Source organism: Pengzhenrongella phosphoraccumulans, assembly GCF_045689905.1.
GTDB classification, from domain to species: domain Bacteria; phylum Actinomycetota; class Actinomycetes; order Actinomycetales; family Cellulomonadaceae; genus Pengzhenrongella; species Pengzhenrongella phosphoraccumulans.
In genome coordinates this window covers 3,941,688-4,172,373 of record NZ_CP144210.1, presented here as the reverse complement: position 1 = coordinate 4,172,373, position 230,686 = coordinate 3,941,688, and the positions used below count along the sequence as shown (strand labels likewise).

The 230,686-nt window shown below is 72.1% G+C and carries 199 protein-coding genes, 1 tRNA gene, 8 pseudogenes and 1 riboswitch (2 of these 209 only partly in view); of the genes and pseudogenes, 91 read left to right on the top strand and 117 right to left on the bottom strand.

All coding sequences use genetic code 11. From position 1 onward, the window contains the following. The 3 genes in view from VTA80_RS19255 to VTA80_RS19245 are tightly spaced (at most 57 nt apart) and all read left to right on the top strand, a layout consistent with a single transcriptional unit that may run on beyond the window. Nucleotides 1-491 carry the end of a SulP family inorganic anion transporter gene (locus tag VTA80_RS19255; RefSeq protein WP_407342684.1) on the top strand. Its footprint begins 1,216 nt before the window's first position, so only the last 491 of its 1,707 coding nucleotides appear in the window; its start codon lies beyond the left edge, outside the window; its stop codon occupies nt 489-491. A gap of 39 nt (nt 492-530) precedes the next feature. Further along, entirely contained in the window at nt 531-1,850 is a 1,320-nt protein-coding gene (locus tag VTA80_RS19250; RefSeq protein ID WP_407342683.1) for a diacylglycerol/lipid kinase family protein, read from the top strand. Nucleotides 1,851-1,907: 57 nt separating this feature from the next. Continuing rightward, nucleotides 1,908-3,533, top strand: a complete 1,626-nt coding sequence (locus VTA80_RS19245) for an MFS transporter (RefSeq protein WP_407342682.1) — start codon at nt 1,908-1,910, stop codon at nt 3,531-3,533. Here the strand turns inward: VTA80_RS19245 and glgX are convergent. From glgX to VTA80_RS19225, 4 genes are all read right to left on the bottom strand, one after another. Continuing rightward, complete coding sequence (gene glgX, locus VTA80_RS19240) at nt 3,504-5,684, bottom strand: glycogen debranching protein GlgX (RefSeq protein ID WP_407342681.1); 2,181 nt, start codon at nt 5,682-5,684, stop codon at nt 3,504-3,506. The genes VTA80_RS19245 and glgX overlap by 30 nt on opposite strands. Continuing rightward, a complete protein-coding gene (locus VTA80_RS19235; RefSeq protein WP_407342680.1) occupies nt 5,681-8,452 on the bottom strand; it encodes an MGH1-like glycoside hydrolase domain-containing protein in 2,772 nt (923 codons plus the stop codon). Before VTA80_RS19235 ends, glgX begins: the two co-directional genes overlap by 4 nt. 163 nt (nt 8,453-8,615) lie before the next feature. Continuing rightward, nucleotides 8,616-9,677: a GTP 3',8-cyclase MoaA gene (gene moaA / locus VTA80_RS19230; protein ID WP_407342679.1), complete on the bottom strand. Its 1,062-nt coding sequence runs from the start codon at nt 9,675-9,677 to the stop codon at nt 8,616-8,618. Next, nucleotides 9,674-10,432, bottom strand: a complete 759-nt coding sequence (locus tag VTA80_RS19225) for a helix-turn-helix transcriptional regulator (RefSeq protein WP_407342678.1) — start codon at nt 10,430-10,432, stop codon at nt 9,674-9,676. Before VTA80_RS19225 ends, moaA (VTA80_RS19230) begins: the two co-directional genes overlap by 4 nt. Before the next feature lie 328 nt (nt 10,433-10,760). Between VTA80_RS19225 and VTA80_RS19220 the strand changes: the two genes are divergently transcribed. Then, on the top strand, nt 10,761-11,114 hold the full coding sequence (locus tag VTA80_RS19220; protein WP_407345818.1) for an AMP-binding enzyme: 354 nt from the start codon (nt 10,761-10,763) through the stop codon (nt 11,112-11,114). Between the two features lie 18 nt (nt 11,115-11,132). Here VTA80_RS19220 and VTA80_RS19215 read toward each other — a convergent pair whose 3' ends face one another. Both VTA80_RS19215 and VTA80_RS19210 read right to left on the bottom strand, forming a co-directional pair. Beyond that, a complete protein-coding gene (locus VTA80_RS19215) occupies nt 11,133-12,854 on the bottom strand; it encodes a DUF5671 domain-containing protein (protein ID WP_407342677.1) in 1,722 nt (573 codons plus the stop codon). Nucleotides 12,855-12,856: 2 nt separating this feature from the next. Then, on the bottom strand, nt 12,857-13,306 hold the full coding sequence (locus tag VTA80_RS19210; RefSeq protein WP_407342676.1) for a hypothetical protein: 450 nt from the start codon (nt 13,304-13,306) through the stop codon (nt 12,857-12,859). A gap of 419 nt (nt 13,307-13,725) precedes the next feature. On the opposite strand from VTA80_RS19210, the gene VTA80_RS19205 reads away from it, so the two are divergent. The 4 genes and pseudogenes from VTA80_RS19205 (at nt 13,726) to VTA80_RS19190 (ending at nt 16,549) form a co-directional block, all read left to right on the top strand. Beyond that, nucleotides 13,726-14,547, top strand: coding sequence for an amino acid ABC transporter substrate-binding protein (locus VTA80_RS19205; RefSeq protein WP_407342675.1), 822 nt, complete (start codon nt 13,726-13,728; stop codon nt 14,545-14,547). Nucleotides 14,548-14,566: 19 nt separating this feature from the next. Continuing rightward, a pseudogene (locus VTA80_RS19200) lies at nt 14,567-15,234 on the top strand (amino acid ABC transporter permease). Then, nucleotides 15,221-16,000, top strand: coding sequence for an amino acid ABC transporter ATP-binding protein (locus tag VTA80_RS19195; protein WP_407342674.1), 780 nt, complete (start codon nt 15,221-15,223; stop codon nt 15,998-16,000). The pseudogene VTA80_RS19200 and the gene VTA80_RS19195 overlap by 14 nt, the downstream one beginning before the upstream one ends. A 39-nt stretch (nt 16,001-16,039) precedes the next feature. Continuing rightward, nucleotides 16,040-16,549, top strand: coding sequence for a DUF2127 domain-containing protein (locus VTA80_RS19190; RefSeq protein WP_407342673.1), 510 nt, complete (start codon nt 16,040-16,042; stop codon nt 16,547-16,549). On the opposite strand, the gene VTA80_RS19185 is transcribed toward VTA80_RS19190, so the two are convergent. Further along, complete coding sequence (locus tag VTA80_RS19185) at nt 16,546-16,779, bottom strand: hypothetical protein (RefSeq protein ID WP_407342672.1); 234 nt, start codon at nt 16,777-16,779, stop codon at nt 16,546-16,548. The genes VTA80_RS19190 and VTA80_RS19185 overlap by 4 nt on opposite strands. Nucleotides 16,780-16,916: 137 nt before the next feature. On the opposite strand from VTA80_RS19185, the gene VTA80_RS19180 reads away from it, so the two are divergent. Continuing rightward, the gene (locus tag VTA80_RS19180) at nt 16,917-18,278 is read left to right on the top strand and encodes a sensor histidine kinase (protein ID WP_407342671.1); all 1,362 of its coding nucleotides are present in this window, start codon (nt 16,917-16,919) and stop codon (nt 18,276-18,278) included. 73 nt (nt 18,279-18,351) lie between these two features. Here VTA80_RS19180 and VTA80_RS19175 read toward each other — a convergent pair whose 3' ends face one another. Next, complete coding sequence (locus VTA80_RS19175; RefSeq protein ID WP_407342670.1) at nt 18,352-18,477, bottom strand: hypothetical protein; 126 nt, start codon at nt 18,475-18,477, stop codon at nt 18,352-18,354. Between VTA80_RS19175 and VTA80_RS19170 the strand changes: the two genes are divergently transcribed. From VTA80_RS19170 to VTA80_RS19160, 3 genes are all read left to right on the top strand, one after another. After that, nucleotides 18,476-19,195, top strand: coding sequence for a response regulator transcription factor (locus tag VTA80_RS19170; RefSeq protein ID WP_407342669.1), 720 nt, complete (start codon nt 18,476-18,478; stop codon nt 19,193-19,195). The genes VTA80_RS19175 and VTA80_RS19170 overlap by 2 nt on opposite strands. 26 nt (nt 19,196-19,221) lie before the next feature. Beyond that, nucleotides 19,222-20,229: an alkaline phosphatase family protein gene (locus tag VTA80_RS19165; RefSeq protein WP_407342668.1), complete on the top strand. Its 1,008-nt coding sequence runs from the start codon at nt 19,222-19,224 to the stop codon at nt 20,227-20,229. A 106-nt stretch (nt 20,230-20,335) separates the two neighbouring features. Then, complete coding sequence (locus VTA80_RS19160) at nt 20,336-20,806, top strand: FMN-binding protein (protein WP_407342667.1); 471 nt, start codon at nt 20,336-20,338, stop codon at nt 20,804-20,806. A gap of 16 nt (nt 20,807-20,822) precedes the next feature. Here VTA80_RS19160 and VTA80_RS19155 read toward each other — a convergent pair whose 3' ends face one another. Both VTA80_RS19155 and VTA80_RS19150 read right to left on the bottom strand, forming a co-directional pair. After that, nucleotides 20,823-21,686 (bottom strand): trypsin-like serine peptidase, encoded by an 864-nt coding sequence (locus VTA80_RS19155; protein ID WP_407342666.1) that lies wholly within the window; start codon nt 21,684-21,686, stop codon nt 20,823-20,825. Between the two features lie 26 nt (nt 21,687-21,712). Next, on the bottom strand, nt 21,713-22,855 hold the full coding sequence (locus VTA80_RS19150; RefSeq protein ID WP_407342665.1) for an alpha/beta hydrolase: 1,143 nt from the start codon (nt 22,853-22,855) through the stop codon (nt 21,713-21,715). Nucleotides 22,856-23,091: 236 nt separating this feature from the next. Between VTA80_RS19150 and VTA80_RS19145 the strand changes: the two genes are divergently transcribed. From VTA80_RS19145 to VTA80_RS19115, 7 genes are all read left to right on the top strand, one after another. Beyond that, complete coding sequence (locus VTA80_RS19145) at nt 23,092-25,638, top strand: alpha/beta fold hydrolase (protein WP_407342664.1); 2,547 nt, start codon at nt 23,092-23,094, stop codon at nt 25,636-25,638. Beyond that, on the top strand, nt 25,635-26,591 hold the full coding sequence (locus VTA80_RS19140) for an ABC transporter permease subunit (RefSeq protein WP_407342663.1): 957 nt from the start codon (nt 25,635-25,637) through the stop codon (nt 26,589-26,591). The genes VTA80_RS19145 and VTA80_RS19140 overlap by 4 nt, the downstream gene beginning before the upstream one ends. A gap of 162 nt (nt 26,592-26,753) precedes the next feature. Next, nucleotides 26,754-30,500: a helix-turn-helix domain-containing protein gene (locus VTA80_RS19135; protein ID WP_407342662.1), complete on the top strand. Its 3,747-nt coding sequence runs from the start codon at nt 26,754-26,756 to the stop codon at nt 30,498-30,500. Nucleotides 30,501-30,586: 86 nt separating this feature from the next. Next, complete coding sequence (locus VTA80_RS19130; protein ID WP_407342661.1) at nt 30,587-30,850, top strand: hypothetical protein; 264 nt, start codon at nt 30,587-30,589, stop codon at nt 30,848-30,850. Nucleotides 30,851-30,916: 66 nt separating this feature from the next. Beyond that, nucleotides 30,917-32,605, top strand: coding sequence for a long-chain-fatty-acid--CoA ligase (locus tag VTA80_RS19125; protein ID WP_407342660.1), 1,689 nt, complete (start codon nt 30,917-30,919; stop codon nt 32,603-32,605). Between the two features lie 75 nt (nt 32,606-32,680). After that, on the top strand, nt 32,681-33,865 hold the full coding sequence (gene moeB, locus VTA80_RS19120) for a molybdopterin-synthase adenylyltransferase MoeB (RefSeq protein WP_407342659.1): 1,185 nt from the start codon (nt 32,681-32,683) through the stop codon (nt 33,863-33,865). A gap of 56 nt (nt 33,866-33,921) precedes the next feature. Continuing rightward, nucleotides 33,922-34,581 carry a hypothetical protein gene (locus VTA80_RS19115; RefSeq protein WP_407342658.1) on the top strand — a complete coding sequence of 220 codons (660 nt, stop codon included), beginning with the start codon at nt 33,922-33,924 and terminating at the stop codon, nt 34,579-34,581. Nucleotides 34,582-34,605: 24 nt separating this feature from the next. Here VTA80_RS19115 and VTA80_RS19110 read toward each other — a convergent pair whose 3' ends face one another. Both VTA80_RS19110 and VTA80_RS19105 read right to left on the bottom strand, forming a co-directional pair. Further along, entirely contained in the window at nt 34,606-35,559 is a 954-nt protein-coding gene (locus VTA80_RS19110) for an NADH-quinone oxidoreductase subunit I (RefSeq protein WP_407342657.1), read from the bottom strand. A gap of 19 nt (nt 35,560-35,578) precedes the next feature. Then, nucleotides 35,579-36,298 carry a molecular chaperone gene (locus VTA80_RS19105; protein WP_407342656.1) on the bottom strand — a complete coding sequence of 240 codons (720 nt, stop codon included), beginning with the start codon at nt 36,296-36,298 and terminating at the stop codon, nt 35,579-35,581. A gap of 153 nt (nt 36,299-36,451) precedes the next feature. Between VTA80_RS19105 and VTA80_RS19100 the strand changes: the two genes are divergently transcribed. After that, nucleotides 36,452-36,772, top strand: a complete 321-nt coding sequence (locus VTA80_RS19100; protein WP_407342655.1) for a carboxymuconolactone decarboxylase family protein — start codon at nt 36,452-36,454, stop codon at nt 36,770-36,772. After that, nucleotides 36,769-37,071: a DUF6457 domain-containing protein gene (locus tag VTA80_RS19095; RefSeq protein ID WP_407342654.1), complete on the top strand. Its 303-nt coding sequence runs from the start codon at nt 36,769-36,771 to the stop codon at nt 37,069-37,071. Before VTA80_RS19100 ends, VTA80_RS19095 begins: the two co-directional genes overlap by 4 nt. 104 nt (nt 37,072-37,175) lie before the next feature. On the opposite strand, the gene VTA80_RS19090 is transcribed toward VTA80_RS19095, so the two are convergent. The 6 genes from VTA80_RS19090 to VTA80_RS19065 form a co-directional block, all read right to left on the bottom strand. Beyond that, nucleotides 37,176-38,132: a dimethyl sulfoxide reductase anchor subunit family protein gene (locus tag VTA80_RS19090; protein ID WP_407342652.1), complete on the bottom strand. Its 957-nt coding sequence runs from the start codon at nt 38,130-38,132 to the stop codon at nt 37,176-37,178. A gap of 3 nt (nt 38,133-38,135) precedes the next feature. Further along, nucleotides 38,136-38,753: a DMSO/selenate family reductase complex B subunit gene (locus tag VTA80_RS19085; protein WP_407342651.1), complete on the bottom strand. Its 618-nt coding sequence runs from the start codon at nt 38,751-38,753 to the stop codon at nt 38,136-38,138. A 5-nt stretch (nt 38,754-38,758) separates the two neighbouring features. Further along, nucleotides 38,759-41,218 carry a DMSO/selenate family reductase complex A subunit gene (locus VTA80_RS19080; RefSeq protein WP_407342653.1) on the bottom strand — a complete coding sequence of 820 codons (2,460 nt, stop codon included), beginning with the start codon at nt 41,216-41,218 and terminating at the stop codon, nt 38,759-38,761. A 124-nt stretch (nt 41,219-41,342) separates the two neighbouring features. Further along, nucleotides 41,343-42,299 carry a dimethyl sulfoxide reductase anchor subunit family protein gene (locus VTA80_RS19075; protein WP_407342652.1) on the bottom strand — a complete coding sequence of 319 codons (957 nt, stop codon included), beginning with the start codon at nt 42,297-42,299 and terminating at the stop codon, nt 41,343-41,345. A 3-nt stretch (nt 42,300-42,302) separates the two neighbouring features. Beyond that, nucleotides 42,303-42,920 (bottom strand): DMSO/selenate family reductase complex B subunit, encoded by a 618-nt coding sequence (locus tag VTA80_RS19070; RefSeq protein WP_407342651.1) that lies wholly within the window; start codon nt 42,918-42,920, stop codon nt 42,303-42,305. A gap of 5 nt (nt 42,921-42,925) precedes the next feature. Further along, nucleotides 42,926-45,385: a DMSO/selenate family reductase complex A subunit gene (locus tag VTA80_RS19065; RefSeq protein WP_407342650.1), complete on the bottom strand. Its 2,460-nt coding sequence runs from the start codon at nt 45,383-45,385 to the stop codon at nt 42,926-42,928. 162 nt (nt 45,386-45,547) lie between these two features. On the opposite strand from VTA80_RS19065, the gene moaA (VTA80_RS19060) reads away from it, so the two are divergent. The 5 genes from moaA (VTA80_RS19060) to VTA80_RS19040 all read left to right on the top strand — a co-directional run bounded on the left by moaA (VTA80_RS19060) (nt 45,548) and on the right by VTA80_RS19040 (nt 49,429). Continuing rightward, nucleotides 45,548-46,675 carry a GTP 3',8-cyclase MoaA gene (gene moaA, locus VTA80_RS19060; RefSeq protein WP_407342649.1) on the top strand — a complete coding sequence of 376 codons (1,128 nt, stop codon included), beginning with the start codon at nt 45,548-45,550 and terminating at the stop codon, nt 46,673-46,675. Further along, the gene (locus VTA80_RS19055) at nt 46,672-46,941 is read left to right on the top strand and encodes a MoaD/ThiS family protein (RefSeq protein WP_407342648.1); all 270 of its coding nucleotides are present in this window, start codon (nt 46,672-46,674) and stop codon (nt 46,939-46,941) included. The genes moaA (VTA80_RS19060) and VTA80_RS19055 overlap by 4 nt, the downstream gene beginning before the upstream one ends. Before the next feature lie 7 nt (nt 46,942-46,948). Then, nucleotides 46,949-47,569 (top strand): molybdenum cofactor guanylyltransferase, encoded by a 621-nt coding sequence (locus VTA80_RS19050; protein ID WP_407342647.1) that lies wholly within the window; start codon nt 46,949-46,951, stop codon nt 47,567-47,569. Between the two features lie 51 nt (nt 47,570-47,620). Next, the gene (locus VTA80_RS19045) at nt 47,621-48,058 is read left to right on the top strand and encodes an ACT domain-containing protein (protein WP_407342646.1); all 438 of its coding nucleotides are present in this window, start codon (nt 47,621-47,623) and stop codon (nt 48,056-48,058) included. Between the two features lie 267 nt (nt 48,059-48,325). Beyond that, nucleotides 48,326-49,429: a VIT1/CCC1 transporter family protein gene (locus VTA80_RS19040; protein ID WP_407342645.1), complete on the top strand. Its 1,104-nt coding sequence runs from the start codon at nt 48,326-48,328 to the stop codon at nt 49,427-49,429. A gap of 6 nt (nt 49,430-49,435) precedes the next feature. Here VTA80_RS19040 and VTA80_RS19035 read toward each other — a convergent pair whose 3' ends face one another. Then, nucleotides 49,436-50,179: a hypothetical protein gene (locus VTA80_RS19035; RefSeq protein WP_407342644.1), complete on the bottom strand. Its 744-nt coding sequence runs from the start codon at nt 50,177-50,179 to the stop codon at nt 49,436-49,438. Nucleotides 50,180-50,297: 118 nt separating this feature from the next. Between VTA80_RS19035 and VTA80_RS19030 the strand changes: the two genes are divergently transcribed. Together VTA80_RS19030 and VTA80_RS19025 are read left to right on the top strand one after the other, a co-directional pair. Beyond that, on the top strand, nt 50,298-50,975 hold the full coding sequence (locus tag VTA80_RS19030) for a TIGR00266 family protein (protein WP_407342643.1): 678 nt from the start codon (nt 50,298-50,300) through the stop codon (nt 50,973-50,975). 16 nt (nt 50,976-50,991) lie between these two features. Continuing rightward, nucleotides 50,992-53,136 carry a bifunctional lysylphosphatidylglycerol flippase/synthetase MprF gene (locus VTA80_RS19025; protein ID WP_407342642.1) on the top strand — a complete coding sequence of 715 codons (2,145 nt, stop codon included), beginning with the start codon at nt 50,992-50,994 and terminating at the stop codon, nt 53,134-53,136. On the opposite strand, the gene VTA80_RS19020 is transcribed toward VTA80_RS19025, so the two are convergent. Genes VTA80_RS19020 through VTA80_RS19005 form a run of 4 tightly spaced genes read right to left on the bottom strand, consistent with a single transcriptional unit; the run spans nt 53,133 to nt 57,461 of the window. Then, the gene (locus VTA80_RS19020; RefSeq protein WP_407342641.1) at nt 53,133-54,284 is read right to left on the bottom strand and encodes a TIGR00341 family protein; all 1,152 of its coding nucleotides are present in this window, start codon (nt 54,282-54,284) and stop codon (nt 53,133-53,135) included. The genes VTA80_RS19025 and VTA80_RS19020 overlap by 4 nt on opposite strands. A gap of 44 nt (nt 54,285-54,328) precedes the next feature. After that, nucleotides 54,329-54,703, bottom strand: a complete 375-nt coding sequence (locus tag VTA80_RS19015; protein WP_407345817.1) for a YchJ family protein — start codon at nt 54,701-54,703, stop codon at nt 54,329-54,331. Between the two features lie 37 nt (nt 54,704-54,740). Continuing rightward, on the bottom strand, nt 54,741-55,385 hold the full coding sequence (locus tag VTA80_RS19010; RefSeq protein ID WP_407342640.1) for a GAP family protein: 645 nt from the start codon (nt 55,383-55,385) through the stop codon (nt 54,741-54,743). Nucleotides 55,386-55,412: 27 nt separating this feature from the next. Next, on the bottom strand, nt 55,413-57,461 hold the full coding sequence (locus tag VTA80_RS19005; protein ID WP_407342639.1) for an alpha/beta-hydrolase family protein: 2,049 nt from the start codon (nt 57,459-57,461) through the stop codon (nt 55,413-55,415). Between the two features lie 212 nt (nt 57,462-57,673). Here VTA80_RS19005 and VTA80_RS19000 point away from each other — a divergent pair, with 212 nt between their 5' ends. Further along, on the top strand, nt 57,674-57,856 hold the full coding sequence (locus VTA80_RS19000) for a hypothetical protein (RefSeq protein WP_407342638.1): 183 nt from the start codon (nt 57,674-57,676) through the stop codon (nt 57,854-57,856). Between the two features lie 72 nt (nt 57,857-57,928). Here VTA80_RS19000 and VTA80_RS18995 read toward each other — a convergent pair whose 3' ends face one another. The 7 genes from VTA80_RS18995 to VTA80_RS18965 form a co-directional block, all read right to left on the bottom strand. Then, the gene (locus VTA80_RS18995; protein ID WP_407342637.1) at nt 57,929-59,335 is read right to left on the bottom strand and encodes a hypothetical protein; all 1,407 of its coding nucleotides are present in this window, start codon (nt 59,333-59,335) and stop codon (nt 57,929-57,931) included. Nucleotides 59,336-59,382: 47 nt separating this feature from the next. Continuing rightward, the gene (locus VTA80_RS18990; RefSeq protein ID WP_407342636.1) at nt 59,383-60,771 is read right to left on the bottom strand and encodes a DUF2252 domain-containing protein; all 1,389 of its coding nucleotides are present in this window, start codon (nt 60,769-60,771) and stop codon (nt 59,383-59,385) included. 82 nt (nt 60,772-60,853) lie between these two features. Further along, nucleotides 60,854-61,345 (bottom strand): DUF1269 domain-containing protein, encoded by a 492-nt coding sequence (locus tag VTA80_RS18985; RefSeq protein ID WP_407342635.1) that lies wholly within the window; start codon nt 61,343-61,345, stop codon nt 60,854-60,856. 268 nt (nt 61,346-61,613) lie between these two features. Continuing rightward, a complete protein-coding gene (locus VTA80_RS18980; protein WP_407342634.1) occupies nt 61,614-62,156 on the bottom strand; it encodes a hypothetical protein in 543 nt (180 codons plus the stop codon). Between the two features lie 44 nt (nt 62,157-62,200). Next, a complete protein-coding gene (locus tag VTA80_RS18975; protein WP_407342633.1) occupies nt 62,201-62,656 on the bottom strand; it encodes a hypothetical protein in 456 nt (151 codons plus the stop codon). Nucleotides 62,657-62,718: 62 nt separating this feature from the next. After that, nucleotides 62,719-63,387 (bottom strand): hypothetical protein, encoded by a 669-nt coding sequence (locus VTA80_RS18970; protein WP_407342632.1) that lies wholly within the window; start codon nt 63,385-63,387, stop codon nt 62,719-62,721. Beyond that, nucleotides 63,384-64,652 (bottom strand): anaerobic sulfatase maturase, encoded by a 1,269-nt coding sequence (locus VTA80_RS18965; protein WP_407342631.1) that lies wholly within the window; start codon nt 64,650-64,652, stop codon nt 63,384-63,386. Before VTA80_RS18965 ends, VTA80_RS18970 begins: the two co-directional genes overlap by 4 nt. 158 nt (nt 64,653-64,810) lie before the next feature. Between VTA80_RS18965 and VTA80_RS18960 the strand changes: the two genes are divergently transcribed. Next, nucleotides 64,811-66,508 carry a SulP family inorganic anion transporter gene (locus VTA80_RS18960; protein ID WP_407342630.1) on the top strand — a complete coding sequence of 566 codons (1,698 nt, stop codon included), beginning with the start codon at nt 64,811-64,813 and terminating at the stop codon, nt 66,506-66,508. Nucleotides 66,509-66,562: 54 nt separating this feature from the next. Here the strand turns inward: VTA80_RS18960 and VTA80_RS18955 are convergent, their stop codons facing one another. After that, the gene (locus VTA80_RS18955; protein ID WP_407342629.1) at nt 66,563-67,078 is read right to left on the bottom strand and encodes a hypothetical protein; all 516 of its coding nucleotides are present in this window, start codon (nt 67,076-67,078) and stop codon (nt 66,563-66,565) included. Between the two features lie 176 nt (nt 67,079-67,254). Here VTA80_RS18955 and VTA80_RS18950 point away from each other — a divergent pair, with 176 nt between their 5' ends. From VTA80_RS18950 to VTA80_RS18940, 3 genes are all read left to right on the top strand, one after another. Further along, on the top strand, nt 67,255-68,004 hold the full coding sequence (locus VTA80_RS18950; RefSeq protein ID WP_407342628.1) for an ABC transporter permease: 750 nt from the start codon (nt 67,255-67,257) through the stop codon (nt 68,002-68,004). Between the two features lie 225 nt (nt 68,005-68,229). Next, complete coding sequence (locus tag VTA80_RS18945; protein ID WP_407342627.1) at nt 68,230-69,702, top strand: glutamate synthase subunit beta; 1,473 nt, start codon at nt 68,230-68,232, stop codon at nt 69,700-69,702. Between the two features lie 39 nt (nt 69,703-69,741). Then, nucleotides 69,742-70,587: a methyltransferase domain-containing protein gene (locus VTA80_RS18940; RefSeq protein ID WP_407342626.1), complete on the top strand. Its 846-nt coding sequence runs from the start codon at nt 69,742-69,744 to the stop codon at nt 70,585-70,587. Here the strand turns inward: VTA80_RS18940 and nhaA (VTA80_RS18935) are convergent. Genes nhaA (VTA80_RS18935) through VTA80_RS18920 form a run of 4 tightly spaced genes read right to left on the bottom strand, consistent with a single transcriptional unit; the run spans nt 70,568 to nt 75,749 of the window. Beyond that, nucleotides 70,568-72,493, bottom strand: coding sequence for a Na+/H+ antiporter NhaA (gene nhaA, locus VTA80_RS18935; protein ID WP_407342625.1), 1,926 nt, complete (start codon nt 72,491-72,493; stop codon nt 70,568-70,570). The two genes, VTA80_RS18940 and nhaA (VTA80_RS18935), sit on opposite strands and share 20 nt — an antisense overlap. 40 nt (nt 72,494-72,533) lie before the next feature. Continuing rightward, nucleotides 72,534-73,337 carry an energy-coupling factor transporter transmembrane component T family protein gene (locus VTA80_RS18930; protein ID WP_407342624.1) on the bottom strand — a complete coding sequence of 268 codons (804 nt, stop codon included), beginning with the start codon at nt 73,335-73,337 and terminating at the stop codon, nt 72,534-72,536. Next, nucleotides 73,334-75,028, bottom strand: coding sequence for an ATP-binding cassette domain-containing protein (locus tag VTA80_RS18925; protein WP_407342623.1), 1,695 nt, complete (start codon nt 75,026-75,028; stop codon nt 73,334-73,336). The genes VTA80_RS18930 and VTA80_RS18925 overlap by 4 nt, the downstream gene beginning before the upstream one ends. Next, on the bottom strand, nt 75,012-75,749 hold the full coding sequence (locus VTA80_RS18920; RefSeq protein WP_407342622.1) for an ECF transporter S component: 738 nt from the start codon (nt 75,747-75,749) through the stop codon (nt 75,012-75,014). Before VTA80_RS18920 ends, VTA80_RS18925 begins: the two co-directional genes overlap by 17 nt. Nucleotides 75,750-75,945: 196 nt before the next feature. Further along, a riboswitch (TPP riboswitch) is annotated at nt 75,946-76,050 on the bottom strand. A gap of 271 nt (nt 76,051-76,321) precedes the next feature. Here VTA80_RS18920 and VTA80_RS18915 point away from each other — a divergent pair. Beyond that, the gene (locus VTA80_RS18915) at nt 76,322-78,919 is read left to right on the top strand and encodes a cation-translocating P-type ATPase (protein WP_407342621.1); all 2,598 of its coding nucleotides are present in this window, start codon (nt 76,322-76,324) and stop codon (nt 78,917-78,919) included. Between the two features lie 33 nt (nt 78,920-78,952). On the opposite strand, the gene malQ is transcribed toward VTA80_RS18915, so the two are convergent. Beyond that, the gene (malQ, locus tag VTA80_RS18910) at nt 78,953-80,470 is read right to left on the bottom strand and encodes a 4-alpha-glucanotransferase (RefSeq protein WP_407342620.1); all 1,518 of its coding nucleotides are present in this window, start codon (nt 80,468-80,470) and stop codon (nt 78,953-78,955) included. A 304-nt stretch (nt 80,471-80,774) separates the two neighbouring features. On the opposite strand from malQ, the gene VTA80_RS18905 reads away from it, so the two are divergent. Both VTA80_RS18905 and VTA80_RS18900 read left to right on the top strand, forming a co-directional pair. Continuing rightward, nucleotides 80,775-82,529, top strand: a complete 1,755-nt coding sequence (locus VTA80_RS18905; protein ID WP_407342619.1) for an L-lactate permease — start codon at nt 80,775-80,777, stop codon at nt 82,527-82,529. Next, nucleotides 82,529-85,360 (top strand): FAD-binding and (Fe-S)-binding domain-containing protein, encoded by a 2,832-nt coding sequence (locus VTA80_RS18900; protein WP_407342618.1) that lies wholly within the window; start codon nt 82,529-82,531, stop codon nt 85,358-85,360. The genes VTA80_RS18905 and VTA80_RS18900 overlap by 1 nt, the downstream gene beginning before the upstream one ends. A 10-nt stretch (nt 85,361-85,370) precedes the next feature. Here VTA80_RS18900 and VTA80_RS18895 read toward each other — a convergent pair whose 3' ends face one another. Then, a complete protein-coding gene (locus VTA80_RS18895) occupies nt 85,371-86,615 on the bottom strand; it encodes an Nramp family divalent metal transporter (protein WP_407342617.1) in 1,245 nt (414 codons plus the stop codon). Nucleotides 86,616-86,829: 214 nt separating this feature from the next. On the opposite strand from VTA80_RS18895, the gene VTA80_RS18890 reads away from it, so the two are divergent. From VTA80_RS18890 to VTA80_RS18880, 3 genes are all read left to right on the top strand, one after another. Beyond that, nucleotides 86,830-87,081 carry a hypothetical protein gene (locus tag VTA80_RS18890; protein WP_407342616.1) on the top strand — a complete coding sequence of 84 codons (252 nt, stop codon included), beginning with the start codon at nt 86,830-86,832 and terminating at the stop codon, nt 87,079-87,081. Further along, nucleotides 87,081-87,344 carry a hypothetical protein gene (locus VTA80_RS18885; RefSeq protein ID WP_407342615.1) on the top strand — a complete coding sequence of 88 codons (264 nt, stop codon included), beginning with the start codon at nt 87,081-87,083 and terminating at the stop codon, nt 87,342-87,344. The genes VTA80_RS18890 and VTA80_RS18885 overlap by 1 nt, the downstream gene beginning before the upstream one ends. 177 nt (nt 87,345-87,521) lie before the next feature. Then, nucleotides 87,522-87,866: a potassium channel family protein gene (locus tag VTA80_RS18880; protein WP_407342614.1), complete on the top strand. Its 345-nt coding sequence runs from the start codon at nt 87,522-87,524 to the stop codon at nt 87,864-87,866. Nucleotides 87,867-87,888: 22 nt separating this feature from the next. Here the strand turns inward: VTA80_RS18880 and VTA80_RS18875 are convergent, their stop codons facing one another. The 4 genes from VTA80_RS18875 to VTA80_RS18860 form a co-directional block, all read right to left on the bottom strand. Next, complete coding sequence (locus VTA80_RS18875; protein WP_407342613.1) at nt 87,889-90,669, bottom strand: LuxR C-terminal-related transcriptional regulator; 2,781 nt, start codon at nt 90,667-90,669, stop codon at nt 87,889-87,891. Nucleotides 90,670-90,842: 173 nt separating this feature from the next. After that, nucleotides 90,843-91,676, bottom strand: coding sequence for a hypothetical protein (locus VTA80_RS18870; protein WP_407342612.1), 834 nt, complete (start codon nt 91,674-91,676; stop codon nt 90,843-90,845). Then, complete coding sequence (locus tag VTA80_RS18865; protein WP_407342611.1) at nt 91,673-93,367, bottom strand: bifunctional lysylphosphatidylglycerol flippase/synthetase MprF; 1,695 nt, start codon at nt 93,365-93,367, stop codon at nt 91,673-91,675. Before VTA80_RS18865 ends, VTA80_RS18870 begins: the two co-directional genes overlap by 4 nt. Nucleotides 93,368-93,414: 47 nt before the next feature. After that, nucleotides 93,415-94,083, bottom strand: coding sequence for a hypothetical protein (locus tag VTA80_RS18860; RefSeq protein ID WP_407342610.1), 669 nt, complete (start codon nt 94,081-94,083; stop codon nt 93,415-93,417). A gap of 69 nt (nt 94,084-94,152) precedes the next feature. Between VTA80_RS18860 and VTA80_RS18855 the strand changes: the two genes are divergently transcribed. The 3 genes from VTA80_RS18855 to recQ all read left to right on the top strand — a co-directional run bounded on the left by VTA80_RS18855 (nt 94,153) and on the right by recQ (nt 97,984). Then, nucleotides 94,153-95,016: a Cof-type HAD-IIB family hydrolase gene (locus VTA80_RS18855; protein ID WP_407342609.1), complete on the top strand. Its 864-nt coding sequence runs from the start codon at nt 94,153-94,155 to the stop codon at nt 95,014-95,016. 51 nt (nt 95,017-95,067) lie between these two features. After that, entirely contained in the window at nt 95,068-95,928 is an 861-nt protein-coding gene (locus VTA80_RS18850; protein ID WP_407342608.1) for an aldo/keto reductase, read from the top strand. A 64-nt stretch (nt 95,929-95,992) separates the two neighbouring features. Next, on the top strand, nt 95,993-97,984 hold the full coding sequence (recQ, locus tag VTA80_RS18845; protein WP_407342607.1) for a DNA helicase RecQ: 1,992 nt from the start codon (nt 95,993-95,995) through the stop codon (nt 97,982-97,984). A gap of 40 nt (nt 97,985-98,024) precedes the next feature. On the opposite strand, the gene VTA80_RS18840 is transcribed toward recQ, so the two are convergent. The 3 genes from VTA80_RS18840 to VTA80_RS18830 all read right to left on the bottom strand — a co-directional run bounded on the left by VTA80_RS18840 (nt 98,025) and on the right by VTA80_RS18830 (nt 101,511). Further along, on the bottom strand, nt 98,025-98,273 hold the full coding sequence (locus tag VTA80_RS18840; protein ID WP_407342606.1) for a WhiB family transcriptional regulator: 249 nt from the start codon (nt 98,271-98,273) through the stop codon (nt 98,025-98,027). A 176-nt stretch (nt 98,274-98,449) separates the two neighbouring features. After that, on the bottom strand, nt 98,450-99,796 hold the full coding sequence (gene nhaA, locus VTA80_RS18835) for a Na+/H+ antiporter NhaA (RefSeq protein WP_407342605.1): 1,347 nt from the start codon (nt 99,794-99,796) through the stop codon (nt 98,450-98,452). Nucleotides 99,797-99,906: 110 nt separating this feature from the next. Next, nucleotides 99,907-101,511: a peptide chain release factor 3 gene (locus VTA80_RS18830; RefSeq protein WP_407342604.1), complete on the bottom strand. Its 1,605-nt coding sequence runs from the start codon at nt 101,509-101,511 to the stop codon at nt 99,907-99,909. A gap of 212 nt (nt 101,512-101,723) precedes the next feature. Here VTA80_RS18830 and VTA80_RS18825 point away from each other — a divergent pair, with 212 nt between their 5' ends. The 5 genes from VTA80_RS18825 (at nt 101,724) to VTA80_RS18805 (ending at nt 106,609) form a co-directional block, all read left to right on the top strand. Then, nucleotides 101,724-102,638, top strand: coding sequence for a MurR/RpiR family transcriptional regulator (locus tag VTA80_RS18825; protein WP_407342603.1), 915 nt, complete (start codon nt 101,724-101,726; stop codon nt 102,636-102,638). Further along, nucleotides 102,638-103,564, top strand: coding sequence for an N-acetylmuramic acid 6-phosphate etherase (murQ, locus tag VTA80_RS18820; RefSeq protein ID WP_407342602.1), 927 nt, complete (start codon nt 102,638-102,640; stop codon nt 103,562-103,564). The genes VTA80_RS18825 and murQ overlap by 1 nt, the downstream gene beginning before the upstream one ends. Before the next feature lie 57 nt (nt 103,565-103,621). Beyond that, nucleotides 103,622-105,133: a PTS transporter subunit EIIC gene (locus VTA80_RS18815; protein WP_407342601.1), complete on the top strand. Its 1,512-nt coding sequence runs from the start codon at nt 103,622-103,624 to the stop codon at nt 105,131-105,133. Between the two features lie 98 nt (nt 105,134-105,231). Next, the gene (locus VTA80_RS18810; protein ID WP_407342600.1) at nt 105,232-105,978 is read left to right on the top strand and encodes a VIT family protein; all 747 of its coding nucleotides are present in this window, start codon (nt 105,232-105,234) and stop codon (nt 105,976-105,978) included. 130 nt (nt 105,979-106,108) lie between these two features. Then, entirely contained in the window at nt 106,109-106,609 is a 501-nt protein-coding gene (locus VTA80_RS18805; RefSeq protein ID WP_407342599.1) for a DUF2231 domain-containing protein, read from the top strand. Nucleotides 106,610-106,729: 120 nt separating this feature from the next. On the opposite strand, the gene VTA80_RS18800 is transcribed toward VTA80_RS18805, so the two are convergent. Next, nucleotides 106,730-107,353, bottom strand: a complete 624-nt coding sequence (locus VTA80_RS18800) for a hypothetical protein (protein WP_407342598.1) — start codon at nt 107,351-107,353, stop codon at nt 106,730-106,732. 171 nt (nt 107,354-107,524) lie between these two features. Here VTA80_RS18800 and VTA80_RS18795 point away from each other — a divergent pair, with 171 nt between their 5' ends. The 14 genes and pseudogenes from VTA80_RS18795 (at nt 107,525) to cydC (ending at nt 121,187) form a co-directional block, all read left to right on the top strand. Next, nucleotides 107,525-108,205, top strand: coding sequence for a response regulator transcription factor (locus VTA80_RS18795; RefSeq protein ID WP_407342597.1), 681 nt, complete (start codon nt 107,525-107,527; stop codon nt 108,203-108,205). Beyond that, a pseudogene (locus VTA80_RS18790) lies at nt 108,202-108,930 on the top strand (HAMP domain-containing protein); the annotation flags it as partial. The gene VTA80_RS18795 and the pseudogene VTA80_RS18790, both read left to right, overlap by 4 nt. 137 nt (nt 108,931-109,067) lie before the next feature. Further along, complete coding sequence (locus VTA80_RS18785; RefSeq protein ID WP_407342596.1) at nt 109,068-109,493, top strand: sensor histidine kinase; 426 nt, start codon at nt 109,068-109,070, stop codon at nt 109,491-109,493. A gap of 179 nt (nt 109,494-109,672) precedes the next feature. After that, a complete protein-coding gene (locus tag VTA80_RS18780) occupies nt 109,673-110,122 on the top strand; it encodes a hypothetical protein (RefSeq protein ID WP_407342595.1) in 450 nt (149 codons plus the stop codon). Next, the gene (locus tag VTA80_RS18775) at nt 110,115-110,639 is read left to right on the top strand and encodes a hypothetical protein (protein WP_407342594.1); all 525 of its coding nucleotides are present in this window, start codon (nt 110,115-110,117) and stop codon (nt 110,637-110,639) included. The genes VTA80_RS18780 and VTA80_RS18775 overlap by 8 nt, the downstream gene beginning before the upstream one ends. A gap of 14 nt (nt 110,640-110,653) precedes the next feature. Beyond that, nucleotides 110,654-111,678: pseudogene (locus VTA80_RS18770) on the top strand (FAD:protein FMN transferase). Beyond that, nucleotides 111,671-112,426 (top strand): hypothetical protein, encoded by a 756-nt coding sequence (locus VTA80_RS18765; protein WP_407342593.1) that lies wholly within the window; start codon nt 111,671-111,673, stop codon nt 112,424-112,426. The pseudogene VTA80_RS18770 and the gene VTA80_RS18765 overlap by 8 nt, the downstream one beginning before the upstream one ends. Then, the gene (locus VTA80_RS18760; protein WP_407342592.1) at nt 112,423-113,724 is read left to right on the top strand and encodes an NADH-ubiquinone oxidoreductase-F iron-sulfur binding region domain-containing protein; all 1,302 of its coding nucleotides are present in this window, start codon (nt 112,423-112,425) and stop codon (nt 113,722-113,724) included. Before VTA80_RS18765 ends, VTA80_RS18760 begins: the two co-directional genes overlap by 4 nt. Then, nucleotides 113,721-113,999: a ferredoxin gene (locus VTA80_RS18755; protein ID WP_407342591.1), complete on the top strand. Its 279-nt coding sequence runs from the start codon at nt 113,721-113,723 to the stop codon at nt 113,997-113,999. The genes VTA80_RS18760 and VTA80_RS18755 overlap by 4 nt, the downstream gene beginning before the upstream one ends. A gap of 98 nt (nt 114,000-114,097) precedes the next feature. Then, nucleotides 114,098-114,610: a methyltransferase family protein gene (locus tag VTA80_RS18750; RefSeq protein ID WP_407342590.1), complete on the top strand. Its 513-nt coding sequence runs from the start codon at nt 114,098-114,100 to the stop codon at nt 114,608-114,610. A gap of 252 nt (nt 114,611-114,862) precedes the next feature. After that, entirely contained in the window at nt 114,863-116,350 is a 1,488-nt protein-coding gene (locus tag VTA80_RS18745) for a cytochrome ubiquinol oxidase subunit I (protein WP_407342589.1), read from the top strand. Nucleotides 116,351-116,382: 32 nt separating this feature from the next. After that, entirely contained in the window at nt 116,383-117,441 is a 1,059-nt protein-coding gene (gene cydB, locus VTA80_RS18740; protein ID WP_407342588.1) for a cytochrome d ubiquinol oxidase subunit II, read from the top strand. A gap of 12 nt (nt 117,442-117,453) precedes the next feature. Next, nucleotides 117,454-119,238: a thiol reductant ABC exporter subunit CydD gene (cydD, locus tag VTA80_RS18735; protein ID WP_407342587.1), complete on the top strand. Its 1,785-nt coding sequence runs from the start codon at nt 117,454-117,456 to the stop codon at nt 119,236-119,238. Next, nucleotides 119,235-121,187 carry a thiol reductant ABC exporter subunit CydC gene (gene cydC / locus VTA80_RS18730; RefSeq protein WP_407342586.1) on the top strand — a complete coding sequence of 651 codons (1,953 nt, stop codon included), beginning with the start codon at nt 119,235-119,237 and terminating at the stop codon, nt 121,185-121,187. The genes cydD and cydC overlap by 4 nt, the downstream gene beginning before the upstream one ends. Nucleotides 121,188-121,202: 15 nt before the next feature. Here cydC and VTA80_RS18725 read toward each other — a convergent pair whose 3' ends face one another. Beyond that, the gene (locus VTA80_RS18725) at nt 121,203-121,859 is read right to left on the bottom strand and encodes a response regulator (protein WP_407342585.1); all 657 of its coding nucleotides are present in this window, start codon (nt 121,857-121,859) and stop codon (nt 121,203-121,205) included. A gap of 172 nt (nt 121,860-122,031) precedes the next feature. On the opposite strand from VTA80_RS18725, the gene VTA80_RS18720 reads away from it, so the two are divergent. Next, entirely contained in the window at nt 122,032-122,940 is a 909-nt protein-coding gene (locus VTA80_RS18720; RefSeq protein ID WP_407342584.1) for a universal stress protein, read from the top strand. A gap of 114 nt (nt 122,941-123,054) precedes the next feature. On the opposite strand, the gene VTA80_RS18715 is transcribed toward VTA80_RS18720, so the two are convergent. From VTA80_RS18715 to VTA80_RS18640, 16 genes and pseudogenes are all read right to left on the bottom strand, one after another. Next, nucleotides 123,055-123,837, bottom strand: a complete 783-nt coding sequence (locus VTA80_RS18715; RefSeq protein ID WP_407342583.1) for a VIT family protein — start codon at nt 123,835-123,837, stop codon at nt 123,055-123,057. 156 nt (nt 123,838-123,993) lie between these two features. Then, nucleotides 123,994-125,424, bottom strand: coding sequence for a pyruvate kinase (gene pyk / locus VTA80_RS18710; RefSeq protein WP_407342582.1), 1,431 nt, complete (start codon nt 125,422-125,424; stop codon nt 123,994-123,996). 86 nt (nt 125,425-125,510) lie between these two features. Then, nucleotides 125,511-126,995 carry a glutamate synthase subunit beta gene (locus VTA80_RS18705; RefSeq protein ID WP_407342581.1) on the bottom strand — a complete coding sequence of 495 codons (1,485 nt, stop codon included), beginning with the start codon at nt 126,993-126,995 and terminating at the stop codon, nt 125,511-125,513. Continuing rightward, on the bottom strand, nt 126,988-131,556 hold the full coding sequence (gene gltB / locus VTA80_RS18700; protein WP_407342580.1) for a glutamate synthase large subunit: 4,569 nt from the start codon (nt 131,554-131,556) through the stop codon (nt 126,988-126,990). The genes VTA80_RS18705 and gltB overlap by 8 nt, the downstream gene beginning before the upstream one ends. 160 nt (nt 131,557-131,716) lie before the next feature. After that, nucleotides 131,717-132,628: a prolipoprotein diacylglyceryl transferase gene (gene lgt, locus VTA80_RS18695; protein WP_407342579.1), complete on the bottom strand. Its 912-nt coding sequence runs from the start codon at nt 132,626-132,628 to the stop codon at nt 131,717-131,719. Beyond that, on the bottom strand, nt 132,625-133,458 hold the full coding sequence (gene trpA / locus VTA80_RS18690) for a tryptophan synthase subunit alpha (RefSeq protein ID WP_407342578.1): 834 nt from the start codon (nt 133,456-133,458) through the stop codon (nt 132,625-132,627). Before trpA ends, lgt begins: the two co-directional genes overlap by 4 nt. Further along, on the bottom strand, nt 133,455-134,720 hold the full coding sequence (gene trpB / locus VTA80_RS18685) for a tryptophan synthase subunit beta (RefSeq protein WP_407342577.1): 1,266 nt from the start codon (nt 134,718-134,720) through the stop codon (nt 133,455-133,457). Before trpB ends, trpA begins: the two co-directional genes overlap by 4 nt. Nucleotides 134,721-134,767: 47 nt before the next feature. Beyond that, nucleotides 134,768-135,583 (bottom strand): indole-3-glycerol phosphate synthase TrpC, encoded by an 816-nt coding sequence (gene trpC / locus VTA80_RS18680; RefSeq protein WP_407342576.1) that lies wholly within the window; start codon nt 135,581-135,583, stop codon nt 134,768-134,770. A 127-nt stretch (nt 135,584-135,710) separates the two neighbouring features. Then, nucleotides 135,711-136,178: a DUF2752 domain-containing protein gene (locus tag VTA80_RS18675; protein WP_407342575.1), complete on the bottom strand. Its 468-nt coding sequence runs from the start codon at nt 136,176-136,178 to the stop codon at nt 135,711-135,713. A 22-nt stretch (nt 136,179-136,200) separates the two neighbouring features. After that, nucleotides 136,201-136,455 (bottom strand): annotated as a pseudogene (locus tag VTA80_RS18670) (DUF4190 domain-containing protein); the annotation flags it as partial. Between the two features lie 479 nt (nt 136,456-136,934). Next, on the bottom strand, nt 136,935-137,243 hold the full coding sequence (locus VTA80_RS18665) for an HGxxPAAW family protein (RefSeq protein ID WP_407342574.1): 309 nt from the start codon (nt 137,241-137,243) through the stop codon (nt 136,935-136,937). Nucleotides 137,244-137,293: 50 nt separating this feature from the next. After that, nucleotides 137,294-137,872, bottom strand: coding sequence for a Trp biosynthesis-associated membrane protein (locus VTA80_RS18660; RefSeq protein WP_407342573.1), 579 nt, complete (start codon nt 137,870-137,872; stop codon nt 137,294-137,296). Continuing rightward, nucleotides 137,869-139,440, bottom strand: a complete 1,572-nt coding sequence (locus tag VTA80_RS18655; RefSeq protein ID WP_407342572.1) for an anthranilate synthase component I — start codon at nt 139,438-139,440, stop codon at nt 137,869-137,871. Before VTA80_RS18655 ends, VTA80_RS18660 begins: the two co-directional genes overlap by 4 nt. Then, entirely contained in the window at nt 139,437-139,883 is a 447-nt protein-coding gene (gene hisI / locus VTA80_RS18650; protein WP_407342571.1) for a phosphoribosyl-AMP cyclohydrolase, read from the bottom strand. The genes VTA80_RS18655 and hisI overlap by 4 nt, the downstream gene beginning before the upstream one ends. Before the next feature lie 40 nt (nt 139,884-139,923). Beyond that, nucleotides 139,924-141,753, bottom strand: coding sequence for an ABC transporter ATP-binding protein (locus VTA80_RS18645; RefSeq protein WP_407342570.1), 1,830 nt, complete (start codon nt 141,751-141,753; stop codon nt 139,924-139,926). After that, a pseudogene (locus tag VTA80_RS18640) lies at nt 141,750-143,659 on the bottom strand (ABC transporter ATP-binding protein). The gene VTA80_RS18645 and the pseudogene VTA80_RS18640 overlap by 4 nt, the downstream one beginning before the upstream one ends. A gap of 83 nt (nt 143,660-143,742) precedes the next feature. Between VTA80_RS18640 and VTA80_RS18635 the strand changes: the two are divergent. After that, nucleotides 143,743-144,387 (top strand): TIGR03085 family metal-binding protein, encoded by a 645-nt coding sequence (locus VTA80_RS18635; protein WP_407342569.1) that lies wholly within the window; start codon nt 143,743-143,745, stop codon nt 144,385-144,387. Here VTA80_RS18635 and hisF read toward each other — a convergent pair. The 10 genes from hisF to VTA80_RS18585 form a co-directional block, all read right to left on the bottom strand. After that, the gene (hisF, locus tag VTA80_RS18630; protein ID WP_407342568.1) at nt 144,384-145,154 is read right to left on the bottom strand and encodes an imidazole glycerol phosphate synthase subunit HisF; all 771 of its coding nucleotides are present in this window, start codon (nt 145,152-145,154) and stop codon (nt 144,384-144,386) included. The two genes, VTA80_RS18635 and hisF, sit on opposite strands and share 4 nt — an antisense overlap. A 7-nt stretch (nt 145,155-145,161) precedes the next feature. Continuing rightward, a complete protein-coding gene (locus VTA80_RS18625; RefSeq protein ID WP_407342567.1) occupies nt 145,162-146,022 on the bottom strand; it encodes an FKBP-type peptidyl-prolyl cis-trans isomerase in 861 nt (286 codons plus the stop codon). An 89-nt stretch (nt 146,023-146,111) separates the two neighbouring features. Beyond that, nucleotides 146,112-147,473 carry a Pup--protein ligase gene (pafA, locus tag VTA80_RS18620; RefSeq protein WP_407342566.1) on the bottom strand — a complete coding sequence of 454 codons (1,362 nt, stop codon included), beginning with the start codon at nt 147,471-147,473 and terminating at the stop codon, nt 146,112-146,114. 17 nt (nt 147,474-147,490) lie between these two features. Further along, nucleotides 147,491-148,192, bottom strand: coding sequence for a proteasome subunit alpha (prcA, locus tag VTA80_RS18615; protein WP_407342565.1), 702 nt, complete (start codon nt 148,190-148,192; stop codon nt 147,491-147,493). Beyond that, on the bottom strand, nt 148,189-149,037 hold the full coding sequence (prcB, locus tag VTA80_RS18610; protein ID WP_407342564.1) for a proteasome subunit beta: 849 nt from the start codon (nt 149,035-149,037) through the stop codon (nt 148,189-148,191). The genes prcA and prcB overlap by 4 nt, the downstream gene beginning before the upstream one ends. A 7-nt stretch (nt 149,038-149,044) precedes the next feature. Then, nucleotides 149,045-149,236 carry a ubiquitin-like protein Pup gene (locus tag VTA80_RS18605; RefSeq protein WP_407342563.1) on the bottom strand — a complete coding sequence of 64 codons (192 nt, stop codon included), beginning with the start codon at nt 149,234-149,236 and terminating at the stop codon, nt 149,045-149,047. Nucleotides 149,237-149,394: 158 nt separating this feature from the next. After that, nucleotides 149,395-151,107, bottom strand: a complete 1,713-nt coding sequence (dop, locus tag VTA80_RS18600) for a depupylase/deamidase Dop (protein WP_407342562.1) — start codon at nt 151,105-151,107, stop codon at nt 149,395-149,397. 23 nt (nt 151,108-151,130) lie between these two features. Beyond that, on the bottom strand, nt 151,131-152,771 hold the full coding sequence (arc, locus tag VTA80_RS18595) for a proteasome ATPase (RefSeq protein WP_407342561.1): 1,641 nt from the start codon (nt 152,769-152,771) through the stop codon (nt 151,131-151,133). Nucleotides 152,772-152,830: 59 nt separating this feature from the next. Beyond that, nucleotides 152,831-153,913, bottom strand: a complete 1,083-nt coding sequence (locus VTA80_RS18590; protein ID WP_407342560.1) for a tRNA (adenine-N1)-methyltransferase — start codon at nt 153,911-153,913, stop codon at nt 152,831-152,833. Between the two features lie 43 nt (nt 153,914-153,956). Further along, a complete protein-coding gene (locus VTA80_RS18585) occupies nt 153,957-155,108 on the bottom strand; it encodes a site-2 protease family protein (protein WP_407342559.1) in 1,152 nt (383 codons plus the stop codon). A gap of 184 nt (nt 155,109-155,292) precedes the next feature. Here VTA80_RS18585 and VTA80_RS18580 point away from each other — a divergent pair, with 184 nt between their 5' ends. Then, nucleotides 155,293-156,111, top strand: a complete 819-nt coding sequence (locus VTA80_RS18580) for a RecB family exonuclease (protein ID WP_407345816.1) — start codon at nt 155,293-155,295, stop codon at nt 156,109-156,111. 12 nt (nt 156,112-156,123) lie between these two features. Here the strand turns inward: VTA80_RS18580 and VTA80_RS18575 are convergent, their stop codons facing one another. After that, the gene (locus tag VTA80_RS18575; protein ID WP_407342558.1) at nt 156,124-156,843 is read right to left on the bottom strand and encodes an HAD family hydrolase; all 720 of its coding nucleotides are present in this window, start codon (nt 156,841-156,843) and stop codon (nt 156,124-156,126) included. A gap of 69 nt (nt 156,844-156,912) precedes the next feature. Between VTA80_RS18575 and VTA80_RS18570 the strand changes: the two genes are divergently transcribed. Next, nucleotides 156,913-157,773: a PAC2 family protein gene (locus VTA80_RS18570; protein ID WP_407342557.1), complete on the top strand. Its 861-nt coding sequence runs from the start codon at nt 156,913-156,915 to the stop codon at nt 157,771-157,773. A gap of 7 nt (nt 157,774-157,780) precedes the next feature. Here the strand turns inward: VTA80_RS18570 and mshC are convergent, their stop codons facing one another. Next, complete coding sequence (gene mshC / locus VTA80_RS18565; RefSeq protein WP_407342556.1) at nt 157,781-159,067, bottom strand: cysteine--1-D-myo-inosityl 2-amino-2-deoxy-alpha-D-glucopyranoside ligase; 1,287 nt, start codon at nt 159,065-159,067, stop codon at nt 157,781-157,783. Nucleotides 159,068-159,119: 52 nt separating this feature from the next. Between mshC and VTA80_RS18560 the strand changes: the two genes are divergently transcribed. Further along, nucleotides 159,120-160,148 (top strand): magnesium and cobalt transport protein CorA, encoded by a 1,029-nt coding sequence (locus VTA80_RS18560; protein ID WP_407342555.1) that lies wholly within the window; start codon nt 159,120-159,122, stop codon nt 160,146-160,148. 11 nt (nt 160,149-160,159) lie between these two features. Here VTA80_RS18560 and VTA80_RS18555 read toward each other — a convergent pair whose 3' ends face one another. Continuing rightward, nucleotides 160,160-161,026, bottom strand: a complete 867-nt coding sequence (locus VTA80_RS18555; RefSeq protein WP_407342554.1) for an undecaprenyl-diphosphate phosphatase — start codon at nt 161,024-161,026, stop codon at nt 160,160-160,162. A gap of 88 nt (nt 161,027-161,114) precedes the next feature. Here VTA80_RS18555 and VTA80_RS18550 point away from each other — a divergent pair, with 88 nt between their 5' ends. After that, on the top strand, nt 161,115-162,077 hold the full coding sequence (locus tag VTA80_RS18550; RefSeq protein WP_407342553.1) for an aldo/keto reductase: 963 nt from the start codon (nt 161,115-161,117) through the stop codon (nt 162,075-162,077). Nucleotides 162,078-162,116: 39 nt separating this feature from the next. On the opposite strand, the gene VTA80_RS18545 is transcribed toward VTA80_RS18550, so the two are convergent. Continuing rightward, nucleotides 162,117-162,482, bottom strand: a complete 366-nt coding sequence (locus VTA80_RS18545; protein WP_407342552.1) for a primosomal protein — start codon at nt 162,480-162,482, stop codon at nt 162,117-162,119. A gap of 100 nt (nt 162,483-162,582) precedes the next feature. Between VTA80_RS18545 and VTA80_RS18540 the strand changes: the two genes are divergently transcribed. Further along, complete coding sequence (locus VTA80_RS18540; protein WP_407342551.1) at nt 162,583-162,846, top strand: DUF5703 family protein; 264 nt, start codon at nt 162,583-162,585, stop codon at nt 162,844-162,846. Nucleotides 162,847-162,860: 14 nt separating this feature from the next. Here VTA80_RS18540 and VTA80_RS18535 read toward each other — a convergent pair whose 3' ends face one another. Together VTA80_RS18535 and ald are read right to left on the bottom strand one after the other, a co-directional pair. Further along, on the bottom strand, nt 162,861-164,195 hold the full coding sequence (locus tag VTA80_RS18535; RefSeq protein ID WP_407342550.1) for a M20/M25/M40 family metallo-hydrolase: 1,335 nt from the start codon (nt 164,193-164,195) through the stop codon (nt 162,861-162,863). A 50-nt stretch (nt 164,196-164,245) separates the two neighbouring features. Continuing rightward, complete coding sequence (gene ald / locus VTA80_RS18530; RefSeq protein WP_407342549.1) at nt 164,246-165,361, bottom strand: alanine dehydrogenase; 1,116 nt, start codon at nt 165,359-165,361, stop codon at nt 164,246-164,248. Between the two features lie 141 nt (nt 165,362-165,502). Here ald and VTA80_RS18525 point away from each other — a divergent pair, with 141 nt between their 5' ends. Further along, the gene (locus VTA80_RS18525; RefSeq protein WP_407342548.1) at nt 165,503-166,024 is read left to right on the top strand and encodes an Lrp/AsnC family transcriptional regulator; all 522 of its coding nucleotides are present in this window, start codon (nt 165,503-165,505) and stop codon (nt 166,022-166,024) included. A 20-nt stretch (nt 166,025-166,044) separates the two neighbouring features. Here VTA80_RS18525 and VTA80_RS18520 read toward each other — a convergent pair whose 3' ends face one another. Further along, nucleotides 166,045-167,814 (bottom strand): GAF domain-containing SpoIIE family protein phosphatase, encoded by a 1,770-nt coding sequence (locus VTA80_RS18520; RefSeq protein ID WP_407342547.1) that lies wholly within the window; start codon nt 167,812-167,814, stop codon nt 166,045-166,047. A 541-nt stretch (nt 167,815-168,355) separates the two neighbouring features. Here VTA80_RS18520 and VTA80_RS18515 point away from each other — a divergent pair. Next, nucleotides 168,356-168,922 (top strand): hypothetical protein, encoded by a 567-nt coding sequence (locus tag VTA80_RS18515; protein WP_407342546.1) that lies wholly within the window; start codon nt 168,356-168,358, stop codon nt 168,920-168,922. An 18-nt stretch (nt 168,923-168,940) separates the two neighbouring features. On the opposite strand, the gene VTA80_RS18510 is transcribed toward VTA80_RS18515, so the two are convergent. From VTA80_RS18510 to VTA80_RS18500, 3 genes are all read right to left on the bottom strand, one after another. After that, a complete protein-coding gene (locus tag VTA80_RS18510; protein ID WP_407342545.1) occupies nt 168,941-169,768 on the bottom strand; it encodes a GNAT family N-acetyltransferase in 828 nt (275 codons plus the stop codon). Between the two features lie 141 nt (nt 169,769-169,909). Further along, on the bottom strand, nt 169,910-171,070 hold the full coding sequence (locus tag VTA80_RS18505) for a MalY/PatB family protein (RefSeq protein ID WP_407342544.1): 1,161 nt from the start codon (nt 171,068-171,070) through the stop codon (nt 169,910-169,912). A 104-nt stretch (nt 171,071-171,174) separates the two neighbouring features. Further along, nucleotides 171,175-171,257, bottom strand: a tRNA-Leu gene (locus VTA80_RS18500). Nucleotides 171,258-171,392: 135 nt separating this feature from the next. Between VTA80_RS18500 and VTA80_RS18495 the strand changes: the two genes are divergently transcribed. After that, a complete protein-coding gene (locus VTA80_RS18495) occupies nt 171,393-172,622 on the top strand; it encodes an AI-2E family transporter (protein ID WP_407342543.1) in 1,230 nt (409 codons plus the stop codon). Nucleotides 172,623-172,649: 27 nt separating this feature from the next. On the opposite strand, the gene dnaE is transcribed toward VTA80_RS18495, so the two are convergent. The 4 genes and pseudogenes from dnaE to VTA80_RS18475 form a co-directional block, all read right to left on the bottom strand. Continuing rightward, nucleotides 172,650-175,481 carry a DNA polymerase III subunit alpha gene (gene dnaE, locus VTA80_RS18490; RefSeq protein WP_407342542.1) on the bottom strand — a complete coding sequence of 944 codons (2,832 nt, stop codon included), beginning with the start codon at nt 175,479-175,481 and terminating at the stop codon, nt 172,650-172,652. A gap of 71 nt (nt 175,482-175,552) precedes the next feature. Then, nucleotides 175,553-176,131 (bottom strand): annotated as a pseudogene (locus VTA80_RS18485) (PHP domain-containing protein); the annotation flags it as partial. Then, nucleotides 176,124-177,878 (bottom strand): DNA polymerase Y family protein, encoded by a 1,755-nt coding sequence (locus VTA80_RS18480; RefSeq protein ID WP_407342541.1) that lies wholly within the window; start codon nt 177,876-177,878, stop codon nt 176,124-176,126. The gene VTA80_RS18480 and the pseudogene VTA80_RS18485, both read right to left, overlap by 8 nt. Before the next feature lie 13 nt (nt 177,879-177,891). After that, nucleotides 177,892-178,806 carry a hypothetical protein gene (locus tag VTA80_RS18475; RefSeq protein ID WP_407342540.1) on the bottom strand — a complete coding sequence of 305 codons (915 nt, stop codon included), beginning with the start codon at nt 178,804-178,806 and terminating at the stop codon, nt 177,892-177,894. Nucleotides 178,807-179,001: 195 nt separating this feature from the next. Here VTA80_RS18475 and VTA80_RS18470 point away from each other — a divergent pair, with 195 nt between their 5' ends. The 4 genes from VTA80_RS18470 to VTA80_RS18455 all read left to right on the top strand — a co-directional run bounded on the left by VTA80_RS18470 (nt 179,002) and on the right by VTA80_RS18455 (nt 183,493). Further along, the gene (locus VTA80_RS18470; RefSeq protein WP_407342539.1) at nt 179,002-179,529 is read left to right on the top strand and encodes a YbhB/YbcL family Raf kinase inhibitor-like protein; all 528 of its coding nucleotides are present in this window, start codon (nt 179,002-179,004) and stop codon (nt 179,527-179,529) included. A 299-nt stretch (nt 179,530-179,828) separates the two neighbouring features. After that, nucleotides 179,829-180,596, top strand: coding sequence for an AAA family ATPase (locus tag VTA80_RS18465; RefSeq protein WP_407342538.1), 768 nt, complete (start codon nt 179,829-179,831; stop codon nt 180,594-180,596). A 61-nt stretch (nt 180,597-180,657) separates the two neighbouring features. Beyond that, entirely contained in the window at nt 180,658-182,793 is a 2,136-nt protein-coding gene (locus VTA80_RS18460) for a YhgE/Pip family protein (RefSeq protein ID WP_407342537.1), read from the top strand. 13 nt (nt 182,794-182,806) lie between these two features. Beyond that, complete coding sequence (locus VTA80_RS18455) at nt 182,807-183,493, top strand: TetR/AcrR family transcriptional regulator (protein WP_407342536.1); 687 nt, start codon at nt 182,807-182,809, stop codon at nt 183,491-183,493. Between the two features lie 33 nt (nt 183,494-183,526). On the opposite strand, the gene VTA80_RS18450 is transcribed toward VTA80_RS18455, so the two are convergent. The 7 genes and pseudogenes from VTA80_RS18450 to VTA80_RS18420 all read right to left on the bottom strand — a co-directional run bounded on the left by VTA80_RS18450 (nt 183,527) and on the right by VTA80_RS18420 (nt 192,419). Next, nucleotides 183,527-184,921: a nitronate monooxygenase gene (locus VTA80_RS18450; RefSeq protein WP_407342535.1), complete on the bottom strand. Its 1,395-nt coding sequence runs from the start codon at nt 184,919-184,921 to the stop codon at nt 183,527-183,529. Between the two features lie 290 nt (nt 184,922-185,211). Beyond that, the gene (locus VTA80_RS18445) at nt 185,212-186,033 is read right to left on the bottom strand and encodes a TrmH family RNA methyltransferase (RefSeq protein ID WP_407342534.1); all 822 of its coding nucleotides are present in this window, start codon (nt 186,031-186,033) and stop codon (nt 185,212-185,214) included. 76 nt (nt 186,034-186,109) lie between these two features. Then, nucleotides 186,110-188,032 carry an ABC transporter ATP-binding protein gene (locus VTA80_RS18440; protein ID WP_407345815.1) on the bottom strand — a complete coding sequence of 641 codons (1,923 nt, stop codon included), beginning with the start codon at nt 188,030-188,032 and terminating at the stop codon, nt 186,110-186,112. Between the two features lie 95 nt (nt 188,033-188,127). Beyond that, complete coding sequence (locus tag VTA80_RS18435; protein WP_407342533.1) at nt 188,128-189,876, bottom strand: ABC transporter ATP-binding protein; 1,749 nt, start codon at nt 189,874-189,876, stop codon at nt 188,128-188,130. A gap of 59 nt (nt 189,877-189,935) precedes the next feature. Next, complete coding sequence (locus VTA80_RS18430; RefSeq protein ID WP_407342532.1) at nt 189,936-191,057, bottom strand: SPFH domain-containing protein; 1,122 nt, start codon at nt 191,055-191,057, stop codon at nt 189,936-189,938. Beyond that, nucleotides 191,054-191,536, bottom strand: a complete 483-nt coding sequence (locus VTA80_RS18425; RefSeq protein WP_407342531.1) for an NfeD family protein — start codon at nt 191,534-191,536, stop codon at nt 191,054-191,056. The genes VTA80_RS18430 and VTA80_RS18425 overlap by 4 nt, the downstream gene beginning before the upstream one ends. A 98-nt stretch (nt 191,537-191,634) precedes the next feature. Further along, nucleotides 191,635-192,419 (bottom strand): annotated as a pseudogene (locus VTA80_RS18420) (ABC transporter ATP-binding protein). 41 nt (nt 192,420-192,460) lie between these two features. Between VTA80_RS18420 and VTA80_RS18415 the strand changes: the two are divergent. Beyond that, on the top strand, nt 192,461-193,255 hold the full coding sequence (locus VTA80_RS18415) for a hypothetical protein (RefSeq protein WP_407342530.1): 795 nt from the start codon (nt 192,461-192,463) through the stop codon (nt 193,253-193,255). A 56-nt stretch (nt 193,256-193,311) separates the two neighbouring features. On the opposite strand, the gene glgA is transcribed toward VTA80_RS18415, so the two are convergent. Then, nucleotides 193,312-194,529 carry a glycogen synthase gene (glgA, locus tag VTA80_RS18410; protein ID WP_407342529.1) on the bottom strand — a complete coding sequence of 406 codons (1,218 nt, stop codon included), beginning with the start codon at nt 194,527-194,529 and terminating at the stop codon, nt 193,312-193,314. 82 nt (nt 194,530-194,611) lie between these two features. Here glgA and VTA80_RS18405 point away from each other — a divergent pair, with 82 nt between their 5' ends. Together VTA80_RS18405 and serB are read left to right on the top strand one after the other, a co-directional pair. Further along, nucleotides 194,612-195,853, top strand: coding sequence for a glucose-1-phosphate adenylyltransferase (locus VTA80_RS18405; protein WP_407342528.1), 1,242 nt, complete (start codon nt 194,612-194,614; stop codon nt 195,851-195,853). Nucleotides 195,854-195,956: 103 nt separating this feature from the next. After that, nucleotides 195,957-196,628, top strand: coding sequence for a phosphoserine phosphatase SerB (gene serB, locus VTA80_RS18400; RefSeq protein WP_407345814.1), 672 nt, complete (start codon nt 195,957-195,959; stop codon nt 196,626-196,628). A 62-nt stretch (nt 196,629-196,690) separates the two neighbouring features. On the opposite strand, the gene VTA80_RS18395 is transcribed toward serB, so the two are convergent. The 3 genes from VTA80_RS18395 to fabG all read right to left on the bottom strand — a co-directional run bounded on the left by VTA80_RS18395 (nt 196,691) and on the right by fabG (nt 198,761). Then, nucleotides 196,691-197,221: a SixA phosphatase family protein gene (locus tag VTA80_RS18395; protein WP_407342527.1), complete on the bottom strand. Its 531-nt coding sequence runs from the start codon at nt 197,219-197,221 to the stop codon at nt 196,691-196,693. Between the two features lie 6 nt (nt 197,222-197,227). After that, a complete protein-coding gene (fabI, locus tag VTA80_RS18390; RefSeq protein WP_407342526.1) occupies nt 197,228-197,995 on the bottom strand; it encodes an enoyl-ACP reductase FabI in 768 nt (255 codons plus the stop codon). Nucleotides 197,996-198,068: 73 nt separating this feature from the next. After that, nucleotides 198,069-198,761, bottom strand: a complete 693-nt coding sequence (fabG, locus tag VTA80_RS18385) for a 3-oxoacyl-ACP reductase FabG (protein ID WP_407342525.1) — start codon at nt 198,759-198,761, stop codon at nt 198,069-198,071. 253 nt (nt 198,762-199,014) lie between these two features. Here fabG and VTA80_RS18380 point away from each other — a divergent pair, with 253 nt between their 5' ends. From VTA80_RS18380 to VTA80_RS18370, 3 genes are read left to right on the top strand one after another with little or no spacing between them, the layout of a single operon-like run. Continuing rightward, on the top strand, nt 199,015-199,329 hold the full coding sequence (locus VTA80_RS18380; RefSeq protein ID WP_407342524.1) for a DUF3099 domain-containing protein: 315 nt from the start codon (nt 199,015-199,017) through the stop codon (nt 199,327-199,329). Further along, the gene (locus VTA80_RS18375) at nt 199,322-199,594 is read left to right on the top strand and encodes a hypothetical protein (RefSeq protein WP_407342523.1); all 273 of its coding nucleotides are present in this window, start codon (nt 199,322-199,324) and stop codon (nt 199,592-199,594) included. The genes VTA80_RS18380 and VTA80_RS18375 overlap by 8 nt, the downstream gene beginning before the upstream one ends. Next, nucleotides 199,591-200,478, top strand: a complete 888-nt coding sequence (locus VTA80_RS18370) for an SURF1 family protein (RefSeq protein ID WP_407342522.1) — start codon at nt 199,591-199,593, stop codon at nt 200,476-200,478. Before VTA80_RS18375 ends, VTA80_RS18370 begins: the two co-directional genes overlap by 4 nt. 31 nt (nt 200,479-200,509) lie before the next feature. Here the strand turns inward: VTA80_RS18370 and VTA80_RS18365 are convergent, their stop codons facing one another. Next, nucleotides 200,510-202,108 (bottom strand): ABC-F family ATP-binding cassette domain-containing protein, encoded by a 1,599-nt coding sequence (locus VTA80_RS18365; RefSeq protein ID WP_407342521.1) that lies wholly within the window; start codon nt 202,106-202,108, stop codon nt 200,510-200,512. A gap of 107 nt (nt 202,109-202,215) precedes the next feature. Here VTA80_RS18365 and VTA80_RS18360 point away from each other — a divergent pair, with 107 nt between their 5' ends. The 4 genes from VTA80_RS18360 to VTA80_RS18345 all read left to right on the top strand — a co-directional run bounded on the left by VTA80_RS18360 (nt 202,216) and on the right by VTA80_RS18345 (nt 205,243). After that, nucleotides 202,216-202,884 carry a biotin transporter BioY gene (locus VTA80_RS18360; protein WP_407342520.1) on the top strand — a complete coding sequence of 223 codons (669 nt, stop codon included), beginning with the start codon at nt 202,216-202,218 and terminating at the stop codon, nt 202,882-202,884. A gap of 11 nt (nt 202,885-202,895) precedes the next feature. Beyond that, entirely contained in the window at nt 202,896-203,594 is a 699-nt protein-coding gene (locus VTA80_RS18355; protein ID WP_407342519.1) for an energy-coupling factor ABC transporter ATP-binding protein, read from the top strand. Then, nucleotides 203,591-204,199 carry an energy-coupling factor transporter transmembrane component T family protein gene (locus VTA80_RS18350; protein WP_407342518.1) on the top strand — a complete coding sequence of 203 codons (609 nt, stop codon included), beginning with the start codon at nt 203,591-203,593 and terminating at the stop codon, nt 204,197-204,199. Before VTA80_RS18355 ends, VTA80_RS18350 begins: the two co-directional genes overlap by 4 nt. Before the next feature lie 78 nt (nt 204,200-204,277). Continuing rightward, complete coding sequence (locus VTA80_RS18345; RefSeq protein ID WP_407342517.1) at nt 204,278-205,243, top strand: ornithine cyclodeaminase family protein; 966 nt, start codon at nt 204,278-204,280, stop codon at nt 205,241-205,243. A 40-nt stretch (nt 205,244-205,283) separates the two neighbouring features. Here VTA80_RS18345 and VTA80_RS18340 read toward each other — a convergent pair whose 3' ends face one another. The 8 genes from VTA80_RS18340 to VTA80_RS18305 form a co-directional block, all read right to left on the bottom strand. Continuing rightward, nucleotides 205,284-205,631: a metal-sulfur cluster assembly factor gene (locus tag VTA80_RS18340; protein WP_407342516.1), complete on the bottom strand. Its 348-nt coding sequence runs from the start codon at nt 205,629-205,631 to the stop codon at nt 205,284-205,286. Further along, the gene (sufU, locus tag VTA80_RS18335) at nt 205,628-206,146 is read right to left on the bottom strand and encodes a Fe-S cluster assembly sulfur transfer protein SufU (RefSeq protein ID WP_407342515.1); all 519 of its coding nucleotides are present in this window, start codon (nt 206,144-206,146) and stop codon (nt 205,628-205,630) included. The genes VTA80_RS18340 and sufU overlap by 4 nt, the downstream gene beginning before the upstream one ends. Further along, entirely contained in the window at nt 206,143-207,477 is a 1,335-nt protein-coding gene (locus tag VTA80_RS18330; RefSeq protein WP_407342514.1) for a SufS family cysteine desulfurase, read from the bottom strand. Before VTA80_RS18330 ends, sufU begins: the two co-directional genes overlap by 4 nt. Nucleotides 207,478-207,515: 38 nt before the next feature. Then, entirely contained in the window at nt 207,516-208,286 is a 771-nt protein-coding gene (gene sufC, locus VTA80_RS18325) for a Fe-S cluster assembly ATPase SufC (RefSeq protein ID WP_407342513.1), read from the bottom strand. Then, entirely contained in the window at nt 208,287-208,637 is a 351-nt protein-coding gene (locus VTA80_RS18320) for a non-heme iron oxygenase ferredoxin subunit (RefSeq protein WP_407342512.1), read from the bottom strand. Beyond that, on the bottom strand, nt 208,634-209,872 hold the full coding sequence (sufD, locus tag VTA80_RS18315) for a Fe-S cluster assembly protein SufD (protein ID WP_407342511.1): 1,239 nt from the start codon (nt 209,870-209,872) through the stop codon (nt 208,634-208,636). The genes VTA80_RS18320 and sufD overlap by 4 nt, the downstream gene beginning before the upstream one ends. Before the next feature lie 110 nt (nt 209,873-209,982). Then, a complete protein-coding gene (gene sufB, locus VTA80_RS18310) occupies nt 209,983-211,428 on the bottom strand; it encodes a Fe-S cluster assembly protein SufB (RefSeq protein WP_407342510.1) in 1,446 nt (481 codons plus the stop codon). Further along, nucleotides 211,425-212,180, bottom strand: a complete 756-nt coding sequence (locus tag VTA80_RS18305) for a helix-turn-helix transcriptional regulator (protein WP_407342509.1) — start codon at nt 212,178-212,180, stop codon at nt 211,425-211,427. Before VTA80_RS18305 ends, sufB begins: the two co-directional genes overlap by 4 nt. Nucleotides 212,181-212,367: 187 nt before the next feature. On the opposite strand from VTA80_RS18305, the gene VTA80_RS18300 reads away from it, so the two are divergent. The 3 genes from VTA80_RS18300 (at nt 212,368) to VTA80_RS18290 (ending at nt 215,105) form a co-directional block, all read left to right on the top strand. Then, complete coding sequence (locus tag VTA80_RS18300) at nt 212,368-213,312, top strand: ABC transporter ATP-binding protein (RefSeq protein WP_407342508.1); 945 nt, start codon at nt 212,368-212,370, stop codon at nt 213,310-213,312. Further along, a complete protein-coding gene (locus tag VTA80_RS18295; RefSeq protein ID WP_407342507.1) occupies nt 213,309-214,067 on the top strand; it encodes an ABC transporter permease in 759 nt (252 codons plus the stop codon). Before VTA80_RS18300 ends, VTA80_RS18295 begins: the two co-directional genes overlap by 4 nt. Before the next feature lie 63 nt (nt 214,068-214,130). Next, entirely contained in the window at nt 214,131-215,105 is a 975-nt protein-coding gene (locus tag VTA80_RS18290) for a COX15/CtaA family protein (protein ID WP_407342506.1), read from the top strand. Between the two features lie 71 nt (nt 215,106-215,176). Here the strand turns inward: VTA80_RS18290 and VTA80_RS18285 are convergent, their stop codons facing one another. Then, nucleotides 215,177-216,121, bottom strand: coding sequence for a GGDEF domain-containing protein (locus VTA80_RS18285; RefSeq protein ID WP_407342505.1), 945 nt, complete (start codon nt 216,119-216,121; stop codon nt 215,177-215,179). Nucleotides 216,122-216,210: 89 nt separating this feature from the next. On the opposite strand from VTA80_RS18285, the gene VTA80_RS18280 reads away from it, so the two are divergent. From VTA80_RS18280 to VTA80_RS18270, 3 genes are read left to right on the top strand one after another with little or no spacing between them, the layout of a single operon-like run. Then, nucleotides 216,211-216,834, top strand: coding sequence for a GNAT family N-acetyltransferase (locus VTA80_RS18280; protein WP_407342504.1), 624 nt, complete (start codon nt 216,211-216,213; stop codon nt 216,832-216,834). Nucleotides 216,835-216,874: 40 nt separating this feature from the next. Continuing rightward, entirely contained in the window at nt 216,875-217,876 is a 1,002-nt protein-coding gene (locus VTA80_RS18275) for an ATP-binding cassette domain-containing protein (protein WP_407342503.1), read from the top strand. Further along, a complete protein-coding gene (locus VTA80_RS18270; protein WP_407342502.1) occupies nt 217,873-218,691 on the top strand; it encodes an ABC transporter permease in 819 nt (272 codons plus the stop codon). Before VTA80_RS18275 ends, VTA80_RS18270 begins: the two co-directional genes overlap by 4 nt. A 30-nt stretch (nt 218,692-218,721) precedes the next feature. Here the strand turns inward: VTA80_RS18270 and VTA80_RS18265 are convergent, their stop codons facing one another. The 10 genes and pseudogenes from VTA80_RS18265 to VTA80_RS18220 all read right to left on the bottom strand — a co-directional run. Then, nucleotides 218,722-219,387, bottom strand: a complete 666-nt coding sequence (locus tag VTA80_RS18265; protein ID WP_407342501.1) for an NUDIX domain-containing protein — start codon at nt 219,385-219,387, stop codon at nt 218,722-218,724. 1 nt (nt 219,388) lies between these two features. After that, on the bottom strand, nt 219,389-221,092 hold the full coding sequence (locus tag VTA80_RS18260) for a CTP synthase (protein WP_407342500.1): 1,704 nt from the start codon (nt 221,090-221,092) through the stop codon (nt 219,389-219,391). 96 nt (nt 221,093-221,188) lie between these two features. After that, the gene (locus VTA80_RS18255) at nt 221,189-222,346 is read right to left on the bottom strand and encodes a glycosyltransferase family 4 protein (protein ID WP_407342499.1); all 1,158 of its coding nucleotides are present in this window, start codon (nt 222,344-222,346) and stop codon (nt 221,189-221,191) included. After that, complete coding sequence (murJ, locus tag VTA80_RS18250; RefSeq protein WP_407342498.1) at nt 222,339-224,039, bottom strand: murein biosynthesis integral membrane protein MurJ; 1,701 nt, start codon at nt 224,037-224,039, stop codon at nt 222,339-222,341. Before murJ ends, VTA80_RS18255 begins: the two co-directional genes overlap by 8 nt. Then, entirely contained in the window at nt 224,036-224,986 is a 951-nt protein-coding gene (locus VTA80_RS18245) for a hypothetical protein (protein ID WP_407342497.1), read from the bottom strand. The genes murJ and VTA80_RS18245 overlap by 4 nt, the downstream gene beginning before the upstream one ends. A gap of 2 nt (nt 224,987-224,988) precedes the next feature. Further along, nucleotides 224,989-226,005, bottom strand: a complete 1,017-nt coding sequence (locus VTA80_RS18240; RefSeq protein ID WP_407342496.1) for a copper transporter — start codon at nt 226,003-226,005, stop codon at nt 224,989-224,991. 52 nt (nt 226,006-226,057) lie between these two features. After that, nucleotides 226,058-227,241 (bottom strand): annotated as a pseudogene (gene steA / locus VTA80_RS18235) (putative cytokinetic ring protein SteA). Between the two features lie 6 nt (nt 227,242-227,247). After that, nucleotides 227,248-228,963, bottom strand: a complete 1,716-nt coding sequence (gene recN, locus VTA80_RS18230; protein ID WP_407342495.1) for a DNA repair protein RecN — start codon at nt 228,961-228,963, stop codon at nt 227,248-227,250. Between the two features lie 3 nt (nt 228,964-228,966). Beyond that, entirely contained in the window at nt 228,967-229,848 is an 882-nt protein-coding gene (locus VTA80_RS18225) for an NAD kinase (protein WP_407342494.1), read from the bottom strand. After that, nucleotides 229,845-230,686: the 3' portion of a TlyA family RNA methyltransferase gene (locus VTA80_RS18220; protein ID WP_407342493.1), read on the bottom strand. It continues 40 nt past the right edge of the window; 842 of the gene's 882 nt are visible here — the last part of the coding sequence; the start codon falls outside the window, past its right edge; its stop codon occupies nt 229,845-229,847. The genes VTA80_RS18225 and VTA80_RS18220 overlap by 4 nt, the downstream gene beginning before the upstream one ends.

Sequence of the window (230,686 nt, the reverse complement as noted above, 5' to 3'; positions counted from 1 at the left end):
CCGTCGCGCTGTCGATCCTCAACGTGTTCCGCCGGGCCTGGTGGCCGTACCAGACCCGGCTCGGTCGGGTCGACGGGGTACCCGGGTACCACGATGTGACGAACTACCCCCAGGCCCGCCAGCTCGACGGGCTCGTGCTGTACCGGTTCGACGCGCCGCTCTTCTTCGCCAACGCACGGAGCTTCCGCGAGGAGATCCGCTCGCTCGCCCACGACGATCCCCGCCCGCGGTGGATCGTCGTGGCGGCCGAGCCGATCACCGATGTCGACACCACGGCCGCCGACGTGCTCGAGGAGCTCGACGAGGACCTGTCGGCCCGCGGCGTGCTGCTGGTCTTCGCCGAGATGAAGGACCCCGTCCGGTCCAAGCTCGAGCGCTACCGGCTGACCCGACCCCTCGCGCCGGACCGCTTCTACCCCACCCTCGACGTCGCCGTCGAGGCGTTCCGCGCCCAGACCGAAGGAGACTGGAATGCTCCCGAGAACACCTGACCTCGCACCCACCCCAGGGCCCGCGCATCGGGGCCCGTCGTGACGCGGCGGCGTTGGCAGGCCGCCGCAGCCCTGCTGCTCGTCGCGGCCGCGGCGGCGCTCACCCTCGTCACCGCATGGCGAGACTTCCCGCGCGGGCTCGTCGTCGTCGCCCTGCTGGTCCTCGCGGTCCTGGTGGCCTGGATGGCGATCCGCCGTCGTGGCACCGGCCGGACGGTCGCGCTGGTCGCCGCCGCGGGGTTGATCGTCGCCGCCGTCGTCGTGCTCGTCGCCGGTGGCGTGATCCTCGAGGGGCTGATCGCCGTCGGCCTGCTCGTGGCGGGGCTCGCCGCCGCGAAGGCAGCCCTCACCGTCCACGCCACCCTTCCTCCCGCGCCGCGGCCGAGCCACCCGATCATGGTGTGGAACCCCCGGTCGGGCGGGGGCAAGGCGGTCACGCATCACCTCGCCGACCAGGCCCGCGCGCGCGGGATCGAACCCATCGAGCTCACGCCGGGCGACGACCTTGTCACGCTGGTCCGGGACGCCGTCGCCGCCGGGGCCGACGGGCTCGCCGCGGCCGGCGGCGACGGCACGCAGGCGCTCGTCGCCAGCATCGCCGCCGAGCACGACCTCCCGTTCGCGTGCATCCCCGCGGGCACCCGCAACCACTTCGCGCTCGACCTCGGCGTCGACCGCGACGACGTCGTCGGTGCCCTCGACGCGTTCGTCGACGGCGGCGAACGCCGGATCGACCTGGCCGAGGTCAACGGCCGGGTCTTCGTCAACAACGTCTCCCTGGGCCTGTACGCCGAGGCCGTGCAGCGCCAGGGCTACCGCGACGCGAAGCTGCGCACGATCCTGGACACAGCACCCGACGTCCTCGGCAGCGACTCGACGCAAGCCAGCGAGCTGCAGTGGTCCGATCCCGAGGGCGCACGCCACAGCGCGGCGGCCGTGATCCTCGTCTCGAACAACCCCTACCGGCTCGGCCACGCGATCGGCTCGGGCACCCGCCCGCGGCTGGACGCCGGGGAGCTGGGGATCGCGGTTCTGGGCGGCACGAACGGCCAGAGCGCACCGGGCCGGAGCGACGGCAACGGCGGGGTGCTGTCGGCTCTCGAGCACCAGTGGTCGGCGACCCAGTTCGAGGTCGACGCTCCCGCCCCCGTCCCGGTGGGCGTGGACGGGGAGGCGCTCCTGCTCGACCCGCCGCTGCGGTTCACGTCGCGCCCAGCCGTGCTGCGCGTGCGCATCGCCCCGCAGCACCCGGGTGCATCGCCGTCGGCGGCGCAGCCCGAAACCATGGGCGCGACGATCGCCCTGCTCGCGCGCATCGCACTGCGGGGCGACACCCCCGGGACCATCCGCGCCGGGTGAGTCGCACTGCCGCCGTCCTACCCACGATGTGTTCGCCGTCCCGAGGAAGAGGTCGCGATGAAGCGCTGGTGGCCGCTGGTGGCGTTGGCCACCGCACAGTTCGTCATGGTGCTCGACCAGTCCGTCATGAACGTCTCGATCAGCACGCTCGTCAAGGACTTCGACACGACCGTGACGACGATCCAGGCCGTCATCACCCTGTACTGCCTCGTGATGGCGATGTTCATGCTCACAGGCGCCAAGATCGGCGACATCATCGGCCGCCGCCGGGCCTTCATGGTGGGCCTGGCGATCTATGGCGTCGGGTCGGCCCTGACCGCTGCGGCACCGACCGTTCTCGTCCTCGCGCTCGGCTGGTCGGTCCTCGAGGGGCTCGGCGCCGCGCTCGTGCTGCCCGCGCTGGCCGCCCTGATCAGCGGCAACTTCGCGGGGCGGGAACGCAAGATCGCCTACGCGGTGATCGGCGGCGTCGCGGGCGCCGGGATCGCCGTCGGCCCGATCCTGGGCGGCTGGGCGACGACCGAGCTGAGCTGGCGAGTGGTGTTCGTCGGCGAGGTCGTGCTCGTGCTGTTCATCCTCGTGATGTCCCGGCTGATCTCCGACATTCCTCGGGATCTTCCGGTTCCGCACCTCGATCTGGTCGGGACCGCGCTGTCGGCCACCGCACTCGGTGCGATCGTCCTCGGCACGCTGCAGTCGAGCACCTGGGGCTGGGTCCGCCCGAAGAACTCCCCGATCGAGCCGTTCGGGTTCGCCCTGACGCTCTTCGTCATCGCCCTCGGAGGTGCCCTGGCATGGGGCTTCGTGACGTGGCAGCGCCACCGGGAGGAGACCGGGGCGGACCCGCTGGTGCACCTCGACCTGCTCCAGGTCCCGCCCCTGCGTTCGGGGCTCGCCTGCCTGTTCAGCCAGAACCTGATCCTCATGGGTGTCTTCTTCGTCATCCCGCTGTACCTGCAGCTCGTTCTCGGCCTCGACGCGCTCCAGACGGGCATCAAGATGCTCCCGGTCTCGATCACGATGTTCATCGCGTCCGCACTCGGTTCGCGGCTCTCGTCGCGGTACCCGGTGCGCTCGATCGTGCGGTCCGGCCTGTCCGTCACCGTCGTGGCGGTCATCGCCCTGCTGGCCACCGTCCAGCCCGACCTGGCCGACGGCGCCTTTGCCGCATCGATGGCGGTGCTCGGCGTCGGCATGGGCCTGATCGCCTCGCAGCTGGGCAACGTGGTGCAGTCCTCGGTCGACGCGTCCGGCCGGGGCGAGGCGGGCGGACTGCAGTACACCGGGCAGCAACTCGGCTCGTCGCTCGGGATCGCCCTGATCGGCGCCATCGTGCTGGTGGGCCTGTCGGGTGCGTTCGTCACGAAGATCACCGATGACGAACGCATCAGCGCGGAGGTCTCCCAGCAGGTGAGCATCGCCGTGGAGTCCGGGATCGACTTCGTCTCGACGGACGCGATCCGCACGGCCGCGCAGGAGGCCGGTCTCGACGCGGCCACGACCGACGCGCTCGTCGAGGACTACCAGCAGGCCCAGCTGGGTTCGCTCAAGGCCGGTCTCCTGGCTGCGGCCTTCCTCGCGCTGGCGTCCCTCGCGTTCACCCGGGACCTGCCCCATGAGCGGCCGGCCGGGCGGACCACCGACGGCGCACGGTCAGGAGATGTCGCTTCCGGGAAGCGGTGACCTCAGGATCACGACCGACTCCGGTCCGACGGTGAGGACGTCGCCGACCAGCCCCTGGTTGGGCTCGACCCCCGTGGGGAGGGTCTCGAGCTCGACCGACCACTGCTGGTGGGTCCGCTCCGGAGGGATCGTGAAGTCGACCGGTTCCCGCCAGCCGTTGACCAGGACGAGGAAGTCGTCGTCGACCAGGCGCGAGCCGTCGCTCGCCTGATCGGGCGCGTCGTCGCCGTCCAGAGCCACGGTGACCGTGCGGGCCTGGGCGTTGTTCCAGTCCGCGGTCGCCATCGCGTCCCCGGCGGGCGTGAACCAGGCCAGATCCGCGAGATCGACGCCCGAGAGGTAACGCCGGCGGCGGAACACCGGATGCGCTTGTCGCAGGGCCACGAGCTTGCGAGTGAACGCCAGCAGCCCATGGTCGACCGTGGACCAGTCGAACCACGTGAGCTCGTTGTCCTGGCAGTAGGCGTTGTTGTTCCCCTGCTGGGAGCGGCCGAGCTCGTCGCCACCCAGGAGCATCGGCACCCCGAAGGACAGCAGGAGCGTCGTGAGCAGGGCCCGCTGTCGGCGCTGCCGGCCACGCAGCACCTCGGGGTCGTCCGTCGGCCCCTCGACCCCGCCGTTCCAGGACCGGTTGTCGTCCGTGCCGTCCCGGTTGTTCTCGCCGTTGGACTCGTTGTGCTTGCGGTCGTAGGAGACCAGGTCGAGCAACGTGAAGCCGTCGTGCACCGTGATGAGGTTGATCGACGCGGTCGGGCGGCGGTCGGAGGTGTGGAACAGGTCCGACGAGCCGGCAAACCTCGTGGCAAAGTCCCCTAGTTCGTGGTCCTGGAGTCGCCAGAAGTCCCGCATCGTGTCGCGGTAGCGGCCGTTCCACTCGCTCCACAGCGGGGGGAACCGGCCCAGGTCGTAGCTGTCGGGCTGACCCACGTCCCAGGGCTCGGCGATCAGCTTGACCTGGGAGATCACCGGGTCCTGGTGCACGATGTCAAAGAATGACGCCAGCTTGTCGAACTCGCCCTCCTCCCGCGCCAGGGTCGGGGCGAGATCGAACCGGAACCCGTCCACGTGCATCTCGGTGACCCAGTACCGCAGCGAGTCCATGATCAAGCGAAGGGTGCCCTGGTCGTGGACGTTGAGGGAGTTGCCGCACCCGGTCGTGTCGACGTACTTGCGCGGATCGGCCGGGTCGAGCCGGTAGTAGGCAGGGTTGTCCAGACCGCGGAAGCACAGCGTCGGACCACCGGGACCTCCCTCGGCGGTGTGGTTGAACACGACGTCGAGCACGACCTCGAGGTGAGCCGCGTGCAACGCGCGGACCATCTCCTTGAACTCGACCACCTGGCCACCCGGCCGGTGCGCGCGCGCGGCGGCCGAGTAGCCGGCCTGCGGCGCGAAGTACCCGATCGTGTTGTAGCCCCAGTAGTTGGTCAGCCCGCGGGACCGCAACGACTCCTCGGGCACACTCTGGTGCACGGGCAGCAGCTCGACGGTGGTGATGCCGAGATCGACGAGATGACTCAGGGCGGCCGGGTGCGCGAGACCGGCGTAGGTCCCCCTCAGCTCGGGCGGGACCCCCGGGTGCGTCATCGTGAAGCCCTTGACGTGCACCTCGTAGATGATCGAGTCGGCCAACGCGTGCTCCGGGCGCCGGTCGCCGCGCCAGTCGAAGTCCGGGTCGACCACGAGCGAGAACGGCACGTGGTTCGCGGAGTCCAGCGTGCTGGGGCGGTCAGGGTCCCCGGGATCATGGTCGAGGAGCTCCGGGCCGAAGACCACGTCACCTTCGGTGGCGCGGGCGTAGGGGTCGAGCAACAGCTTCGCGGGGTTCGTGCGGACCCCCCCGGCAGGGGCGAACGCTCCGTCGGCCCGGAAGCCGTACCGCTGGCCTGCGCCGACACCGTCGATGAAGCCGTGCCAGACCCCGGCGTCGACATCGACCAGCGGGATCTGGGTCTCGGCCCCGTCCTTGTCGAACAGGCAGAGCACCATCGCGTCGGCGACCCCGGAGCTCACCGCGAAGTTGGTGCCCGGGGTCCCGTCCGGCGCCTCGCCGACCGTGGCTCCGAGCGGGTAGGCGCGGCCGGGCCGACGGCGGCGCCTCGGGTCCTCATCGACGGACGGGCGCCCGGACGATCTGGTCGTGGTGGTCATGATGATCTCCGTTCGTCGAGCACACGCGGCAGGTCGGCGGTGGCGTAGATACCGGATCCGGGTCGCCCCCGGATCAGGTCGGCGACGAGTCCCGTCCAACCGGTCTGGTGCGTCGCGCCCAGCCCGGCGCCGTTGTCGCCGTTGAAGTACTCGTTGAAGGTGAGGTTGTCTCGCCAGGCCGGGTCGGTCTGGAAGACCTCGACCCCTCCGTAGCTGGCCCGGCGCCCGTCGGCACCGACCGTGAACAGCGAGATCAGGCGGCGGCGCAGGTCGGCGGCGATGACGTCCAGCGTGCGGAGGGTGCCCGACCCGGTCGGGTACTCGACGGTCAGGCCGTCACCGAAGAAGTGGTGGTACCGCTCGAGCGCGCTGATGACGAGGTAGTTCAGCGGGAACCACACCGGGCCGCGCCAGTTCGAGTTCCCCCCGAACATCGCGGTGGTCGACTCCGCCGGCTCGTAGTCGATGGTCGCCCGAACCCCGTCGAGGTCGATCTCGAACGGGTCGCCCCGGTATCTGGCGGACAGTGCCCGAAGCCCGTACGGGGAGAGGAACTCGGCCTCGTCGAACAGCAGGCGGAGCACCGACCGCAGTCGATCCGGGTCGATGACCGTGAGCAGCAGCCGACGCTCACCGCTCGCGCCGGCGAGGAGGCCCTCCGCCGTGAGCCGCTCGGGACCACCCAGCTCCGCCGCCCACCGGGCGAACCGCTTGCCCAGGAGCTGGGAGCGATCGACATGCTCCTCATCGACCACCGCGCCCGCGAGCAGCGGGATGATCCCCACCATGGACCGCACGTTCATCGGGATCCGGATGCCGCTCGGGGTGATCAGCGTGTCCTCGAACAGGCCGTCGTCGAGATCGCTCGGCAGGTCGTCCATCGCCTGCCTGATCGCGGAGAAGTGCTCGAGGAACTTCAGCACCAGGTCGGAGGTCGGCCGGTATCCGGACTTGCTCAGGATGCGCGCGATGCTCGCCATCGAGAGCGCGTAGAAGGCCATCCACCCGGTCGCGTCCGACTGCTCGAGGCGGGCGCCCGGAGGAAGGTGCGACCGGTCGAGCGGCCCCAGGTTGTCCAGGCCGAGGAATCCGGCCTCGAACAGGTTCGACCCGTCGGCGTCCTCGCGGTTGACCCACCAGGTGAAGTTGATCAGGAGCTTGTCGAAGATCCGGCTCAAGAAGTCGAGGTCGTCGCCGCCGTCGATCGCGAACACCTCCAGCGCCGCCCACGCCTGCACCGGGGGGTTCACGTCGCCGAAGTCCCACTCGTAGGCGGGCAGCGCCCCATCGGGGTGCTGGAACCACTCGCGGCACAGCAGGAGGAGCTGGTACTTGGCGAAGCTGGGGTCGATGTGCGCGAGCACGACCGCGTGGAACGCGAGATCCCACGCCGCGAACCAGGGGTACTCCCACGGGTCGGGCATCGACATGAGGTCGAACGCGTCGAAGTTGGTCCACCGGGTGTTGCGGCCCGATCGCCGCTCGACGGGTGGGACCGGCTGTGTCGGGTCGCCGTCGAGCCATCGCCGCACGTCGTAGGCGTACAGCTGCTTGGACCACAGCATCCCGGCGAACGCCTGGCGCATGACCGAGCGCTCGTCGTCGTCGGCGTCGGCCGGGGCGAGGTCCGCGTAGAACTCGTCGGCCTCCCGCAGACGGAGCGCGGCCACCTCGTCGAACGCGGTCCCGAGCAGCGCGGCGCGCGCGGCCGCCGTGCCGGCCGCGCCACGGGAGCCACCCCTGGCCGGCCCGAGCCGGAGCTTGAGCTCGATCGTCTGCCCCGGTGCGACCTCGACCCGGTACCACCAGGACGCCTTGGTCCCTTCGAGGTCGGGATTGACGGTCGGGCGCCCGTCGACGACGTGGTCGTTGATGGCGTCCTTCGGGTAGGCGGACGTCGGCGCCGCACCGTAGAGGCGCGCAACATTGGTCTCGTTGTCGCAGAACAACGGCGTGGGCGCGGCGCCGTCCGGGCCGACGCCGGCACACAGCTCGAGCGGCCCCAAGAACGGGTGGTCGATGGCGATCGTGCTCCCGGGGCCGCCGCGCAGGCTCGGCTTCGGGGCACCGACGTCCCAGGACCACGTGTTGCGGAACCACACGGTCGGCAGCACGTGCAGCGTGTCGGTCTGAGCACTGTCGTTCGTGACCCGGACCGTCATCAGCAGATCCTGCGGATCGGCCTTCGCGTAGTCGACCTCGACGATCCACATGCCGTCGTCGAACGCACCGGTGTCCAGCAGCTCGTACTCGGGCTCGGTCCTGCTCCGTCCCCCGTTCGTCACCACCAGGTCCTCGTACGGGAACGCCGACCGGGGGTAGTGGTAGCGCCACCGGTTCCAGGCGTGGCTGGGCACCGAGTCGAGGAACCACCAGTAGTCCTTGACATCCTCGCCGTGGTTTCCCTCGGGACCGGCCAAGCCGAACATCCGCTCCTTGAGGATCGGGTCCCGCCCGTTCCACAGCGACAGGCCGAGGCAGAGCCGCTGCTCCACGTCGCTGAAGCCGGCCATGCCGTCCTCGCCCCAGCGGTAGGCGCGCGACCGGGCGTGGTCGTGCGGCAGGTACTCCCAGGCGTCGCCCTTCGCGCTGTAGTCCTCGCGCACGGTGCCCCATTGGCGCTCGCTCAGGTACGGCCCCCACAGGCGCCACTCGCCACCGTTGCGGAGCCCGTCGGCGAGCTGGCCAAGGGCCTGGACCCGTCGGCGTTCCGCCCCGATCGGGGCCTGCGGCTCGGTCTGGAACCGATCGCGTGCGGGATCGGACATGGCGCGCTCCTCGAGTCCGGGGCTGGGACGGTCGTCAGATCCCAGGCTCACAGCGGCGAGGAGAGACGGGCATCACCCCCTGCGGGTTACTCGGGTCCCGCGGCACCGGGACCCTCGACCGCTCTTGCGCAGCAGCTGCAGAGCGCCTGATCGCCCTCGTCGCCTAGCCCCCGATGTACGACATCTCGACCCGGCCGTCGGGCGTCGGCGGCCGACGCGTGGAGTGCCCGCGCAGCTCCGAGTACCGGTCCGAGCGAGCACGCCAGATCCCGCCGATCACGGCGGCCAGGTCCTCGTCCGAGGCCCCGGCCCGCAGCAGCGCGCGCAGGTCCTGCCCACGCGTGGCGAACAGGCACGTGAAGAGCTTGCCGTCCGTCGAGATCCGCGCCCGCGTGCACGCACCGCAGAACGCCCCCGTGACCGAGGAGATCACACCGATCTCGCCGCCACCGTCCCGGTAGCGCCACCGCACCGACACCTCACCCGCGTACGCGGGCGGGACCTGCTCCAAGGGCAGCTCCGCGTCGATCCGCGCGAGCACCTCCGCGGAAGGCACCACCTGGTCCATCTGCCAGCCGTTCGTGGCACCCACATCCATGTACTCGATGAACCGCAGGATCACGCCCGTGCCCTTGAAATGACGCGCCATCGCCACGAGGTCGTGGTCGTTGTGGCCCCGCTTGACGACCATGTTGACCTTGACCGGGCCGAGCCCCGCCTCGGCCGCCGCCCGGATCCCGTCCAGCACCGTGGACACGGGGAACGCGACGTCGTTCAGCGCCATGAAGGTCGCGTCGTCGAGCGAGTCGAGAGAGACGGTGACCCGGCCAAGGCCGGCGGCCTTCAGCGCGGGGGCCTTGTTCGCGAGCAGCGAGCCGTTCGTGGTCAGGGCGATGTCCAGCGGGTCCCCCTGCGGCGTCCGCAGGGCGCTCAGGTCGGCGACCAGCACATGCAGGTCTTTGCGCAGCAGCGGCTCGCCGCCGGTCAGCCGGATCTTGGCGACCCCGTGCGCGGCGGCGATCCGGGCCAGTCGGGTGATCTCCTCGAACGTGAGCAGCTCGGCGCGCGGCAGGAAGGCATGGTCACGACCGAAAGCCTCCTTGGGCATGCAGTACGTGCACCGGAAGTTGCAGCGGTCCGTCACGGAGATCCGCAGGTCCCGCAGCGCCCGGCCGCGGGTGTCCTCCAGCCGGCCAGACTGCCCGACGGCGTCCGAGGCGGTCACAGCGCGACCTGCACGCCGGCGGCCTTGGGGGTGAGGTGGACCAGGCACAGGTCGGGGTGCGCGAACGGTTCGAGCCGGACCGCCGTGGTCGACGCGTGCAGCTGCTCGAGCGCCCCCTGCATCAGACCCAGGTGGACGCCGCACACGACGTCACGATGCTCGCGTGCGACGTCGCCGAACGGACACCGGTGCAGCTCGATCAGCGTCGAGCCGTCCGCGGCGCGGCTGCCCGGCACGTCCCGGCCGGCCTCGGGGTAGACCTCGGCGACGGCGGGCTCGAAACCGACGGCCACCAGCAACGCGCACAGGCGATCGACGACGACGTCGTCGTCGACCCCGCTGCCGTCGGGGACCTCGCCGCCTGGGCCCCCGACCCGGACGGCCTGGTGGCCCCAGCGACTGCCGAGGTCCGCGGCGACCGCGCCGGGCGCCGGGACGCTCGCCCCGACCGCGCCGGCAAGGAGGCCGGCGAGCATGCGGTAGGGGTCCGCGGGGTCCGCCACCGTGCCCGCCACCGCCGCGAAGTTCAGGCGGGGGCGACCCGGGGTGGCCCGCGGGCTGACCGAGCTCTCGACGAGCCGGGCCTCCATGAGCTGGTCGAGATGTGCGCGCACGGTGTTCGGGTGCAGGCCCACCCGCTGCGAGATCGCCTGGACGTCGAGCGGGCCGTCGGAGCGGACCACCTCGAGCACCGCGACTCGACTGACGCCGGACAGCACGCGGTGAGTACGGGAGTCGATCGGGGCAGGGAGCACGAGTGTAGTTTTCCTCGAATGTGATGTGAAAACAATCCAGCGGGCTCGGGTGCGCGCGCAGAACCTCGCACCGCCCCGCCGGCGTGCCCTGGCCGGGACCTTGGACTCTGCCCGCGCGATCGAGGTCAGCGGACCGTGGAGATGACCGGACTTCCCCCAGGAGGCGCCGATATGTCGCAGCCCCGGTCCGAGGTCGAGCGGATCCGCCGCGGTGACGTCGCAGTCGTCGTGGCGCCCGGAGAGCACGTGAACCTGCCCCAGGGCGAGGGGCTCAACATCGCGCACGAGGCCGGGCTACTTCTGGTTCCTCGGCCGGTCCGACGACGTCATCACGTCCGCCGGCCGCCTCATCGGACCGTTCGAGGTCGAAAGGGCCCTGCTGGAGCACCCCGCCGTGGGCGAGGCCGGCGTCATCGGCAAGCCCGACCCGCTTGCCGGCGAGATCGTCAAGGCGTTCGTGGTGCTCAACCCGGGCGTCACTCCCGACGCCGCGCTCGAGCGCGAGCTGATCGGCTTCGGCCGCTCGAAGCTCGGTGCTGACCTGGCCCCTCGCGAGCTCACGTTCGTCGACGACCTCCCGCACACCCGCAGCGGCAAGCTCGTGCGCCGGCTGCTTCGGGCCCGGGAGCTCGGCCAGCCGATCGGCGGCCCGTCCACCCTCGAGGGCGAGGACTCGCCCTGATCCACGACCCGGCGCGCCCTAGGGCCGCTGCATGGCGACGGTCCGGAGCCCGGCCGGTCCGGCGACCACCGTGACGGCGTCGGTCGCGCACGCGCGCACCGCAGCCACGACATCGTCGACCACCCACCGGGGGGCCAGCCCGTCGGCGCGCACCCACAGGTCCACGCGTGCCCCGGTGACGCGCTCGACCGCGCGACGCAGGTCGTCGTCGGGCGCGCCGATGAGAACGATGTAGCGCGGGCCGCGACGAGCCTCGGGCGCCGGGAGCCGCGCGCGGTCGTCCCGGTAGACCGTCCAGTGGTAGCCGGAGATCGCGCCGGTCGCGAGCAGGATGGCGACCGGGACGCGCATGGCGCGGACCACCTGGGCACTGAACCCGTCCTGCAGCGTGCCCTGGATCCCGAGGAACGCGGCCACCAGCACCGCCACCACCGCAGCGACCCCGCCGAGGCCGAAGAGCACGAAGAGGTAGATCCGCCGGGTGGGCGAGGCGAGCTCTGCCGGGTCGCCGGTCCGCGCCTGGCGCCCCACGCGCGACCAGAACACCCACCACAACGGGCCGCCCACGAGCAGGAGCGTCACGCTGGCCAGCAGCGAGTTGGCCACCGAGGTGCCGACCTCGACCGCTGCGACCGGTACCAGGGCCTCGACGAGCGCGACGACCACCAGCGTGATGCCGACAGCGGCGGCGAGCAGCGCGATCCCGGACATCAGGTACTCGTAGATCCGGGTCACCTCGGTGCGTTCCGGGGTCGCGGCCGCGAGCACCTGCTGGTGGTACCACCAGGTCGCGCCGCCGACGACGACGCACGCGGCCGCTGTCGCTGTGCCATCGAAGTGCACGGTGGCCTGCGTTGAGGCGGGCTCACCGGCGAACCAGACCAGCACCTGGTACAGCGCGACGCTCGCGCCGACGACGGCCAGGACCAGCGACCCGCCGACCCCAGCGAGGAGCACGTAGCCGAACCACAGCGCGCCGCGTTGCGACGCAGCCAGGCCGCGCCACCAGTACACGACCCAGACCGGCACGCCGACGACGACGGTCGCGGCCGCCGTGGCGAGCGGGTTCCGCGTCCCGACGAGCAGGGTGTTGGCCTGGTCCACGAGCAGGGCATCGACCGACGCGCCGAGGAGCAGCACCAGCCCCGCCACCGTCGTCGCGAGCCCGATGAGCGATCCGAGCACGAGCTGCGCCTGCCGACGCTCGGCGGCCAGCAATCGGCCGGCCACGAGCCAGTGCGCCAGCCAGACGAGCGCCCACACGACGAGCTGCGACAGCGCGATCCCGTCGAGTCGCTGCTCGGCGAGCGCGGTCGCCACGACGGCGTGCAGCGCGACCATCGCCACGACGAGGGCGGTGAGCGGCGCGACGGTGAGATAGAAGGCCCAGCCGAGCGAGCGCGCCTCGTCCGGGTCCTGCTGCAACCGGCGTCGCGACCAGACCGCCAGCAGGGCGAACATCGGCAGGCCGAACACGGTGAACGTCAAGGCCCGCGCGAGAGTCGTGCGGTCGTCCCCCGCGAGCGCCGGCGGAGAGAACAGCAGGCCGAGCAGCTCGGACAGGCCGACGGCGGCGACGATCATCAGCACGTAGAGCAACAGGTACTGGAAGAACCGTCGGACGCTGTGCGCGTCGGCACCCGGCGCGCCGGACCGTCCGCCGAAGCGGCGCACCGCCCAGATCACCAGCACGATCGGAACCACGAGGGTGAGGATCGAGAAGATCAGCCCGAAGAACATCGTCAGCCCTTCGTCACGCCGCAGGAGTACAGCAGCCAGGTGGACCCGGCGATCTTCCAGGCCCCGTCGTCCCGCACTACCGTGACCCGCTCGGTGTGGGAGTACCCCGAGGAGCCGAACAGATCGTCGCCCGCACCCTCGGTCACGTCGACCGTCACGACCGCGCGGTCGCCGTCGACGGCGGTGCCCTTGAGCACGACCTGCGCGGAACCGGGCGCGTAGGCGGCCGACACGTCCGACAGGTCGCACCCGGACGACGGCGCAAGCAGATCCGCCGCCGCCGGGTAGTCGCCGTCGACCAAGGCCTGCAGGTACTGCTGGACGACGCCCTCGGGCGTCCCGGGGTCGACGTCGGGCGCCGACCTGTTCGCCACGACCACCCCCGCGACCACGGCCAGGAACACGATGGCTCCGACGAGAAGAGCGAGAACGCGATCCGGTCGGGTGGCCATACGACCAGTATCGCGGGCCGCGTCCGCTCACTTGCTTGCAGGGGCGCAAGTCCCGCCGGGATCGACCGGGTCTTTCGGGTGCGCTGGATCGACCCGAGCCCAGGTTGTGGTGAACTGTGCCTATGTCCCGTCACCTCACCGCCCGCCCGCTTACGGCTCCTGCCGCGGCGCCGGCGTGTTGTCGGGGCACCCGCTCCTGCTGTTGAGCTGAGCGAACGGCCGAGCCCTTGCGGGCGTCGGCCATCGGGGACAGCCGAGCGTCCCACCCCCGTGCGCACCGCCCCGGGCACTGCTGTGTGCCCGCGCCTGCCTGCCGATCCCTCGCGTCTCGGCCTCCTCCTCGCGTACGGCACCACCCGGCGCCCCGCTCCCCTGTCGTACCGGCCCCGACCCGGGCCCCACTGTCTGGAAGGACTCCCATGAAGAACTCCACGAAGGCCCTCGGCGGCCTCGCCGCGATCGCGACGATCACCCTGGCCCTGGCGGCGTGCTCGCCGTCGAGCGCCGAGCCCACGGGCCCGGCCGGAACGACCGACGACTCGCTGGCCGCCGTGCAGAAGGCCGGCACGCTGACCGTGGGCACGGAGGGCACCTACCGCCCGTTCTCGTTCCACGAGGACGGCTCGGGCGAGCTGACCGGGTATGACGTCGAGGTCATCAAGGCTGTCGGCGACAAGCTCGGGGTCAAGGTCGCCTTCGAGGAGACCCAGTGGGACGCGATCTTCGCGGGCCTGCAGGCCGGCCGGTTCGACGTCATCGCGAACCAGGTCTCGATCACCCCTGAGCGCACGGCTGAGTACCTGTTCTCCGCGCCGTACACCTACTCCACCGGCGTGATCGTGGTCCCGTCCGACAACACGTCCATCACGTCGTTCGCCACGCTCGCGGGCAAGACGACGGCCCAGTCCCTGACGAGCAACTGGTACACCCTGGCCACCGACAGCGGCGCCACCGTGCAGGGCGTCGAGGGCTGGGCGCAGTCGGTCGCCCTCGTCGAGCAGGGGCGCGTGGACGCCACGGTCAACGACAAGCTGACCTACCTCGACTACAAGACCCAGACCGGCGCCGCGGGGCTGAAGATCGCCGCCGAGACGGATGAGCGGTCCGAGAGCGCGTTCGCCTTCACGCAGGGCAGCACCGAGCTGGCGGACGCGGTCGACGACGCGCTGGCGAGCCTGAGCGCGGACGGCACCCTCGCGAAGATCTCCACGACGTACTTCGGGACGGACGTGTCGAAATAGTCCGGCCGGGTTCCCGACGATGAACCCGTCCGCGGGCGAGCTGTTCCGCAGCTCCCTGTGGCCACTGGTCCGGGGCGCGCTCACCGGGACGATCCCGCTGTCGCTGATCTCGTTCGCGCTCGGCCTGCTGCTTGCGCTCACCCTGGCGCTGATGCGGCTCTCGGGAACCGGTGGCTGGCGAACCTCGCGCGCGGGTACATCTCGATCGTGCGCGGCACCCCGCTGCTCGTGCAGCTGTTCGTGATCTTCTACGGGTTGCCGTCGATCGGCATCCTCATCAACCCGTGGCCGAGCGCGGTGCTGGCCTTCTCGCTCAACGTGGGGGGCTACGCCGCCGAGGTCATCCGGGCCGCGATCCTGTCCGTGCCCCAGGGGCAGTGGGAGGCGGCCTACATGATCGGCATGTCCCGACGGCGGTCGCTGACCCGGATCATCCTTCCGCAGGCGGCCCGGGTGTCGGTGCCGCCGCTGTCGAACACCTTCATCAGCCTGGTCAAGGACACGTCGCTCGCCTCGTTGATCCTCGTCACCGAGCTGTTCCGCGAGGCGCAGCAGGTGGCCGCGTTTAGCCAGGAGTTCATGCTGCTCTACCTCGAGGCCGCGCTCGTGTACTGGGTGATCTGTCTCGCACTGTCCACCACGCAGAGCGTGCTCGAGAAACGATTGGACCGCTATGTCGCCCGTTGATCCCATGCCCAGCGGGGCCGTGCTGACCGTGCGCGGCCTGGCGAAGAGCTTCGGGACGAACCGCGTCCTGGACTCCATCGACCTCACCGTCGCACGCGGCCGCGTCCTCGCCCTGATCGGCCCGTCCGGATCGGGCAAGACCACCATCCTGCGCTGCCTGAACGGCTTGGAGACCGCGGACGGCGGCACGATCGAGCTGGCCGGCGGGCTGTCCCTGGACTTCGCCGGCACGCCCTCCAAGCAGCAGCTGACCGCGCTGCGCGACCGCTCCGCGATGGTGTTCCAGCACTACAACCTCTTCCCGCACAAGACCGTCCTGGAGAACGTGACGGAAGGGCCCGTCGTCGTGCAACGACGCCCCCGGGCCGAGGCGACGGCCGAGGCGCTCGCGCTGCTCGATCGCGTCGGGCTGACGGACAAGGCCGGGAGCTACCCGCACGAGCTCTCGGGCGGGCAGCAGCAGCGGGTCGGGATCGTGCGCGCCCTCGCGCTGAGGCCCGAGCTGCTGCTGTTCGACGAACCGACGTCCGCGCTCGACCCGGAGCTCGTCGGGGACGTGCTGCGGCTGATCAAGGAGCTCGCCGGCGAAGGCTGGACGATGGTGATCGTCACGCACGAGCTCGAGTTCGCGCGCGAGGTCGCCAGCGAGGTGGCGTTCGTCGACGGTGGCAGGATCGTCGAGCGGGGAGACCCGCGCGAGCTGCTCCGAGACCCGCAGCACGAACGCACCCGCCAGTTCCTGCACCGCCTCCTGAACCCCTTCTGACGGGTCCCCACCCGCTCCCGGTCGACCTACAGTGTCCGCATGAGCTGGTTCCGCCCGGCATCCGTGCTCGACAAGGTGTTCGAAGGTGGGCTCCTGCTCAAGGGCGTGTCCGGAGCGCTCGAGCTCTTGGCCGGTCTGCTGCTGTTCTTCATCAGCCCGGCATCGCTCGCCGGTCTGCTGAGCTTCATCACCCAGCGCGAGATCGCCGAGGACCCGCACGACCGGATAGCCACGTTCATCCTGCATTCGGCCGACCACTTCAGCTCGGGCAACAAGGCCTTCGCGATCGCGTACCTCTGGGTCCACGCGGCCATCAAGCTCATCGCCGTCATCGGCATCCTGCGCAACAAGCTGTGGGCGTACCCGTTCTCGCTGATCACCCTGGGCCTGCTGATGCTGTTCCAGATCTACAGCATCGTGGTGAGGTTCTCGCTCGGGATGGTGGCGCTCACGCTCTTCGACGCGGTCATCCTGTGGCTCATCTGGCGTGAGTACGCGAAAGTGCGACCAGCGCCCGCCACCACGCGATCAGCCGGCCTGCCGCACTAGGTGCCGTCGACGTTCGCCGGTAGGCGCGTCCCGGGCTGCACGGCGGGTCCCCCCTCGCCGAAGAACGGTGCGGGGACGTCCCGCCGGGTCGGCTGGAGGTCGAGCTCGTGCGTGGGCCGAATCCGCGCGGGCGGGGAACCTGCGACGGCGAGGCGGGACGGTCGCGGGGCTCGTGCCCGGACGATCCGCACCCCCGTGGACGTGCTGTCGTGCGCGGTCGCTGTCCTCATGGTCGTCCGTCCTCTCGGCCCTCTCGCGGAGCGGGTTCTCCCGACTGCCCCACCCTGACACCCGGCCCATGAGAAGACGATGAGAGTCGTCATCCTCGTCCGCGCCGGGCACGCACCGCTCCTGTACGGTCGGCGCGATGAACGGTCCTGGTTGGCGACGGTCCTTGGCGACGCGGCTCACCGTGGTCGCCACGGGGGCGAGCGCGATCGCCCTCGTGGCGCTCCTCGCGGCGTTGTACGTGATCGTCATTCACCAGGTCGACGCAGCGGTCGTTGCCGGGCTGCGAGCGCGGGCGGCGGACCTCGAGGCGACGATCAGCATGGACGGCGCCGCCGCGCTGGCCGCCGAACCCTTCGCCCAGCTCTACGACGGCGGCGCGGTCCAGAGCTCTCCGTCGCTCCGCGACGGCCAACGCCTGGTCCCCGAGCAGCGCCAGGTCCCGGCCGGCGGGCAGCTCGTGCTCACCCAGGACGTGAACCTGCCGGGCAGATCCGAGACGCTCCAGGTACTCGCGCAGACCCTCCCCGACGGGAGGGTCCTCGCGGTCGGTACCTCCCTCGAGCTGCGAGACAGCGCCGCGGACCGCCTGCTGGTCGGCCTGGGCGTCGCCGGTCCGCTGCTGCTGCTGCTGGTGGCAGCCACCGTCAACCGGGTCGCCCGGGCGGCCCTGCAGCCGGTCGCCGACCTCACCCGGGAGGCCGCCAGCATCACCGCCGGCGAGGACACCGGACGCCGGTTGACGGTGGTCCCGGGCGACGACGAGATCGCCCAGCTCGCCGCCACCCTGGACGCCATGCTCAGCCGGCTCGCGGTGGCCTTCGAGAACGAGCGCGCCTTCGTCGACGACGCCTCGCACGAGCTCCGAACCCCGGTGGCGGTCATCCGCGGCGAGCTCGAGCTCGCGTTGTCCGATCTCGCCGACGGCCCCGGTGTCGAGGAGAGCCTGCGCGCGGCGCTCGCCGAGGCGGAGCGCCTCTCGAAGCTGAGCGAAGACCTGCTGGTGCTCGCCCGGGAACGGGCCGGAACCCTCGAGCTACGGCGCGAGGTGGTGGACGTCCGCGGGCTCCTGCACGCCACGGTCCGGCGCCTGCACCGCGCGACCGGCCTCGAGCTCTCGGTCGACTGCCCCGCGCTGCAGGTACGCGGCGACGAGCCCCGCCTGGAGCAGGTTCTCGCCAACCTGGTGGTCAACGCGGCCGCGGCGGGCGCTCGTACAGCCGTCCTGCGGGCTGCCGCGAAACCCGGTGACCACCACGCGCACTGGGCCTTGTCTGTGGAGGACGACGGACCCGGCTTCCCGGCAGGATTCGCCGAGGCGGCCTTCGGCCGATTCTCGCGTGCGGACCCGGCTCGGACCCGGACCGCCGGGGCGGGGCTGGGCCTGTCCTTGGTCGCCGCGATCGTGCACGCCGCGGGCGGGTCGGTGACGGCCGGGAACGACAGCGCCCTCGGGGGCGCAGCCGTCCGCATCCAGCTGCCCCAGAACCTCGACGGCTGAGGGGCGGGTCGCCTCGCTCTCATCGAGCTCTCATCCACCCGCGCACATTCTGGGATCACCACCGACTCCCCTGTCAGGAGATCCCGATGACCATCTGGACCAGCTCGCACCCGAGCACTGCCCCGTCCCCGTCGATCGCGAAGACGGCACCCCGGCGCACCGATGCGGCGGTGGCCCGCGCTCCTATGCTGGCGGACATGCGACTGCTCGTCGTCGAGGACGACCCAGGCATGGCCTCGTTCCTCTCGCGCGCACTGGCCAAGCAGGGGTACTCGGTGGTGGTGGCCGGCACGGGCGAGGATGCGCTGTGGAACGCCCTGGAGAACGACTTCGACGCCGTGATCCTCGACGTCATGATCCCCGCACCCGACGGGTTCGAGGTGCTGCGCCGCATGCGCGCGCAAGGACGCTGGGCCCCCGTGCTCATGCTCACCGCGCGGGACGCCGTACCCGACCGGGTGGCGGGGCTCGACGCGGGCGCGGACGACTACCTCACCAAACCGTTCGCGCTCGACGAGCTCCTCGCGCGGCTGCGCGCGCTCACGCGGTCCGACCCGCGCGAACGACCGGTCGTGCTCGAGGTCGGCGACCTCACTCTCGACCCCGTCAGCCGCGAGGTCCGCCGCGGCGCCGACCCGATCACGCTTAGCCCGAAGGAGTTCGCGCTCCTCGAGGAGCTCATGCGCCACTCGGGCGAGGTCCTGACCCGCACCTACCTGCTCGACCACGTGTGGGACTTCGCCTACGACGGCGACTCCAACGTCATCGACGTCTACGTGCGCTACCTCCGCAACAAGATCGACCGACCCTGGGACCGGGCCACCCTCCAGACGGTGCGGGGTGTCGGGTACCGCCTCACCGAGTACGACCAGGACGATCCGCGAATCCCCGCACCGAAGGGCTCACCCGACCACTGACCGCGCCCGTGTGATTGGGTGGCCAGATGAGGTTCATCGCCGCTTCCGGTCCGCTCGGGCACCGTCGACGTCAGCCTTTCGTCGGCGCCGCCATCGTCGCCACCGTGCTCGCCACCGTGGGCGCGTGCGCAGCAGGGGGACAGTCCCCCGGCGCGGCCCAGGTCGAGCTCTCGCCGGCTCCGGGCTCGGCCTCGACCGCGGCCCCGAGCACGGCACCAACGGCGACGGTACCGGCCACCCCGGGCGTGACGATCACGAAGGTGCTGACCATCGTGCTGGAGAACCACGGCACGGACGCGGTGCGAGCCGGGATGCCCGACCTGATGAAGCTCGCCGACACCTACGGGCAGACGTCGCGTTACCGCGCCGAGACGCACCCTTCTCTGCCCAACTACCTCTCGATGGCGGGCGGCTCCACGTTCGCCGTGACCGACGATGCACCGCCCGCCGACCACCCCGTCTCCGGGCCCTCCGTGTTCGATCTCGCACTCGCCGCAGGACGGACGGCCCGGACGTACGCCGAGGGCATGCCGACCAACTGCGCCCTGACGAAGGACGGCCGTTATGCGGTCAAGCACAACCCCTGGGCGTACTTCGCGGACGCGTCGTCCCGCCAGGCGTGCCGGGTCGACGACGTCCCGCTCGGCACCCACGCGGCGGGACCCCTGACGGACGACATCGCGGCCGGCACCCTGCCCGAGGTGGGCATGGTCGTCCCCGACCTGTGCAACGACGCGCACGACTGCCCCCTGGCAACGGCGGACGCGTGGGTCGACGCGTGGGTCACCCAGGTGCAGCAGGGACCCGACTGGCGCGCCGGGCGCCTCGCGGTGGTCGTCACCTTCGACGAGGCGGAACGGAGCAGCGACAACACCGTGCTCACGGTCGTGGCGGCGCCGAGCCTGGACGGCCAGGTCGTCGACGACGCACTCACGCACGCGTCCTGGACCCGGTGGATGAGTGATCTCGTCGGTTCACCCGCGCCGAACGACGCCCACGACGCGCCCTCGCTCGGCGCAGCGTTCGGCCTCTAGACCGGACCCGGCGCCGCCACACCGCACCGCATTCAGGGGTCGTACACAGGTGGCGGCCAGGTATGTCCCAGACATCGTCGCAAGGGTGATCCCGAGAATTCCTTTCGTGCGCGCAGGAACGGAGCAGACCATGCGCCGCATCGTCATCGCCCTCGGGACGACCCTGACCGGGCTGGTTCTCCTGCTGTCCTACTCGACGAGCCTCAACCGTGGGTCGATCGGGGGGACGCTCGGGTCGGGCGGGGCGGCGCCGGCTCCCGGCACTGCTCCGGCCGCCGGTGCCGCCCCGGCGGCCAACACCCCCGCGACCTACGACGGCGACGCCTCCTCGACCCCGTACGGTCCGGTCCAGGTGCGGATCACGGTCGCGGGAAGCAAGGTCACCGCGGCCGAGGCCATCCAGCTCCCGTCCGGGAACGGCTACGACGAGCAGGTCAAGCAGTACGCCGTCCCCGTCCTCAACCAGGAAGCGGTCGCGGCGCAGTCCGCCAAGATCGCCATGGTCTCCGGCGCGACGTACACGAGCGACGGCTACGTGCGGTCGCTGCAGAGCGCGCTCGACCAGGCGCACCTGTGACCGCGGCCGCGGGGCATCACCCGCAGTCGCTGCCGTGCGGGGTCGGCAGCCGATCGGGGGTCGCCCCGCTCACCGCACGCTCGTAGACGGCCAGGGTGTCGCGGTCGAACACCGGGCTGTATGACGTGTAATCGAGGCAGCCCCCCGCGTGCAGCCCGCCGATGATCCCGCTCACCACCGGGACGTGCCCCTCGTCGCGCGTCAGCCAGGGCGCGCCGCTCGTGCCCGAGGTGTAGCCGTCGCAGTCGAACGCGGGGTACCCGGCGAACGAGTAGGTCGCCGTCGTGCACGTGATCGGGCGGGCGTCGAAGACATCGGCGTAGGTGAGGACCTCGACGAGGCTGCCCGGCTCAGGCGCCACCCCGAGGGGGTTGCCCGCCACGACGTCCCGCAGGCGAACGCTGCGCCCCGCGTGCACCTGGGCGGCCACCACCATGAAGGCGTAGTCGTGCTGCGGATCCTGATCGGACGTCCAGCGCGGGTCGACGTAGACGGCCGCCACGTCCCATCGCCCGAAGGGCGCCGCACCCGCGCGGTACCCCGGGGCGAACGTCACGTCGCTGCCCGTCCCGCTCAGGCAGTGGGCCGACGTCAGCACGATGTCGCCACGGTCGGCTAGAGCGGGGTCGCCGGCGGCGGAGCTGATCACGCTGCCCGTGCAGTCGTGCGGCCCGTCGGACCCGTCGACGAACACCGCACCGACCGCTGCCGAACCCTCCGTCGCGGTCGCGACCGGGATCGAGCTCGGGACCGCGCGCCCGGCCCCGGATGTCGTCACGGCAAGCAGCGCGAACCCGCCGGCGGCGAGCACGGCGAGCAACCAGACCACGAGCCCCCTCGGCAGGCGGCGCGAGGGCAGTGTCGCGTCAGGCGGGCTCATGGTCTTTCGTGTCCCCCGTCGCAAGGTCAGGTCGGCATGTGCTCCGACACGAACACGAGACCGTACGGGATCCCGAGGCGCGCCATGGTCCAGTTGTGCGTCTGGTGCGGCTCCGTCCGGAACAGCACGTCCTGACCGCGGGCGCGCAGCTGCGCGACCAGCGGTGCGACCGCGCTGCCCGGTCCCCCGCCGCCCAGCCCACCGACGTCGAGGAATGCCGCGACCGGGTGCGCGAACGTCATCGTCGGCAGGTAGAGCGCGGGCGAGTGGGCGGCGAGCTCGGCCGGTGTCGAGAGCATGGCTCGCCCGCCCGAGCCCGGATCACCGTACGGCTCCAGCGCGATGATCGAGCCGTACAGCTCGGGATGCCGCAGCCCCTGATCTAGTGCGCAGAAGCCCCCCGACGACATCCCGCCGATCACCCGGTGCTGCCAGTCCGCCAGGGTTGCGTAGTTCGCGTCGGTCCAGTGCACGACGACGTCGTTGAGGTAGGTCTCCACCTGGGAACCGCCGCGGGTGGAGTTGAGGCACTCGGAGTCGTCCTGGCCGGCGCCGTTGACCTCCGGCGCGACGATGATCATCGGTCGCACGAGCGCCTCGGCGATCAGCACGTCCATGACGTGGGCGATGTCACCCCCCGTGCTCCAGTCGGACGACTGACCCGGCGTGCCGTGCAGGAGATAGACCACCGGGTACCGCACACCGGCAGCGGCGTCGTAGCCGGGCGGCGTGTAGACCCAGGTCACCGACGCCGGCATCCGGAGAGCGGCCGGCACGGCGATCGTGCGCGATCGAAGCTCCCCCGTGCCCGCCCGCGCCACCGTGCGGTCGCCCGTCATCAGGAGCCAGGCAGCAGACGTGTTCGGCACGTAGCCCACCTGGGTGTTCACGGCGAAGCCCCCCGCGAGCACCAGCGTGACGACCGCGCCGACGACCGCGGGCCACCGCCGACGACGACCCGGGCGACGATTCAGCCAGCCGCGCCGAGGCATGCTGCGAACGATCGTGAGTGCGACGAGGAGGACGGCCACGACCACCAGCGCGGAGGTCGGCTGCCAGCTCCCGAGCCAGTCGCTGCCGACCGCGAGCGCGGCGCGCGCCGCCCGGGGCAACGAGGCTGCCGTCTCGGGCGACGGCAGGGCGGACGGGTCCGTGACGGGGTGGATCACACCATCATCGTGCCCCCTGCCGTTCGCGCCGAACGCGGAATGAGCCGAGGGCATAACGACGGTCACGAGCGTGATTCGAGAGATAAGGTCCACCTCGCACGCTAGTGAGCCGCCCGCGGCCCTCACGGCGTGAACGGCCCTGAAGCCGGCACCTGAGCAGTCCCGATCGGGAGGTCCACCGCCATGAGCTTGCCGATCGCGGCCGGTGGATCGACGCGACACCCCGGGATGTGGCCGTGACGCGCCGACGTCGGACGCGCTGGGTGGTCGTCGCGGTCGTTGCGGTGCTGACTGCCGGGGGTGCCCTCGTCGCGGCCGACCTCCGGTCCGGCCCAGCGATCGCCACCCGGTCGCAGCTCGTGGCGGGCGTGCCCGAGGCGGGAGCCGCCGTCGAGCTGGACACGACCGTGTACCTCCCCGCGACGACACCGGCGCCGGCGGTCCTGCTGGCGCACGGGTTCGGCGGGTCGAAGGCCGACCTGGACGCGCAGGCGCGCTCGCTCGCGGAGCACGGGTACGTCGTGCTCGCGTACACCGCGCGGGGCTTCGGCCGGTCGGGCGGGCTGATCCATCTGGACGCCCCGACGTACGAGGTCGCCGATGCCAGCGCGCTGGTCTCCTACCTGGCGACCCTGCCACAGGTGAGAACGGACTCCCCCGGCGATCCGCGCGTCGGGGTGGCGGGGTCCTCCTACGGGGGCGGCCTCGCGCTGCTGCTCGGCGGCCTCGACCCGCGCGTCGACGCGATCGGTGCGGACATCACCTGGAACGACCTGTCTCAGGCGCTGTTCCCGAACGGCACCGGGACCGAGCCCGGGGTGTTCAAGAAGCTCTGGGCCGGCCAGCTGTTCGCCTCGGCCGCGGGCCAGGTCGGCGGGGCCTGCGGACGGTTCGATCCCGACCTGTGCGCCGCCTACCAGCGATCCGCCACCTCAGGCGTGCCGGATGCTGCGATCCTCTCCCTGCTGGCGGCCTCCAGCCCGGCCGGCGTCCTCGACCGGATCACCGCCCCGACCCTGCTCAGCCAGGGCGAGGACGACTCGCTCTTCCCGCTCGGGCAGGCGGACGCGAACGCCCGGGCGATCGCCGCAACCGGTACCCCGGTCAAGGTGGTCTGGCGGGCCGGCGGGCATGACGGCGGGACCTCGCGCACCGAGCTGGTGCAGAACCTCGAGAACTGGTTCGACCCGGTGCTGCGGGGAACCGGACGGCCGGACACCACCTTCGAGGTGACCGTGCCCGGCTCCGGCATCTCCGCGACCACGGGCCGAACGGTGTCCCAGAGCCTGCAGCTCGACGGCGGCTACGTCAGCGACCAGACGGTGGCCGCGCCCCTGAGCGGCGAGCCGCAGACGATCTACGCCCCCGCAGGCGGCAGCCCGGCCGCCGTCACCTCCGTCCCGGGGCTCGGCGGGCTGCTCGGCACGGCCGCCGGCCTGAGCGGGACACCGAGCCTGTCCGCGATCCCCGGCCAGGTCGCGACCTTCGACACGCCACCCTTGGAGACAAGTCGACTGGTAGCCGGGTCCTCTACCGTGTCGCTGCAGATCAGCTCCCCGGATGCGGCCGACGCCACGCTGTTCGTCAGCCTCCACCACCTCGGTGCGGACGGGTCCGACACGCTCCCGTCCGGCCTCGTGGCGCCGGTTCGACTCACCGGTCTCACACCCGACGTGCCCCAGACAGTCACCGTCGCGCTGCCCTGGGTCGTGGAGAACGTGCCGGCCGGTGACCACCTGGCGGTGCAGGTCGCGACGACCGACCTCGCCTACGCACTGCCCCTCTCGCCGCGCAGCTACACGATCGCGCTGGCCGACCCCACGGTGACCGTGGCGACCCTCGACGGACGCTTCGTGCGCACCGGGCAGCCGTGGCTCTGGCTGGCCGCCGGGCTGGCCGCCATGACCACGATGATCCTCGGGACCTGGCTCGCCTCGGTCCGCCGACGGCGCCGGCGCAGCGTCGTCGCGGAGCTGGCCGGCGTCCCGGTGGCCATCGACGACCTGGTCAAGGAGTACGGCGACGGGTACCGCGCGGTCGACGGTGTGAGCTTCCGCGTCGAGGCTGGGCAGGTCGTCGGCCTGCTCGGTCCCAACGGGGCAGGCAAGACCACGACGCTGCGCGTGCTCATGGGACTGATCCGACCGACGTCGGGCACGGTGCGCGTGTTCGGTGAGCTGGTGGAGGCCGGGGCCCCCGTGCTGTCCCGGATCGGGTCCTTCATCGAAGGACCCGGGCTGCTGCCGCACCTGTCCGGACGCGAGAACCTGCGGCTCTTCTGGGCCGCGACGGGACGACCCGAACAGGATGCCGAGCTCGAGACGGCACTGGAGATCGCGGGCCTCGGCGCATCCGTCGACCGGCGCGTGCGGACCTTCAGCCAGGGCATGAAGCAGCGCCTCGCGATCGCGCAGGCGATGCTCGGGCTCCCCGAGCTGCTCGTGCTCGACGAGCCCACGAACGGTCTCGACCCGCTGCAGATCGCCGAGATGCGCGAGGTGCTCCGCCGGTACGCGGCGACCGGCCGAACGGTCGTGATCTCGAGCCACCTGCTCGCCGAGGTCGAGCAGACCTGCAGCCATGTCGTGGTGATGCACAAGGGCGCGCTCGTCGCGGTGGGGTCGGTCGCCGAGATCGCCGGCGCGGGAGCCATGCAGCTCGCTGTGACCGACCCGGAACGCGCCCAGAAGATCCTGTCCGCCGCCGGCGTCGACTCCCAGGCCGTGCCGGCACGGCGCGCCCTGGAGGACATCTTCATCGAGATGGTGGGATCCGACCAATGAGCGACCACTCGATCGCCGACAGCCCGGAGCTGCGACCGGCACCCACCCGACGCGGGGTCCACGACCGGCTCATGCAGCTCGCGGCCGTGCGCGACAACGGGTTCCGACCCGGACGAACCCTGCGCGTCAGCGTCGAGTTCGCCCGCCAGCTGCGACGACGGCGCACCCAGCTCGCCGGGCTGGTCCTGCTGGTGCTGCCCGTGGTCATCGCGCTCGCGTTCCGGGTCTCGTCGTCGACCGGGTCCGGCGGCGGCGGGCAGGGGGCCTCGGGGTCAGGGTCGGGGTCGGCGCTCGTGAGCCTGGCCACCAGCGGCGCGACCAACTTCGCGCTCTTCACCGAGTTCGCCGCGGCCGGGTTCCTCCTCGTCGTCGTCGTCGCCCTGTTCTGCGGCGACACCGTGGCCAGCGAGGCGAGCTGGTCGTCCCTGCGCTACCTGCTCGCGATCCCCGTCCCCCGGGCCCGGTTGCTGCGGCAGAAGCTCTTCGTCGCCCTCAGCCTCAGCTTCGGCGCCAACCTGCTGCTCCCGACCTGGTCCTACCTCGTGGGTGGCATCTCGTTCGGCTGGGCACCGGGGCAGTCACCGCTCGGCGGCACCTTCACCACCGGGGTCGCCCTCCAGCGGCTCGGGGTCGTCGTCGCGTACGCCTGCATCCAGTCGTTGCTCGTGGCGGCGCTCGCGTTCCTCCTCAGCGTGCTCACCGATGCCCCCCTGGGCGCGGTGGGCGGCGCCACGATGCTCGTGGTCGTGTCGAACATCCTCGACTCGATCACGGCGCTCGACCCGTACCGCGTGCTGCTGCCGACCCACTTCCAGTACTCGTGGCTGGATGCGCTCGGGCAGCACATCGTCTGGGACGACATGCTGCGCGGCACGGGGGTGGCCCTCGTCTACTCGGCTGTCTTCTTCGCCCTCGCGTGGTCCCGGTTCCAGCGCAAGGACATCGTCAGCTGAGTCGCACGGCCTGACCATCCCAGGTGCGGTCCCCCGCCGACCCTCTGTGCAGGTCAGTGCGCTGCGGCCGACTATCCTTGCATCCCGGCCCGGGGGGCGGTCGGGATGCGTTCGGGTGCGATCCGCCCTCGCCGTCGGATGTTGCGCCGAGGAAGGACCCCCGTGCCCGTTGTCGAACGCGGCTACCCCGACCCTGCGATCTTCGCCACCCGCGACGATCTGGCCGGCGCGCTCACCGCGCTGCGGGAGCGGAGCGGGCTCACCGTACGAGACGTCGCGCGGGCGGCCAACCTGCCCGTCGCCACCGCCGGCGGCTACTTCTCCGGTCGCCACCTCCCGGGCCTGTCCACCCTCGACCAGTTCGTGCGTGTCCTGGACCAGCTCGGCCTGCCCGGCAGGGACATCCCGGCCTGGGTCGCGGCGGTGAACCGGCTCCGGCGCGCGCCCGGACCCCGGCCCGCGACCGCCCTCGCCCCCTATCTCGGGCTGGCGGCCTACCAGCCCCAGGACGCGGACCTGTTCTTCGGTCGAGAGCGGCTGACGCAGTCTCTGGTCGCCCGGGTGACCGCCGGACCGTCGACCCCGCTCGTCGTGATCGGGTCCTCGGGCTCGGGCAAGTCGTCGTTGCTCCGCGCGGGGCTCGCCGCGACGCTGCTGGCCCAGGGGCGAGCGGTCGTCGTGACGACTCCCGGCCCGGATCCCTGCGCCACGCTGGCCCGGACGGTTGCGGACGAGGCCGTGGTGAGCGGTGTCGTCCTGGTTGTCGACCAGTTCGAGGAGGTCTTCTCGGCCGACCCCACGGGTGTCGCAGCGCGGTTCGCGGCCGACCTCGCGGCGTTGCACAACGACGGGATCGTCATCGTGCTCGGCCTGCGCGCCGACTTCTTCGACCGCGTGCTCGAGGTCGACCCGCTCGCCCGATGGCTCGCCGTCAACCAGGTGCTGGTCGGCCCGCTGTCGATCGACGCGCTGCGGCGGGTCGTCGTCGAGCCCGCCCGGGTGGCCGGCGTCGAGATCGAGGACTCCCTCGTCGAGGTGCTGGTCGCCGAGGCGAGCGCCGGATCGGCATCCGGCAGCGGGCTCGAGGCGGGCGCGCTCCCCCTGTTGTCGCACGCCCTGTACGTGAGCTGGCTGACCACGCCCGGGCGCCGGTTGACGCTCGCCCAGTACCGCGAGGTCGGCGGCCTCGCCGGCGCGATCGCCCAGACGGCCGAGGCCGTGCACGCCGGTCTCACGCCCGAGCAGCTCGCGGTCGAGGCCCCGACGCTGCTTCGCCTGGTGCACGTGCGCGCCGGCGCAGCAGACACCCGCCGACCCGCCGACCGCGCCGAGTTCGCCTCACCGGCCGAGTCCGGGGTCGTGGCGGCCTACGTCGAGGCGCGGCTGCTGTCCTCCGACCGCGGGCAGATCCAGCTCGCGCACGAGGCTCTGCTCACCGCCTGGCCGCGGCTGCGGTCCTGGCTCGACACCGACCGCGAGGGACTGCGCACCCACAGCCGGCTGACCGAGGCCGTCCAGCAATGGCTGCACGCGGACCGAGACCCAGAGCTGCTGTACCGCGGGGTGGCTCTTGACACCGCGCTCGCGTGGGTCGGCGGCTCGGGCGACGCCGTCGGCCTTGCCACGGTCGAGTCGGAGTTCCTCGACCAGAGCCGGGCCCTGCAGGCGCGACGGGCCGCCGGCCGGCGCCGGTCCACGCATCGTCTGCGCCTCTTCGCGGCGGGCCTCGCCGTGCTTGCCCTGAGCACGGCGGGACTCTCCGGGGTCCTGCTCGCGCAGAATCGCGCCGTCATGCAGGATCGCGACCTCGCCGTCTCGCGCCAGCTCGCGGTCACCGCCCGGGCGCTGGCCGCCACGGACCCGGCCCTCGCGGGGCAGGTCGCGGTCGCGGCGCATCTCACCGCCGACACGGTCGAGGCGCGCACCGCCCTGCTCAGCGCCTCAGGCGGCCAGACCGTGACCCGCATCGTCGCGGTCGACGGCGTCGTCAACTCCCTCGAGGTGAGCCCGGACGGGGCGATCCTCGCGGTGGGCACCGAGGCCGGCCGCGTCCGGCTCTGGTCGACGGGCGACGACCCGCACCAGCTCGCCGACGTGTCCGTCGAGGACACCACGCTGTACGACGTCGCCTTCAGCGCCGACGGCAAGCACCTGGCGACCGCCGGCGACGGCGGCCAGCCCAGCGTCTGGGACGTGACGGACGTCGAGCACCCGGTCGCCGTCACCATCGACGACGCAGGCGTCACCTCGACCCTCTTCGACGTCACCTTCAGCGCCGACGGCGACCTTCTCGTCGCGGCGGCCGCCGACGGCAGCGTCCAGCTCTGGCGGCGCACCGTGGACGACGCCTACGTCCAGGTGTCCTCTCTCGCGGCGTTCGTCGGAACGGTCCAGGCGATCGCCGTGTCCCCGGGCGGGACAGTGCTCGCCGCGGCAGGGTCCGACGGTCTCATCGCGGTGTGGGACGTCACCGATCCGACCGATCCCCTCGTGCTGGCCGCACCCTTCACCGGCGCGGGCGCGAAGATCACCTCCCTGGGCTTCAGCCCGGACGGTGCGACCCTCGCCGCGGGCTCGTCGGACTCCCTGGTCCACCTGTGGGACCTCACGACCCCGGCCGCCCCGGTCGCCGGGCTGGTGCTGACGGGGGCGGCGTCCTGGGTCAACGACGTGGCGTTCAGCAGCGACGGCAGCCTGCTCGCCGCCGCGAGCTCCGACAAACGCCTGTGGGTCTGGCACACGGCCACCGGCACGGTCGCCCAGTCCTTCGCCCACCCGTCCACGCTTCTCACGGGCACCTGGTCGGCCGACGGCCGCAGCCTGTTCACCGGAGCGGCCGACGGCGTCGTGCGGCAGTGGACCTACCCGGGTCCCACCCTCTCGGGGTTCTCGTCGATCCCCGGCCAGGGGGTCTTCGGTGGCACCATGCTGGCGACCAGCACGACGGACGGCGTCCGGTTGTGGGACGCCACCGACCCCGGCAACCCCACGCTGCTCAGCCTCACCGACCCGCCGGGGACGGCCCGCCTCGACGGCGCGGTCGACGTCTCGCAGGCCCTGTCGCTCGTCGTGGCCGGGGATCAGAGCGGCGGCCTGCACTTCTGGGACATCCAGGACCCGACCCACCCGGTCTTCCTCAAGTCGCTGCAGCCGCACAACAACTGGGTCGATGCGGTGACCTTCGACGGCTCGGGCACCCGGCTGGCGGTCGCCTCGGACGACACCTCGATCACGCTGTGGGACCTGTCGCACGGCATCCCGGACGCACCGACCTCGACCCTGGCCGACCTCGGCGGCTTTGTGTACACCGCCTCGTTCTCGCCGGATGCGACGACGCTCGTGGCCTCGGTGCTCTCGGGCGAGGTGCTGCTCGTCGACGTCACCGACCTCGCCGCACCGCGCATGGTGGGCGAGCCGCTCACCGGGCCGGTCGGCTACGTGTACAGCGCGGCCTTCAGCCCGGACGGGCGCACGATCGCCGCGAGCGGGAACGACAAGTCGATCTGGCTGTGGGACGTCACGAACCGCGCCGCGCCGACGCCGCTCGGCCGCCCGTTGCTCTGGGCCGACGGGTACGCGAGCAACGTGGTCTTCAGCCCCGACGCGCTGATGCTGGCGGCCGGGATGACGGACGGCACCGTCCGGCTCTGGGACCTGACCGACCGCAGCGCACCCGTGCGGTGGGCGAGCCTGGAGGGGATCGACGGCACCGTCTACGGGGTCGACTTCTCCCCGGACGGTCGCCACGTCAGCGGCGCCGGCGGTGACCGGACCGTCCAGATCTGGAACACCAGCCTCGACGATGCCCAGGGCGAGATCTGCGCGAGCGCGGCGCGCGGCGTGGCCATCACGGGAAACGAGTGGGACCGGATCGCGGGTGACGTCGCTCGCCCGGACATCTGCGGCTGAGCGCGCTCGTGGCTCGTGGCGATGACCGGACAACTCCGGACGACGAATCCCGGCTTGCGGTGGTCCGAGGATGGCTGAATCAAAGGGTGTCCGCTCCTGCCGCCCAGCTGCCGAGGCGGTCGACCGCCGTCGCGTGGTCCGCAGGGGGGATCACGCGACAACGCCAGGCGGCGGACCGCCGGACCGAGCCGGGCGCCACCCTGGTCGTCAACATCGCCCCTGCCGAGCCGGCACGTCCCGCGCCCGACCTCGACGATTTCCTGCCCGACGACGAGCAGCGACTGCAGCGTCGAGACGCCGTCGTGCACCGACTCGCCCTCGAACGGACCGCGCGGGCGAAGCGGGCGTGAGTCGCGAGGTCCTCCCTCGGGCCGACGTCCTGACCAGCGCCGCCAGGACCGCGGGAGGATGAGGGCATGCCGAACACCGTGTCGCAGCCCTGGGTGAAGAACTACCAGCCGGGCGTCCCTGCCCAGATCGAGCTCCCGACCGAGTCGCTCGTCGCGATGTTCGAGACGTCGGTTGCCGAGGCCGGTGACCACCCGGCGATGGAGTTCTTCGGGCGCCGAACGACGTACACCGAGCTCGGCGAGCAGGTCGACCAGGCGGCCGAGGGCCTGCGCCTGCTCGGCGTGCGAGCCGGCGACCGCGTGGCGCTCATCCTGCCGAACTGTCCCCAGCACGTCGTCGCGTTCTACGCGGTCCTGCGCCTCGGCGCCGTCGTCGTGGAGCACAACCCGCTGTACACCTCGCGTGAGCTGCGCCACCAGTTCGAGAACCACCAGGCCCGCGTCGTGGTGGCCTGGGAGAAGGCGGTCGCCGCCGTCCGGGCCTTCCCCGCCGACATCGAGATCGACCACGTCGTCGCGGTCAACCTCCTGCAGGCGTTCCCGACCCTCAAGCGCCTCGCGCTGCACCTGCCGGTCAAGCGCCTGCGCGAGACCCGCGAGGCGCTGACCTGCGCCGCGCCCGGCACGATCAGCTGGGAGCAGCTCCTCGGCCACGGCCGCATCGACCCGACCCACCCGCGCCCGTCGGTCGACGACCTCGCCGCGATCCAGTACACGTCGGGCACGACCGGCCGACCCAAGGGCGCGATGCTCACCCACTTCAACCTGTACTCCAACGCCCTGCAGGGTGAGGCCTGGATGCACGGCGCCGAGTACCGCAAGGAGATCTTCTACGCGATCCTGCCGATGTTCCACGCCTTCGGCATGACGCTCTCCCTGACCTACGGGATACGCAAGCAGGCCCTGATCGTGCTCTTCCCGAAGTTCGACCCGGGCATGATCCTCGACGCGATGAAGAAGTCGCCCGCGACCGTCTACTGCGCGGTCCCGCCGATCTACGAGCGCACCGCGATGCTCGCCAAGGAGCGGGGCGTCTCGCTGCGCTCGTGCAAGTTCTGCATCTCTGGCGCGATGAACCTGCCGGACCAGGTCGTGGAGCTGTGGGAGTCGGTGTCGGGCGGGCTGCTCGTCGAGGGGTACGGCATGACCGAGTCCTCCCCCGTCGCCCTGGGCAACCCGTTCCACCCGACCCGCCGCACCGGCACGATCGGCGTGCCCTTCCCGTCGACCCTCATGAAGGTCGTCGAGGTGGACGACCCCACCAACGAGGTCGCCCAGGGGCAGCCCGGCGAGCTGCTGCTGAAGGGCCCCCAGGTGTTCCAGGGCTACTGGAACGAGCCCGAGGAGACCGCCAAGACGCTGCTTCCGGACGGCTGGCTGCGCACTGGCGACATCGTGACCGTGGACGAGGACGGGTTCACCACCATCGTCGACCGGGCCAAGGAGCTCATCATCACCGGAGGCTTCAACGTCTCCCCCTCGGAGGTCGAGGCGGTGCTGCGCCTGCACCCGTCCGTGAGCGACGCCGCCGTCGTCGGCAAGCCGCTCGAGCGAGGTGGCGAGATGGTCGTCGCGGCCGTCGAGCTGGAACCGAACGCCGTGCTGGACGAGGCCGCGCTGCGAGCGCACTGCCGCGAGCACCTGGCGGCGTACAAGGTGCCCCGCCGGATCGTGCAGATCACGGACACACCCCGGTCGATGCTCGGCAAGGTGCTGCGCAAGCAGGTGCGCGAGCAGATCCTGCCGTTGGTCTGACCCCGGGCCGCCTCGACCCGGAGCGCGGGTTACCGTGAGCCGACCGGCTCGACCGCTCTTTTCGAGAGGACCGCAATGCCCCTGCCGCCGCTCGTGGAGCCCGGAGCTGAGCTCACCCCAGCCGAGCTCGACCGGTACGCCCGCCACGTCACGTTGCCCGCGCTCGGGTCGCAGGGCCAGCGGCGCCTGAAGAACGCCCGCGTGCTCGTCGTCGGCGCCGGCGGGCTCGGCTCGCCCGTGCTGCTGTACCTCGCCGCCGCCGGGGTCGGCACCCTCGGGATCGTCGACTGCGACGAGGTCGACAGCTCGAACCTCCAGCGCCAGGTGCTGCACTCCACCGCCGATGTGGGTCGACGCAAGACGGCGAGCGCGCGCGACGCCGTCGAGAGGCTCAACCCGCTGATCGACGTCCAGGTGCACGACCTGCGCCTGGACGCGGCCACGGCGCTCGACACCCTGCGGGGGTACGACCTCGTCGTCGACGGCACCGACAACTTCGCGACGCGCTACCTCGTCAACGACGCCTGCGTGCTCCTCGGCCTGCCCCTGGTGTGGGGTTCGATCTACCGGTTCGACGGCCAGACGACGCTCTTCTGGGCCGACCCGCCGGCCGGGCACGGCTACACCGGGGTGCACTACCGCGACGTCTTCCCCGAGCCGCCCGCGCCGGGCACCGTGCCCAGCTGCGCCGAGGGCGGCGTGCTCGGGGTGCTGTGCGGCGCCATCGGCTCGGTCATGGCGAATGAGGCCGTCAAGCTGATCACCGGCATCGGCGAACCCCTCCTCGGCAGGTTCCTCACCTTCGACGCGCTGAGCACCCGCTGGCGCGAGATCCCCGTGCACGCGGACCCGCACCGCGCCCCGATCGGACCGCTCGCGGACATCGCGGTCACGTGCGCCGTGGCGCCCGCGACCCCGGTGGCCGCCGTCGACCTCATCTCCGCCGAGCGGCTCGCGGAGCGGCTCGCCGACCGCGCCCGCGGGACCGACGACTTCGACCTCGTGGACGTGCGCGAGCAGCACGAGCACGACGAGGCCGCCATCCCGGGCGCGCGCCTCGTGCCGCGCGGCGAGTTCCTCGACGGCTCCGCCTGGGACGTCCTGGACCGCGATCGCCCGCTGATCCTGCACTGCCGGTCCGGTGCTCGGTCGGCCGATGTCCTGCCCCTCGCGCACGCCGCCGGCTTCGACGCGGTGCACCTCGAGGGCGGAATCCTCGCCTGGCTGACGGCGTTCGGGCCGGTCGGGCCGCGCGCCTGACCCCAGGGCGCCCGGCCATGCCGGAGTGCGCCCCCGGACGCCCGTACGCTCGGACCATGCTCGACGCCCCCTCGCAGTCCTCGTCGCCCGGAAGCTCGCCCTCCGCACGGACCGACGACGGCCTCGCGGGCTTCACCGCGCACGTCGCGCAGGTCGCCAGGCAGCGCGCCGCGGCGTGGGACGCCTTCGCGGACGTCCTGACGGCGCCCGAGGTGGACACGGTGGTGCGCCTGCGGTCCGGCGAGCTCACCGAGATCTGGCGGGCCGGGGTGAGCTGGGTCGGAGCCGACACCGAGATGTTCACCGCTGCCTTGATGAGCCTGGACGTGTACGCCCGCGCGGCGAGCCGGCGCACCCTCGACTCCGATCACGCCGCCTTCGAGGCCGACCACGCCGCCCTCGTGGCGCCGTACGCGGCCACCCTCGCGAACCTGCGCGCCGTGGCGCGGTCGTGCTCCGCCGAGGCGGCAGCCTGGGCCGACGCCGACCTCGCCCGCGGCAAGGACCTGCGCGCCCACCAGCACGCTCTCGTCGACGAGCACCTCGTCCCGGTCCTGCCCGAGCTCGCCGAACGGCTCGTGGTCGGTGCCCGGTCCGACATCTGGCGGGTGCTCGGCCGGCTCCTGCTCGCGTTCGTCTCGATCGAGACCGGCCGGGACTACCAGCGCGCGCTCCTCGGCGAGGCCCGCGCGAGGCTCCTGCACCCGACCGACTAGCTCGGCACCGGACCGCGCGGATCCTTAGCCGAGCACATCGGCCGGGCCGACGCCGGGCGGGAGGGTCGACCCGAACGGGTGGTGGCGCCGAAAGGTGCAGACCGGGCAGAGCCGCTCGCCCGAGGAGACCGGAAAGCTCGTCGAGCAGCGCGCGCACAGCGCCGTCGTGACGGTCACGACGGGGATCTCGGCGTCGACGAGCAGGCGGTCCCACGCCCAGCGGCCGGCACTCACGAGCACGTGCTCGGGGCACAGGTCGATGCAGCGCGTGCAGCCGTTGCACGCGGCCGGGTCGTGCAGCAGCGTGCTGATCGACACCTGCTCGCCGCCCGGTCCGTGGCGCAGAACGAGCGCACCCGCCGGGCACGCCTGCACGCACACCCCGCACGCCGTGCACCCGCTCGCGGCCAGCCGGAGCGCCGGCGCGGGCACATCGGCCAGCGCCGCCGTCGGCGCCACGAGCGCACGCACGACGGCGACCAGGCGGTCATGCGGGTCGTCCGACAAGGCCGGCAGCTCGTGCACGGTCGCACGCTCCAGTCCGAGGAGCCCGCGGCGCGACACCGGCATGGCGGCGGCGTCGAGGACGGGGCGACGGCGCTCCCGACGGGACCTGCGCCCCCGACGCGGGAGGTCGGTGGGCACGGCCTGCTCGGGCTCCGGACCGGCGTCCACCGTCAGGCGGTCGACCAGGCCCGCCGCGAGCAGGGCGAGGGTCGGGGCGAGGTGCGCACGGACGTCGTCGGACCGTGCGCAGCCGTCCACGCGCACGACCACGCGCGCCGCGCCGAGCAGGAGCAGCTCGAGGAGCTCGTGGGGCGCCACCTCGCTCGCACACCCGGGTAGGCGCACGACCGTCCGCTCCGGCGCCCCGGCGGACGGGTCGGGGTGCTCGGCGCACACCAGCTCCACCAGGACGTCCCCGGCCTGGTGCGACAGCCAGCGCTGCAGCCCACCCAGGGACGACGTCGTGATCATGATCGGGCAGCGGTCATGATCAGGACAGGAACGTGATCTGGGCCTGGCGCAGCGTGCCGATCCCGAGGGCCGCCAGCCCCCGGTAGAAGAACGTCTGGGCGCCGTCGGCGGCCTGGATCAGGCACTGTGGCCCCCAGACCAGCAGGTGTGCGTCGAGGAAGTCCTGGACCCCGACGAGCAGGCGGGTCAGCCCGGGATCGTCGTTCGCATCGACCGCATCCATGGCCCGCACGCAGAGCTCACCGAGGAAGCCGAGCTCGAGCCCGAGGTGGTCGTCCGGCTCCTTGTTCAGCCGCGGCGCGGCGAGCTGGAACTGGGCGTAGGCGGCCCGCACCTGCATGGTCTCCTGGTCGAACACCAGACCCTCGTCGGAGCGGTGCACGGACTCGTAGGGCGGGGCGAGCATCGGGCCGGGCCCGTAGAAGAGCCGGTTGTAGTCGCGGCGGACCAGGGCCTCGTCCTCACCCGCCGCGGCGGACTCGCCCAGGAGCTCCACCCCGCGGCGGCAGTCGGGGTCGTCGGGCAGCGGCCACTCGGCGAGCAGCTCGGGTGCCCGCACCCGGTCCAGAACCGCCCCGCTCGAGGACGTGACCAGCAGTCCCGACAGCGCGGTGAAGGCGCCGGCGAACCGGTCGAGGGTGGGGGCCAGGCCACTGCGGTCCCCGAGCAATGCTGCCAGCGCGGCATCGGCCGGCCGCACAGCTCGCTCCGGCGTCGAGGAATCGGTCGTGTTCGTCATGCGTGGTCCTCTCTCCTGGCGGGCAATCCGCCGACAGCACTGCAGTCCATGGTCCCTGATCCCGGCGAGTGCTCGGCGGGACCGGGCCCCGGTCGGGCCTCGGCGGGCGACACCGGAGATGTGTCACGATGCCGACGGACAAAGGAGCCTTCCATGCATGAGCATCTGCCCGACATCTACGTGAGTTTCCGTGACCGATTCCGCGAGGTCGCCGCACAGCAGGACGCGCTGGCCGTCGCGGTCGATGCGGCCGGACCGCTCGACGCGAAGACCATGCGCCTGGTCAAGCTGGGCGTCGCGGTCGGCGCCCAGGCGGAGGGGCCCGTCCGGTCGAACGTGCGCAAGGCGCTCGACGCCGGTGCGACCGTGGCCGAGATCGAGCAGGTGATCCTGCTCGGCCTGACCACCCGAGGCTTCCCTGCCGTCGTGGCGGCCTGGCAGTGGATGAACGACGTCGTGGGGGAATCCCGATGAGCGCCGACGAGTCCGACAAGATGGCGGTCATGGACCGCTGGCTCGGCGAGGTCTGCGTCGAGCTCGGTGTCGACCGATCCGTCCTGGACGCGAACACGGTCGCGATGCTCGCTCTGATCAAGTCCGTCGCGCACGGCCCCTCACGCCCCGGGGCGCCGATGACGGCGTTCCTCATCGGCCTGGCCGCCGGTGCCGCAGCCCCCACCCCCGCCGCCCAGACCACGGGCGTGGCCGACAACATCGGCAAGGTGAACCACCTGATCTCCACCTGGACCCCGGACCCCCTCCCCACCCCCTAACCCGCTCCCGCGAACTCGGAGGTTTGCCTCGAACTCGGACACCACGGTGTCCTAGTTCGAGGCAAACCTCCTAGTTCAGCGGGGGTTGGTCGCTGGTGCTTGGGTTACATGCCGATGCGGAGCATGGAGTCGTAGAACAGGGAACGGCCGATGAGCTCGCCGGCCAGGACGAGCACGAACGCGCTCCCGGCCAGCACGGCCAGGGTCCGCGGGTTGGCCCGGGTCGTGGCATACCGGAACAAGTTCACCGCGACCAGACCCGCACCCGCGAAGACCAGCACGAGCCGGGCGATGAACCACCCACCGGTGAACACCGCCGCGGACTGCGCCGCGACCCCACCCGCAGCCGACATCGACGAGATCGACAACGGGATGATCAAGAACTCCACCCCGAGCAGCGCGACCGCCGAGACGCCCACCCCCTTCAAGCACGCCGAGAGCAGCTCGCTCGTGGCGGCCACGTCCGCGACCACCACCGGCTCGGGACGATCCGTGGTGACCGGCGCGGTCGCGGCGCGGTGCCGAGCCCACATCACCGCCCCGGTCAACGCCGCACCCACCGCGAGAGTGCCCAACAAGAACGTCGTGGTGAAGAACTGCGCCGGCGTCGCCCACGTGTGCCACGCCGGGACCGTCACGAGCGTGTAGTAGATCATCGACATCGACGTCACCAGACCCAGGCCCACCACCGCGGTCAGCGCAGCCAGGCCCTGCCGCAACCGGACCGACCCCCACTTGCGGTACTGCGCCGCAGCGAACACGAACCCCAGCCCCGCGAACACGACCCCGAACACGATCTCCCGGCTCAACCACGACGAGCCCAGGTGACGGAACACGTTCAACGTGTTCATCACATCGTTCATGTGCAGCATCGACGCGCCCAGACCCAGCACCAGCGCCGGCCCGATCGCATACAACGCCGGATCGGTGACCTTGTCGACCGCCGCCGCACCAAAACGCCGCGCCGCGAAGACCTGCACGACCCCCAGCACGACGAACGCGCCCACACTCATCTGGCCGAGCACGGTAAAGATGATCATCGGCAGCTCATGGGTGTTCATGGCTCAGAGCTCCTCAGGGTTGGCCAGCGACCCGGTACCAGTACCGGTGGGTTGCGCATCACGATGCGGGGTGATCACCAGACGCGGCCGCGTGATCGCCGGATCAGGCAACGGCTCCACCCCCGCCAACGTGCCGTGCTCCGCACGCAGGTCCTCGATCGGACCCCACCCCAACGCCCGCGACGGGCACGCCGCCACGCACGCCGGATCCTCACCCTGCGCCCGGTAGTCCGCACACATGTCGCACTTGGTCATGTGCCCCGTGGCCGGGTTGAACTGCGGCGCCGAGTACGGGCACGCCCACTCGCAATACCGGCACCCCACGCACTTGTCATCGTTGACCGTCACGATCCCGTCCGGACCCTGCGTCATCGCCGTGGTCGGACACACCCGCACACAGATCGGGTCCTCGCAGTGGTTGCACGCGATCGACGTGTAGTACGAGAACACATTCGGCACGAACGTGTCCCCATCACGCTGCCACGTCCCCCCCGAGTACTCCGCCACCCGACGCCACGACACCCCCACCGGCAGATCGTTCTTGTCCTTGCACGCCACCGAGCACGCCTTGCACCCGTTGCACAACGTCTGATCAAAATGAAAACCGAGCTTGGAAGCCATGTCCGTCAAACCTTCTCAACCTGAACGAGCGTGGTGTGCTGAGCGTTGCCCTTGCTGATGGGCGAGGGGTGCCAGCTGGTCAGGGTGTTCATCGAGCCGCCGACGTCGACGCCCTGGGCGTTCGGCGAGTACCAGGCCCCCTGCGGCACGGACATCACTCCGGGCGCGATGCGGGTGGTGACACGTGCGGGGAGCTCGATGCGGCCGCGGTCGTTGAACACCTGGACGAGGTCGTCGTTGGTGATCCCGCGCGCTGCCGCATCCAGGGTGTTGATCCACACCCGTTGCGGGTGCGCCTCCTGCATCCAGGCCACGTTCCCGTACGTCGAGTGCGTGCGCTGCTTGTAGTGGTGCCCGATGCACTGCAGCGGGTACTTCTTGTCGGTGCGCGCCGCCTCGGCGCCCTCCCACGTCGCGATGTACTCCGGCAGCGCGGTGATCTTGTCGCCCTCGGGCAGCGTCCACGTCTGGGCGATCTGCCACAGCCGTTCGGAGAAGATCTCGATCTTGCCCGACGGCGTCTCGAGCGGGTTCGCCACGGGGTCCGCCCGGAAGTCCACCAGCGCGATGTTGCCGCTGCCGGCCGGGTTCGCCTGCTTCCAGACGCCCATCTCGCGCAGCGCCTTGAACCCCGGGAGCCCGGGAACGTCGGCCTGGGACTCCTCCACGGTCTGGCGGACCCAGTCCTCCTGGCTCTTGCCCTCGGTGAACTGCTTCTCGACGCCGAGCCGGCGCGCGAGCTCGGTGCACATCTCGTAGATGGTCTTGCAGTCGTACAGCGGCTCGATGACCTTGTCGGCCACGATGGTGTACCCCATGCTGCCCGCGCTGCCCTGCTGGATGATGTCGAGCTGCTCGGCGTTGGACACGTCCGGCAGCAGGATGTCGGCATACCGCGCGGAGACGGTCATCTGGTTGTCGATCACGACGATCATCTCGCAGAGCGAGTCGTCCGCCAGAAGCTTGGCCGTGCGGTTGATGTCACCGTGCTGGTTGGTCAGCGCGTTGCCCGCGTACTGCCAGACCATCTTGATCGGGACGTCGAGCTTGTCCTTGCCGCGCACGCCGTCGGCCAGCGCGGTCATCTCCTCACCACGCTCGATCGCGTCGGTCCAGGAGAACACCGAGATCGCGGTCTCGACCGGGTTCACGGTGACGAACGGGTTGGCCATCGCGAGCCCGTACGAGCTCTCGCGCTCGCCGGTCCCGCCGCCGGTCACGCCGATGCTGCCGGTGAGGGCCGCGAGGGTGAAGATCGCGCGGGCCTGGTTCTCGCCGTTGGCGTGCCGCTGCGGACCCCAGCCCTGGGTGATGTGGACGGGGTGCGCCGAGCCGATCTCGCGCGCCAGGCGGGTGATCGACGCGGCGGGGACGCCGGTGATGCCGGCCGCCCACTCGGCTGTCTTCGCGACGCCGTCGGGCCCGTCTCCGAGCAGATAGCTCGTGTAGGAGCTGCCCGCGGGCACGCCGGCAGGCATGTGTGCCTCGTCGAAGCCGACGCAGTACGTATCCAGGAATGCCTGGTCGTGGAGGTTCTCGGCGACCATGACGTACGCGATGCCGGCGACCAGGGCGGCATCCGTGCCGGGCCGCAGGGGAACCCACTCGTCGGCGATCCCGAGCGCGGTCTCGGAGTAGCGGGGATCCACGACGAGGGTGCGCACGTTGTGCAGCTTCTTCGTCTGCTGCGTCACGAACGTCTCGCCACCGCCGCTCATGCGGGTCTCGAGCGGGTTGTTCCCGAACAGGATCTGGAGCTGGGCGTTCTTGGCGTCGTCGAGGCTGTTCGAGCCGATCCACCCGCCGTACTGGTAGGTCGCGGCCCCGGCGATCTGCGCCGAGCTGTAGTCGCCGTAGTGGTTGAGGTACCCACCGACGCAGTTCATCAGGCGGGCGACGGGGGTGTCGCTCGGCGGCCAGCTCCGCGTGACGGTCCCGCCGAGCGTGCCCGTGCCGTAGTTGAGGTAGATGGACTCGTTGCCGTAGTCCGTGATGAGGCGGGTGACCGTGGCGGCGATCTCGTCGAACGCCTGCTCCCAGGTGATCTCCTTGAACTCGCCCGACCCGCGCTTGCCGACCCGCTTCATCGGGGACTTCAGCCGGTCGGGGTTGTAGATCCGCTGGCGGATCGACCGGCCGCGCACGCACGCACGGATCTGCTGCGTCCCGATCTCGTCACCGCCGGTGTTGTCCGGCAGGACGCGCACGATCCGCCCGTCCTTGACCTGCATCCGCAGGGGGCACCGCGAACCACAGTTGACGTTGCACGACGACCACACCGTGCGGTCGACGTCCAACCCGCCGGACGCCGTGACGGCGTTCTCAGGCCCGACGCCGGGCAGGACCCCGAGGTGCGCACCCGAGGTGACCAACGCGGCTGCTCCCCCGGCAACGCCCGACCACTTGAGGAAGGAACGGCGGGGCATCCCGCCCGTGGTGGGGGCATCCATCGTTGGAGCGGTCATCGTCGTCCTCTCGGGCACAGCAGCTGATCATGAACTTCCCCCATGCTCGTCGGCTGCCGCGCCCGTCTGCGGGCCTTTGGTCCTACTAAAGACCTCAGAGGTCCGCCTGTTGTTGGTGCTCTTGTTACATGCCGATGCGGAGCATGGAGTCGTAGAACAGGGAACGGCCGATGAGCTCGCCGGCCAGGACGAGCACGAACGCGCTCCCGGCCAGCACGGCCAGGGTCCGGGGGTTGGCCCGGGTCGTGGCATACCGGAACAAGTTCACCGCGACCAGACCCGCACCCGCGAAGACCAGCACGAGCCGGGCGATGAACCACCCACCGGTGAACACCGCCGCGGACTGCGCCGCGACCCCACCCGCGGCCGACATCGACGAGATCGACAACGGGATGATCAAGAACTCCACCCCGAGCAGCGCGACCGCCGAGACGCCCACCCCCTTCAAGCACGCCGAGAGCAGCTCGCTCGTGGCGGCCACGTCCGCGACCACCACCGGCTCGGGACGATCCGTGGTGACCGGCGCGGTCGCGGCCCGGTGCCGAGCCCACATCACCGCCCCGGTCAACGCCGCACCCACCGCGAGAGTGCCCAACAAGAACGTCGTGGTGAAGAACTGCGCCGGCGTCGCCCACGTGTGCCACGCCGGGACCGTCACGAGCGTGTAGTAGATCATCGACATCGACGTCACCAGACCCAGGCCCACCACCGCGGTCAGCGCAGCCAGGCCCTGCCGCAACCGGACCGACCCCCACTTGCGGTACTGCGCCGCGGCGAACACGAACCCCAGCCCCGCGAACACGACCCCGAACACGATCTCCCGGCTCAACCACGACGAGCCCAGGTGACGGAACACGTTCAACGTGTTCATCACATCGTTCATGTGCAGCATCGACGCGCCCAGACCCAGCACCAGCGCCGGCCCGATCGCATACAACGCCGGGTCGGTGACCTTGTCGACCGCCGCCGCACCAAAACGCCGCGCCGCGAAGACCTGCACGACCCCCAGCACGACGAACGCGCCCACACTCATCTGGCCGAGCACGGTAAAGATGATCATCGGCAGCTCATGGGTGTTCATGGCTCAGAGCTCCTCAGGGTTGGCCAGCGACCCGGTACCAGTACCGGTGGGTTGCGCATCACGATGCGGGGTGATCACCAGACGCGGCCGCGTGATCGCCGGATCAGGCAACGGCTCCACCCCCGCCAACGTGCCGTGCTCCGCACGCAGGTCCTCGATCGGACCCCACCCCAACGCCCGCGACGGGCACGCCGCCACGCACGCCGGATCCTCACCCTGCGCCCGGTAGTCCGCACACATGTCGCACTTGGTCATGTGCCCCGTGGCCGGGTTGAACTGCGGCGCCGAGTACGGGCACGCCCACTCGCAATACCGGCACCCCACGCACTTGTCATCGTTGACCGTCACGATCCCGTCCGGACCCTGCGTCATCGCCGTGGTCGGACACACCCGCACACAGATCGGGTCCTCGCAGTGGTTGCACGCGATCGACGTGTAGTACGAGAACACATTCGGCACGAACGTGTCCCCATCACGCTGCCACGTCCCCCCCGAGTACTCCGCCACCCGACGCCACGACACCCCCACCGGCAGATCGTTCTTGTCCTTGCACGCCACCGAGCACGCCTTGCACCCGTTGCACAACGTCTGATCAAAATGAAAACCGAGCTTGGAAGCCATGTCCGTCAAACCTTCTCAACCTGAACGAGCGTGGTGTGCTGACCGTTGCCCTTGCTCAGCGGGGTGGGGTGGATGTTCGTCAGGGTGTTGACGGCGCCGCCGACATCGACGCCCTGGGCGTCGGGGTTGAACCAGGCGCCCTGCGGCACCGACATCACCCCGGGAAGGATGCGGGCGGTCACCTTGGCAGGGATCCGGATCCGGCCGCGGTCGTTGAACACCTCGACCACGTCGTCGTTGACGATCCCGCGCGCCGCCGCGTCCAGCGTGTTGATCCACACCTTCTGCGGGTGCGCCTCCTTGAGCCACGCGACGTTCCCGTACGTCGAGTGCGTCCGCGCCTTGTAGTGGTGCCCGATGCACTGCAACGGGTACTTCTTGTTGGTCCGCGCCTCGACCGCACCTTCCCACGTGTCGACGTGCTCGGGCAGGGCCGTGAGCTTGTCGCCGGGGCCCGGGTTGTCGAACTCCCAGGTCTGGGTCATCTCCCAGAGCTCGGAGGAGAAGATCTCGATCTTGCCCGACGGCGTCTCGAGCGGGTTCGCCACGGGGTCCGCCCGGAACTCCTTCAGGGGGATGGTCGGGCCCTGGGGATCCTTGTACCGATAGACCCCCTGCTCGCGGAGCTGGTCGAACTCGGGGAAGTCGGGGTGCTCGGCACGTGTCTGGTCATGCAGCCAGCGCACCCACTCCTCCTCGGTGCGTCCCTCCGTGAACTCCGCCTCGATGCCGAGCTTCTTGGCGATGCCGGTGCAGATGTCGTACGAGGGCATCGAGTTGAACAGCGGCTCGATCGCCTTCTCGCACATGATCACGTACGCGGTGTCACCGGTGTACTCGCTCGGCGCCATGTCCCAGCGCTCGGCCGTCGTCGTGTCCGGCAGGATGAGGTCGGCCATCTTCGCCGAGGCGGTCATCTGGTTGTCGACCACGACGATGAACTCGCACAGCGACTCGTCCTTGAGGATCTCGCGGGTGCGGTTGATGTCGGCGTGCTGGCTGGAGAGCATGTTGCCGGCGTAGGCGAGCATGAACTTGATGCCGACGTCGAGCTTGTCCTTGCCACGTACCCCGTCGCGCAGCTTGGTCAGCTCGGCACCCCGCTCGATCGCGTCGGTCCAGCCGAACACCGAGATCTGAGCCTTGACCGGATTCTTGCCATCGGGGAACCACTCGGACACAGGCCAGTAGTAGCCCTCGCGTCCGCCGGTGCCACCTCCGGGGATGCCGACGTTTCCCGTGACCGCGGCGAGCGTGTAGATCGCCCGTGCCTGGTTCTCCCCGTTGGCGTGCCGCTGCGGGCCCCAGCCTTGCGCGATGTTGACCGGTCCTGCCAGCGCGATCTGACGTGCCACCCGCACGATCGCGTCGGCGGGGACCCCGGTGATCGAGGCGGCCCACGCAGGGGTCTTCTCGACGCCGTCGGCCCCCTCGCCCATGACGTAGCTCCGGTAGGAGTTGCCCGCAGGTACCCCCGCGGGCATGTGCGCCTCGTCGAAGCCCTGGCAGTACGTGTCCAAAAACGCCTGGTCGTGCAGGTCCTCGGACACCATCACGTGCACCATCGCGGCCACGAGCGCGGCGTCGGTGCCGGGCCGCGGCGCGAGCCACTCGTCCGCGAGGGTCACCACCGAGTCGGACTGGCGCGGGTCGATCACGATGATCTTGACGCCGGCCTTCTTCTTGGCCCACATCGAGGTGAACAGCACCCCGCCGCCGCTCATGCGCGTCTCCTGCGGGTTGTTCCCCCACAGCACGATCAGCTTCGAGTTCTCCGCGCTGTCCTCGAAGCTGTTGCCCATCTGCTCGTCCGGGTTCCCGTAGTGGAAGCGGGTGCACGTGCCGATCTGGGCGTAGCTGTAGTTGCCGTAGTAGCCGAGGAAGCCGCCCATGAGGTTGAGAAGTCGTTTCCAGCCGCCACTGGTCGAGAGCAGCCCGTTCCAGGTCCCCGAGCCGTACTGCTTGTAGATCGCCTCGTTGCCGTACGTCTTGATCGTGTACTTCAGCTTGTCGGCAAAGAGCGTGAACGCCTCGTCCCAGGTGATCTCTTCGAACTCACCGGAACCGCGCTTGCCGACCCGCTTGAGCGGGGCCTTGAGCCGGTCGGGGTTGTAGATCCGCTGGCGCATCGACCGCCCGCGCACGCACGCCCGGATCTGCTGCGACCCGAGCTCGTTGTCGCCGGTGCTGTCGGGCAGCACGCGCACGATCGTGCCGTCCTTGACCTGCAGCCGCAGCGGGCACCGCGAGCCGCAGTTGATGATGCAGGCCGACCAGGTGGTCCGATCGACGTCGAGCCCGCCGGACGTCGTGACGGCGTTCTGCGCGCCGACCCCGGGCAGGACCCCGAGGTGAGCGCCGGAGGTCACCAGCGCGGCCGCTCCCCCGGCGACCCCCGACCACTTGAGGAACGACCTCCGCGGCACGCCTGGGGCTGTAGGTGCTTCCATCATTGGAGCGGTCATCGTGCGTCCTTCCGGGGCCCAGCAAGTGATCGAGAACTCCTTCAATGCTGGCTCGCCGTCACGTCCACCCCTGGGTCAATGGTCCTACTAATGAAGGCCAACCTCACCCGGGGGACCTTTCGACAGGATCTGGGGCCGGCAGCCGACGCCTATCCTGTCGGCGTGACCAAAGTCCTCCTCGCGCCCCCGACCTGGCGCAGCGCCACCCCCCGAGGCAACGGGGCCGACGACGACGCCCCGGTTCCCGACGTCCGCCCCGACGTCCCCGGGCTGATCGACCAGCACGGCCGGGTCGCCACGGACCTGCGTGTCTCCCTGACCGATCGCTGCAACCTGCGCTGCACGTACTGCATGCCCGCCGAGGGCCAGCGGGGGCTCGCACCGAAGAACGTGCTCACCGACGACGAGATCATCCGGCTCGTGACGATCGCGGTGCGCGACCTCGGCATCCGCGAGGTCCGGTTCACCGGTGGCGAGCCCCTGCTGCGCAAGGGCCTGGAGCGCATCGTGGCCGCGACGGCCAACCTGCGTCTGGCCGACGGCGGCCGACCGGAGACCTCGCTGACCACCAACGGACTGGGCCTGCGCCGCCGGGCAGCAGGCCTCGCGCAGGCCGGTCTGACGCGGGTCAACGTGTCGCTCGACACCCTCGACCGCGCCCGCTACGCGACCCTGACCCGCCGGGATCGCCTGGACGCGGTGCTCGCAGGGCTGGCGGCCGCGGACGCCGCAGGCCTGCGGCCGGTGAAGATCAACACCGTGCTGATGCGTGGCGTCAACGACCACGAGGCCGTTGCGCTGCTGACCTGGGCGCTCGAGCACGCCTACGAGCTGCGCTTCATCGAGCAGATGCCGCTCGGCCCCGCCGACGCCTGGCACCTCGCCGACATGGTCACGGCGGACGAGATCCTCGCGTCGCTGCGCGCCGTGTTCACGCTGACCGATCCGGCCCCGACGAGCCGCGGCGCGGCACCCGCGCAGACCTGGGTCGTCGGGGACGGTGGGACCGGTGCCGCCGGGCTGCGTGGGACGGTCGGCATCGTCGCCTCGGTCACGCGCCCGTTCTGCGGCGACTGCGACCGGGTCCGCCTCACCGCGGATGGTCGACTTCGCGACTGCCTGTTCGCCCAGGGCGAGACCGACCTCATCGGTCGGCTCCGATCGGGCGCGACCGACGGTGAGATCGCCGAAACCTGGCGCCGTGCGATGTGGGAGAAGCTGCCCCGGCACCGCATCACCCTGCCCGGGTTCGTCCAGCCGAACCGCCCCATGAGCGCGATCGGGGGATGACCGTGCAAGACGACGTCGTCGTGACCATCCGCTACTTCGCGGGCGCCGCCGCGGCCGCCGGCCTGGAGGAGGAGCGAGTGACGCTCCCGCCCGGCGCCACGGTCGCCGACGCCCTCGCGGGGGCGGGCGCTCGCCGTGGCCCCGCGCTCGCCCGAGTGATCGCCGCGAGCAGCGTGCTCGTGGACGGGGTCCACCACCGCACCGGGGACGCCGCCCTCGTGGGCGGGGCGACCCTTGACGTCCTCCCGCCGTTCGCGGGCGGATGACCCTCCCGTGACCGACGAGTCAGGGCGGGCCGACGCTGGTCTCCGTACACCGGGTCCCCGGGTCGGTGTCATCATCCCCGCAGGCGGCACCGCGCACCGCCTGGACGGGGTCGACAAACCGGCCCTGGCCGTCGGCGGTCGCACGATCCTCGAACGACTGGTCGCCGACCTCCAGCCGCTGCCGGTGGCCGTCGTCGGGCCCCGACCGGACGGCGCCGACTGGCCCGGCGTCGTGTGGTGCCGCGAGGACCCGCCCGGGGGTGGACCCGCCGCCGCGGTGGCCGCGGGACTGGCCCGGCTGGAGGGGTGCGACGTCGTGGTCGCCATCGCCGGCGACCAGCCGTTCGCCGCCTCCGCCGTCCCCCGGCTGCTGCGTGCCCTTGCCCTCGACCCCACTGCCGAGGTGGCGCTCGGGGTCGATGGCGAGTCCCGGGACCAGCCGCTGCTCGCCGCCTACCGCGCCGATCCGCTGCGGGCACGGCTGAGCGGACCGGTCGACGGCCTGCCGATGCGCCGGCTCTCCGCCGGGCTGCGGATCGTCCGGGTGCCGCTGTCACGACCCGAGGCGCTCGACGTCGACGACGCGGCCGACCTCGCCGAGGCGCGCCGGATCGCGCCGACGACCTGAATCGGGCGCGTTGCTGACCCCGTCGCCATCCCCACCCGGAAAGGCTCTGCTGTGACCGCAGTGCACGACCTCACCGAGATGCTCGGCCGGATGCACCCAGCCCGCCGGCCCGGGTCCTTCGTCTTCGTCACCGTGACGGAGCCGCCCGCACCGACGCTCCACCCGGTCATGACGTTCACCGAGGACGAGGGCCGCACCCTCATCCTGCCGAGGCACGAGGCCGACGACGCCCGGCTGCCGTACGAGCTCGTGCTCGCATGGATCACGCTGACCGTCCACAGCGCGCTCGCCGGCGTCGGGCTCACCGCCGCGGTGAGCGGCGCCCTGGCCGACGCGGGCATCAGCTGCAACGTGGTCGCCGCCACGTTCCACGACCACCTCTTCGTCCCGGTGGGGTCCGCGGACGACGCCGTCCGGGTCCTGACCGAGCTCTCCGCCCGGCACCGTACGGCGGCCGAGCGGGACGCAGCGGACGCCGCGTCCGAGTGACGCGCGGCGCGCGCGCCCGACGGCGTGTTTGCGACCGCAGGCGCGCGTCGGGTACCTTTCGCGGCGAAGGGGAGTAGTTCCCACCGTCGTGCGTCGCGTCGAGCACAGCCGGTGGAGGTGTGTCGACACACCGGCCTCACGGCCCGGTGCACCACCCGCGAGTCGGGCGAACGAGACCTTCGGCCATATTCCCAGGCGTCGCTGTGCGATGCCTGCTGGCCGAAGGCCCTGCCGGGTCCTCGGCCGGAAACGACCGCAGGAGCACCCGTGCCAGCACCCGTCAACACCCCTGCCACCCCGGGCCCGAACCCGCGCGACGTGCGCCGGTGGCGCCAGTACCTCGCCGACGAGCGAGCCGAGGCCGCGGTCTACCGCGAGCTCGCCGCCCGCCGCACGGGGAGCTCCCAGGAGATCCTGCTGTCGCTCGCCGAGGCCGAAGGCCGCCACGAGGCGCACTGGCTCGCCCTGCTGGGCGACCAGGTCGGCAAGCCCCGCCGCGGCGATGTGCGCACGCGGGTGCTCGGCTTCCTCGCCCGGCACTTCGGCTCGGTGTTCGTCCTCGCCCTGGCCCAGCGCGCCGAGGGACGGTCGCCGTACGCCACGGACGCCCACGCGACCGAGGCGATGGCCGCCGACGAACGCATCCACGAAGAGGTCGTGCGCGGCCTGGCTGCGCGCGGTCGGAACCGCCTGTCGGGCACCTTCCGCGCGGCCGTCTTCGGCGCGAACGACGGCCTGGTCAGCAACCTGGCCCTGGTCCTCGGCATCAGTGCCGCCGGTGTCTCGAACGCGACGGTGCTCCTGACCGGCCTGTCTGGCCTGCTCGCCGGCGCCCTGTCGATGGGTGCCGGGGAGTACGTGTCCGTGCGCTCGCAGCGTGAGCTGCTCGAGGCCTCCTCCCCCGACCCCGACACCCACACCGCGCTGCCGCATCTCGACGTCGACGCCAACGAGCTCGCACTCGTCTACCGGGCCCGCGGCATGACGGCGGCCGAGGCGGAGGCGCACGCCAGCGAGGTCATGCGCAATCGCGACGACGTGCCGACGGCACCGACCAGCGCGGCCGCCCCCGTGATCGACGCCCACGAGGCCGTCGGCACCGGGCTCGGGGCCGCCGTGTCGAGCTTCAGCTTCTTCGCCTCGGGCGCCATCATCCCGGTCCTGCCGTACCTCTTCGGGCTCCAGGGGGCAACCGCCCTGATCACGGCCTCCGTGCTGGTCGGGCTCGCGCTGCTCACCACGGGCGCGATCGTCGGCCTGCTCTCCGGCGGGCCGCCGCTCAAACGCGCACTGCGGCAGATCGCCATCGGCTACGGCGCGGCCGGCGCCACCTACCTGCTCGGGCTGCTGTTCGGCACGAGCATCAGCTGACCGGGTCTAACCGACGCGCCCACCGGAGAACACGTCGCGCAGCCGTTCGCGACGTGCCTCGTAGGCCGACCCGAACCGCGCGCGCGACTTTGCCGCCTTGGCCTCGCCGTAGAACCGCTTCGCCCAGAACGATTCCGGCTTGGCAACCCGGACCGCACCGACCAACGCGAGGATCGGGACGAAGAACCCCACGAGTCCGTAGACGAGCTTGCCCTTGAGCAGGCACACCACCGTGTAGGTGACGTGCAGCACCACGATCGGGATGAGGACGGCCAGCCCGTCGGACGCCAACGCGTCGGAGGTCAGCCCGGCCGGGGTCGCGCCGATGAGCAGGGCAACGCCCAGCACGGAGGCAACCATGACCGCGTCGATCGACTTGCGGCCCTCCTCGGTCCAGTAGACATCCTCCAGGTGGAGCCAGAGCGCGAACTCGTCCAGCGCCAGGGCAGCTCCCGCGCCGAAGAGCGCCGCGAGGACCTCTAGCCCGGGCGAGTCCGGACGGAAGCGGAATTCAAGCAGGCCGGAGGTGAGGGCGAGGAGGATCCCCCAGACCTGGTGGTGGATGTGGACGCCACCGATGTGCACGTCCTTGACCGCGCCACCCTGAGGCGTGTCTCCGCGTGCAGCGCGTGCGCGAATCGTGCGGGTGATGTGCCGCGTGGCGGCGTACGTCACCAGGAAGCTGATCATCAACCAGAGCGCGCCTGACCGTCCCGTGGCGACAAACTCCCTCTGGTACCAGTCCGCCATGGGCCGAGACTAGTGAGCCGGGCACGCTCGCGCCCGCCAGAACGGGTCGGTCACCCGGCGACGACGGCCGAGGTACCTGCCCGTGCGTGGCCGCTTGTTCTCCCCTACGTTGGCAGCCATGAACGTCGAGATCAGCGCGGCTCCGGCCTTCGCCTTTGGCGACATCGTGCTGCCCCCCGGGGGCGCTGTGCGGGTCGAGGCCGGAGCGATGGCGATGACTCGAGGCGACATCACGATGGCGACCTCGACGCAGGGCGGATTCATGAAGGGGCTCCGGCGAACCCTCGGCGGCGAGAGCTTCTTCGTGAACGACTTCAGCACCCGGTCCGGGGGCGTCGTCGGCGTGGCCGCGGCCCTTCCCGGCGACCTGACCTTGGTGACCCTCGACGGCGCCGTGACGCTGCTCGTGCAGTCGGGATCATGGATCGCCTCGGACCCCTCGATCGACGTCGACTCCTCCTGGGGCGGAGGGAAGTCCTTCTTCAGCGGCGAGGGCCTGATCCTGCTGCGCTGCTCCGGGCGAGGCGATCTGCTGCTGTCGTCCTACGGTGCGATCCGCTCGACCGCCCTCGCTCCGGGCGAGGTCCTCACCCTCGACACAGGCCATGTCGTGGCCTTCGACGACACCGTGCGCTACCAGGTGCGAAAGGCGGGCAGCTGGAAGTCGACCCTGCTCGGCGGCGAGGGGCTGGTCACCGACTTCACCGGTCCGGGCCGCGTGTGGTTGCAGACCCGCAGCAGCAGCGATCTCGTCTCGTGGATCGGTTCACACCTGCCACCCCAGCAGCGAAGCTGATCGAAGGGACACCTCTGTGGAGAGCGCCACGACTGCGACCACGTCGGCTGCCGCTCGAGCGGAGCCGAAGTGGGTGGCCCTCGCGCGACGCATCCCCTTCACGATCGCCGTCGTCGCCGCGATGCTCATCCTCGGCGTGGTCACCGGGACCCTGTGGGACCCGCTCGGCGGACGTGACCTCCTCGATCAGGTCGCCTACGGGCTGCCCGCCTTCCGCGACGGCCGCTGGTGGACCCTGGCCACGGGGCCGCTGTTCGCGTTGACCCCAGCGCAGTACCTGCCGGTCGCGGGGGGCTTCGCGATTCTCGTCGGGTGGTCGGAGGTGCGGCTGGGCACCCGCCGGGTCGCTCTCGTGACCCTCGCGGGCCAGGCGATCGGGGTGCTCGGCTCCGCGCTCGTCCTGGTGCCTCTCTCCACCACCGCATGGATCTGGGCCGACCGAGTCGCCGGCGACCTGGACGTCGGATTCAGCGCCGGCGCCCTGGCCGCGGTCAGCGCTGCGACCGTGACGGTCTCCCCGCCCTGGCGGGCTCGCCTTCGGCTGATCCTCGTCCTGTACGCCGTCATCGCCTTCCTCTACATCGGCCTGCTGTGGGACCTTGAGCACCTCCTCGCCGTCGCCTTCGGTCTCGCGATCGGACCGGTACTGGTGGGCCGCCGGATCGGGTTCCGCACCCCTCGGCTGACCCGGCGGGAGTGGCGCATCGTCGCAGCCACGCTGTTTCTCGCCGCCGCGGTCATCCGGCTGGTGCTGTGGTTCGCCCCCTCGAACGGACCGCTGGGAGCGTCCACCGAGGACACCACCGTCATCCAGGTCCTGATCGGTGCCGGAATCTCGCTCGCGCTCGCCTACGGGTTGCTCAAGGGCAGCCGGCGGACATGGCGCTGGGCGGTCGCGCTCACCTCGCTCGCGCTGGTGCTCGTCGCGCTGGTGCTCGTCCTTGTGCTGGCGGCTGCCGAGCAAGCGGAGCTCGTCCTGGACGGGGAGTCCGTCGCGGCCGTCCCGGCCGTCGTCGTCGACCTGCTGCTGTGGGCACTCCAGCTCACCGTGCTCGTCGTCGGACGGAACGCCTTCCGAGCGCCCTCTCGGCGCGCGCGCGCCGCGGCCGACTCTCTGCCGGGTGCACGCGATCAGGCCGTCGGCCTCCTCCGGTCCTGCGGCGGGACGACGCTCTCGTGGATGGGCACCTGGCCAGCCAACGCCTGGTTCTTGGTGGGCGGGGCCGGGAGCGACCCCGTCGGGTATCTCGCGTTCCAGCACCACCGGGGCGTCGGGATCGGTCTCGGCGACCCCGTCGGGCCCGACGCCGCCACGCGGCACCGGGTGCTGGACGACTTCGTCGACCGGCAAGAGGTTCTCGGTCGCCGGTTCTGCCTGTTCTCGGTCACCCAGGAGGTCGCCGATTGGGCCGACTCCCGCGGTTTTCGGCACGTGCAGGTGGCGCAGGAGGCGGTGATCGACCTCCCCGGGCTGGAGTTCCGTGGAAAGAGCTGGCAGGACGTTCGCACCGCGCTCAACCGTGCCGGCAAGGAGGGGATCGTGTATCGCGAGGGCCGACTCGCGGACATGCCGCGCTCGGTGCTCGCGCAGGTGCGCGCGATCTCCGAGTTGTGGGTGTCAGACAAGGGGCTTCCCGAGATGGGCTTCACGCTAGGCGGTGTCGACGAGGCGCTCGATCGGGACACCATGGTGGGGCTCGCCATGGACGGCGCCGCACGGGTCCACGGAGTGACGTCGTGGCTCCCGGTCTACGGGCCCGGGGGCGCAGTTCGCGGCTGGACCCTCGACGTCATGCGGCGGCTGCCGGACGGGTTCCGACCGGTCACTGAGTTCCTCATCGCCAGCGCCTGCCTAGCCTTCCGCGACAGCGGCGCGCAGCTGGTGTCGCTGTCGGGAGCGCCCCTGGCGCACACCGGAAATCGGGACGACGTCGACAACCTGGGGCGCCTGCTCGACGCGCTCGGCGAGTCGCTCGAGCCGCTGTACGGCTTCCGCTCGCTCGAAAGCTTCAAGGCGAAGTTCCAGCCGCGCGACGTTCCGCTGTACATGGTGTACCGCGACGAGGCGGCCCTGCCCCGCCTCGGCCTCGCCCTCACGGACGCCTACCTCCCGGGCGTGCCGCTCCATGATGTGGCGCTGGCGGGGATCCGGGAGCGTTAGGCACCCACCACGGCGGCGTCCAGGTCCTCGCCGCGCAGGGTCGTGACGACCACGGTGATTCCGTCGGGAACCTGCCCGCGAAGGTCGCTCATCAGGTCGGCCAGCGCGGGGAGGTCCCCCGGGGTCCGCACCCGCACGTAGAACGAGCCGGACACGAGCTCGACGCTGTCCACCCGGCCCCCAGGAACGGCGGAGATCCACTCGTCCGCGGTTACCTGCACGCGGTCGGTCCAGACGGCAACGAAATAGGTGAGCGCCGTGTTGGCCATCAGTGGCACCAGCACCAGGAGGAGCAGAGTTCCGATCGCGGCGAAGGCCCGCCGCTGCGACAGCACCTTGTTCGCCGATCCCTCGGCCGCATAGCCGGCCGCCGTGAAGACCAGCATCCCGACCAGGACCAGAGCCACGAAGTTCGACAGGAACAGCACCAGGGCACCGGCCGCCAGCACGATCGACCCCTGACCGAGGCAGACGCCGACGACGACGAGCGGCGGCACCAGGGAGATGGCGATGGCGACCCCGGGCAGGACCGCCGCGACGTCGCGCCGGGAGAGGGCCACGGAACCGGCGACGCCGGTGGCGACCGCGGCGACGAGGTCGAGCAGCCCGGGAGACGTGCGCCCGGTGATCTGGGTGTTGGTGAACAGGTTCTCGTCACCCGGTACCAGGAACGTGAAGAGCACGCCGATGAGCACCACGAGCCCCGCGCCGAGCACCACGAAGCGCACGGCACTGCCGGTCAGGCGCGAGTCGCGGAGCACCACCCCGAGCGCGATACCCATGATCGGGGTGGACAGCGGCGCGATGATCATGGCGCCGATGACGGTCGCGGTCGAGTCCGACATGACCCCCGCCGCGGCGATGATCGCGGAGACCACGAGCATCGTCCAGAAGGCTGACCGCTTCGACTCGGGATCACCCGCCGTCAGGTCGAGATCCGCCGTGAGCTCGTCGAGCGTGCGTCGCTGCACCTCGGGCAGAAGCTGCTGACTGAAGCGACCCCGCATGTCGACGGCCTTTCGTGGGTGCCGACGCTCGGCGGCGACGCCGTCCCTGCGTGCGAACCCCGCCCGGCGGGCCAGTACGTCGGGGACATCGAGCGCTGCGTGCGGACAACCGATATCGACCAGGTGGGCGACGAATCTCATCCCACCACCTTTGAGGTGATCGGCAACCGGAACCTCGGCGACTACTACTGGGAGGCGTCGAGGTAGAGCCACTCGCCGGCCGAGCGCACGAACCGACTGATCTCGTGCTGCGAACCGGCACCACCCGGCGCGCGGTAGAACGCCCGGAACTCCACCGTCCCCGCGACGTCGGCCGCTCCCCCGCCGGCCGTCGCGAGGACGTCGAGCCGGTACCACCGGACGTCGTCGTCCAGCGCGAGGTCGCGCGGAAGGGTCGTCGGATGCCACGTCCGCCGCAGGTAGTCGGCGTCGCCCACGGCGAAGGCGCTGAACCGCGCCCGCATGAGGGCCTGGGCGGTCTGCGCGGGCACGTCCCCCCGATGCAGCCGGCCGCAGCACTCGTCGTAGGTCTGCCCGCTCAGGCACGGGCACCGGGGCATGGTCACCGCCCCAGTATCCGCGCCAGGCGGACCCGGGTCAGAGCCCGCTCACACCGTTCTTGAGCAGGACCAGGCCGATCACGGTCACGACCACCGCCATCACGGCGGCGTTGTGGCGCAGCAGCCAGCCCTTCGCCCGCTCCAGCGGCGGCAGGACCCGGTCGCCCCCGACGGCGTACGCCACCACCGGCACCGCGACGCTGATCGACGCCACGGCAGCGAACAGCAGCACGACGCCGACGCCGCCCGCAGCCGCCTCGTCGGCCGCGCCGATGTCGAGACCGGCAGCCGCCGCGAGCAGCAAGACCTTCGGGTTGGCGACCGAGAGGAGCAGCGCCAGGCGCGCCGCGGTCACGGGACTGGCCTCCTCGATCGACCGCATCCACCGCGGCGGCCCGTGGGACGCCTCCCGCGACACCCACTGTCGGACGCCATAGATCACGAGCACGCCGCCAGCCAGGATCCGCACCCAGGACAGCCAGGTCGGCGAGCCGGTGCCGGTCACGAGCACGTCCGCAAGGAGCGTGAAGGTCCCGGTCACGAGGGCGATCCCGCCGAACCACGCGCCGAGGAACGCCAACGAGGTCGGCCGCGGTCTCGCGGTGAACAGCAGCAGGATCGCCGGGATCACGGGGAACGGCGACGCCGCGATGCCGACCGCCAGCCCAACGACCTCACCCATGCGACCTGCCCCTGAAGTCGGCCGCCGCTACCGGGTCGCGTCGTCCGAGACGATCCGCTCGACCCCGGCGATGTCGATCGGCTCGCCGATCCATCGGGACACGGTCTCGGCGAGCGTCGCCTGCGCCTCGGCTCGCTCGGGCGTCGGTTTCGCGAGCGCGACGTACCACCGACGCCTGACCTCCCACGCGAGCTCGCGCCGCCGCAGCGCGACCTGAACAGCGACCATCTGCTCCTCGGTGGCCTGCAGCTGCCAGACCTCACACAGTGCCTGCGGAACCTCCCGGCGGTAGTCGTGACCACCCTCCTCGAAGACCCCGGGTGTGGGCGACAGGGCGTTCTGCAGGTCCAAGAACGTCATGAAGAACGTCGAGACGGGCATCCAGCGGGTGCCGCGCGGCGACCCCGGTGGACGCAGGCCGTCGGGTCCGAGCCAGTCCGGACGCTTCCAGAGGAGGTAGGAGCTGAACTTCGGGACCGGGTCGTCGCCGTTCTGCAGGAGCAGGTAACGGACCTTGGCCCGCTCGTCGGCCGGCAGCGTGTGCCAGTCGCGGATGCCGCGCGTGAGGTACGCCGCCCCGGGCCCGACCCCGGGCACGTCGGCAGAGCTCCGGGTCCCCCACAGCTCCCGACGCCACTCAGTCGCCGCCGGCGTCCCGATCCACAGCGCCCCGTCGAGCCCGATCCCCGCGGGGCCGCTCATCCCTTGCCCTCGGAACATCTCCTCGCTGACCTGGGATCCCAAGCTCTCCCCGAACAGGTAGAACTTAGGCCGCCGGTCCGCGGGCAGGGCGAGCAGCCTCTCGACGACGCCGTTGACCACGATGCGGGTCTGGTGGGTCGCGAGGTCGACCCGGGTGAGGGACAGCGCGGACGGCAGGACGGAGTACTGGATGCCCGCCGAGGCGCAGTCGCCCCGGGTCAGGTACTCAAAGGTCTCGCACGCCACGTAGTTGATGTAGCCGGATCCGGTCGGGGAGAAGATCGCAAACGCCGAACGCTCGAGGGCCCCGGTGCGGTCGATCTCCGCCAGCAGCAGCGCCGCACGCTCCTCGGCGGTTGCTGCACAGCTGAGCGGGGCGTAGACCCGGATCGGCTGCTTCGCGGGCTCCCCCATGACTGCGGCGATCGCATCGGCGGTCATCGTCATGGACAACCAGCGGGCGGACTCGCGGGACTGGTCCGACCACGGGATCGTCGAGCCAGGACCCCCGGTCACCTCAGCGAGCGTCGGAGCCTGGCGGTGGGCTGCCTCGATCGCCCCACCGGGCTTCGTGAGCATCTTGTTGACCAACGTGACGCCGCCCCAGCCGGCCCCGGCCAGCACCCCGAAGGTCGCCAGCCGACCGGTCGTCCGGCGGTCCTGAGCGGACCCGCCGAGGGCGATCGCAGCACCTCGGGCCAGCGCTGCGCTGAGGGCGGACTCGCCGCGTGCTACGCCGACGAGGGCGAGAGACACCGCCAGCCCGGTCGTGATCGCCTTCGGTGCCGACACCTCCCGGTGGACGTTCTCATGTCCTTCGGCGTCGGCGAGGAGATCGGGCTCAGGGTCGTAGGCGCCGGCCGAGGTCTTGCGCGGCCGCGTGGAGGCATAGCCGAGCGTGCCGGCGAGCAGCGCGAGGGCGGCCGCCTCCCACCGCCCCCGAGGGGTGTCGCGGCGCAGCTCCAACGCGTCGGCCACCAGGCCGCTCACCGCGACCGCGAGAGTGCTGATCCCGGCCAGGCGCACCAGTGCCCTCCGGGGTGGCTCGTCCTCCCGGGGCCGAGCGGCCGCGTTGAGGGCGAGCCCGGCCGCGAGTGCCGACGCGTCCACGATCGCCCCCGTCGTCACCCGTCGGGCCGCGGAGCCGCCGCCGTCCGGGAGCCGATCGGCAGTCGAACGGAGGAACGAGTGCATCGCCGTCCCCCACTCGAAGGCCGTGGCTGTCGCCACCCCGGTGATCAGTGCCTGGTCTCGCGTGCTGCGCGAGAGCAGGTTGGGCTGGTAGGACATCCCGGTCGCGAAGGCACCGAGCAGGGCACCGGCGCGCGCCGAGACGTCGAGGCCACCGGACCTGACGCGACCATGATTCACCATGCTGCGAATCCTGCCGCGACCCGGGGCTCCGTGCCACCGCAGGTCGCGTCCCCCAGCGAACGACGACCTTTCCCTCATCGGGGGCCAAAGAGGGCCGATAGGGAGGAAAACCCCCCGGGTCCGGTTGGAGGTGCTCCCGATGCTCATCAACACTGTCTCGCGATGCGTTGGTGCTCGCCGCAACGCACCCGGGACGACGCCCGGAGGTTGCGATGTCTGAGCGGCTTGACATGGCCAAGGCCCTGTACCTCGAGCGATGCTCCGGGGTACCGGGTGCGCCTGCCTGGAGCGAGCTCTCCTCGTTCACACGAAACGAGTACGTCCGGGTCGCATTGGACGAGGCTGCCCGCAACCTGATCGACGAGATCGACGGCTGGCGCGAGGCAACCGGCTGACCGATCTTCCGTCCGAACCGGCAGCCGCTCCGCCGCCGGCGCCGAGCTCGCGACGGCCCGGGCTCGCGACGCTCAGGGGCGAGCGCCCACGGCGCCGTCGTCCCCGGCGGAGGCGCTGACCAGCGACCCCGGGCGCGCCAGCAGCTCGACCAGCGCAAGGAGCAGGCCCGTCACCACGGCGACCGTGATCACGAGCGAGGGAGACAGGGTGGTGGCCAGGAGGATCACCAGCCCGGCGAGCGCGACGATGACGACGCGGACCACTGTCTTGTGGGCGAAGAGCCACGCGCCGACCGGACCGGTCGTGACCCCGCGACCCTCGGCCCACCTGCGCGTCGCGTCGAACCCCCGCCCGATCTCCCCGCGCAGGCTCCGGGCCGAGTCGCTGCTCCCGCTGAGGTACGCGGCCGCTGCGACGACCAGCCCGACGACGGCGACCGTGCGCGCCGAGGCACGGATGAAGCCGACGATCTGATCGAAGACCACCTGGGCCGCATCGAGGCGTTGGACCTTCCCGGTGAGCTCACCGAGGTACAACGTCCGACCCACGTACAGCCCGAGGCCCAGCACGACCATCGAGAGCGCGAGGCCCAACCCAGCAAACACGAGCGCACGCGAGCGGCGCACCGCGGTCAGGACCCCGGCGGCGAGGAAGGCGATGCTAAGCCAGGGCAGCCAGGTGCCGACGAAGTCGAGGAGGTTGTAGGCGTTACGGACCTTGACGAGCTGCGTGGTCTGCACCAGCGTGAACGAGGCGTTCACCGCCGGGATGTTCGCCGCGATCCCGAACCCGCTGTCGACGAGCTTCTGCTTGAGCGCGTCGATCATGCCGGCGAGCTGGATGGTCAGCTGCCCTTGATCACCGACCTGCAGGACGTTGCCTGGTTCGCCCTGCATCACCTTGACGAGCTGCTCGTGGGCGACCCGGTTGGCGTCGACCCACGCCGTGGTGAAGGCATCGGACTGGACCACCGAGGTGGCCGCGCGACGCACGAACGACTCGATGCCGCTGGTCAGCGGTTGTTCCAGGGCTCCTAGCGCGGTGGTCACGCGGGGCGGGAGGTCCCGGTTCTGCTCGAGCGCGGACAAGGCGTCGTTGACGAGGGTGGGAACGTCGAGCTCCGCCATGGCGACCTGGGTCAGCCGGTTCGCCAGGGCGGACTGGATCGCCGGATCGGCCGCCAGCGGCCCGATCGTCGCGAGGTAGCGATCCGTATCGGTGAGCTCGCGCTGCGCCCAGTTGGCGACCACGGCGAGGGGGGCCAGGAGCACCCCGAGCAGGATCAGGACCACCGCGGCGATCGCGCGCCCGCGGTGCCGACGGCGGGGCACCGGTCCGCCCGCGACGACGTCGGACGACGTCGCCCCCGCCGCGACCTGGTCGCGCAGCGCGGCATTCTCCCGCTCGAGCGCGGCCAGGCGCGCTGCGAGATCGCCGTCCGCGGTGGCCCCTTCGGGTGTCGGCTCATCCTGAGACATGACCGGTGTCCTTCCGCCGAGGCCTAGGTATTCATCAGCATGGCGAACTAGAGCCCGCGGTGCGCGTCGACCCGTCCGGCGATCGCGGCGTCGTCGAGCTCCGTGTAGTCGCGCTCGTTCTGCACCGCATAGGTCTCGGCGAAGTCCGCGATCGCGTTGTCGAAACGGTCGCTCGAGCCGAGGTAGGCGGCGATCGCCACCCGATCCCCGGACCGGGCGTGCGCACGCGCCAGGGCCTGACCGCACAACCGCCCGTAGAACGCCATCCCGTCCGCAAGCATGTCCTCCACGACCACGGAGGCCTTGCCGTCGCGGAGCTGACGCAGGTAGAAGTCCCGCGTCACCCCGTCTGGCCCCTGGACCCGGTCCCAGCCGAGGAAGATGTCACTCGTCGCCTGCATGAGCTGCTGACCCGCGACGACCCGCTCACCCTGGTTCTTGAAGCCGTTCGACCTGACCAGCCCGGAGAGCACCGACTTCTGTGCCTCCTTGGCCTGCAAGAACAGGGGGTCACCGCCGTCGACCCCCTCGAAGAGCAGGATCCAGGCCCGTGTCCCCACGCTGCCGACGCCGACAACTTTGCGCGCGATGTGCACCATCTCGAACTGCTCGAGCAGGTGACGCCGGTCGCGCTGGAGCGTGCGACGGTAGGACACGAGCAGCGCCCCGAGCCGGTCGTAGGTCGCCGCGATCTGCGCGTCGTCCCACAGCTCCTCGACAGGGACCACGAGCGGAGGCCGGCTGACGATGCGCGGCCGGCCGTCCACCACCTCGGCCAGCTTCGCCAGGGCCTGGATGCTGTCCCGGGTCCGTGCCTTGTCCAGGGCCGCCCGGGTCTTCGCCTCGCGCTGCGCGTCGAGCTGGCGCCCGATCTGGGGAAGCACATCCTGCATGTCGAGGTGGGAGTACCAGACCGCGAGGTTGCCCTGATGGGCGAACGCGCGCATCGCCTCGCGATAGCCAGCCACGCACCCCTGCACGATCCTGCGTCGCTTCTTCAGGGGGTAGCCGTTGTCGCGACCTGCGACCGCCAGGCTCGCCGCGAGACGTTTGACGTCCCAGTCGAACGGCCCCTGGTGGGTCTCGTCGAAGTCGTTGATGTCGAAGACCAGGTGACGTTCCGGGGAGGCGTAGATGCCGAAGTTGCTCATGTGGGCGTCACCGCACAGCTGAACCGTCAGGCCAACGCTCGGTCCCCGCGCGAGGTCCTCGGCCATGATCAGCGCTCCACCGCGATAGTGCGCGAAGGGTGAGGCGAGCATCCGCCCGTACCGGATCGGGACCAGCTCAGGTACCCGTGACGCCGCCTGGCTCTCGAGCAGCGCGACCGGGTCCGCCCGGCCCTGATCCACGAATTCGCCGTGCGACTCGAGCGGCACGCTCGCACGGGCGGCTTTTCCTGCTGCCACGCGATCCGCGCGGCTCAGCTTCGTCATCGTCTCCACCACGGTGATCTCCTTCCCGACCATCAACCGAATGCGCGACGCGGCGGGATCCCTCCCGCCGCGTCGCGCGACGTCAGGCGCCGCCCTCGGCGAGCTCGCCCGCGAGCTCCTTCTCGTCTGCCTCCGACAGGGACGTCTTGAGCAGCGTCCCGCCGTACTGCTTCATCGCATCGGCGAACTTGTCGTCGGTGATCTTCGACGCCATGACGACGACGGCCGCTCCACCGGGCTTGAGCATCGACTGCACCTGCGACCGGAACTCGTCGTCGACCCCGGACTTGCCGAGCTTGCCCATGAGGGCGCCCATCGCCCCGCCGAGTGCCAGGCCGACGAAGGGCACGAGGAAGAGCAGGCCGATGATCATGCCCCACAGCGCTCCGGACGCCGCGGAGACCCCGACGATCTTCGCGGGCGTCTCGACGTGGCTCTTGCCGGACGAGTCCACCCGGACGATCGCCAGGCCCGTGAGCTGGACGACGTAGTCCTTCTGCAGGGTGACGACCTGGTTGTACGCCTGCGTGGCCACTGCCTGGTCGTCGTACCCGATAACGATGAGCTCGGACATGGGGGTCTCCTTGGGGTCGTGATGGTCACACGGAAAAGGGGGCGGGCGAGTGCGCCCGCGAGGGCGAGCGGTTTACGCGAGCCCGGTCTCGCGGTGTGAAGCCAGCGGGACCGGGCTCGTCGATGTGGGTAGGACCGCGCGGGGGCCTAGCGGCGCCGCGCGACCCGCCGTGACGTACGGCGAGCAACTCTGCGTCCTCCGAGCATGGTGTCGACCTCCTTCAACTTCCTCGTTCCGGACGGGACTTCCGAGTCGAACCGGTGCGGGGCTAGCCCCGTCCGGTGCTCATCTCGTCGATCTTCTGGGCCTCTTCGACCGTGTGGAGCCCGAGGTCGACCAGGTCCAGCGGGCTGATGAAGGCGTCGTTGATCCGGTAGCCGCCCGTCCGGGCGACCGCCTCACGCAGGGAGATGGCCCAGCGGTGCTCGAGCAGGATGAGCGCCGCCGCTGTCCCGTTGGGGATCTCGTCGATGACGTCCCACGCCTCGTCCTCGTCGAAGACCTCGATGCCCTCGGCCTCCGCGCCCAGCTCGGCGCCGGCGACCGCCCCGGCGACCATGCCCCGGTCCCCCTCGATCTCCAGCCCGAGGAGAGCACCGATGGTGCTGCCCAGCTCGATCGCGTCTTCCTTGGTCAGGGTGTTGAGGTGGGCAACTTCGACATTGCCGTCGGTGTCCTTGTAGACGGCAAGCGCATCCATCACGCGCACGACGTCGTTGTCACGAAGCCTCTCCAGCTCCGCGATGATCTCGCCCTGGAAGTCGGGGTTGTCGAAACCCAGCACTATCAGCTGAATGGGTCCGATGGTCATTTTGGCTACCTCCCGCTGGTTGATCTCGGTGTTCAGTTCGACGGTCAGGCGTCGATCGACTTCATCTCGCGACCATGGACGATCACGGCCCAGATCACGAGGACGTCGACGGCGATCATGATGGTGGACCACACGGGGTAGGCCGCGAGGAACCCCACATTCACGATGGCGCTCGCGAACGCCAGAATGACGGCGATCACGCGAGCCCACATCTGCCCGGCGAGGAGGCCGATCCCGGCCCCGATGACGAGGACGCCGAGAATCACGTGCGTCCAGCCCCACTGCGTGTAGTCCAGGTGGACCGTGAGCCCGTTGGCGCCGACCAGGTAGTACTCCTGCTGGAACAGCGCGATCAACCCTTGGATCACGTGGAACGAGCCGAGCAGCAGCATCATCGTGCCGGCGAACGCGATCCACCCGACCCATCCGGACGGTGCCGGTTGCACCTGCCTTGACACGCCCTGGACGGTTTCGCCCTGGTAGCGGTTTGTGTCAGTCATTGCAGTTCCTCCTTCACGCGGACAACCAGTTCCATGCTTGGCGCGCCACCACCGGCCGAGCCTCATCCTCTGGGGGTGATCACCCCGGGCGGGCGAGGACGAGTCACCAGGATCGCGACGCTCACCACCAGCACCCACGTGGGGAAGGCGAGCTCGGTCCACGACCGCCCGCTCGTGGCCACCAGCAGCAGGAGCGCGACGGGAAGGCCCGAGGCCGCGACCCAGCGCGGGAGCGCAGCGGTGCGGAACGCCACCGTGCTCACGGACAGCGTGAACACGGCCGCCATCCGCATCGAGTACACCGACACGAGGGCACGCGCCGCACCCCCGCCGAAGGCCCAGATCCCGGGGTCGAGCGGGGGGTCGGCGAGCATCTCGAGCAGGCTCGCTGAGAGAACGGCACCCTGGAACAGGGTCGCAAGGAAGAGCAGTCCGCTGCCGAGAAACACCGTCGAGAACAGGCGGTCCTCGACGTCGCCGAGCTGATCGCGAACGACGCCGATGAACCACAGGAAAGCAATCCCCGCGAACGGCACGAAATTCAGGCTGATCCGCGCCAGGGCCTGCCGCTCAGGGTCGGAACCGATCGACGCGACCTCGCCGCCGGCCAGCGCAAGGCGCATCATCACCAGCGCGCCCATCAGGAGCAGCGCAAAAGCGATGCCCGCCACCGCCGCCGAACGCCGGCTGCGCCACCGCCGGACGGTGATCACGGGAGCGGTCCCGGTCATGGGGAAGCAAGACGCTCGTCGTTGCGGCGATACCAGGCCATGACCGCATCGGCGTCGCCGCCGGAACGCAGGGCCGCCGCCATCACGCGCATGGGTCGGTCGACATGGCGGAAGTACTGCTGATAGCTCGCGCACAGGTAGTGCAAGCCGGGTTCGCCGTCGGGCGTGAGCGTGAACCGGTCCTTCGGACAGCCGCCGTGGCACGCGAACCGTACGTCGCACCCCCGGCAGTACGCCGGCAGGCTGTCCCGTTTGGCCTCGCCGAACGCCCGCTGCTGCGGTGACGCCACGAGCTCGAGCAGGTGGCGCTCGCCGATGTTGCCGAGCAGGTGATCGGGCTCGACGAAGTGGTCGCACGAGTAGACGTCCCCCGTGTGCTCCAGGGCCAAGGCCGTCCCACAGGTCTCGGAGTGCACGCAGAGCGACCCAGGAGCACCGGCAAAGCTCGCCAGGGTCGAGTCGAACATCTGCACGAACACGTCGCCGACGTCGCGGCGGACCCATTCCTCGAACACCTCGACCAGGAACCGCCCGTACCCGGCCGGCGACACGGAGCGGTCCGTGACCTCGTCCCCCACGGGGATCCCGCCCGGAGAGGGGCGCTCGACGATCGGGATGAACTGGATGAACTGGGCCCCCAGGTCGTCGCGCAGGAAGCGGTACACCTCCAGGCCGCTGTCCTCGTTCGCACGGTGCACCGTGGTCAGCACGTTCCAGCGGACGCGATGCGCCTTGAGCCGGTCGAGCCCGCGGATCACGCGGTCGTAGGTCGGCTTGCCCCCCTTGTCCACCCGATAGGCGTCGTGCACCGCGCGCGGCCCGTCGATCGAGATGCCGACCAGGAAGTCGTGCTCGGCCAGGAAGTCCGCCCACTCGTCCGTGATGAGGGTGCCGTTCGTCTGGATCGTGTGCTCGACCCGCTGCCCTGGCTGGGCCAGCTCGGTGACCAGGTCCATCGCGCGGCGGAAGAAGTCCAGCCCCATCAGGGTCGGCTCCCCGCCCTGCCAGGCGACCGTCACCTCGGGCGATCGATGGGACTCCAAGAGCTGGCGCAGGTACTCCCGCAGCAGCTCGTCGGTCATCCGGAACGTGCTGCCCGGGTAGAGCTCCTCCTTGGACAGGAAGAAGCAGTACGAGCAGTCGAGGTTGCAGATGGCCCCGGCCGGCTTGGCGAGCAGATGGAACGACGCCGGCGCCCCCGGCACCGCCCCGGGCCGCTGCGGCGAGCCACCCACGTGCGGAAACCCCAGGTCGACGTTGGTCACCGGACCCAGTGTTCGGGGGCAGGCAGGGCCGTGCCTCACCCCTGGCAGGTGACGCGAGTGCGGGTCGAGCGCGTCAGCCTTGCCCTGTTACGCGCCCGCACGCGCCGATCGGAGGCCTCCCGGGCCCGCACGACCCGAACGACCGAGGAGGTCGGCTCATGGCAATGCACCTCAAGGAGCTCCTGCCCGTCTCGCTCCGCTCGTACCAGCGATCGTGGCTCGTGACCGACCTTGTGGCCGGCGCCACGCTCTCCGCCGTGGCCATCCCCGAGACCATGGGCTACACCTCGATCGCCCAGACCCCGATCGTCACCGGCCTGTACACCGTCATCTTCCCCACGATCCTCTTCGCGCTGCTCGGCTCGTCCCGGCTCCTGGTGGTGGGCGCCGACTCCGCGACGGCCGCGATCCTCGCGGCCGGCCTCGGGGGTGCCGCCATCGCCGGCGTGACCCCGAACTCACCCGAGTGGCTCGCGTACACGAGCTTCATCGCCCTGCTGTGCGCGGGCATGCTGCTCCTGGCGCGCGTGCTGCGGCTGGGGTTTCTCGGTGACTTCCTGTCGGCATCGGTCCTGATCGGGTTCCTGACCGGGGTGGGCGTGCAGGTCTTCACCGGGCAGCTCCCGGGCATGCTCGGCATCCCCAAGGGCTCCGGGAACTGGCTCTCCCAGCAGTGGCACCTGATCACGAACCTCGACCAGGTGGACTGGCCGACGACGGCGTTCGCGGCCGCCACCCTGGTGATCATCCTGGGATTCAAGCGCTTCGCCCCGCGGATCCCGGGGGCGATCGTGGCCGTGGTGCTCCTGATCGCGGTGTCGACGGCCATCTCGGCCTCCTCGCACGGGGTCGCCGTCGTCGGCGCGGTCACGGGGGGCTTTCCTCCGATCGGCCTGCCGCAAGGCATCAGCACCAGCAACCTGGCCTCGTGCGCCACGATCGCGTTCTCCTGCTTCATCCTGATCATCGCGCAGAGCGCGGCGACCTCCCGCAGCTTCGCCATGAAACACGGCCAGAAGGTGGACGTGAACCGCGACATCGTGGGGCTCGCCGGCGCGAACCTGGCGGCCGGGCTGTCGGGCACCTTCGTGGTCAACGGCAGTCCGACGAAGACCCAGATCCTCGACGAGCAGAAGGGCCGGACCCAGGTGGCGAACCTGACCATGTCCGGCGTCGTCCTGCTGGTCGTGCTCTTCTTCACCACCGTGCTGACCGACATGCCCACTGCCGTCCTGGCCGCCATCGTCTTCCTGATCGGCGTCGACCTCATCGATGTGCGCGGACTTCGCCGGATCGCCCGTCGCCGTCGGAGCGAGTTCGTCATCGCCGTGCTGACCGCCGTCGTGGTCTGCGCGGTCGGTGTCGAGCAGGGCATCATCCTCGCGATCGTCGTGTCGATCCTCGAGGTCATCCGGCGCCACTACGAGCCGAAGAACTACGTCGTCACGTTCTCGCCGACCGGCCAGGAGACATTCACGGGAGCGGATTCCGGGCACCAGAGCGCACCGGGGCTGATCGTCTTCCGGTACGACTCCGACCTGTTCTACGCCAATGCCAACCGGTTCATCGACGATGTCGAGCGGCTGATCGACTCCGCCCCTGATCCCGTCCGGTGGCTCATCCTCGATGCCAAGTCCATCGACGACATCGACTACTCGGCCGGGGTCGCCATCTCGGGGCTCCTCGACTTCCTCGCAGCCCGGCAGGTCACGTTCGCCCTGGCAGGCGCGGACACCGCTCTCGTCGACACGCTGCAGTCGTATGACCTCGTGGACCGGATCCCTGCGGACCACCGCTTCGCCGGCCTCTCGGAGGCGGTCGACGCCTTCCGGAACGCCCCGGCCCCGCACCCCTGACCCGTCCAGGGTCGCCCCGGGGCGAAAGCACGACGGTCGTGCACGGCGACGGGTTCAGCCATCCGCACCGTGCCCGCCGGAGCCGTGGTCGTCGACGATCACGGGCGCCGTCGCGGCGTCGACGCCCTTGTCATCGACGACGGTGGTCGGCGCAGCGGCATCCGTACCCCTGTCGTCACCGACGTCGTGCGTGGCCGGGTCATCGACCCCGTGGTCGTCACCCACGTCGTGCGTGGCCGCGTCATCGACCCCGTGGTCGTCACCCACGTCATGCGTGGCCGCGTCATCGACCTCGTGGTCGTCACCCACATCGTGCGTTGCCGGGTCATCGGCGCGGACGGCGAGGGTGTCGTCGAATCCGGCGTCGTCGGCGCCGTGATGCCCGGAGAGCTCGGCACCGCCGCGGTCGTCCACGACGTTCGTCGGGCTCGACGTCGGGCTCGCGAGGGAACTGGTCGGAGCGAGTGAATCGTCGGTCGTCGCGGCACTGTTCGCGACGACGGCGACCCCGGCACTGGTGAGCAGCGCGGCGGCTGCGAAAGCGATGGACGAACGACGGTTCCACTTCATGGTGGCTCCCAGGTCTGGTGCCTTCAACGCGACTCTCGCGTCGATGCCCACGTTCGCGCTGCGTACGTGAGGAGGAAGGGAATTCTTCGCTAAGGCTTGGCTAAGGATTTCCTGTGAGCTTCCGGTGGGGTGACGCGAGAGCCGGCCCCCCGAAGCACCTCGTTACCCTGACCGTCGTGACCGGCCCGACTGCATTCATCCCGACGCTCGTGGGCGTCGTGCTCCTCATGACCCTCACCGTGGTGGTGCTCGGGGTCTCGCGCGCGCCGCACCGGTTCGCGCCCGCCGTCGCGATCGTCCGCGGGACGGCGCAGCTGGCCGTCATCAGCCTCATCCTCAGCTCGGTGATCACGAGCGCGGTGTGGGTCGGCTGCGCGCTGCTGGTGATGTTCTCGGTCGCCGCCGTGACCGCTGCGCGCCGGATCGGCTGGAGCTGGCGCCACCTCGCGCTCGTGAGCGGCGGCATGGCGGGCGGCATCGCGGCCACCTTGCTGATCGTCTTCACGACCGGCGCGATCGCGTTCTCGCCGCGGTACGCGCTCGCCATCGGGGGCATCGTGATCGGCAACGCCATGATGATCGCGACTCTCGCGGGACGCCGGTTCACCAGCTCGGTCGACGAACGGTGGGACCAGGTGGAGGCCTGGCTCGCCCTGGGCGCGACGCCGCGGCAGTCGACCGCCGACCTCGCCCGCACGGCGGTCTACGCCGCGCTGATCCCGTCCACCGACCAGACCAAGACCACCGGGCTGGTGACGCTGCCCGGCGCATTCGTGGGAGCGATCTTCGGCGGCGTCTCACCGCTCGCGGCGGGCGCGTTCCAGATCACCGTGCTCGCGTCGGTCATGGCGGCCGGCTCGATCACCGCGGTCGTCGTCATCCGGGCACTCGCGCCGGTGCGCGTACGCCCGGGCGCCCTCCGGTAGTGGCCCTCGTCCGGCGGCGGTCTGCCCCAGAGGTCACGATCGGCCCCAAGAAATGGGCCTACGCTTGACACCGATCCGCGCAGACCTCAGCGCGGCACAACCCCGAACACCGATCGCCCTCGCCGACGCGCACCCCAGCGCCCGCGGGGCGACCATCCGTGCCGGGGTCGACCTGATCGACCCAGCGGGCGCGCGGTGCGCAGACCCTGAACCTGGAGGTAGGACGTGGCTGACCCCCGCGGCTTCTTGACGACGCGCGAGCGTGAGCTACCGACCGACCGCCCGGTGGCCGTACGCATCCTCGACTGGCGTGAGGTGCACCAGCATCGCGCCGGCAACCCCGACGACCTCGCCATGCTCGGTCGGCAGGCGGGTCGCTGCATGGACTGCGGGATCCCGTTCTGCCACAGCGGGTGCCCGCTCGGGAACCTCGTGCCCGAGTGGAACGACCTCGTGTGGCGCGGGCAGTGGGCCGACGCGGCCGAACGGTTGCACGCGACCAACAACTTCCCCGAGTTCACCGGGCGGCTGTGCCCGGCCCCGTGCGAGTCGAGCTGCGTGCTCGGTATCAACTCACCGCCGATCACCATCAAGAACGTCGAGGTCTCGATCATCGACGAGGCGTATGCCCGCGGGCTGGTGGTTCCTCAGATCCCGCAGTGGCTGACCGGCAAGTCCGTCGCCGTCGTGGGTTCTGGACCTGCCGGGCTCGCCGCGGCGCAACAGCTGACGCGGGCTGGTCACACCGTGGCCGTCTACGAGCGTGCGGACCACATCGGCGGCCTGCTGCGCTACGGCATCCCTGAGTTCAAGATGGAGAAGCGCCACATCGACCGCCGCCTCGAGCAGATGGAGGCCGAGGGCACGCGCTTTCGCCCCTCGGTCGACGTCGGCCATGACCTGACCGGCCAGGACCTGCGCGACCGCTACGACGCGATCGTGCTCGCGGTGGGCTCGACGACCCCCCGCGACCTGCCCGTGACCGGTCGCGACGTCGGCGGGGTGCTGCAGGCGATGGCCTACCTGCCCCCGGCCAACCGCGCGGCCGTGGGCAGCGCGGCCGACGACCAGGTCGTCGCGGAGGGCAAGGACGTCATCGTCATCGGCGGTGGTGACACCGGGGCTGACTGCGTCGGCACCGCGGTGCGCCAAGGTGCTCGCTCCGTGACCCAGCTCGAGATCATGCCGCGCCCGCCGCAGGACCGGCCCGCGGCCCAGCCCTGGCCGACCTACCCAACGATCTTCAAGATCGCGAGCGCGCACGAAGAGGGCGGCGACCGTGTCTTCGCGGTGAGCACCCAGGAGTTCTGCGCGGACGAGTCCGGCAACGTGCGCGCGCTGCGCCTGGTCGACGTCGAGATGGTCGGCGGTCGGCCGCAACCGGTCGCCGGGACCGAGCGCGAGGTTCCTGCGCAGCTCGTGCTCCTCGCGATGGGCTTCACCGGACCCGAGCAGGGCACCCTGCTCGACCAGCTCGGCCTCGAGGTCACGCCGCGCGGAGTCATCGTGCGCACGGACGACTTTGCGACGACGGTCCCCGGTGTGTTCGTGGCGGGCGACGCGGGCCGGGGGCAGTCCCTGATCGTGTGGGCGATCGCCGAAGGCCGCGCGGCCGCTGCGGCGGTCGACACCTACCTCTCAGGGAGCACCGAGCTTCCGGCACCGGTCACGGCGAGCACGGTGTCGCTGCGGCCCTAGCCCCTTCCCCTGCCGACCTCCGGCCACCAAGATGGCCCGATGGATCCTCGTGAGGCAGCCCGGCGCAGCGCCCAGGTAGCGGCCGTCTTCAACACGGTCTCGGACACGTACGACGCCGTCGGGGTCCCCTGGTTCGAACCCATCGCCCAGGGCCTCGTGGCCGAGGTCGCACCGGCCCCGGGCGAGCGGGCGGTCGACCTCGGGACCGGCCGCGGCGCGGCCCTGTGGCCCCTCGCGCGCGCCGTCGGCGCCACGGGTCACGTGACCGGGCTGGACCTCGCCGACCAGATGATCGCGGCCACGCGCGCCGACGCGCTCGAGCGGGGCCTGACGACCGTCGACCTGGTGGTCGCGGACGCGGCGAACCCGGAGCTGCCCGACGCCGGCTTCGACCTGGCCGTCGCGTCGCTCGTGCTCTTCTTCCTGCCCGACCCGGCCGCGGCGCTTCGCACGTGGCACCGCCTGCTGGTGCCCGGCGGTCGCCTCGGGGTCTCCACGTTCGGGCCGCGGGGCGCGGTGTGGGAGGACCTCGACGCCGTCTTCACCCCCTACCTGCCCCCCGGCATGCTCGACGCACGGACGAGCGGAACCCGCGGGCCGTTCGCGAGCGATGCCGCACTCGAGGACCTGATCGCCGACGCGGGGTTCACCCGCGTGCGGACCGCGCGCCTCGAGCTGTCGGTGCGGTTCGCGGACGTCGCGCAGTGGTACCGGTGGTCGACGTCGCACGGGCAGCGGATGTTCTGGGAGGCCGTCCCCGCAGACCGACGCGACGAGGTGCTCGCCGCCTCCGCCGAACGGCTCGAGGCTGCGCGCGACGGTGACGGCTTCACGCTCACCCAGCAGGTGCGCTACACGGTGGCCGCTACCCCGCGGTCGGCGTGACCTCTGCTTGGGCCCGCGCGAGCCGAACGGCGTCGGACAACGTGTCGATGTCGTAGGCGCCGTGGTGGCGCCGGCCGTTGAGGAAGAACGTGGGCGTCCCCGAGACGCCGCTGAGGTCGGCGCTCTCGAGGTCCTGGGCGACCCGGGCGGCCCCGACGTGGCGGCGCAGGTCGGCGGCGAAACGGTCGACGTCGAGCCCGAGCTCGTCGGCATACCGCACCAGATCGGGGGTCAGGAGAGCACCCTGGTGCGCGAGCAGCAGGTCGTGCATCGCCCAGAAGGAACCCTGGCGCGCTGCCGCCTCGGCGGCTTCCGCGGCGGCCTGGGCGCGGGGGTGCACGTCGTGGAGCGGGAGGTGGCGCCACACGTAGCGGATGTCCCCGAAGTCGGCAAGCAGCTCGCGGACCACGGGCTCGGCCTGCCCGCAGTTGGGGCACTCGAAGTCGCCGTACTCGACGAGGGTGACGGGCGCGTCGCTCGGCCCGCGCACGTGGTCGCGGTCGGGGTGGACCGGGTCGGTGAGATCGACGATCGACTCGGCGGAACCGAGCAGCACCCGCGCGCGCCGCGCCACCGGCAGCGCCGCCGTGATGCGGAAGAGCACCCAGGTCACGCCGGCGGCACCCAGCGCGGCCGTGAGGATGCCCAGCTTGGCCTCCTCGAGGTCGCGACCGTCGAACGCGAGCGTCGCGATGAGCAGGCTCACGGTGAAGCCGATACCGGCGATCGTGCCACCGCCCGCCACCGCGGCCCAGCCCACCGGCGGGCGCAGTCGCCCTCCGGTCACCCGCGTGACGAGCCACGAGCCGGCCAGGATTCCCACCGGCTTGCCCAGGACGTAGGCCACGATGATGCCCAGCGTGATCGGCGACCGGTAGGCGCGCGCCAGGAAGTCACCCTCGATCGGGATCCCGACGTTGGCGAGCGCGAACAGCGGCACGATCACGTAGCTCGTCCACGGATGGAACGCGTCCTGGAGCCGCTCGTTGGGTGAGACGGCCTGCCGCAGACCGACCTGGGCCGACCGGGCGAGCTCGGGCGTCGGCTGCTCCCGGAAGTCGCGGAACCGGTCGGTCGCGCGGGCGAGGTCGTCCCGACCGGCCGGGCTCGCGTACGTGAGCAGCCCCATCGCCAGCCCGACGACGACCGGATCGACCCCCGAATTGAGCAGCGCGACCCACGTCGCCACGCCGACGACGAGATAGACGAGCCCCTGGCGCACGTGCAGCCGGCTCAGCACGAGGATGGCGCCGAACAGCGCGAAGGCCACGAGGAGCGGCACGAGGCGCAGCTCGCTCGTGTAGACGGTCGCGATCACGACCAGCGCGACGACGTCGTCGACCACCACGACCGTCAGGAGGAACGCGCGCAGCCGTTCCGGGAACCGCGGGCCGATCAGGGCGAGCATCCCCAGGGCGAACGCGGTGTCCGTCGACATCGCCACGCCCCAGCCGCTCGCGGCGGGCTCGCCCGCGTTGACGGCCACGTACAGCGCGGCCGCGAGCGCCATGCCGGCGATCCCGGCCGTCACCGGCAGGATCATCCGGCGCCGCTCGCGCAGCTCCCCCACGTCGAGCTCACGGCGCGCCTCGAGGCCCACGACGAAGAAGAAGAACGTCATCAGGCCGCTGTTCACCCAGCCGACGAGGTCCAGGGTGACCGAGCTGCCACCGAGCTGGATCGACAGCTCGGTACGCCACACGGACTCGTAGGAGGCGCCGGCGACGTTCGCCCAGATCAGCGCGGCGACCGTGGCGGCGAGCAGGACGGCCGCGCTCCCGCTCTCCGTGCGCAGGAACCGGCCCAGCGGCGTCTCGGTCCGCACGGCCCGGTCGGAGCTGCCCGGAGGTCGGCGTGAGCCGGGCCGGGTCATCGAGGTCGGGCCGGTGTCCGAGGACGACGCCATGGCGGTGCTCCTTCGTGGTGTGGCCGCACAGTCTGGCGCATCAGGCGAGAACGAGGTGCCAGGTGCCCGCGAACAACCCGGCAGCGGTGGCCACGGTCACGATCGCGACACCGCCCGCCAGCACGGCGGCGTCCGACCACCGCAGCCGGCTCGGGCGGGCCCACGTCCGTCCCGGCAGCCCGAACCCGCGGGCTTCCATCGCCATGGACAGTCGGGTTCCGCGGCGGATCACGAGCACGAGCAGCGCGAGCACCTGGCCGACGGCGGTCCGCGCGCGCCCGAGCACGCCGCCGTCGCCGAGGCCGCGCGCGCGGCGGGCCGCACCGAGCGACTGCCACTCGGTGCCGATCAGCGCGAACAGCCGCATGGCGGCCAGCGCGGCGAGGACGAACCGGTGCGGAAGGCGCGCGACCTGCGCGAGCGCGTCCGCGAGATCGGTGGGGTCGGTCGTGGCGAGCAGCACGACCCCGGGCAGGCCGACGGACAGGATCCGCAGCATGATCGCGCACCCGGCGAGCAGCGATCCCTGCGTCACGGTGACCGGTCCGACCGCGAGCAGCACGGCCCCGGAGTCGACCCCGAGCCACGTGGTCACGATCCCGGCCGGGATCGCCCCCGCGAGAACGATCCAGCCGCGCCGCAGGAGGCCGCCGGCGCTCAGCCCGCACCAGGGCAGCACCGCCAGCTCGCACACGAGGGCGGTGCCCGCCGTGACGACATCCACCGTGAGCAGGAGCATCACGGAGATGAGCAGGGCGACCGCGAGCTTCGCGACCGGGTTGGCGCGCGCGACCGGCGCATCGGCGCGCACGTCGATACCGCCGCCGAGCTGGAGGAGGCTCACGCGGTCGCCCCCTGAACTCCAGGGACGACCAGTGCTTCGGGGACCACCGGTGCGGCCCGCCACGCGGGACCGGCCGCGTGGACGGCACCGCCGGACACGCAGAGCTCACGCCCGCGACCCTCCGCGAGGAAGGCGTCGACGAGCTCGCGATCGTGCGTCGCGCACACCAGCGCGGTACCGGCGGACAGCAGCTCGCGCAGCAGCTCGACGAGCTCGGCCCACGTCCGCGCATCCTGCCCGAACGTCGGTTCGTCGAGGATCAGCACCCGCGGCCGGGTCACCAGCGCGGTGGCCACCGACAGCCGGCGTTGCTCCCCGCCCGAGAGGGTGAAGGGGTTCGCGAGCGCGAGCCGGTCGAGCCGCAGCCGCAGCAGGACGTCGGCGATCCGGGCGGCAGCCTCGACCGCGGGGACGCCCGCGCGACGCGGGCCGACGGCGAGCTCGGCCTCGACCGTCGCGGCGACGAACTGGTGCTGCGGCTCCTGGAACACCATGCCGATCCGCGTGACGAGCTCGCGCGCCCGCCAGCGCACGGGGCTCGGCCCGGCACCCGCCGCGAGCGCGGGCAGCGCCTCGACCTCGCCGGCCGCGGGTGAGCTGAGACCGGCCAGCGCCAGCGCCAGCGTGGACTTGCCCGCGCCGTTCGGGCCGGTGAGGAACAGCGCCTCACCCGCCCGCACGTCGAGATCGACGTCGGACAGCACGGGCGGCGCCGTCGTCCGGCGCACCGCGAGCCCGCGCGCACGCAGCACCACCGCACGGTCCCCCGCCGCGGGCAGCGGGCGACGCCCGGACGCGGGCCGGTACCGCGGCGGCACCCAGACCCCCTGCCGGAACAGGGTTGGTCCCTGCTCGGTCAGCACCTCGCCGGCGGGTCCGTCCGCCATCACCCCGCCGCCGGGCTCCAGCACGACGATCCGGGTCACCAGGGGCAGCCACTGCGCCACGCGGTGCTCGACGACGAGGAGCGTGGCCGAGGGGACGCCGACCGCCCGGGCCGGGGCATCGACTCTCTCGACACCGCCTGGATCGCCGAGACCGGCACCCAGCAGGCTCGCGACGGACCCCACGAGCATCCGGGCCCCGTCCGGATCGATCATCGCCGTCGGCTCGTCGAGCAGGAGCAGACCCGGTCGCATCGCGACGACACCGGCCAGGGCGAGGCGCTGGCGCTCGCCGCCAGACAGTGCCGCCGTCGAGCGGGCGCGCCCGTGCGCGAACCCGACCGCCTGCAGCGCCGCGTCGACCCGCGGCCAGATCAGGTCGGCCGGCAACCCATGGTTCTCCAACCCGAAGGCGACGTCGTCCCCGCACCGCGAGAGCACCGTCTGGGCGTCAGGGTCCTGCAGCAGCAGACCGGTGCGGGAGCTGCCCGGCTCGGTGCCGCTGAGCCGGGCGAGGCGCGCGTCGAGGCCGCCGACGCACAGCTCGCCCGCTGCCTCGCCGGCGCCGTCGTCGAGCAAGCCGGCCGCCGCGGCGAGCAGGGTCGACTTGCCTGCGCCGCTGGCACCGAGCAGCAGCACGCGCTCGCCGGGCGCGATGTCCAGATCGACCCCCCGCAGCGCCCACGCCCTACGACCCGAATGACGCCAGCCCCACCCGCGGGCGGTCAACCCGACCGCACGCGGGGGGTTCGGCCCGGCGGCCGGCGCGAGCGGCCGGCGCGGGGCGCCGTCAGACGCGCTGCGCATCTCGGCCCGAGGCCAGCGAGGCCAGCGCCCCCGTCCGCGCGAGCGCCCGCGTCAGCGCCCACGACCCGATCCCCGCGATGACGATGCCCGACACGATGGTGGCCGCGATGTATGCCACCTTGAAGCCGGGCGAGAACTCCGGGTAGTAGACGAACGTGTCGAGCAGTCCGACGACGACGCCGGCCCCCGCGCCGCCACCGATCGCGGCCCCCAACCCGAAGCGCCGGTACAGCAGGATCGCGAAGACCACCTCCGGACCGAGCCCTTCGAGGAAGCCGTACCAGACCGTGGCGAACCCCCACTGGTTGCCGACCAGAGCCGAGACCACCGCGGCCACGAGCTCGGTGTACACCGCCGCACCGGGCTTGCGGATCACGAGCGCCCCGAGCACTCCGGGCACGAGCCAGATCCCGACGCCGAGCCCCGACGCCGGCGGGAAGGCGGCCAGCGGCGCCTTGAGGACCTCCCACGACAGGTTCCACAGCACGAACACGAAGCCGCCCGCGACCCCCAGGACCGAGGCGGTGACGACGTCGACGATCCGCCAGGGCTCGCGAGTCGTGGCCGTCCACCCGGCGAACCACAGCCCGCCGAGGCCGAGCAGGATCGCGACCGGGATGGTCAGGTCGGCGATCGGGACGCCGAACACCGCGGGCCCCGCCGGCAGCCCGACCGCCCAGACCGCAGCCGCCAGGACGAGCCCGATCACTGCCGGGGCCACGACCCGGGGCGTGACCACCCTGACAGCAGCCCCCCCGGGCACGTGCGGCGGTGGGGTGGTGCGCTCTGGCGGAGACGGCAGCTTCGCTGCAGATCGGTCCATGGTGTTCCTCCCGTAGTCACACGGGGAGGGCTGCGACGTGTGCACTTCCGGGCCGACGGCGACCGCGCCGACGACCGATGGGTGCCCCGGCTCGCGGCCGAGATTCCCGACTCCCTACGCCGGTGCAAACCGGATCAGGTTCGAGGGTCTGCGGTTGCCCGCACTCTCAGCGCCTGGTGGCGCTCCCCTGTCGTTCGTTGCCGAGATTACACCGGGACGGTGTCGATGCCCAGAACGATCGGACCGGGCGCACCAGGCGCCGGGGACAGCGGCCGGCGTCGGGGTCGAAGGTCCCGCAGATCGAATCGTTCTTGGTGGTTGTTTAGGACAGGAAGACAACCGCGCATCTGTTCGGTCGCCCGCGTGGCGTCCGGGTCCGCCGTTGTCAGGAAGCCCGCCATGCTCGCTCTGCCCGCCCTCCGCTCGTTCGAGCGGCCCTCCCGGCCGCGTCAGGGACGGGCGGTGACGCCGTGGTAGCCACCACCTCCACCGGCGATCGGGTCGCGTCGCCCCCGGTGCGCGCGGGCTTCACCGCCGCGGAGGCCGCCCGGCGGCTCGCCGCCGACGGGCCCAACCGCCTCCCCCCGCCCCGACGGCCGCACCCCCTGCTCGAGCTCGCCCGCCAGATGGTGAACTTCTTCGCCCTCATGCTCTGGGTCGCGGCAGTCCTGTCCTGGATCGCCGGCATGCCCGCGCTGGCGACCGCGATCGCCGTCGTGGTGCTGCTCAACGGGACCTTTGCGTTCGCGCAGGAGTACCGCGCCGACCGAGCCTCCGAGCGACTCGCCCACCTGCTTCCGGTCAAGGCCACGGTGCGCCGGGACGACCGGGCCCAGATCATCGACGCGGTGGAGCTCGTCGCGGGTGACCTCGTCCTGCTCGAGTCGGGCGACCGCGTGTGCGCCGACCTCGAGCTGGGCATGGACAGCGCCCTGAGCGTCGACGAGTCCATGCTGACCGGGGAGAGCGCGGCCTGCTCGCACGGCGCCGGCGACGCCGTCTTCGCAGGCACGTACGTCGTCGAAGGTCACGGCGAGGCGACCGTGCGCGCCACCGGGGCGAGCACGCGGCTCGCGGGGATCGCGGCCGTGACCCAGAGCGCCGTGCGCCCTCGCAGCCCGCTCGCGACCCAGCTGCATCGCGTCGTGCGGATGATCGCGCTGATCGCCATCGGGGTGGGCGTGGCCTTCTTCCTCACCTCGCTCCTGCTCGGGACCGCGCCGACCGACAGCTTCCTGCTGGCGATCGGGGTGACGGTCGCGCTGGTCCCCGAGGGGCTCCTGCCGACGGTCACGCTCTCGCTGTCCCGCGCCGCGCAGCACATGGCGGGCCGCCACGCCCTGGTCCGGCGGCTGGAGGCCGTCGAGACGCTCGGTTCGACGACGTTCATCTGCACCGACAAGACCGGGACCCTCACCCACAACCAGATGTCCGTCGTCGGGATCTGGACGCCGGCAGGCACGGTCCGGGTGAGCGGGCTGGGCTACGACCCGACGGCGACCCTCACCGGAGCCCCCGAGGCCGTGCTCGCCGTCCGCGCGGCCGCGGGCAGCGCCGCGCGCTGCTCGCCCGATGCCCGCGCCTCGCTCCAGGACGGCGCCTGGGTTCCCGTCGGCGACCCGATGGACGTCGCGCTGCACGTGCTCGCGACCCGAGCCGGATCGGCGCAGCCGCCCGTCCCCCTCGCTCGCCACGCGTTCGACCCCCGTCGCCGCCGTTCGTCGGTGATCGACGGCGACGGCGTGCACGTGGTCGGCGCCCCCGACTCGGTCATGCCGGTGTGCCTGGCTGTCCCCGCTGCCGCGCAGGTGGCCGTGGACGAGATGGCCGCCCGCGGACTTCGGGTCCTCGCCGTCGCGGCCAAGGCAACCGCGACGGAGGCGGGGACCGAGACCGCCGACGCCGAGAGTGACCTGACCCTGCTGGCCCTGCTCGGGCTCCAGGACCCGCCACGGGACGACGTCGCCGACGCGATCGCGTCGTGCCGCGCCGCCGGGATCCGGATCGCCATGATCACGGGCGACCACCCGGTGACCGCCGCGACGATCGCGCGCGAGGTCGGCCTCGTACGGGGTGAGGGCGTGATCCTGGAGGGCACCGACCTCCCGGCCGACGACGCGGCCCTCGGCGAGCTGCTCGACCGTGACGAGGTCGTCGTCGCGCGCGTGACACCGCAGGACAAGCTGCGGATCGCGCGCGCCCTGCAGCTGCGGGGACACGTCGTGGCCATGACGGGCGACGGCGTGAACGACGGGCCGGCGCTGCGCACCGCTGACATCGGCATCGCGATGGGCGCCTCGGGCACGGACGTGGCCCGCGAGGCGGCAGACCTGGTGCTGCTCGACGACCACTTCTCCACGATCGTGGCTGCCGTCGAGCTCGGTCGGGCGACGTTCGCGAACATCCGTCGATTCCTGACCTATCACCTGACCGACAACGTCGCGGAGCTCACCCCGTTCGCGGTGTGGGCGCTCTCCGGCGGCAGGATCCCCCTCGCGCTCACCGTCCTGCAGGTGCTCGCCCTGGACATCGGCACCGACCTGCTGCCGGCGCTCGCGCTCGGCGCGGAGCGGCCCGGTCCCCGCACGATGTCCGGGGCCGCCCGGCTCGGCTCCCTCATGGACGTGCGGGTGGTGCGCCGCGCGTTCGGTGTCCTGGGCCCGGCGGAGGCGCTGACCTCGATGGTCGGCTTCCTCGTCATCCTGCTGCGCGGGGGTTGGACCTTCGGCGCGACCCCCGCGCCCGAGCTGCTCGCGATGGCGTCCGGCACCGCGTTCGCGGCGATCGTGCTCGGTCAGCTGGCGAACGCGTTCGCGTGCCGCAGCGAGACCCGCTGGGTCGGTGCGACCGGGTTCACGGGCAACCCGCTCCTGCTCATCGCCGTGGCGGTCGAGCTGGCGATGCTGCTCGTGTTCGTCGGCGTCCCTCCCCTGGCCGGGCTGCTCGGGGGCACGTTCCCCGATGCGGCCGGCTGGGCGCTCGCCGCCCTCGCCATCCCGGTCGTGTGGGCGGCCGACTCGGCCGTCAAGGTGCTGCAAGCGGTCCGGGCCCGCCGTCGCGCGCGGTAAGGCCGCGACGGCGCGCTCGGCGGCCCGACGGGGTCAGGCTCGCAGCCGCCCGTACCGGACCGCCAGCCGGTGGACCGATTCGGCGAGCTCGGGGCTCTGCGCCGTGGGCGGCATCCGCCAGGACCAGTTCCCCACGAACGTCGACGGGTCGTTCATGCGGGCGCGGTCGTCGAGCACGAGGAGGTCCTGGATCGGGAAGATGGCGACGTCGGCGCGCGATCCCATGGCTGCCTCGATGAACGACCACACGACCCGACCCGGGTCGGCGTCGGCGTCGATCTGGTAGTAGCGAGCGACCTCGACCTTGTCGTCCCACGGCAGGGCGGCCCACCAGCCCGCGACGGTCTGGTTGTCGTGCGTACCGGTGTAGACGATGCACGAGGTCCCGAACGCGTGCGGCTGATGCGGGTTGTCGGGCGTCCCGTCGAAGCCGAACTGCAGGATCCGCATCCCGAACAGGCCGTTGTCGTCGCGCAGCCGGTGGACGTCGTCGTCCAGGGTGCCGAGGTCCTCGGCAACGAACGGCAGGCTCGGAAACGCCTCCCGGAGGCGATCGAGGAACAGCTGACCCGGACCCGGCACCCAGCGCCCGCCACGCGCGTCGACGGCGTCGGCCGGCACCTCCCAGTACGCGGCCAGCGCCCGGAAGTGGTCGATCCGGACGATGTCCGTGAGCTCGACGCACCGCCGCAGGCGATCGACCCACCACGAGAACCCGTCCTTCGCCATCTCGTCCCAGCGGTACAGCGGGTTCCCCCACAGCTGGCCGGTCTCGCTGAAGTAGTCCGGCGGGACGCCCGACTGGGTGGCCAGGCCGCCCTCGGCGTCGAGCTGGAACTGCTCGGCGTGCAGCCAGACGTCGGCGGAGTCGTGGTTGACGTAGATCGGGAGATCGCCGAGCACGCGGATCCCCTGCGCGTTCGCGTACTCCTTGAGCTCGGACCACTGCCGGTCGGCGAAGTAGAACAGGACCTCCCACTCCGAGATCCGCGCCGCCAGACGTCGCGCGGAATCCCGGATGGCGCGGCGGTTGCGGGTCCGCAACGACACCGGCCACTGCCACCACGGGGCGTCGTCGAACCGGGCCTTGAGCGCGAAGAAGTGCGCCGTGTCCGTGAGCCAGGCCGCTTCCTGGGCGCGGAACTCCTCGAACGCGGGCCGCCAGGGATGCGACGGGTCCGCCAGGAAGGCGTCGGCGGCCGCGAGCAGCTGCGGTCGCTTGGTCTCCTGCAGGTCGGCGAACGGCACGCGTGCGTCGATGACCTCCGCGTGCAGATCCGGGGCGGGCAGGAGGCCGGCGTCGTGCAGGTTCGCCAGGTCGACGAGCCAGGGGTTGCCGGCGAAGGCCGAGTAGCTGAAGTACGGGGAGTCGTACTGGCCGTTGCGGGTCAGCGGCAGGATCTGCCAGATCGAGGCCCCCGTGCTCGCAAGCCAGTCGACGAACGCGTAGGCCTCGGTGCCGAGCGTCCCGATGTCGTCATGCCCGGGCAGGCTCGAGGGGTGCAGCAGGATGCCGAACTGACGGCCGGTGAAGGGAGGGCTCACAGTCATGGCCCCATCTTGGCAGTGCCGCGACAGTGGTCGACCACACCCGGGACCAAAGGCCCGGTCACGTCGGGACGCCAGCGCGACCACGCGCACGGCGTCAGGCGGCAATCGTGCGAAGTGGGTCACACCCACGCTGGGGCAAAAGGGTTCTTCAATGGCCGTCTCGGGACCTAGTACCCAGAACCGGACCGTGGCCCACTGGTTCTCTGTGAGGACCTCAACCGACGGGTGCCATCAGGAAACCGTCTCTGCACCGCCCAAAAAAGTCACGACGGCGTGACGCAAACTCAGTGTGGAGAATGCCTCAGTGTTTGAACAGATCATCGATCCGATCGCGGGCTCACTCGTCCTGTCGGCGCTGTGCGCCGCGCTCCCCCTCATCCTGTTGTTCGTCCTGCTCGGCGCCTTCCGGGTCAAGGCCCCCCGGGCAGCGATCGCCAGCCTGGCACTGTCGATCGTGCTCGCCGTCGTGGGCTGGAAGATGCCGATCGGCCAGGCCCTCAGCGCAACCGCGGAGGGCCTGATCTACGGGCTCTTCCCGATCCTGTGGATCCTGGTGAACGCGCTCTGGGTCTACCGCCTGACGGTCGCGACGCCCTGGTTCGCCGTGCTCGGACAGACCATCCGGTCCATCACCAGCGACCACCGGATCCTCGCGATCCTCATCGCGTTCGGCTTCGGCGCGCTGCTCGAGTCCCTGGCCGGCTTCGGTGCGCCGGTGGCGATCGCCGCCGCGATGCTCATCGCGGCCGGGATGAAGCCGCTGAAGTCCGCCATCGTCGCGCTGATCGCCAACACCGCTCCGGTCGCCTTCGGCGCCATGGCCGCCCCAGTGATCGCCCTCAGCGGCGTCACCGGCCTACCCGTCGACGACATCGCCAAGATGGCCGGCCGACAGGGGCTCGTCGCCCTCGTGGTGCCGCTGGTCCTGGTGTTCGTCGTCGACGGACGTCGCGGCCTCAAGCAGACCTGGCCCGTCGCCGTGATGGCGGGCATCGTCTTCACGATGACGCAGTTCGTGATCTCCAACTACTTCGCCATCGAGCTCACCGACGTGATCGCCGCGATCGTGACCGTGGGCGCCGTCCTGGTGATGCTGCGCTTCTGGCAGCCGACGGAGAACATCACGTCCAGCGCGCAGGACGACGCCGCGGCCCTCGCCCTCGAGCCGGTCGGCGCCCCCAGCCCGAGCGCGGCCGACGTACCCGCCGCCGATCGCTTCTCCGCCAAGACCTCCGTGACCGAGGCGTTTGCGCGGGCCGCGACCTCCGGCGCGCACCACCGCGACGACGCCCCGGAGCCGGACACCGCCCGCCCGAGCGGCCGGCACATCCTCATGGCCACCGCGCCGTACCTCATCATCATCGTGATCTTCTCCCTCGCCCAGATCCCCGCCATCAAGGCCTGGCTGACCTCGGTCGGCAGCGTGACCTTCCACTGGCCGGGCCTGGACGTGACCGACTCCGCCGGCAAGCCCGTCGCAGCGCAGATGTTCAAGCTCGACCACCTCAAGGCGACCGGCACGCTGCTGCTCCTCTCGGGCCTGCTCACCATGGCGCTGTACAAGGTCAAGCCCGCCAAGGGCTGGGCGATCTACAAGGAAGGCGTCTACCAGCTGCGGTGGACCATCGTCACCGTCAGCACCGTCCTGGCCCTGTCGTTCGTGATGAGCCTGTCCGGTCAGACGACGACCATGGGCGTCGCGCTCGCCTCGGCCGGCGGGTTCTTCGCCGTGCTCTCCCCCGTGATCGGCTGGGTCGGGGTCGCCCTGACCGGGTCGGACACGTCCTCCAACTCGCTGTTCGGCCAGCTCCAGGTCACGGCCGCCACCCAGACCGGCCTCTCGCCCGTCCTCATGGCGGTCTCCAACTCCTCGGCCGGCGCGCTCGGCAAGATGGTCTCCGTCCAGAACCTCGCCGTGGCCGCCGCCGCGGCCGGTCTCGAGGGCGGCGAGGGCACACTGTTCCGCAAGCTGCTCGGCTGGAGCCTCGGGCTGCTGGTGCTCATGGCCGGCCTCGTCCTGCTGCAGTCGACCCCCGTACTCGGCTGGATGGTGCCGTGATGACGACCCACACCTCGACAGAACAGGACGTCCCCGTGCTCAACGCACTCCGCGCCGCGGTGGCCGATCCGACCCAGGTCAGGACCCGCGCCCTCGACCTCCACGCCGGCGCTCACGACGCCTCCCACTTCCTGCTGATCCCGCAGGCGGTCGTCGTCGCGGCCGACGCCGGCGAGGTCGGCCGCCTGCTCCAGGCCAGCGCCGCCCAGGGCGTGCCGCTCACCTTCCGGGCCGGTGGGACGAGCCTGAGCGGCCAGGCGCTCACCGACGGCGTCCTCGTGGACGTCCGCCGCAACTTCAAGGGCATCGAGGTGCTCGACGGCGGTGCCCGCGTCCGGGTCCAGCCCGGCGTCACCGTCCGGGCGCTGAACGCACGGCTCGCCCCGTTCGGCCGCAAGTTCGGCCCGGACCCGGCGAGCGAGGGCGCGTGCACCATCGGCGGGGTCGTGGCGAACAACTCGTCCGGCATGGCCTGCGGAACGGTGAACAACACCTACCAGACGATCGAGTCCCTGACGGTCGTGCTGCCCAGCGGGACGGTCGTCGACACGGCCGCGCCCGATGCCGATGAGCGCCTGCGCACGCTCGAGCCGGCGCTGCACGAGGGCCTGATCCGGCTCTCGCGCCGGGTCAAGGGCAACGCCGCCTCGGTGGCGACGATCCAGCACCAGTTCTCGATGAAGAACACCATGGGCTACGGGGTCAACTCGCTCCTCGACTTCGACAAGCCGGCCGACATCCTCGCCCACCTCATCGTGGGCAGCGAGGGCACGCTCGGCTTCGTCGCCGAGGCTGTCTTCCGGACGGTCCCCAAGCTCAACCACGTCACCACCGGGCTGCTGATCTTCGACCACCTCGAGGCGGCGAACGAGGCCCTGCCGGCGCTCGTCGCGACCGGTGCGGCGACGCTGGAGCTCATGGACGCGTTGTCGCTCAAGGTGGGCCAGGCACTGCCCGGCACCCCCCAGATGATCCTGGACCTGGCCGTGCGCGAGCACGCAGCGCTCCTGGTCGAGTACCACGCCGACAGCGCCGAGGGCCTCGTCGAGCAGCAGCACGTGGGCGCCAAGCTCGTGGACACCCTGCCGCTCAGCGCCCCGGCCGGCTTCAGCGCCGACGCCGCCGTGCGCGCCCAGCTGTGGCACCTGCGCAAGGGCCTGTACGCCGCGGTCGCGGGAGCCCGCCGCCAGGGCACGACCGCGCTGCTCGAGGACGTCGTCGTGCCGGTCCCGGCCCTGGGCCGGACCTGCATCGAGCTGATCAAGCTGTTCGACAAGTACAGCTACCGCAACAGCGTGATCTTCGGCCACGCCAAGGACGGCAACATCCACTTCATGCTCACCGACGGCTTCCAGGCCAAGGAGGAGCTGGACCGCTACAGCGCGTTCACCGAGGACATGGTCGACGTCGTCCTGGGCGAGGGCGGGTCGCTCAAGGCCGAGCACGGCACCGGCCGCGTGATGGCCCCCTACGTGAGCCGGCAGTACGGCGCCGAGCTCTACGAGGTCATGCGCGAGGTCAAGCGGCTCTTCGACCCCGCCGGCATGCTGAACCCCGGCGTGCTGATGGATGACGACCCGAAGGCGCACCTGCGCCACATCAAGTCGGCGCCGCCCGTGGCGCAGGAGGTCGACCGCTGCGTGTCGTGCGGGTACTGCGAGCCCGTGTGCCCGAGCAAGAACCTCACCCTGACCCCGCGCCAGCGGATCGTCACGCTGCGCGCCATCGAGCAGGCCAAGCTCGACGGCAACACCGCGCTGGCCGCCGAGCTCGAGCACGACTGGGCCTACAGCTCGGTCGACACGTGTGCGGTCGACGGGCTGTGCCAGCTCGCCTGCCCCGTCGACATCAACACCGCGACCCTGGTCAAGCGGTTCCGCAAGCGCAACGCGGGCCCCGTCATCAACGGCGTCTGGGGCACCGCGGCCAAGAACTGGTCCGTCGTCACCCAGGGCGCCAGCCTCGCGCTCGACGTCGTCCGCAAGGTCCCGATCGGCGTCGTGCTCGCGCCGGACAAGCTGGCCCGGGCCGTCCTCGGCAAGGACACCGTGCCGCTGTACTCGGCCGAGATCCCCGGTGGTGGCAGCGCGCGCAAGCGCCCGGCCCCGACCGCCGAGCCCGTCGCCGTCTACTTCCCGGCGTGCGTCGGCACGATGTTCGGCCCGGCCGTGGACACCTCCCCCGGCATCCAGAAGAGCTTCGAGCAGCTGTGCGAGCGCGCCGGGGTCACGGTGCTCGTGCCCGAGGGGATCGACTCGCTGTGCTGCGGCACCCCGTGGTCGTCCAAGGGGCTCGAGGCCGGCGAGGCCACCATGCACCGCAAGACACTCGCGGCCCTGCGCCTCGCGACCCGGGACGGCGTTCTCCCCATCGTGTGCGACGCGTCGTCGTGCACGGAGGGCCTGCGGCACACGGTCGAGTCCGACCCGAGCGACAGGCCGATGACGATCATCGACTCGGTCGAGTTCGCGATCTCGCACATCCTGCCGCTGCTGCCCGACTACACGAAGCTCGAGTCCATCGTGGTCCACCCGACCTGCTCGTCCACGCGGATGGGCATGAACGAGGACCTCAAGACGGTCGCGGGCGGGGTCGCCGAGCGCGTGGAGGTCCCCGAGAACTGGGGCTGCTGCGCGTTCGCCGGGGACCGCGGGATGCTGCACCCCGAGCTGACCGCGTCCGCGACGGCGGCCGAGGCGGCCGACGTCGCCGCGCTCGACGTCTCGGCCCATGCGTCGTGCAACCGCACGTGCGAGCTGGGGATGACCCGGGCGACCGGCGAGCCCTACCGCCACGTGCTCGAGCTCCTGGAGGAGGTCACCCGGCCGTAGGGCCGGAGCGTCAGCCGCCGCTGAGCGTCAGCGCGATCAGACCGAGGTTGAGCAGGGCGACGATCAGCACGATCACGGTCATCGCCCAGCGCATCAACGGGCTGTTCGCGTTGGCGCCCATCAAGGTCCGGTCGCTCGTGAGCCGGAGCAGCGGCACGAGCGCGAACGGGATCCCGAAGCTCAGCACCACCTGACTGACAACGAGCGCCCAGGTCGGGTCGACGCCGAGGCCGAGGACGACCAGTGCCGGGATCATCGTGATCACGCGTCGCACCAGCAGCGGGATCTGGCGGTGGACCAGCCCCTGCATGATCGTCGCGCCGGCATAGCAGCCGACCGATGTGGACGCGAGGCCCGAGGCGAGCAGGCCGATCGCGAAGACCAGCCCGATCCCGGGGCCCAGCGCGGACACGACCGCGGCGTGGGCACCGGTGATGGTGTCCGTGCCTGCCGCGCCCTGCAGGCTCGTCGCGGCCAGCAGGAGCATCGCGAGGTTCACGACGCCGGCGAGGCCCAGCGCGCCGATGACGTCCCACCGCGTCGCCCGGACGAGCCGGACCCGCTCGCCGGCCCCGACCGCCCCGAGGCGCCGGTCCCGGACCAGTGCCGAGTGAACGTAGATCGCGTGCGGCATCACGGTCGCCCCGAGCATGCTGGTGGCCAGCAGCACGCTGTCGGCCCCCGCGAAGCGCGGCACCAGGCCCGCGGCCACCTGCCCCGGGGCCGGCGGGTTGACGACCACCCCGGCGACGAAGCCGATCGCGATGATGGCGAGCAGGCCGATGATCACCGACTCGAACGGGCGCTGCCCGAACCTGCTCTGCACGGCGAGCAGCACCATCGACACGACCCCGACGATGAGGCCGCCGACCATGAGCGGCGTGCCGAACAGCAGGTACAGCGCGATCGCGCCACCGATGACCTCGGCAAGGTCGGTCGCCGCCGCGACGACCTCGGCCTGCGCCCAGAACGCGAGCCGCGCCGGCCGGCGGAGCCGATCGCCCACGAGCTCGGGCAGCGTGCGACCGGTGACCAGCCCGAGCTTCGCTGACTGGTACTGCACCACCCCGGCCATCACGTTGGCCAGCACGAGGACCCAGACGAGCAGGAACCCGTACCGGGCCCCTGCCGTGACGTTGGCCGCGACGTTCCCCGGGTCGACGTAGGCGATCGCCGCGACGAAGGCCGGGCCGAGGACGGGCAGGACGCTTCGCCTGCGCGCGGTCTCGGGCCTTACGACCGTGGTCACGGACACCTCCCGTCGAGGAAGTTCGGATACCCGAACTCTCGGGGCCAAGTATCCCCCTCGCGAGCGGTCCGGGGCCCGCCGGTCGCCGATTCACCCCTGCCGGATGACGCCTCGGCACCACCCCGGAGGAAGCATGAGGTCACCGCGAACGGCCCCGACCAGGCCCGACCGTTGCGACCAGACAGTTCGATGCACCGCTCCCCTGACCCGAGGTTCAGCCATGGCGCAGACGACGTACGAGGTGTGGGTGGCGGGCGTGGTGCCGGAGCAGGACCTTCGCGACCTGGGTGCGGTGACCGTGGCGACCGAGCGGGCCAGCACCGTCCTGTACGGCGACATCGCGGACGAGGCGGCCCTGTACGGACTCCTGGCACGGTTGCGCAACCTCGGGCTCGAGGTCATCGAGGTCCGCCGGGTGCCCGATCTGGCGCCCCTTCCCGTCGACCCCGACCCGAGGGAGGGACGGGACTGATGACGGGGACGAGGGCCGTGACCAGGCACCCCACCTACCAGGTGCAGGTGGCCGGCCGGCTCGGGCCGGTGCTCCGGAGCGAGTTCGCCGACCTCTGTGCGACCACCACGTCGGTCGTCACGGTGTTCCGCCTCCGGCTGGACCCCGACCAGGGACCGGCCGAGATCGCCGCGAGGCTCCACCACAAGGGCCTCGTGCTCCTGCGGGCCCGGGCGTCAAAGGACCACCGGGACGAGTCGGCCGGCGAGCCTTTCCGTGCCTGAGCCGGACTCGATCGAACGCCAGCTCCTGTCCTTCCTGCGGCGCACGAGCCTCATGCTCGCGCTGCTCACCTTCAGCTACTTCGTGCTCCCGACCGGGGGGCGTTCGATGACGCCGGCACGGTCGTCCGTTCGATCGGCTTCCTGGCAGCGATCGCGGGATTCGTCATCGTCCTGCGTATGCAGCTCAAGGCGCGGCGCAACCGGCGGACCGTGTGGACCCGCGCCGAAGGGCTGCTCACCGCGCTCTACCTCCTCATCCTCGTGTTCGCGATCGTCTACGACCGGATGGCCGAGCTGTCGCCGGACCAGTTCACCGGGATCAGCAGCCGGGCCGATGCCCTCTACTTCACCGTGACGATCGTGTCCACGGTCGGCTTCGGAGACATCCATGCCACGAGCACGGCCGCGCGTCTGCTGGTCACGGTTCAGATGCTCATCAACCTCGTCTACGTCGGCACGGCGCTGCGGGTGCTCAGCAATCTCCACAACTCCACGAGCCCGGACCAGACCGCCGAACGCTAGCCGGACCAGGGGGCGCGCGGGATCAGCGGGCGAGCGGGCGCTGAGCGAGCCGCAGCGCCCGGGATGAGCCGTCGCCCGGGACCGGAAGCAGCCCGAGCTCCCACGCGCGGCGGATCGCCTCGTTGCGACGCGCTGCTCCCAGCTTGCGCAGGATGCTCCGGACGTGGGTGCGCACCGTGTTCACCGAGACGAACATCGCTCCGGCGATCTCGTCGGTACTGAGCAGGTCGGCGAGGTGCCCGAGCACCTCACGCTCCTTCTTCGTCAGCGGGTCGACGATGCCGTCGGTCCCGGGCGTCGCCGCGCGATCCGGGTAGGCGCGGCCGTCCGAGTAGATCGGCCGCGTCCCGCGAGCGCTGCCCGCCGGCAGCCCCCGCGCGCCGGCGGCCCCGACCTCGCCAGCACCCGCGTAGGCCCAGGGGTATCGCGTCGCGAGGTCGCCCCCCGCCCGAAGCATCCGCCGCACCGCGGGCGACGCCTCCCGGAACGGGCGACGCAGCTGCTCCGGAGCGGCGAGACGCAGCGCCCGTTCCGCCGCAGCCCGGGCCCGAGCCGGGTCGCCGGCCCCGGCCCGGTGAGCCGCCAACCCGAGCAGAGCGCCCACCCGGACGGCCAGCGGCGCCCTGTCGTCCACGCCGGGCGTCGACGTCCAGGCGGGGTCGACCTCGCCGCACGCGAATCGCGCGAGCTGCAGGGCCACGATGGATTCGGAACGTGCGGCGTCATCGAGCCCCTCGATCACCGCGACCGCCTCGTCGGGAAGCCCGCGGGCCACCAGCAGCTCCGCCTCGGCGATGCCCAACCAGCAGTCCAACCAGGCCGGTCGAGCCCCGTCCGTCGGTGCCTCGCTCATCGCCCGCAGACCGCTCACAGCGCCGTCGAGGTCGCCGTCGGCCCGGAGCAGGCGGGCACGCACCAGGGCGAGCACGGCCACGACCACCGGATCGCCCGCCCGGGTGACCGCCTCGGCGCCGAGCACCGCGTGCCGGGCTGCGTCCAGGTCGTACTGCTCCATCCGAACCCAGGCGCGCGCCGCACCCGCCGCCCCGGCACCGGCGCCGACGACTGCTCCCGACCGCGCCGCCACATCGGAGCGGTCCGCGAGCTCCATCGCGCGACGTAGGTGCCCGTCGAGGGCTGCGGTGAGCGCACCGATCCCGAGCAGCTCCCCCCGGAGCACCTCGCACCCGGGCGCATCTGCCGCGCCGAGGGCCACGTCCAAGACGGCCTCCGCCCGCTCGAGCTCACCCTCGAGCAGCAGAAGCTCGCCCTGACAGCCGGCCACGCGTGCCGTGAGCTCCGGATGCGCGGCCTGCGCCGCCGCCGGGGCCGACGCGAGCAGCTGCTCGACCACCGCCAGCGCGGCAGCGCCGGCGGACACGTCCGCCGCTCGGACCGCGACCAGTGCGTCCAGCAGCGCGAGCGACAGCCCTCTGCCCAGCGTCGGCCGGCTCGGTGCGGCCTCGAGCCACGAACGGGCCCGGGCGAGCTCCGACGCGCACCGACCCTGATCGCCGACAGCCCACGCCCGGGCGGCCCGCACCAAGCAGGCCTCCGCGCCCGAGACGTCGTCGGGCAGGGTCTCGAGGAGGGTTGCCGCGGCGCCGCGGCAGCCCGAGATCAGCGCGCCGATCCCCAGGTCGTCGACGACGTACCGCGCGGCGTCTGCCCACGCGCCCGCAGCGACGGCATGCTCGAGCGCCTCGCCGGCCCGTTCCTGATGGGCGAGCCAGTCGGCCGCGAGCCCGTGCAGCCGGGGCACCAGATCAGGCTGCTCGTACTTGAGCTGCGCGCGCAGGAACTCGCGAAAGAGCGACTGGTAGCGGTAGTAGCCGTGGCAGCCGGCCACCGGCTGGATGAACGAGTTGCCGCGCGCCATGAACTCGAGCGTGCGCTGCCCCACGGGGTGGCCGGTCAGCACCTCGAACAACCCGGGTTCCAGCTCATCGACGACGCTCGTGCGGAGCAGGGCCTCCCGCAGCGCAGGAGGCTGCGCATCGAGGACCTCACTCACGAGATAGGCCGCGACATCGCCGTCGTCGCCGGTGAAGTCGCGAACAGCCTGGCTGCTGTCCGACCGTCCCACCAGCGCCATGGCAGCGAACTTCAACCCCGCCGACCAGCCACCCGTGCGCTCGAGCAGCGCCGCCAGGTCGCCCGCGGCAAGCTCGAGGCCGAACCGATCGAGCAGCTCAGCCGTCTCGGACCGATCGAAGGCCAGGTCGGTCGCCCGGACCTCGGTGACCGTGCCGTCGAGCCGGTACCGGTGCAGCGGCAGAGACGGATCAGTTCGTGTCACGAGCACGACCCGCAACCGACCGTCACAGTGCCGCAGGAGGTAGCCGAGATCACCGCCGAGCGTGCGATCGACGAGGTGGTCGCCATCGTCGATCACGACGACGACCGGTTCGTCGCGGTCCGCGAGGCTCGCCGCCAGCCGATCCAGCAACGGCCGCCCGCTGGCGTCGGTCGGGCCGAGATCGTCGGCTCCGCCGAGCTCGACCCCGATCCGCCGAAGACCCGCGAGCACGTAGGACCAGAAGACCTCGGGGCGCTCGTCGCCCTCGTCCATCGTCATCCACAGCACGGGCCCGGGCGCGGCGCGGCGCTCGAGCCACGAGGACACCAGCACGGTCTTCCCGCTCCCGGCTGGGGCGCTCACCAACGTGAGCGGGGCCTGGACCCCCCGGCTCATGGCATCGAGGAGCCGATCGCGGACCACGAGGTCCGCGGGAGGGACGGGAATGGCGAACCTGGTACGGAGCAACGGCTCCCCCACGGTCGTCTGACCCGACAGCGCCATCGGATCCATCGTGTGACGCATGCAACCCCCGAACGGGAACGGAACGCCGGCTCGCGCCGCCAGCCCGCCGCATCGCTGTGCGGCGGTGTGGTGCGTCGTTCTCCTCCGTGGATAGCACAGTCACGGTGGCTCCGCCCGGGGAGAGTCGACCTCGCGCCCGGTCGGCTCGCCGCTCAGCCGGCGATGTCCACGCCGTCGCCGGACTGCGTCGACACCGGAGCCGGAAGGGCCGGCTGACCTCCCGCGAGCACGACGCAGGCCGCGCACGCTGCGACGACGGCCAGCCCGGCAGGCAGCGCCCAGCCCGCGCGCACGGTGTCACCCAGCACCACCAGCCCGACGGCGCCCGGCACGACCACCTCGATCACCCACAGCACCGCCGTGGCCGGCCCGACCGGGCCCCGCTCGAGCGAGCGCGCGTAGGCCACCGCACCGACCACCCCGAAGGCGACCACCCCGAGCGCCAGCGGTTCGACGAGCAGCGCCCAGCCGATCGGCCCGGGCATGGCACGCGCGCAGAGCGCGGCACCGGAGAACGCCGCCCCGGCGAGCGCGGCGAGCGGCAACGAGCCGGACCGGCCGTACAGGGCCGCACCGACGACGACGGTGCCGAGCAGCGTGAGGAGCATGGCCACCGTGAAACCGGCTGGCGCGGGCTGCGCTGACTGGGGGCCCGCCGCGCCCGCGATCACCGCGAGCGCCACGGCGACGACCGCCACCGCGGCACCGTCCCGCGCGCGCAGGCGCGTACGCAGGACCACCCGGCCGAGCAGCACCGTCACCCCGAGCGAGCCGGCGAGCAACGACTGGACGACGAAGAGCGGCAGGTAGCGCAGCGCCACCAGCGAGGCGACCCAGGCCACGGCATCGCACCCGAGCCCGGCCAGGTAGGCAGGATGACGCAGCACGGCAGGCCCGCTGGCCCGCGCGGCGCCCAGCGCCTGGAGCACCGAGCCGACGCCGTACCCGACCATCCCGACGAGGGCCGCGACCAGCGCGAGAGTCATCGCGGGGTCCGCCCGAGCAACCGACCCAGCACGGGAAGGTCGGCGATCCCCTCCGCCTCGGCCATCGCCAGGCCCTGGCCCGCGAGCTCGTCGAGACTCCCCAGCATGACGTACCGCGGCACCCAGCGGGGTCGGTACTTGGCGTTGAACTTCCAGAGCGACTCGATCTGCGCACGGCTCGCGGCCCGCCCGCTCGTCGCCCGCCCCCAGCGCGCGATCCAGCTGGTGTCTTCCCCCGACACGAATCCGCGCAGGACGGCGAAGTTCAGGTCCAGCCCGCCGCCGGTCTGGGCGGTCACATGGCCGATCGTCTCGATGACCAGGAAGTCCATGATGCCGTTGGGCAGGTCCTCGTCGGTGTTGCGGTGCATGACGTCGAGCGACCAGCCGTCCAGGTCGCGGGCGGGCACCCACTGCACGAAGGCCTGGGGGTCGCCGGCGGCATCCCGAGCGACGCTGAGCAGGAGCCCGGTGTCGTCCGGGTCGAACAGGCGCGAGAGCGTCATCGAGAACCCCCGCTCGGCCTCGCCCTGGCGGCTGGCCGTCGAGAGCTCGGTGAGCTGGCGGCGCAGCGACTCGTCCAGGGTCGCCGGGTCGTGGAACGAGACGGAGAAGCCGGCCCGCTGCACGCGGTGGTACGCCTGCCGCAGGCTCTTCATCGCCCCGCCCTCGAGGGTGAAGGCCGCACAGTCGACCACGGCCTCGTCACCGAGGTAGACCGCGCGCAGCCCGGACCGCTCGTAGACCTCCAACCAAGCAGGTGCCGCGCCGAGCACCGTCACGGACCACCCCGACTCCTCCGCAAAGGTCATGAACTCGGCCCACGTGTGCGCACGATCTGCGCTCGGGCCGATCGGGTCCGGCGAGACCAGGCACACCCCCGTGCGGATGGCATAGGCCACGACCGAGTCGCCGGTGAAGAACCACTGCTTGTCGTCCCGGAGCGCGAAGTAGTCGAGGGACCCGCCGCCGTGGCGCTGGACCACGAGTCGGGCGCGCTCGCGCTCCGCCTGGTGCGCCGCCCCCGTGAGCGGCGAGAGCACCCGCGGGGAGAACAGGACCCAGAGCGTGCTGCCGATCAGCCCGAGCACGAGCGCGATGAGGATCGACGTCCCGAAGTGACCCCCGAAGTTGAGCGGGAAGATGTCGTCGGCGCCCCACCGCTCGGCAACCGTGCGGGCCGAACCCTCGACGTCGTGCCGGTGCCCGCGCCCCACGGTGGCCGAGAGCCCGACGGCGATCACCAGCGTCACGACCGCGCCACCGAGCCCGAGCAGCAGGGACCTCGTCGCGGTCGCGCGGGTGGCCCAGACGGGGAACGCGCTGCGGTGCCCGGTGAGCCAGACCGCACCCGCAGTTGCGAGCACCGCCTCCTCGATGTCGATCCCCTTGGCGACGTGCAGGGCGACCGAGACGACGAGCAGGGCGATGGCCGCGAGCCACGCGACGTGGTGCCCGCGCCGCAGGCCGCGAGCGGTGAGCAGCAGCGCGAACGACACGAAGACCAGGGTGAGTGCTGCGGTGCGCGGCACGAGGAACGGCACGACCTGCAGCAGGCCTTCGAGCCGACCGCGAAGCGGGTGCGAGACGGCCGACAGGAGTCCGATCACCCCGAGCGCCGCGACGCCGGCAGCGGCGATCCGTCGTGAGCGGTCACGTCGGGACCAGAGGTCACGCGATCGTCTGCTCACCGACCTATTCTGCCCTTCGATGCCCCGCGACTGTACTGATATCGCGTTCACAGCACGTTGACTGCGCGCGCGGCCACGACGGCGAGCGTCAGCAGCGACACGCTCGACACCGCGGTGAAAGCCAGCTTGGCGCGCGCCGACAGCGGCATCGTGTCCGTCGGGCTGAAGGCAGTCGCGGCCGTGAACGCCACGAACAGATAGTCCGTGAAGCTCGGGTGCCAGGCCGCGGAGTCCCAGCCGGGCACGCCGGTCATCTGCGGGAAGAGCAGATCGGGCCGACCGGGACGGCGGCCATGGCGCGGGTCGCGCGCGAAGGGGCCGCCGCGGTCCATCTCCCACAGGGCCAGGGCGGCTGCCGCCACGTTGGTCACCCAGATCAGCAGCGCCGCCTCGACCAGAGAGCGCGGCGCGATCGTCGTGCCCGAGACCACGAGCACGATCAGCCGCAGGAGGTGCCCCGCGTTGGCGAGCGCGAGCAGGGCCGCCAGCGCGAGCGCTGCGAGCCGGAGCCACGGCGTGTCCCGCGCCAGGCGAACAGGGTTGGCGAACGCCACCGGCGCGAGCAGCGCCAGCTCGAGGGCGGGGAGCAGCCAGGTCGGGCGCGCCGTCACCTCGCTCGGCAGGATGAGCTGCAGCACGAGCACCGCGGCGACCAGGACCGTGGCCGGCCACCGCCGTTCGTGGCCGGCGAGCGGGGCTGCGTCCGTGTCGATCATGGCCCGGAGTCTGCCCCACCCGGGCCACCCGGTGGGGGCATCGGCGTCAACGTGCGGGAGAATCCGGTGGTGACCCAGGACTGCCAGACCCGACTCGAACCGCCCACGTTCGACGTCCGCCCCGACATCCGGCTGATCGCCGCCGACATGGACGGCACGCTGCTTGACGACGACAACGAGCTCCACGAGCACCTCTGGCCCCTCGTCCGCGAGCTCAGCCGGCGCGGAATCGTCTTCTGCCCTGCGAGCGGGCGCCAGTACTTCAACCTCCTGGCGCGGTTCGCCGAGGTCGCCGACGACGTCGTGTTCATCGCGGAGAACGGCACGTACGTCGTCGGCCGCGGGCGCGAGCTCAGCTCCGACTGCCTCGCGCTCGACGTCGTGGGCCGGCTTGTCGGCACGGTCCGCGAGCTCAGCGCCCGCGGGCTCGAGGTCGGCGCCGTCGTGTGCGGCAAGCGCTCGGCGTACATCGAGCGCACAGACGCGCCGTTCCGCGCCGAGATCGACAAGTACTACACGCGGCTCGAGGTCGTCGACGACCTCCAGGCCGTCGACGACGACGAGGTGCTCAAGGTCGCCGTGTTCACCTTCGGGTCCGCCGCCGACGAGGTCGCCCCCGCCCTGGCGGGGTTCCGCACCACCCACCAGGTCGTGGTGTCCGGCGAGCACTGGGTCGACGTCATGAGCCCCACGGCGAACAAGGGCACGGGCATCGAGCACCTCCAGGCCACGCTCGGCATCACCCGGGAGCAGACCATGGTGTTCGGCGACTTCCTCAACGACCTCGAGATGATGGACACGGCCGAGTACTCGTTCGCGATGGACAATGCTCATCCCGAGCTGCGCGCGCGAGCGAGGTTCGTGGCCCCGTCGAACTCCGAGAACGGCGTCGTGCGGACCATCTCCGCCGTGCTCGGGCTGTCCTGGGCGTAGCCCACCACCGACCGGTCTCGCCCGAGCCGGCCACCCGAAGAAGGAGCAGACATGCAGACGCGACGCATCGGTAACCTCGAGGTCAGCGCGATCGGCCTCGGCGGCATGCCCATGTCCATCGAGGGACGCCCGGACGAGGAACGGTCGATCGCGACCATCCACGCCGCCCTCGAGGTGGGCGTGACGCTCTTCGACACGGCCGACTCCTACCACCTGCACGCCGACGACGTCGGCCACAACGAGTCCCTGATCGCGCGCGGCCTCGCCTCGTGGGGCGGCGACACGTCGCATGTGCTCGTCGCGACGAAGGGTGGGCACCTGCGCCCCGGTGACGGGACGTGGACGGTCGACGGGCGACCCGAGCACCTCAAGGCCGCCGCCGAGGCCTCGCTCCGTCGCCTGGGCGGGGACGCGATCGGGCTCTATCAGTTCCACCGCCCGGACCCGGCGGTCCCGTACGCCGACTCGGTCGGTGCGATCCGGGAGCTCCTCGACGCGGGCACGATCCGTCTGGCGGGGATCTCCAACGCGAACCCGGAGCAGATCCTGCTCGCCCAGGACATCCTCGGCGGGCGCCTCGTGTCGGTGCAGAACCAGTTCTCCCCCGCCTTCCGCACCAGCGCGCCCGAGCTCGAGCTCTGCGACCGGCTCGGGATCGCGTTCCTGCCCTGGAGCCCGCTCGGCGGGATCCGGTCGGCCGCGAACCTCGGCAGCCGGTTCGCGGCGTTCGGCCAGGTCGCCGAGGCGCGCGGGGTGAGCCCCCAGGTGGTGTGCCTCGCGTGGCACCTGGCGCAGTCCGCGCACGTGATCCCGATCCCCGGGGCCTCCCGGCCGGAGAGCATCCGCGACTCGGTCACCGCGGTGGGGCTCACGCTGACGACGGCGGAGCTCGCCTCGCTCGACGCGTCCTGACCCGCCCGGCGGCCTCGGTGGACGACCGGCCCGACCCCTCGCCGGTCGCTCGTAGGGTAGGGACGTGAATCCGGGACTGCAGGCGTACGACGACGAGCCGCCGTACGACCCCTGGTACGACGAGGCACCCCTCGAGAAGGACCACGACCTGCCGGGCACGCCGCCCGCGGACGGTTCGGCCGCCCGGGTAGCGCGTCGGGGCGTCACCGCCGGGCCGACCGCGGCCGACGGCCCGCGGCCCACCGCGCTCGACGTGCTCGGGCGCGTGTTCGGCTACGGGGAGTTCCGCGGCGACCAATCCGAGATCATCGACACGGTCGTCGCGGGAGGCGACGCACTGGTGCTGATGCCGACCGGCGGGGGCAAGTCGCTGTGCTACCAGATCCCCGCCCTCGTGCGTCCGGGCGTCGGCGTCGTCATCTCTCCGTTGATCGCCCTGATGCAGGACCAGGTCGACGCGCTGTCCGCGCTCGGCGTGCGGGCCGGGTTCCTCAACTCGACCCAGGACCCGGCCGCGCGTCGCCGGGTCGAGACCGCCTTCGTGGCCGGCGAGCTCGACCTCCTCTACCTCGCGCCGGAGCGCCTGCGGGTGCCGAGCACGATGGACCTGCTCGATCGCGGCCGGATTGCCCTGTTCGCGATCGACGAGGCCCACTGCGTGTCGCAGTGGGGCCACGACTTCCGGCCCGACTACCTGCAGCTCTCCGTGCTCCACGAGCGCTGGCCCGAGGTCCCCCGGATCGCCCTCACCGCGACGGCCACGGCCACCACGCACGCCGAGATCGCCCAGCGGCTCCAGCTGACCGACGCGCGGCACTTCGTGGCCAGTTTCGACCGTCCGAACATCCAGTACCGGATCGTCCCGAAGAACAACCCACGGGCCCAGCTCCTCGAGCTGCTGCGTACCGAGCACCCGGGTGATGCGGGCATCGTCTACTGCCTCTCGCGCGCGTCCGTCGAGAAGACGGCCCAGTTCCTCGTCGATCATCAGATCCCCGCCCTGCCGTACCACGCCGGTCTCGACGCGCGCGTGCGGGCGGCGAACCAGGCCCGCTTCCTGCGCGAGGACGGTCTCGTGATGGTGGCGACCATCGCGTTCGGGATGGGCATCGACAAGCCCGACGTCCGCTTCGTCGCGCACCTGGACCTGCCCAAGTCCGTGGAGGGCTACTACCAGGAGACCGGGCGCGCCGGGCGCGACGGTCTGCCGTCGACGGCCTGGCTGGCGTACGGGCTCCAGGATGTCGTGCAGCAGCGTCGGATGATCGACACCTCGGAGGGGGACGCTGCGCACCGGCGCCGCCTGGGCGCCCACCTCGACGCCATGCTGGCGCTCTGCGAGACGGTCGAGTGCCGGCGGGTGCAGATCCTCGCCTACTTCGGCCAGACCAGCGAGCCGTGCGGCAACTGCGACACCTGCCTCGTGCCCCCGCAGACGTGGGACGGTACGGTCCCGGCGCAGAAGCTGCTCTCAGCAGTGACCCGGCTCGAGCGCGAGCACGGCCAGCACTTCGGCGCGGGCCATCTGATCGACATCCTGCTCGGCAAGCTCACCCCCCGCGTGAGCCAGCACGGGCACGAGGCGCTGACCGTCTTCGGCATCGGGACCGAGCTGTCGGAGACGGAGTGGCGCGGGGTCGTGCGCCAGCTGCTCGCACAGTCTCTGCTCGCCGTCGACGCCGACGGGTACGGCACGCTGCGACTCACGGAGGACAGCTCCGGCGTGCTCCGGGGAACCCGCACCGTGCTGTTGCGGCGCGAGGCGCCGCGACCGGCCAAGGCGGCTCGCGCCGCCCGGTCGACCAAGCGCGCCGGCACGCCGGCCGTAGACCTCGACGCCGCGGCGACGAGCGTCTTCGAGCGCCTGCGCGCCTGGCGGGCGGCCACCGCGAAGGACCAGGGCGTGCCCGCCTACGTCGTCTTCCACGACGCGACGCTGCGCGAGATCGCCACCCGCGTGCCGACCACGCTCGACGAGCTCGGGACGGTCAGCGGCGTCGGCGTCGCGAAGCTCGACCGGTATGGCGCGCAGATCCTCGAGGCGCTCGCCGGGTGACCTGACCCGTGCCAGATCCCGCGGCGGGACTGGTGCCCGGTCAGCTGGCCCGACGCTGCCGCGCGGTGCGCCGACGCAGGGCGCGACGCTCGTCCTCGGACAGCCCGCCCCAGACCCCGGCGTCCTGGCCGGACTCGAGCGCCCATTTCAGGCAGGTCTCGAGAACGGGGCACCGGTGGCAGACGGCCTTGGCCTGCTCGATCTGGTGGAGAGCCGGTCCGGTGTTGCCGATCGGGAAGAAGAGTTCGGGGTCTTCGTCCAGGCAAGCCGCGCGGTGGCGCCAGTCCATGACTCTCCTCGGGCTTGTCCGAGCAGCCCGGTTCCGGGGCTTGTCTCGGGTGGGATTTTGCACACATTTGGGGAACTATGACCTGGTTTGTTTACCGATGTGCAAGGTTTAAGAGTGACACCTGTGGGGGCCGTGCACAAGGGTCGCCCGTCCGCAGATGTGCCTGCTCAGGTGGTTCACGACCCGCCGACGCCCGGCTCGGCCGGCGGCTCGTAGACGTCCGGAACGCCGTCGAGGTCGAGATCGGCCGATTCGGTCTCAGCTATCCGCCGGTATGCCCGGTTGCGCACGCGCAGCACGACGGTCGCGAGCAGGGCCGCCGTGAGAGATCCGGCCAGCACGGCCACCTTGACGTGGGCATCGCGTTCGCTCCCGACCCCGAAGGCGAGCTCACCGATCAGCAACGAGACGGTAAAACCGATCCCCGCAAGGATCGCCAACCCCACGACGTCGACCCAGGCCAGGCCCTCGTCGAGGTCCGCGCGCGTGAAGCGGGCCACCAGCCAGGTGGCTGTCAGGATGCCCACCGGCTTGCCGAGCACCAGTCCGACGACGATGCCGACGGCGACCGGATCCGTCAGGGCGGTGACCAGGCCGCTGGCGCCACCGAGGGCGACCCCGGCGGACAGGAACGCGAAGATCGGCACGGCTACGCCCGCGGACAGCGGCCGGAACCGGTGCTCGAAGTGCTCGGCGAGGCCCGGCCCCGCCTCCGGCCCGCCCGCCCGCTTGCTGCGCAGGACCGGCACGACGAAGCCCAGCAGGACGCCGGCGACGGTGGCGTGCACCCCCGAGGCGTGCACGAGCGCCCAGACCGCGAAGGCGAGGGGCAGCAGCAACCACCACGATCGCACCCGGCGCTGCACCAGGGCGGCGAAGGCCCCGAGCGGGATCATCGCCAGCAGGAGGGGAACGACCTGCAGGTCGGCGGTGAAGAAGATCGCGATGATGGTGATGGCGAGCAGGTCGTCGACCACGGCGAGCGTGAGCAAGAACGTGCGTAGCGCCGAAGGCAGGTGCCGCCCGATCACCGCGAGGACGGCGAGGGCGAACGCGATGTCTGTCGCCACCGGGATCGCCCAGCCTTGCGTCGCGCCCGCCGTGGCGGTGGAGTTGACCACCGTGTAGATGACCGCGGGCACGATCACCCCACCGACGGCCGCGGCGATCGGCACCGCGGCCCGGCGGGGATCGCTGAGATCGCCGGCGACGAACTCCCGTTTGAGCTCCAGCCCCGCGACGAAGAAGAAGATCGCGAGCAGACCGTCAGCGGCCCAGGTCGCCAGGGAGAGGTCGAGGTGCAGGGCCGCGGGCCCGAACGTCATCGCGCGCAGGGCCTCGTACCCGCTCGCCCACGGCGAGTTCGCCCAGATCAACGCCGCCACGGCGCCCAGCAGGAGCAGGGCGCCGCCGATGGTCTCCTTGCGCAGGATGTCCGCGATCCGGCTGGCCTCGGGCCACGAGCCACGATCGAACAGGCGGAAACCACGGCGGGACACGGGGGGCTGCGACGCAAGAGTCATGGGCAGGGCTCCAAGCATGTGGGGTCAGGTCAAACGCTGCCGACCAGACTTCCCGGCGCACCGTGGCTCACTCTACGACCCGGTCCCCCCGGGGTGCTCCCTGACCGAGCTCAGGCGGCCACCGGCGGTTCGAGCACCGCACCCGGGTGGTTGCGGCGCACCGAGGCGATCCGCCAGGTGTTCGGGAACAGCGCGAGCAGCTCGCCGTCGGCGCGTTGGAGGACCTCGACCCCCCGCTCGGCGTCGAGGGCCTTGATCCACTCGCGCGTCGTGCGCATCGCGACGGAGTAGTCGAGCCGCTCGAGGCGCACCGGGGAGTTGAACTCCATCGCCATGCGGTGCTCCGCGACCTCGAACTGCATGGGCCCGACGGCGGCCAGCACGGGGGCCTGGTCGCCGCGCAGGTCCGAGCGCAGCACCTGAACCACACCCTCGGCCTCGAGCTGGGCGACCCCGCGGCGGAACTGCTTGTACTTGCCGGCATCCTTGGCGCGCACGACGGCGAAGTGCTCGGGGGCGAACGTCGGCAGCGGCGGGTACTCGACCGGTTTGTCGAAGTACAGAGTGTCACCCACCCGCAGGTCCGAGCCGTTCACCAGCCCGACGACGTCCCCGGGGTAGGCGGTGTCGATGACCGTCCGCTCCCGACCGAACGCCTGCTGGGCGTACTTGGTCGCGAACGGCCGTCCGGTTCGCGCCGACGTGACGACCATCCCGCGCTCGAACATCCCCGAGCACACCCGGATGAATGCGAGCCGGTCGCGGTGGGACGTGTCCATCCCCGCCTGCATCTTGAACACGAACGCGCTGAACGGAGCGTCCACGGCGCGAGGCACACCGTCGACCGACAGGCGCGGGGTGGGTGACGGCGCGAGGTCGACCAGCAGGTCGAGCAGGGCGTGCACCCCGAAGTTGCGCACCGCGGACGCGAACATCACGGGGGTAGAGATGCCGGCCAGGAAGGCCTCGGTGTCGTGGTCCGACCCCGAGGCGGAGAGCAGCTCGCTCTCCTCGACGGCGGTGGCCCAGACGTCACCCTCCCGCGCCGCAGCGGCCTGGGGATCGAGGATCTCCTCGGGCGCGACATGGGCGCCGCCCGCGGACGGCGTGAAGCGCACGTAGTTGCCGGTGCGCCGGTCCAGGACGCCGCGGAAGTCCCCCGCGACGCCGACGGGCCAGTCGAGCGGCGTCGGGTTCAACCCGGTGCGCTCGGTGATCTCGTCCATCAGCGCCAAGGCGTCCAACCCGGGCCGGTCCCACTTGTTGATCACCGTGATCAGCGGGATGCCCCGGTGCTTGCACACGGCGAAGAGCTTCATCGTCTGCGCCTCGAGGCCCTTCGCGGCATCGATGAGCATCACGGCCGCGTCCACCGCCGAGAGCACGCGGTAGGTGTCCTCGGAGAAGTCCGCGTGACCGGGGGTGTCGAGCAGGTTGATCACCGTGTCGCGGTAGTCGAACTGCAGCGACGCCGAGGTGATCGAGATCCCGCGGGCCTGCTCCATCTCCATCCAGTCGGAGACGGTGTGCCGCCGACCGCTCTTGCCGTTGATGTGGCCCGCCTCGGTGATGGCGTGGGCGTGCAGCGCGAGTGCCTCGGTCAGGGTGGACTTCCCGGCATCCGGGTGGCTGATGACCGCGAACGAACGCCGCCTCGCCGCCTCCTGGCTGACGCCACCCTCCTGCCGGGCACCGCTCGTGGTGCCGTGCCGCAACAGATCTCCTTGGCGTGATGGGGTTCCAGCGAATCGTGCCGGTCTACTGAGCGCGCATTCTACCGTCGCGTCAACCGCGAGCTCAGCCGGTCACGACGCCCTCCGCGTCCCGGCCTCCCGCGTGCCGCGCCGCGCCACACGGTCGAGCGGTGAAAATTGTTCACATCGCGGGGTAGTGTCAATGAAAACCTTCTGCTGTGAATCGAGTCGCCGTGACCGCACGCCACTCTCCCGCTCCCCCGAAGCCCGCCGACCTCGCCGCCCGCATCCGGGCGGTCCTGCCCGGGCTGACTCCGGCGGAGACCCGGGTCGCCCTGATCGTCGAGGCCGACCCCGCAGGTGTGGCGGCACTCACGGTGACCCAGCTCGCGGACCGCGCGGCCACCAGCGCGGCGACAGTCGTGCGCGCGGCCCGCAGCCTCGGGTTCGCGGGGTACCCGCAGCTCCGGCTCGCCCTGGCCGCCCACAGCGGCTCGCTCCGGCGCGACGACGGCGTCCCGCTCGGCGCCGACATCACCGAGACGGACCCGGCAGCGGTCGTGCTCGCCAAGCTCGCCGCATTCGAGTCCGAGCAGATCCGGGCGACCGCGGAGCTCGTCGACCCGGCCACCCTCGACCGGGTGATCGCCGCCATCCGGACCGCGCGGCGGATCGACGTCTACGGCATCGGCGCCTCCGGGCTCGTCGCCCAGGACCTGATGCAGAAGCTGAGCCGCATCGCTCTGGACTGCCGCGCGCACACCGAGCACGACGCCGCCATGGTGAGCGCGTGCCTGCTCGGCCCGGGCGACCTGGCCATCGGTATCTCGCACTCCGGCGAGAACGACGGGACGGTCAAGCCGCTGACGCTCGCGCGCCAGGTGGGGGCCACCACCGCCGCCATCACCGGGGCGACCCGGTCTGCGCTGGCTCGCCAGGCGGAGCACGTCCTGGTCACCGCAGGCCGCGAGTTCGGCTTCCGGTCGGCCGCGATGGCCAGCCGGACCGGCCAGCTGCTCGTGGTCGACGGACTCTTCATCGGCGTCGCGAAGTCCCTGCCAGCTGCGCACGACGCACTCGAACGGACCTACGACGCCCTGGCACCGCACGCGGGCCGCCAGACCGCACCACGATCGAGGACCCCATGATGCTCGCCGCCCTGGCCACCGAGACCGCCAACAACCGCACCCGCGACCTTGACCTCATGTCGGTCACCGAGCTGCTCTGGGCGATGAACCGTGAGGACAGCACGGTGCCGGACGCCGTCGCCGCGGCGATCCCCGAGATCGCCCGCGCGGTCGAGGCCATCATCGCGGCCCGCACCCACGGCGGTCGTCTGATCTATCTCGGCGCCGGCACGAGCGGCCGGCTCGGCGTGCTCGACGCCGTCGAGTGCCCGCCGACCTTCGGCACCGAACCCGGCGAGGTCCTCGGGCTCATCGCCGGCGGTCCCGGCGCCTTCCTCCAGGCGGTCGAGGGCGCAGAGGACGACCCCGCCCGTGCCGTGGCCGATCTGCGCGGCGTCGAGGCGACCGCGAAGGACGTCGTCGTCGCTCTGGCCGCGAGCGGCCGCACCCCGTACGTCGTCGGCGGCCTGGACCACGCGCGCTCGATCGGGGCCGCCACGGTGTCCATCGCATGCAACCTCGACGCCGAGATCAGCCGCCACGCCGACATCGCGATCGAGGTGAACACCGGGCCGGAGGTACTCACCGGCTCGACCCGACTCAAAGCCGGCTCGGCCCAGAAGCTGATCTGCAACATGCTCTCCACCGCGAGCATGATCCAGACCGGCAAGGCGTTCGGGAACCTCATGGTCGACGTCCGGCCGACCAACGCGAAGCTCGTCGACCGTGCCCGTCGCATCGTGATCGCCGCGACCGGCGCCGAACCCGAGCGCGCCGCGGCCACGCTCGAGCGCGCCGGTGGGCACGCCAAGACCGCCGTCGTGATGCTGCTGGCCGAGTGCGACCTCGCCGAAGCGACCGTCCGGCTCGACCGCTCCGGCGGACGTGTCCGAGGCGCGATCGAGTCACCCGCCACCGCCGGGGCCGCCACGCCCCGCATGCGCTGATCTGCCACGTCACCTCACCGAAGCGACATCCCCCTCAGAGCCGAGAAGGACCCTCCCATGGCTGATTCACGACAGATCGCAGCGCAGCTGCTCGCGCGGCTGGGCGGCGTCGACAACGTCGTCGACGTCGAGAACTGCATGACCCGGCTGCGGGTCGGTGTGCGCGACCCCCACCGGGTCGACGACGCCGCCCTGCGCGGCACCGATCATGTGCTCGCCGTCCTGCCGGGCGACAGCTACCAGATCGTCCTCGGCCCCGGCTTCGTCGACAAGGTCGCCCAGGAGCTGCAGGTCGCGCTCACGGCAGTGCCCGACCCGGCCGCGACGTCCGCCGATCGGCTCGCGGCAGTCGGCGCCGCGCGCCGGGCGGCGAACAAGGCGCGCAACAACACGCCCGTGAAGAACGGCCTGCGGCGCATCTCGAACATCTTCGTCCCCCTGATCCCCGCCCTGATCGCCTGCGGCCTCATCGCCGGCATCAACGGGATCCTCACCAACTTCGTCACGTCGGGCTCGGCTCCGTGGCTCGCGAACGTGACCCCCTACCTCGGGGTGATGGCGTCGGGCTTCTTCGCGCTCCTCGCGGTCTTCGTCGGGATGAACTCGGCCAAGGAGTTCGGCGGGACCCCGATCCTCGGCGGCGTGGTCGGGGCGATGGTCGTCGCCCCCGGCGTCGCCAGCATCACCGCCCTCGGCCAGGTGCACGTGCCCGGGCAGGGCGGCGTGCTCGGGGCGATGGCGGCGGCGATCCTGGCCGCCTACGTCGAACGCTGGGCCCGCAGCTGGGCCCCGGACGTCCTGGCGCTGCTCATCGTGCCGACGATCACGGTGCTGGTCGCAGGCTTTGCGACGCTCTTCTTCCTCATGACGGCCGCGGGCTGGCTCTCGGTCCTCATCGGTCAGGGCGCGGCCTGGCTGCTCGGCACCGCGGGCGGCGTCGCCGGGTTCGTGCTCGGCGGGCTCTTCCTTCCCGTGGTCATGACCGGCATGCACCAGGCGCTCATCCCGATCCACACCACGCTGATCGAGCAGGACGGCTACACGATCCTGCTGCCCGTCCTGGCCATGGCGGGCGCCGGTCAGATCGGCGCTGCCATCGCGGTCTACTACCGGCTCCGGCGCAACCCGAGCATCCGCAAGACGATCAAGTCCGCACTCCCGGCCGGGTTCCTCGGCGTGGGCGAGCCGCTCATCTACGGTGTGACCCTTCCCCTCGGTCGCCCGTTCATCACCGCGTGCATCGGCGGCGCGTTCGGCGGGGCGGTCATCGGCACGTTCGACCAGCTCGGGTACACGATCGGCGCGGTGGCGATCGGAGCGAGTGACCTGTCCTTGTTCCCGCTGCTCGACGGCAGCCACGGCAAGGGCGTCGCCGCACTCGGCTATGCCTGCGGCCTGCTCGTCGCGTACCTCGTCGGGTTCGTCGCCACCTGGTTCTTCGGTTTCGCCCCGGGGCGGCTCGCCGAGCTCGACACCGCGGCGACGGTCGACGCCGGCCTCGTCCCCGCCGACAAGCTCGCGACGAACGACGAGCTCCCCGAGCTGACCCCCGCGGGCCGACCTGCTTGACCTGATCTGTCCCTGCTTGACCCGACTGCGCCCAGAATCCGACCAGTGGAGCCTTTCCTTCGTGGCGCGCGAGCCGATTTGAACCTACGGTCATCGACGTGACAGACGTCGAATCGCGCGCCCCGAAGAGCACGCCCACCCCCGCAGAGAAGAACAGCGAGGGTGGCACCAGCCACGCAGCCCGGCTCAACTGGCTCCGCGCCGGCGTGCTCGGCGCGAATGACGGCATCATCTCCACGGCCGGACTCGTCGTCGGCGTCGCCGGGGCGACGACGGCGATCGGGCCGATCCTGACCGCGGGGCTCGCCGGTCTCGTCGCCGGGGCCGTGTCCATGGCGCTGGGCGAGTACGTCTCGGTGTCGAGCCAGCGGGACGCGGAGCGCTCGCTGATCGAGCGCGAGCGCCGCAAGCTCGAGGAGGACCCCGAGGCCGAGCTCGAGCAGCTCGCCGAGATCTACCGGGCCAAGGGGATGTCGGCGGCAACCGCCCACACCGTCGCCGTCGAGCTCACCGAGCACGACGTGTACGCGGCGCACATCGACGCCCAGCTCGGCCTCGACCCGGACGACCTCACCAACCCCACCCACGCGGCCATCTCGTCGGGAATAGCCTTCACCCTCGGCGCGATCCTGCCGATCCTCGCGATCTGGCTCGCTCCCGATGCCGTCCGGATCCCGGTGACGTTCGCCGCGGTCCTGGTCGCGCTCGCCGGCACCGGGAGCGCGAGCGCCGCGCTCGGCGGAGCCGGACACCTGCGGGCCGTGTCGCGGATCGTCCTAGGCGGCGCGGCGGCCATGATCATCACCTACGCCGTCGGCCGCCTGCTGGGCGTCAGCGGGATCTGACCGAGACCCGCAGTACCATCTGCCCTGCACCTGTGGTCCGTTTCCCACCACTTGTCAGCATTCCCCCGAACCCGCTGCCACGCGGTCGTCACCCGATGACCCACGCGGGAACACCCCGTCAAGGAGACTCATGTTCGACACGATTGCAGGCTTGCCCCTGCACCCCCTGGTCGTCCACGCGACCGAGGTCATCGTTCCGACCGCCGCGCTGGTCCTGCTCGTCGCCGCACTGTGGCCCCGGTTCCGCCGGTGGGCAGGCGTCCTGCCTCTGGTGCTCGCGCTGGCCGCCGTCGTCCTGGTTCCGATCTCGAGCGAGTCGGGCGAGAAGCTCGAGACCCGGGTCGGGGAGTCCAGCCTGATCGAGACCCACTCCGGCCTCGCCGAGGGCCTGCTGCCCTGGGTCATCGGGATGCTCGTCGTCGCGGCCCTGCTGACGTGGTGGACCTGGAACGAGCGCAAGGGCGCCGAGCCCCGCTCCCCGAAGTGGGTCGCCATCGCCCTCATCGCCGGCGCCGTCATCGCCACGACCGGCACGACCGTGCAGGCCATCCGCGTGGGGCACTCCGGCGCCACCGCCGTCTGGTCCGAGGACATGGCGAACACGCCGGCCTCCGGTGGCGACGAGGGCTGACCTCGCTCCACCAGCACTCAACGCACGGCACGAGGCCGGGCCCGGGATCATCTCCCGGGCCCGGCCTCGTCTCGTGCGTGGGCCGTGCGGAGCCCGACGGCTGCGTGGCGGTGCGCGACCTCAGTCGTGCCCCTCCTCGGTCGCCATCTCCGGGACGCCGGCCGCGCACACCGCGTGCACCGACGTCTCCTCCTCGCCCTGGCGGAACTTCACCTCGATCTCCTGCGGCCCGGAGTGCTTGACCTCGAGCGACCAGCCGTTCTGGGGTGTCGCCGAGAGCAGCACGATCTGCGTCCCCGTGCACTCCGCGGAAACCTGTCCCCCGGTCACGTTCCACGTGCGCGCGACGGCAGCGGGAGCCGGTGCGGGAGGCGGCGGCACTGCCACGGGCGGCGCCGTCGTCGGGCGGACGGGTGCCGGGGTCGGGGTCGGCGAGCTGGACGCCGTCGGCTCGCTCGTCGGGGCGGCCGTGGGGTCCTGGACCAGCGTCGGCGTCCCGCTCGGGCTGGCTGCGGGGCTCGTCGTGGCCGATGACGTCGGGGTCGCGCCCGGCGGGCGGGGCTGATCCGCGAGGCGGGCGACCTGCGCCTGCGTATAGACCGTCGGGGTCGTGCCCTGCTCGCTGCCGATCGCGGCGACCGCCCACCACACGACCGAACCCGCGAGGACTGCCGCCGCCGCCCAGGCGAGCACGACGGTCGGGCGCGCCGCAAGCGCTGCGCTGACGGGCGTCCGGCGACTCATCGCCGTTGCCCGGTGCAGGTCGGGGCGCCCATCGGATCGAGGATCATGCGTGCATCTTCCCGCAGAACTGAGTGAAGCCAGGGTTAAGGCCACGACAAGTTCCGCAGCCTCACCCGTGCCGAACAGGTGCGATGCCCCCGAAATCCACCGCGATGGCTTACGGTCCGTGATGTGGCCGATGTCTTGATCGTCGAGGACGATGCGACGATTCGCACAGCACTGGTGCGCGCGCTCTCGGCGCGCGAGCACTCCACGATGACCGCTCCGACGGCGATGGACGGGCTGCAGAGCCTCGTGGCGCACCGCCCCGACGTCGTCCTGCTCGACCTGGGCCTGCCCGATCTGGACGGCGCCTCGCTCCTCGCCATGATCCGTGCTGTCAGCGATGTCCCGGTGATCGTCCTGAGCGCGCGCGACGACGGCGCCGGCATCGTCGCGCTGCTCGACGCGGGTGCCGACGACTACCTCGTCAAACCGTTCGCCGCGGACCAGCTCGACGCACGCATCCGCGCGGTGCTGCGCCGCACCGATCCCGAGCGGGCCCCCGGACCGGTGACGGTCGGCGAGCTGGTGATCGACGCGCGCGCGCGATCGGTCCAGCTCGCCGGGGCCACGCTCGACCTCAGCCCCAAGGAGTTCGACCTCCTGCACTATCTCGCCGAGCGCGCCGGCGAGGTCATCGGCAAGCGCGAGCTGCTCGCGAAGGTGTGGAACCAGCCCTACGGGGGCGCCGACAAGACCGTGGACGTGCACCTGCACTGGCTGCGCCGCAAGCTCGGCGAGAGCGCCGACGCCCCGGTGTACCTGCACCGCGTGCGGGGGGTGGGCGTCAAGCTCGCCCCGCCGCCATGAGGCGCCTCCTCGTCCTGTACGGCCTGGCGATGACCTCCGTGGTGCTGGTCGCGTTCCTCGTCCCGCTGGGGATCCTGGCCCGTTCTCTCGCGCAGGAGCGCGCGCTCGACGCCGGGATGCGGGACGCCCAGAGCGTCGCGGTGTTCACCGGCGGGGCGGCCGCTGACAACGCCCGCCTAGAGGCAACCCTCCTGTCCGTCAACGACGCGCAGCGGCGCACCACCGTGTTCCTTCCCGACGCCACGAGCGTGGGCGAGCCGGCCACGCGGTCGACCGCCGCCGAGGTCGCGGCGACGGGCCTCGCCCTCACGGCCAAGACCGACGGCGGGGTCGAGGTGCTCCTCCCCGTCGGGAGCACAGCGGGTCTGGCGGTCGTGCGCACGTTCATCCCCGACTCCGAGCTCACCGCCGGGGTCAGGCAGTCCTGGCTCATCCTGGCGACGGTCGGCGCGGTGCTGCTCGGAGGCACCGTGCTGGCCGGGGACCGGATCGCGCGTCGACTGGCGCGTTCCGTCCGCAATCTCTCCGACGTGGCGGAACGCCTGGGAGCCGGCGAGCTCACCGCCCGGGTGGAGCCCTCGGGTCCACCGGAGGTCGCGTCGGTCGGGCGCGTGCTGAACGGCCTCGGCGCGCGAGTCGCCGGCCTGCTCGCCGTCGAACGCGAGCTGGTGGCCGACCTGTCGCACCGGCTGCGGACCCCCATCACCGCGCTGCGGCTCGACGTCGACCTCCTCAGCGAGGCGCAGGAGCGGGAGCGGATGACCGGGCACGTCGACGAGCTCGTGCGGGCGGTGGACGCGATCGTGTGGACCGCCCGGCACCCTCGCCACGACGCCCCGAGAGCCGGTGCGACGCCGCCACCGTGGTCCGCGAGCGCGCCCGGTTCTGGGCCGTGCTGGCGGCCGACCAGGGCCGCGAGCTCCGCGTCGAGGTGCCCGACGACGCCTTGTACGTCGCCACGAGCGCGGACGCACTCGGGGCCGCGCTCGACGTGCTCGTCGACAACGTGTTCAGCCACACCCCGGACCGCACCCCGTTCGAGCTCGCCGTCCGGCCCGTGCCCGGAGCGGTCGAGGTCGTCGTCGAGGACGGCGGACCGGGATTCGCCCGCGCGGACGCGGCGGACCGCGGCCTCAGCGGCGCAGGCTCCACCGGGCTGGGGCTCGACGTGGCCCGGCGCACGGCCGAGAACGCGAACGGCCGCCTCGTGCTCGCCGCGAGCGCCACCGGCGGGGCACGGGTCGTGCTCGAGCTCCCGTCGACCGGCCCCGACGGGACCGCGAGCTGACGACCGACGCTCCCGCGATTCCGGTCGGCTGGCAGATCACGACCCGTCACCCGGTTGGAGCAGCACCGCGGAACTCCTTAACCAAGCCTTATCAGAGGCTTGCCGTCACCCTCACGTGGACGGGTCCAAGGTCGTGGCGACGGCACAGATGACGTCGGTACAACGACCGAGGAGCCACCATGCTGACTGGGAAGCACCGATCATCCATCGCGATCGCGGCGGCAGCGCTGCTGACCGGCGCGGGAGTCGCCGTGGCCAGCGGCGTCACCGCCCCCGCACCGGCCGCCCCGTCGCCCAGCGCGACCGTCGAGGCACCTGTCGACCCGCGGGCGGCGGCACTCGAGAAGTCCGTGGGTGACCTGCTCGCCCAGGTCGGGCCGCTCGAGGCCGCGGTCGCAGCGAGCGAGGTCCCGGCCGCGCCGGCACCCGTCGCGGCAGCACCCGCGGCACGAAGCACGCCATCCCGCAGCACGAGCAGTGCACCGGCCGTCCAGACCGGGGAGAGCGACGATGCCCCCGCCCCCGCGCCGGCCCCGACGACCGCCGCAGCGTCGGCAGCGCCGACCACTGCGCCGCCCGCCGAGCACGAGGATGCTCCGGAACCCACCCACGGAGGCGACGATGACTGACCCCCGCACGTTCCGCCGGCGCGCCGCCGCCCTGGCCCTGATCCCGGCCGCAGCCGGGATCTTCGGTGCGAGCGTGGCCTGGGCGGGGTCGAACGACCCGCTCGCGGCCCAGACCGCTGCGGCCGCGGCCGCGTCGGCCGCCTCCCAGCAGATCGCCGCGCAGGCCGTCGCCGCCCAGGTGCTGAGCGACCAGCACATCGTCGACCTCACGACCCAGGTGGCCACGACCCAGGCGCACATCGCCGAGCTCCAGGCGGTGCTGGACGCCCGCGCCGCCGAGGCAGCCCGCGTCCAGGCGGAGGCCGCCGCAGCGGCCGCGGCCGCGGGATCCGGCACCAAAACCGGAGCCCGCACGGCGACAAAGAGTTCGACCGCCGCGAAGTCGGCCCCGGCCGCCACGTCGAGCGGCTCGGCTCCGGCAGCCGCCGCTGCCCCCGCACCCGCACCCGCACCCGCGGCTGCACCCGCCCCGGCCCCGGCACCTCCGGTCGCAGCGACCACGGGCGCCTCGAAGTGACCACCACCGACCCGATGCCGAGCCTGGCGACCCGAGGTTCCGCACCGGCAGTCCGGTCTTTTCGCGCGATGGCCAGCCAGATCACCCTGCGGGTCGAGCAGCCGGGTCGGCATGCCCAGTCGTGCCTCGACCGCGCTGAGGAGATCTTCCGCGAGGTGGAGCGCACGTGCTCACGGTTCGACCCGACCAGTGCCCTGTCGCTGGCCAACACCCAGCCGCAGTGGTGGCACGAGGTCCCGCCCACGCTCGCCGTCGCGATCCAGGAGGCATCCCGCGCGCACGTCGAGACCGGCGGCCTGTTCGACCCGCGCATCCACGACACCCTCGTGGCGTGGGGGTACGACCGCTCGCTGCCCTTCGCGGACGGCGACGTCGTGCGCGACGCGGACGACTTGCGTGCGATCGCCGCGCCCCGCGAGCCGGACCTTCCCGTGCCGCGCGGCCAGGACGACGCGTCGACGGACGCCGCACCCTGGCGCCCGCAGGTCATCGCCCGGGGGGATCGGTGCCGCATCAACCTGGCGGGGCGCCGGGTCGACCTCGGGGGATCGGGAAGGGGCTGGCTGTGCGCTGGGCCGCGGTCGAGCTCGCCGGAGCGGGGGCGGGGTACCTCGTCAACGCCGGCGGGGACGGCGCGTTCGGCGGCATCGGGCCGGAGGGCGGCGGCTGGCGCGTCGGCGTGGAGGACCCCGCCGGTGGCACCGAGCCCCTCCTCGTGCTCGAGCTCGTCAACACCGGGTGCGCGACCTCGTCGGTCCGGCTGCGCCACTGGCTCGCGGCCGGCACGCCGGTGCACCACCTGATCGACCCGCGGACGGGACTACCCGGCGGCGAGGGGCTCGCCGCGGTCACGGTCGCGGCCCAGGACGCCGCCTGGTCCGAGGTGTGGAGCAAGACCTTGTTCCTCGCCGGCGCGGCCGGTATCCGGGAGCGGGCCGAGCGCCTCGGTCTGGCGGCCGCGTGGGTCGGCACCGACGGCGCCGTCGGCACCTCGGCCGCCATGGACCCGCTCGTGATCTGGAGGAGCACCCATGTCTGATCGACGATCTGCACCGCTCGCCTCTGATCGACGATCCACTCCGCTCGCGGTCCTCGGCCTCGCGGTCGCGATCCTCGCGAGCGCCGCCTCGGCGGGCCTCGCCGGCTGGATCATCCTCGAGACGCTGCGCGGGACCACCAAGATTCCGTGGGTGCTCGCCCGGGCCAGCGGGATCAGCTCGTACGTGCTGCTGCTCGCCCTCGTGGCGACCGGCCTCGTGCTGTCCCATCCCTGGTCCCGACGCCTGCGGACGCCGTCGGCCGCGACCCGGCTCGGACTGCACGTCTCGCTCGCCACCTTCACGCTCGCGTTCACAGCCCTGCACGTCGTCGTGCTCGCCACGGACCCGTGGGCCCAGGTGGGCTGGCGCGGCGTGATCCTGCCGATGGCCTCGACCTACCGGCCCGTGCCCGTCACGCTCGGGGTGATCGCCCTGTGGGCAGGGCTGTTCACCGGCCTGACCGCGCGGCTGGCGGGGAGCATCGCCGCCCGGATCTGGTGGCCGGTGCACAAGGTCGCCGCCGTGCTGCTGGTCCTCGTCTGGGGGCACAGCGTCCTGGCGGGCACCGACACCCCGGCACTGCGCTGGTACTACGTCACGAGCGGCATCGCGATCCTCGGGCTGGCCGTGACCCGCTACGGCGCACGAACGCCTGCCGACCGGGTGTCCGAGCTCGCACGCTCCATCGAGACGACGTCGACCGACCGCACCGCCCGCGCCCCGCGACCCACCGGAGTCCCGCGATGACCTTCGACCTCCCGACGCAGACGGCGCCGACCCGCACGGCGGATGCCCGCCGAACCGACCAGCGCTCGGCCCTGCTGCTGCACGGCGTCCGACTGGCGCGCAGCGGACCGGCCGAGCCCTGGGTACCCGCCGCGACCGAGCACCTGGCCGCGCACACCGACCGGCTCGGTCAGCGCCCGGCGGGAAGCGTCGCGCTGATCGAGGCACTCGAGCGCGCCGGGTTGACTGGCCACGGCGGTGCCCACGTCCCCACGTCCGCGAAGTGGCGCGCCGCGCTCGCGCAGGGCGGCGCGCTGACGGTCGCCGCGAACGGTGCTGAGAGCGAACCGCTCAGCGCCAAGGACGCCACCCTGCTGCGTCAGCGACCACACCTCGTGCTCGACGGGCTCGCGCTCACCGCCGAGGCGCTCGGGGCCCGCCGCGCGGTGCTCTGGCTGCACGGCGACGACACCGGGACGCTCTACGCGATGCAGACGGCCCTGACCGAACGGCGCACGGCGCGGTATCCCGAGCCCTGGCTCGAGATCGTGAGCGGTCCCGGCCACTACCTCGCGGGCGAGTCGAGCGCGATCGGGCGGGCGCTGAACGGTGGTCCCGCGCTGCCCCGCATCCGACGCGTCGCCGACGCCGACGGCGGTCCCCATACCCTCGTGCACAACGTCGAGACCCTCGCCCGGGTCGCCCTCATCGCTCGCGGCCTGCCGCCGGTGCGGTCCACGCTGCTCACGGTGCTCACACCGGTCGACCGCCAGGTCATCGAGGTGGATCGGGGCACCCCCACGACCGAGGTCCTCGGCCAGACCGGCTGGCTGCACCGCGGTCCACCGCAGGCCGTGCTGCTCGGCGGGTACGGCGGCATGTGGGCGCCGTGGCTCGACGTCGAGCGCCTGACGTTCGACGAGACCACGCTGCGTTCCGCGGGCCTGAGCGCAGGGTCCGGGATCATCGCTCCGCTCCCCCACGGCGCGTGCGGCGTCGCCGAGACCGCGGCGATCGCCGGCTACCTCGCGGCCATGAGCGCCCGGCAGTGCGGACCGTGCCTGTTCGGCCTGCCCGCCCTCGCCCAGAGCCTCGGCCTGCTGGCGCGCGGAGTCGCCCCCCGAGGCGAGCAGGCGCGGCTCCTCGACGACCTGCGCGCCGTGGCGGGCCGTGGCGCGTGCCACCACCCCGACGGTGCCACCCGACTGATCGCGTCCGCGCTGGCGGTCTTCGAGCACGACTTCAACGAGCACGCGCACGGCCGGGCGTGCCCGGGGTCACAACGGGCCACCATGCCGATGCCGGCGGTGACCGCATGATCCGCCGTGGCGATCGCACCGCAGCGCCCGCAGCGCGGTTGCGCATCGATCCGGCCGCCTGCGACGGCGTCGGGGTCTGCGCCCACCTGGCCTCGACCGCGGTCGAGCTCGACCGCTGGGGCTTTCCGATCCTCGTCGAGCGCGACCTCAGCCGCGGCGAGGAGTCGTCGGCCCAGCGCGCCGTCCGCGCCTGTCCACGCCGGGCGCTGTGGATCGAGCGCGCACCGGACCCTGCCCTCTCGTGGCCCCCCGTGGACGCCTCGCCGCGACCTTAGTCCCGGTCGGGGCGGCATGAGGGGTCCGGACCGGCCGGCTCGGTCCTAGGCTGGATGGCTGACGCACCGCGCATGCCAAGCAGCGAGGGACACCCCCGATGAGACCGTCCGACGACCCGGAGCGACCGCGAGACGACGTCGCCGCGGCCCGCCACGACGTGCGGACCGCCCGGCTCCTCGTTGCTGCGCAGTTCGCGCTGATCGCGGTGATCGTGGTCCTGCCGGGACGGCACGACTGGCCGCTGCCGCGCGCGCTGGCGGTGACCTGCCTGGTCGCCGTCGTGCTCGGCGCGGCCATCATGGTGCTCGGTGCGACAGCCCTCGGACGCGGTCTCACGGCGGCGCCGCTGCCCAACACCCACGCTGAACTGCGCACGGGCGGCCTGTACCGGTTCGTCCGGCACCCGATCTACACCGGCCTGCTGCTCCTGATGAGCGCCATCACGGCCGCGTCCGGAAGCCTCTTCCGCCTGCTCGTGCTCGGACTCCTCGCGGTGCTCCTGACGCGCAAGGCTCGTTGGGAAGAAGCACGCCTCGCCGAGAGGTTCGAGGGGTACGCCGTTTACGCCGCACGGACACCGCGCTTCATCCCGTTCAGCCGAGGTAGGTAAGGCTCAACTGACCTGGCCGTAGCCCGTGACGTGGCAAAACGTTCCCAGGCTGTGTCCAGGAACACGGCCGAAAGTCCCATCCGGTGCGGTCGCTCGCTGCTAGATTTCGGTCAAGCGGTACCCCCGATTCAACCGGGTATGCACCGCCCGTGCGGGGGTCAGCCCCGACGGCTCGACCGTGGCCCAGCATCTCGCCGCGACCCGCACATCACGGTCAAGAAGGCTCATGCCTACGCCTCGAAGGACGAATCAGTGGACGCACTAGACCTGGCCCGGTGGCAGTTCGGCATCACTACCGTCTATCACTTCGTACTAGTCCCGCTGACGATCGGGCTCGCCCCGCTCGTCGCGATCATGCACACCGCGTGGGTGCGCACGAGCAACGAGAAGTGGCTCAAGCTGACCAAGTTCTTCGGCAAGCTCCTGCTGATCAACTTCGCGCTCGGCGTCGCGACCGGGATCGTGCAGGAGTTCCAGTTCGGCATGAACTGGTCCGAGTACTCGCGGTTCGTCGGTGACATCTTCGGCGCTCCCCTCGCGGTCGAGGCACTGGTCGCCTTCTTCCTCGAGTCGACCTTCCTCGGCCTGTGGATCTTCGGCTGGGACCGCCTGCCGAAGAAGCTGCACCTCGCGTGCATCTGGCTGGTCGCGTTCGGCACCACCGCCTCGGCGTACTTCATCCTCGCCGCCAACTCGTGGATGCAGCACCCGGTCGGGGCCGTCTACAACGCCGAGACCGGCCGCGCCGAGCTCGACGGCGTGAGCGGCATCTTCAAGGTCCTCACCAACAACACCCTCCTCGCCGCCTTCCCGCACACGGTCGCCACGGCGTGGCTCGTCGCCGGGACGTTCGTCGCCGGGGTCTCCGGCTGGTGGATCGTCCGCTCCGTGAAGGCCGGCCGCGACGCGGAGGCCCGCACGACCTGGCGTCCGGCCGCGTACATCGGCCTCGTCGCGATGGTCATCGCCGGGATCGCCGTCATCGCCACGGGCGACACGCAGGGCAAGCTCATGTACCAGCAGCAGCCGGGCAAGATGTCCAGCGCGGAGGCCCTGTGCGTCGGCACGGAGGGCGCCGCCTTCTCCCTGCTGACCATCGGTGACCTGTCCAACAGCTGCGACGGCGTCAACCACATCCTGTCGATCCCCGGCGCGGCCTCGTTCCTCGGCACCGGGAGCTTCTCCGGCCCGGAGAGCTACCTGCCCGGCGTCACCGACGTCCAGGCGGACGCCGAGGCGCTGTACGGCGACAAGTTCGGACCGGACCAGACGTACACGCCGAACCTGGTGGTGACGTACTGGAGCTTCCGGCTCATGATCGGGCTCGGCGCCTTCTCGGCCGCGCTCGCGCTCGCCGGGCTGTGGATGCTGCGCAAGGGTCGCATCACCGACAAGACCTGGTTCTCCCGGCTGTGCCTGATCGCGCTCCCCATGCCGTTCATCGCCGCGTCGTTCGGCTGGATCTTCACCGAGGTGGGTCGCCAGCCGTGGGTGGTCGCCCCGAACCCGGCCAACCCGGTCGACAACGTCTACCTGCTCACGCAGCAGGGCGTCTCGACCGTGGTCCCCGCCTGGTCCGTGCTGATCTCGGTGGTCATCTTCACACTGCTGTACGCCGCACTCGGGGTGGTCTGGTTCTACCTGGTGCGTCGGTACGTCCGCGAAGGCATCGAGCCGGAGACTCCCGAGTCTGCGGATCAATCAGGGCAGCCTGAGCCCGTCCTCTCGTTCGCCTACTGACCGCCGCTCGAAACCCGCTGGAGACGCACATCATGGATCTCTCCCTCCTCTGGTTCCTCCTCCTCGCCGTGCTCTGGACGGGCTACCTCGTCCTCGAAGGGTTCGACTTCGGCATCGGCATGCTCCTCAAGCCGTTCGCCCGCAACGAGAACGAGCGGCGCGTCATGCTGCGCACGGTCGGCCCGATCTGGGACGGCAACGAGGTGTGGCTGCTCACCGCCGGTGGCGCCACGTTCGCGGCCTTCCCCGAGTGGTACGCCACGATGTTCTCGGGCTTCTACCTCGCGCTGCTGCTCATCCTCGTGGCCCTCATAGTGCGCATCTGCGCGTTCGAGTGGCGACAGAAGATCGACGACCCGATCTGGCGCAACCGCTGGGACTGGGCGCACACGTTCGGCGCCTGGATCCCGTCGGTCCTGTGGGGGGTCGCGTTCGCGAACCTCGTGCAGGGCATGCAGATCGAGATCATCGACGGCAACCACCAGCTCACCGGCGGGTTCTTCTCGCTCATCACGCCGTTCACCCTGCTCGGTGGCGTGACGACCGCGGCCCTGTTCCTCACCCACGGTGCGGTGTTCCTCGCCCTGAAGACGGACGGCGACATCCGGGTGCGGGCCGGAAAGCTCGCCGAGAAGCTCTCGATCGCCTCACTGCTCATCGCGGCCGTCTGGGCCGTGTGGGCGCAGCTCGCGTTCTCGTCGAACCTCTTCTCGTGGGTCCCGCTCGTCGTGGCCGCACTGTCCCTCGTGGGCGTCGTGCTCGCGACCCGGGCCCGCCGCGAGGGTTGGGCGTTCACGCTGAACGCGATCGCGATCGCTGGGGCCGTCGCCCTGATCTTCTCGATCATGTACCCGAACGTCATGCCCTCCTCGCTCAACTCGGCCTGGGACCTCACGATCGCGCAGGCGTCGTCGTCGGAGGCCACCCTGAAGGTCATGAGCGTGGTCGCGCTGGTCATGGTGCCGATCGTGCTGGCCTACCAGGGCTGGACGCTCTGGGTCTTCCGGGCCCGGCTCACCGGCGCTCAGATCGGCTCCGCGACCGGGTTGCACCCCTTCCAGGAGCGCACGTTCGAGAACGTCGACCGCTAGGCTCCTCATTTCGTGAAGCCCCTGGACCCCCGACTCCTGCGCCACGCGCGCGCAGCGCGTCGGTACATCCTGATCACCGCCACCACCGGCGCCGTCACCGCGGCGCTGGTGGTGGCGCAGGCGTTGGTGATCGCGCACGCGATCGCCCCCGTGATCGACGGGACGGCTGGCTGGCACCACGTGGCGACGCTCCTGCCGGCCCTGGTCGGCGTGATCGCCCTGCGCACCGTGATCCTGATCCTGCAGGAGTCGAGCGCGCACCGGTCGGCGACCCACGTGATCGCCGAGCTCCGTGAGCAGGTGCTCACCCGTGCCGTCGACCTCGGCCCGCGCTGGCTCGCCACCGAGCAGGGACCAGCCGTCGTCACGCTGGTCACGCGCGGTCTCGACGACCTCGAGCCGTACTTCGTGCGCTACCTCCCGCAGCTGCTGCTCGCGGCAACCGTCACCCCGGCGACCCTCGCCGTCGTCTTCGGGCTCGACCTCGTCGCGGCGATCACCATCGCGCTGACCCTCCCGCTCATCCCCGTGTTCATGTGGCTCATCGGGGTCCTGACCCAGAAGTTCGCGGCGGAGCGGCTGGCCACGATGCAGCGGCTCGGCGCCCAGCTGATGGACCTGCTCGCGGGGCTGGGGACGCTCAAGGCGCTCGGTCGCGAGCGGGGCCCCGGCCGTCGCGTCGGGGAGCTCGGGCGGGCGTACACGCAGACCACCATGGCCACCCTGCGGATCGCCTTCCTCTCCGGTGCCGTGCTGGAGTTCCTCTCCTCGATCGCCGTCGCGCTCGTCGCGGTGGGCATCGGGACACGCCTGGTCTACGGCCAGATGGATCTCGTCACCGGCCTTGCGGTGCTCATGCTCGCGCCCGAGGTCTACCGGCCGATCCGCGAGGTCGGCGCGCAGTTCCACGCCTCCGCCGACGGCATCGCCGCCGCCGCGCAGAGCTTCACCGTGATCGAGCACCCGGTCCCCCAGCGCGGGACGCTCCCGGCCCCCGACCTGCGCCGCACCGACATCGTGCTCGACGCGCTGTGCGTGGCGGCCCCCGGCCGCGGGGTCTGGGCCCCCTGGCGCCTGGACGCCCGGCTCCGGCCCGGGCGGGTGGTCGCGCTCGTCGGCCCGTCGGGTGCCGGCAAGTCGACGGCCGCCAGCGTCGTGCTCGGCCTGCTGGCCCCGGACGACGGCACCGTCCGGCTCGTACCCCGCGACACTCCGTCGGCCGGCTCGGCTCCCGATCGCGACCTGGCGGACGTCGACCCGGCGTCCTGGTGGGCCCAGGTCGCGTGGGTGCCGCAACGCCCCGTGCTAGTCCCGGGCACCGTGCGCGCCAACGTCCTGGGCGACGACGCGAGCGTCGTCGACGAACGCGCCCGCGCGGCCGCGCGCGACACCGGGTTCGACGAGGTGCTCGCCCAGCTGCCGGGCGGTTGGGACGCCCGGCTCGGCCAGGGCGGCGTCGGGCTGTCCCTCGGTCAGCGCCAGCGCCTCGCCCTGACCCGCGCGCTGCTCGGGACGCACCAGCTCGTGGTCCTGGACGAGCCCACGGCGCACCTCGACGCGCGGGCGGAGGCGCACGTGCTCACCGCGGTCGACCGCCTCCGGGAACAGGGCCGGACCGTCCTCGTGATCGCGCACCGCGAGGCCCTGATCGCCCGGGCCGACGACGTCGTGACCGTGCGTGCGCGGGCCGTCGACCAGGCCGACGACGACGGGATCGCACCGGGCGACGCAGCGACCCCGACACCCACCGTGGACGGTCTCGTCGCGGCTTCCCCCGACCCGGAGCCGACCCGATGACCGCCGCCACGCTCCGCCCGGCCGACGTGCTGCCCGACGTCGATCCGCTCGCCGAGGGCCTGTTCCCGCCGGCAGAACGGTCCGCCCTGCGGCGCGCCCTGAGCCTGCTCCAGATCGACCGCCGTCGCCTGTTCTGGGCCGTCGTCGCGGGCAGCGCGGGGCTCGCGAGCGCGGTGGCGCTGACGGCGACGGCGGCCTGGATGATCGCGCGCGCCTCGCAGATGCCCGACTTCGGCCAGCTGGCCGTCGCGGCCGTCGCGGTCCGCCTGTTCGGCACGTCTCGCGCCGTGCTCCGCTACCTCGAACGCCTCGCCTCCCACCAGGTGGCGCTCGAGGGGATGGCCGCGCTGCGCGAGAGCGTCTATACGACGCTCGCCGACGCGCGGACCGACACGGTCGCGACGCTGCGCCGGGGCGATCTGCTGGCCCGCACCGGGGCGGACGTCGACTCCGTCGGGGACGTCGTGGTCCGTGCCCTGGTCCCGGCCGCGGTCGCGACGCTCGTCGGTGCCGGCTCCGCGCTGCTCGTCGGCTGGCTCAACCTCGGGGCAGGCCTCGTGCTGGCCGCCTGCCTCCTGACGGCGGGCGTCGTCGGCCCCGCCCTGACCATCCGGTCGACCCGCCTGTCCGAGCACGCCCAGATCCTGGCCCGGAGCGAGATCAGCGCGACCGCGATGACCATGGTCGACGGCGCCGGCGAGCTGACGGTCTCCGGCCGCGTCCACCCGATGCTCGACGAGCTGCGCACGACGGAGATCAGGCTCGCGCGAGCCAAGGACGCCGGGGCGCGCCCCGCGGCGCTGGCCGCCGGGATCGACACGCTCGCGATGGGGATCGCCGTGCTCGGTGCGATCGTGCTCGGCGTCCCGGCGATGCTCGCCGGGACGATGCAGCCCGTCGAGCTCGCGGTGATCGTCCTGACCCCGCTCGCGGCGTTCGAGGGCACCGCGCTGCTCGGTCCGGCCGCCACGCAGCTCGTGCGGTCCGGCGGCGCCGCGCTGCGGATCCTGGCGCTGCTCGACGGCGCCCAGGCCGCGGCCACGGACTCGGCGCCCGACGGCGAAGTGCCCGATCACGCCGTGCCCGACGACGCGGCCGACCTCCCGGCGGACGACGTCGACGGCGAGGCAGCCCGACTGGGGGCCCACGGGCTGTCCGTCGGGTGGCCTGGCGGCCCGGTCGTGGCGCACGACCTCGATCTGGACGTCCGCCCGGGGCGGGCGATCGCCGTCGTCGGGGCGAGCGGACTCGGCAAGACCACGCTGCTGCTCACGCTCGCGGGGCTCCTGCCGCCGGTGACCGGGGAGGTCACCCTCGATGGCCGGTCGGTGTGGGGGGCGCCCCGACCCTGGGTCAGCCGACAGATCGTGCTCACGGCGGAGGATGCCCACATCTTCGCCACGACCGTCCTGGAGAACCTGCGGGTCGCCCGCGGCGACGTCACCCCGGCCGAAGCCACGGAGCTGCTGGTCCGGGTCGAGCTCGGCTCGTGGCTCGCCGCCCTCCCGCAGGGCCTGGACACGGTGCTCGGGTCCGACGCCACCACGATCTCCGGGGGCGAACGCCGGCGCCTGCTCCTGGCGCGCGCGCTGGCGAGCCGCGCGCAGCTCCTCCTACTCGACGAGCCGGGCGAGCACCTCGACGCGGGCACCGCCGACCGGCTCGTCGCCGACCTGCTGCGCACCGCGCACGACCCAGCGGGTCACGAGCGCCGGGGCGTCGTCCTGGTCACCCACCGGCTGGCCGCGCTCGACGAGGCGGACGAGGTGATCCTGCTCGGTGCGACCGGGACCCCGGCCGCCGGCGTCGAGGGCCTCAGCGACGAGACCGCGACGCCACGCGCGCGCCGCCCGGTCACGATCCTCGCCCGCGGGACGCACGCCGAGCTGCTCGCGACCGTGCCGGAGTACCGCTGGGCCGTGCAGCAGGACTCAGCGCCCGAGCTCTAGCTCAGTACCTCGGGCTCAGGGGACCTGATGCACAGGCGGATGGGCCCGTCGCTGGTCGGCGATGTAGAGCGCGGCCTGCGTGCGCCCATGCACCTGGATCTTTGCGAGCAGGCTGGAGACGTAGTTCTTGACTGTCTTCTCCGCCAGGTACATGCGATCGGCGATCTCGCGGTTGGTCAGACCCTGACCGATCAGGTCCAGCACCGCGCTCTCCTGCGCGGTCAGGAGGTCGAGCCTGCCGTCGTGCTGCTCGGCCTGGCGCAGCCGGTCGAGCACGCGCGTCGTGGTCGCAGGGTCCAGCAAGGACCGCCCGGATGCGACGGTCCGGATGGCCCCGACCAGGTCGACACCCCGGATCTCCTTCAAGACGTAGCCCGCAGCCCCGGCCGTGATGGCGTTGAGGAGCGCGTCGTCGTCGGCGTAGGACGTCAGCATCAGGCAGGCGAGCGCGGGTTGTCTCGACCGGAGCTCGCGGCAGACCTCGACACCGTTCCCGTCCGGCAGCCGGATGTCGAGGATCGCCACGTCGGCCTTGACCAACGGACCCCGGGCGAGCGCCTCGGCGGCGGTGGCCGCCTCTCCGACGACCTGCATGTCCACGTTGCCGTCGATGAGGCGGAGCAGGCCCTGGCGGACGATCTCGTGGTCGTCGAGCACAAATACCCTGATCACGAACGGCCCCCGACCCTCGAACTCGTCCCGCTGCCGGCCCCGGGCGGGTCCGCCCCCCAAATGAGGACCGAATACCCGGGACTTCTTGCTGCTTCCTCCTCCATGGTGGAGGTATCCGTACGACTTGGCATCTGGGTGGTCAGCTGCGGGTGGCGTCTTCGAGGGGGTTCTCATGTTGGCCGACGGCCCCGTGGTGATTGCGCTGGACGGCTCGCTGCACAGCGCGCAGACCCTGCGCTGGGGAATCGCCGAGGCGACGATGCGGGGTGCCCCCGTCGTGCTCGCGCGCGTCTATCGCGAGCCGCGGGAGCTCGTCGAGTGGAGCTGGTACCCGCTCCTGGGCGAGGACCTGGGGCTGGACACCGAGGTCAAGCGGTACCTGGCCGACCTGCACCACCAGGTCGGAGCGCGGAATCCGGGGCTGACCGTCGAGACCCGCGTGCTGTCCGGCCCCGAGGTTCCCGAGCTTCGCCGGCTGAGCGAGCAGGCGCAGCTGCTGGTGGTCGGCGCGCACGGGCGCAGCTCGCGACGGCGGATCGGGTCCACGAGCGTCCATCTCGCCGCCCACGCCCGCTGCCCGGTCGCCGTCGTGCGGGGTGAGGACAGCGACGCTCGACTTCCGGGTGCCCCGGTGGTCGTCGGTGTCGACGGGTCGGCGACCTCCGTCTCCGCGGCGCAGGCCGCGGCGCGGGAGGCGACCATGCGGGCCGTCGCCCTCGTGGTGGTCCACGCACGCCCGACGATCGCCAACCCCAGCGGGCGCGGGATGCCCACCCTGACCCCGCTCGCCGTCGGCCGCGTCGACGAGAACGACCCGACGCACAAGGCCGCCGCCGACGTGACGGCCGCGCTGCGCGCCCGCCACCCGAACCTCGACGTGCGCCTCGACCTCGTCGACGACGACCCCGTGCACGCTCTCGTGGCCGCGTCGCGAGCCGCGCAGCTGGTGGTGGTGGGGTCTCGCGGGTTCGGAGCCTTTCGCGGGATGCTGCTCGGCGCGGTGAGCAACGAGGTCGTGCGGGAGGCGATGCCGACGGTGCTCGTGCTGCACGGCGGCGACTCGGACCAGGCCACGGCGTGAAGGCCATTTCCCCAGACTTCTGCACAACTGTGCACAACACAGACAATCTGCCCGAGACACCGCAGGGAGCACCCGGGAATCCCGGCCGGCGGGCCCGTGACCGCCGGCCGGGTACTAGGCGACGTTCGCGCCGAGCAGCGCGCCGATCCCGAACGTGACGGCCATGGCGAGCGCACCACCGAGCACCACGCGCAGGACGGCGCGCAGTCGGCCGGCCTTGCCGAGCACGGCGCTCACGGACCCCGTGATCGCCAGGGCGATCACGACGACGACGAACGTCGCCACCACCCGGATCGACGCCGGGGCGAGCGTGATGGCGGCGAGGGGAAGCATCGCACCGACGGTGAAGGCCACCGCCGACGCGAAGGCCGCATGCCAGGGGTTCGTCAGGGCGTCCGGGTCGATGCCGAGCTCGGCGTCGACGTGGGCCGCGAACGCGTCCCGCGCCGTGAACTCCTCGGCCACCAGCCGGGCCGTCGACTCCGACAGGCCCTTGTGCCGGTAGATGTCGGCCAGCTCCGCGAGCTCGGCCTCGGGGTCTTCGGCCAGCTCCCGACGCTCGGTGGCGAGCAGGGCGCGTTCGGTGTCCCGCTGGCTGCTCACCGACACGTACTCCCCCAGGGCCATGGAGACCGCCCCGGCGACGAGCCCCGCCACCCCGGCGGTGAGGATCGGACCCGGCGCGCTCGTGGCCGCCGCGACGCCGATCACGAGCCCGGCGGTCGAGATGATGCCGTCGTTCGCCCCGAGAACCCCGGCCCGGAGCCAGTTGAGCTTCGCGGCGAGCCCGTCCTGATGCGGCTCGTCGGCGTGCTGCGTCAGCGGCGCGAGCACCGGCTGCTCGAGGGGCTCGCGGGAATCGGCGGAACTGCCATCTGTGGAACGGGGGTCATCCATGCCCCGACGCTAGGCCAGCCCCGGGGCCGGACGCTAGCCAGGCAAGCCTCGCCCATCCACCCGCAAAGCCCAACGTCCGAGCGGTGACGTCCTATCGGACGTCACCGCTCGGACGTTGAGGTCGTGTTGCGGGAGTTGCGGGCGAGCAGGTGGGGATCAGTCGCGGCGGTGGCCGGACTCCTCGCCTACCTTGTGCACCAGGATCGAGTTCGTCGTTCCCGGGATGCCGACCGGCGCACCGGAGACGATGACGACGTAGTCGCCGATCTCGGCGAGACCGTTGGCACGCAGGGTCTGATCGACCTGTCCGACCATCGCGTCGGTGTCGGCGACGCTGGGGACCTCGTAGCTCTGCACGCCCCAGCTCAGGGAGAGCATGTTGCGCACCGTGGTGACCGGCGTGAACGCGAGCAACGGGATCGCCGAGCGCAGGCGCGACATCCGTCGGGCCGAGTCGCCCGACTGGGTGAAGGTCACGAGGTACTTCACATCGAGCGTCTCGCCGATCTCGGCGGCCGCGCGGGTGATCGCACCTCCACGGGTGTGCGGGCTCGAACCGAGGGGAGCGATCCGCTCGGCGCCGAACTCTTCGGTGTTCTCGATGATCCGCGCCATCGTGCGCACGGCCTCGATCGGGAAGTCACCCATGGCGGTCTCGCCGGAGAGCATGACCGCGTCGGCACCGTCGAGCACCGCGTTGGCGCAGTCCGAGGCCTCGGCGCGCGTCGGACGCGGTGCCGAGATCATGGACTCGAGCACCTGCGTGGCGACGATGACCGGCTTGGCGCTGCGACGAGCGAGCTCGATCGCGCGCTTCTGGACGAGCGGGACCTGCTCGAGGGGCATCTCGACACCGAGGTCGCCGCGGGCGACCATGATGCCGTCGAACGCGTCCACGATCTCGGCGAGGTTCTCGACGGCCTGCGGCTTCTCGATCTTGGCGATGACGGGGACGATGCGCCCCTCCTCCTCCATGATCCGACGCACGTCGTCGTAGTCCGCCGCGCTGCGCACGAAGGACAGCGCGATGAGGTCCGCGCCGATGCGCAGGCCCCAGCGAAGGTCGGCCTCGTCCTTCTCGGACATGGCCGGCACGGAGACCGCGACGCCCGGGAGGTTCAGGCCCTTGTTGTTGGAGACCGGACCGGCAACCTCGACCCGCGTGACCACGCGGGGGCCGTCGACGGCCGTGACGCGCACGAGCACGCGACCGTCATCGATGAGGATCGGGTCGCCGACGCGAGCGTCGTTCGGCAGGCCCATGTGGGTGGTGGAGACGAGGTCCTTGGTGCCGGGCACGTCGTCGGTCGTGATGGTGAACACGTCGCCGATGGCGAGCTCGTGCTTGGTCTCGACGAACCGGCCGAGCCGGATCTTGGGGCCCTGGAGGTCGACCAGCACGGCCACCGAACGCCCCGACGCCTTCGCGGCGGCCCGGACGTTCTTGTACACGCGCTCGTGGACCTCGGTGGCGCCATGGCTACGGTTCAGTCGGGCGACGTCCATACCGGCGTCTACCAGCGCCTGAATCTGCTCGGCGGACTCCGTGGCGGGTCCGATGGTGCATACAATTTTCGCTCTGCGCATGAGGGGAAGCCTAGGCCTTTCGTTGTGGGGTGATCCGTGCCCATAGTCCCGATAGGTGCCCCCACCACCGGGTTAACGCGAGTCCCTTACGGGCGCAGCGAGACGGTGCTCGCCGTGATCGGGAACGGAAGCTCGGTGCTCCCGGATAGATATGCATCGACCGACGCAGCCGCCGCCCGGCCCTCGGCGATCGCCCAGACGATCAGGGACTGGCCCCGACCTGCGTCCCCGGCGACGAAGACCCCCGGCACGCTCGTCGCGTAGTCGTCTCCCCGCGCGATCGCGCCCCGGCCGGTGAGGTCGGCCCCGGTCTGATCGACCAGGACGTCGGTCTCGGGCCCGGTGAACCCCATGGCGATCAGCACCAGGTCCGCCGGGATCTCGCGCTCGGTCCCGGCCGTCGGGACGCGACGACCGTCCGCGAGGTACTCGGTGGTGGCCAGCCGCAGCCGACGCACGTGCCCCGCGTCGTCGCCGTCGCCGCCCACGAAGGCGACGGTCGAGGCGAGGTAGTCGCGCTCGCCACCCTCTTCGTGCGAGCTCGAGACCTCGAACACCAGCGGATCGGTCGGCCAGGGCTGGTTCGGGGGGCGATCGGTCGGCGGGTGCTTGCCGATCGCGAGGGTGGTGACCGAGGCGGCACCCTGGCGCAGCGCGGTGCCCAGGCAGTCCGAACCCGTGTCTCCCCCGCCGATGATGATCACGTGCTTGCCGGTCGCGACGACCTGGTCGGGTACCGGGTGGCCGGCGGCGGCGAGGTTCGCCTGGTGCAGGTAGGGCATCGCGACCTGGACGCCCGCGAGCTCGCGGCCCGGCAGTGGCAGGTCGCGCGGGACGGTCGCCCCCACGGCGATCACGACGGCGTCGTACCGCGCCCGGAGGTCTTCCCAGGTGATGTCCCGGCCGATCTCGATCCCGGGACGGAACCGGGTGCCCTCCTCCTCCATCTGCCCGAGGCGGCGGTCGATGTGCGCCTTCTCGAGCTTGAAGTCGGGCACGCCGTAGCGCAGCAGGCCGCCGATCGCGTCGTCGCGCTCGTAGACCGCGACGGTGTGACCGGCCCGGGTGAGCTGCTGCGCGGCCGCGAGCCCGGCAGGGCCGGAGCCGACGACGGCGACCGTCGCCCCGGTGAGCCGTTGCGGGATCTGCGGCCGGACCAGGCCGCGGTCGAACGCCTCGTCGATGATCGAGACCTCGATGTTCTTGATCGTCACGGGCGGCGAGTTGATGCCCAGCACGCAGGCCGACTCGCACGGCGCCGGGCAGATCCGCCCGGTGAACTCCGGGAAGTTGTTCGTGGCGTGGAGCCGATCGATCGCGTCGCCCCACTGGGACTGGCGTGCCAGGTCGTTCCACTCGGGGATGAGGTTGCCGAGCGGGCAGCCCTGGTGGCAGAACGGGATCCCGCAGTCCATGCAGCGCGACGCCTGGCGCCCGAGCATCGCGAGGTCGTCCGGGTGGCTGGCCCGGTGCGCGTGCACCTCACGCCAGTCGAGCAGCCGGACCGCGACCGGGCGGTTCGGGGGCAGCTCCCGCTGACGGACCTTGAGGAAGCCGGACGGGTCAGCCACGGGAGACCTGCAGGATGTGCTCCCAGACGCCGGGCGCACCCGGGTCGAGGCCCTCGTCCTTGGCGCGGGCCATCGCGATGGTCATCCGGGCGAACTCGGTCGGCAGCACCCGGGTGAACCGCGTGCGCAGCGCCGCCGGGTCGGCCAGGAGCTCGGCCGCCCGCGGCGAGCCGGTCTCGTCCTGGTGCCGGCGCAGCAACGCCTCGATCCGCACGACGTCGTCGTCCCCCGGCGTGGCCAGGGTGATCTCGCCGGACGCGAGCGCCGGGACGTTGACCGCGCTGCTCCGCAGGTCGAGCACGTAGGCCGTGCCGCCCGACATGCCCGCCGCGAAGTTGCGCCCGGTGCGCCCCAGGACCAGGACGGTCCCGCCGGTCATGTACTCGCAGCCGTGGTCGCCGACCCCCTCGACGACCAGCGTCGCGCCGGAGTTGCGCACGCCGAACCGCTCGCCGACGACGCCGCGCAGGAAGATCTCGCCGGACGTGGCGCCGTACCCGATCACGTTGCCCGCGATCACATCACGGTCGCCGGTGAGCACGGCCGAACGGTCGGGGCGCACGACGATGCGCCCGCCGGACAACCCCTTGCCGACGTAGTCGTTCGCGTCCCCGAACAGCCGGATCGTGATCCCGGCCGGCAGGAACGCGCCGAGCGACTGGCCCGCAGAACCGGTCAGCGTCACGTCGATCGTGCCGTCGGGCAGCCCGGCGCCACCGAACCGCCGCGTGACCTCGTGCCCGAGCATCGTGCCGACCGTGCGGTTGACGTTGCGCACCGGCAGGTCGATCCGGACCGGCTCGCTGCGCTCGAGGGCGTCGGCCGCGAGCGTGATGAGCGTGTTGTCGAGCGCCTTGGCCAGGCCGTGGTCCTGGAGCCGGGTGTGGCGCAGCGCGGACCCGGGAGCCGGCGACGGGACCGCGAGCACGGGGCTCAGGTCGAGCCCGTCGGCCTTCCAGTGCTCGATCGCCGAGCGGGTGTCGAGGGTCTCGACCTGGCCGACGGCCTCGTCGATGGTGCGGAACCCGAGCGCCGCGAGGTGCTCGCGCACCTCCTGGGCGATGAACTCGAAGAACGTGATGACGAACTCCGGCTTGCCGGTGAAGCGCGCCCGAAGCTCGGGGTTCTGCGTCGCGACCCCGACCGGACAGGTGTCCAGGTGGCACGCGCGCATCATGACGCAGCCGGAGACCACGAGCGGCGCAGTCGCGAACCCGAACTCCTCGGCGCCGAGAAGGGCCGCCACGACGACGTCCCGCCCCGTCTTCATCTGGCCGTCGACCTGGACGACGATCCGGTCGCGCAGGTTGTTGAGCACCAGGGTCTGCTGCGTGTCGGCCAGGCCGATCTCCCACGGCCCACCGGCGTGCTTGAGCGACGTGAGCGGGCTCGCGCCCGTCCCGCCGTCGTGCCCCGAGATCAGCACGACGTCGGCGTGCGCCTTGGACACTCCCGCCGCCACGGTGCCGACGCCGACCTGGCTCACGAGCTTGACGTGCACGCGCGCTGCCGGGTTGGCGTTCTTCAGGTCATGGATGAGCTGGGCGAGGTCCTCGATCGAGTAGATGTCGTGGTGCGGCGGCGGCGAGATCAGGCCGACCCCGGGCGTCGAGTGCCGCGTCGCGGCGATCGCGGGCGACACCTTGTGGCCGGGGAGCTGTCCGCCCTCACCGGGCTTGGCCCCCTGAGCCATCTTGATCTGGATGTCGTCGGCGTTGGTCAGGTAGTCCGACGTCACGCCGAACCGGCCCGAGGCGACCTGCTTGATCTTGCTGCGACGCTTCGGGTCCCGCAGCCGCTCGGGGTCCTCGCCGCCCTCGCCCGTGTTCGAGCGCCCGCCGAGGGCGTTCATGGCGATCGCCATGGTCTCGTGGGCCTCGGCCGAGATCGAGCCGTACGACATCGCCCCGGTGTTGAACCGCTTGACGATCTCGCTGACGGGCTCCACCTCGTCGAGCGGGACGGCCGGGCGCGCGCCGTCCTTGAACGACAGCAGGCCGCGCAAGGTCATCAGCCGGCGGGACTGGTCGTCCACGCGCCGGGTGTACTCGCGGAAGACGTCCATCTGCCGCGTGCGGGTCGAGTGCTGCAGGCGGAAGACCGTCTCGGGGTCGAACAGGTGCTGCTCCCCGTCGCGACGCCACTGGTACTCCCCGCCGACGGCGAGCCGCCGGTGCGGCAGCGTGTTGCCGCTGCGCGGGTACGCGTCGGCGTGGCGCGCCGCGACCTCGGCCGCGATGACGTCGAGACCGATGCCGCCCAACCTGCTGGTCGTGCCGTGGAAGTACTTCGCCACGAGGTCCTCGGACAGCCCGATGGCCTCGAACACCTGCGAGCCGCGGTAGCTCATGATGGTCGAGATCCCCATCTTGCTCATGACCTTCAGGACGCCCTTGCCGAGCGCCTTGATGAGGTTGGCCACGGCCTTCTCGGGGTCGACGTCGAGGTAGCCCGCGATCGCGAGGTCCTCGACGGTCTCCATGGCGAGGTACGGGTTGACCGCCGCCGCGCCGTAGCCGATCAGCAGCGCGACGTGGTGCACCTCACGCACGTCACCGGCCTCCACGACGAGCGAGACCCGGGTGCGGGTGCGTCGGCGCAGCAGGTGGTGGTGCACGCCGCTGGAGAGCAGCAGCGACGGGATGGCCGCGAGATCCGCGTCGCCGTCCCGGTCGGACAGCACGATGAAGTTGACCCCGGCCTCGACGGCCTCGTCGACCTCGGCGAAGATCTCCTCGAGCCGCTCGGCAAGGGCGGCGCCACCGCCGTGCACCCGGTACAGGCCGCGCACGGTGATCGCCTGGAAGGCACCCGCGAGCCGCGGGTCGCGATGTACGCGGGCGATCTTGGCGAGCTCGTCGTTGTCGATCACGGGGAACGGCAGCACGAGCTTGCGCGCGTGCTCCGGGGTGTCGTCGAGGAGGTTCGGCTCCGTGCCGATCGCGCCGCCGATCGAGGTCACGAGCTCCTCACGGATCGCGTCCAGCGGCGGGTTGGTCACCTGGGCGAACATCTGCGTGAAGTAGTCGAACAGCAACCGGGGTCGCGTCGAGAGCACCGCGAGCGGTGTGTCCGAGCCCATCGCCCCGAGCGGCTCCCCGCCGGTCGCGGCGATCGGGCCGAGGATGATCTTGAGCTCTTCCTCGGTGTACCCGAAGGCGCGCTGCCGGCGGTGCACGGAGGCGCGCGAGTGCGCCACGTGCTCGCGCTCGGGCAGGTCGGGCAGGGCGATCGCGTACTGCTCGACCCACTGCGCGTAGGGCTTCTGGGACGCGAGCTGGGTCTTGATCTCCTCGTCCTCGATGATCCGACCGGCGCCGGTGTCCACGAGGAACATGCGCCCCGGCTCGAGGCGTCCCTTGCGGACCACTGTCGCCGGGTCGATGTCGAGCACGCCGGCCTCGGAGGCCAGCACGACCAGGCCGTCCTCGGTGACCCAGTACCGCCCCGGGCGCAGCCCGTTGCGGTCGAGCACGGCGCCGATGAGCGTGCCGTCCGTGAAGGTCAGCGCGGCGGGGCCGTCCCACGGCTCCATGAGCGACGCGTGGTACTCGTAGAACGCCCGCCGAGCGGGGTCCATCTCGGCGTGGTTCTCCCACGCCTCGGGGATCATCATGAGCACGGCGTGCGGGAGCGACCGCCCGGCCAGGTGCAGCAGCTCGAGCACCTCGTCGAAGGTCGCCGAGTCGCTCGCCGAGTCGCTGCACACGGGCAGCAGCGGGGCGAGGTCGCCGAGCTTGTCGCTCGCGAGCGTGCTCTCGCGCGCCGCCATCCAGTTGCGGTTGCCGCGGACCGTGTTGATCTCGCCGTTGTGGGCGATCAGGCGGAACGGCTGGGCGAGCGGCCACGACGGGAACGTGTTCGTCGAGAACCGCGAGTGGACCAGCGCGAGCTCGCTCGCGTACCGCGGGTCGGACAGGTCGGGGAAGAACGGCTCGAGCTGCGACGTGGTGAGCATGCCCTTGTACGTGATCGTGCGCGCCGACAAGGAGGCGAAGTAGACGTCCGTCGCCCGCTCGGCCCGACGCCGCAGCCGGAACGCGCGCCGGTCCAGCTCGAGACCCGACAGCTCGCCGGACGGGTCCGCCACGACGAGGTGGCGGAAGAACGGCATCGCCGAGCGCGCCGTCGGGCCGACCAGGTCGGCCGTGACCGGGACGTCGCGCCACGCGAGGACGTCGAGCTTCTCCTCGGCGGCGATCGCCTCGATCGCGAATACCGCCGTCGCGCGAGCGGCGTCGTCCATCGGCAGGAAGGCCATGCCGATGGCGTAGAAGCCTGCGGGCGGCAGGTCGGCGTCGATCACGTCGCGCATGAACGCGTCCGGGATCTGGGTGAGGATGCCCGCGCCGTCGCCGCTGTCCGGCTCGGCGCCCACGGCGCCGCGGTGGTCGAGGTTGAGCAGCGCGGTCAGACCGGCATCGACGATGTCTCGCCCGGGGGTGCCGCGCAGCGTCGCGACGAACGCGACCCCGCAGGCATCGTGCTCGTTCGCCGGGTCGTACAGACCCTGACGCTGGGGTGCGACAGCGCCCGACGGGCGCTTCGACGACGTGGACATCTGGACCGCCCTCACCGTCCCTGGCATGACACCAGGGAGCTTGCACGAACTTGGGGGGATGTGGGGACGTCGTCGGCCCGCACGTGTGCTCTGGACGATACAGGCCGGATGTGGCTCCGGTCACGCCGTCCTTGGTCTATCGATACCGCCAGACCCTGTCTCATGGGACCTGGTCTGCGACGCCCTGGCTGTCCTGGGTGTCCTGCTCTTCGGGTTGTTCGCGCAGGACGGAGGCCTCGCGCCCGGGGTGGCGGCGCCCGACCAGCACGAACGCTAGCAGCGCACCCAGCCCGACCACGATGGACGTCCAGACGTTGAGCCGGAGCCCGAGCACCATCGTCGCCGGATCGATCCGCAGCAGCTCGATCCACAACCGGCCCGTCGTGTACAGCATGACGTAGAGCCAGAAGACGCGACCGTGCCCGAGCCGGAACCGCCGGTCCAGGTAGATCAGAAGTGCCGCGGCGGCGAGGTTCCACAGGATCTCGTACAGGAACGTCGGGTGGAAGAGCGTGTCGAGGGGGTAGCCGTCCGGGAAGGTCGGGCTCGTCGGGTCGATCCGCAGGCCCCACGGCATGGTGGTCGGACCCCCGAAGAGCTCCTGGTTGAACCAGTTCCCGAGACGACCGAGCGCCTGCGCGACGAGCAGGCCGGGTGCGACGGCATCGGCGAACGACGAGAACCGCACCCCTTCGCGCTTGCAGCCGATCCAGGCGCCGACCGCACCGAGCGTGATCGCGCCCCAGATCCCGAGGCCGCCCTCCCAGATGAACAGCGCGCTGACCGGATCTCCGCCGGACCCGAAGTACTGCTGCGGCGAGCTGATCACGTGGTAGATCCGGCCCCCGACGATGCCGAACGGCACGGCCCAGAACACGATCTCGAGGACGCTGTCGGCGTCTCCCCCGCGCTCGACCCACCGCCGACGCGTCATCCACAGCGCGACGGCGATCCCGGTGAGGATCGAGAACGCGTAGGCGCGCAGGGGGAAGGGCCCGAGGTGCCAGACCGCGACCGGGGGGCTGGGGATGGCGGCGGGCAGGAGCCCGGCCAGGAAGCCGAAGGAGTTCACTGCCTGATCGTACGGTCGGCGGACCGGACCCCAGCAGCAAGCCCCGCGGTGACCACCCGGAGCGCGGCGATCCCCGCCTCCGGGCTCTCCGCCTCGAGCAGCGGGCGCACCAGGGCCGAGCCGACGATCACGCCGTCGGCGTAGGAGCCGACGTCGGCGGCCTGCTCGGGCCGCGACACGCCGAGCCCGACGCACACGTGCTCCGCGCCGGCGTGGCGGGTGTCGGCGACGAGCGCGGCGGCCCGCGCACCGAGCGTCGTCCGCTCGCCGGTGACGCCCATGGTCGAGGCGGCGTAGACGAACCCGCGCGACGCGGCTGCCGTCGAGGCGAGCCGCTGCGGGGTCGAGCTGGGGGCGACGATGAACACGCGGTCGAGCCCGTGCGCGTCCGATGCCGCGATCCACTCCGCGGCCTCGTCCGGGATGAGGTCCGGGGTGATCAGCCCGGCGCCGCCGGCCGCGGCAAGGTCCCGCGCGAACGCGTCCACGCCGTAGTGCATGACGGGGTTCCAGTAGGTCATCACCAGCACGGGGGCGCCGGTCCGCGCGATCTGCTCGACCGCCGCGAAGACGTCGTGCACCCGCACACCACCGGCGAGGGCGTGCTCGACGGCGCTCTGGATGACCGGGCCGTCCATGACCGGGTCCGAGTACGGCACGCCGAGCTCGACGATGTCGACCCCGGCCTCGACCATGGCGATGGCGGCGGCGATGGAGCCCGGCAGGTCCGGGAACCCGAGCGGTAGGTAGCCGATCAGGGCCGCGCGGCCCTCGCCGCGCAACGCGTCGAGCCGGTCAGCGGTCTTGCTCCGGATCGTCACGGCGCTCATTTCGCACCTCCCGCCGCGTCGGCGGTTGCCGGGTCGGCTGCGCCGTCCAGCACCCCGAACCACGTGGCAGCGGTCTCCACGTCCTTGTCGCCGCGGCCCGAGAGGTTCACGAGGATGACGGCGTCCGGCCCCAGCTCGCGGCCCAGGTCGAGCGCGCCGGCGAGCGCGTGCGCGGACTCGATCGCGGGGATGATCCCCTCGGTGCGGCACAGCAGCCGGAACGCGTCCATGGCCTGGGTGTCGGTGATCGGGCGGTACTCGGCGCGGTGGATGCTCGCGAGGAATGAGTGCTCCGGCCCCACGCCGGGGTAGTCCAGCCCGGCCGAGATGGAGTGGCTCTCGATCGTCTGACCGTCGTCGTCCTGGAGCAGGAACGAGCGCGCGCCGTGCAGCACGCCCGGGCTCCCCGCGGTGATCGTGGCGGCGTGCCGCCCGGTCTCGACCCCGTCACCACCGGCCTCGAGACCGACGAGGCGCACGTCGGGGTCGTCGAGGAACGCGTGGAAGATGCCGATCGCGTTCGAGCCGCCGCCGACGCACGCCGCGACGACGTCGGGCAGGCGACCGACGAGGTCAAGCACCTGCTGACGGGCCTCGACGCCGATGATGCGCTGCAGGTCCCGGACCATGCCGGGGAAGGGGTGCGGGCCGGCGACGGTGCCGAACACGTAGTTCGTCGTCTCGACGTTGGTGACCCAGTCCCGCAGCGCCTCGTTGATCGCGTCCTTGAGCGTGCGCGAGCCCGTGGTCACCGGGATCACCTCGGCGCCGAGCAGGCGCATGCGCGCGACGTTGAGGGCCTGCCGACGGGTGTCCTCCTCGCCCATGTAGACGACGCAGTCGAGGTCGAACAGCGCGGCGGCCGTGGCCGTGGCCACCCCGTGCTGCCCCGCGCCCGTCTCGGCGATCACGCGGGTCTTGCCGATCCGCTTGGTCAGCAGCGCCTGGCCGAGGACGTTGTTGATCTTGTGCGAACCGGTGTGGTTGAGGTCCTCGCGCTTGAGGATGATGCGCGCCCCGCCGGCGTGCGCCGCGAACCGGGGCACCTCGGTGATGATGCTCGGTCGCCCCGTGTACGTGCGGTGCAGCCGGGCGAGCTCACCGATGAACTCCGGGTCGACCTTCGCCTTCTGGTACTCCGAATCGAGCTCGTCGAGGGCGGCGATCAGCGCCTCGGGGACGAACCTGCCCCCGAACTCCCCGAAGTACGGGCCCGAACCCGTCGCCAACGACTCGCGCACGCTGTTGTTGCTCTGCTCCACCGGGGACTGCTCCTTCAGGTTCTGGTCGTCAGGTCAGGTTCAGCGGGCTAACGGTGCCGCACGGCCCGCAGCGACGGGTGCGACCCCGCCGCGACGAGACCCGCGACGGACTCGCGCGGGTCGTCGCCCGTCACGAGCGCCTCACCGACGAGCACCGCGTCCGCGCCCTGGCGGGCGAAAGCCATCACGTCGTGCGGCCCGCGGATGCCGGACTCGGCGACCCGCGCGATGCCGGACGGGATCAGCGGCGCGACCCGCTCGAACGTGTCGCGGTCGACCACGAGGGTCTTGAGGTTGCGGGAGTTGACCCCGATGATGCGGGCGCCGGCGTCGACCGCGCGAGCGACCTCCTCGCCGTCGTGCACCTCGACCAGCGCGGTCATGCCGAGCGAGTGCACGAGCTCGACGAACGACGTGAGCACCGTCTGCTCGAGCGCCGCGGCGATCAGCAGGACCAGGTCGGCGCCGTACGCGCGCGCCTCCCAGATCTGGTACGGCGAGACGATGAAGTCCTTGCGCAGGAGCGGGACGTCCACCGCAGCGCGAACGGCGACCAGGTCGGCGAGCGACCCCTTGAACCGGCGCTGCTCAGTGAGGACCGAGATGACGGCGGCGCCGCCCTTCTCGTACTCGATGGCGAGGGCGGCGGCATCCGCGATCGGGGCGAGCGCACCCTTGCTCGGGCTCGACCGCTTGACCTCAGCGATCACCGCCACGGCGGACTCGGCATGCAGCGTGCTGAGGCACTCCTTGGCGCCGAGCGCACGGGTCGCTCGTTCCTTGAGCGCGCGCAGCGGCGTCCTCGCCTCACGGATCGCGAGGTCCTCGCGGACCCCCGCGATGATGTCGTCCAGCACTGTCATTAGTCGCCCCACCCTCCCCCTGGTCGGCACCGCCCACCCGAGGGCGACGGCAAACTCCCTCGATTCTAAAGCCGGAGCCCGTCGGACCCGACCATCCCATGTCCGGTATGCGGCGCGCACGACCGTCTCACGGAGCCAACCACGGCGCCAGGGCGGGAATGTTGCGGGCGACCGAGTAGGCGAGCAGCACCGTGAGTGCGACCGCGGCGTACCACGAGCTGCGCCGGCTCGAGGCCGGTGTGGGCACCGGGCCGGGCTTCCACCCACGGACGAGCCACCTCCCCCAGGCCAGCACGGCGATCGGCACGACGGCGACCAGGAGCGGGTTCATGCTCCAGGCCCCCGCAAGATCGAGGTGCGCCAGGTCGTGCACGGCGCGCAGGCCACCACAGCCCGGGCAGTACACACCCGTGAGCGTGAGGAGCGGGCAGGCGAGGTAGTGCCCCGGGTGGTTCGGGTCGACGGCAGCGATGTACGCCGTGGCGGCGACGGTGATCGCCGCGACGAGCAGAGGGGCTCGCCGCGCCCGGACGACGGCGGCGCGGCCGGCCCCCAGCTGGGGGGTCGGACCGCGCCGGTCGGAGTCGACACTCATGAGCAGCTCAGGTCGAGCCAGCTCAGTTGTTGAGGTTCGCGTCGTTGACGATCGTCTCCCAGTCGCCGTTGGCGATCAGGATGATGAAGAAGATGACGCCGATGACGCTCAGCACCGTCGCGATCCACCCGAGGATCACGCCCGCCTTGGACAGGCCAGGGTTGTTGGCCAGCCCTTCGGCGGCCGCGCGCTTGCCCATGTTCCCGACGATGATCGCCGGGATCCCGGCGAAGAAGCCGCACGACAGGACGAACGCCGCGATCCCCAGCACCAGGGACCAGACGCCGAGGCTGTTCTTGGGGTAGCCGTACGCGGGTTGCCCGGCATAGCCGCCGCCGTAAGGTGCGGGCGGCTGGGCGCCGTAGGGCGGCTGCGCACCATAAGCGGGCGGCTGCGCACCATAAGCCGGCGGCTGCGCGCCGTAAGCCGGCGGCTGCGCGCCATACGCGGGCGGCTGGGCACCATAAGCCGGGGGCTGCGCGCCGGGAGCCGGCGGCTGCGCACCGTAGGCGGGGGCTGAGCGCCATAAGCCGGCGGCTCGGCGCCGTAGGCCGGCGGCTGCGCGCCGTACGGCGGCGGGGTCTGACCCGACGACGGCGGCGTGGGCTGACCCGAAGCGCTCGGCTGCTCGGGCTCGCTGGCGGCGAACGGGTCAATCGGTGCGTTTGGATCCGACATCGAACCTCCCTGGTTTGCACCCGCGGGAACTGGACCGGGAACGGCCCCGCCGCGGGTTGCGGTGGCTGCTGAGCGGGACTAGTGCGTGCGTCCCGCGGCGCGAGCTCGGGCCGAGCGAGCGAGAGTCTGCGCCCCGCCCTGCCCATAGCCCGCCATCTGCAAGACCTTGCCCGCCACGACCCCGAGCACGACGACGACCATCCCGACCCAGAAGAGCCAGGGGAGGGCGAACACGACACCGAGGGCCGCGAGAACTCCGCCGACAAGCACCACGGTCACCGCGGTCCACGCGGCGATCGTCTGGCCGTGGTTCTTCCACGGGCCACTGGTCGGCAGGGATGCGGTCTCGGACGGGGGCGTCGATCGCTCGACGGACGGATCGGACATGCTTCAGGCCTCTCATCTGCGGACACATCGAACACTAGCGCCAGGCGGCGTCAGCTGGGGTCCTCGCCTCGCGACAGCGCGTCCCAGGCTGACTGATCGTCGTCGGGCACCAGGGCGGGCGGCGCGCCGCCGACCTCGTGCCGGGCGGACGGGAGCGACCAGGTGCGCGAGGTGGCCGCGAGCCAGCCCCCGACGACGAGGGTGAGGACTCCGAGAGCGGCCGCCGCGTACGGCGCGACCGTGAGCGTCACCGGGGCGGCGAGGGTGGCTACGCCGGTCGCGTTCGCCACCATCGTGGCGGCGACCTGCTCGGGGTTCGCGATCACCGCGAGCGCCGATCCCGTGAGCAGCACGCCGATCCCGATGACCACCGCCACGACCACCCACCGCCCGATCCTGCCGACCAGGCCGATCGCGGCGCCCGCCGCGAGCAGCACGAGCGCGACCGCGGGCACCGCCGGCGCGGCCTGGGTCCCGGTGATGTCCACGGGCACCAGCCCCTGCAGCGCGGTCGAGCCGGCCGTGTGCATCCATCGCGGCACCCCGGCCGCCAGGATGGCGAGCGCGAGCACGAGGACCACCAGGACAGCGCGTCGCCGGGCGAACGGTGCGCGGGCGGGCCCGGTCACCTCCCCGCCCCGACTGCGGGGCGCAGCCGCGCGGCCAGCTGGATCGCGCGGACGGCGGCCGCCGCCTTGTTGCGCGACTCGGCGTACTCCAGCGCGGGCACCGAGTCGGCCACGATCCCGCCACCCGCCTGCACGCTCGCGCGCCCGGCGGAGATCAGCGCGGTCCGGATCGCGATGGCCATGTCCATGTCGCCGGCGAAGTCGAAGTACCCGACCGTGCCGCCGTAGATCCCGCGCCGGGCGGGTTCGAGCGCATCGATCAGGGCGATCGCACGCGGCTTCGGCGCACCCGAGAGCGTGCCCGCGGGAAAGGTCGCGGCGAGGGCCTCGAGCGCGGTCGCGCCGGCGCGCAGCCGCCCGACGACGGTCGAGCAGATGTGCATGATGTGGCTGAACCGCTTGACCGCCATGAACTCGACGACCTCGACGCTGTCCGGGTCGCAGACCTTGACCAGGTCGTTGCGCGAGAGGTCCACCAGCATGATGTGCTCGGCACGCTCCTTCGGGTCGGCCAGCAGCTCCTCGCCGAGCGTCACGTCGTCGGCCGGGGTGGCCCCGCGCGGCCGCGAGCCGGCGATGGGGAAGGTGACGACGCGGCCTGAGGTCACCTTGACCAGCGTCTCCGGGCTCGAGCCGACCACGGCGAAGTCCTTGCCGGCCGCGTCCTGCAGCTGCAGGTAGTACATGTACGGGCTCGGGTTGATGGTCCGCAGCATGCGGTAGACGTCGATCGGGTCCGCGGGGCAGTCGAGGTCGAGCCGCTGAGAGATCACGACCTGGAACACCTCACCGTCCCGGATCGCCTCCTTGCCGACCAGGACGGCGGCCTCGAACTCGGCCCGGGTCGAACGGAACTCGAGCTCCGGCTCCGGCGCCGCACCCAGGATCGCCGTCGCCGGTGGGGCCGGCTGGGCGAGGCCGGCCTGCATCGCGTCGAGACGCCGGACGGCATCCGCGTACGCGTCGTCGACCCGCTCGTCGGTGTCGTCGAAGTTGATCGCGTTCGCGACGAGCCACACCGAGCCGTCGAGGTGATCGACCACGGCGAGATCCGTCGCCAGGCACAGCGTGAGCTCGGGCACGCCCAGCTCCTCGGGGGCCGCCGCCGGCAGCGTGGGCTCCCAGTGGCGCACGACGTCCCAGCCGAGCGCGCCGACGAGCCCGCCGGTCAGGGGCGGCAGGCCGGGGATCGCGGGCGTGTGCAGCACCTCGAGGGTGGCGGCGAGGACGTCGAGCGGCCGCCCGCGCGTGGGCACGCCGGCGGGGACGTCACCGCACCAGACGGCCTCGCCGCCCACGACCGTGAGCGTCGCCCGGGAGTGCACCCCGACGAACGAGTACCGCGACCAGCCGCCGTCGACCTCGGCGGACTCGAGGATGAAGGTGCCCGGTCGGCCGCCCGCGAGCGTCCGATACAGCCCGACGGGCGTGACGTCGTCGGCCAGGAGCCGACGCACGACGGGGATGACCCGGCGGTCGGCGGCGAGGTCGCGGAACAGCTCGAGCGACGGCCAGGTCGTGCCCCACGGGACCTCGACCACGTCGGGCCCCGCGGCGGTCACGCTCATCCGGCCGCGCCCGCGCCGGCGGCGGACGACCCGGCGGGGTGCTCCCCCGGTCGGTGCCCGACGACGGCAGGCAACGGCCCGCCGGCCTCGAAGCACGTGCGCGTGCCGGTGTGGCACGCCGCGCCGACCTGGTCGACCCGGACCAGCAGGGCGTCGCCGTCGCAGTCGAGGTCGACCGACCGCACGTACTGGGCGTGCCCCGACGTGTCGCCCTTGCGCCAGTACTCGCCGCGCGACCTGCTCCAGAACGTGACCCGGCCCGTGGTCAGCGTGCGACGCAGCGCCTCGTCGTCCATCCAACCGAGCATGAGGACGTCGCCGGTGTCGTGCTGCTGGACGACTGCGGCCACCAGGCCGGCACCGTTCCGCGTGAGCCGGGCAGAGATGGTCGGGTCGAGCAGGAGCGGGGCATCAGGGGCATCGGAGGAAGGCTGTGAGGACACGGCACGATCCTCGCACGGCGCCCCCGCGGACGAGGTCGCCTCAGCGCGTCTGGGAGACCCAGGCTCGGTGCATCGAGGCGTAGGTCCCGTCGCGCGCCACGAGCTCGGCGTGCGCGCCCGTCTCGACGACGGCGCCGGCGTCGACGACGAGCACGAGGTCCGCCGCCTCGGCCGTCGACAACCGGTGCGCGATCGTCAGCGTGCTGCGGCCGGCGGTCAGCGAGTCCAGCGCACGGGCGATCCGGACCTCGGTCGCGGGGTCTACGGCCGACGTCGCCTCGTCGAGCACGAGCAGGTCGGCCTGGGCGAGGTACGCCCGGGCCAGCGCGACGAGCTGGCGCTCGCCCGCCGAGAGCGACTCCCCCCGCTGCCCGACCCGCGTGGAGAGCCCCCCGGGGAGCTCCGCGAGCCAGCTCGACAGTCCCAGCTCGTCGAGGGCGGCCCGGATCTGACGGTCCCGCTCCACCTCGTCGAGCGGGACGGCCGACGGGTCGGCGCGCAGCCCGTACGCGACGTTCTCGGCCAAGGTCCCGTCGAACAGGAATCCCTCCTGCGGGACGAGCACCACCCGCCGGCGCAGGCTCGCGGCGCTCAGGTCGCGCAGGTCCACGCCGTCGAGCAGCACCTGACCGCTCGTGGGGTCCATCAACCGGGCGACGAGCTTGGCGATCGTCGTCTTGCCCGATCCCGTCGCGCCGACGACCGCGACCGACGTGCGGGCCGGGATCGTCAGGTCGATCCCGTGCAGCACCGTTGGTCCGTCCGGGTACGCGAAGTGCACGTCCCGGAGCTCGACGGTCGCCGGGCCGCGCGCGGTCACGATCCCGTCGGGTCCCGGGTCGGGCACGTCGACGGGCGTCTCGAGCACCGCGAGCACCCGACGCCAGCCGGCGACGGCGTTCTGGAGCTCGTTGAGGATCTCCGTGGCCATCTGCACCGGCCCGGTGAACAGCTGAACCAGGAACAAGAACGCGAGCAGGCGGCCCGCGGAGATCTCCCCGGCGATACCGAGCCGCGTCCCGATGACGACCACGACGCACAGCACGAGGTTGGACACCAGCACGCCGCCCGAGAACACGACGGACACGAGCTTCTGCGCGCGGACCATGGCGTCGCGGGTCGCCCGGATCGAGGCGTCGATGCGCCGTTGCACGCGATCGGCCACGCCGTAGGCGCGGATCGTCTCCGCCCCGACGACCGCCTCGGAGATGGCGCCGAGCATGGCGCCGACGCGTTCCCGCACCCGGGTGTAGGCGACGTTCACCCGCCCTTGCGCCGGGCGCAGCACGAGCACCAGCGGCACGAAGCAGATCCACACCAGCAGCGCGAGCTGCCAGGAGTAGACCGCCATGAGCACGGTCGCGACCACGATCTGCAGCGCCGAGACGAGCAGCTGGATCCCGCCCCACTGGACGAACAGCGAGATCGTGTCGACGTCCGAGGTCACCCGCGAGACGAGGGATCCGCGCCGTTCGGTGTTCTGAGTGAGCACCGACAGGTCGTGCACGTGCCGGAACGCCCGCACCCGCAGTGACGCGAGGCCCGCCTCGGTCGCGCTGAAGAGCCGCACGTTGACGAACGCCGAGCAGACGCCCGCCCCGAGCAGGCAGACGGCCGCGGCCACCACAAGAACGACGACGCGCTGCACGTCCGGTCCCCCGGGCGCGAGGATCCCGGTGTCGATGGTCTGCTGGACCGCGATCGGCACGACGACGCGTCCCACCGCCGCGAGCACGGCCAGCACCCCGGTGAGCGCCCAGCCGTCCAGGATCTCCGGCGACACCTGCACCCCGCGACGCAGCGTCGCGAGCACCCCCAGACCGCTGGTCGAGGCGATCCGTGCGCCGGGGTCGTCCGCGCCGCTGGTCATCGGGCGTCCTGGGCTTCGGCGTCGTCGACCAGCGGGGCGTCGAGCAGGACCGCCTCGTCCGCGGCGTCGTCGGCGCGGCGCTGCGTCTCGCGCTCGTAGGCCGTGGCGAGCTCGGCGTAGCCCGGGTCGCGCGCGAGGAGCTCGGCGTGGGTCCCCCGTCCGGCGACCCGCCCTGCCTCGAGGTGCACCACCTCGTCGGCGAGCAGGACGGACGACATCCGGTAGGCCACCATGAGGACCGTCGGTCCCGCGACGCCGGTCCCGCGCTCGCGCAGCCCGGTCAGGATCTGGCGCTCGACCCGCGGATCCACCGCCGAGGTCGCGTCGTCCAGCACGAGCAGCCGCGGGTTGCGCACCAGCGCGCGCGCGATCGCGAGCCGCTGCCGCTGCCCGCCGGAGAGGTTCGCGCCGCGCTCGCCGAGCCGGGCGTCCAGTCCCCCGGGAGCGCAGCGACGACGGCGTCGACCCGCGCGAGCCGCAACGCGTCCCACACCCGGTCGTCGTCGGGCGCGTCGGGGTCGTCGTCGTCCGCGAGCGTGACGTTGGCCCGCACGGTGTCCTCGAACACGAAGGTCGTCTGGGCCACGAGCGCCACCTGCCGCGTGAGGTCGCGAGGTCGGGCGTCGCGCACGTCCACGCCGTCGAGCAGCACGCATCCCGAGGTCGGGTCGGAGAGTCGGCTCAGCAGGCCCACGAGCGTCGTCTTGCCCGCTCCGGTCGGCCCGACCAGCGCGACCGTGCGCCCCGGCGCCAGGTCGAGATCGATCCCGGCGAGCAGCGTGGCCGGTCCCGCGCCGCCGGGGACCTGCACGCCGACCCCGCGCAGCTCGACCCGCAACCCGGCTCCCGAGCCCGGCCGCGACCCCAGCGGCACGCTCCCGGGGGTGAGCTCGCCGCGCGCGTCGATCACGCGGGCGATCCGCTCGTAGCCGACGAGCGAACGGGGCAGCTCGCCCAGGACCCAGCCGAACGCCCGCACGGGCACCGCCAGCAGCGTCAGGAGGTAGGCGGCCGAGACGACGTCGCCGGTCCCGATCGCGCCGGCCTGCACCCGGACGGTCCCGACCAGGAGCACGAGCAGGGCACCGAGCCCCGGCAGGATGTCGATGGCGGGGTCGAACACGGCCCGGACACGGCCGACGCGCACGTTCGCTCGACGCAGCTCCTGCGCGTGCGCCGCGAACCGGCTCTCCTCGCGCGCCGCGGTCCCCAGGGACTTGACCAGCAGGGCCGCCTCGAAGCTCTCGTGCGCGATGTCGGAGACCTCCGCGCGCAGCTGCTGGGCGCGCGTGATCGCGGGCGACATCGTGCGCTGGAAGACGAGGTTGGCCACCACCGCGACCGGCAGCACCGCGAGCGCCGCGAGCGCGAGCCACCCGTCCGCGCGCAGGAGCGCCACGGCTGCGACGACGATCATCACCGCCACCCCGAGCGCGTACGGCAGCGGGTTGAACACCCCGGTGGCCGCCTCGACGTCGGAGTTCGCGTTGGACAGCAGCTGCCCCGTGGGGTGGCGCCGGTGCCACGACATGGGCAGGCGCAGGTACTGCCGGGTGACCCGGGTCCGGTGCCCGGCCTGGAGGTCGGCGTACCCGATCCCGGCGAAGATCCGGCGCAACGCGACGCTGACCCCCAGCGTCAGCGCGACCGCCGCGAGGACGAGCCCGGCCAGGGGCAGGCGGTCCCGGGCCGCGGCCGAGCCCGCCAGCGCGGGCACGATCACCTCGTCGGTGATGACACCGAGCACCTGGCTCACCGCCACCGTCGCGGCGCCGAAGACCGCCGAGACCCCGATCGCCCACACGTAGGTGCGCGGCTGCGCGGCGATGCCCCGCGTGAGGATCGCGACCGAGCGGCGCAGCACGGAGCCCGTCAGGGCGTACGACGGCTGCGGGCGCGGGGCCACATCGCTCCTTCACGGCTCGACGGCGGGATGGGGTGCGATCGTCTCACGCACCTCCCACACCGCTGCGCGTGGGACGATGCCCCATGACGTGGCACGAGTTCGAACGGTCGGCCCTCGTCGAGGCGCTGACCGCGGCAGGTCCGGATGCTCCGACCCTCTGCGAGGGGTGGCGCAGCCGCCATCTGGCCGCGCACGTGATCATCCGCGAGTCGGCCCCGCTGCTCGCGGCGGGCGTCGTCGTGCCGGCCCTCGCCGGGCGCACGGAGCGGGCGATCGAGGACCTGGCCGCCGACGGCGCCGACGCGAGCGGCTACGCGGACCTGGTGGCGAAGCTCGCGGCCGGTCCCCCGCGCTGGAGCCCGCTGGGCTGGGCCGGCGACAGCGCGAACCTCCTCGAGTTCTTCGTGCACACGGAGGACGTCCGCCGGGGCGCCGGCCTGGACACCCCCCGCGAGCTCGCCGCGGACCACACGCTGGCCCTCTGGCAACGGCTCGTCCGGGCGGCCCCGATGCTCTACCGGCACGCGCCGTGCGGCGTCGTCCTGGTCGTGCCGGGCGGCCCCCGGCGAGCGGTGCGCCGCACGCGGGGCGACGCGGGCACCGTCGTCGTGCGCGGCGACGTGGGCGAGCTGATCCTGCACGCCTTCGGGCGGGGAACCGCGGCCCGCGTCCATGTGCTGGGCGAGCCGACGGACCTCGCGGCCCTGACCCGCGCGACCGGCGTCTAGCGGACGACGACGCCCGCGGCGCGCAGCCGGTCCTTGACCTGCCCGATCGTCAGCGTGCGGAAGTGGAACACGCTCGCGGCAAGGACCGCGTCCGCGCCCGCGCGCGCCGCCTCGACGAAGTGGTCGGCGGTACCGGCCCCGCCGCTGGCGATCAGCGGCACGTGCACCCGCGAGCGCACGGCGCGCAGCATCTCCAGGTCGAACCCGGCGGTCGTGCCGTCGGCGTCCATGGAGTTGAGCAGGATCTCGCCGGCGCCGAGCCGGGCACCGCGCGCAGCCCACTCGACCGCATCGATCCCGGTCCCGCGGCGACCGCCGTGCGTCGTGACCTCGAACCCGGACTCGGTCCGGGTCGCGCCGCTCACCCGGCGGGCATCGACCGACAGCACGAGCACCTGGCTGCCGAACCGCTCGGAGATCTCCGCGATCAGCTCGGGCCGTGCGATCGCGGCGGTGTTGACCCCGACCTTGTCGGCACCGGCCCGCAGGAGACGATCGACGTCCTGCGTGGTGCGCACCCCACCCCCGACGGTGAGCGGCACGAAGACCTCCTCCGCCGTGCGTCGCACGACCTCGTAGGTCGTCTCGCGATCGCCCGACGACGCGGACACGTCCAGGAAGGTGATCTCGTCGGCACCCTCGCCGTCGTAGCGCCGGGCAAGTTCGACCGGGTCGCCGGCATCGCGCAGGTTCTCGAAGTTGACCCCCTTGACGACCCGTCCTGCCTCGACGTCGAGGCAGGGGATCACACGCAGCGCGACTGCCATGGCCGGCTCAGCCCTGCTCGGCCGACGGGTTGCTGGCCGCGAGGATGTCCACCACGAAGACGAGCGTGTCCTGCTCCGCGCCGGCCGTCGCACCGCCCATCGGCGGGATGACGAGCATGACCTGGCTCCCCACCGTCTGCTGGACGAGCCCCTCCGCGAGCCCCGGCAGGATGCCGTCGCCGAGGTCGAAGGACTTCGGCTCGCCCTGGGTCCACGTGGAGTCGTACAGCGAGCCGTCCGACCACCGCACGCCCGTGTATTGGACGGTGACCGTCGCACCTTCCTCGACCTGCGTTCCGGCGCCCTTGATCAGGGCCTGGACCACGAGCTCGCTCGGCGGCGCGCCTTCCGGCGGCGCGATCGTGGGTTCGCCGTCGTCGCCGAGCGTGACTGCGGGCAGCCCCTCGCGCGGCGCCACGACCTCACCGGCCGCGCGGGACGGCAGCACGTCGACGACCATGACCGAGGCGAAGCTCGACGTGTCGGACGTCGCGGGCAGCACGAGCAGGATCCGGGCACCGACGGACTCGCCCGACAGCGCGTCGTACAGGTCTTCGCTGAGGGTCTCCGGCGTCAGCGTGGACGGCTTCGGGACCTGCGTGTACGTCTCCTTGACCAGGGACGCGTCGGCGGCCTTCTCGAGCCGGTAGTTCAGCAGCACCGGTCCGCCGTCGACCAGGCGCGGGCCGGAGCCCTTCCAGATGACCTCGGACGTGGCCTTCTCGATCGTGAGCGGCGGCGTGTAGACCAGCGTCGGCTCGCCACCTGCCTCACCGGTGACCTTGACCTCGGGGGCCGGGCCGGCATCGGGCGAGCAGCCGGCGAGCAACAGTGCAGCCGCGAGGACCGCGACCAGCAGACGTCGCACGTCATACCTTTCGTCGAGGGATTCAGCGGCTCACTGTAACGGTTCGCCCCCCGGCGTCAGTTCGCCACGAGCTCTCCCTGCCGCTCACGTCACATCGACTCGATCAGGCGCTCCACCCGCTCGTCGACGCTGCGGAACGGGTCCTTGCACAGGACGGTCCGCTGGGCCTGGTCGTTGAGCTTGAGGTGCACCCAGTCGACCGTGTAGTCCCGGCGCGCCTCCTGCGCGCGCCGGACGAAGTCCCCGCGCAGCTTGGCTCGCGTCGTCTGCGGCGGCACGGCCGTGGCCTCGAACACCTCGAGATCGGTGGTCACGCGCTCGACCATTCCCCGCGCCGCGAGGAGGTTGTACAGGCCGTCCGTGCGCGAGATGTCGTGGTACGCGAGGTCGAGCCGCGCGATGCGCGGGTCGGCCAGGTCGAGCCCGTGCTTCTCCTGGTAGCGCGAGATGATCCGCCACTTGATCACCCAGTCGAGCTCGCGGTCGACAAGGGACAGGTCGCCGGTGCGCAGCGCCCCGAGACCCCGCTCCCACAGGTCGACCACCTGCTTGACCGCGGGTGTCGGGTCGAGGTTGGCGGCGAGGAACTCTTTGGCGCGGGCCAGGTACTCCTCCTGCATCTCGATCGCGGTCGCGGTGCGGCCGTTCGCGAGCTGCACGACGTGCTTGCCGGTCATGTCGTGGCTGATCTCACGGATCGCGCGGATCGGGTTCTCGAGCGCCATGTCCCGCAGCGGCACACCGGCCTCGACCATGCGCAGGATGAGGTCGGTCGCGCCGACCTTGAGCAGCGTGGTCGTCTCGGACATCGACGAGTCCCCCACGATCACGTGGAGCCGGCGGTAGTGCTCGGCGTCGGCGTGCGGCTCGTCCCGCGTGTTGATGATGGGCCGCGACCGCGTCGTCGCGCTCGAGACCGCCTCCCAGATGTGGTCGGCCCGCTGCGACAGGCAGTAGGTCGCGCCCCGCGGGGTCGGGAGCACCTTGCCGGCGCCGGTGAGCACCTGCCTGCTGATCAGGAAGGGAACCAGCACGTCCGACAGGTGCGTGAAGTCCCCCTGCCTGCGCACGAGGTAGTTCTCGTGGCAGCCGTAGGAGTTGCCCGCCGAGTCGGTGTTGTTCTTGAACAGGTGGATCCGGCCGGGCAGCCCCTCGTGCGCGAGCCGTTGCTGCGCATCGGCGACGAGCCCCTCGAGGATCCGCTCCCCCCCACGGTCGTGCGCCACGAGCTGACGGACGTCGTCGCACTCGGCGGTCGCGTACTCCGGGTGCGAGCCCACGTCGAGGTAGAGCCGCGAGCCGTTGCGCAGGAAGACGTTGGAGGACCTGCCCCACGCCACGACCTTTCGGAACAGGTACCGCGCGACCTCGTCCGCAGACAGCCCGCGGCCGTCGTCGGCCGCACAGGTCACGCCGTACTCGGTCTCAAGACCGAAGATCCGCCGGTCCATCGCCTCGCCCCTCCCGCCTATGACGGCGTGTCTCCGAGCAGGTCTTCGAGCACCGCGCCCGTCAGGCGACGGAACGCGCGCCGAGGCTTGGTGCGGTCCAGGACCGCCACCTCGAGCTGGTTGGCCGGGATGGCGCGCGGCTCCCCCTCAGCCTGCGCCCCGAGCGTCCGGACCGCCAGCCCCAGCACCTCGCCGAGACTGAGGCCTGCGCGCCACTCCTCGGCGAGCCGCGCATCGAGCTGGTCGGCGTGCCCGCCCATCGCGACGTAGCCGCTCTCGTCGGCCACGGAGCCGTCGTAGGAGAGCCGGTAGATCTGGTCGCTGGACTCGTCGTCACCCACCTCCGCGACGACGAGCTCGACCTCGAGAGGCTTGGACTCGGTCGTGAACACGGTGCCGAGCGTCTGGGCGTAGGCGTTCGCCAACCCGCGGGCATTGACGTCCGCGCGGTCGTAGGAGTACCCGCGCAGGTCTGCGTACCGCACACCGGCGACCCGGAGGTTCTCGAACTCGTTGTACTTGCCGACCGCGGCGAACCCGATCCGGTCGTAGATCTCGGAGATCTTGTGCAGCGAGCGCGACGGGTTCTCGGTCGCGAAGGCGATGCCCTGATCGAAGCCGAGCACGACGACGGAGCGGCCACGGGCAATGCCCTTGCGGGCATAGTCGGCGCGGTCCTTCATCAGCTGCTCGGGCGAGACGTAGAACGGCATGCTCATCGCGCACCCCCTGCGTCGGTGGACCGGCCCCGCTCGTGCTCGACGCGCCGTTGCGCTGCGAGCGACTCCACGATCTCGCCGAGCGCCTGATCGCTCACGCGCTGATAGCCCGCCGCGGTCACGGTCGCCACGACCGGCCAGATCCGGCGCACGAGGTCGGGGCCGCCGGTCGCCGAGTCGTCGTCGGCCGCGTCGACCAGGGCCTCGATCGCGACCCGGACGGCGCCGTCGGGGTCCAGGTCGGGCTGCCACCGCTTCTTGAGCGACCCGCGCGCAAAGACCGAGCCCGACCCGACGCTGTGGTGCTCGTGCTCCTCGTAGCGGCCCCCCGTGACGTCGAACGAGAAGATCCGTCCGACGCCCCGGTCCAGGTCGAAGCCGGCGAAGAGCGGCACGACCGCGAGCCCCTGCATCGCGAGCCCGAGGTTGCTGCGGATCATCGTCGCGAGCCGGTTCGCCTTGCCGTCGAGCGAGAGCAGCGCACCCTCGATCTTCTCGTAGTGCTCGAGCTCGAGCTGGAACAGCCGCACCATCTCGACGGCGAGGCCGGCCACCCCGGCGATCCCCACGGCGGAGAACTCGTCTGCCGCGAAGACCTTCTCGATCTCCCGGTTGGCGATCATCGAGCCGGCGGTCGCCCGGCGGTCGCCCGCCATGACGACCCCACCGGTGCACGCGAGCGCGACGATCGTCGTCGCGTGCGGCGCGACGGGTACCGCGCCTGCCGGCAGCGGTCGCCCGCTCGGTAGCAGGTCCGGGGCGTGGGCCGTGAGGAAATCGACGAACGACGACGATCCGGGCGTGGTGAACGCGCGGGGCAACCGGCCGTACGGATCGGTGCTCATCGGCGCGTCACTGACCGCCCTTTTGCACGAATCCCCGCACGAACTGCTCGGCGTTGGCCTCGAGCACCCCGTCGATCTCCTCGAGCAACGAGTCGACCTCGGCGTCCCGGGCCTGGGCCGCAGGGGCGGCGGGAGCGGGCGGCTCCGGCGCGTCCTCGTCGTCGTGCCGGTGTGCCTGCTCGTGTTCCTGACCAGCCATGGTGCCTCCTCGGCCTCGTCAACAGATGCCAGTTCCACCCTAGGCCCTGACTCCGACAGACAGACCTTGGCACACCTTTGCTCCGCCGGAGGCGCGACGGTGGGGGAAGTTTCGGACATTTCGCCCGACGCGGAACGCTTCCCCGCCTACGGAAAGGATCAAGAGCCGGCGAGCGCCGCCAGCAGGCTGCGCGCGTCGGGGCTGCGCTCCAGCAGCGCGCCGACGTGATCCCGGGTCCCCCGTAGCGGGTCGCGCATCGGCACCCGCTGCAGCGTCGGTGCGCCCGGCACGTCGAAGACGATCGAGTCCCAGCTCGCGGCGGAGATGTGGCCCGCGTACCGCGCGAGCGCCTCACCCCGGAAGTAGGCGCGCGTGTCCTCGGGCGGGCGCACCGCGGCACGCTCGGCCGACGCGTCGTCGACGAGCTGTTCCACCGCGCCCGCCTCGAGCAGCCGCTGGTACAGCCCGCGCTCGGGCCGCACGTCTGACCACTGCAGGTCCACGGCGGCGAGCCTCGGGTGGTCCCACGCCAGGTGGTCCCGGCGGCGCAGCCCCTCGAGCACGCGCAGCTTGGCGAGCCACTCCACCTCCCGCGCACAGCTCGCCGGATCGGTCCCGAGCCGATCGAGCAGCGAGCCCCACCGCGCCAGGACGTCCGCCGTCTCCGCGTCGGGCACGGCGTCGGGCACCGCGTCGGGCACCGCGCCGGGCGCGGCGGCGAGCACGCTGCGGACCGCCGCCAGGTACTCGGCCTGGATCTCGAGCGCGGTCAACCGCCGACCGTCGGCGAGGTCGAGCCGGACCGTCAGGGTGAGGTCGTGGCTGACGGCGTGCACCGAGCCCACGGGGTCCTTGAGCGTCAACCGGTCGATCGCGGCGAGCGCCGCGACCGCCAGTCCTCCCCGTGAGCCCTGCTCGATGAGCCACAGCACGAGCGAGGTCGTGCCGAGCTTGAGATAGGTCGCGGTCTGGAGCAGGTTCGCGTCGCCGAGGATCACATGCAGCCGGCGCCAGCGCTCCGGGTCCGCGTGCGGCTCGTCCCGGGTGTTCACGATGGGGCGCCGCAGGGTGGTCTCCAACCCGATCTCGGCCTCGATGTAGTCCGCCCGCTGCGAGAGCTGGAACCCCGCGGTCTCGCCCCGCTGACCGATCCCCACCCGCCCGGCGCCGGTGAACACCTGCCGGGTCACGAAGAAGGGGATCAGCCGTCGGGCGAGGTCGGCGAACGGGACGTCGCGTTCGACGAGATAGTTCTCGTGCGTCCCGTACGTCGAGCCCTTGCCGTCGACGTTGTTCTTGTACAGCGCGATGTCGGGCAGCCCGGGGTTCTGCGCGAGCGCACGCACCGAGGCGAGCATGACGAGCTCGCCGGCCCGGTCCCAGCGCACGCCGTCGAGGGGGCCGGTGACCTCCGGCGAGGAGTACTCCGGGTGCGCGTGGTCGACGTACAGCCGCGCACCGTTCGTGAGGATCACGTTCGCCGCGCCCGGGTCGTCGTACTCGTCCACGAGGGGTCGGGCGAGCTCCTGCAGGGGCTCGGCAGAGCCCGGCACTTGCGCGACGTCGCCCGATGACACCGGCGCAACGTCGCCCGATGACACCGGCGCAACGTCGCCCGACGGCGCGGGCCGGGCCGGGTCGTCCGTCAGCATCGAGGGCTGGGCCGATGCGCGCTGGAGCCGGAAGCCGCGGGCGTCGTGCAGCGGGTCCTCGTCGTCGTAGTCCCACTTCGCACGCAGGCGCGACCCCTCGAGCGCGGGCACGTGGGCGGCGACGACGTACGACGAGAGCAGCATCGGGTTCGCCATTGGCCGCCCGGGCTGCAGGATGCCGTACTCGGTCTCGATACCCATCACACGGCGCACAGTCACGCCGCCACCCTAGTTCGGGACGGTCAGAGGTACTGGCCCGTACTCGTGACGGTCTCGATCGTGCGCGGCGACTCGGAACCCTTCTTGCTCGTGACGATGGTGCGGATGAAGACGATCCGCTCACCCTTCTTGCCCGAGATCCGCGCCCAGTCGTCGGGGTTGGTCGTGTTGGGCAGGTCCTCGTTCTCCTTGAACTCGTCGACACACGCCGCGAGGAGGTGGTCGACGCGCAGCCCGCGCTGGCCGGACGCCAGCAGGTCCTTGATGGCGGACTTCTTGGCCCGGTCCACCACGTTCTGGATCATCGCCCCGGAGTTGAAGTCCTTGAAGAACAGGACCTCTTTGTCGCCGGACGCGTACGTGACCTCGAGGAAGCGGTTCTCCTCGCCCTCCGAGTACATCCGCTCGACGACCCGCGAGATCATGGCGTCGATCACCGCGGCGCGGTCGTCGTCGTGCTCGGCCAGATCATCGGCGTGGATCGGCAGGTCGGCCGTGAGGTACTTCGCGAAGATCTCGCGCGCGCCCTCCGCGTCGGGCCGTTCGATCTTGATCTTCACGTCCAGCCGGCCGGGGCGCAGGATCGCGGGGTCGATCATGTCCTCGCGGTTCGAGGCACCGATCACGATGACGTTGTCGAGCCGTTCCACGCCGTCGATCTCGGAGAGCAGCTGCGGCACGATGGTCGTCTCGACATCGCTCGAGATGCCCGTGCCGCGGGTGCGGAACAGCGACTCCATCTCGTCGAAGAACACCACGACGGGCGAACCCTCGGAGGCCTTCTCGCGGGCCCGGGCGAAGATCAGCCGGATGTGCCGCTCGGTCTCCCCGACGTACTTGTTGAGCAGCTCGGGGCCCTTGACGTTGAGGAAGTAGCTCTTCGCCGACCCGGGCTCCTCGCCCCGCGCGGTGGCTGCCGTCGCGGCGAGCGAGTGCGCCACCGCCTTGGCGATCAGCGTCTTGCCGCACCCGGGCGGGCCGTACAGCAGCACGCCCTTGGGCGGCTTGAGCCCGTGCTCCCGGAACAGCTCGGGGTGCAGGAACGGCAGCTCGACGGCGTCGCGGATCTGCTCGATCTGCGGCCCGAGCCCGCCGATGTCGGAGTACTGGATGTCCGGGACCTCTTCGAGGATCAGCTCCTCGACCTCGGACCGCGGGATCTTCTCGAACACGAAGCCGCTGCGCGGGTCGATGGTCAGGGCATCCCCGACGCGGACGTTCTGCGCGAGCAGCTGACCGGCGAGCCGGACCACCCGCTCCTCGTCGGACCGCCCGACCACGAGGGCCCGGTCGCCGTCGAGCATCTCCTTGACGGTCACGAGCTCGCCGATCGGCTCGTAGCCGCCGACCTCGACGACGGTGAGCGCCTCGTTGAGCATGACCTCCTGCCCCGGGCGGATGTGCGTCAGGTCGAGCGACGGGCTCGCGGCGACGTGCATCTTGCGGCCGGCCGACATGATGTCCACCGTGCCGTCGGCCCGCGCCGCGAGGAAGAAGGCGTACGTGCCGGGCGGCTTGGCCAGCTCGTCCAGCTGAGACTTGAGATCGATGATCTGGTCGCGCGCAGCCACGAGCGCGTCGGTCAGGCGCTCGTTCTTCGCGGCCAGCGCGGCGAACTGCCGCTCCAGGTCACGCTGCTGGGAGTAGCCGGGTGTCTCGGTCATCATGGGCCCCCTTCTCGTCGAGGTCCTGAATTCTCTTACATCGACCCTAACCGCGCATGTCAATCACCAGACGGATCGACAGCCGGTGCCTGGCCGACGTCGCGCCGCACGCGCCGGACCTTCTTGGCCGAGATCGGCCGCTCGCCGAGGTCTTCCGCGGTCCATTCCCCGAGCACCGGGGCGTCCACGTGCCCGTCCTCGGGGTAGTTGCCCTTGGCGGGACGACGACGCCGGGTGGGGGCCTCGACGCCGTCGGCCATCCGGCGCGTGGTGAGCAGGAACCCGGTGTGGCCGATCATGCGGTGCTCGGGGCGTACGGCGAGACCCTCGAGGTGCCAGCCGCGCACCATCGACTCCCAGGCCTCCGGCTCGGTGAACCGGCCGTCGAGGCGCAGGTCCTCGGCGACCCGGGAGAGCTGCGTCGTGGTGGCGACGTAGACGATGAGGACACCGCCGGGGGCGAGCGCCGTGGCGACCGCCTCGAGGTTCTCCCACGGGGCCAGCATGTCCAGCACGACCCGGTCGACGGACCCGGGCGCAGCGACGAGCGGCAGGACGTCGGACAGGTCGCCGACCGAGAGCTCCCACGCCGGGTGCGGGCCGCCGAACTGGCCTTCGACGTTGCCCCGCGCGATCGCCGCGAAGTCTTCCCGACGCTCGATCGAGTGCAGCGAGCCGCCGTCCCCGACCGCGCGCAGCAGCGACATCGTGAGCGCGCCCGAGCCGACGCCGGCCTCCACGACGCGCGCACCGGGGTAGATGTCGGCCATCGCGACGATCTGACCGGCGTCCTTGGGGTACACGACCTGCGCGCCGCGCGGCATCGACAGGACGTAGTCGCTCAGCAGCGGGCGCAGGACGAGGTACTCGGTCCCCGCCGTGCTGCGCACGACCGAGCCCTCGGGGCGGCCGATGATGTCGTCGTGGCTGAAGTAGCCGCGGTGCGTGTGGAACTGGGTCCCGGCCGCCAGCGTGATGGTGAACAGCTTCCCGCGGGGATCGGTCAGCTGGACCTTGTCGCCCTCGCGCAGGAGTCCGCGGCGCATGTCGGCACCCGTCGATCGGGGGGTGTCGGCGATCACGGGGGCTTCGGAGGTCACAGCGGCATCAGAGGTCACAGAGGTTTCAGCGGTCACGGTCATCCAGTCTAAGAGAGGCCGAGCCGGGCTCGGCGCGCCGCGACTCCTAGGCGCGCGGGCGCAGCGCGGCCACGACGTCGCGCGCGAAGACGAGGCCGGTGACCTCGCCGTCCACCACGACGGCCATCGCCGCGGTGAAGCGACTGACCTGCCCGATCGCACGGACCAGCTCCGGACCGGTCAGGCGGCCGTCGATCACGGCGCCCACGGGCAACGGGACGGCGACGGCCTCCACGCCGGTCCGAGACCTGGCCTCGCCGGGCACCGCGGCCGCCGCCTCGGGATCGACGTAGGCGGCGGGCCGGCCGTCCGGGGCGAGCAGCACGACCTGACCCAGTCCGGCGGCGACCGCGGCCGCTTCCGCCTGGGCGATCGTCGCGGTGAAGGCCACGCCGACGGCGGGTCGGGCGACGGCGGCGACCGTCAGCGCGTCGAGGACCCGCTGCGACTGGGCGCCGCGGATGGACTGGCTCGCTCCGCTCCACAGGAACGCCCCGATCAGGGCCGCCCAGCCGATCGTGAAGAGGTCCGGCTGCTGCCCGCGCAGGAACGGGTAGCCGATCGCCCAGACGGCGAAGCCGACGGCCACGACCCGCCCGGCCCAGCCGGCGACCACCGTGCCGCGGAACCTGTCTCCGGACACGCGCCAGACCAGCGCCTCGAGCACCCGGCCGCCGTCGAGCGGGAGCCCGGGCACGAGGTTGAAGATCGCCACGAAGGCGTTCGCGAAGGCGCCGGAGTACGCGATGATCCCGACCAGGCCGCCCGCGGGTGCCGCCTGCGCCACGAGCCAGCACACGACCCCGACCAGCAGGTTCGTGATCGGGCCGACGACGGCGATCAACGCGCTCGCTCCGGGCGTCGCCGCGGCACCGCCGAAGGCCGTGTGACCACCCCAGAGCGTGATGGCGAACTCGCGGACCTCCAGCCCCCGCGCGCGCGCCATGAAACCGTGCGCGAGCTCGTGCAGGAAGACCGACACGAACAGCAGCACGACGAAGGTCAGGGCCACGAGATACGTCGCCACCCCACCGATCCCGGGGGCGAGGTTCTGGACCGTCGGGGCGAACAGGACGGTCAGGATGGCCGCGGCGACGAGCCAGGACGGCGCCAGGATCACGGGCGCGCCGGCGGCCCGTCCGATCACCCAGCCGGCGGTCCCGTTCGGCCGGCGGGCGGGGGTGTTCGCTGCATTCACCGCGCCAGCCTAGACAGGTGCGCTGTGCGCACGGCCTGTGGGCGGCGGCGCCTACGCTCGGGACGTGCCCCTTACCCCGTCCGGTTCCCTGCAGGATCCCGTCGCGCCGTCGTCCCCGGAGGGGCCGGTCGCGCCGTCGTCCCCGGAGACGCCCGCCCACCGCAGCGGCCGCAGCCGACCCGGGCTGTCGCCCTCGCGCGCGAACGACTTCGTGCAGTGCCCGCTCCTGTTCCGCTTCCGGGTGGTCGACCGGCTCCCCGAGCCGACGAGCGAGGCCGCAGCGCGCGGGACGCTCGTGCACGCCGTGCTCGAACGACTTTTCGACTCACCCGCCGGCGATCGCACCGAGGTCGCCGCGAAGGCGTTGCTGCCCGGCGAGTGGGACCGGCTGCGCGCCGCCGAGCCGAAGTACGCCGAGCTGTTCGGGTCCGCCGACGCCGCGGCCGCGTGGCTCGTCACCGCGGGCGCACTGCTGACCACCTACTTCACGCTCGAGGACCCGAACCGGCTCGAACCGAAAGAGCGCGAGCTGTTCGTGGAGACGACGCTCGACGGCGGCCCGCTGCTGCGCGGCATCGTCGACCGCCTCGACGTGGCGCCCGGCGGCGCGATGCGGGTGGTCGACTACAAGACCGGCAAGTCGCCCCGGGCGGGGTACGAGAGCTCGGCGCTCTTCCAGATGCGGTTCTACGCGCTCGTGCTCTGGCGCAGCCGCGGCGAGATCCCGCGGATGCTCCAGCTCGTGTATCTCGGCGACGCCAAGATCCTGCGGCACGAGCCCGAGGAGGCCGAGCTCCTGACGGTCGAGCGACGGATCCGGTCGATCTGGTCGGGGATCGAGGCCACCGCACGCTCGGGCGACTGGCAGCCCCGCAAGTCGGCCCTGTGCCCGTGGTGCGCGCACCAGTCGCTGTGCCCGGCCTTCGGCGGCACGCCGCCGGCGCTCGAGTCCACATCGGTCGAGATCGCACTCGGGGTCCGCCCCGAGGCAGCGGAGGTCTGACGCCCGGCCCGATCAGCCGGCTCGACGCTCAAGCGGGCTTGCGATCCGATCGACGGTCTCACCGCGCGCGATCCGGACCAGGTCGGCGAGCGTGAGGTCCGCCAGTGACCCGATCCGGCTCAGCCCGGGCTGCGGCGGTACCGGGACCATGACCTCGATCCCGATCGTGCGGGCACCGGCCGCGAGCGCGGAGGCGATGCCGGGCGGCGAGTCCTCGATCGCGACGCAGCCCCGCACATCGACGCCGAGCTGGGACGCAGCCAACAGGTAGGACTCAGGGTGGGGTTTGCCGAACGTGATGTCGTCGCCGGCGACCACCGCCCCGAACACGCCCGCCGGCGCGGCCGCCACGAGGGCGGTGGTGAGCGAACGGTAGGACATCGTCACGAGCGCGCACGGCACGCCGGCCGTCGCCAGCTCGACGAGCAGCGCGAGCGCCCCCGGCTGCCACGGGACCCGGACCGCGACGGCCTCGGCCACCCGGGCGACGAGAAAGTCGAGGATGGCCTCGACCGGGAGGTCGACGCCGTGGGCCTGCAGGATCTGCGCCGACTCGGGCAGGGCGTTGCCCACCAGCCCGAGCGCGTCCTCGTGCGACCACACCCCGCCGTGCGCCTCGACGAGCTCGTTCTCGGCGGCGATCCAGTACGGCTCGGTGTCGACCAAGGTGCCGTCCATGTCCCACAGGACGGCGGCAGGGAAGGGACCGGTGGCGGTGAGGGGCTCGGGCACCCGGCCAATTCTAGGTCTGGCCGCGCGGCTCCCCTCCTCGTGGGGGGACGTTCACCCTAGGGTGGGCAGATGACCGACCAGGAGCCAGGACCCGACCTGCCGGAGCGCGAGCCGGTGATGCTTGCCGCGTTCGAGGGCTGGAACGACGCCGGCTCGGCCGCGACCCACGCGCTGGAGCTCCTGGACGAGGCCTGGGACGCCGAGGACGTCGAGGAGCTGGACCCCGAGGAGTACCACGACTTCCAGGTCAACCGGCCGACCGTCACCCAGGGACCGGACGGTCGACGCGAGATCACGTGGCCGACGACGCACGTGGCCGTCCTCACCACACCCCGCACCGGCCGCACCGTCGTGCTCGTGCACGGCATCGAGCCGTCGATGCGGTGGCGCCGGTACTGCACCGAGCTGCTCGACATCGCCACGAACCTCGGGGTGCGGTCGGTGATCACGCTCGGGGCGCTGCTCGCCGATGTCCCGCACACGCGCCCCATCCCGGTGACGACCACCTCCGAGGACCCCGACGTCCAGGAGGTGCTCGGGATCGAGCCGAACACCTATGAGGGCCCGACCGGCATCGTCGGGATCCTGCAGCACGAGGCGGCCGACCGGGGCCTGCGTGCCCTGTCGCTCTGGGCGGCCGTGCCGCACTACGTCGCGCACGCCCCGTCCCCCAAGGCCACGCTCGCGCTGCTCGCACGGATCGAGGAGCTGCTCGGCGAGCCGGTCCCGCTCGGAGACCTGCCGGACGAGTCGGCCGCGTGGCAGCAGGGCGTCGACGAGCTCGCGGCCGAGGACTCCGAGATCGCGGACTATGTCCGCCAGCTCGAGGAGGCCAAGGACACCGCGGAGCTGCCCGAGGCGAGCGGCGAGGCGATCGCGCGCGAGTTCGAGCGCTACCTGCGCCGCCGGGACCGCGGCACGGGAGGCTGACCAGCCGTCAGAGCCGGACCCCGAGCAGCGCGTTGACCGCGCGGGCTATCACGCCCGGAGCCCCGTCGACGACCGGGTCGGACACGTCCCAGCCGCCGGGCACCCCGGCCAGGGCCACGTCCGCCCACCGGTCCATCGCTGCCAGGGCGGCCGGAGCGTCGAGATCGTCCGCGAGGGCGGCCCGGATCGCGGCGAGCGCGGCGGCCGCGTCCGGACCGCCGTTGCCGGAGACCGCGCTGCGCCAGCGCTCGAGGCGGTCCTGGCCCGCGGTGAGGTCCTTGGCGGTCCACGACCAGTCACCGGCGTAGTGGTGCGCGAGGAGCGCGAGCCGGATCGCCATCGGATCGACGCCCTGGGCCCGCAGCACCGAGACCAGCACCAGGTTGCCGCGCGACTTGCTCATCTTCTCGCCGTCCAGCCCGACCATCCCGGCGTGCACGTGGAAGCGCGCGCCCAGACCGCCGTCGAGCATGCGGGCGTGCGAGGTGCTCATCTCGTGGTGCGGGAAGCGCAGGTCGACGCCGCCGCCCTGGACGTCGAACGGCAGCCCGAGACCGCCACGCGCGATGACGGCGCACTCGATGTGCCAGCCGGGGCGCCCGGTCCCCAGCTCGCCACCGTCCCAGCGAGGCTCCCCCGGCCGCTCGCGCCGCCACAGCAGCGAGTCCAACGGGTCGCGCTTGCCCGCGCGGTCCGGGTCCCCGCCCCGCTCGGCGAAGACCGCGACCATCTCGTCGCGGTCGAGCCGCGCGACCGAGCCGAACGCGGCGTCGGCCGACCGGTCGGCGTACACGTCTCCGAGCGTGGGGTCGTCCCCACCGGCACCCGGCTCGTTCGGCACGCGGTAGGCGGAGCCGCGAGCAAGCATCTGCTCCACGGCCAGCACGACGTCGGGGATGGACTCGACGGCGCCGACGAAGACGTCGGGGGGCACGACGCCCAGGGCGGTCATGTCCTCGGCGAACAGCGCGGTCTGCTCGACGGCGAGCGCACGCCAGTCGACCCCCGTCGCGGTGGCACGCTCGAGCAACGGGTCGTCGACGTCCGTCACGTTGGAGGCGTACCGGACCGCGTGGCCGGCGTCCGTCCAGGCCCGCAGCAGCAGGTCGAACGCGACGTAGGTCGCGGCATGACCGAGGTGGGTCGCGTCGTACGGCGTGATGCCACACACGTACATCGTCGCGGTCGGACCGGCCGCAGCCACGACGAGCTCGCCCGTCGAGGTGTCACGGACGCGAACGTCCGGCCCCGTCCCGGGGATCGCGGGGATCTGCGGGGCAGGCCAGGTATGCACCCCGAGAGCCTAACCGGCGCTCCGATCGGCTCGGCGCGCCACAATGGCAGCCGTGAGCCCCCAGACAGCCCCGAGCAACGACCCCACCAGCAGCGCTCCCGCCAGCCGTGCCGTGATGGAGCGCAACGGCACGTGGGTGCCGACCACCCTCGACGCCGCGGCCGCGCACCAGAGCGACCGCGAGCCGGCCGCCGTCTGGATCACGCTCGCGGACACCGCGGAGCTCGACGCCGTCGCCGAGCAGTTCGGGGTCCCGCTGGGCGCGGTGGATCGGGCCGACCAGCGAGGATCGCGACGGCGCAGCCTGCACCCGCACCTCGAGCGCCTTCCCGGCGGGGGCCTGTACCTGTCGAGCCCGACGCTGAGCTACGTCGAGGAGACCGACGACGTGCACACGGGCACGCTCACGATGGTGCTCGCCCGCAACGTCATCCTGACCGCAGAGCACGGCGACGCGGGCACGCAGGACGCCGCCCTCGATCGGTTGACGTCACCGGAGCTCGCGCCGGAGTCCGGCGCCCGCCAGGCGCTCGCCGTCCTGCTGCTCACGCTGGTCGCGGCCATGAGCGAGGTCGAGATCGCCCTCGGCGAGGCCGTCGCCGACACCGAGCGGGCCGCGTTCGCGCTCGACGGCCCGGACCCGGTCCAACGGATCTACCTCCTCAAGCGGGAGATCGCCGAGGCGCGCCGCGCCCTCGTCCCGTTCAGCGCCGAGCTGCCCGAGCTCGTGGCCGACGACGAGGAGGCGAACGGCAGCGGTCGCGCGCAGCCGTGGCTGCACCGCCTCGAGAAGTCGGCAGACCGGCTGGACCGGCGCCTGGAGGGGCACGACCGGCTGCTCGGCGACATGCTCTCGGCCTACCGGTCGCAGGTGTCGCTGCGCCAGAACGAGGACATCCGCAAGATCTCGGCGTGGGCCGCGATCGCCGTCGTGCCCACGATGGTGGCGAGCGTGTACGGCATGAACTTCCGGCACATGCCGGAGCTGAGCTGGGCGTTCGGCTACCCCGCGGTGATCGTGGCGATGCTCGCGTCGTGCGTCGTGCTGTACGGCGTGTTCAAGCGGTCCGGCTGGCTCTAGGTCGGCGTCGGTCAGACGACCGGCATCGGGTGCAGCGCGCCCGTCGCGAGCAGCACCAGGACCAGCCCGGCGAGCACCAGCCGGTAGATCACGAACGGCTTGTAGCTGTAGGTCGAGACGATCTTCAAGAAAGCGATGATCACCACGTAGCCGACGACGAACGCCACCAGCGTCGCGATGAGCGTCGCGCCGAGGCTCGGCGTCCCCGGGGTGCCGAAGCTGTCCAGGCTCTTGGCGAGCTGGAACAGGCCCGAGCCCAGCACGGCGGGGATGGCCAGCAGGAACGAGTACCGCGCGGCCGCCTCCCGCGTGTAGCCCATCAGCAGGCCGGCGGTGATCGTGCCCCCGGACCGCGACACCCCGGGGATGAGCGCGAGCGCCTGCGCGAACCCGAAGTAGACCGCGTGGCGCGGGGAGAGGTCCTCGAGCGTGCGCGTCATCTTCGCCCGGCGGTCGGCCCAACCGAGCACCAGGCCGAAGGCGGCCAGCGTGAAGGCGATGAGGTAGAGGTTGCGGAAGTTGCTCTCGATCGTGTCCTGGAACAGGAGCCCGAGCACGATGATCGGGAGGCTGCCGAGCCCGATGTACCACCCCATCCGGGCGTCCTGGTGGCCGGCACCGAGCCGCGAGGCCCGGTCCGTGCCGTTCGCGCCGCGCACCGCCCGCCACCACGCGACGCAGATGCGCGCGATGTCCCGGCGGAAGTAGAGCACGACGGCGGACTCGGTCCCGATCTGCGTGATCGCCGTGAACGCCGCCCCAGGATCGCCCGCCCCGAGCAGCTCGCCGACGATGCGCAGGTGCGCGCTCGAAGAGACCGGGAGGAACTCGGTCAGGCCCTGGACCAGTCCGAGGACGATCGCCACCCCTGCGCTCATGCCACTCGCCACGACGTCCATGGGGCGAAACAGTACCCAGCGTTCGCGGGTGCCGGGCCACCGATCGCGGGCGGGTAGGTTCACGGCCATGGAACAGCGGCAGCTTGGGCGGACCGGCCTGCGGGTCTCCCACCTCGGGCTTGGCACGATGACCTGGAGTCGCGACACGGACGAGCACGAGGCTGCCGAGCAGCTGCGTGACTTCGTGGAGGCCGGCGGGACGCTGCTCGACACCGCGGCGTCCTACGCGGACGGCGCCTCCGAGGCCCTGATCGGTTCGCTCCTCGGGACCACGGTGCCGCGAGACGAGGTGGTGCTGTGCACCAAAGGCGGGGTGCGTCGCACCGCGACCGGCGGGGTGGTCGACGCCTCCCGCGGCGCGCTGCTCGACTCGCTCGACGGTTCGCTCGCGCGGCTGCGCACCGACCACGTCGACCTGTGGCTCGTGCAGACGCCCGATCCCCGCACGCCGCTGACCGAGACGGTCTCGGCCATGCGGTACGCCGTGACGAGTGGCCGCGCGCGCTACGTCGGACTGTCCAACCACCCCGGCTGGCAGACGGCCCGCGCCGCGACGCTGCTCGGCGACGAGATCACCCTGGCGGCCGTCGAGGTCGAGTACTCGCTCCTGCAGCGCGGGATCGAGCGCGAGGTCCTGCCCGCGGCCGGGGATCTCGGGATCGGGGTGCTCGCGTGGTCGCCGCTCGGACGCGGGGTGCTCACGGGCAAGTACCGACGCACCATCCCCGCAGACTCCCGCGCGGCCTCCCCCCACCTGGCGGGTTTCGTCGAGCCCTACCTGGGTGCCGCCTCGCTCGCCGTCGTCGAGGCCGTCGCGACCGCCGCGAACGGGCTCGGTCGCTCACCGCTCGAGGTGGCCCTCGCGTGGCTGCGCGCCCGCACCGAGGTGACCTGCGCGATCGTCGGGGCGCGCACCGCAGCCCAGCTGCGCGGGTCGCTCGCCGCGGACGAGCTCGAGCTGCCGCCCGAGATCCTGCGCGCGCTGGACGAGATCAGCGCGCCGGACGTCGGCTACCCCGAGCGTCGCTAGCGCCAGGGGCCAGGTCGGCAGGGGGCCAGGTCGTCCGGCTCAGCTCTGCCGCGCACCCTCGGGGCGCGCGCCGTCGCCGACCGGCTCGTCGGCCATCCGGTCGTCCGCCAGGACGTCGTCGTACTCGTCCTCGCTGAAGGCCTCGTCGGGGACGCGGTCCTCGTCGTCGAGGTCGACGATGTCGTCCTCGTCGTCGTCCTCGTCCTCGTCCGCGAGGTCGAACGGCGTGCTCTCCCCGAATCTCGAGCTCAGGGCGTCGTCGTACACCTCGAAGGCGTCGGCGAGCACGTCGTAGGCGTCATCGACGGCGGGATCATCCTCGCCGCGACGCGAGGAGATCGCGTGGTAATGAGCCTCGAGGGCGGCTACGAGGCGGTCCAGGGCGGCGCGCGGATCGACAGTCATACGCTGACGGTAGCGCCGCTTCGTGCACAATGGCACCGACGGCCATCCCTGACATCCACCGTCAGGCGTCGGCCACCGGACGGCACACGAAGGAGCGCTCATGAGCAGGGGCGTCAGCGAGCAGGTGCAGAGCAGCTGGACCGCCCAGGGCGGTGAGTACGAGTACCGCATGGTGCGGCTCCCGCCGAGCACGAGCCGCGGCGAGGCCCGGCGGATGCTGACCGACGAGGCCGAGTACGGGCGCTGGGAGCTGGCGCGGACACGCCTGTTCGCGGGCGGGGAGCGCAAGGTCTGGCTGCGCCGCAAGTCGATCCGCGTGCGGAGCACGCTCGACCTGCGGCTGCTCGACGAAGCGTTCGAGTAGCCGGTCCGAGTCGATCAGTAGGCGCCCAGCAGGCGGTCCAGCACCCGGACGCCGAACCTGAGCGACTCGGTCGGCACCCGCTCGTCGACGCCGTGGAACATCCCGGCGAAGTCCAGCCCGGACGGGAGCTGGAGCGGCACGAACCCGTACCCGGTGATCCCCAGCCGGGACAGCGACTTGTTGTCGGTCCCGGCCGACAGCGTGTAGGGCAGCACCGCCACACCCGGGTCTTCGGCCCGGAGGGCGGCCACCATCGCGTCGACCAGGTCACCCTCGAACGGGACCTCGAGCGCGATGTCCCGGTGGACGTGCTCGAACCGCACGTGCTCACCGGCCAGCTCCGCGATCGTCGCGAGCGTCTGGTCCCCCTGCCCGGGCACGTACCGGACGTCGATCGTCGCCTCGGCGCGACCCGGGATCACGTTCGCCTTGTAGCCCGCACCGAGCTGGGTCGGGTTGGCGGTGTTGCGCACGGTCGCCCCCACGAACCGTGCCGCCGGTCCGAGCGCGGCCACGAGCCGGGCCACGCACGCGGGGTCCTCCGGCTCGAACCGGGTGCCGGTGAGATCGGCCACGCCGGCCAGGAGCAGCCGGACGGTGGGGGTCAGCGCGAGGGGCCACTCGTGCTGCCCGATCCGGGCGACCGCGGCCGCGAGGTGGGTGACGGCGTTGTCCGGGTTGACCTGGCTCCCGTGCCCGGCCCGACCGTCGACCACCAGGCGCAGCCAGTCGAGCCCCTTCTCGGCGGTCTGGAGCAGGTACGCCCGCTGGCCGCCGACCTCGACCGAGAAGCCGCCGACCTCGCTGATCGCCTCGGTGGCACCCTCGAACAGATCGGGGCGGTTGTCGACCGACCAGCGGGCCCCGTAGACGCCACCGGCCTCCTCGTCGGCGAACATGGCCACCACGACGTCCCGGGCGGGGCGCCGCCCCTCGCGCGTCATCTGCCGGACGACCGCGAGGATCATCGCGTCCATGTCCTTCATGTCCACCGCGCCGCGACCCCACAGCAGGCCGTCCCGCTCCTCGCCGCCGAACGGGTCGACCTGCCAGTCGCTCGCCTGGGCCGGCACGACGTCGAGGTGCCCGTGGAGCACGAGCGCGCCCAAGGTCGGGTCCTGACCGGGAAGCCGCACGACGACGTTCGCTCGGCCCGGCGCGGTCTCGTAGTACTCGGGGTCGAGGCCGACCTCGGTGAGCGAGGCCATCACGTACTCCGCAGTCGCCCGCTCCCCCGGACCGGAGCCGTCCCCGTAGTTCGAGGAGTCGATCCGCAGGAGGTCTTGGCACAGGCCGACGACCTCGTCCTGCGCGGTCATGGGGGGCAGCGGCGACGGGGAGGACGACATGCCGTCAACCGTATGCCCGCGCTGGGCCGCGCCGGCGCGGGCGGCCACGGTCAGCCGAGCGCGGTGGCCGCGTCCTTCGTCGCGTAGCCGAGCGCCTCACCGACGGCCTCGTTGTACAACGCCCCGGCGTGGGTGGTCAGGCCGCCAGCGAGCGCGGCGTCGCCCCGGACGGCGTCGCGCCAGCCCCGGTTGGCGAGGGTCGTCAGGTACGGCAGGGACGCATTGGTCAGCGCCCGCGTGGACGTGACCGGCACGGCCCCCGGCATGTTCGCCACGCAGTAGAAGACCGAGCCGTGCACCATGAACGTCGGTTCGTCGTGCGTGGTCGCGTGGGTGGACTCGAAGCACCCGCCCTGGTCGACGGCGATGTCCACGAGCACCGACCCGGGCCGCATGGCAGCGACGAACGCGTCGGTCACCAGGCGGGGCGCCCGCGCGCCGGGCACGAGCACCGCACCGATGACGAGGTCCGCCCCGGTGACCTCCTGCTCGAGCGCGTACGCGCTGGAGGCGAGCGTGCGGACCCGTCCGCCGAAGATCACGTCGAGCTCGCGCAACCGGTTGAGCGAGACGTCGAGGATCGTCACGTCGGCTCGCATACCGACCGCGATCTCGGCGGCGTGCTGGCCCGCCACACCCCCGCCGATGATGACGACCTTGGCGGGCGGCGCGCCGGGGACCCCGCCGAGGAGCACCCCGAGACCACCCTCGCTCTTCATCAGGTGGTACGCACCCACCTGGACCGAGAGTCGCCCGGCGACCTCGCTCATGGGTGCCAGCAGCGGGAGCGAGCCGTCGGCCAGTCGCACGGTCTCGTAGGCGATCGCCGTCGTGCCCGCGTCGAGCAGGGCGTCCGTCCCCGGCCGGTCGGCGGCGAGGTGGAGGTAGGTGAAGAGCGTGAGGTCCTCGCGCAGGTGCACGTACTCCGACGCGATCGGCTCCTTGACCTTGCAGACCAGGTCGGCCACGCCCCAGACCTCCGCAGCCGTGTCGAGGATGGTCGCGCCTGCCTGGACGTAGGTCGCGTCGTCGATCGCCGAGCCGACGCCCGCGCCGGCCTGGATGATCACGTCGTGACCGGCCGCGGCCAGCTGGTGGACGCCGGCGGGAGTGATGGCAACCCGGTACTCGTGGTTCTTGATCTCCGTCGGGACACCGATCCGCATGATGTGACTCCCCAGTGCGCAGAGCTTCCCACTGTCGATCGACCGTGGCTCACCCCAATTGTGACGTGCCCCAGATCACAGCGGTGAACAACATGTGTTTCCGTTCTGTTTCGCCATTCAGAAATTCGGTAGACTCGCCAGATGTCGACAGAATCTTCATCCCCGGCGGCGCGACAGCCCTCCGGCCCGTCAGATGTTCGTCGGCCGATCCTCGACGAGACCGATCGGCGCATCCTGCGGCTCCTCGAACGCGACGCCCGGGTGCCCAACAACGCGCTCGCGGCCGCCGTGGGGATCGCGCCGTCGACCTGCCTGGGTCGCGTGCGCGCGATGCGCGAGGCCGGGGTCATCCGCGGTTTCCACGCCGAGATCGACCCCGCCGCGCTGGGCCGCGGCCTGCAGGCCATGATCGCCGTCCGGATGCAGTCGGGCGCGCGCGGCGAGCTGTCCTCGTTCGCCGAGCGGATCGCCGCCCGGCCCGAGGTCCGGGATGTCTACTTCGTGGCGGGGGCCGACGACTTCCTCCTCCACGTCGCCGTCCGAGACACCGCCATGCTCCGCGCCTTCGTCGTCGACCAGCTCAGCGCACGTCCGGAGGTCGCGCTGACCGAGACCAGCCTGATCTTCGAGCACCTTCCGGCAGCGGGCGCTGCCCTGACGTGACGTGACCCGACCCGACCTGATCACGACGACGATGCGGCGCCGCCCGGGCCGACCGGCCCCACGGGCCGAGCCGCGAGCACCGCGACATCGTCCTGGTCGCGACGGTGCGCCATCGCGGCCAGCACGGCGTCGAGGAGCACGTCGAGCGGCGCTCCCGCCATCCGCCCAGCGGCGACCCGCAGCGCGTCGATCCGATCGCCGATGTGGTGCCCGCGCAGCTCGACCAGGCCGTCGGTGAACAGCAGCAGCGTCGATCCGCGTGGCACCCGGTCGACCCAGTCGGTGCGGGTCACCCGGCCGTCGATCCCCAGCAGGAGGTCGGACCGGCCACTGAGCTGGGCGGTCCGACCGTCCGCGTGCACGAGCAGGGGCGCGTAGTGGCCCGCGCTGGACCAGGTGAGCACCGCAGCCTCGAGGTCCGCGCCCGACGGGTCTGCGCTCCCCAGTGCCCCGAGCCGGGCGACGAGCGCGGTCGCGACCGTTCCCGAACCAAGCGCCAGGCTCGCGCGATCGAGGCGACCGAGCAGCTGCGCCGGGGAGTCGGCCCGGTCGACGGCGAACCCCCGCAGGATGCTGCGCAGGTGGCCCATCTCGGCCGCGGCCGCGACGTCATGGCCGGCCACGTCGCCGATGACCAGCGTCGTGGACGTGGGGAAGGCGAGCGCGTCGTACCAGTCGCCACCGACCTTGTCGGCCGCACTGGCCGGACGGTACCGGGCCGCCAGCTCCAGCCCCGGCACGGTCGGGAGCGTGCTCAGGAGGGCGTCCTGCAGGGTGTGCGCCACCTCGCGCCGCTCCTGGATGAGGGCGGCGCGCTGCAAGGCCTGGGAGGTCGTCCGGGCGAGCGAGGCCATGAGCTCGCGAAAGTCGTCGTCCATCGCCCGCGGGGCTCCCCACCCCAGGCCCAGCCAGCCGAGCGGCCGACCGCCCGCGCTCAGCGGCAGGAAGGCGCGCGCGCGAACCGCCTGCGCCGTGGGGTCGTCGCGCAGCAGCGGGAAGTCGGCGAACGCCGCGGCCTCGTCGGGGTAGATCAGCGGTCGGCCGGTCCGCATCACCCGGGGACCGGGGAGGTCCGCACCCGGGACGAACGTGCGCCACCGCGGGGCGGTGCCTGCGGGGAGGTCGTCGACGCTCACGTATCGCACCCCGCGCCGGTCACCGACCGCGACCTCGGCGTAGGTCGCACCGAGCGCGCTGTGCGCGAGGGCCCGGACGACTGCGAGGACCTCGTCCTCGGTGGTCGTGTGCACGAGCGCCTCGCTGAACCTCAGCAGGAGCCGCGCCTGGCGGCCGCTGCGGGTCGCCACGCGCTCCGCAGCGCGCGCGTGGCGCTCCAGCTCGCGCCGGGCCAGGCAGGACGAGCACGCAGCCGCCAGGTCGTGCAGGTTCGCGAGGTCAGCAGGCGTGAACTCGCGGGGCTCGTCCGCGAGGGCGCACAGTGCCCCGACGACCCGCCCGTCGGCACCGGTCACCGGCATCCCGGCGTAGGCGCGCACCTGCAGGTCACCGATCGCCGGGTGCTCCCCGAACCGGTCGTCCGTGCGCACGTCCGGCAGCACGACCGGCTGACCGCTCGCCACGACGTGCGCGCACCAAGCGCTCGGCGCGTCGGCGTCGACGAGGGTGACGAGCGCGACGGGCACCTCGAGCAGCCGGCGGGCCATCGCAGCGAACCGGTCAAGCTCCTCGTCCGGTGCGCCGGGCGGTCCGCCGTCCGCGGGGAGCGACCGGCTCGACGACGATCGGGCCGCAGCAAGGGCCGCCGTCGTCCTCGTCTCGTCCTGGCGCACGCTCTCATCCTGCCCTGGGGCGCGACCGCTGACGGGGAAATCCGGCGCGCGATCCTCGAACGACCCCGACCGCGGGAATGACAAAGGCCCCGACCTCGCCTCTCGGCGGATCGGGGCCTACGCCCTACGTCTTAGACCAGCATCTCCACGCCACTGCCCACCGCGCCCGCTTGTTCTTGTCTCGCGCGGCTTGAACCGCCCCCGGCCATCTTGGGGGCTGTCAGTGACGAGCCACCCGGTCCCCGTCCGCCCACTCCTCACAAGGAGCACGTTCCGTGGCCGAGCCGATCCTTCATGACGGGATGCTGGCACCATCATGCAGACCGAATACTGCTCGAACGCGATTTCTCCGCGTTCACGCAACCTATCGGCTGCGCCATGAGCTCCATGAGCATAACACCTTCTCCGATTCCGGCAAGGTCCGGGCGGGTCCTTGCCGACGCTGGACCTCGCCGCGGCGTACAACGCGACCACACGGTCGGACCTCGTGCGTCGACGGACGGCCGCCGCAGTGCCGTCAACCTGGACCTAAGGTCGGCACATGCTTCTTGCCGATCTTCAGAACCGTGTCCGCATCGCACTGACCACCACGATCGTGAACGAGTGGTCGCTGCTCAGCCAGGCCGGCGGCACGAGCCGCCCCAGCGAGCGGGCCGTGGCCTTCCACCTCGGCTGGTACCTGCGCCCGATGGTCGAGGAGTCGTGGGACATCGACTGCGAGTACAACCGCTCGGGCATGTACCTCGAGGAGTCCGTGCGGCTCGTGGACGACCAGGGCCGGCGCATCCCGGACCTGATCGTCCACCACCGCGGCAAGCTCGGGCCCGAGCACAACCTGCTGCTGCTCGAGCTGGCGACCGACCGGGAGAACGTGGACGGGGCGACGACCGGCGACTTCGGGCGCGCCCGAGCGCTGCAGTCCCGCTTCGGGTACCAGTTCGCCGCGGTGCTCGACCTGCGGCTCGGCACGGGCGGGGCCGACAAGCCGATCGCACCGCACTGGCAGTGGGCGGAGCTTGCGGGCGGTCCCGTGGACGAGGGCGACGTCTACGACGCCGACGTGCTCGCCGAGATCATCGGGCGCGCGGACCGCGGCCTGCGCGGCTGACGACCCTCGGCGAGCTCCTCAGGGTGCGCGTTCGAGCTCGACCTGGGTCTCGGTGTTCTCGAACCCGACGGACCGGTAGATCCTGATCGCGTGATACGCGGGGTCGGCCACCATCACGAGCGTCTGCGCGCCCAGGGTCGTGAGCCCGTACGTGCTCACATGGTGCACGAGCGTGCCCGCGAGACCGCGGCCTCGCGAGTCGGGGTGGGTGTCGACGCACTGGAACCGGGCGAGCCCGCTGCCGTCGGAGAAAAGGCCCATGCCTGAGACCATCTGCCCGTCCAGGAACGCGCCGAACCATCCTCCGGCGCCCGCCTGCTGGAGGGCAGCCATCGCCTCCATGGCCCGGTCGAGATAGCGGCGGTGGAGCTCGGGGTCCCGGGCCGGCGCGTTGGCCATCCGCAGCGCGGTCGCGGACTCCCTGTCCCGGGGTTCGGCGAGATCGAGCATGCGGTAGCTCGCGTCACCGTTCGGGTGCGGCGGGGAGTGCACCTCATGGGCCGTCATCACGACGCTGGCGTCCACGTCATACCCGGCGGCGGTGAACTCGTCGTAGCCGGCAACGCCAGCCGCGGTGCCGTCCACGCCGAAGGTGCGATGAGCTGCTGCCGGGAGCTCGCGGGCGAACGCTTGCTCCCACGCGCGCACGCTTGCAGGTTGCGGCGGTCGCCGGAAGAGCAAGAAGTTGCCCCACCAGAAGTCAGGGTTGTGCGGGCTACGAACCACCAGGTAGTCGTCGTGGTCCTCGATCTCGCTCCCCTGCAGGGACAGGAGCATGAGGTCGGTGCGGAAACCGAGGGAGGCGATGGGCACGACGTCGAAACTAGCAGCGGCGTCGTCGGCCATCCTGGGTCGCTCGTCCCGCGGCCCCAGACACAGCAACGCCCCCCGTGTGGACGAGGGGCGTTGCCATCTGCTGTCTCAACAGTCCTGCACCGGCGTGCTCTCGCCGGAAATCTGGACCCATCATAGGCCCTTGAGGCGCTGCTACCTGCGTGCGACGGCAGCCCCCATCTGCTCCAAGGACTGGGTCATGACGGGGCGCGGCGTGGCGAAGTTGTACCGGACCCAGCCGGGGGACGCGCACATCGCGCCGTCGGTCATGGCCACGTCGGCGTGGTCGAGGAAGAAGTCGCTCGGGCTGTCGCCGAGGCCCAGCTCCCGGCAGTCGAGCCACGCAAGGTAGGTCCCCTCGGGTGGGGTGTACCGGACCCCCGGCAGGTGCTCCGCAACGAGGTCGGCCAGCGCGAGGCGGTTGCCGTCGAGGTACTGCAGCACCTCGTCGAGCCACTGGCCGCCGCCGGAGTAGGCGGCGGCGTTGGCGATGACACCGAGGTTGGCCGCGCCGTGCTCGGCCATCATGGCGATCTGAGCCCACCGAGCCCGGTCGCCGTCGTTGGACAGCACGACCTGCGCGCACTTCATGCCGGGTAGGTTCCAGGCCTTGGACGCCGACGTGGCGGTCAGGGTGTGGCCCGCAGTGACGTCGCTGACCGACGCGTACGGCACGTGCGTCTTGCCCGGGAAGACCAGTGGCGCGTGGATCTCGTCGGAGAACACCCGGCCGCCGTGGCGTTCGACGACCTCGGCGATCGCGGTCAGCTCGCCGAGGTCGAGAACGCGCCCGAGCGGGTTGTGCGGGTTGCACAGGATGAGCAGGTTGCCGCCGGCGCGGAACGCCGCGTCGAGGGCATCCAGGTCGTACCTGGTCCGCCCACCGGACTCGGCCATCGGCACCCGGATGATCTCGCGTCCCATCGCGAGCGGGACGGTGAGGAACGGCATGTACGCGGGGACCGGCAAGATGACGGCGCTGCCGGGGCGAGAGAAGGACTCGATCGCCACCTCCAGGCCCTTGAGGACGTCGGCCACGGGCCGGACGTCCTGCGGAGCCACCTGCCAGCCGTACGTGGCTTCCGCCCACCCGGCGTAGGCGTCGGACATCCTGGCAGCCACGGCAGGGGTGAGGTACCCGAACGCCCCCGTGTCCACCGCCGCATGCAGGGCCCGGACGATCGGAGGGGCGATACCGAAGTCCATCTCCGCGACGAACGCGCCCAGCTTGTCGGGGTACGTCGACCACTTCATCCCGCCGATCCGGCGCAGCGTCTCCACCTGCACGTCGTCAAACTTCGTCTTCTGCGTCATGCTCAGATCCTTCACTGGATGCGCCTAGAGCATGCCGTGTCCGCACAGACGAAAAAATCGACCCCCCGTCCTGCGTATCCGCAGGTCAGAGAGTCGATATCTTGTGTCCGGAAAGGGACTTGAACCCTCACGCCCATAAGGGCACTAGCACCTCAAGCTAGCGCGTCTGCCATTCCGCCACCCGGACAGGGTGAACATGCCGGGGGTTGTACCCCGTCAGGTGCGGGAGAAAAGATAACACGGAGTGGCTGTGCGGCGATCATCGTGGGCGGGGGGCAGACTGTCGTCGACCCGGCGGACGTACGACTTGAAGAGGTTCGGCATGGCAGAACAGCACAACCCGACCGTCGAGGGTCCAGGGGCTCTCCCCGCGCCGACCCCCGGTCCGCGGAGCCCCCGACCTGCAGTGCGCCGTCCCGGCACCGTTCGCACCGGCCCGGTCCTCGGGTACGAGTCGACCGCCCCCCACTGGCTGCGGTCGATGGCGGGGGTCTCGTGGCGCCTGCTCGTCGTCGTCGCGGCGATCGCCCTCGTGTTCTACGCGACCTCCCGCGTCCAGCTGCTCTTCATCGCGGTATTCATCGCGCTGGTGTTCACGGCTGTTCTTCGCCCTGCCGTGGAGTTCCTCAGCCGGTACATGCCACGATTCCTCGCCACCGCCCTCTCCCTCCTGCTGGGCATCCTGCTGCTGGTCGGCATGCTCGCCTACGTCGGGGTCTCGGTCGCGGGCCAGTGGGTGAACCTCTCGGACCAGTTCGGCTCCGGGATCGAGGATCTCAAGAACCTGCTGATCAACGGTCCGCTGCCGTTCGTGATCACCAACGACCAGATCAACCAGTGGATCACTGACGGTCAGACCTGGCTCCAGCAGCACAGCGGCGAGCTCGCCGGCCAGGCCGCCGCGGGTGCCGGTTCGGTCGTCGAGGTCATCACCGCGTTGATCCTCGCGGTCTTCTGCTCGATCTTCTTCCTGGCCCGGGGCGCGGAGATGTGGACCTGGTTCCTCAACCAGCTGCCGACCCGCGCGCGCAGCATCTGGCAGGAGGCGGCCGGGGCAGGGTGGTACACGTTCTCCGGGTACACCCGCGGAACCGTCATCATCGCGGTGACCGACGGGTTGCTCGCCTTCATCTTCCTGAGCATCCTCGGGGTGCCGCTGGCCGCCCCGCTCGCGGTGCTCGTGCTCATCGGCGCGTTCATCCCCCTGGTCGGTGCGCCGACCGCCCTGGTGGTCGCGATGATCGTCGCGCTCGCTGCGAACGGACCGATCCAGGCGGCTCTCGTCGGCATCGGCATCGCGCTGATCGGCCAGTTCGAGGGGCACGTGCTGCAGCCACTGGTGATGGGGCGGCAGGTCTCGCTCCACCCGGTGGTGATCGCGCTGGTCATCACGGCGGGGACTCTGACTGCGGGCATCCTCGGCGCGGTGATCGCGGTGCCGCTCGTCGCCGTGGCGTGGGCCATCTTCTCCAAGCTCCGCACGATCGACCCGCCGATGGACGAGGACCAGGAGGAGGACTCGCTCGAGGACGTCGCCGTGGTCGAGGGCTGATCCCGGCCGGTCCCGGGCACCGAACCGTCAGTGGAAGTCGCGCGACGTCGTCGGGACCCGGAGCGAGAGCGGCGCGAGGTGCTCCGCGACCAGGTTCGTGGCGCCGTCGGCCCGCTCGAGCCTGCCCCGCACGACGAGCGCAGCCGAGGTCCGTGCGACCCGCCGGAACCGCTGCCACAGCCCCGTGCTGCAGATGACGTTGAGCATGCCGGTCTCGTCCTCGAGGGACAGGAAGGTCACGCCGCCAGCCGTCCCGGGGCGCTGACGGTGGGTCACGACGCCCGCCACGGCGACCCGGCGCTCGGGCTCGTGCTCGAACGCCTGGGCCACGCGCAGCACGCCGGCGGCATCGAGCCCGGGCCGCACATACTGCGTCGGGTAGGAGTCCACCGAGACCCCGGTCGCCCAGACGTCCGCGACCGCCAGCTCGACGCTGCTCATCCCGGGCAGCATCGGAGCCGTGACCCCCACGGACACCCCCGGGAGGGTGTCCGGGCCCTCCTGGGACAGCGCACCGGCCGCCCACAGCGCCTCGCGCCGGTCCACCCCACGCCCGGTCGGGCCGGGTAGCCCACCGAGCGCCCCGGCCGTGGCCAACGACTCCAGCTGGGCCGTGGTCAGCCGCACCCGCCGGGCGAGGTCACGCAGGTCGGCGAACGGACCGTTCGCGTCGCGTTCAGCGGCGATCGCGGTCGACGCCTCGGTGCTCACCCCGCGCACGGAGGCGAGGCCGAGACGTATCGCGAGCGCCCCGCCGTCGGACCGGCCGCCGGACCTCCCGCCCGGCGCGGCGCGAGCGGGCCGCATCGAGCTGCCCGAGGGCAACGGGGCGAGCGGCAGCACCGGGCCGACGTCCCCCGCGACCCGCTCGAGCCCGGCCTGCACCCCCGAGGTGAGCACGTCGGGACGCAGCACGGTCAACCCGTGCCGCCGCGCGTCGGCGACGAGCGACTGCGGCGAGTAGAAACCCATCGGCTGCGCGGCGAGCAGCCCGGCGTAGAACGCCGCCGGGTGGTGGACCTTGAGCCACGCGCTCGCGTAGACGAGATAGGCGAAGGAGTACGCGTGCGACTCCGGGAAGCCGAAGTCCGCGAACGCCTTGAGCTTGTCGAAGATCTGCTCGCCCACGTCGGGCCCGATCCCGTTGCCGGCCATCCCGGTCAGCAGGCGCGTGTGCAGAGCCTCCATCTTCTCGGTCGACCGCTTGGAGCCCATCGCGCGGCGCAGCTGGTCCGCCTCGGCGCCGGTGAAGTCGGCGACGTCGATCGCCATCTGCATGAGCTGCTCCTGGAACAGCGGCACGCCGAGCGTCTTGGCCAGCGACTTCTCGAGCAGCGGATGGAGGTAGGTGACCTTCTCGCGCCCCTGGGCCCGCTCGATGTACGGGTGGACCGACCCACCCTGGATCGGCCCGGGACGGATCAGCGCGACCTCCACGACGATGTCGTAGAACGTGCGCGGGCGCAGGCGGGGCAGCGTCGACATCTGGGCGCGCGACTCGACCTGGAACACCCCGACCGTGTCCGCCGCGCACAGCAGGTCGTAGACGAGCGCGTCCTCCTGCGGCAGTCCGTGCAGGTCGAGCTCGACCCCCTCGTGCTCGCGCACCAGCGTGAACGCGATCTGCAGCGCCGTCAGCATGCCGAGCCCGAGCAGGTCGAACTTCACCAGGCCGGCATCGGCGCAGTCGTCCTTGTCCCACTGCAGCACCGTGCGCCCGGGCATCCGGGCCCACTCCACGGGGCACACCTCGATCACCGGCCGGTCGCACAGCACCATGCCGCCGGAGTGGATGCCGAGGTGCCGCGGCAGCCGCAGGAACCGCTCGGCCAGGTCGAGCACGTTCGGCGGGATCTCGTCGAGGTCGGCGGCCGCGGGGGGCCGGTGCGCCGGGACGACGTCGTGCCGGTCGGCGGTGAGGTCACCCGGCCGCTCGTCGCCCCGGCCGGTCGGCCCGGGCCCGGGCTGCACCCCGGGCCCCGCGGGCTCGGTCCCCCGCAGGCTCCCCCACCGCTCGATGCTCTTGCTCCAGGCGTCCTGCTGCCCGACGTCGTGCCCCAGCGCGCGGGCCGCGTCGCGCACGGCCGAGCGTGGACGGTACGAGATCACGTTGGCGACCTGCGCGGCGTGCGTGCGTCCGTGCTTGGCGTAGACGTACTGGATGACCTCCTCGCGGCGGCCCGACTCGATGTCCACGTCGATGTCGGGGGGGCCGTCGCGCTCGGGCGCGAGGAACCGCTCGAAGAGCAGGCCGTGCCGCACCGCGTCGACCGCCGTGACCCCGAGCGCGTAGCAGACCGCCGAGTTCGCGGCCGACCCACGCCCCTGGCACAGGATGCCGTTCTCGCGGCAGAACTCGACCAGGTCGTGGACGATCAGGAAGTACCCGGGGAAGGTCAGCGTCTCGATGACGTCGAGCTCACGAGCGATCTGGGCGTAGGCCCCGGGCACCCGCTCCGCGTCGCGCGGGCCGTAGCGCCGCGCGGCGCCGCGCCAGGTCAGCTCGCGCAGCCAGGTCGCCTCGGTGTGGCCCGCCGGGACCGGGTAGGGCGGCAGCTGCGGGGCGACGAGATGGAGGTCGAACGCACACTCGTCCCGAGCGCGGCCGCCGTGGCGACCGCCTGCGGGTGGCGTGCGTGCCGGACGAGCATCTCGGCCGCGGACCGCAGGTGCGCCCCGCCCGTCGCGGGCAACCAGCCGTCGAGGTCGTCGAGCGACGACCTCGCTCGCACCGCGGCGAGCGCACCGGCGAGGTCCGCGTCGCGAGGCGTCGCGTAGTGCACGTTGCCGGTCGCGACGAGCGGCAGGCCCGACGCCGTCGCGAGGGCCGCGAGCGCATCGATCCGCTCGGAGTCCCACGGGTCGCCCGAGTCGGTGACCTCGACGGCGACGTTCCCCCGGCCGAACAGCGCCACCAGCCGATCGACCTCGGCGCGCGCCGCCGCCTCGCGGTCGGATCTGTTGCGCCCGGCGACGCGGCTCGGGACGCCGGCCCCCGCCGGGTCGAGCGCACGCCGGACCCCGCTCTTGCGACAGCCCGTCAGGACGAGCCACTGCCCTGCCGCCTGCTCGGCGAGCTCCTCCAGCCGGTAGGCAGCGGCACCCTTGCGCCCTGTCGCCAGGTGCGCCGTGGCGATCGCGCGCGACAGGTTGCGATAGCCGTCCGGACCCCGGGCGAGCACGAGCAGATGGGTCGACCGGGGATCGGGCACCCCCGTCGGCGGGTCGAGCACCTCACCGCGCACGTCGGGCGCCGGCAGGTGCAGCTCGGCCCCGAAGATCGTGGGCAACCCGACGGCACGGGCCGCCTGCGCGAACCGCACGACGCCGTACAGCCCGTCATGATCGGTCACCGCGAGGGCGGACAGACCCAGCCGCGCGGCCTCGGCGGCGAGCTCCTCCGGCTGGCTGGCGCCGTCGAGGAAGCTGAAGGCGGTGTGGGCGTGCAGCTCGGCGTAACGGGGTGCGGCGCGGGTCGCCCTGCGTGCTGCCTGCGGGTCCTCAGTCATAGATGGCCTCGCACGTCCACTCGCCGCCCGTGCAGGCGAGGAGCAGCGCACGGCCGTCCGCGAGCGCGACCTGCAGGTGCACCCGCCGTCTCGGCGTCTCGCTCCACCACCGCTCGAGCATCGGCCACGGGCCGGCCCACGCGACGACGACCTGGGGTCCGTCGTCGCGGGAACCCTCGTCGCGGGCACCCTCAGCACGGGCACCCTCAGCACGGGCACCGCGCTGCTCGGCGTGGGCGCGTGGGCGCTCCGGCCACCGCAGCGCGGCGGGCGGAGCGCTGATCGTCAGCCGCGAGCCCACCAGGACGGGGGTCCCCCCGGCGTCGAGAACCTGCACGGCCGCCGGCTCGACCAGCACCGTGGCGGGCGAAGGTTCGGGCAGGCGACCGGGCCAGGGCCGGTCGACCGCTCGCGGTGGGCTCTGGGCATCCCCCCAGGCGGCCAGGTGCACCTGGTCGCGGACGTCGCGCCCCCCTTGCAGCGTTGCCACCAGCACCCCGTCCCCGCCCAGCAGCCCTTGCACCCGCAGGAGGGCCCGGTGGGCCCGCAGATCACCGCCGCTCGCCCCGCCCCACAGCCACCCCTGCTCCGCACCCGCGGGGGCGACCTCCTCGGCAGCGATCCCGAGGCGCACGAGGGCGGCCGGGACGGGAGCGCTCCGACCGAGGTCCCCCGCGGCGCCCGGACCACGGCGCCCCGGACCACGCTGGCCCGGGCCACGCTGCGCAGCGCCGGCGCCGGACAGCCATCCTTCGAGCTGCCAGCGCACGCGGTCGGTGATGCGGGCAGGGCTCAGCCCCCCGAGCCCGCCCGCATCGGTGCGCCAGGTGCGCACGAGCTCCTCCCCCGCGTCGGTCCACGCCGTGATCCGGAGCCGTCCGCAGCTCACGGACCGCTCGAGGAGCATCGCCTGCAGCTGCTCGGCGAGGCGGCGGGCGGCGAACGCCGCGGCGTCGACGCGCTCCGCCGGCGGGTCGAGCTCGCAGCCCACCTCGATGTCAGGCTCGAGCCGTCGCCGTACCGTGGGCCGCACGTCATCCCCGCGGGCCAACCGGTGCGCCCAGAGGCCGAGCCGACCGAACCGCGCCTCCACGTCGCTCGCCGGGAGGGCCGTCAGGTCGGCCAGGGTGCGCAGCCCGAGCCGGTGCAGCAGGTCCAGCAGCTCACCGATCTCGGCGACCGCCCGATCCCCCATCGCGGCGTGCACCAGCTGGTCGACGGCGAGCGGGGCCAGGAAGGCTCGCGATCCCCCGGGCGCGACGAGGCAGGAGGAGCGGGCCGCCAGGATGGCCGCGAAACCGCCGTCGGCCACCCCCACCTGGCACTCGTGCCCCGTGCGCTCGGCCACCTGCTCCACGAGCGTCTCGGCGAGCGCCTGCTCGGACCCGTGGAAGCGGCTGGCACCGTCCGCGGGAAGCAGGAGCAGCCCCGGTCGGGCCACCTCCAGGCCCGCGACCACGGTCTCCACCGCCGCGGCGACCTGCTCGAAGGTGCGCGCGTCGCGCCCCTCGTCGACCGTGAGCAGCACCAGCTCGGGGCAGCACTCCTGGGCCTGGCGCCGGCGCATGCCGCGGCGCACGCCCTGGCTCCGGGCGACGGCGGAGACGGCCGTGATGCGGCGCCCGTCGTGCACCGCCACGCTCTGCTGGACCTCGGCCTGCCCGGCCGCCATCGCCGCGACCACCGGCCAGTCCGGGACCCACAGCACGGCGGTGCGCGCGGCGCGGCCTGGCGACGTCTGACTCACGTCTGACACCCCCTCAGCCGACCAGCCGGAGCTGTGCGGCCTCGGGCGCCGCGGGCACCTGCAGCGGCTCGGCCGGCGCCTCGGTGTGCTCGCGCACCGGCAGGACCACCTCTGCCCGCAGGAGCCGGCCCGCGCTGCCGCGACCGCCCCGCGTCACGGCCAGCCGGTGGCTGCTCAGATGGCCGTACCCGACCCCGAGGCCGGTCCAGCCGACGGGCTCGGCGGTGAGCACGAGGTGCGCACCGGGCCAGGGCGCGGTCGACAGCAGCACGGTGCCGCGTTCCCGGGCCCGCGCCATGAGGCGGCGCCGGTCAGAGTCCACGAGGGCCGCCGCCGCCCCGACGATCACCAGGTCGACACCGTCGATGAGCGCCGCCAGCACGGTCGGGGTGTCGGGCCCGGGGCACGGGACGAGCGCCAGACGATCGAGGTCGATGCCCGCCTGCTGTGCGGCGAGCACACCGACCCCCGGCAGGCCGACGACCGCCACCCAGGAACCCTCCTGGGAGGCGCGCGAGACGAGGGCGAGCAGGAGCGAGGTGGAACCGGTCACCACGACCGTGCCGCCGCGATGCAGCGCACCCTCCGGCAGCAGGTGCGCGAGCGGGCTCGGCACGGGCAGGGCCGGCCGATCAGGATGACCCGTACGACCGCGCGCGCGGCCACCGTGCGGAGCACGGCCGGCTGCCGTGCCGGCGTGCGGGTTCAGGTTCAGGTTCGGCTTCGGCTCGGCCAAGGGCACCGGGCTCAGGCCCGGCTCGACCAAGGGCACCGGGCTCAGGCCCGGCTCCGACGCCGGCTCAGGCGCAGCACGCCGGGACGATGCGGGGCGTGATCCTGGCACCGGCATGCTCCGGGCACCGGTCCGCAGCTCCGCGCGCCGTAGCACCTCTCGCGCACGCAGTGCCCGATCCGTCCCGGTGGTCATGCCCGGGCTCCTCTCGTGTGGGTCGCGGATGCTTCAGTGGTCACCTGACCGGCCACCACCACCGAAAGATCCTTTTTGTTCGAACAGGTGTTCGACCTCTATCCCTAGTAGACGACCCCCGCCCCCGACTGTCAACCCGCCCCCCGCTCGAGCCGGGAGTCAGCCAGGAGCGCCCGATCGGAGCATGATGTCCCGATGGACCTGACTCGGCCGATCGCCCCCGACCCGTACGCTCTGCTGCCGCACGTCCCGACCTTCACCCTGGTCAGCGACGACGTCATCGACGGCGCCGAGATGCCCGCAGCGCACACCGAGGCCGGCGACGTGTCGCCGCACCTGCGCTGGGAAGGCGCCCCCGCGGGCACGCGGTCGTTCGTCGTGAACTGCTTCGACCCGGACGCGCCGACCCCCGCGGGGTTCTGGCACTGGACCGTCGTCGATCTGGCGGCAGGCACGACGACGCTCCCTGCCGGAGCCGGTCGACCCGACGGCGCAGCCCTGCCCTCCCCCGCGTTCCAGACCCGCAACGACGGTGGCGGCGCAGGCTACGCCGGAGCCGCGCCCCCGCCGGGGGATCACACCCACCGGTACGTCTTCGCGGTCCACGCCCTCGACGTCGAGCACCTGGGGCTGACCCCGGACGCCACCCCCACCGCCGTTGCGTTCAATGCGCTCTTCCACACCCTCGGGCGAGCCGTGCTGACCCCCACGTTCCGTCGCTGACCTGACTGCCGCACCCCCGCCTGACCCGCAGCTCGTCGAGCACCCCACCCCGCCGCCCCACCCCGCCGCCCCACCCCGCCGCCCAACCCCGCCGCCCAGCTCACCCGGCGGGGCTGAGCTCGCCTGCGCCCCCACCCGCGCCCGACGGTGTCCTCGATCACAGCAGCCCCCGAAACCTCCCCCGGGGCACGCACCCCGGCCCATTCGGGGTTACGCTCGTCGTTTGTACTGACCGGTCAGTTTAAGAGAGTCGCCGCGGTTCGTCCCGCCGGCACCCACGTCCCCTCGAGGTCCCGCTCATGTCGAACCCGCTTCCCCCGTCCACCACCGCCGACCCGGCGCCCGTGACAGTCGCCGAGCCCCCCGTCCCCCCGAACGCCGTCGTCGCACGGGGCCTGACGCTGCACGGCAGTCGCGGGCTCGTCTACGGCCCGGTCGACCTGAGCCAGCAGGTCGGCACCATGCTGATCGTCCAGGGCATCCAGGGCGCCGGCCGATCGAGCCTGCTGCTCACGCTCGCCGGCCGCATGGTGCCCGACAAGGGCTCGGACCTCACCGTGCTCGGGCACGCGCTGCCCGCCGCGCGCAACCAGGTCCAGCGCCGCGTCGCCGTCGCCGGCTTCGCGGGGATCGACGACCTCGACGAGTCAGTCCGGGTGTCCGACGTCGTGCGCGAGCGCCTCGCGTGGCTGGCACCGTGGTACCGGCGGGTGCCCCGGGTGACGCAGCGCACCTTCGCCGACCTGGCCAGACCGCTGTGGGGCGACCGACCGCTCCCCCGGGTATCGACGCAGGTCTGGGACCTCGACGAGGTCGACCTGATGCTGCTGCGCATCACGCTGGCCATGGCCCAGCAGCCCGACCTCCTCGTGGTGGACGACGTCGACCAGGTGCGCGACAAGGTCCGTCGCCAGGTCGTGTGGTCGTGCCTCGAGGCGGTCGCCGCCGCGGGCACCACGGTCATCGCCTCCGTCTCCTCGCTCGGCGAGGCCGCCTCGATGGCGTGGACCACCCGGCCCGCGCAGTTCCACCTGAGCACCGACGTGCGCGAGCTCGCCGGCGTCTGACCGGCCCGGCTCGACACGTTCCTCCCCGCACGACCGCCCACCGCACTACCGAACGGACATCATGATCTCCCTCGTCTCCACCGGCACCGAGCTGCGCCGGTTCCGCCACGGCGCCCTGCCCAAGATCGCCGTCGGCGCCATGCTGCTGATCCCGCTGCTCTACGGAGCCCTGTACCTCTGGGCCTTCTGGGACCCGACCGGCAACCTGGACAAGCTGCCGGTGGCGCTGGTGAACGCCGACCAGAGCGCCGAGGTCAACGGCACGACCCTGCACGCGGGGTCCGACGTCGCCACCCGGCTGCTCGACTCGAAGGACCTCGACTGGGTGGTCGCCGACGCGAACGACGCCGCCACGGGCGTCGCAGACGGGACGTACTACTTCGCGCTGACGATCCCCGCCGACTTCTCCCAGCGGATCAGCTCGGCGGGCGGGGACGATCCCACCGCCGCCGAGCTCGAGGTCACGTACAACGACGCGAACTCGTTCCTGGCGACGACCCTCGGCCGCCAGGCGATGTCGCAGGTGCGCACCGCCGTCTCCGACACCGTCGGCGAGCAGGCGGTGGACTCGGTCCTGGTGGGCCTCGGCTCGGCCCACGACGGGTTCGCCCAGGCCTCCGACGGCGCGCTGACGCTGCGGGCCGCCTCCGGTGAGCTCGCGTCCGGGGCCGCGCAGGGCGCGGACGGCGCCGCGGCCCTCGCCAGCGGCGCAACCGACGCCGCGGCAGGCGCCGCCACCCTCGCCACCGGTGCCGTCGACCTGTCGACCGGCGCCACCCAGGCCGCCGCCGGTGCTGCCAGCCTCTCCACCGGTGCCACCACGGCCGCCCAGGGCGCCGCGGCGCTGCTCCCGGGCGCGACCGCAGTCGCCGACGGAGCGAGCGCGGCGGCGTCGTCGGGCAAGGACCTCGCGGCGGGTGCCGGGCAGGTCGCAGGCGGGGTCGACGACGCCGTCCAGTCGGTCGGCGCGCTCGCAAACCAGCTGCCTGCGCTCAACGCCGGCCTGACGCCGATCGGCGCCTACCTGGCGGCCCACGCCGCCACCGGTGACCCGGACGCACAAAAGCTCCTCGCCGGGCTGCAGACGGTGTCCAGCTCGTTGCCCGACGCCGCCGCGCTCGCCACGATGCAGGCCGACCTCGCGACCCTCGACACCGGCGCCCACACGGTCGCCACCGGGGCTACCGCACTGGACACCGGCCTGCTGAGCCTGGCCGACGGCGCGAGCCAGGTCTCCGGCGGAGCCGGCCAGCTCGCCACCGGCACCAGCACCCTGGCCGACGGCGCCAGCCAGCTCGCCACCGGCACCAGCACGCTCGCCGCCGGCGCCAGCCGACTGTCCGGAGGCGCAGGCCTGCTCGCCACGGGCACCAGCACGCTCCAGGCCGGGTCGAGCGCGCTCGCCGCCGGCGAGAGCAAGGTGGCCGACGGCGCCGGGCTGCTCGGCGACGGGACCCAGACCCTCACGGACGCGCTGACCGCCGGGACCGCCCAGCTGCCCGACGACTCGGCCGCCCTGCGGACCCAGCGCGCCAAGGTGATCAGCTCGCCGGTGTCGATCGGCTCGACCGACTCCGCGCAGGCCGAGGGCTTCGGCGAGGGCTTCGCGCCGTTCTTCATCCCGCTCGCCCTGTTCGTGGGCGCGCTCATCACCTGGCTGCTCCTGCGCCCGGTCCCCCCGCGGGCTCTGGCGACCCCGGCCTCCGGCTGGCGGGCCGCGCTGGCCGGCTTCCTGCCGGCGCTGACGATCGGCGTCGGGCAGGTCGTGATCATGCTCGCCGTCATCCACTACGGGGTCGGGCTCGACTACTCGAGCGTGGTCGGCACGGTGACGTTCACCCTGCTCATCGTGGCGGCGTTCCTGGCGCTGCAGCAGATGCTCAACGCCGTCTTCGGTCCGGCCGCGGGCAAGGTCGCGATCCTCGCGCTGCTCATGCTCCAGCTCGCGTCGTCGGGCGGGACCTACCCGGTCGAGACGACCCCGCTGTTCTTCCGCGTGATCCACCCCCTGCTGCCGATGAGCTACGCCGTCAGCGGGCTGCGGGAGGTCATCACCGGGGGCGTCGACGCGCGGCTGTGGACGGCCGTGGCCTACCTCGCCGTCCTCCTGGTGGTCTCGCTCGCGGTGACCGCATGGCGGGCCGGGCGGATGCGGACCTGGACGCTGAGCCGCCTGCACCCCGTGCTGACGATCTGACAGGCTGACGACCATGAGCCACGAGCAGGACGATCACGAGCGGGCCGGCACTGCGGTGAAGGTCACTGCGGTGAAGGTCACCGCGGTGAAGGTCACCGCGGTGAAGGTCGCCACGGTGAAGGTCGCCGTGCGGCCCGGGCCCGACCGCCGGGGAGACACGCGCCACGAGATCCTCTTCGCGGCAGCCGCGCTGATGGCCGATCGGGGGTTCTCGGCCACGTCGGTCGACGAGATCGCCGCTGCGGCGGGCGTGGCCAAGGGCAGCGTCTACTACAACTTCGGCTCCAAGGAGGAGCTGTTCACCACGATCCTCACCGAGGGGATCGGCCGCCTGAACGAGGCCCTGGCGGCGGCTCGCGCCGGGCTCGTGGGCGAGCGAGCCCTCGAGGCCCTGATCACCGAGCTGCTTGCCCAGGTCACCGCGCACCCCGACTTCGCCAAGCTCATCACCACGGAGATCTTCCGGACCGGTCGCCGGTGGCAGGAGTCGATCCGGCTGGTGCGCGAGGAGTCGATGGGCACGTTCGCCGACGTGGTGCGCCAGTCGCGCCCGGATGTGGACGCCCGCCTCGTCGGCGCGGCGATCTTCGGCGCGACGCTCGTGGCGGGTCTGGAGTGGCTCGTCTTCTCCCCGGAGAAGACCTTCGCGGAGCTCAGGTCAGCGGTGCTGGCGACGACGTCGGGACTGCTCGCCGCCTGACCGGGGCAGGTGTCGCTGGCGACCGCGTGCCGGTCAGCCGACGAGGAACCGGATGGCCTCGGTGGCGGTCCAGCCACCGGGGTGGGCCGCGAGCAGCTCGGTGACGCCGCCGAGGTCGGCCCCCAGGGTCACCAGGGCCTCCTCGCTGTACCCGTCCTTGCGGGTCTGCCCGAGCGAGACGTTGGCGAGCAGGGAGTTGCACAGGCACTTGCGCCCGACGGTCTCCTCGAGCGTCCCGCCCTTCTTGAGGAACATGTGGACCGGCTCGGACGGGCAGCGGTAGCCGACCGTGCCCGGCTCCTTCTCGAACGCGACCCGCAGGTGCCCGACGTCGCACAACCGCGGCCGCGCCTCGTAGATCTCGGTGTCGGACTGGGTGCCCGCCAGCGTCGCGACCTTGAACGGGAAGCCCGTCGGCGAGGCCCGGGGGTCGGTACGAACCTTGAGGCTGCCGTCGGCGAGACCGCTGAGCATGTTCTTGCGGATCGAGACGTCGAGCCCGGACTCCTCGGCCAGGGAGAACAGCGTGCCGACCTGGACCCCCGCGGCGCCGGCGGCGATCGCCTCGGCGACCATCTCGGGCGTGCCGTAGCCCCCGGCGAGCCAGAACGGCAGCCCGACGTCGGCGACCTTGACCAGGTCCGCATCATCGCGGGGACCGAAGATCGGCTGGCCGTCGTCGTCCAGGACCATGCGGCCGCGCGGGGGCGCGTTGTGCCCACCCGCCGGCGGTCCCTCGACGACGAAGCCGTCGGGTCGGGTCGACTCGTCCTTCGCGAGGTACGCGGACAGGACGTGCGAGGACACGATCGCGAGGAAGTGCGGCCGGCGCAGCGGGGCCAGCCCGCCGCCGGTGAGCTCGACCGGGTCCAGGCCGACGCTGTAGTTCTGGGAACCACCGATCACGTGGAGGTTGATCTCCGAGTAGTCGTGGCGGGCGAGCTCGGTCAGCATCCGCGGGATCTCGGACGGGATCCCGGCGCCCATGAGCACGTAGTCGACGCCCGCGAGCATCGCGCCGTACGCCGCGCTGGGCGTTGCCATCTGGATCTTCTCGAGGAAGTTGATCCCGACCAGGCCGTCGTGCCCCTCCTTGGCGAGCCACACCTCGGCGTAGTTCGCGATGACGGAGAGCTCCAGGGCCTTGACCGTCGCCTTGAGCCCGAGCTTGGGCACGGGCGCGTAGGGCTTGCCCGGCGCCTTGCCACCCTCGATGAAGTACTTGTGCAGGACGTGCTCGGCGATCGCCGGCACCGGGAAGTCCGCCAGCGCACGGCGGATGCCGCCGTCGAGGTCGCCGTCCTGCAGGCGGCGGGCCACCACGACGTCGAGCGCGGTGCCGGACACGACCCCGAGCTGGCCGGTCAGCGCGACCGCCTTCGCGAGCTGCCACGAGGACACCGCGACCCCCATGCCCCCCTGGATCACCGTGGGGAGTGTCAGGCCGTCAAGCCGTCCTGAATCATCAAGACGGTCTGAGCCGTCAACGCCGGTCGTGGTCGTCTGGGCCATGATCAGTTCCTCCAGCGGCTAACTTACGGGGTCGTAACTTACGCTAGCGTAAGTTTTCCCGACCGTGTTCCGCAAGCCCCTGGTCCAAGTTCCTCGACGGGCAAACGCCCTGGTTCGAGCGGGAGAACGCCCGAACCGCAGGGGTACACGAGGCGCGTCGCCGGTTGTACTTCGACCGCGCCCGACGCCGTCGGACGCCCCAACCGCTAGCCGCGCTGCCGCGAGGCCCAGAATGCCACGGCGCTGGCGGCGGCGACGTTGAGCGAGTCGACCCCCGCCATCATCGGGATCTTCACGACGAGGTCGGCCGCGGCGATGGCGGCCGGCGACAGCCCGGTCCCCTCGGTCCCGAGCAGCCAGGCGATCTTCGGCGGCAGGTTCGTCTCGAACTCGTCGAGCGTGACGGCGTCGTCGCTCAGCGCGAGCGCGACCAGGGTGAACCCCGCGGCCCGGAGCAGCTCCAGCCCGCCCGGCCAGTCCGCGAGCCGGTGGTGCGGCAGGGAGATCGCCGCACCCATCGAGACCCGCACCGACCTGCGGTAGAGCGGGTCGGCGCAGCGCGGCGAGATGACGACGCCGTCCACCCCGAGCGCGGCGGCGCTGCGGAGCACCGCGCCGACGTTCGTGTGATCCACGATGTCCTCGAGGACCGCGATCCGCCGGGCCCCGGCAAGCAGGTCGTCCAGCGCGACCGGCGCCGGGCGGTGCATCGCCGCAAGCGCTCCCCGGTGGAGGTTGAATCCCGTGATGGCCTCGACGACCCCCGGCGCCCCGATGTACACCGGGACGTCGCCGTCGCGCTCGGCGACCACGGCGAGGACCTCCTCGAGGTCACCGAGCCAGCGCTGGGTCATGAGGAACGATCGCGGCCGGTGCCCGGCCCGGATCGCGCGTTCGATGACCTTGGAGCTCTCGGCCATGTACAGGCCCTTGCCGGGCTCGTCCCGCGACCGCAGCGCCACGTCGGTGAGGTGGAAGTAGTCCCGCAGGCGCTCGTCCTGCGGGTCGGTCACGCTGATGATCGGCACGCGCCAGATCCTGCCACCGGCGCGGGCCGGGTCCGGGCGGCGCCCGTCGGGCCGGCCCGACGGCGCGCTCGGTCGCTCAGTCGATCGGGGCCGCAGCGAGCGCGAACTGGCTCGCGTACAGCGCCGCGTACGCGCCGTCGGCCGCGATGAGCTGGTCGTGCGTGCCCTGCTCGACGATCGCGCCTTCGTCCATCACGAGGATCACGTCGGCGTCGCGGATCGTGGACAACCGGTGCGCGATGACGAAGGACGTGCGCCCGACCCGCAGGGCGGCCATCGCGTGCTGCACGAGGACCTCGGTGCGCGTGTCGACCGAGCTCGTCGCCTCGTCGAGCACGAGGATCGCCGGGTCGGCGAGGAATGCGCGCGCGATCGTCAGGAGCTGCTTCTCCCCCGCGCTCACGTTGGCACCCTCGTCGTCGAGGACGGTCGCGTACCCGTCCGGCAGCGTCCGCACGAGGCGGTCCACGTGCGTGGCCTGCGCGGCGGCCAACATCTGCTCCTCGGTCGCGTCAGTCGCGCCGTAGCTGATGTTCTCGGCGATCGTCCCGCCGAACAGCCACGTGTCCTGCAGGACCATGCCGATCTTCGAGCGCAGCGCATCGCGGGTGAGGGTCGCCACGTCGATGCCGTCGAGCGTGATCCGCCCGGAGTCCACCTCGTAGAACCGCATGAGGAGGTTGACCAGCGTCGTCTTGCCGGCGCCGGTCGGGCCGACGATGGCGACCGTCTGCCCCGGCTCGGCGACGAGGGAAAGGTGATCGATGAGCGGGCGGTCGCTCTCGTACCGGAACGAGACGTCCTCGAACGCGACGCGGCCGCTCACCGGGACCGGCAGGACCGCCGGCGGGTCAGGGTCCGGGCTCTGCTCGTCCGCATCGAGCAGCTGGAAGACCCGCTCGGCGGACGCCACCCCGGACTGGAGCAGGTTCATCATCGAGGCGATCTGCGTGATGGGTTGCGTGAACTGGCGCGAGTACTGGATGAAGGCCTGCACGTCGCCGAGGGACATCGTGCCGGAGGCGACCCGCAGACCGCCGACGACGGCGACGATCACGTAGTTGAGGTTCGCGACGAACCCCATCGCCGGCTGGATGATGCCCGAGATGAACTGCGCCTTGAAGCTCGCGGCGTACAGCTCGCCGTTACGCTCGTGGAAGGTCGAGATCGCCTGCTTCTGCCGACCGAACACCTTGACGAGCGCGTGGCCCGTGTACATCTCCTCGATGTGCGCGTTGAGCTTGCCGGTCCACGCCCACTGGGAGACGAACTGCGGCTGGGAGCGCTTGGCGATCGCCACGGTGATGACGACGGACAGGGGCACGGTCACCAGCGCGACGACGGCCAGCAGCGGCGAGATCCAGAACATCATCACGATCACGCCGATGACCGTCAGGACTGCCGTGATGAGCTGCGACAGGGTCTGCTGCATCGTCTGGGCGATGTTGTCGATGTCGTTCGTGACCCGCGAGAGCACCTCGCCGCGCTGCTGACGGTCGAAGTACCGCAGCGGCACCCGGGACAGCTTGGCCTCGACGTCGGCCCGGAGCCGGAAGGTGGTCCGCTGCACGACGCCGGTCGTCATCCGGCCCTGGAGCCAGCCGAACACGAACGAGCCCACATAGATCGCCAGGACGGCGAGGAGCACCTGGCCGAGGCGGTCGAAGTCGATACCGACCCCGGGGACGACGGTCATCCCGCTGAGCAGGTCGGCGAACGTGGTCTGCCCCGCCGCGCGCGCGGCGTCGATCGCCTGCTGCTGCGTGATCCCGGCGGGCAGCTGCTTGCCGATCATGCCCTCGAAGATGATGTTGGTCGCGGTGCCGAGGATCTTGGGCCCGAGCACCACCAGGGCGACCGAGGACACCGCGAGGCTCATGACCCCGGCGACCTTGGCCCGCTCCGGGCGCAGCACGCCCAGCAGGCGGCGGCCGGAGCCACGGAAGTCCATCGACTTCTCCGCCGGCATGCCGCCGGGCATCATCGGGCCGTGACGCATGCCGCCCTGGGGGCGCGGCAGAGCCGGGGCGTCGGTCTCGTCCGGGGCGTCGTCCTTGATCGCGTCGCTCACGCCGTCATCCTTGATCGCGTCGCTCACGCCGCCTCCTCCTCGGTCACCTGGGACAGCACGATCTCGCGATACGTCTCGGACGTGGCCATCAGCTCGGCGTGCGTCCCGACGCCGACGACGGCGCCGTCGTCGAGCACGATGATCTGGTCGGCGTTGCGGATCGTGGACACCCGCTGGGCGACGATCACGACCGTGGCGTCCTGCGTCTCGGGCACCAGTGCGGCGCGCAGCGCAGCGTCGGTGGCGAAGTCGAGCGCCGAGAACGAGTCGTCGAACAGGTAGATCGACGGTCGCTTGACCAGCGCGCGGGCGATCGCGAGTCGCTGGCGCTGCCCGCCGGACACGTTGGCACCGCCCTGCGAGATCCGCCCCTCGAGCCCGCGCGGCATCGCCTCGACGAAGTCGTGCCCCTGCGCGACGTCGAGCGCGTGCCAGAGCTCGTCGTCGGTCGCATCCGGCTTGCCGTAGCGCAGGTTCGACTCGACCGTGCCGCTGAACAGGAACGGCTTCTGCGGGATGAGCCCGATGCGCGACCACAGGTCGTCGGGCTCGAGGTCGCGCACGTCGACGCCGTCGACCAGGACCGCGCCACCGGTGACGTCGAACAGGCGCGGCACGAGGCTGATCAGGGTCGTCTTGCCGGAGCCGGTCGACCCGATGATCGCCGTCGTCTGCCCGGATCGCGCGATCAGGCTCACGTCGCGCAGCACCGGCGACTCGGCGCCCGGGTAGCGGAACTCGGCGTGCCGCAGCTCGAGCTGGCCGCGCGGGACACCGTCGGGCCCCGACTCCGCGGTCACCGGGTGCGCGGGCCGGCGCACGGTCGACTCGGTGTCCAGCACCTCGACGATGCGCTCGGCGGAGACCACCGCGCGGGGCACCATCACGAACATCATGGTCGCGATCATCACGGCCATGAGGATGTACATGATGTACATGAGGAACGCGGTCAGCGCCCCGATCGACATCTGCCCGGCATCGATGCGCTGCGCACCGAACCACATCACGGCCACGCTCGACGCGTTCATCACGAGCATGACGGTCGGGAACATGAGCGCCATGAGCTTGCCGACGCGAACCGAGGTGTCGAACAGCGCGGTGTTGGCGACCGCGAAGCGCTCGGACTCGCGCTTCTCGCGGACGAACGAGCGGATCACGCGGATCCCGGTGATCTGTTCACGCAGCACCGCGTTGATCCGGTCGATCCGCTTCTGCATGGACCGGAAGTACGGGATCATCCGGCTCACGATCAGGCCCACGGCGATGCCCAGCACGGGCACGACGACGAGCAGCAGCCGGGACAGCGCCACGTCCTCGCGCAGTGCCATGACGACGCCGCCGACCAGCATGATCGGCGCCATCACCATCATCGTGAAGCTGAGCAGCACCACCATCTGGACCTGCTGCACGTCGTTCGTCGTCCTCGTGATGAGCGACGGCGCCCCGAAGTGCCCGACCTCCTGGGCCGAGAAGTCCTGGACCCGGGTGAACAGCCCCTCGCGCACGTCGCGCCCGAACGCCATCGCCGCCCGAGCCCCGAAGTAGACCGCCGCGACCGCGCACACCACCTGGAGCAGGCTGACCACCAGCATCCAGCCGCCGGTGCGCAGGATGTACCCGGTGTCGCCCGTGGCGATCCCGTGGTCGATGATCTGGGCGTTGAGGCTGGGCAGGTACAGCGTCGCCAGCGTCTGGATGAGCTGCAGCACCAGCACCGCCGCGATGGGGGTGGTGTAAGGGCGCAGGTACTGCTGCAGCAACCGGATCAGCACAGTTCTCCCCGGGGTCTTCGGATCAGGTCAGTCGTGGAGCAGGTCAGTCGTTGAGAAGGTCAGTCTTCGGGAGCCTCGAACGGGCGCTGCCCGGCCTCGGCGTCTCGATTGAAGGGCGCACCGCTGAGGGAACCCGCACTCGTGGCATCGGCCGTTGCGGCCTCAGCCTCGCGTCGGGCCTCGGCGAGCGCAACTGCCGGGTCGGTGAGCGCGGTCGGCGGCAACGTGCCCGCGACCGGGGACCAGCCGGCGGGCCGGGCGGGCTCACCGGATCCATCGGCGTTGGCCATCCCGGCGAACCCGTTCGTGAACTGGCTCAGGGCACCGGTCAGCTCGGACGGGATGAACCACATCTTGTTGGCCGGGGTGCTCGCGATCTTCGGCAGCATCTGCAGGTACTGGTACGCGAGCAGCTTCGGGTCCGGGTCCCCGCGGTGGACGGCGTCGAACACCTGCAGGATGGCGCGGGCCTCGCCCTCGGCGGTGAGGATCGCCGCCTGGGCCGACCCCTCGGCCCGCAGGATCGCGCCCTGCTTGTCCCCCTCGGCCGTGAGGATCTGCGACTGCTTGACACCCTCGGCCGTGAGGATGGCCGCGCGCCGGTCGCGCTCGGCGCGCATCTGCATCTCCATCGAGCCCTGGATGGACTGCGGCGGGTCGATCGACTTGAGCTCGACGCGGTTCACGCGGATGCCCCACCGGCCGGTGGCCTCGTCGAGCACCCCTCGCAGCTGACCGTTGATCTGGTCGCGGCTGGTCAGCGTCTGCTCGAGGTCCATCGACCCGATGACGTTACGCAGCGTCGTGACGGTGATCTGCTCGATCCCGAACAGGTAGTTCGCGATCTCGTAGACCGCGCTCTTGGGGTCGGTGACCTGGAAGTACAGCACCGTGTCGATGCTGACCACGAGGTTGTCCGAGGTGATCACGGGCTGCGGTGCGAACGTGACGACCTGCTCACGCAGGTCGACGCTGGCCCGCACGCGGTCCACGAACGGGATCAGCAGGTGCAGCCCCGGCTCGAGGGTGCGCGAGTAGCGGCCGAGCCGCTCGATCACGAGCGCGGTCGCCTGCGGCACGATCCGGACCGCCCGGACGATCGCCACGAAGACGAAGAGGAGGAACAGTCCCAGGACGATGTAGCCAGCGATGGTGCCGATGTCGGCCGGGCTGGTGCTCATGCGCTCTCCTTGTGCTCAGGAATGCCAGGTGCTGCAGGTCGAGGCGGGGGGACCGAACCGTCGACGACGGCGGTGGCCCCGTCGATGCGGATCACCCGCACCTCGGTGCCGGCAGGGAAGACGAGACCGTCGCGAGCGGTCCGGGCGGACCACACCTCGCCCGCGAGCTTGATGCGCCCGCCGGACGGGCTCACCTCGGCGACGACGGCGGCGACCCGGCCCACCTGGGCGGCCGCGTTCGTCTCGACCAGCGGCATCCGGCTCCGCAGCCGGCGCAGCAGCCAGGGCCGCAGCGCGAACAGGAGCAGGCCGGACACCAGGGCGAACACGACGAACTGCACGCCCGGGTTGGCGCCCAGCACGTTCGCCAGGGCGGCGGCGAAGGCCCCGCCGGCGAACATGATCAGCACGAGGTTCACCGACACGATCTCGACGACGATGAACGCCAACGCTGCGCCGACCCACCAGAGGACATCCATGGCGAACCCCTTTCGCGATCGAACCCGGTCAAACCCGTCCGATAGCCCTGTGACGAGGGCCTATGGCCCCATCCTAGGTGACGGCGTGCGGTCCGAAATCAGGCCGCGGCGCGCGCCGACCAGCGCCCGGCGGACTTCTCGACCACCAGGTCCAGCCCGAACGCACCGGACAGCATCGGCGCGGTGAGCACCTCGTCGATCGGCCCGGCGGCGTGCACGCGGCCGTCGGTGAGCAGCAGGACGTGCGTGAAGCCCTGCGGGATCTCCTCGACGTGGTGGGTCACCAGGACGAGGACCGGCGAGCGCCGGTCCCCGCGAGCTCGGCGAGGGCGGAGACCAGCTCCTCGCGCCCGCCCAGGTCGAGGCCCGCGGCGGGCTCGTCGAGCAGCAGGAGCTCGGGGTCGGTCATGAGGGCGCGGGCGATCTGGGCACGCTTGCGCTCCCCCTCGCTCAGGGTGCCGAAGGTCCGGTCGGCGAGCGAGTCCACGCCGAAGGCAGCCATCAGGTCACCGGCGCGCGTCTGGTCGAGGTCCTCGTAGCTCTCGCGCCAGCGGCCGGTCACGCCGTAGGCGGCGGTCAGCACGACGTCGCGCACGGTCTCCGACGGCGGGATGCGGTCCGCGAGCGCGGAGCTCGCCAGCCCGATCCGCGGGCGCAGCTCGAACACGTCGACCCGCCCCATGCGTTCCCCGAGCAGCTCGGCCACGCCCGACGACGGGTGCATCCGCCCGGCGGCGATCTGCAGGAGGGTCGTCTTGCCTGCACCGTTGCGGCCGAGCACGACCCAGCGTTCGCCCTCCCGGACCTGCCAGCTCACCGAGTCGAGGATCGTCTTGGGTCCTCGATGGATGGATACGTCCTGCAGGTCGAGCACCACGTTCATGATGACCGACCCTAGCCTGCGCGGCACGTAGGTTGGGCTGGGTGGAGGAACCCGTATCCCCGTCAGTCCTGCCGAGATCTGTGCTGCTCGCCCTGTGGGTGCAGCACGTCGGCGCGGGTTCCGCGCCGCTGGCGCAGGCGGTCCGCGCCGTCCAGGGGGACGACGAGCCGCACACCGTCACCCACGACGACGACCCCAGCTTCGCGGGCGACCAGCTCCCGGACCTCCTCGCGGCCTGGGCCAGCGGTCCGCACGACGTGGCCGCGCTCCTGCCCACCCCGGGCGACGTCGCCGGCGTCCCCGCGGCGATCAGCGCGGCGGCGATCGACGCGCAAGAGTGTGTGCTCGTGCGGACCGGCGAGGGCACCTTTGCCGCGGTCCCCGAGATCGAGGAGTTCGGCAGCGCGTGGGAGCCGGGCCACCTGGTCTCCTGGTCGGTTCACCGGGTCCCGGACTGGCGCACGACCCTGCTGGGCACGGTGGGCTCGCTCGCCGATGCCGAGCGCGAGCTGCGTGGCGCGCTCATCTCGGCCACGGACGCGCTCGCGTCGCTCGACGTCGCCCGCTGGCGACCCGACGCCGCGAACGCGATCGCCGCGCTGCGCGCCGATGCCGACCTGGGCTGGCAGGTACCGCCGGGGCTCGACGGTCGGCGGCTGCGGGTCCTGGTCACCGCCGCGCGGCTGCGCGCGATCGTCGAGCTCGCCACGGCCGACGACGGCGGCGCCGTCAACCTGTGGCAGGCCGATCAGCGGTCCACGGCGCTGCGCGAGGTCGACCGGGCCGCCCGACGAGCGATGAGCGCGGCTGCCACCAGCCTCGGCGACGGCTCGTAGCAGCTCCTCGCCCGGCTGCTCCTCGCCCGGCTGCTCCTCGCCCGACGGGTTGCCGCCTACCGCCCGGCGAGGACCGCGCGGTAGACCTCGAGCGTGCGCTCGGCGATGGCATCCCACGCGAAGTGGTCCTCGACCCGGCGACGGGCGGCGACCCCCATGGCGGCGGCTCGGGTGGGATCGCTCACGAGCTCCGTCAGGGCGGCGGCGAGGTCGGCCACGAACCCCTCGGGGTCGAGCGGCGTGCCCGTGCCGTCCTGCGCCTGGGCGATCGGCACCAGCAGCCCCGTGACGCCGTCGGCGACGACCTCGGGGATGCCCCCGGTCGCGGTCCCGACGACCGGCAGGCCGACGGCCATGGCCTCGAGGTTGACGATGCCGAGGGGTTCGTAGATCGACGGGCAGGCGAACACCGTCGCGCTCGCGAGCACGGCGACGAGCTCGGGGCGAGGCAGCATCTGCGAGATCCACACCACGCCGTCCCGCTTCGCGGCGAGCGCGGCGACCAGGCCCTCGACCTCGGCGGCGATCTCGGGGGTGTCGGGCGCGCCGGCGCACAGGATGACCTGGACGTCGGCCGGCAGCCGCTCGGCCGCGCGCAAGAAGTAGGGCAGCCCCTTCTGCCGCGTGATCCGTCCGACGAACACGACGGCCGGGCGGTCGGGGTCGATCCCGAGCCCGCGCACGACGGCGTCGGCGGTCGTCGCAGCGTCCCCCTCGGGGCGCTTCCAGCCGGCCAGGTCGATCCCGTTGTGCACCACGTGCACCTTGGCCGGGTCCACCTGGGGGTAGCACCGCAGGATGTCGGCACGCATGCCGGCGCTCACCGCGATGATGCCGGCGGCACCCTCGTACGCCGTCCGCTCGGCCCAGCTGGACAGCGCATAGCCGCCACCGAGCTGCTCGGCCTTCCAGGGACGCAGCGGCTCGAGGCTGTGCGCGGAGAGGATGTGCGGCACACCGTGCAGCAGGCTCGCGAGGTGCCCCGCGAGGTTCGCGTACCAGGTGTGGGAGTGCACCAGATCGGTGCCCGCGACGTCGTTGGCCATCTGGAGGTCGACCCCGAACGTCGCCAGCGCGGCGTTGGCCCCGGTCAGCTCCGCGGGCGCGGCATAGCCGGTGACCCCCCGCTCGGCGCCCGGGCCGCGGGGCCCGTCGAAGCAGCGCACACGGACGTCGATGCTGCGCCGCAGGACGGCGGACAGCTCCGCGACGTGCACCCCCGCTCCGCCGTAGACGTTGGGCGGGTACTCACGTGTCAACAGGTCGACTCTCACGTGCGACACGCTAGCGCGACACGAACAGGTTCGATGACGGACTAGTTACCCGAGCGGCCCCCGTCGGGCCTACTGTCGGGGCATGGCAACGCCGCGCATCCTCGCAATCGTCCTCGCGGGTGGGGAAGGGAAGCGGCTTATGCCGCTGACGACCCACCGCGCCAAGCCCGCCGTGCCCTTCGGGGGGATCTATCGGCTGATCGACTTCGCCCTGTCGAACGTCATCAACTCCGGGTATCTCCAGGTCGTCGTGCTGACGCAGTACAAGTCACACAGCCTGGACCGCCACATCGCCAAGACGTGGCGGATGTCCGCTCTCCTCGGCAACTACGTCGCCCCGGTCCCCGCACAGCAGCGGGTCGGCAAGCACTGGTACCTCGGCAGCGCGGACGCGATCTACCAGTGCCTGAACATCATCGATGACGAACGGCCCGACATCGTCGTCGTGGTCGGTGCGGATCACGTCTACCGCATGGACTTCTCCCAGATGGTCGACGCCCACATCGAGTCCGGTGCCGAGCTCACGGTCGCGGCCATCCGCCAGCCGATCGCGATGTCGACCGAGTTCGGCGTGATCGAGACCGACCCGTCCGACCCGACCCGCATCTCCGCGTTCCGGGAGAAGCCGGCCGACCCGATCCCGATCGCGGACTCCCCCGGCGAGATCCTCGCCTCGATGGGCAACTACGTCATCAACGCCGACGCCCTCGTCCGGGCCGTCACCGCCGACGCCGAGAACCCGACCTCTCGCCACGACATGGGCGGCGACCTCGTGCCGGCCTTCGTCGAGCGCGGTGCGGCCGGCGTGTACGACTTCATCCGCAACGACGTGCCCGGCTCGACCGACCGCGACCGCGACTACTGGCGCGACGTGGGCACCATCGACTCGTACTTCGACGCGGACCGCGACCTGATCTCGATCGAGCCCGTGTTCAACGTCTACAACTACGAGTGGCCGCTGCACACGGGCTACACCGGCCTGCCGCCGGCGAAGTTCGTGCACGCGGGCCCGGACCGGATCGGCTACGCCGCCGACTCGCTCGTCTCCCCCGGCGTGATCGTCTCGGGGGCCGGGGTGTCCGGTTCCGTCCTGTCGCCCGGGGTGTACCTGCACTCGTGGTCGGCCGTGTCCGACAGCGTGCTCATGGACGGTGTCCAGGTGCACCGGCACGCGCAGGTCCACCGGGCGATCCTCGACAAGAACGTCGTCGTGCCCGAGCGGGCCCGGATCGGGCTCGACCGCAAGCACGACCTCGAACGCGGTTTCACCGTCACGGACTCCGGGATCACCGTGGTCCCGAAGGGCACCGTCGTCGAGATCTGAGGCGCAGTCGTCGAGATCTGACCTGTCCCTCGAGAACTGGTCCAGCTCGTCGGCGTGGGCAGGCGCAACGCAGCGCCTGCCCACGCCGTAGCCTGCGCGGGTGATGCCTTCCCCCGACGACCGACCGACCGATGCCCCGACCCGTGCCCGCCGGCTCGTGGTGATGGACGTCGACTCGACCCTGATCACGGCCGAGGTGATCGAGCTGCTCGCGGCGCACGCGGGTTCGCGCGCGCAGGTCGCGGCCATCACCGACCGCGCCATGCGCGGTGAGATCGACTTCGCGACGTCGCTGCACGAGCGGGTCGCCACGCTCGCGGGGTTGCCGGTCGCGGTGCTCGACGACGTCCGGGCCGAGCTCGAGCTCACGCCGGGGGCGCGCGAGCTGCTCACCGAGCTGCACCGGCGCGACTGGCCGGTCGGGCTGGTGTCCGGGGGGTTCGCCGAGGTCGTCGAGCCGCTCGCGGCATCGCTCGGCATCACGCGCACGCGCGCCAACCGGCTCGAGGTGGCCGGCGGCCGGCTCACCGGACGCGTGCGGGGCGCGGTGGTCGACCGGGCCGCCAAGGAGGCCGCTCTGCGGGAGTACGCCGCGGCCGAGGGCATCGACCTCGCCCACACGATTGCCATCGGCGACGGCGCGAACGACCTCGCGATGCTCGCGGCGGCGGGGTTCAGCGTCGCGTTCAACGCCAAGCCCCTCGTGCGGCAGGCGGCCGACGTCGCCGTGGACGGCCGCCTCGACGCGGTGCTCGAGCTCGTCGACAACGCCTGACCGCAGGCGGGTCAGTCTGCCCACCGGGTCAGCCTGCCCACCGGGTCAGCCCGGCCGCCGGATCAGTGCGTCGGCGCGACGACCGTGTGCAGGCGTGCAGCTCCGCGCGCCAGACCGGACCACGGGCCGGCGACGTCGAGCACGGAGAACGTCCCGGTCGACGTCCCGGCCCGCACGTGCGCGACAGCTGCCTTGTCGGACGCCGAGCTTGCGAGCGTCGCCGCCACCGCCGACATCGTCGGCTCGTGCCCCACGACGAGCACCGTGCGCACCTCGTCGGGCACCTGCTGCACCAGGGCGAGCACCTCGGACACGCCGGCGTCGTACAGGACGCCGCTGAACTCGACCTCCGGGCTGGCCCCGCCGAGCCCGGTCCGCACCAGGTCCCACGTCTGCCGGGTGCGGACCGCGGACGAGCACAGCACGAGCTCGGGCACGAGGTCCCGCGCCGTCAGCGCAGCGCCGATCTGCGCGCACTGTCGCCGGCCGGCGAGGGCCAGCGGTCGCTTTTCGTCGACCTCCCGACCAGAGTGCTCGGCCTTGGCGTGCCGCAGGAGCACGAGCCGACGGGGCGCGTCCGCCGTGGGGGTCATGGGCGCTCAGGCCCCCGTCGCGTGCAGGCCACCGTCGACGTGCACCATCTCCCCCGTCGTGGCGGGGAACCAGTCGGAGAGCAGCGCAGCGACGGCGCGGGCCGTGGGCTCGGGGTCGGAGACGTCCCAGCCGAGCGGGGCGCGCTCGGGCCAACCCTCTTCGAGGCGCGAGACGCCGGGGATGGACTTCGCGGCCGTGGTGCGGATCGGACCCGCCGACACGAGGTTCACCCGGATGCCCTCGGGCCCGAGGTCGCGGGCGAGATACCGCGAGGTGGCCTCGAACGCGGCCTTGGCCACGCCCATCCAGTCGTAGACCGGCCAGGCGTAGCGACCGTCGAACGTCAGGCCGACGATCGACGAGCCGCGACCGAGCAGCGGCTTGGCCGCGACCGCGAGCGACTTCAGCGAGAACGCCGAGACCTCGATGGCGGTCGAGACGTCCTTCCACTCGGCGGTGAGGAACTTGCCGCCCATGACGGACTGGGGCGCGAACCCGATCGAGTGCACGACGCCGTCGAGGTGGTCGGTGTGCTCCCGGACCCGGTCCGCGAGCGCGTCGAGGTCCTCGGCCGACGTGACGTCGAGCTGGATGACCGGCGCCGCGACCGGCAGGCGCCGCGAGATCGCCTGGGTCAGCCGGAACTGGCGGCCGAAGGACGTCAGGACGACCTCGGCCCCCTGCTCCTGCGCGAGGCGTGCCACGTGGAAGGCGATCGAGCCGTCGGTGAGAACACCGGTGATCAGGAGCTTCTTGCCGTCAAGCAGACCCATGAGCTGACTTCCGTTCGGTTCGGGTGGAGCAAGGAGTGCTTGTCAGGACAAAGCGTGGAGCCGGACGTGGGCGCTAGTGCCCCATGCCGAGACCGCCGTCGACCGGGATGACGGCGCCGTTGATGTAGGCCGCGTCGTTCGACGCGAGGAAGAGCACGACGCCGGCCACCTCGTCGGCCTGGGCGAACCGCCCGGCGGGGATCGCCGCCCGGTAGGCGGCCTGTCGCTCGGGCGGCAGCTCGGCCGTCATCGCGGTGTCGACGAAGCCGGGGGCGACGAGGTTCGCCGTGATCCCGCGCCCGCCGAGCTCGCGGGTGATCGACCGGGCCATGCCCACGAGGGCGGACTTCGAGGCGGCGTAGTTCACCTGACCGGGCGAGCCGTACAGGCCGACCACCGAGGAGATGAAGATGATGCGCCCGCGGCGTAGCCGGATCATGCCCTTCGAGGCCCGGCGCACGCACCGGAACGAGCCGGTGACGTTGACGTCCAGCACCTGCTCGAAGTCGTCGTCGGTCATCCGCATGAGCAGCTGGTCACGCGTCACGCCGGCGTTGGCCACGAGGACCTCGACCGGACCGTGCGCCGCCTCGATCGCGGTGAACGCGGCGTCGACCGACGCCGTGTCGCGGACGTCGCCGACGACCCCGAGGACGCCGTCGGGCAGCTCGCCGGTGCGGTAGATCGTGGCGACCTTGTCGCCGGCGGCGACGAACCGCTGGGCGATGGCGCGACCGATCCCGCGGTTCGCTCCGGTCACCAGCACGCTGCGAGGCTGGCTGCTACGGGGCTCACTGCTGCTGTCGCTCACGCGTCAACTCTCTTCCAGTGCTGCATCTCGACGATTCGGGCACTCGCCCTGCGGTTACGGGGACTGAGGTTATCTGACCCGCCGCCGCGGCGGTGAGCGCGACGCCGGACACGATCCGGCCCGCTCGTTGTCCGACTCCCACAAGAACCTCGCAAGATGGTCCCAGTTCCGCTGGGCCGCGCCGGACCCGACCACGTAAACTCACCCGGTGAGCAAGCCCCGCTCCGGCACCCCCGAGGTTCCCCGGATCACCTCCGTCCCTGAACCGCTGGCCGACGAGGTCGCGCGGCGTACGCGCCGCTACCTCGTCCAGATGGGCATCCGCGTCGCGTGCTTCCTCGGCGCCGTGGCGACCTGGGGCCGCATCCCGGTGTGGATCTCCGCCCTCCTGCTGCTCGGCGCCGTCGTGCTCCCCTACTTCGCGGTGATCCTGGCGAACGCGGGCCGCGAGCGGCGCGAGGTCGACCCCCCGCTGATGGACCCGCGCGCGCTGGGCAGCGGGCAGGATGGTCCGCGTGACTGACCTCCTGCGACCCACCCCGGACCCCGTCGACGAGCTCGTGTGCAGCGCCCGCGGCTGCGGGGCCGAGGCCGCCTGGGGCCTGCTCTGGAACAACCCGAAGCTGCACACCGCGAACCGGCGCAAGGTCTGGCTCGCGTGCTCGGACCACCGCGAGCACCTCGAGCAGTTCCTCGGCGCGCGCGACTTCCTGCGCGGCACCGTGCCCGTGTCCGAGCTCGCGACGGTCGCCGGTGGCACCTCCGGAGCGTCGCGAGACCTGCCGTGAGCCCCGCCGCCCGACGCGCCACGGGGCTCGTCGTGCTCGCCGTCGTGCTCGCAGTGGTCTGCAGCCTGCTCGGCCGCTGGCAGTGGAACCGGCACACCGCCCGGGACGCCGTCATCGCCCAGATCGAGAGCAGCTACGGCGCTGACCCCGTCCCACTCTCCGAGCTGCTCGCCGACCCGACCGCGGCCCTGCCCGCCGACGACGTGTGGCGACCGGTGAGCGTCGTCGGGCACTATGCCGCGGACGCCACCGCGCTGCTGCGCAACCGCCCGATCAACGGGCAGGCCGGGTTCCACGTCCTGGTGCCGTTCATCGTCACGGGACCGACCGCCGACCCGACCGCGGACCCGACCTCCAGTCAGAGCGAGGGGACGCGTCGTGCGGTGCTGGTGGTCGATCGCGGCTGGGTGCCGACCGGCCAGAGCTCCGACCGGCCCGACGCCCTGCCCGCACCGCCCGACGGCACGGTCGAGATCGTCGTCCGGCTGCGGGCCGACGAGCCCGTCTCGGTGCGCGACGCCCCGCGCGGCGAGGTGCAGGCCATCTCGGTCGACCAGGTCCTGACCGCCGGCGGGATCGCCCCGGGCACGGTCGACGCCTACGCGGCGTACGGGGCCCTGTCCACCGAGCAGTCCCGGGTGCCCGACGACGTCGGGGTCCTGCCCAAGCCGAGCATCGACCCCGGCTCGCACCTGTCCTACGCGTTCCAGTGGTGGACGTTCGCGCTCGGCTCGCTGATCGGGTTCTCGATCCTCGCGCGGCGCGAGCTGCACGAATCCGACCCCGGGGCCGAGCCGCCCGATCCCTCGGGTCGACCCGGCCGCCGCAAAGGCCCGACCGCCGAGGAGATCGAGGACGCGCTGATCGACTCCCAGCTGGGCTGAGAGCTCAGCCGACCAGAGACTCCGGGCCGGCCTAGGCCAGCGAGATCAGGTCGGCGTAGTCCGGGCCCCAGAGGTCCTCGACGCCGTCGGGCAGCAGGACGACGCGCTCGGGGTTGAGCGCCTCGACGGCGCCCTCGTCGTGCGAGACGAGCACGACGGCACCCTCGTAGTTGTGCAGGGCGCGCAGGATCTCCCCACGGCTCGCCGGGTCGAGGTTGTTCGTCGGTTCGTCCAGGAGCAGCACGTTGGCCGACGACACGACCAGGGCCGCGAGCGCGAGCCGGGTCTTCTCGCCACCGGAGAGCACCTTGACCGGCTTGTCGGCGTCGTCCCCGGAGAACAGGAACGAGCCGAGCACGTTGCGCACCTGGGTGTCGGTGAGGTCCGGCGCAGCCGACCGCATGTTCTCCACGACCGAGCGGGTGTCGTCGAGCGTCTCGTGCTCCTGCGCGTAGTAGCCGAGCTTGAGCCCGTGCCCGGCCTTCACCTGGCCGGTGTCGGGCTCGTCGACGCCCGCGAGCATGCGCAGCAGCGTCGTCTTGCCGGCACCGTTGAGCCCGACGATGACGACCCGGCTGCCCCGGTCGATCGCCAGGCTGACGTCGGTGAAGACCTCGAGCGAGCCGTACGTCTTGCTCAGGCCCTCGGCCGTGAGCGGCGTCTTGCCGCAGGGCGCCGGGGTGGGGAACCGGATGTGCGCGATCTTGTCGTTCGCACGCACGGCCTCGAGGCCGGCCAGCATGCGCTCGGCGCGTCGGGCCATGTTCTGCGCGGCGACGGCCTTGGTGGCCTTGGCGCGCATCTTGTCCGCCTGCAGCAGCAGCACGGACGCCTTCTTCTCGGTGTTCGCCCGCTCGCGCTTGCGCCGCTTCTCGTCGGTCTCGCGCTGGTGCAGGTACGCGTCCCACTTGAGGTTGTACTGGTCGAGCTCGCCACGGTTGGCGTCGAGGTGGAACACCTTGTTCGCCACCGCGCGCAGCAGGTCGTTGTCGTGGCTGATGACGATCAGGCCGCCGGGGTACGCCTTGAGGTAGTCGCGCAGCCAGACGATCGAGTCGGCGTCAAGGTGGTTCGTGGGCTCGTCGAGCAGCAAGGTGTCCACGCCCGAGAACAGGATCCGCGCGAGCTCGACCCGGCGGCGCTGGCCACCGGAGAGCGTGCCGCACTCCTGCTCGAGCACGCGGTCGTCGAGACCGAGGTTGGACGCGATCCGCTCCGCCTCGCTCTCGGCGGCGTAGCCACCGGCCGCCGTGAACCGCGCCTCGAGGCGCGTGTAGCGCTCCATCGCGGCGTCGCGGGTCTCGTCGACCACGCTGGCCATCGCGACCTCGGTCTCGCGCAGGCCGCGCACGATCTCGTCCAGGCCGCGCGCGGACAGCACGCGATCCATCGCGAGCATGGTGTGGTCGCCGGTGCGCGAGTCCTGCGGCAGGTAGCCGACCTCGCCGGTACGGGTGATCTGACCTGCGGACGGCAGGCTCTCGCCTGCGAGGGTCTTGGTGAGGGTGGTCTTGCCGGCGCCGTTGCGGCCGACGAGACCGATCCGGTCCCCCGCGGCGATCCGGAAGCTCGCCGCCTCGAGCAGGACACGTGCGCCGAAGCGCAGCTCGACGGCATGGGCAGTGATCAATGAGGATTCCTTCGAACGCGGCCCGCGAGCGTTGGATGCGGGCACAAACGCACACGAGTCTACGACCGGCTAGCGTGGGAAGCCGCCCCCGACCGCCAAGGAGACCCATGTCGACCGCGCCCCGCAACGACCCGACCGCCGCTGTGGCCCTGCCCGGGGCCGGTGCGCCGCCCACCGCCGGAGCCCGGTCCGCGGCCCGTTCCGGCGCCCGATCCGGCACCGCGACGGATGTCGCCCTCGTGGCGACGTTCGCGGCTTTCATCGCCGTCTGCGCCCTGGTCCCCTCGATCCCGGTCGCCGGTCTGACCGTCCCCATCACCCTGCAGACGTTCGGCGTCATGCTCGCGGGTGTGGTGCTCGGACCTCGCCGGGGCGCCCTCGCCGTCGGGCTCTACCTCGCCGTCGGGCTGGCCGGGATGCCGGTCTTCGCCCAGGGCACGGGCGGTCTCGCGGTCGTGGCCAAGCCCTCGTTCGGCTACCTGATCGCCTTCCCGCTCGCCGCCGCGCTCGCCGGGTACCTCGCCTCGTTCGCCCGCCGCGTCCGCCCGGCGTTGCGCCCGCTCGTGCTGTTCGGCGCGGCGACCGTCGCCACCCTCGTCGTCATCTACCCGATCGGCTTCGCCGTCCTGGCCTGGCGCGCGAACCTCGAGCCGCTGGCGGCGATCCAGTTCGGCCTGGTCTTCGCCCCCGGGGACCTGCTCAAGAACCTCGCCGTCGCCGCCGTCGCCGCCGCCATCTTCCGGGCCTTCCCGGACATGCTCCGCCAGCGCCGCTGAGAGCCGCGCCCGTGATCCGGTTCGACGACGTCGCCGTCCTCGTCGAGGGCAGTCCCGGCGCACCCGACGTGCGGATCCTCGACGCGGTCGATCTCACGATCACGGAACGCCGGGTCGCCGTCGTCGGGGCGAACGGCTCGGGCAAGTCGACCCTCGCCCGACTGGTCAACGGCCTCGTGCTCCCCACGGCGGGACGGGTGCTCGTCGACGGGCTCGACACCGCGCGCGACGGCGCCGCGATCCGCCGCCGCGTCGGCTTCGTCTTCACCGACCCGGACGCCCAGCTCGTCATGCCCACACCACGGGAGGACGTCGCCCTGTCGCTGCGACGGCTGCGGATCGATGCGGCGGAGCGCGACGAGCGCGTGCGCGCCGTCCTGGACCGGTTCGGGCTCGCCGGGCTGGCCGAGGTCAGCGTGCACGCGCTGTCCGGCGGGCAGAAGCAGCTGCTCGCGCTCGCCGGGGTGCTGGCCACCGAACCCGCGATCCTGGTGTGCGACGAGCCGACGACGCTACTCGACCTGCGCTGGCGGCGGGTCGTCGACGAGCTGCTCGCCTCGCTCGACCAGCAGGTGCTGATGGTCACCCACGACCTCGACGCGGCGACGCGCTCCGATCGCGTTCTCGTCGTCGACGACGGCCGGGTCGTGGCGGACGGCCCCGGCGAGGTCGCGGTGGGGGCCTACCGCGACCGGATGGCGGTCCGGTGACGGGCGGCTCGCTCGGCCTCTACTACCCGGGCACGACGGCGCTGCACCGGGCCCCGGTCAGCGCCAAGCTCGCGGCCCTGACCCTGCTCGGGGTCGCCGTCATGGTGCTGCGTGGCCCGATCGGTGCGCTCGCGCTGCTGGCCCTCGCCCTCGCTGCGACCGCCGTCGCGCGCGTGCCCGTCCGCGCGACCCTCGTCGGCCTTGCTCCGGTGCTCGCGGGAGTCGCGGGCCTGGCAGCGTTCCAGTGGTGGCAGCAGGGCGCAGCCGTCGCGATCGAGGTGTCGGCCGACCTGCTCACGCTCGTGGTTGCCGCGGGGGTCGTCACCGCCACGACCCCCGCCGACCGGATGCTCGATGCCCTCGAGCGGGCCGCACGCCCGCTGCGGCACGTCGGCCTGCGCCCCGAGATCCTCGCGCTGTCGGTGGCCCTCATGCTGCGCACCGTGCCCGCGCTCCTGGCGACCATGGGCGAGGTGCGCGACGCCGCCCGCGCCCGTGGCCTCGAGCGCGACCTGCGTGCCCTGCTGGTGCCCGCGGCTGTGCGGACGGTGGCCCGCGCCCGAGCCACCGGCGAGGCGCTGGCCGCGCGAGGTCTCGGCGACTGAGCCGCCCGGCCCCGCCGGCGCCCGCTCCCGCTGTCGTTCATCCCCGCTCTTGCCCTCCTCGTCGAAGGAACCAACCGCATGCTCGTGCTCACCGCCACGGACGTCCGCGCGCTGCTGACCATGTCGCAGGCCATCGAGGCGTCGCGGGAGGCCCTCCGGCTCGACGCGAACGGCCGGTGCGACGTCCCGTTGCGCACCAACCTCGCCGCGCCCGAGCACGACGGCCACGTGCTCGTGATGCCGGCCGCGGTGCCGGACCTCGCCACGGTGGGGCTCAAGGTCGCCGCGGTGTTCCCACGTGGGGTCACCGCGACCGTCCTCCTGCTTGACGGCGCGACCGGGGCAGTGCGCGCGCTCCTGGACGGCACCGCCCTCACGCAGCTGCGCACCGGCGCACTGCAGGGCGCCGCCACGGACGCCCTCGCCCGGACGGACGCCCGGGTGGGCGCCCTGATCGGCACCGGCGGTCAGGCGGCCGATCAGCTCGAGGCGATGCTCTGCGTCCGCGAGCTCGAGGAGGTGCGCGTCGCGGGCCGCGACCCGGAGCGGACCGCGGCCTTCGTGGCCCGCATGCGGTCGACGCTCGCCGACCGGTACGGCGCGCGGGTCCTCGCGGTGGCATCGCCCGCGCACGCCGTCGACGGCGCGGACCTCATCACGGCCGTGACGACCTCGCGCCGACCGGTGTTCGACGGTCGGCTCGCTGTCGCGGGCACCCACGTCAACGGCATGGGGGCGTACACGCCGGACATGCAGGAGCTCGACGGCGAGCTGATGACGCGCGCCGACCGCGTCGTGATAGACACCGCCGCCGCCCTCGTGGAGGCCGGCGACCTCACGGTGCCGCTCGCCACGGGTCGGCTCGCGGCCCCGAGCGTGGTCACCCTCGGGGCGGTGCTGACCGGTACCGCCCCGGGTCGCCAGCGCGCGGACCAGCTCACGGTGTTCGAGTCCGTCGGCTTCGCCGCGCTCGACGTCGTGACCGCGCACCGGGTCTACCTCGCGGCCCTCGCCGCCGGCGCCGGCCGCGTCGTCGACCTGTAGACCTGTCGACCAGACCTGTCGACCCGTCGAACCGCGAAGGTCACATGTTGAAGCCGAGCGCACGCATCTGCTCGCGACCGTCAGGCGTGATCTTCTCCGGGCCCCACGGCGGCATCCAGACCCAGTTGATCCGGAAGGTCGAGACCATGCCCTCCAGGCTCGTCGCGGTCTGGTCCTCGATCACGTCGGTGAGCGGGCAGGCGGCCGAGGTCAGGGTCATGTCGATGACCACGTTGTTGCTCTGATCGACGGTCAGCCCGTAGACCAGGCCGAGGTCGACGATGTTGATCCCGAGCTCAGGATCGATGACGTCGCGCAGAGCCTCCTCGATGTCGGCGACCGACGGCGGCATCGACGGGCTCGGGCTGGGGGGCGTCGTGGTGGTCATGGCTGCTCCTCGAAACTCGTGACCGGCACTCCCGCGCCGGATCGGGCGATGGCATCCCGCAGCGCGGCCCAGCCGAGCAGCGCGCACTTGATCCGGGCCGGATACTTCGCGACACCGGTGAACGCCGTGGCGTCCCCGAGAGCCTCTTCCTGCTCGTCGTCCAGCCCGGCACCCCGGGCGTGCATGAGAGCGCGGAACGACTCGGAGATGCGGTCGACCTCGGCCAGCCCGACCCCGGTGACCAGATCGGTCAGCACGGAGATCGACGCCTGCGAGATGCTGCAGCCCTGACCGTCCCAGGTCACGGTGCGCACCACCCCGACGTCGTCACCGGGCCGGGTGTCGATCTCGACCCGCAGGGTGACCTCGTCACCGCAGGTCGGGTTGACCTGGTGGGACTGGCCGACGGCGTGGCCCGGGGTGGCTCCGACCTCGGCGCCCAGGCCGCGCCCGTGCGGGTACTTCGCGTGGTCCAGGATGACCTGCTGGTACAGCTGTTCCATCGCACTGGTCATGCGGTCGGACCTCCCTGCTTCACACCGACGGGCTCGTTCAGTCCGAAGAACGCCCGGACACCCGCAAGTGCTTCCCGGAACGCGTCGATCTCCTCGACGGTCGTGTAGACCGACGCCGAGGCGCGCGCCGAAGCGGCGACGCCGAACCGGCGGTGCAGCGGCTGCGCGCAGTGGTGGCCGACCCTCACGGCGATGCCGGCGTCGTCGAGCACCTGGCCGACGTCGTGCGCGTGCACGCCATCGACGACGAACGAGACCGTCGCGAGGCGGTCGGCGGGGTCGAGCGGGCCGAGGACCCGCACGTGGGGCACCGACGCGACGGCCTCGAGCATCGCCCGGGTGAGGACGGCCTCGTGGGCCGCGACGCCCTCCATGCCGAGCTCGCCGAGGTACCGCGCCGCGGCGCCCATCCCGATCGCCTGCGCGATCATCTGCGTGCCGGCCTCGAACCGCTGCGGCGGCGGCGCGTACGTCGCGGCCTCCATCGTGACGACCTCGACCATCGAGCCCCCGGTGGTGACCGGCGGAAGGGCCTCGAGCAGCTCACGACGCCCGTAGAGCGCGCCGACCCCGGTCGGACCGAGCATCTTGTGGCCGGAGAACGCGGCGAAGTCGACGCCGAGGGCGGCCAGGTCGACGGGCAGGTTCGGCACGCTCTGGCAGGCGTCGAGCACGGTGAGCGCACCGACCTCACGGGCCCGCGCGACGAACTTCGCCACGTCGGTCACCGCTCCGGTGACGTTCGAGGCGTGCGTGAACGCCAGCACGCGGGTGCGGTCGGTGACGACCGAGCCCAGCTGGTCGGTACGCAGCCGACCGGAGTCGTCCACCCCGATCCAGCGCAGGGTCGCGCCGGTGCGGGCCGCGAGCTCCTGCCAGGGCACGAGGTTGGCGTGGTGCTCGGACTCGGTGACCACGATCTGATCACCAGGTGCGAGCGCGAACCGGCGCGCCGCCATGCCCCCACGGCCCGCGGTGGCGTTGCCGATCGCGTACGCGACGAGGTTGAGCCCCGCCGTCGCGTTCGAGGTCCACACGAGCTCGCCGGGGTCGACGCCGACGAACGACGCCACCTCGGCGCGCGCCAGCTCGAACGCCTCGGTCGCCTCTTCGGCCAGCTGGTGCGCGCCGCGGTGCACCGCCGCGTTGCGCTGGCGGTAGAAGTCCTGCTCGGCGTCGAGCACGACGTCGGGCTTCTGCGACGTCGCTCCCGAGTCGAGGTAGACGAGCGGTCGCCCGTCGCGCAAGGTGCGCGCGAGGAGCGGGAAGTCCGCGCGTACCGCCGCGAGCTCAGCCCCGCTCAGGGCGGGGAGGTCGAGATGGGCGGTCATGAGATGTGCCTTTCGGGCTAAGCGGGCTGGAGCCTTCGTCAGGCCGAGGCGGACGCACCGGTGGGCAGGAACCGGTCGTAGCCCTCGGCCTCGAGCCGGTCGGCCAGCTCGGGTCCACCCTGCTCGGCGATCCGGCCGTCGACGAAGACGTGCACGAAGTCCGGCGTGATGTACCGCAGGATGCGCGTGTAGTGGGTGATCAGCAGGACGCCGACCTCACCGCCCGCGCGAACCCGGTTGACGCCCTCGGAGACCACGCGCAGCGCGTCGACGTCGAGGCCCGAGTCGGTCTCGTCAAGGATCGCGAACTTCGGGTTGAGCAGCTCCATCTGGAGGATCTCGTGCCGCTTCTTCTCGCCGCCCGAGAACCCCTCGTTGACCGAGCGCTGGGCGAACTCGGGATCCATGCGCAGGGCGTCCATCGCGGTCGACATCTGCTTGACCCAGGTGCGCAGCTTCGGCGCCTCGCCGTCGATCGCGGTCTTGGCGGTGCGCAGGAAGTTCGACACGCTGACGCCGGGGACCTCGACCGGGTACTGCATCGCGAGGAACATGCCCGCGCGGGCCCGCTCGTCCACCTTCATGGCGAGCACGTCCTGGCCGTCGAGCAGCACGGTGCCGGACGTGACCTGGTACTTCGGGTGGCCGGCGAGCGAGTACGCCAGGGTCGACTTGCCCGACCCGTTCGGGCCCATGATGGCGTGCGTCTCGCCGCTGGCGACGGTCAGGTCGACCCCGCGCAGGATCTGCTTGGGGCCCTCCTTCGTCTCGACGCTGACGTGCAGGTCGCGGATCTCGAGCGTGGACATCTAGTTCTCCTTGCCGGCAGTGAGGGGGGCGTCGACGTCGACGAGCACTCGCTCGCCGTCGACGGTCAGGGGGTACACGGGGACGGGGCGGACGGCCGGGAGGCCGGTCGGGACGCCGGTGCGCAGGTCGAACCGCGAGCCGTGCAGCCAGCACTCGATCGTGCTGCCCTCCACCTCGCCCTCCGCCAACGACACTGCCCCGTGCGAGCAGATGTCCGAGATGGCGTGCAGCTCGCCGTCCTCGCCGCGGACGACGGCGACCTCGACCGTCCCGGTCGCGGCTTCCAGCTCGACGCGGAAGGTGCCGCAGACGCCGACGTCGGCCGTCAGGCAGGCGAGCTGTGCGCTCATGCCTCCGCCAGCTCGGTGTCAATCACGGTCATGCTGCGCTCGAGCTCGAGCTCGATCGACCGCAGGAGGCGGTCCTCGATCTCGGGGACGCCGATCTGATGGACCACATCGGCGAAGAAGCCGCGTACCACCAGCCGACGGGCGTCGTCCTCGGGGATCCCGCGCGACTCGAGGTAGAACAGCTGCTCGTCGTCGAACCGCCCGGTCGCGGACGCGTGGCCCGCACCCTCGATGAGCCCGGTCTCTATCTCGAGGTTCGGGATGGAGTCGGCCCGGGCACCATCCGACAGGATGAGGTTCCGGTTGAGCTCGTACGTGTCGGTGCCCTCGGCGGCCGCCTGGATCAGCACGTCACCGACCCACACCGTGTGCGCGCCGGCACCCTGCAGCGCGCCCTTGTACGTGACCCGCGACCGGCACTTCGGCACGCCGTGGTCGACGAACAGGCGGTGCTCCTGGTGCTGGCCCGCGTCGGCGAAGTACAGCCCGAGCATCTCGAGCTCGCCACCCTCGCCGGTGAACTCGGCGTCAGGCGTCACGCGGACGACGTCGCCGCCGAGCGTGACCACGACGTGCTTGACGCGGGCGTCGCGGCCCATCGTGATGCGGTGCGAGGCCATGTGCACGGCGCCGGGGGCCCAGTCCTGCACGGACACGAGGGTCAGCTTCGCGCCGTCCTCGACGACGATCTCGACCGTCTCGGACAACGTGGCGTCACCCTGGTGGTCCAGGACGATCACGGACTCGGAGAGCTCCTTGGCGTGCACGAGCACGTGCGACGCCGTGGCGTCCCGCGCGGCACCGTCGACGCCCTCGACCCGGATCGAGGTGACGGTCGAGGCGACGACCTGGGCCGGCACGGTGACGACCGTGGCGCGGTGGAACGAGGACCACGCGGCGGCCGCGGTGCGGTCACCGGGCTTGCCCGCCCGGCCGAGCCGGGGATCGTCGCGGTCGACGATCTCGACGACGACCTCGGGCGCCTCGATGACGGTGGTGAGGATGCCGTGACCGGGCAGCTCCGCGGCGAACAGCGGGGCGATCCGGTCGACGGGGGCGAACCGCCACTCCTCCTCGCGACCGTGGGGCAGCGGGAAGTCCGCGACGTCGAACGACGTCTTGCGCTCCGCGCGGGAGCCCTGCGGCGTCCCGCCGCTCCCGTGCGAGTGCGTGCCGTCGGCGACGGCGCGCGTGTGGTCGGTCGACAGGCCGTCCGGCGTGGCGCGGTCGGTCACTGCGTGAGTCTCGCTATCGGTGGTCACTGCGTGAGTCTCGCTATCGGTGGTCACTTCGTGAGTCTCGCTATCGGTGGTCACTTCGTGATCAGTACTGGTGGCGCTCGACATCAACCGACGGACCCTTCCATCTGCAGCTCGATAAGGCGGTTCAGCTCGAGGGCGTACTCCATCGGCAGCTCACGCGCGATCGGCTCGATGAAGCCGCGCACGATCATCGCCATGGCCTCGGTCTCCTTCATGCCTCGGGACATGAGGTAGAACAGCTGGTCCTCGCTGACGCGCGAGACCGTGGCCTCGTGCCCCATGGACACGTCGTCCTCGCGGACGTCGACGTACGGGTACGTGTCCGACCGCGAGATCTGGTCGACGAGCAGGGCGTCGCACAGCACGTTCGACGCCGACCCGTGCGCACCCTCGAGGATCTGCACGAGGCCGCGGTACGAGCTGCGGCCACCGCCACGGGCCACGGACTTCGACACGATCGACGACGACGTGTGCGGGGCTGCGTGCACCATCTTGGCGCCCGCGTCCTGGTGCTGGCCCTCGCCGGCGAACGCGATCGACAGCGTCTCGCCGCGGGCGTGCTCGCCCATGAGGTAGATCGCCGGGTACTTCATGGTGACCTTCGAGCCGATGTTGCCGTCGACCCACTCCATGGTGGCGCCCTCGGCCGCCGTCGCTCGCTTGGTCACGAGGTTGTAGACGTTGTTCGACCAGTTCTGGATGGTCGTGTACCGGACCCGGGCGTTCTTCTTGACGATGATCTCGACGACGGCCGAGTGCAGCGAGTCGCTCGAGTACACCGGCGCGGTACAGCCCTCGACGTAGTGCACGTACGAGCCCTCGTCGGCGATGATCAGCGTCCGCTCGAACTGGCCCATGTTCTCGGTGTTGATCCGGAAGTAGGCCTGCAGCGGGATGTCGACGTGCACGCCCGGCGGGACGTAGACGAACGAGCCGCCCGACCACACCGCGCTGTTGAGCGCCGCGAACTTGTTGTCGCCCGGCGGGATGATCGAGCCGAAGTACTGCTCGAAGATCTCGGGGTACTCGCGCAGCCCGGTGTCGGTGTCGACGAAGATGACGCCCTGCTCCTGCAGGTCGTCACGGATCTGGTGGTAGACCACCTCGGACTCGTACTGCGCGGCCACGCCACCGACGAGCCGCTGCTTCTCGGCCTCGGGGATGCCGAGCCGGTCGTACGTCAACTTGATGTCGTCGGGCAGGTCGTCCCAGGTGGTCGCCTGCTTCTCGGTCGAGCGCACGAAGTACTTGATGTTGTCGAAGTCGATGCCCGACAGGTCCGAGCCGAAGGTCGGCATGGGCTTCTTGTCGAACAGCCGCAGCGACTTCAGTCGCAGCTTGAGCATCCACTCCGGCTCGTTCTTCAGGGCCGAGATGTTGCGCACGACCTCCTCGTCGACCCCGCGGCGAGCGAGGCGACCGGCCTCGTCGGAGTCGTGCCACCCGTAGGTGTAGGAACCGATCGAGGCGATGGCCTCGTCCTGCGTCATCGGGGCAGCCTGCGCTGCGCTCTGGGTGGGAGCGGTCATGTCGTCCTTCCTTCCAGTCTCGTGCCGGACATCGATCCGGCCGAGGTCGTCGCAGCGGTGGGGATGTTGGTCGTGCACACGTGGCCGCCACCCGCGAGGGTCGCGAGCCGCTGGACGTGCACGCCCAATAAGCGGGAGAAGGCCTGGGTCTCGGCCTCGCACAGCTGGGGGAACTCGGCGGCGATCTGCTGCACCGGGCAGTGGCCCTGGCACAGCTGCACGGCCGGCATCCCCGGCACGGACCGCGTGCTCGCCGCGAAGCCGTCGGTCTCGAGCACGCGGGCGAGCGCCGCGACCCGGACCTCGACGCCGACGTCGGGGTCGACGTCGGCCACCGAGGCGAGGTACCGCTCCTCGATCCCGCGGACCCGGGCGGCGGCGAACGCCTCGACCGCGCTCGGTCCGGCGACCTCGGCGAGGTAGCGCAGCGCCTGCGCGGCCAGCTCGGAGTACGTGTTGGACAGCGCCGCCTGGCCGTGGTTCGTCACGACGTAGTGCCGGGCGGGCCGGCCGCGGCGCACCTGACCCGGGCCGACGCCGTCGTGCACGGCGATCTGACCTTCGGCCTCGAGGACGGCCAGGTGCCGCCGGATGCCCGCAGGCGTGAGGTGCAGCTCGGCGGCGAGGTCCGCCGTCGCGACGGGACCGGCAGTGGCCACGAGCTGCAGCACGCGCTGCCGGGTGGTGGCCTCGGCCTCGCCGTCGGGCCCGATCGTGGGGTGCTGCACGGCAGGACGCGCGATCGTGCTCATGGTCACCTCCACGAATGTCGGGCTCAGGGTTCCGGGCCGCAGACGGCGCTCCTGCCGACGTGCCCGTTGATATTGCCAACATACTTGTTGCCGAATTCCATTCCCGCAAGCAAGGCTACCCTTACTCCCTGGCGCGAACTCCCCGTCGCGACCGGGGGGCGGTCCGCCCCGACCTAGACTCGCCTGCGTGCCGAACTCCCCCGCTGTCGAGATCATCGGCCTGGTCAAGCGCTACGGCGGTCGCGCCGTCGTCGACGGCCTCGACCTCGTCGCCCCGCACGGGCGCGTCACCGCGGTCCTCGGCCCCAACGGCGCCGGCAAGACGACGACGATCGAGTGCTGCGAGGGCCTGCGCACCCCCGACGACGGCCTCGTGCGGGTGCTGGGCCGTGACCCGGCGCGCGACGCCGTCGCGCTGCGGCCTCGCGTCGGGGTGATGCTCCAGGACGGCGGCCTGCCCACCGGCGTGCGGGCGCTCGAGATGCTCCGCCACGTCGCCTCGATGTACTCCCACCCGCGCGGCATCGCCGAGCTGTCCGAGCGCCTCGGCATCGACTCGTTCGCCACGACGTCGGTCCGCCGGCTGTCCGGCGGCCAGCGACAGCGGCTCGCGCTGGCGGCCGCTCTGGTCGGACGGCCCGAGGTGGTGTTCCTCGACGAGCCCAGTGCCGGCATGGACCCGCAGTCGCGCAACGCGGTCTGGGAGCTCGTCCGCGAGCTGCGGACCGAGGGCGTCGGGGTCGTGCTGACCACCCATCTCATGGACGAGGCCGAGGACCTGGCCGACCACGTCGTCATCGTCGACCACGGCGTCGTGATCGCGCGGGGGTCCGTGGCCGATCTCGTGGCCGCGGGCGACGACCACACGCTGCGGTTCCGCGCCGACGTCGGCCTCGACCCGGTGGGCCTCGCGCGCGCGCTGACCGCCGCCGGCCCGGCCGGTGGCGTCCCCGCGGTGGTGCATGAGACCACCCCTGGGGAGTACCTCGTGACCGGCGCCGTCGACCCCCACGTGCTCGCCGCGCTGACCGCGTGGTGCGCGGCACGCGAGGTGCTCGCGAGCCGCATCTCGGTCGGGCGGCGCACGCTCGAGGACGTCTTCCTCGACCTGACCGGACGGAACCTGCGATGAGCGAGCTGACCGGCGCGGCTCCCCCCTGGCGCCGCGTGCTGTCCCAGGCCTCGTTCGAGACCCGACTGATCCTGCGCAACGGCGAGCAGCTGCTCGTCACGCTGATCCTGCCGGTGCTGCTCCTGATCGGCCTCGCCCAGGTCTCGGTGATCGAGCTCGACACCGCCGGGGCCACCCGGATCAACTTCATCACCCCGGGCATCCTCGCCCTCGCCGTGATGTCCACCGCCTTCACGTCGCAGGCGATCACGACCAGCTTCGATCGCCGCAACGGCGTGCTCCGGCTGCTCGCCACGACCCCGCTCGGTCGGGGCGGGCTCCTGGCCGGCAAGGTGTGCGCCGTGCTCGCGGTCGAGGCCGTCCAGGTGGTCGTGCTCGGCGGGGTCGCGCTCCTGCTCGGGTGGGCGCCACCGGTGGCCGGCCTCGCCCCGGCACTGGCCGCGATCGTCCTCGGCACCGCGGCCTTCACGTCGCTCGCGCTGCTCCTGGCGGGGACCCTGCGGTCGGAGGCCGTGCTGGCCGTCGCCAACCTGCTGCTCGTGCTGCTGACCGTCGCGGGCGGCGCGGTCGTGCCCGCGACGCAGCTCCCCGGAGCGCTCGCGACCGTCGCGCCGCTGCTTCCCTCCGGCGCGCTCGGCGACGCCCTGCGCGGCGCGCTGCTCGACTCCGGGCTCCCGCTCGGCGCCGCGCTCGTGCTGGTCGCCTGGACCATCGCGCTCGCGCTCGGCGCGGGCAAGCTGTTCCGCTGGAGCTGAGATGCTCGTCACGCGGGCGGCGGTGCACCCCCGGCCGCGCTGTGCGACGGCTACCGTAGGTCCGTGAGCAGCAGCCCCGCCACCAGAAACCCAGCCAACCGTCCTGCGGCAGACCCGGTCCCGAACGCCGCGACCGGCGCCACCGCCTCGGCAGGGCCGTTCGCGCGGCTGGGCCGCTTCACGAGGCCGGTCCTGGTCGCCAACCTGGTCGCCCAGATCGGCATCGTCGTGACCGGCGGCGCCGTGCGCCTGACCGGCTCCGGCCTCGGGTGCTCGACCTGGCCCCAGTGCGAGCCGGGCGCCTTCACCCCGGTGCTGCACGACGCGACGTCGATCCACCCGCTCATCGAGTTCGGCAACCGGACCCTGACCGGGGTGCTCGTCGTCATCGCGATCGCCGTCGCCCTGCTGGTCTTCACCGACCGGCGCCGGTCGACCGGGTTCCGGGTGCTCGGCCTGGCCCCCGTGATCGGCGTGTTCCTCCAGGCGCTGCTCGGCGGCGTCACGGTCCTCCTGCAGCTCAACCCCGCGGTCGTCGGGCTCCACCTGCTGCTGTCGATGGCGCTCGTCGCGGCCTCGACCGTGCTGCTCTACCGCTATGACGAGACCGATGCCCCCGCGCAGGCCCTGGTCTCCGGCCGCATCACCGCGGTCTCCCGGGCGCTGGCGGTCGCCGCCGCGGCGGTGCTCGCGATCGGCGTCGTGGTGACCGGGTCCGGACCGCACGGTGGGGACACCGAGGTGGCCTTCCGGTTCGCCGTCGACCCGGTGATGATCGCGCGGCTGCACGCTGCAGCGGTCTGGATCTTCGTCGGCCTGCTCACCGCGTTGATCGTCCTGCTCGTCCGCAGCGGGGCACCGGACCGGGCGCGACGCGCGGCCGTCGTCCTGCTGGTCGTCGCGCTCTCCCAGGGCCTGATCGGCTACGTGCAGTACTTCACCGGGCTGCCCGAGGTGCTCGTCGGGCTGCACATGCTCGGTGCGGCGCTGCTCACCACCGCCACGACCTGGACCCTGCTGACCCTGCGGCGTCGCTGACCCAGGGCCGCTTCGCACGGAGTCGCGCCGATCTGGTTGGCCGAGCTGGTTGGCCGAGCTGGTTGGTCGAGCTAGCTGACCGCAGCCTCCGGCAGACCGTCCCGCCCCTGCTTGTGCAGGTAGAGCTCCGCATCGGCGCGGCCGAGCAGGGACTCGAGCGTGTCCGACCTGCGCGCGGTGGCGATCCCCGCGGTCCAGTCGGCAGGCGAGCCCACCCGCAGCTCCTCGAGGACCGACTCGGCGCCGGCCTCGGTCGTGTCGGGCAGGATGAGCACGAACTCGTCGCCCCCGAACCGCGCGACGAGATCCTGCTCGCGGAGCCGCGACCGCCAGCTCGCGACCACGTCGATCAGCAGCCGGTCCCCCGCCGCATGGCCCCGCGTGTCGTTGATCTCCTTGAACCGGTCGAGGTCGACGAGAGCGAGCGACAGCGGCATCCCACGCCGGTGGGACGCGGCCAGCAGCACCTCGGTGGCGGTCCGCAGCGCGGCCCGGTTGAGCGCCCCGGTGAGCGGGTCGGTCGAGGCGACCTGGCGCAGGGTGTGCAGGTGCCGCGCGGTCACCGTCCCGGTCAGCAGGACGGTCGCGACCACGGCCGCCCACGGGATCGGCCAGAACCCCGCGGGCGACGCCACCATGGCACCCGTCAGACCGGTGACGGCGGCGGCGAGGTACACCGCGAGCCGCCACCCCGTCACGCAGGTCGCGGCGTACAGCGCCGCCAGCACCAGCGCGTTGGCCACGAGGACCTGCTCGGCTAGCGTGGCCATCTGGCCGAGCATGATGGCCGAGGCCGCGAGCCACGCCCACAGCGCGAGATCCCTGATCGGGGACACGTGGCGGAACGCCGCCATGGCCAGGGCGAATCCGACGAGCACGACCCCGCACGTCAGGGCCGGCACGGGGGGCGTCCGCGGTGCGGGCGACCAGAGGGCGGCAACGATGCAGACGGCACCGCCGACGAGCATCACGCCCACCAGCGGCCACCAGCCCAGATCCTGGTCGACCCGACCCACCCTCAGATGAGACCGGGGTCTGCCCCATGCCATCTGTCCAGGGTAGGGCTACCGACCCCCCTCCCGATCCGCTGCTAGCGTCCGCGACCATGACCATCCGTCCCGCCCGGCCGGCCGACACCGACGACCTGTATGACATCTGCCTGCGCACCGGCTCCGACGGGGACGACGCGAGCGAACAATTCAGCGACCCGCGGCTGCTCGGAGCCGTCTACGTGGGCCCGTACCTGGCGCTCGAGCCGGCCCTCGCGTTCGTGCTCGACGACGACGGCCGGGCCGGCGGTTACGTGCTCGGCGCGCTGGACACCCGCGAGTTCGCGCGCGCCTGCGAACGCCAGTGGTGGCCGGCACTGCGGGCACGGTACCCCCGGGACGCGTTCGCGAGCGGGACCGCGGACGCCGAGGTGGTCGCCATCGTCCACGACCCCCCGCTGCCGGGTCCCGAGGTGCTCGACTCCTACCCGTCGCACCTGCACATCGACCTGCTCCCACGGTGGCAGGGGGCCGGTTGGGGGCGCCGCCTGATCGACCACCTGATCGCGGAGCTCACGGCGGCCGGCTCGCCCGGGGTCCACCTCACCGCCTCGGCGACGAACACCCGGGCGATCGCGTTCTACCGCCGGCTCGGCTTCGTCGAGGTGGTGGCCGACGGCGGCGGGATCACGCTGGGCAGACGCCTCGACGAGGTGGGGTTCCGCCCAGTTTCTGGATAACCCTCGCGTGTTGTGGGACCTACGTCCTAGGGTTTTGCGCATGAGCGATGCGATCAGTGCCCACGGGCTAGTCAAGCGGTACGGCAAGGTGACTGCGCTCGACGGCGTGGACATCTCGGTGCCGACCGGGACGGTGCTCGGTCTCCTCGGGCCGAACGGGGCCGGCAAGACCACAGTCGTGCGGATCCTGTCGACCCTGCTGCGCCCCGACGAGGGTTCGGCCGAGGTCGCCGGCATCGACGTCCTGCACGACCCGGCGGGCGTGCGCGGCCGGATCGGGCTGTCGGGTCAGTACGCCGCGGTCGACGAGTACCTGACGGGCTACGAGAACCTCGACATGATCGGCCGGCTGTACCACCTCGGCCGGAAGGCGAGCCGGGAGCGCGCGCGCGAGCTGCTCGCGAGCTTCAGCCTCGAGGATGCCCGCGACCGGCCCGCCCGTACCTACTCGGGCGGCATGCGCCGACGGCTCGACCTCGCCGGGGCGCTCGTGGCCGATCCGCCGGTGCTGTTCCTCGACGAGCCCACCACCGGGCTCGACCCTCGCGGTCGCACCGAGATGTGGGACGTCATCCAGACGCTCGTCTCGGGCGGCACGACCCTGCTGCTCACCACCCAGTACCTCGAGGAGGCCGACCTCCTCGCGGACGAGATCGTCGTCATCGATCACGGCCGGATCATCGCGCAGGGCACGTCCGACGACCTCAAGAGCCAGGTCGGTGGCGAGCGGCTCGAGATCACCGTCTCGGACGCAGCCCGGCTCGGCGAAGCTCGGGACCTCCTCGAGCCGCTCGGGATCGGGCGCGCCGCACTCGACGACCAGCGCCGCACGCTCCTCGTCCCGGTCACCGGCGGCGCCTCGGTCCTCACCGAGGCCCTGCGGCGGCTCGATGCGGTCGGCCTGCGACTCGACGACGTCGGCCTACGCCGACCCACGCTCGATGACGTGTTCCTCACCCTGACCGGCCACGCCACGGCGGAGACGGAGCCGGACGACGGCCGCCCGACGCGGACCGCGAAGCAGAGAGAGGCAGCCCGATGAGCCTGACCATCCCGCACGTGATCGCCGACGCGCACGTCGTCGCCAAGCGCAACATCATCAAGATCAAGCGGGTCCCCGACCTGCTCGTGTTCACCACCCTCTCGCCGATCATGTTCGTGCTGCTGTTCTCGTTCGTCTTCGGCGGCGCGATCGACCAGGCAGGTGGGGGCAGCGCCTACCGCGAGTTCCTGATCGCCGGGATCTTCGCGCAGACCGTGATCTTCGGCGCGACGATCACCGGGGCAGGCCTCGCGGAGGACGTGAAGAAGGGCATCATCGACCGCTTCCGATCCCTGCCGATGGCCCCGTCGGCCGTCCTGACGGGCCGGACGCTGTCCGACGTCGTGAACAACGTCATCGTGCTGATCGTGATGTCGCTCACCGGGCTCCTGGTCGGGTGGCGGATCCGCAGCTCGTTCCTCGACGCCACCCTCGGGTTCGCTCTGCTCCTCGTGTTCTCCTACGCGATCTCGTGGGTGTTCGCGTGGGTCGGGATGCTCGTACCGAGCCCGGAAGTCGTCAACAACGCCTCGTTCATCGTGATCTTCCCCATCACGTTCGTGGCCAACACCTTCGTGCCGCTCGACACGCTCCCCGAGCCGCTGCGCACGTTCGCGGAATGGAATCCCGTGTCCTCCGTCACCCAGGCGGCGCGCGAGCTGTTCGGGAACATCCCGCCAGGCGTGCCCGCAACGACGTCGGACGCCTGGTCGCTGCTCCACCCCGTGGCGTACACCCTCATCTGGACCGTCCTGATCCTCGCCATCTTCATCCCGGTGGCGAACGCGCAGTACCGCAGGTCGACCAGCCGCTGAGGCGGGCCGACCCGCGGTACCGCGGGCGGGTCAGGCGCTCGGACGTCCGGCGTTCGCCGGTCGGCGCTCCGGCCACGGGGCGTCGGCCGGCCGCAGGGACGCCCAGCCCGTAGACCGCGCGGCCGCAGCCGCGAGGATGCCGACGGCGGCCGACGGGTTGTGGATCGCACCGCCGAGCACGAGCTCGACCGCCTCGGTGAGCGGGACCCACCGGGACGGCATGTCTCGCTCCTCGTGCTCGCGCACGAACAGGTCAGCGTGCGCGACGTCGGTCAGGCCGCGCGCCAGGTAGATCCGCAAGGCCTCGTCGCTGCCCCCCGGACTGGTGTAGAAGTCGACCAGCACGTCCCACCGGGAGGCGATCAGATCGGCCTCCTCGGCGAGCTCCCGCGCGGCGGCCACCAGCGCGTTCTCGCCGCGGATGTCGAGCAGGCCGGCCGGGGGCTCCCACAGCTCCCGGCGCACGGGGTGCCGGTACTGCCGCTGCAGCAGCACCCGGTCGTCGTCGTCGAGCACGATCATCGCGACAGCACCCGGGTGCTCCAGGTACTCCCGCCGGACGACGAGGGGCTCTCCGTCCTCGCCGCCGAGGTCGACGTCCTCGGCCACGAAGTCCCAGATCATGCCCTCGTACAGGACCTCGCGGGCGGTGATCGGGCGCGGCGCGAGCTCGTCCACCACGTCGAGCTGGGTCATGTCAGGCAACCTTGGTCGCCTTCGGCTTGCCGCCCGGCTTGCCGGCCTTCTGGTAGTCGAGCGCCGCGCTCACGAGCCCGGCGAACAGCGGGTGCGCGCGCGTCGGGCGGGACTTGAACTCCGGGTGCGCCTGCGTGGCCACGTAGTACGGGTGCACGTCGGCCGGGAGCTCGATGAACTCCACGAGCTTCGAGTCCGGCGAGAGGCCGGAGAACACCATGCCGGCCGCCTCGAGCTGGGCGCGGTAGGCGTTGTTGACCTCGTAGCGGTGGCGGTGACGCTCGGTGACCTGCTCGGTCCCGTAGGCCTTGGCGACCACGGAGCCAGGCGTGAGCACGGCGGCGTAGGAACCGAGGCGCATCGTGCCGCCGAGGTCGCCGTCGCCGTCCACGATCGCGAGCTGCTCGGCCATCGTCGCGACGACCGGGTTGGTGGTCTCCGGGTCGAACTCGGACGACGACGCGTCAGCGAGCCCGAGCACGGTGCGCGCGTACTCGATGACCATCGTCTGCAGGCCGAGGCAGATGCCCAGCGCGGGCACCTTGTTCTCGCGGGCCCAGCGCAGTGCGCCGAGCTTGCCCTCGATCCCCCGCACGCCGAAGCCGCCGGGGACGAGGATCGCGTCGACGCCCTTGAGCGTGCGGCTCGCACCCTCGGGGGTGTCGCAGTCGTCCGAGACCACCCAGCGGATGTGGACCTTGGCGTCGTGGGCGAACCCACCGGCGCGCATCGCCTCGGTGACGGACAGGTAGGCGTCCGGCAGGTCGATGTACTTGCCGACCAGCGCGATCTCGACGTGGTGCGTCGGGTTGTGCACGCGGTCGGTGACCTTCTCCCAGGCCACCCAGTCCACGTCGCGGAACGGCAGGTCGAGGCGACGCACGACGTAGGCGTCGAGCCCCTCGGAGTGCAGCACGCGCGGGATGTCGTAGATGCTCGCGGCGTCGGCGCAGGCGATGACCGCGTCGATGTCGACGTCGGACATGAGCGAGACCTTGCGCTTGATCGCCTCGGGCAGCGGCCGGTCGGCGCGCAGCACAAGCGCGTCCGGCTGGATACCGATCGACCGGAGCATCGCCACCGAGTGCTGCGTGGGCTTGGTCTTGAGCTCGGCGCTCGGTCCGATGTACGGCACGAGCGAGACGTGCAGGAAGAAGCAGTTGTCGCGGCCGAGGTCGTGCCGCACCTGGCGCGCCGCCTCGACGAACGGCAGGGACTCGATGTCGCCGACTGTGCCACCGATCTCGGTGATGATCACGTCCACGTCGGGGCCCGCCTGGGCCCGCATCCGGGACTTGATCTCGTCGGTGATGTGCGGGATGACCTGGACGGTGTCACCCAGGAACTCGCCGCGACGCTCCTTGGCGATGACGGTCGAGTACACCTGACCGGTCGTCACGTTGGCCATCTGGGTGAGGTTCACGTCGAGGAACCGCTCGTAGTGCCCGATGTCCAGGTCCGTCTCGGCGCCGTCTTCGGTGACGAAGACCTCACCGTGCTGGAACGGGTTCATCGTGCCCGGATCGACGTTGAGGTACGGATCCAACTTCTGCATGGTCACTCGGAGGCCGCGCGCCCTCAGGAGGCGACCGAGGCTCGAGGCCGTCAGTCCCTTACCCAGGGAGGAGGCCACGCCACCGGTGACGAAGATGTGCCGGGTCAAGTTGTTCGTTCGCCCGGGGAGTCGTTTTGCTCGGTCTGCCACGGGCTTTGATCTTACCGGACGTCCGGCCCGGCTCGGCACGACCACGCCGTGACCCGCGCCACCGGATCGCGGATCACCGGCAGCCGGCGCGAGAACTCAGCGGGCGTACAGCCGCCGCAGCTGGTCGACGACGTCGCTCAGGTCGGGCAGCTCGACCGCCCGCGCCAGGGCGCCCGCGGCGAGCGCCGCCCGCTCGGCGGGGTCGGCGAGCAGCCGGGCGACCGCGGCCGCGATGGCCGCCGGGTCACCCACGGGGACCAGGACAGCACCCCGATCGCCGGTCACCTCGCGCGTCCCGCCGGCGTCCGTGGCGACCACCGGTGCGCCGAGCTGGAGCGCCTCCTGGATGCTGATCGGCTGGCCCTCCCACACGGCCGTGCTGACGACGACATCGGCCGCCGCGTACAGGTCCGCGACGTCGGACCGGCGCCCGAGCAGTCGAACCGGTGCGCGCAGCTCGGCGGCGCGCTCGGTCAGGCGGTCCTGGAGCGGGCCGTCGCCGGCCACGACCCACAGGAGGTCACCGTGGACCCCGCCCAGCTCCACAGCGGCGTCGAGCAGGGTGTCGAGGCCCTTCTGCGGTGCGAGGCGGCCGACCGTCACGATGAGCGCGGTGCCGTCGGCCAGCCCGAGCGAGCGACGCACGGCCGACCGATCGGCGGTGGGCCGCGGTCGGGCCGGCGCGGGCACGAGCGCCCGCTCCGTCTGCCCTGCGCCCAGTGAGCGGCTGCGTTCGACCAGGTCGCCCGAGACGCCGAGCACGACGTCGCTCCCCCGTGCGACCACCCGCTCGAGCACGGCCGAGACGGCGCGGATGGCGCGCCCGCCGACCGGCAGGTTGTGCAGCGTGACCACGACGCGGGGGCGGCCCGACCGCGGCAGCAGCCGGGTTGCCAGCACCGTGAGCGCGCCGGCGCGCAGGCCGTGGGCATGGACGACGTCGGCGCCGGCGGCCAGGGCGCGCAGTCGCGCCACGACGGCGGCGTCGCCCGGCCGGGGCCGGTCCGTGATCGGCACGGCATGGAACGTCGCCGGACCGCCCGCGGGCGCGAGGTCGTCGGCGAGCGCCGCCGGGCCTGCGACGCGCACGATCGCGTCCAGTCCCTCGGGTGCCGGTGCACCGAGAGCCGCCGCGACCTGGGCGACGTGCCGGGCGACCCCTCCGGCGCTCGACCCGAGCACCTGCAGCACGCGCAGCCGGTGGGCGGCGGCCTCTTCGAGCAGGGGCGCGTCTACGGGCACTGCGTCAGTCACGGTGATCCTCAGCTCGGGGGGAGAACGACGCCGGCTGCCGGCCCGGTGCGGTCGGCGGTGAGCGCGCCGGTGATGGTCGATCGATCGGCGAACCACGTGGTCCCAGGACGACGAACACGCTCAGTGCCGCCGCGCCGAGCCCGGCGAACAGCGCTGTGACCCAGGTGTCCTGCAGGAGCCCGAGGACCGCGTCCACGACCCAGCGGCCACCCACGGCACCGACGGCCGCCCCGGCCACGGCCACAGCCAGCGTGCGGGTCATGCCGGCCAGCGCCCGCCCGCCGGCGCAGCGGCGGACGGCGATCACGAGGGCGAGCCCGGCGACGGTCATGCCGATCGTGTTGCCGAGCGCGAGGGCGAGCAACGTGCCGGTCCGATCGTCGCCGTCCGGCGCGATAGCCCGGACCGCGAGAACCGACGCGACGATGACGGCGAGCCAGCCGATCGCGACGGCCGTGACCGCGGCGCGGCCTCGCTCGAGCGCAAACAGCACGCGCGAGTGCTGGAAGATCAGGCCGTAGCCGAGCAGGCCGGGCGCGAGCACCGCCAGGGTCGGGGACATCGCCGCCAAGGCCGCTGGGGCCTTGCTCGCGTCGATCGCCGCGAACATCTGCGCCACGGCTGGGGCGGCCGCGATCAGGGCTGCAGCACCCGCCGCGCTGACCAGCAGGACCGCGCGCGTGCTGACGGCCACCAGCTGCCCGTACCGGGTCAGGTCACCGGTCGCGGCGTGCTGCGCGAGCCGCGGGAACGCCGCCGTCGCGAGCGGGACGGCGAGCACCGCGTACGGCAGGAAGTAGACCGCCTGCGAGTACTGGAAGATGTTGAAGGTCCCCACCCCGCCGGACGTGTTGGCGAGCCGGAGCGTGACGAGGGCGGCGGCCTGCTGGGCGAGCAGGGCGCCGATGCCCGCGAAGGCGAGGTGCCGGGCGCGCAGCCCCACCCCGACCGGGAACCGGAAGGTCGGCCGCAGCCGGACCCCAGAGCGGGCGACGGGGATCAAGAGGGGCAGGCTCATCGCCGCCACCCCGAGCGTGGTGCCCCAGCCGAGCCAGGCCACGGCCTCGGCGGTCAGCGCCGCGGGATCGGTCCGGTCAGCTCCCGCGACCGAGCGGAAGATGAGGTAGCTGGCGATCACGACGAGGCTCGAGGCAAGCGGCGCCGCCGCGGGCCACACGAACCGTCGCTGGGCCTGCAGGATGCCGGTGAGCACGACCCCGATCCCGTAGAGCACGACCTGCGGGGCAAAGATCACGATCAGGTGGGTCGCGAGGTCGATGGTCGCCTGCGTGTCCGCCGGCGCGTCACCCAGCTCAGGCGTGATGCCGAGAAGCCGGACGAGTGGGCCCGCGAAGACCGCGAGGAGCACCGAGGTCGGCAGCAGCACGGCCAGCGCCCAGGTCAGCAACGCCGAGGCGATCCGATCGACGTCGCCGCGCAGGTGGTGTGCGAGCGGACCCGCCAGCAGCGGGATGACCGCACCGGCGAGCGCGCCCCCGGCAACCACCTCGAAGAAGATGTTGGGCAGCAGATTCGCGCTCGCGTAGGCCGTACCGGTCGCGGTCTGGCCGAGGGCGTAGGACTGCGCGAACCACCGCCCGAACCCGACGAGCCGGGTGACGATCGTGATCACCGCGATCATCGCGGCGGCACCGGCCATCCCGGTCAGGGCGCGGCGAAGCCCCGGGCTCATTCGGTCAGATCCGCTGCCGGCTCCGTGGCCGCGGCGCCCGGGCCGGGCCCGTCCGCCGGGCGACGGCCCCACGCGTCGAGCTCACGCAGCACCGGCGTGGCCGCGATGACCTTCGTGAAGCTGACCCGCTCGCTCGCGACCGTCAGGCCGACGGCTCCTGCGAGCAGCGCGAGCCGGACCCCGCGCGGCGCCCCGAGCACGACCGCGGTGCCCACCAGGGCCCCGAGCGCGTTGGCGCCGCTGTCACCGAGCATGTCGCGCTCGGCCAGGTCGCCGGGGGCCGCGCCCACGCTCGCACCGATGACCGCGGCGGCGAGCCCTGCCCCGTTCCCGGCGGCGAGCACCAGCGGGGCGGCGACCAGCGCCGATGCCTTGAGCGCACGCCCGGGACGCAGGTCGAGCAGGTTGACGAGGTTGGCCGTGGCCGCGATCAGCGCGCCCGAGGTCGCGACGTCGAACGCCCAGCCGGCCAGGCCACGGCGCGGTCCGGCCGACGAGGCGGACCTCGGCGTCGCGATGGCCGCCGCGACGAGCGCGCTCGCGCCGATCCCGAGCACCTTGAGCCCGCCGGTCGTGAGCTCTCCGTGCGCGAGGGCACCGAGGTGCCCACGCAGCCCCTTGGTGCGGGTCGTGGTGTCCTCGGTCAGGTCGTCGACCAGCCCGAAGGACCCGCCGCCCGCGGTCGCCACCGTGGCGGCCAGCGCCGCGCGTGCGCTCGGTGCGCCCAGGACGCCGCCGACCAGGAGCCCGACCACGGTCGCCGGTCCCTCGAGCATGCTCACCGGCTCACCGCGGTGGTTGGTCCGGTTCCAGCGCGCCCGGTCGCCGATCAGGGGGTCGAGCGCCGATCCGCCGACCGAGGCCGCCGCCGTCCCGGCCGCGGACCGCGCCCACGACGTCGCCGCCGTCGCGCCGAGAGCGGCGACCAGGCAGCGCACACCGCCCACGCTCAACCTGTCGCTCCCGCTCCCGAGGCCGGGTCGAGGACGGTGACCGGGGTGCGGTCGACCGGCGGAAGCGTCACGCGCTCCGGGATGACGGTCTCCCCGTCGCCGAAACCGTAGTGGCCCACGACCTTGCCGATGCGGGCGTTCAGGGCCAGCGGGATCGAGATCTGGCCCGTCACCTGGTCGACCCCGGTGACCGTGCTGAGATTCTGCGCCAGATCGCCGTCGGCCATGATCGTCGAGACGAGATCGCCCTCGGCCGAGAGCACCGTCGCGGTCACAGCCCCCTCGGACGACGCCTGTGCTGCGGACGAGATGGCGACCTGCGCTGCGATGACGTCCTCGGACGCCGGCGCCGTGGCGGTCTGCTTGAGGTCAGAGCTCGTCAGGACGACGACGGCGTCGGCCGGCGCGGTGACGGGATCGGCGACCGTGATGAGCTTGCTCTCGTTGTTGGACAGCAACTCGAGGATCAGGCTCGCGGACTCGGACAGCTCGTTGGGCGCGGCCGGGTCGGCGCCGGTCAGGCCCTGGACCAACGCCTGGGCGAGCTCGACCTCGGGTCCCGCGCTCTGCGCCGGAGCCGGGTTGAGGTAGGTGACGATGTTGCCAGCGAGGGCCTGGCGGAAGCTGCGCAGGGACGGGTCGGTCCAGGCCTCCGCCACGGCGACGTTCGCGCTGACGGTGGCGCCCGCCGCGTCGAGCTGGGTCGCGACGGCCTTCGCAGCGTCGCCGTCGACCGGTCCGATCGTGATGATGGCGACGCGCCGGTCCGTCAGCGCGCCGGAGAGCAGCCGCGGGGCAGAGGCCTCGAGGTACGCCCGCTGGTCGGCCTGCGTCTGCTGGGCGGCATCGAGGTCCGTGCGCAGCGCGTCCCGGTCCTGGCGCAGCTGCTGGACCTGTCCCGTCAGGCTGTCGCCGATCGTCTCCTTGAGCGGCCCGGCACCCAGCGCGATGCCGACTGCGAGCGCGAGGAACACGGAGATCAGGGAAACGATGTGGTACCGAAAGTCGATCACAGGGCGGTCTTTCCGTCGAAGGTGGGTCGGGCAGTCCGGTCACCGGTGCGCATCAGGCACCGCCGAACAGCGAACCGACCCAGGAGAACAGGTCGTCGAAGCGCGCCCCGAACAGGCCGAACAGCGTCTGGCCGGACGCGGTCGAGGCCAGCGCGACGCCCAGGGCGAAGAGCCCCGCGACCACCAGCAGCCCGAGCTGGACGTTCGAGATCCGGGCGCGGTAGAGCAACGAGACGCCCTTGGCGTCGACGAGCTTGCTGCCCACGCGCAGCCGCGTGAGGAACGTGCTAGCCATCCCGGAACGGCCCTTGTCGAGGAACTCGACGAGCGTGGCGTGCGTGCCGACGGCCACGATGAGCTCGGCGCCCTTGTCGTCGGCGAGGAGCATCGCGACGTCCTCGCTGGTGCCCGTCGCCGGGAAGACGACGTGCTTCACCCCGAGGTTCTCGACGCGCTCGAGCCCGGGTGCCCGGCCGTCGCGGTAGGCGTGCACGATGACCTCGGCCCCGCACTTGAGCGCCCTGTCGGACACGGAGTCCATGTCGCCCACGATGAGCTGCGGCGTCCACCCCGCGTCGAGGATCGCGTCCGCGCCCCCGTCGACGCCGATGAGGATAGGTCGGTACTCGACGATGTACGGCCGCAGCGTGGCGAGGTCGGCCTTGTAGTGGTAGCCCCGCACGACGATCAGGACGTGCCGGCCGTCGATCACCGTGTCGATCTCGGGCACGCCGATGCCGTCGAGCAGGAGGTCCCGCTCGCGGCGCAGGTAGTCCATCGTGTTCGCGGCGAACGACTCGAGCTGCTCGGAGAGCCCCTCGCGGGCCGCCTCGAGGTTGACCGCGATCGTCTCCGGCGTCTGCTCGACGCCTTCGGCGATCAGCACCTCCCCGAGTGCACCGCGCCGCCCACCACCCGGATCATGCGTCCGTCGGTGAGCGCCATGACGTCGGGGCCGAGGTCGTCGACCAGCGGGATCCCCGCGCCGACCAGGATGTCCGGGCCGAGGTTCGGGTACCGGCCCGACGTCGAGCGGGCAGCGTTGAGCACCGCGGCCGGACGGCAGGCCACGAGGGCTTCGGCCGAGACCCGGTCGATGTCGAGGTGGTCGATCACCGCGATGTCACCCGGCTTCAGGCGCTTGGTCAGCGTCTTGGTCCGGGGGTCGACACGAACGGGACCTGCGGTTCCGGGCTCCGCGGGCAGGGCAGTGCGTTTACGCAGCGAAAGTCTCATCGGGAGTCATCGTCCCACGTCGGACAGGTCGAGAAGCTCAGCGGCGTGCGTCCGGGCCGCTTCGGAGTCCTGGCCGGACAACATCCGGGCCAGCTCGCGAACCCGGTCCTTGCCGGTCACGGGCCGAACGTCGGAGTCCGTGACGGTGTCGACGCCGGCCGATGTCGACTTCGTCACCACGAGGTGGGTATCGGCAAAAGCGGCCACCTGGGCGAGGTGGGTCACCACGAGCACCTGGGACCCGCGGGCGAGCAGCGCGAGCCGGCGCCCGACCTCGATCGCGGCCTTGCCGCCGACGCCGGCGTCGACCTCGTCGAAGACGAACGTGGGTGGCCGGCGGGCGCCCGACTGCGGCGAGGTCGCGAGCGAGACCTCGATCGCGAGCATCACCCGGGACAGCTCGCCGCCGGATGCACCCTTGCCGAGCGGCCGGGCGGGCGCGCCGACGTGCGACACGAGGAGCATCTCGACGAGGTCGTCCCCCCACGGTCCGGAACCGGCGTCGGTGACGTCGACGCGCAGCGTGGCGCCGGCCATCGCGAGGCCGGCAAGCTCGCTCGTGACGGCCGCCGCGAGCGTCTGCGCCGCCTGCCGCCGCCCGGCGGTCAGCACGCGGGCGTGCTCGGCGAGCCGCTCGGCCAGCTCCGCGCGGCGGCTCACGAGCGCGACCAGCGCATCCCCGCCGCCGTCGAGCGCGAGCAGTCGGAGGCCGGCGGTCTGGGCCCAGACGAGGACCCGGTCGACGTCCTCGCCGTAGCTGCGCGTGAGCTGGCCGAGCTCGGCGCGTCGTTGCTGGACGGCCTCGAGCCGTCGCGGGTCGGCGTCGAGGTCCTCGAGGTAGCCGGAAAGCTCGACGGCGATGTCGGCGAGCAGGTAGCCGAGGTCCGCGAGGCGGGTCGCCAGGCCGGCGAGCTGCGGGTCGTGGTCGCCCACCTGCTCGAGCGCCCGGCGCGCCCGGTCGACGCCGATGGTGGCCGCGGTGTCGTCCACGCCGTCGCGCTCGCCCGCGAGCGTGTCGTGCGCTGCGGCGGCCGCGGTGCGCAGGTCCTCCGCGTGCCCGAGCCGGTCGGCCTCCGCCGCGAGCTCGACGTCCTCTCCCGGCTGCGGCGCGACCCGCTCGACCTCCGCGAGCCCGAGGCGCAGCAGCTCCGCCTCGCGCGCGCGGTCCTGGCCCTGCGAGGACAGCTCGTCGATCTGGGCGTCGAGCTGCGCCCGCTCGGCCCAGTCGGTGCGATACGCCACCAGCGTCGCCTCGTGCTCGGCACCCGCGAAGGCGTCGAGCGCCTCGCGCTGCCGGGCCGGGGAGCGCAGGCGGGCCTGGTCGGCCTGCCCGTGCACGGTGACCAGATCGTCGGCGAGTTCGGCCAGCACGGACTGCGGCACGCTGCGCCCGCCCAGGTGCGCGCGCGAGCGCCCCTCGGCCGCGACCGTGCGCAGCAGGACGAGCGAGCCGTCGTCGTCCAGCTCGGCACCGGCGTCCTCGACCCGCGAGTGCACCGCCGACCCGGGGGTCACCGTGATGCGGCCCTCCACGACCGCGCGGTCCTGGCCGGTGCGGACCGCCCCGGCGTCGGCCTTGCCGCCGAGCAGCAGGTCGAGGCCGGTGAGGACCATCGTCTTGCCGGCGCCGGTCTCACCGGTGAGGACCGTGAGCCCGGGGCCGAAGACGACCCGCGCACCCGAGATCACCCCGAGGTTCTCGATCCGGATCTCCTCGAACACGACTCAGTCCCCCTGCATCGACTCGACGGGCTGGCCCGAGCCAGGCCCGCCGCCCCGCCAGCCCTCGACCGGGAGCGAGAACTTGCTCACCAGCCGGTCGGTGAACGGCGCGCGGCTCAGCCGGGCCAGGCGGACCGGGATGGCGCTGCGCCGGACCTCGACCCGCGACCCGACCGGCAGCTCCATGGTCCGTCGGCCGTCACAGCTGAGCACCCCGACCGACCCCGAGCGCAGCAGGATCTCGAGCGCGAGCACGCTCGCCGGGCCGACGACGAGCGGGCGCGCGAACAGCGCATGCGCGGAGATCGGGACGAGCAGCATGGCGTCGACCTCGGGCCACACCACCGGTCCGCCGGCCGAGAACGCGTGCGCGGTCGAGCCGGTGGCCGTGGCCATCACCACGCCGTCGCACCCGAAGGTGGACAACGGCCGCCCGTCGACCTCGATCAGGACCTCGATCATCCGGGCACGGTCGGCCTTCTCCACCGTCGCCTCGTTCAGGGCCCACCCACGCCGCGGCGTCGCTGCACCGGGCACCAGGACGGTCACGTCGAGCGTGTCGCGCTCCTCGACCTCGTAGTCCCGTTGGGCCAGTCGCCGGACCGCCTCGGTGATGTCCTCACGCTCGCTCTCGGCGAGGAACCCGACGTGCCCGAGGTTGAACCCGAGCAACGGGATGTCGGTCCCGCGGGTGACCTCCGCGGCTCGCAGGATCGTCCCGTCCCCGCCCAGGACGACGGCGATCTCGACCCCGGTCAGGTCGACGTCGTCCGTGTCCGCCACGACCTCGAACCCGGCGCGCTCGAGCGCGCGAACAGCCTCCCCCGTGGCAGCCACCGCCTCGAGCCGGTTCCGATGGGTGACGACGAGCGCTCGCCTGGTCATTGGTCGCCTCCGCTGGTCCAGCCAGTGCCCGCACCGGTGGGGCCCTCATCGACCGCACGGTCGACGAGGGCGATGAGATCGCCGTCTGCCGGGCCCGGTACGAGCCCCGCGACGGTCGCCGCCGGGTCCACCACCAGCCAGACGAAGTATTCGACGTTGCCGCTCGGTCCCGGCAGCGCGCTGGCCACCACCGCGCGGGTGGTCAGGCCGAGTCCCGCCGCCGACCGTGCGACCGCGAGGACCGCCTGGGCGCGCAGCCCGGCCGAACGCACGACACCACCGGTGCCGAGCAGCTCACGACCGACCTCGAACTGCGGCTTGACCAGAACAAACAGGTCTGCGCCCGGCGCGGCGACCGCGAGCAGCGCCGGCAGCACGAGCGTGAGCGAGATGAAGGACAGGTCGCCGACCACGAGCTCTGGGGCGGGGTCGAACTCGCCCGCCTGCAGGTGCCTGACGTTGACGCCCTCGCGCACCGTGACCCGAGGGTCGGCGCGCAGCGCGGGCACGAGCTGGTCGTGGCCGACGTCGACCGCGAGGACGTGCGCGGCACCGCGGCGCAGCAGCACGTCCGTGAAGCCACCGGTCGAGGCGCCCGCGTCGAGGCAGATCCGCCCCTGCACCGCAGGTCCCTGGGGTCCGAGCGCGTCGAGGGCGCCGGCCAGCTTGTGGCCCGCCCGGGACGCGTACTCGGGACCGTCCCCAGGGCGCTCCTCGATCGAGAGGACCTGCCCGGGTTCGAGCGCCGTCGAGCTCTTGGCCGTCGGTGCGCCGTCGATGCTGACGCGCCCTGCGCCGATCAGCTCAGCGGCATGACGGCGCGAGCGTGCCAGTCCCT

Bases quoted from the DNA above. Each gene is read 5' to 3' on its own strand.
- VTA80_RS19245 (WP_407342682.1), top strand. From the start codon at position 1,908: ATGAAGCGCTGGTGGCCGCTGGTGGCGTTGGCCACCGCACAGTTCGTC.
- glgX (WP_407342681.1), bottom strand. From the start codon at position 5,684: ATGACCACCACGACCAGATCGTCCGGGCGCCCGTCCGTCGATGAGGAC.
- VTA80_RS19235 (WP_407342680.1), bottom strand. From the start codon at position 8,452: ATGTCCGATCCCGCACGCGATCGGTTCCAGACCGAGCCGCAGGCCCCG.
- VTA80_RS19215 (WP_407342677.1), bottom strand. From the start codon at position 12,854: ATGTTCTTCGGGCTGATCTTCTCGATCCTCACCCTCGTGGTTCCGATC.
- VTA80_RS19210 (WP_407342676.1), bottom strand. From the start codon at position 13,306: ATGGCCACCCGACCGGATCGCGTTCTCGCTCTTCTCGTCGGAGCCATC.
- VTA80_RS19205 (WP_407342675.1), top strand. From the start codon at position 13,726: ATGAAGAACTCCACGAAGGCCCTCGGCGGCCTCGCCGCGATCGCGACG.
- VTA80_RS19195 (WP_407342674.1), top strand. From the start codon at position 15,221: ATGTCGCCCGTTGATCCCATGCCCAGCGGGGCCGTGCTGACCGTGCGC.
- VTA80_RS19190 (WP_407342673.1), top strand. From the start codon at position 16,040: ATGAGCTGGTTCCGCCCGGCATCCGTGCTCGACAAGGTGTTCGAAGGT.
- VTA80_RS19185 (WP_407342672.1), bottom strand. From the start codon at position 16,779: ATGAGGACAGCGACCGCGCACGACAGCACGTCCACGGGGGTGCGGATC.
- VTA80_RS19180 (WP_407342671.1), top strand. From the start codon at position 16,917: ATGAACGGTCCTGGTTGGCGACGGTCCTTGGCGACGCGGCTCACCGTG.
- VTA80_RS19170 (WP_407342669.1), top strand. From the start codon at position 18,476: ATGCGACTGCTCGTCGTCGAGGACGACCCAGGCATGGCCTCGTTCCTC.
- VTA80_RS19175 (WP_407342670.1), bottom strand. From the start codon at position 18,477: ATGTCCGCCAGCATAGGAGCGCGGGCCACCGCCGCATCGGTGCGCCGG.
- VTA80_RS19165 (WP_407342668.1), top strand. From the start codon at position 19,222: ATGAGGTTCATCGCCGCTTCCGGTCCGCTCGGGCACCGTCGACGTCAG.
- VTA80_RS19155 (WP_407342666.1), bottom strand. From the start codon at position 21,686: ATGAGCCCGCCTGACGCGACACTGCCCTCGCGCCGCCTGCCGAGGGGG.
- VTA80_RS19140 (WP_407342663.1), top strand. From the start codon at position 25,635: ATGAGCGACCACTCGATCGCCGACAGCCCGGAGCTGCGACCGGCACCC.
- VTA80_RS19125 (WP_407342660.1), top strand. From the start codon at position 30,917: ATGCCGAACACCGTGTCGCAGCCCTGGGTGAAGAACTACCAGCCGGGC.
- moeB (WP_407342659.1), top strand. From the start codon at position 32,681: ATGCCCCTGCCGCCGCTCGTGGAGCCCGGAGCTGAGCTCACCCCAGCC.
- VTA80_RS19115 (WP_407342658.1), top strand. From the start codon at position 33,922: ATGCTCGACGCCCCCTCGCAGTCCTCGTCGCCCGGAAGCTCGCCCTCC.
- VTA80_RS19110 (WP_407342657.1), bottom strand. From the start codon at position 35,559: ATGATCACGACGTCGTCCCTGGGTGGGCTGCAGCGCTGGCTGTCGCAC.
- VTA80_RS19105 (WP_407342656.1), bottom strand. From the start codon at position 36,298: ATGACGAACACGACCGATTCCTCGACGCCGGAGCGAGCTGTGCGGCCG.
- VTA80_RS19100 (WP_407342655.1), top strand. From the start codon at position 36,452: ATGCATGAGCATCTGCCCGACATCTACGTGAGTTTCCGTGACCGATTC.
- VTA80_RS19095 (WP_407342654.1), top strand. From the start codon at position 36,769: ATGAGCGCCGACGAGTCCGACAAGATGGCGGTCATGGACCGCTGGCTC.
- VTA80_RS19090 (WP_407342652.1), bottom strand. From the start codon at position 38,132: ATGAACACCCATGAGCTGCCGATGATCATCTTTACCGTGCTCGGCCAG.
- VTA80_RS19085 (WP_407342651.1), bottom strand. From the start codon at position 38,753: ATGGCTTCCAAGCTCGGTTTTCATTTTGATCAGACGTTGTGCAACGGG.
- VTA80_RS19080 (WP_407342653.1), bottom strand. From the start codon at position 41,218: ATGACCGCTCCAACGATGGATGCCCCCACCACGGGCGGGATGCCCCGC.
- VTA80_RS19075 (WP_407342652.1), bottom strand. From the start codon at position 42,299: ATGAACACCCATGAGCTGCCGATGATCATCTTTACCGTGCTCGGCCAG.
- VTA80_RS19070 (WP_407342651.1), bottom strand. From the start codon at position 42,920: ATGGCTTCCAAGCTCGGTTTTCATTTTGATCAGACGTTGTGCAACGGG.
- VTA80_RS19065 (WP_407342650.1), bottom strand. From the start codon at position 45,385: ATGACCGCTCCAATGATGGAAGCACCTACAGCCCCAGGCGTGCCGCGG.
- VTA80_RS19055 (WP_407342648.1), top strand. From the start codon at position 46,672: ATGACCGTGCAAGACGACGTCGTCGTGACCATCCGCTACTTCGCGGGC.
- VTA80_RS19035 (WP_407342644.1), bottom strand. From the start codon at position 50,179: ATGGCGGACTGGTACCAGAGGGAGTTTGTCGCCACGGGACGGTCAGGC.
- VTA80_RS19030 (WP_407342643.1), top strand. From the start codon at position 50,298: ATGAACGTCGAGATCAGCGCGGCTCCGGCCTTCGCCTTTGGCGACATC.
- VTA80_RS19020 (WP_407342641.1), bottom strand. From the start codon at position 54,284: ATGAGATTCGTCGCCCACCTGGTCGATATCGGTTGTCCGCACGCAGCG.
- VTA80_RS19015 (WP_407345817.1), bottom strand. From the start codon at position 54,703: ATGCCCCGGTGCCCGTGCCTGAGCGGGCAGACCTACGACGAGTGCTGC.
- VTA80_RS19010 (WP_407342640.1), bottom strand. From the start codon at position 55,385: ATGGGTGAGGTCGTTGGGCTGGCGGTCGGCATCGCGGCGTCGCCGTTC.
- VTA80_RS19005 (WP_407342639.1), bottom strand. From the start codon at position 57,461: ATGGTGAATCATGGTCGCGTCAGGTCCGGTGGCCTCGACGTCTCGGCG.
- VTA80_RS19000 (WP_407342638.1), top strand. From the start codon at position 57,674: ATGTCTGAGCGGCTTGACATGGCCAAGGCCCTGTACCTCGAGCGATGC.
- VTA80_RS18995 (WP_407342637.1), bottom strand. From the start codon at position 59,335: ATGTCTCAGGATGAGCCGACACCCGAAGGGGCCACCGCGGACGGCGAT.
- VTA80_RS18990 (WP_407342636.1), bottom strand. From the start codon at position 60,771: ATGACGAAGCTGAGCCGCGCGGATCGCGTGGCAGCAGGAAAAGCCGCC.
- VTA80_RS18985 (WP_407342635.1), bottom strand. From the start codon at position 61,345: ATGTCCGAGCTCATCGTTATCGGGTACGACGACCAGGCAGTGGCCACG.
- VTA80_RS18980 (WP_407342634.1), bottom strand. From the start codon at position 62,156: ATGACCATCGGACCCATTCAGCTGATAGTGCTGGGTTTCGACAACCCC.
- VTA80_RS18975 (WP_407342633.1), bottom strand. From the start codon at position 62,656: ATGACTGACACAAACCGCTACCAGGGCGAAACCGTCCAGGGCGTGTCA.
- VTA80_RS18970 (WP_407342632.1), bottom strand. From the start codon at position 63,387: ATGACCGGGACCGCTCCCGTGATCACCGTCCGGCGGTGGCGCAGCCGG.
- VTA80_RS18960 (WP_407342630.1), top strand. From the start codon at position 64,811: ATGGCAATGCACCTCAAGGAGCTCCTGCCCGTCTCGCTCCGCTCGTAC.
- VTA80_RS18955 (WP_407342629.1), bottom strand. From the start codon at position 67,078: ATGAAGTGGAACCGTCGTTCGTCCATCGCTTTCGCAGCCGCCGCGCTG.
- VTA80_RS18940 (WP_407342626.1), top strand. From the start codon at position 69,742: ATGGATCCTCGTGAGGCAGCCCGGCGCAGCGCCCAGGTAGCGGCCGTC.
- nhaA (WP_407342625.1), bottom strand. From the start codon at position 72,493: ATGGCGTCGTCCTCGGACACCGGCCCGACCTCGATGACCCGGCCCGGC.
- VTA80_RS18925 (WP_407342623.1), bottom strand. From the start codon at position 75,028: ATGCGCAGCGCGTCTGACGGCGCCCCGCGCCGGCCGCTCGCGCCGGCC.
- malQ (WP_407342620.1), bottom strand. From the start codon at position 80,470: ATGACTGTGAGCCCTCCCTTCACCGGCCGTCAGTTCGGCATCCTGCTG.
- VTA80_RS18900 (WP_407342618.1), top strand. From the start codon at position 82,529: ATGACGACCCACACCTCGACAGAACAGGACGTCCCCGTGCTCAACGCA.
- VTA80_RS18890 (WP_407342616.1), top strand. From the start codon at position 86,830: ATGGCGCAGACGACGTACGAGGTGTGGGTGGCGGGCGTGGTGCCGGAG.
- VTA80_RS18885 (WP_407342615.1), top strand. From the start codon at position 87,081: ATGACGGGGACGAGGGCCGTGACCAGGCACCCCACCTACCAGGTGCAG.
- VTA80_RS18880 (WP_407342614.1), top strand. From the start codon at position 87,522: ATGCAGCTCAAGGCGCGGCGCAACCGGCGGACCGTGTGGACCCGCGCC.
- VTA80_RS18875 (WP_407342613.1), bottom strand. From the start codon at position 90,669: ATGGCGCTGTCGGGTCAGACGACCGTGGGGGAGCCGTTGCTCCGTACC.
- VTA80_RS18870 (WP_407342612.1), bottom strand. From the start codon at position 91,676: ATGACTCTCGCGCTGGTCGCGGCCCTCGTCGGGATGGTCGGGTACGGC.
- VTA80_RS18860 (WP_407342610.1), bottom strand. From the start codon at position 94,083: ATGATCGACACGGACGCAGCCCCGCTCGCCGGCCACGAACGGCGGTGG.
- VTA80_RS18850 (WP_407342608.1), top strand. From the start codon at position 95,068: ATGCAGACGCGACGCATCGGTAACCTCGAGGTCAGCGCGATCGGCCTC.
- VTA80_RS18840 (WP_407342606.1), bottom strand. From the start codon at position 98,273: ATGGACTGGCGCCACCGCGCGGCTTGCCTGGACGAAGACCCCGAACTC.
- nhaA (WP_407342605.1), bottom strand. From the start codon at position 99,796: ATGACTCTTGCGTCGCAGCCCCCCGTGTCCCGCCGTGGTTTCCGCCTG.
- murQ (WP_407342602.1), top strand. From the start codon at position 102,638: ATGCTCGCCGCCCTGGCCACCGAGACCGCCAACAACCGCACCCGCGAC.
- VTA80_RS18815 (WP_407342601.1), top strand. From the start codon at position 103,622: ATGGCTGATTCACGACAGATCGCAGCGCAGCTGCTCGCGCGGCTGGGC.
- VTA80_RS18805 (WP_407342599.1), top strand. From the start codon at position 106,109: ATGTTCGACACGATTGCAGGCTTGCCCCTGCACCCCCTGGTCGTCCAC.
- VTA80_RS18800 (WP_407342598.1), bottom strand. From the start codon at position 107,353: ATGAGTCGCCGGACGCCCGTCAGCGCAGCGCTTGCGGCGCGCCCGACC.
- VTA80_RS18780 (WP_407342595.1), top strand. From the start codon at position 109,673: ATGCTGACTGGGAAGCACCGATCATCCATCGCGATCGCGGCGGCAGCG.
- VTA80_RS18775 (WP_407342594.1), top strand. From the start codon at position 110,115: ATGACTGACCCCCGCACGTTCCGCCGGCGCGCCGCCGCCCTGGCCCTG.
- VTA80_RS18765 (WP_407342593.1), top strand. From the start codon at position 111,671: ATGTCTGATCGACGATCTGCACCGCTCGCCTCTGATCGACGATCCACT.
- VTA80_RS18760 (WP_407342592.1), top strand. From the start codon at position 112,423: ATGACCTTCGACCTCCCGACGCAGACGGCGCCGACCCGCACGGCGGAT.
- VTA80_RS18755 (WP_407342591.1), top strand. From the start codon at position 113,721: ATGATCCGCCGTGGCGATCGCACCGCAGCGCCCGCAGCGCGGTTGCGC.
- VTA80_RS18750 (WP_407342590.1), top strand. From the start codon at position 114,098: ATGAGACCGTCCGACGACCCGGAGCGACCGCGAGACGACGTCGCCGCG.
- cydB (WP_407342588.1), top strand. From the start codon at position 116,383: ATGGATCTCTCCCTCCTCTGGTTCCTCCTCCTCGCCGTGCTCTGGACG.
- cydC (WP_407342586.1), top strand. From the start codon at position 119,235: ATGACCGCCGCCACGCTCCGCCCGGCCGACGTGCTGCCCGACGTCGAT.
- VTA80_RS18720 (WP_407342584.1), top strand. From the start codon at position 122,032: ATGTTGGCCGACGGCCCCGTGGTGATTGCGCTGGACGGCTCGCTGCAC.
- VTA80_RS18715 (WP_407342583.1), bottom strand. From the start codon at position 123,837: ATGGATGACCCCCGTTCCACAGATGGCAGTTCCGCCGATTCCCGCGAG.
- pyk (WP_407342582.1), bottom strand. From the start codon at position 125,424: ATGCGCAGAGCGAAAATTGTATGCACCATCGGACCCGCCACGGAGTCC.
- gltB (WP_407342580.1), bottom strand. From the start codon at position 131,556: ATGTCCACGTCGTCGAAGCGCCCGTCGGGCGCTGTCGCACCCCAGCGT.
- trpA (WP_407342578.1), bottom strand. From the start codon at position 133,458: ATGAGCGCCGTGACGATCCGGAGCAAGACCGCTGACCGGCTCGACGCG.
- trpC (WP_407342576.1), bottom strand. From the start codon at position 135,583: ATGACAGTGCTGGACGACATCATCGCGGGGGTCCGCGAGGACCTCGCG.
- VTA80_RS18675 (WP_407342575.1), bottom strand. From the start codon at position 136,178: ATGAGTGTCGACTCCGACCGGCGCGGTCCGACCCCCCAGCTGGGGGCC.
- VTA80_RS18665 (WP_407342574.1), bottom strand. From the start codon at position 137,243: ATGTCCGATCCGTCCGTCGAGCGATCGACGCCCCCGTCCGAGACCGCA.
- VTA80_RS18655 (WP_407342572.1), bottom strand. From the start codon at position 139,440: ATGAGCGTGACCGCCGCGGGGCCCGACGTGGTCGAGGTCCCGTGGGGC.
- VTA80_RS18645 (WP_407342570.1), bottom strand. From the start codon at position 141,753: ATGACCAGCGGCGCGGACGACCCCGGCGCACGGATCGCCTCGACCAGC.
- VTA80_RS18635 (WP_407342569.1), top strand. From the start codon at position 143,743: ATGACGTGGCACGAGTTCGAACGGTCGGCCCTCGTCGAGGCGCTGACC.
- hisF (WP_407342568.1), bottom strand. From the start codon at position 145,154: ATGGCAGTCGCGCTGCGTGTGATCCCCTGCCTCGACGTCGAGGCAGGA.
- pafA (WP_407342566.1), bottom strand. From the start codon at position 147,473: ATGGACCGGCGGATCTTCGGTCTTGAGACCGAGTACGGCGTGACCTGT.
- prcA (WP_407342565.1), bottom strand. From the start codon at position 148,192: ATGAGCATGCCGTTCTACGTCTCGCCCGAGCAGCTGATGAAGGACCGC.
- prcB (WP_407342564.1), bottom strand. From the start codon at position 149,037: ATGAGCACCGATCCGTACGGCCGGTTGCCCCGCGCGTTCACCACGCCC.
- VTA80_RS18605 (WP_407342563.1), bottom strand. From the start codon at position 149,236: ATGGCTGGTCAGGAACACGAGCAGGCACACCGGCACGACGACGAGGAC.
- arc (WP_407342561.1), bottom strand. From the start codon at position 152,771: ATGACCGAGACACCCGGCTACTCCCAGCAGCGTGACCTGGAGCGGCAG.
- VTA80_RS18590 (WP_407342560.1), bottom strand. From the start codon at position 153,913: ATGACCGTGACCGCTGAAACCTCTGTGACCTCTGATGCCGCTGTGACC.
- VTA80_RS18570 (WP_407342557.1), top strand. From the start codon at position 156,913: ATGACCGACCAGGAGCCAGGACCCGACCTGCCGGAGCGCGAGCCGGTG.
- VTA80_RS18555 (WP_407342554.1), bottom strand. From the start codon at position 161,026: ATGAGCGCAGGGGTGGCGATCGTCCTCGGACTGGTCCAGGGCCTGACC.
- VTA80_RS18550 (WP_407342553.1), top strand. From the start codon at position 161,115: ATGGAACAGCGGCAGCTTGGGCGGACCGGCCTGCGGGTCTCCCACCTC.
- VTA80_RS18545 (WP_407342552.1), bottom strand. From the start codon at position 162,482: ATGACTGTCGATCCGCGCGCCGCCCTGGACCGCCTCGTAGCCGCCCTC.
- VTA80_RS18540 (WP_407342551.1), top strand. From the start codon at position 162,583: ATGAGCAGGGGCGTCAGCGAGCAGGTGCAGAGCAGCTGGACCGCCCAG.
- VTA80_RS18535 (WP_407342550.1), bottom strand. From the start codon at position 164,195: ATGTCGTCCTCCCCGTCGCCGCTGCCCCCCATGACCGCGCAGGACGAG.
- ald (WP_407342549.1), bottom strand. From the start codon at position 165,361: ATGCGGATCGGTGTCCCGACGGAGATCAAGAACCACGAGTACCGGGTT.
- VTA80_RS18525 (WP_407342548.1), top strand. From the start codon at position 165,503: ATGTCGACAGAATCTTCATCCCCGGCGGCGCGACAGCCCTCCGGCCCG.
- VTA80_RS18515 (WP_407342546.1), top strand. From the start codon at position 168,356: ATGCTTCTTGCCGATCTTCAGAACCGTGTCCGCATCGCACTGACCACC.
- VTA80_RS18510 (WP_407342545.1), bottom strand. From the start codon at position 169,768: ATGGCCGACGACGCCGCTGCTAGTTTCGACGTCGTGCCCATCGCCTCC.
- VTA80_RS18505 (WP_407342544.1), bottom strand. From the start codon at position 171,070: ATGACGCAGAAGACGAAGTTTGACGACGTGCAGGTGGAGACGCTGCGC.
- VTA80_RS18495 (WP_407342543.1), top strand. From the start codon at position 171,393: ATGGCAGAACAGCACAACCCGACCGTCGAGGGTCCAGGGGCTCTCCCC.
- VTA80_RS18475 (WP_407342540.1), bottom strand. From the start codon at position 178,806: ATGACCACCGGGACGGATCGGGCACTGCGTGCGCGAGAGGTGCTACGG.
- VTA80_RS18470 (WP_407342539.1), top strand. From the start codon at position 179,002: ATGGACCTGACTCGGCCGATCGCCCCCGACCCGTACGCTCTGCTGCCG.
- VTA80_RS18465 (WP_407342538.1), top strand. From the start codon at position 179,829: ATGTCGAACCCGCTTCCCCCGTCCACCACCGCCGACCCGGCGCCCGTG.
- VTA80_RS18460 (WP_407342537.1), top strand. From the start codon at position 180,658: ATGATCTCCCTCGTCTCCACCGGCACCGAGCTGCGCCGGTTCCGCCAC.
- VTA80_RS18455 (WP_407342536.1), top strand. From the start codon at position 182,807: ATGAGCCACGAGCAGGACGATCACGAGCGGGCCGGCACTGCGGTGAAG.
- VTA80_RS18440 (WP_407345815.1), bottom strand. From the start codon at position 188,032: ATGCGTCACGGCCCGATGATGCCCGGCGGCATGCCGGCGGAGAAGTCG.
- VTA80_RS18430 (WP_407342532.1), bottom strand. From the start codon at position 191,057: ATGAGCACCAGCCCGGCCGACATCGGCACCATCGCTGGCTACATCGTC.
- VTA80_RS18425 (WP_407342531.1), bottom strand. From the start codon at position 191,536: ATGGATGTCCTCTGGTGGGTCGGCGCAGCGTTGGCGTTCATCGTCGTC.
- VTA80_RS18405 (WP_407342528.1), top strand. From the start codon at position 194,612: ATGGCAACGCCGCGCATCCTCGCAATCGTCCTCGCGGGTGGGGAAGGG.
- serB (WP_407345814.1), top strand. From the start codon at position 195,957: ATGCCTTCCCCCGACGACCGACCGACCGATGCCCCGACCCGTGCCCGC.
- VTA80_RS18395 (WP_407342527.1), bottom strand. From the start codon at position 197,221: ATGACCCCCACGGCGGACGCGCCCCGTCGGCTCGTGCTCCTGCGGCAC.
- fabI (WP_407342526.1), bottom strand. From the start codon at position 197,995: ATGGGTCTGCTTGACGGCAAGAAGCTCCTGATCACCGGTGTTCTCACC.
- VTA80_RS18360 (WP_407342520.1), top strand. From the start codon at position 202,216: ATGTCGACCGCGCCCCGCAACGACCCGACCGCCGCTGTGGCCCTGCCC.
- VTA80_RS18345 (WP_407342517.1), top strand. From the start codon at position 204,278: ATGCTCGTGCTCACCGCCACGGACGTCCGCGCGCTGCTGACCATGTCG.
- VTA80_RS18340 (WP_407342516.1), bottom strand. From the start codon at position 205,631: ATGACCACCACGACGCCCCCCAGCCCGAGCCCGTCGATGCCGCCGTCG.
- sufU (WP_407342515.1), bottom strand. From the start codon at position 206,146: ATGACCAGTGCGATGGAACAGCTGTACCAGCAGGTCATCCTGGACCAC.
- VTA80_RS18330 (WP_407342514.1), bottom strand. From the start codon at position 207,477: ATGACCGCCCATCTCGACCTCCCCGCCCTGAGCGGGGCTGAGCTCGCG.
- sufC (WP_407342513.1), bottom strand. From the start codon at position 208,286: ATGTCCACGCTCGAGATCCGCGACCTGCACGTCAGCGTCGAGACGAAG.
- VTA80_RS18320 (WP_407342512.1), bottom strand. From the start codon at position 208,637: ATGAGCGCACAGCTCGCCTGCCTGACGGCCGACGTCGGCGTCTGCGGC.
- sufB (WP_407342510.1), bottom strand. From the start codon at position 211,428: ATGACCGCTCCCACCCAGAGCGCAGCGCAGGCTGCCCCGATGACGCAG.
- VTA80_RS18305 (WP_407342509.1), bottom strand. From the start codon at position 212,180: ATGAGCACGATCGCGCGTCCTGCCGTGCAGCACCCCACGATCGGGCCC.
- VTA80_RS18295 (WP_407342507.1), top strand. From the start codon at position 213,309: ATGAGCGAGCTGACCGGCGCGGCTCCCCCCTGGCGCCGCGTGCTGTCC.
- VTA80_RS18280 (WP_407342504.1), top strand. From the start codon at position 216,211: ATGACCATCCGTCCCGCCCGGCCGGCCGACACCGACGACCTGTATGAC.
- VTA80_RS18275 (WP_407342503.1), top strand. From the start codon at position 216,875: ATGAGCGATGCGATCAGTGCCCACGGGCTAGTCAAGCGGTACGGCAAG.
- VTA80_RS18270 (WP_407342502.1), top strand. From the start codon at position 217,873: ATGAGCCTGACCATCCCGCACGTGATCGCCGACGCGCACGTCGTCGCC.
- VTA80_RS18265 (WP_407342501.1), bottom strand. From the start codon at position 219,387: ATGACCCAGCTCGACGTGGTGGACGAGCTCGCGCCGCGCCCGATCACC.
- murJ (WP_407342498.1), bottom strand. From the start codon at position 224,039: ATGAGCCCGGGGCTTCGCCGCGCCCTGACCGGGATGGCCGGTGCCGCC.
- VTA80_RS18225 (WP_407342494.1), bottom strand. From the start codon at position 229,848: ATGACCAGGCGAGCGCTCGTCGTCACCCATCGGAACCGGCTCGAGGCG.